Annotated in this window: 212 protein-coding genes and 1 pseudogene (2 of these 213 only partly in view); 105 read left to right on the forward strand and 108 right to left on the reverse strand. The window is 57.4% G+C overall.

The window, feature by feature from the left end:
- The 12 genes from JIF53_RS08865 to JIF53_RS08920 form a co-directional block, all read right to left on the reverse strand.
- Window positions 1-317, reverse strand: the start of a protein-coding gene (locus tag JIF53_RS08865; RefSeq protein ID WP_199452299.1) for a hypothetical protein. 3,646 nt of this gene lie to the left of the window's left edge; only the first 317 of its 3,963 coding nucleotides appear in the window; the start codon lies at window positions 315-317; the stop codon falls past the left edge of the window.
- A 34-nt stretch (window positions 318-351) separates the two neighbouring features.
- Window positions 352-1,626, reverse strand: a complete 1,275-nt coding sequence (locus JIF53_RS08870) for a glycosyltransferase family 4 protein (RefSeq protein ID WP_199452300.1) — start codon at window positions 1,624-1,626, stop codon at window positions 352-354.
- Window positions 1,551-2,633, reverse strand: a complete 1,083-nt coding sequence (locus JIF53_RS08875) for a hypothetical protein (RefSeq protein WP_228285524.1) — start codon at window positions 2,631-2,633, stop codon at window positions 1,551-1,553. Before JIF53_RS08875 ends, JIF53_RS08870 begins: the two co-directional genes overlap by 76 nt.
- Window positions 2,633-3,718 (reverse strand): chain-length determining protein, encoded by a 1,086-nt coding sequence (locus tag JIF53_RS08880; protein ID WP_199452302.1) that lies wholly within the window; start codon window positions 3,716-3,718, stop codon window positions 2,633-2,635. The genes JIF53_RS08875 and JIF53_RS08880 overlap by 1 nt, the downstream gene beginning before the upstream one ends.
- The gene (locus JIF53_RS08885; RefSeq protein ID WP_226374330.1) at window positions 3,715-4,320 is read right to left on the reverse strand and encodes an ABC transporter ATP-binding protein; all 606 of its coding nucleotides are present in this window, start codon (window positions 4,318-4,320) and stop codon (window positions 3,715-3,717) included. Before JIF53_RS08885 ends, JIF53_RS08880 begins: the two co-directional genes overlap by 4 nt.
- A gap of 53 nt (window positions 4,321-4,373) precedes the next feature.
- Entirely contained in the window at window positions 4,374-5,168 is a 795-nt protein-coding gene (locus tag JIF53_RS08890) for an ABC transporter permease (protein WP_199452303.1), read from the reverse strand.
- Entirely contained in the window at window positions 5,168-6,913 is a 1,746-nt protein-coding gene (locus tag JIF53_RS08895; protein ID WP_199452304.1) for a polysaccharide biosynthesis/export family protein, read from the reverse strand. The genes JIF53_RS08890 and JIF53_RS08895 overlap by 1 nt, the downstream gene beginning before the upstream one ends.
- On the reverse strand, window positions 6,910-7,341 hold the full coding sequence (locus JIF53_RS08900; RefSeq protein WP_199452305.1) for a DVU3141 family protein: 432 nt from the start codon (window positions 7,339-7,341) through the stop codon (window positions 6,910-6,912). The genes JIF53_RS08895 and JIF53_RS08900 overlap by 4 nt, the downstream gene beginning before the upstream one ends.
- A gap of 18 nt (window positions 7,342-7,359) precedes the next feature.
- Window positions 7,360-8,577, reverse strand: a complete 1,218-nt coding sequence (locus tag JIF53_RS08905) for a capsule assembly Wzi family protein (protein ID WP_199452306.1) — start codon at window positions 8,575-8,577, stop codon at window positions 7,360-7,362.
- A gap of 424 nt (window positions 8,578-9,001) precedes the next feature.
- Entirely contained in the window at window positions 9,002-9,481 is a 480-nt protein-coding gene (gene rfaH, locus JIF53_RS08910) for a transcription/translation regulatory transformer protein RfaH (protein ID WP_199452307.1), read from the reverse strand.
- Window positions 9,482-9,484: 3 nt separating this feature from the next.
- Window positions 9,485-10,252 carry a 3'(2'),5'-bisphosphate nucleotidase CysQ gene (gene cysQ, locus JIF53_RS08915; RefSeq protein WP_121207098.1) on the reverse strand — a complete coding sequence of 256 codons (768 nt, stop codon included), beginning with the start codon at window positions 10,250-10,252 and terminating at the stop codon, window positions 9,485-9,487.
- Window positions 10,252-11,613, reverse strand: coding sequence for an MBL fold metallo-hydrolase (locus JIF53_RS08920; RefSeq protein WP_199452308.1), 1,362 nt, complete (start codon window positions 11,611-11,613; stop codon window positions 10,252-10,254). The genes cysQ and JIF53_RS08920 overlap by 1 nt, the downstream gene beginning before the upstream one ends.
- A 225-nt stretch (window positions 11,614-11,838) precedes the next feature.
- On the opposite strand from JIF53_RS08920, the gene JIF53_RS08925 reads away from it, so the two are divergent.
- Window positions 11,839-12,450 carry a c-type cytochrome gene (locus JIF53_RS08925; protein ID WP_228285517.1) on the forward strand — a complete coding sequence of 204 codons (612 nt, stop codon included), beginning with the start codon at window positions 11,839-11,841 and terminating at the stop codon, window positions 12,448-12,450.
- Window positions 12,451-12,570: 120 nt separating this feature from the next.
- Here JIF53_RS08925 and JIF53_RS08930 read toward each other — a convergent pair whose 3' ends face one another.
- From JIF53_RS08930 to JIF53_RS08940, 3 genes are all read right to left on the reverse strand, one after another.
- Complete coding sequence (locus JIF53_RS08930; RefSeq protein WP_199452310.1) at window positions 12,571-13,272, reverse strand: Fic family protein; 702 nt, start codon at window positions 13,270-13,272, stop codon at window positions 12,571-12,573.
- Window positions 13,273-13,542: 270 nt separating this feature from the next.
- Complete coding sequence (locus tag JIF53_RS08935) at window positions 13,543-15,288, reverse strand: PglL family O-oligosaccharyltransferase (RefSeq protein ID WP_199452311.1); 1,746 nt, start codon at window positions 15,286-15,288, stop codon at window positions 13,543-13,545.
- 64 nt (window positions 15,289-15,352) lie between these two features.
- On the reverse strand, window positions 15,353-15,802 hold the full coding sequence (locus tag JIF53_RS08940) for a pilin (RefSeq protein ID WP_323127172.1): 450 nt from the start codon (window positions 15,800-15,802) through the stop codon (window positions 15,353-15,355).
- Window positions 15,803-16,192: 390 nt separating this feature from the next.
- Here JIF53_RS08940 and pilB point away from each other — a divergent pair, with 390 nt between their 5' ends.
- The 12 genes from pilB to JIF53_RS09000 all read left to right on the forward strand — a co-directional run bounded on the left by pilB (window position 16,193) and on the right by JIF53_RS09000 (window position 30,133).
- Window positions 16,193-17,905 carry a type IV-A pilus assembly ATPase PilB gene (gene pilB, locus JIF53_RS08945; RefSeq protein WP_199452312.1) on the forward strand — a complete coding sequence of 571 codons (1,713 nt, stop codon included), beginning with the start codon at window positions 16,193-16,195 and terminating at the stop codon, window positions 17,903-17,905.
- Window positions 17,906-17,907: 2 nt separating this feature from the next.
- Entirely contained in the window at window positions 17,908-19,128 is a 1,221-nt protein-coding gene (locus JIF53_RS08950) for a type II secretion system F family protein (protein ID WP_199452313.1), read from the forward strand.
- A gap of 68 nt (window positions 19,129-19,196) precedes the next feature.
- On the forward strand, window positions 19,197-20,072 hold the full coding sequence (locus JIF53_RS08955; RefSeq protein ID WP_199452314.1) for a prepilin peptidase: 876 nt from the start codon (window positions 19,197-19,199) through the stop codon (window positions 20,070-20,072).
- The gene (gene coaE / locus JIF53_RS08960; protein ID WP_199452315.1) at window positions 20,073-20,690 is read left to right on the forward strand and encodes a dephospho-CoA kinase; all 618 of its coding nucleotides are present in this window, start codon (window positions 20,073-20,075) and stop codon (window positions 20,688-20,690) included.
- 88 nt (window positions 20,691-20,778) lie between these two features.
- A complete protein-coding gene (locus JIF53_RS08965) occupies window positions 20,779-21,768 on the forward strand; it encodes a hypothetical protein (protein ID WP_199452316.1) in 990 nt (329 codons plus the stop codon).
- A gap of 8 nt (window positions 21,769-21,776) precedes the next feature.
- Window positions 21,777-22,526 (forward strand): tRNA (N6-threonylcarbamoyladenosine(37)-N6)-methyltransferase TrmO, encoded by a 750-nt coding sequence (gene tsaA / locus JIF53_RS08970; protein WP_011786131.1) that lies wholly within the window; start codon window positions 21,777-21,779, stop codon window positions 22,524-22,526.
- 44 nt (window positions 22,527-22,570) lie between these two features.
- A complete protein-coding gene (locus JIF53_RS08975) occupies window positions 22,571-24,925 on the forward strand; it encodes a hybrid sensor histidine kinase/response regulator (RefSeq protein ID WP_121207110.1) in 2,355 nt (784 codons plus the stop codon).
- A gap of 33 nt (window positions 24,926-24,958) precedes the next feature.
- A complete protein-coding gene (yacG, locus tag JIF53_RS08980; protein WP_011786133.1) occupies window positions 24,959-25,147 on the forward strand; it encodes a DNA gyrase inhibitor YacG in 189 nt (62 codons plus the stop codon).
- A 142-nt stretch (window positions 25,148-25,289) separates the two neighbouring features.
- The gene (locus JIF53_RS08985) at window positions 25,290-25,850 is read left to right on the forward strand and encodes a YfaZ family outer membrane protein (protein WP_023009053.1); all 561 of its coding nucleotides are present in this window, start codon (window positions 25,290-25,292) and stop codon (window positions 25,848-25,850) included.
- 118 nt (window positions 25,851-25,968) lie between these two features.
- Complete coding sequence (locus JIF53_RS08990; RefSeq protein WP_199452317.1) at window positions 25,969-28,200, forward strand: hypothetical protein; 2,232 nt, start codon at window positions 25,969-25,971, stop codon at window positions 28,198-28,200.
- A 69-nt stretch (window positions 28,201-28,269) separates the two neighbouring features.
- A complete protein-coding gene (locus JIF53_RS08995) occupies window positions 28,270-29,202 on the forward strand; it encodes a glucosaminidase domain-containing protein (RefSeq protein ID WP_199452318.1) in 933 nt (310 codons plus the stop codon).
- A gap of 31 nt (window positions 29,203-29,233) precedes the next feature.
- Window positions 29,234-30,133, forward strand: coding sequence for an acyltransferase (locus JIF53_RS09000; RefSeq protein WP_199452319.1), 900 nt, complete (start codon window positions 29,234-29,236; stop codon window positions 30,131-30,133).
- A gap of 26 nt (window positions 30,134-30,159) precedes the next feature.
- Here the strand turns inward: JIF53_RS09000 and JIF53_RS09005 are convergent, their stop codons facing one another.
- The 5 genes from JIF53_RS09005 to zapE all read right to left on the reverse strand — a co-directional run bounded on the left by JIF53_RS09005 (window position 30,160) and on the right by zapE (window position 38,884).
- Window positions 30,160-32,835 (reverse strand): LuxR C-terminal-related transcriptional regulator, encoded by a 2,676-nt coding sequence (locus tag JIF53_RS09005; RefSeq protein WP_199452320.1) that lies wholly within the window; start codon window positions 32,833-32,835, stop codon window positions 30,160-30,162.
- Window positions 32,836-33,105: 270 nt separating this feature from the next.
- The gene (locus JIF53_RS09010; protein WP_199452321.1) at window positions 33,106-34,467 is read right to left on the reverse strand and encodes a DUF1329 domain-containing protein; all 1,362 of its coding nucleotides are present in this window, start codon (window positions 34,465-34,467) and stop codon (window positions 33,106-33,108) included.
- Between the two features lie 33 nt (window positions 34,468-34,500).
- On the reverse strand, window positions 34,501-36,348 hold the full coding sequence (locus JIF53_RS09015; RefSeq protein WP_199452322.1) for a DUF1302 domain-containing protein: 1,848 nt from the start codon (window positions 36,346-36,348) through the stop codon (window positions 34,501-34,503).
- A 218-nt stretch (window positions 36,349-36,566) separates the two neighbouring features.
- Entirely contained in the window at window positions 36,567-37,751 is a 1,185-nt protein-coding gene (locus JIF53_RS09020; protein ID WP_014422096.1) for a thiolase family protein, read from the reverse strand.
- Between the two features lie 35 nt (window positions 37,752-37,786).
- Window positions 37,787-38,884 (reverse strand): cell division protein ZapE, encoded by a 1,098-nt coding sequence (zapE, locus tag JIF53_RS09025; RefSeq protein WP_206769562.1) that lies wholly within the window; start codon window positions 38,882-38,884, stop codon window positions 37,787-37,789.
- Window positions 38,885-39,120: 236 nt separating this feature from the next.
- Between zapE and JIF53_RS09030 the strand changes: the two genes are divergently transcribed.
- Window positions 39,121-39,558 (forward strand): YhcB family protein, encoded by a 438-nt coding sequence (locus JIF53_RS09030; protein ID WP_011786143.1) that lies wholly within the window; start codon window positions 39,121-39,123, stop codon window positions 39,556-39,558.
- Between the two features lie 43 nt (window positions 39,559-39,601).
- Here the strand turns inward: JIF53_RS09030 and JIF53_RS09035 are convergent, their stop codons facing one another.
- The 11 genes from JIF53_RS09035 to JIF53_RS09085 form a co-directional block, all read right to left on the reverse strand.
- The gene (locus tag JIF53_RS09035; protein ID WP_199452324.1) at window positions 39,602-40,345 is read right to left on the reverse strand and encodes a Nif3-like dinuclear metal center hexameric protein; all 744 of its coding nucleotides are present in this window, start codon (window positions 40,343-40,345) and stop codon (window positions 39,602-39,604) included.
- Window positions 40,346-40,583: 238 nt separating this feature from the next.
- Window positions 40,584-41,645: a histidinol-phosphate transaminase gene (gene hisC, locus JIF53_RS09040; protein WP_199452325.1), complete on the reverse strand. Its 1,062-nt coding sequence runs from the start codon at window positions 41,643-41,645 to the stop codon at window positions 40,584-40,586.
- Complete coding sequence (hisD, locus tag JIF53_RS09045; RefSeq protein ID WP_199452326.1) at window positions 41,638-42,942, reverse strand: histidinol dehydrogenase; 1,305 nt, start codon at window positions 42,940-42,942, stop codon at window positions 41,638-41,640. Before hisD ends, hisC begins: the two co-directional genes overlap by 8 nt.
- A 26-nt stretch (window positions 42,943-42,968) precedes the next feature.
- Window positions 42,969-43,613 (reverse strand): ATP phosphoribosyltransferase, encoded by a 645-nt coding sequence (hisG, locus tag JIF53_RS09050; protein ID WP_011786147.1) that lies wholly within the window; start codon window positions 43,611-43,613, stop codon window positions 42,969-42,971.
- 29 nt (window positions 43,614-43,642) lie between these two features.
- Window positions 43,643-44,905, reverse strand: coding sequence for a UDP-N-acetylglucosamine 1-carboxyvinyltransferase (murA, locus tag JIF53_RS09055; protein WP_199452327.1), 1,263 nt, complete (start codon window positions 44,903-44,905; stop codon window positions 43,643-43,645).
- A gap of 19 nt (window positions 44,906-44,924) precedes the next feature.
- The gene (locus tag JIF53_RS09060; protein WP_014422100.1) at window positions 44,925-45,173 is read right to left on the reverse strand and encodes a BolA family protein; all 249 of its coding nucleotides are present in this window, start codon (window positions 45,171-45,173) and stop codon (window positions 44,925-44,927) included.
- A 60-nt stretch (window positions 45,174-45,233) separates the two neighbouring features.
- On the reverse strand, window positions 45,234-45,551 hold the full coding sequence (locus tag JIF53_RS09065) for an STAS domain-containing protein (protein WP_199452328.1): 318 nt from the start codon (window positions 45,549-45,551) through the stop codon (window positions 45,234-45,236).
- Window positions 45,548-46,201, reverse strand: a complete 654-nt coding sequence (locus JIF53_RS09070) for an MlaC/ttg2D family ABC transporter substrate-binding protein (RefSeq protein WP_199452329.1) — start codon at window positions 46,199-46,201, stop codon at window positions 45,548-45,550. Before JIF53_RS09070 ends, JIF53_RS09065 begins: the two co-directional genes overlap by 4 nt.
- A gap of 26 nt (window positions 46,202-46,227) precedes the next feature.
- Window positions 46,228-46,677 carry an outer membrane lipid asymmetry maintenance protein MlaD gene (mlaD, locus tag JIF53_RS09075; protein WP_199452330.1) on the reverse strand — a complete coding sequence of 150 codons (450 nt, stop codon included), beginning with the start codon at window positions 46,675-46,677 and terminating at the stop codon, window positions 46,228-46,230.
- Between the two features lie 20 nt (window positions 46,678-46,697).
- Window positions 46,698-47,480: a lipid asymmetry maintenance ABC transporter permease subunit MlaE gene (gene mlaE / locus JIF53_RS09080; protein ID WP_199452331.1), complete on the reverse strand. Its 783-nt coding sequence runs from the start codon at window positions 47,478-47,480 to the stop codon at window positions 46,698-46,700.
- Entirely contained in the window at window positions 47,477-48,289 is an 813-nt protein-coding gene (locus JIF53_RS09085) for an ATP-binding cassette domain-containing protein (RefSeq protein WP_199452332.1), read from the reverse strand. The genes mlaE and JIF53_RS09085 overlap by 4 nt, the downstream gene beginning before the upstream one ends.
- A 174-nt stretch (window positions 48,290-48,463) precedes the next feature.
- Between JIF53_RS09085 and JIF53_RS09090 the strand changes: the two genes are divergently transcribed.
- The 12 genes from JIF53_RS09090 to yjgA all read left to right on the forward strand — a co-directional run bounded on the left by JIF53_RS09090 (window position 48,464) and on the right by yjgA (window position 57,740).
- On the forward strand, window positions 48,464-49,453 hold the full coding sequence (locus JIF53_RS09090) for a KpsF/GutQ family sugar-phosphate isomerase (RefSeq protein ID WP_011786155.1): 990 nt from the start codon (window positions 48,464-48,466) through the stop codon (window positions 49,451-49,453).
- Window positions 49,453-50,022 (forward strand): KdsC family phosphatase, encoded by a 570-nt coding sequence (locus tag JIF53_RS09095; protein ID WP_199452333.1) that lies wholly within the window; start codon window positions 49,453-49,455, stop codon window positions 50,020-50,022. The genes JIF53_RS09090 and JIF53_RS09095 overlap by 1 nt, the downstream gene beginning before the upstream one ends.
- Window positions 50,019-50,618 carry an LPS export ABC transporter periplasmic protein LptC gene (gene lptC, locus JIF53_RS09100; RefSeq protein WP_199452334.1) on the forward strand — a complete coding sequence of 200 codons (600 nt, stop codon included), beginning with the start codon at window positions 50,019-50,021 and terminating at the stop codon, window positions 50,616-50,618. The genes JIF53_RS09095 and lptC overlap by 4 nt, the downstream gene beginning before the upstream one ends.
- A complete protein-coding gene (lptA, locus tag JIF53_RS09105; protein ID WP_199452335.1) occupies window positions 50,602-51,168 on the forward strand; it encodes a lipopolysaccharide transport periplasmic protein LptA in 567 nt (188 codons plus the stop codon). Before lptC ends, lptA begins: the two co-directional genes overlap by 17 nt.
- Window positions 51,146-51,871 carry an LPS export ABC transporter ATP-binding protein gene (lptB, locus tag JIF53_RS09110; RefSeq protein WP_199452336.1) on the forward strand — a complete coding sequence of 242 codons (726 nt, stop codon included), beginning with the start codon at window positions 51,146-51,148 and terminating at the stop codon, window positions 51,869-51,871. The genes lptA and lptB overlap by 23 nt, the downstream gene beginning before the upstream one ends.
- A 188-nt stretch (window positions 51,872-52,059) precedes the next feature.
- Window positions 52,060-53,589 carry an RNA polymerase factor sigma-54 gene (locus JIF53_RS09115; protein ID WP_199452521.1) on the forward strand — a complete coding sequence of 510 codons (1,530 nt, stop codon included), beginning with the start codon at window positions 52,060-52,062 and terminating at the stop codon, window positions 53,587-53,589.
- Window positions 53,590-53,662: 73 nt separating this feature from the next.
- Window positions 53,663-53,971, forward strand: coding sequence for a ribosome hibernation promoting factor (gene hpf / locus JIF53_RS09120; protein WP_011786161.1), 309 nt, complete (start codon window positions 53,663-53,665; stop codon window positions 53,969-53,971).
- Window positions 53,972-54,059: 88 nt separating this feature from the next.
- Window positions 54,060-54,530, forward strand: a complete 471-nt coding sequence (gene ptsN, locus JIF53_RS09125) for a PTS IIA-like nitrogen regulatory protein PtsN (RefSeq protein ID WP_199452337.1) — start codon at window positions 54,060-54,062, stop codon at window positions 54,528-54,530.
- Window positions 54,531-54,584: 54 nt separating this feature from the next.
- Window positions 54,585-55,469, forward strand: coding sequence for an RNase adapter RapZ (gene rapZ, locus JIF53_RS09130; protein ID WP_199452338.1), 885 nt, complete (start codon window positions 54,585-54,587; stop codon window positions 55,467-55,469).
- Window positions 55,470-55,475: 6 nt separating this feature from the next.
- Complete coding sequence (locus tag JIF53_RS09135; RefSeq protein WP_011786164.1) at window positions 55,476-55,745, forward strand: HPr family phosphocarrier protein; 270 nt, start codon at window positions 55,476-55,478, stop codon at window positions 55,743-55,745.
- Window positions 55,746-55,836: 91 nt separating this feature from the next.
- The gene (mgtE, locus tag JIF53_RS09140) at window positions 55,837-57,198 is read left to right on the forward strand and encodes a magnesium transporter (RefSeq protein WP_011786165.1); all 1,362 of its coding nucleotides are present in this window, start codon (window positions 55,837-55,839) and stop codon (window positions 57,196-57,198) included.
- 17 nt (window positions 57,199-57,215) lie between these two features.
- The gene (gene yjgA / locus JIF53_RS09145) at window positions 57,216-57,740 is read left to right on the forward strand and encodes a ribosome biogenesis factor YjgA (protein WP_011786166.1); all 525 of its coding nucleotides are present in this window, start codon (window positions 57,216-57,218) and stop codon (window positions 57,738-57,740) included.
- Here yjgA and JIF53_RS09150 read toward each other — a convergent pair whose 3' ends face one another.
- From JIF53_RS09150 to JIF53_RS09180, 7 genes are read right to left on the reverse strand one after another with little or no spacing between them, the layout of a single operon-like run.
- The gene (locus JIF53_RS09150) at window positions 57,741-58,565 is read right to left on the reverse strand and encodes a carbon-nitrogen hydrolase family protein (RefSeq protein WP_199452522.1); all 825 of its coding nucleotides are present in this window, start codon (window positions 58,563-58,565) and stop codon (window positions 57,741-57,743) included.
- Between the two features lie 10 nt (window positions 58,566-58,575).
- Window positions 58,576-62,286 carry a YhdP family protein gene (locus JIF53_RS09155; protein ID WP_199452339.1) on the reverse strand — a complete coding sequence of 1,237 codons (3,711 nt, stop codon included), beginning with the start codon at window positions 62,284-62,286 and terminating at the stop codon, window positions 58,576-58,578.
- A gap of 37 nt (window positions 62,287-62,323) precedes the next feature.
- Window positions 62,324-63,805: a ribonuclease G gene (gene rng / locus JIF53_RS09160; protein ID WP_011786169.1), complete on the reverse strand. Its 1,482-nt coding sequence runs from the start codon at window positions 63,803-63,805 to the stop codon at window positions 62,324-62,326.
- Entirely contained in the window at window positions 63,802-64,404 is a 603-nt protein-coding gene (locus tag JIF53_RS09165) for a Maf family protein (RefSeq protein WP_023011340.1), read from the reverse strand. Before JIF53_RS09165 ends, rng begins: the two co-directional genes overlap by 4 nt.
- Window positions 64,405-64,408: 4 nt before the next feature.
- A complete protein-coding gene (gene mreD, locus JIF53_RS09170) occupies window positions 64,409-64,885 on the reverse strand; it encodes a rod shape-determining protein MreD (RefSeq protein WP_011786171.1) in 477 nt (158 codons plus the stop codon).
- Window positions 64,885-65,751 carry a rod shape-determining protein MreC gene (gene mreC / locus JIF53_RS09175; RefSeq protein WP_153741149.1) on the reverse strand — a complete coding sequence of 289 codons (867 nt, stop codon included), beginning with the start codon at window positions 65,749-65,751 and terminating at the stop codon, window positions 64,885-64,887. Before mreC ends, mreD begins: the two co-directional genes overlap by 1 nt.
- A 29-nt stretch (window positions 65,752-65,780) precedes the next feature.
- Window positions 65,781-66,824 (reverse strand): rod shape-determining protein, encoded by a 1,044-nt coding sequence (locus JIF53_RS09180; RefSeq protein WP_011786173.1) that lies wholly within the window; start codon window positions 66,822-66,824, stop codon window positions 65,781-65,783.
- Between the two features lie 392 nt (window positions 66,825-67,216).
- Here JIF53_RS09180 and gatC point away from each other — a divergent pair, with 392 nt between their 5' ends.
- The 3 genes from gatC to gatB are packed head-to-tail and all read left to right on the forward strand — an operon-like array spanning window position 67,217 to window position 70,469.
- Window positions 67,217-67,504, forward strand: coding sequence for an Asp-tRNA(Asn)/Glu-tRNA(Gln) amidotransferase subunit GatC (gene gatC / locus JIF53_RS09185; protein WP_011786174.1), 288 nt, complete (start codon window positions 67,217-67,219; stop codon window positions 67,502-67,504).
- 33 nt (window positions 67,505-67,537) lie between these two features.
- Window positions 67,538-68,995, forward strand: a complete 1,458-nt coding sequence (gene gatA / locus JIF53_RS09190; protein ID WP_199452340.1) for an Asp-tRNA(Asn)/Glu-tRNA(Gln) amidotransferase subunit GatA — start codon at window positions 67,538-67,540, stop codon at window positions 68,993-68,995.
- A 22-nt stretch (window positions 68,996-69,017) separates the two neighbouring features.
- Window positions 69,018-70,469 carry an Asp-tRNA(Asn)/Glu-tRNA(Gln) amidotransferase subunit GatB gene (gene gatB / locus JIF53_RS09195; protein ID WP_199452341.1) on the forward strand — a complete coding sequence of 484 codons (1,452 nt, stop codon included), beginning with the start codon at window positions 69,018-69,020 and terminating at the stop codon, window positions 70,467-70,469.
- Between the two features lie 203 nt (window positions 70,470-70,672).
- Here the strand turns inward: gatB and rimO are convergent, their stop codons facing one another.
- Window positions 70,673-72,040, reverse strand: coding sequence for a 30S ribosomal protein S12 methylthiotransferase RimO (rimO, locus tag JIF53_RS09200; protein WP_228285518.1), 1,368 nt, complete (start codon window positions 72,038-72,040; stop codon window positions 70,673-70,675).
- 282 nt (window positions 72,041-72,322) lie between these two features.
- On the opposite strand from rimO, the gene JIF53_RS09205 reads away from it, so the two are divergent.
- The 4 genes from JIF53_RS09205 to JIF53_RS09220 all read left to right on the forward strand — a co-directional run bounded on the left by JIF53_RS09205 (window position 72,323) and on the right by JIF53_RS09220 (window position 76,629).
- On the forward strand, window positions 72,323-72,745 hold the full coding sequence (locus JIF53_RS09205) for a PilZ domain-containing protein (protein WP_014422121.1): 423 nt from the start codon (window positions 72,323-72,325) through the stop codon (window positions 72,743-72,745).
- A gap of 168 nt (window positions 72,746-72,913) precedes the next feature.
- Window positions 72,914-73,828, forward strand: a complete 915-nt coding sequence (gene cysD, locus JIF53_RS09210) for a sulfate adenylyltransferase subunit CysD (protein WP_323127165.1) — start codon at window positions 72,914-72,916, stop codon at window positions 73,826-73,828.
- Between the two features lies 1 nt (window position 73,829).
- A complete protein-coding gene (gene cysN / locus JIF53_RS09215; RefSeq protein ID WP_199452342.1) occupies window positions 73,830-75,488 on the forward strand; it encodes a sulfate adenylyltransferase subunit CysN in 1,659 nt (552 codons plus the stop codon).
- A 124-nt stretch (window positions 75,489-75,612) separates the two neighbouring features.
- Complete coding sequence (locus tag JIF53_RS09220) at window positions 75,613-76,629, forward strand: nucleoid-associated protein (protein ID WP_011786181.1); 1,017 nt, start codon at window positions 75,613-75,615, stop codon at window positions 76,627-76,629.
- 7 nt (window positions 76,630-76,636) lie between these two features.
- Here the strand turns inward: JIF53_RS09220 and trmH are convergent, their stop codons facing one another.
- Window positions 76,637-77,371: a tRNA (guanosine(18)-2'-O)-methyltransferase TrmH gene (gene trmH / locus JIF53_RS09225; protein WP_011786182.1), complete on the reverse strand. Its 735-nt coding sequence runs from the start codon at window positions 77,369-77,371 to the stop codon at window positions 76,637-76,639.
- Window positions 77,372-77,713: 342 nt separating this feature from the next.
- Between trmH and miaB the strand changes: the two genes are divergently transcribed.
- From miaB to lnt, 5 genes are all read left to right on the forward strand, one after another.
- Window positions 77,714-79,060, forward strand: coding sequence for a tRNA (N6-isopentenyl adenosine(37)-C2)-methylthiotransferase MiaB (gene miaB, locus JIF53_RS09230; protein WP_199452343.1), 1,347 nt, complete (start codon window positions 77,714-77,716; stop codon window positions 79,058-79,060).
- 461 nt (window positions 79,061-79,521) lie between these two features.
- Window positions 79,522-80,508: a PhoH family protein gene (locus JIF53_RS09235; protein ID WP_199452344.1), complete on the forward strand. Its 987-nt coding sequence runs from the start codon at window positions 79,522-79,524 to the stop codon at window positions 80,506-80,508.
- A complete protein-coding gene (gene ybeY, locus JIF53_RS09240; RefSeq protein ID WP_023009083.1) occupies window positions 80,505-80,978 on the forward strand; it encodes an rRNA maturation RNase YbeY in 474 nt (157 codons plus the stop codon). The genes JIF53_RS09235 and ybeY overlap by 4 nt, the downstream gene beginning before the upstream one ends.
- Window positions 80,975-81,820, forward strand: coding sequence for an HlyC/CorC family transporter (locus tag JIF53_RS09245; RefSeq protein WP_011786186.1), 846 nt, complete (start codon window positions 80,975-80,977; stop codon window positions 81,818-81,820). The genes ybeY and JIF53_RS09245 overlap by 4 nt, the downstream gene beginning before the upstream one ends.
- Entirely contained in the window at window positions 81,810-83,354 is a 1,545-nt protein-coding gene (gene lnt, locus JIF53_RS09250; protein WP_199452345.1) for an apolipoprotein N-acyltransferase, read from the forward strand. The genes JIF53_RS09245 and lnt overlap by 11 nt, the downstream gene beginning before the upstream one ends.
- Before the next feature lie 49 nt (window positions 83,355-83,403).
- Here the strand turns inward: lnt and JIF53_RS09255 are convergent, their stop codons facing one another.
- The gene (locus JIF53_RS09255; RefSeq protein ID WP_199452346.1) at window positions 83,404-83,952 is read right to left on the reverse strand and encodes a zinc ribbon-containing protein; all 549 of its coding nucleotides are present in this window, start codon (window positions 83,950-83,952) and stop codon (window positions 83,404-83,406) included.
- 151 nt (window positions 83,953-84,103) lie between these two features.
- Between JIF53_RS09255 and leuS the strand changes: the two genes are divergently transcribed.
- From leuS to JIF53_RS09280, 5 genes are all read left to right on the forward strand, one after another.
- On the forward strand, window positions 84,104-86,689 hold the full coding sequence (leuS, locus tag JIF53_RS09260; RefSeq protein WP_114434281.1) for a leucine--tRNA ligase: 2,586 nt from the start codon (window positions 84,104-84,106) through the stop codon (window positions 86,687-86,689).
- A 1-nt stretch (window position 86,690) separates the two neighbouring features.
- Window positions 86,691-87,266 carry an LPS assembly lipoprotein LptE gene (gene lptE / locus JIF53_RS09265; RefSeq protein WP_114434188.1) on the forward strand — a complete coding sequence of 192 codons (576 nt, stop codon included), beginning with the start codon at window positions 86,691-86,693 and terminating at the stop codon, window positions 87,264-87,266.
- Window positions 87,263-88,276, forward strand: coding sequence for a DNA polymerase III subunit delta (gene holA, locus JIF53_RS09270; protein WP_114434187.1), 1,014 nt, complete (start codon window positions 87,263-87,265; stop codon window positions 88,274-88,276). The genes lptE and holA overlap by 4 nt, the downstream gene beginning before the upstream one ends.
- 103 nt (window positions 88,277-88,379) lie before the next feature.
- Window positions 88,380-88,643, forward strand: coding sequence for a hypothetical protein (locus JIF53_RS09275; RefSeq protein ID WP_014422133.1), 264 nt, complete (start codon window positions 88,380-88,382; stop codon window positions 88,641-88,643).
- Window positions 88,644-88,832: 189 nt separating this feature from the next.
- Window positions 88,833-89,468: an endonuclease gene (locus tag JIF53_RS09280; RefSeq protein WP_022991403.1), complete on the forward strand. Its 636-nt coding sequence runs from the start codon at window positions 88,833-88,835 to the stop codon at window positions 89,466-89,468.
- 201 nt (window positions 89,469-89,669) lie between these two features.
- Here the strand turns inward: JIF53_RS09280 and JIF53_RS09285 are convergent, their stop codons facing one another.
- The 8 genes from JIF53_RS09285 to bioB all read right to left on the reverse strand — a co-directional run bounded on the left by JIF53_RS09285 (window position 89,670) and on the right by bioB (window position 98,709).
- Entirely contained in the window at window positions 89,670-91,460 is a 1,791-nt protein-coding gene (locus JIF53_RS09285) for an acyl-CoA dehydrogenase C-terminal domain-containing protein (protein ID WP_199452347.1), read from the reverse strand.
- A 220-nt stretch (window positions 91,461-91,680) separates the two neighbouring features.
- Window positions 91,681-93,480 carry an acyl-CoA dehydrogenase C-terminal domain-containing protein gene (locus JIF53_RS09290; RefSeq protein WP_114434185.1) on the reverse strand — a complete coding sequence of 600 codons (1,800 nt, stop codon included), beginning with the start codon at window positions 93,478-93,480 and terminating at the stop codon, window positions 91,681-91,683.
- 249 nt (window positions 93,481-93,729) lie between these two features.
- The gene (locus JIF53_RS09295; protein WP_022991406.1) at window positions 93,730-94,446 is read right to left on the reverse strand and encodes a putative metalloprotease CJM1_0395 family protein; all 717 of its coding nucleotides are present in this window, start codon (window positions 94,444-94,446) and stop codon (window positions 93,730-93,732) included.
- A gap of 11 nt (window positions 94,447-94,457) precedes the next feature.
- Window positions 94,458-94,703 (reverse strand): flagellar basal body rod C-terminal domain-containing protein, encoded by a 246-nt coding sequence (locus JIF53_RS09300; RefSeq protein ID WP_011786197.1) that lies wholly within the window; start codon window positions 94,701-94,703, stop codon window positions 94,458-94,460.
- 51 nt (window positions 94,704-94,754) lie between these two features.
- Complete coding sequence (gene bioD / locus JIF53_RS09305; RefSeq protein ID WP_114434184.1) at window positions 94,755-95,459, reverse strand: dethiobiotin synthase; 705 nt, start codon at window positions 95,457-95,459, stop codon at window positions 94,755-94,757.
- A 182-nt stretch (window positions 95,460-95,641) separates the two neighbouring features.
- Window positions 95,642-96,463, reverse strand: coding sequence for a malonyl-ACP O-methyltransferase BioC (gene bioC / locus JIF53_RS09310; protein WP_114434183.1), 822 nt, complete (start codon window positions 96,461-96,463; stop codon window positions 95,642-95,644).
- On the reverse strand, window positions 96,460-97,644 hold the full coding sequence (gene bioF / locus JIF53_RS09315; protein ID WP_114434182.1) for an 8-amino-7-oxononanoate synthase: 1,185 nt from the start codon (window positions 97,642-97,644) through the stop codon (window positions 96,460-96,462). Before bioF ends, bioC begins: the two co-directional genes overlap by 4 nt.
- A gap of 6 nt (window positions 97,645-97,650) precedes the next feature.
- Entirely contained in the window at window positions 97,651-98,709 is a 1,059-nt protein-coding gene (gene bioB / locus JIF53_RS09320) for a biotin synthase BioB (protein WP_114434181.1), read from the reverse strand.
- 81 nt (window positions 98,710-98,790) lie between these two features.
- Here bioB and JIF53_RS09325 point away from each other — a divergent pair, with 81 nt between their 5' ends.
- A complete protein-coding gene (locus tag JIF53_RS09325) occupies window positions 98,791-99,489 on the forward strand; it encodes a ComF family protein (protein WP_228285519.1) in 699 nt (232 codons plus the stop codon).
- On the opposite strand, the gene JIF53_RS09330 is transcribed toward JIF53_RS09325, so the two are convergent.
- Window positions 99,490-100,602 carry an NAD(P)/FAD-dependent oxidoreductase gene (locus tag JIF53_RS09330; protein ID WP_114434179.1) on the reverse strand — a complete coding sequence of 371 codons (1,113 nt, stop codon included), beginning with the start codon at window positions 100,600-100,602 and terminating at the stop codon, window positions 99,490-99,492.
- Between the two features lie 123 nt (window positions 100,603-100,725).
- Here JIF53_RS09330 and JIF53_RS09335 point away from each other — a divergent pair, with 123 nt between their 5' ends.
- The 5 genes from JIF53_RS09335 to cmoB are packed head-to-tail and all read left to right on the forward strand — an operon-like array spanning window position 100,726 to window position 104,334.
- Window positions 100,726-101,148, forward strand: a complete 423-nt coding sequence (locus JIF53_RS09335) for a hypothetical protein (RefSeq protein ID WP_114434178.1) — start codon at window positions 100,726-100,728, stop codon at window positions 101,146-101,148.
- A 5-nt stretch (window positions 101,149-101,153) separates the two neighbouring features.
- The gene (locus JIF53_RS09340; protein ID WP_114434177.1) at window positions 101,154-102,173 is read left to right on the forward strand and encodes a serine/threonine protein kinase; all 1,020 of its coding nucleotides are present in this window, start codon (window positions 101,154-101,156) and stop codon (window positions 102,171-102,173) included.
- Between the two features lie 20 nt (window positions 102,174-102,193).
- Window positions 102,194-102,574, forward strand: a complete 381-nt coding sequence (locus JIF53_RS09345) for a kinase (protein WP_114434176.1) — start codon at window positions 102,194-102,196, stop codon at window positions 102,572-102,574.
- A complete protein-coding gene (cmoA, locus tag JIF53_RS09350; protein WP_114434175.1) occupies window positions 102,567-103,319 on the forward strand; it encodes a carboxy-S-adenosyl-L-methionine synthase CmoA in 753 nt (250 codons plus the stop codon). The genes JIF53_RS09345 and cmoA overlap by 8 nt, the downstream gene beginning before the upstream one ends.
- Before the next feature lie 22 nt (window positions 103,320-103,341).
- Entirely contained in the window at window positions 103,342-104,334 is a 993-nt protein-coding gene (gene cmoB / locus JIF53_RS09355) for a tRNA 5-methoxyuridine(34)/uridine 5-oxyacetic acid(34) synthase CmoB (protein WP_114434174.1), read from the forward strand.
- Window positions 104,335-104,410: 76 nt separating this feature from the next.
- On the opposite strand, the gene JIF53_RS09360 is transcribed toward cmoB, so the two are convergent.
- The 11 genes from JIF53_RS09360 to JIF53_RS09410 form a co-directional block, all read right to left on the reverse strand.
- Window positions 104,411-105,706, reverse strand: a complete 1,296-nt coding sequence (locus tag JIF53_RS09360; RefSeq protein ID WP_011786209.1) for an adenylosuccinate synthase — start codon at window positions 105,704-105,706, stop codon at window positions 104,411-104,413.
- A gap of 73 nt (window positions 105,707-105,779) precedes the next feature.
- Window positions 105,780-106,961, reverse strand: a complete 1,182-nt coding sequence (locus JIF53_RS09365) for an ATP phosphoribosyltransferase regulatory subunit (RefSeq protein ID WP_023011130.1) — start codon at window positions 106,959-106,961, stop codon at window positions 105,780-105,782.
- Window positions 106,962-107,152: 191 nt separating this feature from the next.
- Window positions 107,153-108,028 (reverse strand): protease modulator HflC, encoded by an 876-nt coding sequence (gene hflC, locus JIF53_RS09370; RefSeq protein ID WP_023011131.1) that lies wholly within the window; start codon window positions 108,026-108,028, stop codon window positions 107,153-107,155.
- 3 nt (window positions 108,029-108,031) lie between these two features.
- Complete coding sequence (hflK, locus tag JIF53_RS09375; protein ID WP_114434173.1) at window positions 108,032-109,216, reverse strand: FtsH protease activity modulator HflK; 1,185 nt, start codon at window positions 109,214-109,216, stop codon at window positions 108,032-108,034.
- A gap of 78 nt (window positions 109,217-109,294) precedes the next feature.
- Entirely contained in the window at window positions 109,295-110,593 is a 1,299-nt protein-coding gene (hflX, locus tag JIF53_RS09380; RefSeq protein ID WP_114434172.1) for a ribosome rescue GTPase HflX, read from the reverse strand.
- Window positions 110,594-110,687: 94 nt separating this feature from the next.
- Window positions 110,688-110,939 (reverse strand): RNA chaperone Hfq, encoded by a 252-nt coding sequence (gene hfq / locus JIF53_RS09385; protein ID WP_011786214.1) that lies wholly within the window; start codon window positions 110,937-110,939, stop codon window positions 110,688-110,690.
- Between the two features lie 37 nt (window positions 110,940-110,976).
- Complete coding sequence (gene miaA, locus JIF53_RS09390; RefSeq protein WP_213020293.1) at window positions 110,977-111,966, reverse strand: tRNA (adenosine(37)-N6)-dimethylallyltransferase MiaA; 990 nt, start codon at window positions 111,964-111,966, stop codon at window positions 110,977-110,979.
- Between the two features lie 57 nt (window positions 111,967-112,023).
- Complete coding sequence (mutL, locus tag JIF53_RS09395; RefSeq protein WP_114434170.1) at window positions 112,024-113,913, reverse strand: DNA mismatch repair endonuclease MutL; 1,890 nt, start codon at window positions 113,911-113,913, stop codon at window positions 112,024-112,026.
- A gap of 20 nt (window positions 113,914-113,933) precedes the next feature.
- Window positions 113,934-115,265: an N-acetylmuramoyl-L-alanine amidase gene (locus JIF53_RS09400; protein ID WP_014422153.1), complete on the reverse strand. Its 1,332-nt coding sequence runs from the start codon at window positions 115,263-115,265 to the stop codon at window positions 113,934-113,936.
- Window positions 115,262-115,759, reverse strand: coding sequence for a tRNA (adenosine(37)-N6)-threonylcarbamoyltransferase complex ATPase subunit type 1 TsaE (gene tsaE / locus JIF53_RS09405; RefSeq protein ID WP_199452348.1), 498 nt, complete (start codon window positions 115,757-115,759; stop codon window positions 115,262-115,264). The genes JIF53_RS09400 and tsaE overlap by 4 nt, the downstream gene beginning before the upstream one ends.
- Window positions 115,756-117,318, reverse strand: a complete 1,563-nt coding sequence (locus tag JIF53_RS09410; RefSeq protein WP_199452349.1) for an NAD(P)H-hydrate dehydratase — start codon at window positions 117,316-117,318, stop codon at window positions 115,756-115,758. The genes tsaE and JIF53_RS09410 overlap by 4 nt, the downstream gene beginning before the upstream one ends.
- Before the next feature lie 136 nt (window positions 117,319-117,454).
- On the opposite strand from JIF53_RS09410, the gene queG reads away from it, so the two are divergent.
- Window positions 117,455-118,543 carry a tRNA epoxyqueuosine(34) reductase QueG gene (gene queG, locus JIF53_RS09415; RefSeq protein ID WP_199452350.1) on the forward strand — a complete coding sequence of 363 codons (1,089 nt, stop codon included), beginning with the start codon at window positions 117,455-117,457 and terminating at the stop codon, window positions 118,541-118,543.
- Here the strand turns inward: queG and orn are convergent.
- Window positions 118,538-119,080, reverse strand: a complete 543-nt coding sequence (gene orn / locus JIF53_RS09420) for an oligoribonuclease (protein WP_011786221.1) — start codon at window positions 119,078-119,080, stop codon at window positions 118,538-118,540. The genes queG and orn overlap by 6 nt on opposite strands.
- 105 nt (window positions 119,081-119,185) lie before the next feature.
- Here orn and rsgA point away from each other — a divergent pair, with 105 nt between their 5' ends.
- The gene (gene rsgA / locus JIF53_RS09425; protein ID WP_199452351.1) at window positions 119,186-120,241 is read left to right on the forward strand and encodes a small ribosomal subunit biogenesis GTPase RsgA; all 1,056 of its coding nucleotides are present in this window, start codon (window positions 119,186-119,188) and stop codon (window positions 120,239-120,241) included.
- Window positions 120,242-120,257: 16 nt separating this feature from the next.
- Here the strand turns inward: rsgA and motB are convergent, their stop codons facing one another.
- Both motB and motA read right to left on the reverse strand, forming a co-directional pair.
- Window positions 120,258-121,217, reverse strand: a complete 960-nt coding sequence (gene motB, locus JIF53_RS09430) for a flagellar motor protein MotB (protein ID WP_014422157.1) — start codon at window positions 121,215-121,217, stop codon at window positions 120,258-120,260.
- Between the two features lie 30 nt (window positions 121,218-121,247).
- Window positions 121,248-122,099: a flagellar motor stator protein MotA gene (motA, locus tag JIF53_RS09435; RefSeq protein WP_141067191.1), complete on the reverse strand. Its 852-nt coding sequence runs from the start codon at window positions 122,097-122,099 to the stop codon at window positions 121,248-121,250.
- 195 nt (window positions 122,100-122,294) lie between these two features.
- On the opposite strand from motA, the gene asd reads away from it, so the two are divergent.
- Window positions 122,295-123,155: an archaetidylserine decarboxylase gene (asd, locus tag JIF53_RS09440; RefSeq protein ID WP_199452352.1), complete on the forward strand. Its 861-nt coding sequence runs from the start codon at window positions 122,295-122,297 to the stop codon at window positions 123,153-123,155.
- Window positions 123,156-123,161: 6 nt separating this feature from the next.
- On the opposite strand, the gene epmA is transcribed toward asd, so the two are convergent.
- Both epmA and efp read right to left on the reverse strand, forming a co-directional pair.
- Window positions 123,162-124,130, reverse strand: coding sequence for an EF-P lysine aminoacylase EpmA (gene epmA / locus JIF53_RS09445; RefSeq protein ID WP_199452353.1), 969 nt, complete (start codon window positions 124,128-124,130; stop codon window positions 123,162-123,164).
- A 9-nt stretch (window positions 124,131-124,139) separates the two neighbouring features.
- The gene (gene efp / locus JIF53_RS09450; protein ID WP_011786227.1) at window positions 124,140-124,715 is read right to left on the reverse strand and encodes an elongation factor P; all 576 of its coding nucleotides are present in this window, start codon (window positions 124,713-124,715) and stop codon (window positions 124,140-124,142) included.
- 45 nt (window positions 124,716-124,760) lie between these two features.
- Here efp and epmB point away from each other — a divergent pair, with 45 nt between their 5' ends.
- From epmB to JIF53_RS09465, 3 genes are all read left to right on the forward strand, one after another.
- The gene (epmB, locus tag JIF53_RS09455; protein ID WP_183576509.1) at window positions 124,761-125,828 is read left to right on the forward strand and encodes an EF-P beta-lysylation protein EpmB; all 1,068 of its coding nucleotides are present in this window, start codon (window positions 124,761-124,763) and stop codon (window positions 125,826-125,828) included.
- A 177-nt stretch (window positions 125,829-126,005) separates the two neighbouring features.
- A complete protein-coding gene (locus JIF53_RS09460; protein WP_199452354.1) occupies window positions 126,006-127,820 on the forward strand; it encodes a GTPase in 1,815 nt (604 codons plus the stop codon).
- A 102-nt stretch (window positions 127,821-127,922) separates the two neighbouring features.
- The gene (locus JIF53_RS09465) at window positions 127,923-130,007 is read left to right on the forward strand and encodes an EAL domain-containing protein (RefSeq protein WP_199452355.1); all 2,085 of its coding nucleotides are present in this window, start codon (window positions 127,923-127,925) and stop codon (window positions 130,005-130,007) included.
- A gap of 52 nt (window positions 130,008-130,059) precedes the next feature.
- Here JIF53_RS09465 and serB read toward each other — a convergent pair whose 3' ends face one another.
- Together serB and parC are read right to left on the reverse strand one after the other, a co-directional pair.
- Window positions 130,060-131,292 carry a phosphoserine phosphatase SerB gene (gene serB, locus JIF53_RS09470; protein ID WP_014422162.1) on the reverse strand — a complete coding sequence of 411 codons (1,233 nt, stop codon included), beginning with the start codon at window positions 131,290-131,292 and terminating at the stop codon, window positions 130,060-130,062.
- Window positions 131,285-133,591, reverse strand: coding sequence for a DNA topoisomerase IV subunit A (gene parC / locus JIF53_RS09475; RefSeq protein WP_023011138.1), 2,307 nt, complete (start codon window positions 133,589-133,591; stop codon window positions 131,285-131,287). Before parC ends, serB begins: the two co-directional genes overlap by 8 nt.
- A 173-nt stretch (window positions 133,592-133,764) precedes the next feature.
- Here parC and JIF53_RS09480 point away from each other — a divergent pair, with 173 nt between their 5' ends.
- Both JIF53_RS09480 and JIF53_RS09485 read left to right on the forward strand, forming a co-directional pair.
- Window positions 133,765-134,019, forward strand: a complete 255-nt coding sequence (locus JIF53_RS09480) for a hypothetical protein (protein ID WP_011786233.1) — start codon at window positions 133,765-133,767, stop codon at window positions 134,017-134,019.
- Window positions 134,020-134,112: 93 nt separating this feature from the next.
- The gene (locus tag JIF53_RS09485; RefSeq protein ID WP_199452356.1) at window positions 134,113-135,750 is read left to right on the forward strand and encodes a methyl-accepting chemotaxis protein; all 1,638 of its coding nucleotides are present in this window, start codon (window positions 134,113-134,115) and stop codon (window positions 135,748-135,750) included.
- Between the two features lie 33 nt (window positions 135,751-135,783).
- Here the strand turns inward: JIF53_RS09485 and JIF53_RS09490 are convergent, their stop codons facing one another.
- A complete protein-coding gene (locus JIF53_RS09490; protein WP_011786235.1) occupies window positions 135,784-136,365 on the reverse strand; it encodes a YceI family protein in 582 nt (193 codons plus the stop codon).
- Between the two features lie 60 nt (window positions 136,366-136,425).
- On the reverse strand, window positions 136,426-136,974 hold the full coding sequence (locus JIF53_RS09495; protein WP_113879990.1) for a cytochrome b: 549 nt from the start codon (window positions 136,972-136,974) through the stop codon (window positions 136,426-136,428).
- Window positions 136,975-137,554: 580 nt separating this feature from the next.
- Between JIF53_RS09495 and JIF53_RS09500 the strand changes: the two genes are divergently transcribed.
- A complete protein-coding gene (locus JIF53_RS09500; RefSeq protein WP_011786237.1) occupies window positions 137,555-138,838 on the forward strand; it encodes an EAL domain-containing protein in 1,284 nt (427 codons plus the stop codon).
- Here JIF53_RS09500 and JIF53_RS09505 read toward each other — a convergent pair.
- From JIF53_RS09505 to JIF53_RS09540, 8 genes are all read right to left on the reverse strand, one after another.
- On the reverse strand, window positions 138,826-140,592 hold the full coding sequence (locus JIF53_RS09505) for an SLC13 family permease (protein ID WP_153741045.1): 1,767 nt from the start codon (window positions 140,590-140,592) through the stop codon (window positions 138,826-138,828). The genes JIF53_RS09500 and JIF53_RS09505 overlap by 13 nt on opposite strands.
- Window positions 140,593-140,688: 96 nt before the next feature.
- Window positions 140,689-142,584 carry a DNA topoisomerase IV subunit B gene (parE, locus tag JIF53_RS09510; RefSeq protein ID WP_114434159.1) on the reverse strand — a complete coding sequence of 632 codons (1,896 nt, stop codon included), beginning with the start codon at window positions 142,582-142,584 and terminating at the stop codon, window positions 140,689-140,691.
- A gap of 94 nt (window positions 142,585-142,678) precedes the next feature.
- Window positions 142,679-143,176 (reverse strand): protease complex subunit PrcB family protein, encoded by a 498-nt coding sequence (locus tag JIF53_RS09515; RefSeq protein WP_199452357.1) that lies wholly within the window; start codon window positions 143,174-143,176, stop codon window positions 142,679-142,681.
- Complete coding sequence (locus tag JIF53_RS09520) at window positions 143,173-145,782, reverse strand: S8 family serine peptidase (protein ID WP_323127168.1); 2,610 nt, start codon at window positions 145,780-145,782, stop codon at window positions 143,173-143,175. The genes JIF53_RS09515 and JIF53_RS09520 overlap by 4 nt, the downstream gene beginning before the upstream one ends.
- Window positions 145,783-145,932: 150 nt before the next feature.
- The gene (locus JIF53_RS09525) at window positions 145,933-147,984 is read right to left on the reverse strand and encodes a TRAP transporter large permease subunit (protein ID WP_114434156.1); all 2,052 of its coding nucleotides are present in this window, start codon (window positions 147,982-147,984) and stop codon (window positions 145,933-145,935) included.
- Window positions 147,985-147,999: 15 nt separating this feature from the next.
- Window positions 148,000-149,010, reverse strand: coding sequence for a putative solute-binding protein (locus JIF53_RS09530; protein ID WP_022991428.1), 1,011 nt, complete (start codon window positions 149,008-149,010; stop codon window positions 148,000-148,002).
- 63 nt (window positions 149,011-149,073) lie between these two features.
- Complete coding sequence (locus JIF53_RS09535) at window positions 149,074-150,138, reverse strand: hypothetical protein (protein ID WP_199452358.1); 1,065 nt, start codon at window positions 150,136-150,138, stop codon at window positions 149,074-149,076.
- A gap of 294 nt (window positions 150,139-150,432) precedes the next feature.
- Window positions 150,433-151,062 carry a TetR/AcrR family transcriptional regulator gene (locus JIF53_RS09540; RefSeq protein ID WP_183576517.1) on the reverse strand — a complete coding sequence of 210 codons (630 nt, stop codon included), beginning with the start codon at window positions 151,060-151,062 and terminating at the stop codon, window positions 150,433-150,435.
- Between the two features lie 132 nt (window positions 151,063-151,194).
- On the opposite strand from JIF53_RS09540, the gene JIF53_RS09545 reads away from it, so the two are divergent.
- The 8 genes from JIF53_RS09545 (at window position 151,195) to JIF53_RS09580 (ending at window position 162,780) form a co-directional block, all read left to right on the forward strand.
- Window positions 151,195-152,991, forward strand: a complete 1,797-nt coding sequence (locus tag JIF53_RS09545; RefSeq protein WP_183576520.1) for an acyclic terpene utilization AtuA family protein — start codon at window positions 151,195-151,197, stop codon at window positions 152,989-152,991.
- 224 nt (window positions 152,992-153,215) lie between these two features.
- Complete coding sequence (locus JIF53_RS09550; RefSeq protein ID WP_199452359.1) at window positions 153,216-154,082, forward strand: SDR family oxidoreductase; 867 nt, start codon at window positions 153,216-153,218, stop codon at window positions 154,080-154,082.
- A 9-nt stretch (window positions 154,083-154,091) separates the two neighbouring features.
- On the forward strand, window positions 154,092-155,708 hold the full coding sequence (locus tag JIF53_RS09555) for an acyl-CoA carboxylase subunit beta (RefSeq protein WP_014422172.1): 1,617 nt from the start codon (window positions 154,092-154,094) through the stop codon (window positions 155,706-155,708).
- Between the two features lie 30 nt (window positions 155,709-155,738).
- Complete coding sequence (gene atuD, locus JIF53_RS09560; RefSeq protein ID WP_014422173.1) at window positions 155,739-156,899, forward strand: citronellyl-CoA dehydrogenase; 1,161 nt, start codon at window positions 155,739-155,741, stop codon at window positions 156,897-156,899.
- A 158-nt stretch (window positions 156,900-157,057) separates the two neighbouring features.
- Window positions 157,058-157,885 (forward strand): enoyl-CoA hydratase/isomerase family protein, encoded by an 828-nt coding sequence (locus tag JIF53_RS09565; RefSeq protein WP_199452360.1) that lies wholly within the window; start codon window positions 157,058-157,060, stop codon window positions 157,883-157,885.
- A gap of 217 nt (window positions 157,886-158,102) precedes the next feature.
- Window positions 158,103-160,061: an acetyl/propionyl/methylcrotonyl-CoA carboxylase subunit alpha gene (locus tag JIF53_RS09570; protein ID WP_199452361.1), complete on the forward strand. Its 1,959-nt coding sequence runs from the start codon at window positions 158,103-158,105 to the stop codon at window positions 160,059-160,061.
- Window positions 160,058-160,882: an SDR family oxidoreductase gene (locus tag JIF53_RS09575; protein WP_199452362.1), complete on the forward strand. Its 825-nt coding sequence runs from the start codon at window positions 160,058-160,060 to the stop codon at window positions 160,880-160,882. Before JIF53_RS09570 ends, JIF53_RS09575 begins: the two co-directional genes overlap by 4 nt.
- Before the next feature lie 68 nt (window positions 160,883-160,950).
- Complete coding sequence (locus tag JIF53_RS09580) at window positions 160,951-162,780, forward strand: long-chain-acyl-CoA synthetase (protein ID WP_199452363.1); 1,830 nt, start codon at window positions 160,951-160,953, stop codon at window positions 162,778-162,780.
- A 396-nt stretch (window positions 162,781-163,176) separates the two neighbouring features.
- Here the strand turns inward: JIF53_RS09580 and JIF53_RS09585 are convergent, their stop codons facing one another.
- Window positions 163,177-164,157: an NADPH:quinone oxidoreductase family protein gene (locus JIF53_RS09585; RefSeq protein ID WP_199452364.1), complete on the reverse strand. Its 981-nt coding sequence runs from the start codon at window positions 164,155-164,157 to the stop codon at window positions 163,177-163,179.
- Between the two features lie 410 nt (window positions 164,158-164,567).
- Here JIF53_RS09585 and JIF53_RS09590 point away from each other — a divergent pair, with 410 nt between their 5' ends.
- The 5 genes from JIF53_RS09590 to JIF53_RS09610 all read left to right on the forward strand — a co-directional run bounded on the left by JIF53_RS09590 (window position 164,568) and on the right by JIF53_RS09610 (window position 169,232).
- Entirely contained in the window at window positions 164,568-165,185 is a 618-nt protein-coding gene (locus tag JIF53_RS09590) for a trimeric intracellular cation channel family protein (RefSeq protein WP_011786256.1), read from the forward strand.
- Between the two features lie 132 nt (window positions 165,186-165,317).
- On the forward strand, window positions 165,318-166,616 hold the full coding sequence (locus JIF53_RS09595; RefSeq protein ID WP_011786257.1) for an NCS2 family permease: 1,299 nt from the start codon (window positions 165,318-165,320) through the stop codon (window positions 166,614-166,616).
- Between the two features lie 31 nt (window positions 166,617-166,647).
- Window positions 166,648-167,190, forward strand: coding sequence for an adenine phosphoribosyltransferase (locus JIF53_RS09600; RefSeq protein WP_011786258.1), 543 nt, complete (start codon window positions 166,648-166,650; stop codon window positions 167,188-167,190).
- Window positions 167,191-167,204: 14 nt separating this feature from the next.
- Window positions 167,205-167,867 carry a fumarylacetoacetate hydrolase family protein gene (locus JIF53_RS09605; RefSeq protein ID WP_199452365.1) on the forward strand — a complete coding sequence of 221 codons (663 nt, stop codon included), beginning with the start codon at window positions 167,205-167,207 and terminating at the stop codon, window positions 167,865-167,867.
- Window positions 167,868-167,927: 60 nt separating this feature from the next.
- On the forward strand, window positions 167,928-169,232 hold the full coding sequence (locus JIF53_RS09610) for an ABC1 kinase family protein (protein ID WP_199452366.1): 1,305 nt from the start codon (window positions 167,928-167,930) through the stop codon (window positions 169,230-169,232).
- Window positions 169,233-169,240: 8 nt separating this feature from the next.
- Here JIF53_RS09610 and JIF53_RS09615 read toward each other — a convergent pair whose 3' ends face one another.
- Both JIF53_RS09615 and JIF53_RS09620 read right to left on the reverse strand, forming a co-directional pair.
- Entirely contained in the window at window positions 169,241-169,918 is a 678-nt protein-coding gene (locus JIF53_RS09615) for an SIR2 family NAD-dependent protein deacylase (RefSeq protein WP_011786261.1), read from the reverse strand.
- Window positions 169,918-171,321 carry an FAD-binding oxidoreductase gene (locus tag JIF53_RS09620; RefSeq protein WP_014422184.1) on the reverse strand — a complete coding sequence of 468 codons (1,404 nt, stop codon included), beginning with the start codon at window positions 171,319-171,321 and terminating at the stop codon, window positions 169,918-169,920. The genes JIF53_RS09615 and JIF53_RS09620 overlap by 1 nt, the downstream gene beginning before the upstream one ends.
- A 189-nt stretch (window positions 171,322-171,510) precedes the next feature.
- On the opposite strand from JIF53_RS09620, the gene serA reads away from it, so the two are divergent.
- Both serA and JIF53_RS09630 read left to right on the forward strand, forming a co-directional pair.
- Complete coding sequence (serA, locus tag JIF53_RS09625; RefSeq protein ID WP_011786263.1) at window positions 171,511-172,740, forward strand: phosphoglycerate dehydrogenase; 1,230 nt, start codon at window positions 171,511-171,513, stop codon at window positions 172,738-172,740.
- Between the two features lie 188 nt (window positions 172,741-172,928).
- On the forward strand, window positions 172,929-173,213 hold the full coding sequence (locus JIF53_RS09630) for a hypothetical protein (RefSeq protein ID WP_153741028.1): 285 nt from the start codon (window positions 172,929-172,931) through the stop codon (window positions 173,211-173,213).
- A 69-nt stretch (window positions 173,214-173,282) separates the two neighbouring features.
- On the opposite strand, the gene JIF53_RS09635 is transcribed toward JIF53_RS09630, so the two are convergent.
- Window positions 173,283-173,939 (reverse strand): OmpA family protein, encoded by a 657-nt coding sequence (locus JIF53_RS09635; RefSeq protein WP_014422186.1) that lies wholly within the window; start codon window positions 173,937-173,939, stop codon window positions 173,283-173,285.
- Window positions 173,940-173,996: 57 nt separating this feature from the next.
- A complete protein-coding gene (locus tag JIF53_RS09640) occupies window positions 173,997-174,986 on the reverse strand; it encodes an alpha/beta hydrolase (RefSeq protein ID WP_011786266.1) in 990 nt (329 codons plus the stop codon).
- 70 nt (window positions 174,987-175,056) lie between these two features.
- Here JIF53_RS09640 and JIF53_RS09645 point away from each other — a divergent pair, with 70 nt between their 5' ends.
- Window positions 175,057-175,950: an alpha/beta hydrolase gene (locus JIF53_RS09645; RefSeq protein WP_199452367.1), complete on the forward strand. Its 894-nt coding sequence runs from the start codon at window positions 175,057-175,059 to the stop codon at window positions 175,948-175,950.
- On the opposite strand, the gene JIF53_RS09650 is transcribed toward JIF53_RS09645, so the two are convergent.
- From JIF53_RS09650 to JIF53_RS09665, 4 genes are read right to left on the reverse strand one after another with little or no spacing between them, the layout of a single operon-like run.
- Window positions 175,928-176,206 carry a GIY-YIG nuclease family protein gene (locus JIF53_RS09650; protein WP_014422188.1) on the reverse strand — a complete coding sequence of 93 codons (279 nt, stop codon included), beginning with the start codon at window positions 176,204-176,206 and terminating at the stop codon, window positions 175,928-175,930. The genes JIF53_RS09645 and JIF53_RS09650 overlap by 23 nt on opposite strands.
- Window positions 176,199-177,104 (reverse strand): DMT family transporter, encoded by a 906-nt coding sequence (locus JIF53_RS09655; protein WP_199452368.1) that lies wholly within the window; start codon window positions 177,102-177,104, stop codon window positions 176,199-176,201. Before JIF53_RS09655 ends, JIF53_RS09650 begins: the two co-directional genes overlap by 8 nt.
- Complete coding sequence (locus JIF53_RS09660) at window positions 177,097-178,482, reverse strand: sigma-54-dependent transcriptional regulator (protein ID WP_014422190.1); 1,386 nt, start codon at window positions 178,480-178,482, stop codon at window positions 177,097-177,099. The genes JIF53_RS09655 and JIF53_RS09660 overlap by 8 nt, the downstream gene beginning before the upstream one ends.
- Window positions 178,479-179,951 (reverse strand): ATP-binding protein, encoded by a 1,473-nt coding sequence (locus JIF53_RS09665; RefSeq protein ID WP_199452369.1) that lies wholly within the window; start codon window positions 179,949-179,951, stop codon window positions 178,479-178,481. The genes JIF53_RS09660 and JIF53_RS09665 overlap by 4 nt, the downstream gene beginning before the upstream one ends.
- Window positions 179,952-180,172: 221 nt before the next feature.
- Here JIF53_RS09665 and JIF53_RS09670 point away from each other — a divergent pair, with 221 nt between their 5' ends.
- Window positions 180,173-180,562 carry a DUF4168 domain-containing protein gene (locus JIF53_RS09670; protein ID WP_014422193.1) on the forward strand — a complete coding sequence of 130 codons (390 nt, stop codon included), beginning with the start codon at window positions 180,173-180,175 and terminating at the stop codon, window positions 180,560-180,562.
- Between the two features lie 155 nt (window positions 180,563-180,717).
- On the forward strand, window positions 180,718-181,779 hold the full coding sequence (dctP, locus tag JIF53_RS09675; RefSeq protein ID WP_183576543.1) for a TRAP transporter substrate-binding protein DctP: 1,062 nt from the start codon (window positions 180,718-180,720) through the stop codon (window positions 181,777-181,779).
- Between the two features lie 15 nt (window positions 181,780-181,794).
- Here dctP and JIF53_RS09680 read toward each other — a convergent pair whose 3' ends face one another.
- From JIF53_RS09680 to JIF53_RS09690, 3 genes are read right to left on the reverse strand one after another with little or no spacing between them, the layout of a single operon-like run.
- Window positions 181,795-182,604, reverse strand: coding sequence for a mechanosensitive ion channel family protein (locus JIF53_RS09680; RefSeq protein WP_011786274.1), 810 nt, complete (start codon window positions 182,602-182,604; stop codon window positions 181,795-181,797).
- A gap of 11 nt (window positions 182,605-182,615) precedes the next feature.
- Window positions 182,616-183,827 (reverse strand): hypothetical protein, encoded by a 1,212-nt coding sequence (locus JIF53_RS09685; protein ID WP_183576545.1) that lies wholly within the window; start codon window positions 183,825-183,827, stop codon window positions 182,616-182,618.
- 16 nt (window positions 183,828-183,843) lie between these two features.
- Entirely contained in the window at window positions 183,844-184,686 is an 843-nt protein-coding gene (locus JIF53_RS09690) for a 23S rRNA (adenine(2030)-N(6))-methyltransferase RlmJ (RefSeq protein ID WP_199452370.1), read from the reverse strand.
- A gap of 169 nt (window positions 184,687-184,855) precedes the next feature.
- Between JIF53_RS09690 and JIF53_RS09695 the strand changes: the two genes are divergently transcribed.
- The 5 genes from JIF53_RS09695 to JIF53_RS09715 all read left to right on the forward strand — a co-directional run bounded on the left by JIF53_RS09695 (window position 184,856) and on the right by JIF53_RS09715 (window position 191,245).
- Window positions 184,856-186,151: an imelysin family protein gene (locus JIF53_RS09695; protein ID WP_199452371.1), complete on the forward strand. Its 1,296-nt coding sequence runs from the start codon at window positions 184,856-184,858 to the stop codon at window positions 186,149-186,151.
- Window positions 186,152-186,290: 139 nt separating this feature from the next.
- The gene (locus tag JIF53_RS09700) at window positions 186,291-187,700 is read left to right on the forward strand and encodes a di-heme oxidoredictase family protein (protein ID WP_153741020.1); all 1,410 of its coding nucleotides are present in this window, start codon (window positions 186,291-186,293) and stop codon (window positions 187,698-187,700) included.
- Between the two features lie 9 nt (window positions 187,701-187,709).
- Window positions 187,710-188,744, forward strand: coding sequence for an imelysin family protein (locus tag JIF53_RS09705; RefSeq protein ID WP_153741019.1), 1,035 nt, complete (start codon window positions 187,710-187,712; stop codon window positions 188,742-188,744).
- Between the two features lie 12 nt (window positions 188,745-188,756).
- Window positions 188,757-189,851, forward strand: a complete 1,095-nt coding sequence (locus JIF53_RS09710) for a DUF1513 domain-containing protein (protein ID WP_199452372.1) — start codon at window positions 188,757-188,759, stop codon at window positions 189,849-189,851.
- Window positions 189,852-189,931: 80 nt separating this feature from the next.
- A complete protein-coding gene (locus JIF53_RS09715) occupies window positions 189,932-191,245 on the forward strand; it encodes an MFS transporter (protein WP_153741017.1) in 1,314 nt (437 codons plus the stop codon).
- 15 nt (window positions 191,246-191,260) lie between these two features.
- Here the strand turns inward: JIF53_RS09715 and JIF53_RS09720 are convergent, their stop codons facing one another.
- The 5 genes and pseudogenes from JIF53_RS09720 to JIF53_RS09740 all read right to left on the reverse strand — a co-directional run bounded on the left by JIF53_RS09720 (window position 191,261) and on the right by JIF53_RS09740 (window position 196,323).
- Window positions 191,261-191,629 (reverse strand): DUF4870 family protein, encoded by a 369-nt coding sequence (locus JIF53_RS09720; protein ID WP_014422205.1) that lies wholly within the window; start codon window positions 191,627-191,629, stop codon window positions 191,261-191,263.
- Window positions 191,630-191,690: 61 nt separating this feature from the next.
- Window positions 191,691-193,331: a methyl-accepting chemotaxis protein gene (locus tag JIF53_RS09725; RefSeq protein WP_199452373.1), complete on the reverse strand. Its 1,641-nt coding sequence runs from the start codon at window positions 193,329-193,331 to the stop codon at window positions 191,691-191,693.
- A 237-nt stretch (window positions 193,332-193,568) separates the two neighbouring features.
- A pseudogene (locus JIF53_RS09730) lies at window positions 193,569-195,498 on the reverse strand (PhoX family protein).
- A 179-nt stretch (window positions 195,499-195,677) separates the two neighbouring features.
- Window positions 195,678-195,992, reverse strand: a complete 315-nt coding sequence (locus tag JIF53_RS09735) for a hypothetical protein (RefSeq protein ID WP_153741014.1) — start codon at window positions 195,990-195,992, stop codon at window positions 195,678-195,680.
- Window positions 195,993-196,071: 79 nt separating this feature from the next.
- On the reverse strand, window positions 196,072-196,323 hold the full coding sequence (locus JIF53_RS09740; protein WP_022987979.1) for a hypothetical protein: 252 nt from the start codon (window positions 196,321-196,323) through the stop codon (window positions 196,072-196,074).
- A 181-nt stretch (window positions 196,324-196,504) separates the two neighbouring features.
- On the opposite strand from JIF53_RS09740, the gene JIF53_RS09745 reads away from it, so the two are divergent.
- A complete protein-coding gene (locus JIF53_RS09745; RefSeq protein ID WP_011786287.1) occupies window positions 196,505-197,806 on the forward strand; it encodes an alkane 1-monooxygenase in 1,302 nt (433 codons plus the stop codon).
- A 227-nt stretch (window positions 197,807-198,033) separates the two neighbouring features.
- Here the strand turns inward: JIF53_RS09745 and JIF53_RS09750 are convergent, their stop codons facing one another.
- Both JIF53_RS09750 and JIF53_RS09755 read right to left on the reverse strand, forming a co-directional pair.
- Complete coding sequence (locus JIF53_RS09750; protein ID WP_199452374.1) at window positions 198,034-198,813, reverse strand: crotonase/enoyl-CoA hydratase family protein; 780 nt, start codon at window positions 198,811-198,813, stop codon at window positions 198,034-198,036.
- A 206-nt stretch (window positions 198,814-199,019) separates the two neighbouring features.
- Window positions 199,020-200,822 carry an acyl-CoA dehydrogenase gene (locus JIF53_RS09755; RefSeq protein ID WP_199452375.1) on the reverse strand — a complete coding sequence of 601 codons (1,803 nt, stop codon included), beginning with the start codon at window positions 200,820-200,822 and terminating at the stop codon, window positions 199,020-199,022.
- Between the two features lie 290 nt (window positions 200,823-201,112).
- Between JIF53_RS09755 and JIF53_RS09760 the strand changes: the two genes are divergently transcribed.
- Together JIF53_RS09760 and JIF53_RS09765 are read left to right on the forward strand one after the other, a co-directional pair.
- Window positions 201,113-202,105 carry a GlxA family transcriptional regulator gene (locus JIF53_RS09760; RefSeq protein ID WP_199452376.1) on the forward strand — a complete coding sequence of 331 codons (993 nt, stop codon included), beginning with the start codon at window positions 201,113-201,115 and terminating at the stop codon, window positions 202,103-202,105.
- A 140-nt stretch (window positions 202,106-202,245) separates the two neighbouring features.
- Window positions 202,246-202,410: a hypothetical protein gene (locus tag JIF53_RS09765; protein WP_011786291.1), complete on the forward strand. Its 165-nt coding sequence runs from the start codon at window positions 202,246-202,248 to the stop codon at window positions 202,408-202,410.
- Window positions 202,411-202,476: 66 nt separating this feature from the next.
- On the opposite strand, the gene JIF53_RS09770 is transcribed toward JIF53_RS09765, so the two are convergent.
- Window positions 202,477-204,531 (reverse strand): NADPH-dependent 2,4-dienoyl-CoA reductase, encoded by a 2,055-nt coding sequence (locus JIF53_RS09770; protein WP_199452377.1) that lies wholly within the window; start codon window positions 204,529-204,531, stop codon window positions 202,477-202,479.
- 351 nt (window positions 204,532-204,882) lie between these two features.
- On the opposite strand from JIF53_RS09770, the gene JIF53_RS09775 reads away from it, so the two are divergent.
- The 15 genes from JIF53_RS09775 (at window position 204,883) to JIF53_RS09845 (ending at window position 218,631) form a co-directional block, all read left to right on the forward strand.
- Window positions 204,883-207,684 carry a monovalent cation/H+ antiporter subunit A gene (locus JIF53_RS09775; protein ID WP_153741011.1) on the forward strand — a complete coding sequence of 934 codons (2,802 nt, stop codon included), beginning with the start codon at window positions 204,883-204,885 and terminating at the stop codon, window positions 207,682-207,684.
- The gene (locus JIF53_RS09780) at window positions 207,684-208,055 is read left to right on the forward strand and encodes a Na+/H+ antiporter subunit C (protein ID WP_011786294.1); all 372 of its coding nucleotides are present in this window, start codon (window positions 207,684-207,686) and stop codon (window positions 208,053-208,055) included. Before JIF53_RS09775 ends, JIF53_RS09780 begins: the two co-directional genes overlap by 1 nt.
- A complete protein-coding gene (locus tag JIF53_RS09785) occupies window positions 208,052-209,569 on the forward strand; it encodes a monovalent cation/H+ antiporter subunit D (RefSeq protein ID WP_153741010.1) in 1,518 nt (505 codons plus the stop codon). The genes JIF53_RS09780 and JIF53_RS09785 overlap by 4 nt, the downstream gene beginning before the upstream one ends.
- Window positions 209,569-210,057: a Na+/H+ antiporter subunit E gene (locus JIF53_RS09790; RefSeq protein ID WP_023009135.1), complete on the forward strand. Its 489-nt coding sequence runs from the start codon at window positions 209,569-209,571 to the stop codon at window positions 210,055-210,057. Before JIF53_RS09785 ends, JIF53_RS09790 begins: the two co-directional genes overlap by 1 nt.
- Window positions 210,054-210,323, forward strand: coding sequence for a K+/H+ antiporter subunit F (locus JIF53_RS09795; protein ID WP_011786297.1), 270 nt, complete (start codon window positions 210,054-210,056; stop codon window positions 210,321-210,323). Before JIF53_RS09790 ends, JIF53_RS09795 begins: the two co-directional genes overlap by 4 nt.
- Before the next feature lie 15 nt (window positions 210,324-210,338).
- Window positions 210,339-210,671 carry a Na+/H+ antiporter subunit G gene (locus JIF53_RS09800; RefSeq protein ID WP_153741009.1) on the forward strand — a complete coding sequence of 111 codons (333 nt, stop codon included), beginning with the start codon at window positions 210,339-210,341 and terminating at the stop codon, window positions 210,669-210,671.
- Window positions 210,672-210,792: 121 nt separating this feature from the next.
- A complete protein-coding gene (locus JIF53_RS09805; RefSeq protein ID WP_153741008.1) occupies window positions 210,793-213,102 on the forward strand; it encodes a putative monovalent cation/H+ antiporter subunit A in 2,310 nt (769 codons plus the stop codon).
- A complete protein-coding gene (locus JIF53_RS09810) occupies window positions 213,099-213,524 on the forward strand; it encodes a Na+/H+ antiporter subunit B (RefSeq protein WP_153741007.1) in 426 nt (141 codons plus the stop codon). Before JIF53_RS09805 ends, JIF53_RS09810 begins: the two co-directional genes overlap by 4 nt.
- Before the next feature lie 34 nt (window positions 213,525-213,558).
- Window positions 213,559-213,906 carry a Na+/H+ antiporter subunit C gene (locus tag JIF53_RS09815; RefSeq protein WP_153741006.1) on the forward strand — a complete coding sequence of 116 codons (348 nt, stop codon included), beginning with the start codon at window positions 213,559-213,561 and terminating at the stop codon, window positions 213,904-213,906.
- Window positions 213,903-215,417: a Na+/H+ antiporter subunit D gene (locus tag JIF53_RS09820; protein WP_199452378.1), complete on the forward strand. Its 1,515-nt coding sequence runs from the start codon at window positions 213,903-213,905 to the stop codon at window positions 215,415-215,417. The genes JIF53_RS09815 and JIF53_RS09820 overlap by 4 nt, the downstream gene beginning before the upstream one ends.
- Window positions 215,414-215,887 carry a Na+/H+ antiporter subunit E gene (locus JIF53_RS09825; protein WP_183576589.1) on the forward strand — a complete coding sequence of 158 codons (474 nt, stop codon included), beginning with the start codon at window positions 215,414-215,416 and terminating at the stop codon, window positions 215,885-215,887. The genes JIF53_RS09820 and JIF53_RS09825 overlap by 4 nt, the downstream gene beginning before the upstream one ends.
- Window positions 215,888-215,897: 10 nt before the next feature.
- The gene (locus JIF53_RS09830) at window positions 215,898-216,170 is read left to right on the forward strand and encodes a monovalent cation/H+ antiporter complex subunit F (RefSeq protein ID WP_011786304.1); all 273 of its coding nucleotides are present in this window, start codon (window positions 215,898-215,900) and stop codon (window positions 216,168-216,170) included.
- On the forward strand, window positions 216,163-216,573 hold the full coding sequence (gene mnhG / locus JIF53_RS09835; protein WP_153741003.1) for a monovalent cation/H(+) antiporter subunit G: 411 nt from the start codon (window positions 216,163-216,165) through the stop codon (window positions 216,571-216,573). The genes JIF53_RS09830 and mnhG overlap by 8 nt, the downstream gene beginning before the upstream one ends.
- Before the next feature lie 66 nt (window positions 216,574-216,639).
- On the forward strand, window positions 216,640-216,921 hold the full coding sequence (locus JIF53_RS09840) for a pyrimidine/purine nucleoside phosphorylase (RefSeq protein ID WP_011786306.1): 282 nt from the start codon (window positions 216,640-216,642) through the stop codon (window positions 216,919-216,921).
- A gap of 63 nt (window positions 216,922-216,984) precedes the next feature.
- Window positions 216,985-218,631, forward strand: coding sequence for a fatty acid--CoA ligase (locus tag JIF53_RS09845; protein WP_153741002.1), 1,647 nt, complete (start codon window positions 216,985-216,987; stop codon window positions 218,629-218,631).
- Window positions 218,632-218,713: 82 nt separating this feature from the next.
- Here the strand turns inward: JIF53_RS09845 and JIF53_RS09850 are convergent, their stop codons facing one another.
- The 4 genes from JIF53_RS09850 to JIF53_RS09865 form a co-directional block, all read right to left on the reverse strand.
- On the reverse strand, window positions 218,714-219,967 hold the full coding sequence (locus JIF53_RS09850; RefSeq protein WP_023009140.1) for a D-amino acid dehydrogenase: 1,254 nt from the start codon (window positions 219,965-219,967) through the stop codon (window positions 218,714-218,716).
- Between the two features lie 42 nt (window positions 219,968-220,009).
- On the reverse strand, window positions 220,010-220,369 hold the full coding sequence (locus JIF53_RS09855; protein WP_011786309.1) for a translation initiation factor Sui1: 360 nt from the start codon (window positions 220,367-220,369) through the stop codon (window positions 220,010-220,012).
- Between the two features lie 20 nt (window positions 220,370-220,389).
- Window positions 220,390-220,917 carry a DUF4136 domain-containing protein gene (locus JIF53_RS09860; RefSeq protein ID WP_153741000.1) on the reverse strand — a complete coding sequence of 176 codons (528 nt, stop codon included), beginning with the start codon at window positions 220,915-220,917 and terminating at the stop codon, window positions 220,390-220,392.
- Window positions 220,918-220,988: 71 nt separating this feature from the next.
- Window positions 220,989-221,594: a YigZ family protein gene (locus JIF53_RS09865; RefSeq protein WP_022991475.1), complete on the reverse strand. Its 606-nt coding sequence runs from the start codon at window positions 221,592-221,594 to the stop codon at window positions 220,989-220,991.
- A 10-nt stretch (window positions 221,595-221,604) separates the two neighbouring features.
- On the opposite strand from JIF53_RS09865, the gene JIF53_RS09870 reads away from it, so the two are divergent.
- Window positions 221,605-221,811, forward strand: a complete 207-nt coding sequence (locus tag JIF53_RS09870) for a hypothetical protein (protein WP_223268788.1) — start codon at window positions 221,605-221,607, stop codon at window positions 221,809-221,811.
- Here JIF53_RS09870 and JIF53_RS09875 read toward each other — a convergent pair.
- Window positions 221,788-223,107 (reverse strand): sensor histidine kinase, encoded by a 1,320-nt coding sequence (locus tag JIF53_RS09875; RefSeq protein WP_199452379.1) that lies wholly within the window; start codon window positions 223,105-223,107, stop codon window positions 221,788-221,790. The two genes, JIF53_RS09870 and JIF53_RS09875, sit on opposite strands and share 24 nt — an antisense overlap.
- A complete protein-coding gene (locus JIF53_RS09880; RefSeq protein ID WP_199452380.1) occupies window positions 223,104-223,790 on the reverse strand; it encodes a response regulator transcription factor in 687 nt (228 codons plus the stop codon). Before JIF53_RS09880 ends, JIF53_RS09875 begins: the two co-directional genes overlap by 4 nt.
- A 166-nt stretch (window positions 223,791-223,956) precedes the next feature.
- Between JIF53_RS09880 and JIF53_RS09885 the strand changes: the two genes are divergently transcribed.
- Genes JIF53_RS09885 through JIF53_RS09895 form a run of 3 tightly spaced genes read left to right on the forward strand, consistent with a single transcriptional unit; the run spans window position 223,957 to window position 226,250 of the window.
- Entirely contained in the window at window positions 223,957-224,316 is a 360-nt protein-coding gene (locus JIF53_RS09885) for a hypothetical protein (protein ID WP_014422230.1), read from the forward strand.
- A gap of 58 nt (window positions 224,317-224,374) precedes the next feature.
- Window positions 224,375-225,541 (forward strand): GNAT family N-acetyltransferase, encoded by a 1,167-nt coding sequence (locus JIF53_RS09890; protein WP_199452381.1) that lies wholly within the window; start codon window positions 224,375-224,377, stop codon window positions 225,539-225,541.
- A 46-nt stretch (window positions 225,542-225,587) separates the two neighbouring features.
- Window positions 225,588-226,250 carry a hypothetical protein gene (locus tag JIF53_RS09895; RefSeq protein WP_199452382.1) on the forward strand — a complete coding sequence of 221 codons (663 nt, stop codon included), beginning with the start codon at window positions 225,588-225,590 and terminating at the stop codon, window positions 226,248-226,250.
- A gap of 6 nt (window positions 226,251-226,256) precedes the next feature.
- Here JIF53_RS09895 and JIF53_RS09900 read toward each other — a convergent pair whose 3' ends face one another.
- Window positions 226,257-226,472, reverse strand: a complete 216-nt coding sequence (locus JIF53_RS09900) for a dodecin (RefSeq protein WP_014422233.1) — start codon at window positions 226,470-226,472, stop codon at window positions 226,257-226,259.
- A 156-nt stretch (window positions 226,473-226,628) separates the two neighbouring features.
- Here JIF53_RS09900 and JIF53_RS09905 point away from each other — a divergent pair, with 156 nt between their 5' ends.
- Entirely contained in the window at window positions 226,629-227,402 is a 774-nt protein-coding gene (locus JIF53_RS09905; protein ID WP_113879963.1) for a DUF3750 domain-containing protein, read from the forward strand.
- Window positions 227,403-227,618: 216 nt separating this feature from the next.
- On the opposite strand, the gene JIF53_RS09910 is transcribed toward JIF53_RS09905, so the two are convergent.
- The 3 genes from JIF53_RS09910 to JIF53_RS09920 all read right to left on the reverse strand — a co-directional run bounded on the left by JIF53_RS09910 (window position 227,619) and on the right by JIF53_RS09920 (window position 230,059).
- On the reverse strand, window positions 227,619-228,926 hold the full coding sequence (locus JIF53_RS09910; RefSeq protein ID WP_199452383.1) for a hypothetical protein: 1,308 nt from the start codon (window positions 228,924-228,926) through the stop codon (window positions 227,619-227,621).
- Window positions 228,927-229,011: 85 nt separating this feature from the next.
- Window positions 229,012-229,323 carry an AzlD family protein gene (locus JIF53_RS09915; RefSeq protein ID WP_014422237.1) on the reverse strand — a complete coding sequence of 104 codons (312 nt, stop codon included), beginning with the start codon at window positions 229,321-229,323 and terminating at the stop codon, window positions 229,012-229,014.
- Window positions 229,313-230,059 (reverse strand): AzlC family ABC transporter permease, encoded by a 747-nt coding sequence (locus JIF53_RS09920; RefSeq protein WP_153740994.1) that lies wholly within the window; start codon window positions 230,057-230,059, stop codon window positions 229,313-229,315. Before JIF53_RS09920 ends, JIF53_RS09915 begins: the two co-directional genes overlap by 11 nt.
- A gap of 302 nt (window positions 230,060-230,361) precedes the next feature.
- Between JIF53_RS09920 and JIF53_RS09925 the strand changes: the two genes are divergently transcribed.
- On the forward strand, window positions 230,362-230,686 hold the beginning of the coding sequence (locus JIF53_RS09925; protein ID WP_153740993.1) for a Leu/Phe/Val dehydrogenase. Its footprint extends 773 nt past the window's final position; 325 of the gene's 1,098 nt are visible here — the first part of the coding sequence; the start codon lies at window positions 230,362-230,364; its stop codon lies beyond the right edge, outside the window.

Genomic DNA, 230,686 nt, shown 5'->3' on the forward strand with positions numbered 1-230,686 from the left:
GGATACTTATTTCCCCAACAAAAAATCTTCAAATGGTAGTGTTCGGGGAGTTTGGATATGAACTCCCTTTCCACTCGCCTCATGGAAGCTTTCCCAAGCACAAAGGCACTTTTATACTCCGGGAAAAGCTCGCTTATAACCTGCCTCTTCCAAGGACTAAAACCAAAGAATAAAGCTACCACTTTTACATCGTTATCTTTCCATTGTTGGCCGTATAGCTCTACCGGAAGCTCAAGCTGGCTTTGCTTTCCAAAGATCAGCTTCAATCTATTCTTATAATTAGAAAACTTTAAATACTTTCTGTCAAAAAACTTCACAGGCTTACCTTGTAGGATAATTGATGGATATTTTCTATCGCAATACTTTTTTAAAATTTTCGTTAGTAGAGATCAACGAAATATTATTTAGATCGTATATTATTCTTTGATTGATTGAAGCGATATTGAACTTACTTCTCGCAATCTTCACGCTTTCATAACTCATTAGTGTAATTGAGCTCGGATCGAGAACGAATTTCAAGATCGCTTGATTAAGCTCTCGTTGGTTATGTGCTGACACTAAGTAGCCATTCCTTCCGTCTTCTACAGTAGCTTTGCACCCTGGCATATTTGTCGTGATCACTGGGCGTCCCATTGCGAGTGCTTCTTGGGCACTTCGTGGTACGCCCTCCCTGTAGTAACTGGGCAACACAAATACGCTACTTCTCGCAAGCCAAGGCCTTACATCTTTGACTGGCCCGGGATAGGTAATAATCCCGTCCTCCACAAGCTGCTCAAGCTGGGGCCGAGTGATTGCCCCACGATTATTATCTACAGCCCCTACAATGATGAATTCGGTATTGGGGTATAGCGGCTTTATAGCTTTTGCAGCCTCAATAAAGTATTCGATGCCTTTTTCTTTCAGTAAACGGCCGACAAAGATAAATCGTATTGGATCTGTGCTTGGTGGGGTGTAACAGTAGCGGTCAAGGTCTACTCCGATACCATTAATCACAACTGGCTCTGGCTTGCGCACACCAAAGCTGAGCAATGAATGCTTATCGTCTTCGTTAAGGACTATAATATGATTCGCCAAAGGCAAGGACAGCCGAAACAGACACTTCATAACCCATGCCACGACCTTTTTCTTCCAACTTTGGCCATTGGGTCCTACGGTAAAAACGCGGCCTAGCCCCTCAATTTTGGCCACCCTTGTTGGAACCTTAGCGAGGTAGGCGGCAACGGTTCCATAGATGGCGGGCTTGGAAAAATAGCAATAGCTAAGATCAATTCGGTGGGCTCGAAACAATCGATATAACTGGTAACCGGAAGCTAATTCTGCGAACGGATTAAGGCTGAATTGCCCCATACGGTAAGCCACTGGCGTCGCACCGATCTCCCTGATCTGGTGCGAACTCTGTTCCGTATAATCCGTTGCAAAGGCGAATACCTCGTGCCCCTGTTTGACAAGGTCTTTGATGAGTTCTCCCCGGAACCCGAGCATTGTCTCAGCCAGAGTACCAACAATCGCTATGCGTTTTGGTTCCGGCGTAGCCCTGAAGTGTGCAATGCCTATGGCGCTCTCCTTATTATCCCAACCGCCCGCCTTGCGCTCCGTTTCAACAACCGTCTCCAGCCTTGCACCCATGATCGTTCCCTCACCTTCTGTCGCTGAATTTCATTCAACACTTGCTCAGGTGTTATGGGCATACCTGATTCCAGGCTTACGTAGAATGGATACTGAATCAGGACTGCGTGCGCCAATTCTGATAAATGTAGTTCGCGATTACGCCGGCTGCTTACCTTATCCTCAGTAAGCCCCCAGCCTGCATAAAAGGGTAAACCGTAACAGGTTACCGGTTTGTGTCTGATTAACGCTTCGAAGCCGGCCAGCGAGGTGAGGGTGTGTACTTCATCAACCTGTTCCAACATTGGTCCAATGGCGGCGTTTATGACAATCTCATTGGCGTAATCAGACGCTGCCGCTTCGCCTTCTCCAACACGTCTGGCACCGGCCACGACATCCGGGTGGGGCTTATAAACGATCCAAGCGGTTGGATTTTGTTGCCGTACTTGCTGCAGAAGGCCGAGGTTAGTTCGAATTTCCCCGCAACCATATTCAATTGAGGCGTCCGTCTCTACCTGCCCCGGCACGAGGATAACCTTCTCTTTTCCCACTGGCGCACGCCAATGCTCCCCGTTGAGATTATATTTGCTAATGTTCCTGTTTCGGATGTCCTGGAGCAGCCGTTCGGCACGAGCTCTTTCACTATCCGTAAAATGATGGGAGGCAAGGAGTGTTTCCAGCCTTGATTCACCTCGTGCACTGAAGTAAAGGTGCTCAAAGTCGGCGACCCAGGACAACGGCTGCTGAAACTCCGCGCCCAGCCCTACGGATCTAAGAAACCCGTCTTCCAACCGCACCAAAGTGATGTCCTGGCCCTCGCCAGGCATCAGGCGCTGCCCCCAAACAACGGCGACCTGGCGGTCTGGGACTTTCTCTACCCTATTAACGTGGGTGATACTGGCCCCTTGCAGGAACCGGTGAAGCGCCGGCCGCCAGTGCCAATTAAAACCCACCGCGTAGACGTGGTTCGGGATATTGTATGCTTGGCAGAAATCGCTCCAGGTAAATGGAGCTTGCTCAGATAGCATCAATCTCGGTGGTCCCTGATCACCGCAATCACAAGCTGTCCTATCGTGGCGAAAAGAAGGGCAAAAACCGTCACCACCGCTATATTGTATAAGCGTTCCGGTTTCTCTGGATACTGAGCCAGGGTGGGGTACTCTAAAATTGAGACCTGTTTGAGTTTACGGGCCGCTTCTACTCGAGTGCTTTCTAGGGAGGTCAGTGCGCTTGAGTAAAGATCCAAGGCAAATTTCGCTTTCAGCTGAAGAGTTTCATATTCCGCAGAAACCCGATTAAGAGCGTTTCCTCCAGTCGTAGCCAGCTTTGCTTTTTCAATTTCAATCTGTTGTGCCAGGGCGTCCGCCTCGGACTGCATTCGCCTAACGGTAGGCGATTGAATACTTTGATAGGTTTTCTGTGACTTGATTTGTGCCCTCAACACCGCCAACTCGGCTTCCAAGCGAGAAACCGTTGAGAAAATTGCTTCAACCGTCTGGGTGGGGGCTACCAGTCCTTTTTCATTCTGATAGTGCAGCAAAGCTTCCCTTGCAGAAAGCAAACGTTCTTCAAGAGTCTGCACTTGTTTATCGATGAAGGCGACCTGCTCCTGTGCCAATCGCTGGCCCATCAAGTTCATGTGTCGCTCCCCCTCGTCAAGAAGGGCCTGTGTTATTTCTTGGGCAGTTTCTGGATCGTAAGCCTGAACCTCAATCCGTAACACTTTCGAATAATCATCGAACGTGATGGCCACGCGCTTATTCATATAGTCGTGAAAAGCTTCAATTGGCACATCCGCAGACTCCAACCGGGACCACCGATCAATCTCAGGATTCGAGTAATGTTCTCTTAGATTCAGACTTCCTTGCAGTTTTTGTAGCATCGAGACCGACTGCAAATGCTCCCTCAGAAGCAATAAATCCCCCGATCCCGATGTTCCTGACAGAATGGAAGATACGTTAAGGCCGCTGGGAATAATCTCAGGGCTCTGCAACACGATGTGGGCTCTTGATACATAGCGGTCTGAGGCCAGGAACCCCCAATAGACAACGACAGTAAGAATAACCAAACCAGCAACAATCCAGGTCGGATTACGCTTCAGAAATCGACTCATTTACCAATGCTCTTGTGATAGCTTTTGATGGCTTCGTGCACGTCGTCGAACCAGACGGCTTCACCATCATTGATCCATATTCCGGCCTGACACAGGTCTTTCAGAATACCGGTTTGATGAGACACCATGATCAAGCTGGACTTACCAACCCGATCATGGAATGCTTTTTTCGCTTTCTCTTTGAACGAAGCGTCACCTACGGCTGTCGCCTCATCTGAGATATAGACGTCAAAGTTGAACGCAAACGACAAACCAAATGCCAGACGGCTTTTCATACCAGAGGAATAGGTCTTCACTGGTTGGTCAAATGCCTTTCCAATCTCCGCAAACTCCTGAACCTGTTCAATGATCTCAGGGATGCGGTGCCCTCCGCCTTGCACTCGTGCTACAAACTTGACGTTCTGGCGGCCCGTCATGGAACCCTGCAAGCCTCCGCCAAGGCCTATCGGCCATGATATTCTGCAATTCTTTTCAACTGTCCCCCGGTCAGGAGTATCCATCCCTCCGATGATTCTCAGCAGCGTAGATTTGCCTGCTCCGTTTTTACCTACGAGGCCAACGCTTACGTTGCGAGGAATGGTGAAGCTGACGTCTCGAAGCACCCAATCTCCGCCGAACGGACCGTGATATCGTTTGTATACATTCCGAACATCAATCACTTGGCAATCAACCTGGCTTTAAACCGTATGTGCAATAGAAACCCAAGGGTAATACTTGTGGTTGTCCAGCCGAGAAGATAGACGTAGCTAACACCCTCAACAGCTCGGTAGCCCTCAAAATAGGCGAGCCTGATGAGTTCCACTGCGTGAAGCATGGGGTTATACAGCAGGTATTTCTGGAGGTCGTGGGGAAAGTATTGAACGGGAATCATCACCCCGGAAAGGAAATAGAGGGGAAACATGGCCATTTTGATAAACTTAGATGCCTCCTGCGCGGCGGTTACCACAGTAGAAAAGACCAAGGCAACGCCCATTCCGAATGCAAAGACCGTAAACCACACAACCAGTGCTCCCAGCGGCCGACCTGGGGTCATGTCGTAACCCAGCAACTTCAAGCCCAAAAGCAACATCAACACGACCAGGGAGCTAAGGACTCCCTCCAAAGAACAGCGCACCAGAACCGTGTCTATGGGTAATACCTGCCGATAGGCGAACAGTGCCTTGTTGGCATTCACCGCTTCCATACCCCGATTGACCTGATTCCGGAACAGAATGAAGAGTGTGATACCGATAATAAGCCAAGGAATAAACTCGGCACCGGGTATCACCCTTATCCGTCCCAGAAGCGTCCGTACCCAAACCAGCAAGGCAACATGAGCAATTGGCTCAGCCAGTAGCCACAGCCAGGCAATACGATCTGCACTCAGGCGGGCTACCGCCTCACGAAGGAATAGCCCCTCCCAGACATTCAGAGTAATACGCAACGGTGTTCGGGTACCGAGTGTCGTCACTACAGATCCAGCGCCACTTTTGTTGCTACAGCAATCTGATAGAGAATCTGGGTAACCGTAGAAGCAATCTGCAGATTCTTGGTCTCTACCTTCGGTAGGACCAGTATCTGATCCCCCGGCAGGAGCTGCACCTCACCCGCGTCCCTTACCTCACCATTCTGGCGGGCAATCAGAATATGGTCCGGGTTGGCATGCTGGCTGAAGCCGCCGGCTGCATCAATGTAATCGCGAGCGCTGCGGCCCGGGATATACACCAGGGATTGCGGAATATAAACCTCACCGGACACGAGGATGGCATCCGTGCGCTGTGGTAGCGTGATGGTGTCGCCATCTTGCAGCCGCACATCTACCAGCTTCCCTTGGTGGGCCACCACCAGGCGTCCATTGGGCTCCACCTTGCGGGCTTTTTCCACGAAGCGAGAGATCAATTCCGCCTCCTGTACCCGGATGGCAGATTCTTCTGCAGTGGATGATGAGGCACCAAGGTAGGTGGTCTCCAGCCGGCGCAGGCTGTCGTTCAGAGCTTCCTTCTGACGTTCAGCCACGGTTTCCCGGCGCAGCGAGATGCTTTCCCAGGCGGTTTCTTCCGGGTTGATGGCAATTTCGTTCAGCAATTCGTGAAGCGATGTGCCTTTGGGTACCACATAGTAAGATTTGCCCAGGTAGGCGCCCTCTAACTGAACCACAAGATTCTGGGAGCGCTGATCAGCCAGAAACAGGACTTCATCGCCGTTGGCGAGTTCAGCAGATTCAAAACGCTCAAGAGGTAAATATTCGGAATAAGGCGCAGTACCGCGCTTTCCACGAATCAGGGCGTGGGAAACACCGGGACGCAACGGCGCCAGCTCACTAAGCATGGAGCCTGTAAGAGGGCCTGGGGATAGTTCGAAAAGATAGGGTTTGCTGACATCTCCCAATGCGGTGATGGCGGGGCCACGCTTTTCAACCAGCAGGGTGTCGCCTTCCTGCAACTGTGGGTGGTTCAGCGTGCCTTGAAGTAGAAAATCGTATAGATCGATCCGGGCGATAACTTCGCCATTTCTGCTCAGTTTGATGTCCCGATAGCTACCCAGCTCCTCATCTATACCAGAGGCCTGATCCAGCAGGTAAAGGATAGAATCACTAGGCACACCCACATACCGGCCCGGTTTGTTGACGTAGCCAGTCACGAATACCGAGACGGGCTGAACGCCCTGCAGGTTGGTGTAAACATTCACATTGTCCGGATAGACACGGCGCACAGCACTTTTCACAACGGAATCTAGCTGGCTATGGCTGACTCCCTCGACCTGAACGGGGCCGACCGCAGGAATGAATATGTTGCCTTGTGCGTCTACCGGGAGCACTCGATCCATCTCGACAGCGCCCCAAAGGCGAAGCGTTACCTGGTCGCCCGGCAGAACGCGGTAGTCTGGATTGAGCCCGTCTGAACGTAAGCCTCGAAAGCCACCGGCGAACAGCTCCGCACCGAAAGGCTGCAGCTCCTCTTGCTGTTGTTCCGTCAGTATCGGGCCGTAAGTACCCGTAGACCTCAGGGTTCTAGCCTGGCGTTCCTGGTCTGCGGTATCTGCTTCGGAAGGGCCACTGCCCGCGTTTTCCGTTGCCGCCTGGATTTGAGGCATCAGGCGCTCACGCTGGCTTGCGGGTATATCACCGATGCTTTGAGCGCTCACACCCACACTCACTATGGAAGTGACTACAAATAACAACGCCGTCACCACGGAGGCAAAATGACGAGTGATCATTGCACACCTCCGATTTCCTGGTCTTGAACCGCCTCTTGTTCTGCAGTGTAAGACCGGGTTACTCCCCAGTTGCCTTCAGGGTACTCGCATACCGTTGCGGGCAGATTCCCTTCCGAGCCTACGATGCTGGTAATAAAGCAGGATTTACCGGTAGCAGAGAAGTACCGCTCGCCGACCCGTAGCTGTGCATTCTCGCCCCACGGCGAAGCTCCCAGCTTTACGGTCTCTCCGGTTCTGGCGTTATCGATTTGCTGTGAATGCTGGTCTGAAAGGAGGGTTACCGTGCTTTTGGTGTTTAACCACTGCGGAACTGGAATCGTTTTAGCCGTGTTGATCTGCCCACTGCTCGCACAACCGGCTAATACAGCAACGAAGGCCATCAGCGGAGCGGTCTTCACTGCGGCTTTCGCTTGGTGATGTCTATTCATTCAATCTTGCCTGAATTATCAGAATCCATAAGACCACCGCGCAGAGAGAGACCACTGGTCCAACTCTCGCGAGCGTACTGCAATTTTATCTTCTGCGATCTGGCCAGAGAGCCTGACCTTACCGTATTCCGTCCCAAACTCCCAAAAGCCGCCGAACAACATGACAGCCTGATCTCTTGAGGAATAGAAGTATGTTACGTCCGAATCTGGCACAGTAACTCTGGAAGGGGGATTGCCAGTAAAATCAACATAACTGACAGAAGCGCCGATGGTATTGCCATCCGACAGAAAATCGAAATAGCCCAGAGTGAGAATCTGGCTGTCTGAGTCTATGCTTGCGGCGAGGTTACGGCCCTTGTAGCGGTAGCCCGTGCGATAAACCCGGTGTTCGTACGCTATGTCTTCCATCGGCGAACCAAACAGGTTATCAGCTAGCGTGTCTGCTCCCTCCAGATACCAACGCTGCTCCCTGCCCCACAAGCTGGTGGTTGCATCTGCGCCTAATAGCCAGGATTTCCGGGACGGAAAGCCGCCCGCCTCGTCTTCGCCCATCATCTGGCCGTAAATCGAGGCGGTTTGCTCGCCTATTTCAAAGCCGTATCTAACGTCCACTGCCCCGAGCTGATTGCTCGGGTCCTCGGCGGCATCCCTTGGGTTGTCATTACCAGCAAAGGCATCCCAGAACGTAGAGAAAGAGGCAGACCGGCCATCCCCGCCAAAAATAAATGTGCGTGTAAGGCCGATATCCAGCCCTTCGATCGGTCTGAATGTTCCGCGAAATCCAACCAGGAGTGGATCGGCCACTTCACGCTCACCTTCAAGCTGGCTCACGGTGGCGGTGATTTGCCAGGGACCGAGCCAGGATAGCCAGGGCGTTTCAAATGGCGTTTCACGATGGCGGCTTAACCAAACGCCAGGTGCAGGCCGAGCATTATTCGAAAGAATCAGACTGCTCTGCCAACCTGGTCCCCACCATCTTTCCACGGCGCCTGCCCCCAGGACCCAGTTGCCCGGAAACAGAGCCAGGTAACTACCATCGAGGCGGGCTGCATCGTCGTCGCTTGGATTGGCAACCAGTTGCGCATTGATTCCTGCAGCCCACCAGTTAGCATCATACTCCGCCCTGGCTGCAAGCATGCCTTCCTGAGACTCCGCGCTGGCGTAGTCGGTAATAAACTCGTTCTCTGTGCTGCCCGAGATCGCCAAACCAGCAGACAGGCCGTTATGGCGAGCCATGCCAACAGAGCCTTTCATAACTGGCCAGGTCGTAACGGTATGGTTCAAAGAACCTGAATCCGCTCGTTTCTGGAGTTGATGGCGCTCATAAGCATCGCCAACGGTTGTCCACGGTGCAGCATCGACTGTGCTAACGCTAAGGCACGCTACCGCCCCACCGACCAGGGCCCAGTGTTTTGAGGTCATAGGATTTGATTTTCTTAGGACAAGGATAGAACGGCTACAACGGGAGAGAAGTTCCCAACAGCTTCCTTGTCTGGGAATGAATGAAGTATTTCAAAAGCGTGACGATTCTACGGCATGGGGTATGACACGCAAGTGACAAAAAGTCTGACACTTCAACAATCAGGGCGTTATGGCAGTAAACATTTGTTAAATATTAGAAAGTGCAGCTAATCAGGTCACATTTTCGCCATCAGGCTTTTCAGGATCTGATGACGGAAACAGGCACCTTTACTTGCTGCTGCTTCTGCATAAACGAAATCATCACAATCGCGCGCTCTTCACCATCATAGGCCTGAAAAATTGCGCTAATGCCTTTAAACGGGCCATCATCCAGCTCTATGGGCTGACCGGGCTTGATGCCGCCCTGCTCTGCCACCTTATCCATGCTACTTTTAATGTGGTCGATCACTTCATCGTCAATCGGTGCTGGCCGGTTGGCAAAGCTGACAATGCGCAGCACGCCCCGAGTGGACCGGAGCTTTGCCCACATCGGGTCGGTTTGCTCCAGGTTCACAAATACGTACCCTGGAAATAGTGGCTCCAGCTTTTTGGTGCGTTTACCTGCCTTGATCTTCTCCACCTCGATTTTCGGGTAGAAGCAGGCGATGTCCTGATTCTGCAGGTGCTGGACCGCCCGGTCGCCCTGAGCCGGCTTGTGTTGCAGTGCGTACCAGGTCATGGGTTAGAAATACCAGTTTCCCGCGGCAATGAAATTAGGGTTCAGGATGTTTTCTTTTCCGTAAACCAAGGGCTGGCCCTCCGGCGTTTGCACCTTCCCCCCTGCGGCGACGAGCACCGCGTGGGCGGCTGCAGTATCCCACTCGCTGGTCGGGCCCATTCGCGGATAAATATCAGCATGACCCTCGGCAATTCGGCAGAATTTCAGGGAACTGCCAGCCTGGACGGTTTCGTGCGATCCCAGGGCCTCAATAAAGGCACGGGTTTCTTCATTCAGGTGGTTTTTGCTGGCGACCACCCGCAACGTGTCTTTGGGTTCTGCCACCCGTATGCGATGCACCCGGCCAGTGCGGTCCCGCATGTGAGCGCCTTCACCCTTGATGCCCCAGAAAGCCTCTTTCAGGGCCGGAGCGGTGACCACACCCATTACGGGCTCGCCATCTTCAATCATGGCGATGTTGACGGTGAATTCCCCCGTGCGCTGGGTAAAATCCTTGGTGCCGTCGATGGGGTCGATCAGCCAGAACCGACGCCATTTCTTACGCTCTTCCCATGGAATTTCCGCGCCCTCTTCCGAGAGGATCGGAATATCCCGGCTGATTTGGCGCAGCCCCTTAACAATGATGTCGTGGCTGGCAATGTCCGCAGCGGTGATGGGTGAGTGATCTTCCTTATAATTTACTTTGAAATCAGACTGGTAGATATGCAGCACTTTTTCGCTGGCTTCATCGGCAATTTTGATCACATCTGGCAGTATGGAACTGTAGTGCATCAGATCTCTACCTCTTCGAACAAATCCGGTACCTCGGCATCCCATCCGAATTTTTCCGAGATGCGCTTGCGCATGGTATCACTGGCTACCGCTTCGCCGTGAGTCACGTATACCTTTTCGGGCTCCAGAGTACCTTGTTCCAGCCAGTGCAGGATTTCCCGATAGTCGCCATGAGCACTCATGGAATCCATGTTATGGATCTCTGCTTTCACCGGCCAGTACTCACCGTGAATCTTGACCGATTCGGCGCCATGCACCAAAACATCACCGCGTGTGCCAGGTGCCTGGAAGCCCGCAAAGACAACGCTGTTTCTGGGATTTGGCAGCAGGGTTTTAAGGTGGTGCAACACCCGGCCGCCCGAGGCCATTCCACTGGCTGAGATGATCACGCAGGGATATCTCACGGCATCCAGCTCAATGGATTCCTCAACGGTGCGAACGAACTGGGTTTTGTCGTCGATCAGCTCGCACTGGGCGCCGTTAAGCTTGTGCTCTTTGTGATGTTTGCAGAAAATTTCCGTGGCTTTGATGGCCATGGGGCTGTTGAGATACACCGGCAGTTTGGGAATGCGCCCCTGCCCCATCAGTTTGTGCACAACGTACAACAACATCTGGGCCCGACCAACGGCGAAAGCGGGCATCAATACGATCCCGCCACGGCCCGCGGTTTTAGTAATGATCTCTTCCAGATCCTTTTCTGGATCGGTTTCACCATGGATGCGGTCGCCATAGGTGGATTCACACACCAAAACATCGGCATGACTGATGGGCTCTGGCGGGCGCATGATGATGTCGTCCTGGCGCCCGACATCGCCACTGAACACCACGGTGCGGGAGGAACTCTTGTGCGTAACGTGCACGCAGGAGGAACCCAGGATATGCCCGGCCGGAGTGAACTGAACCTCAAAGCCCTTCACCGGCTCGAATTTCTCGTGGTAGTGCAGGGATTCAAAGTGCTTCAGGGCTTCCCAGGCGTCTTTTTCGGTAAACAGAGGTTCCGGTTTTTCGTGCTTTGAGAACTTTTTCCGGAAGGCGTACTTGGCATCCTCTTCCTGCAGGAATCCGGCATCGGGCAGCAGTACTTTGCAGAGCTCATGAGTGGCTTTGGTGCAGTAGATCTTGCCTTTAAACCCGTTCTTGACCAACGCAGGAAGGTAGCCGGAATGGTCAATGTGCGCGTGGGTAAGCACCACCGCATCGATGGTGGAAGGATCCACCGGAAACTTGGCCCAGTTTCGGCGGCGCAGGGTTTTCACGCCCTGGTACATGCCACAATCCACCAGCATGCGGTGATTGTCGTCGGAAAGCAGATAACGGGAGCCGGTGACGGTGCCTGTACCACCGAGGAAGCGGAGTTTCATAGGCGCGTAAGTCCTTGTCTGGTTGGCGATAGACAAAGCTTAACGCAAAAACCGTGGGTGAGTGAGGGGCTATGGACCGGAATTTACACACCCTCAAGACGGAACACCGCCCGATTCGCGTTTTTTTGATCTTTGGCAAGATCAGTTGCTGGCCCCCCGATTATTCTCTGGCCTTTCCGAAGAAGTAGGTGGCTTATGCTGGGTAGTTCGCACTTGAGGAAACTAATGATCGTCGTCGGCCTTGCGGCCTCTCAAATGGTTTCAGCCAGCTCTGCCGACGATGCAATGTCACAACTGAACGCCATCATGGCCGATGACGCCAAGCGCCAGGCCAGCTACGAGGCCGGTCACGAGCGCATCCGCTTTTGTGGCTATTGTCACGGCGAGGACGGCAACAGCAAGCGCGAATACATACCCAACCTGGCCGCCCAACATCCGCTCTACCTGTTCAACCAGTTCGAGAAATTCCGCGACGGTACCCGTGAGGACTATGTGATGTCCAAGCTGGCGCAAACGTTGTCGCTTGAAGAACGCATAAATATTGCGGTGTATTACAGCCAGCAGACCGCTAAGCCCCGAGCCGAAAACGATCCAGCTTCAGCTAAAGCTGGCGAGAAATTGTTTGCTGAGCGCTGCGCGGTTTGTCACGGTGAAATCGCGCAAGGCTTCCGGGATATGCCTCGCCTGGCTGGGCAGCCGGCTGAGTATCTTGGGATTGCGTTGAGGCGGTTTAAGGAGATGGACCCCACCAAGCACAGTACGCCTATGATTGGGGTGGCTGGGGTTTTGTCGGAGGAGGAGATTGAGGCTTTGGCGGGGTATTTGGCTGGGCGGTGAATCCATGCATATTTCGACCACAAATTCATACGGAAAGAATAATAAAGCCTGAGACCCCGCCGCCGCCAGGCAGATACCTGTCCATGATCACCCCCGAAATGTACTACTGGTCTGACCCGTTTACTCTTCTTTCATAATACGAACGACCCGTTCGTCCATGCAGCTACGCACAAATGCATTCATTTCACGCTGGTCGCCGGACTCGTAGAAGCGGAGCATAAGTTCATTGAACTCGAGTTGGCTTGAAGCCGGGATATTGATGGCCGGATAGCCGTTGCTCAGCAGGTGGCCGTTCATCATAAAACGCCCCATGCGCTTGTTTACATCGTAGAAAAACTGGCAACGGGCCATAGTCAGGAACAGGTGGACAGCCTGATCGTAAACATCATCCATGTGTTGTAGTTCATCGATCATGCGGTCAAAACGTTCCGGTAGCTCACTAGCCGCCGGTGGCTCGTAATCAGTGCCGGCAATGAGTACGGAGCCACTGCGAAAGCAGCCCCACTCCAACGCTTCTTCCCTTGCAGCAACCGCATGCAGAGCCATGGCGCAATCGGCCGATAAACTGAAGCTCCCTTCCCGGATCATCTGAAACAGCAGCTTCCAGGCCTCGCCCTGATTAACCGCGATTTGCTGATCGCTCAGCCGATGCCCACCCACTGTGACACCCTGCAGCAGGGTTTGCACCTCCGGCAACGTGAAGTTGATGCCCTCCAGGCGCACTGCATCGTAAACAAATACCGCCACCGCACGTTGTGCAAGCATAAGTGCTTTTTCGGGGTTGGGTGGCATTGACCAGTGGTTGTCTGTGGCGGTGGGCATTTCGGCTCCGGTTGGCGGTGCAACTTTCAGTTGTTTTCAAGACTGCCAATTTACCATACCGGGCGTTAAAAGCTGAGTTTGCGCTTAGCTAAGCCAGTAGCGCGTGATCTCACGCTGCGTGCGCCGTACCTTCCTGTGCGGGCAAGTCCGCTCCACCGGCGCTGTTATGAGCACCGGCGAGGCTGGATTGAAGAGCGAATCCGGCTTCTGGCATCTGTGTTTGCAGGAGATGTGGCCGCTTATGCGGTGATGTCGAACCATTACCACCAGTTACTTCCGATCTAACCAAAACTCCATGCCTTCAAGTATACAAGCCTCAAAATATGACATATCCAATGGAACATGTTCATTAATAGACTTTAAATCTCGCGACAGAATGTTAACACCATCTGGATAAAGTCTAACTGCTGTACGAATTCGATCGCAAGCTACATCCCCCCCATGCACCACCGCAGTCAATGCAGCCCGCCTGTGCAGGAACAGCTGTGAGGGCCAGGTCTCGACGAAGTGATCGGCCTCCATTAGTTGGCGTTCATAACCACCCGAAGGCGGATCCAATCGCAAAATTCGCACACTCATCGCACCTTTGCCCAGAATACTGCTTCGGGAGATATCCTGTAGTCGATATTGATCGGGGTCATCAATATCAATAGCCTGAAATATACGGACAACATGCACATAGTCGCGCACCGCATAAACGGAAACCAGAAGCGCTACAATCAGTACTATTGAAGTTGTACCAATCAACACGGGCCTTTGGGACCAAGAAATTTTGTACTTAGAATCAAACAAACTGAGAAAAGCCACAAAAACTAGCAGGAAAGGGGAGAACCAGAACGAAAACTCAACCTGATTCTGTAACAAAATAATCGCGACTATTGAGGCCGCAAACACGAATACTGGGGTTCTCGGCCTAGTCCAATAAATGAATAGAAGATAGAAACAAAACGACAGAAAAACCAATAGTCCCAGAAGGCCGTATTCTACCAGCAACATCAACAAGAGATTATGCGGGTGTGTCCACAGCAACTGGTTATTCACCGAATAGCCAGACACCTCCATTGTCATACTAAACAGAGGATAGCTACCCGGACCATTACCCAGCCAGATACTGTCAAGCTCTGACACTCCTCCAATGACTTTTTTCCACTCACCAACCCGCTGAACGTCGCCAAATCTGAGGCGCGCATCAGAAATTTCTGAAAAGCTTTCTCTATCAATCAATCCCGCCTGAACCGACGTGTTCGTCAAGAATTCATCCGCAACAGGAACAACTGCGTATGCAAGCACAAGCGATAATAACGTTAATAAAACACCTTTAGACCAAAGGGTCTGCCACCGGCATGAGGCTGAAAAATAGTTACGAATAAACTCAATCACCGATATCAGGCAGAGGGTCGCGATCCCCAAATAAAAGAATCGACTGCCTGTTAAAACTGCGCCAATGCAGAGCCAGAAGGGGTAAAGTAACCACAGTCTGGAACGGATTTGTCCTGTTGCAAAAAGATAGATAAATGAAATCAACCCCATCAGCACGACAAGGGCAGTCAGGTTTGGCTGCCCCAACGCACCGATCATCCGAGGGCCGCCGTCTGCAACCCACGGAAGAGCAATTGTCAGCAAGCCATAATAGCGAAGTATACCCAATAAAACAGAAAGGCCAGCTACTACAGTGGTGAACCACGCCAAAGCTCCAGCTACACTCGGGTTCGAATAGCGCTCTGTTAGAGTGGAAATCGCTACGGAAACTAAAAGTGCCGTCAAGAGAGATACCAGATACACAAACGCATGGTAATGATCTAGACCATCTAATAAAACAAAACCGGAGAATATCACGAACAAAAAGCATGCCGAGCGAGAAATAGCTAAATCCGCCCCCCTTTGGTACATCACGGTAAAGAAAAGGAAGAGCCCCCCTAGTACACCTAGAAAGTTTTTTACAAAGTCCACATCTGGGTAAAAATTCAGGGGCACAAGAAATGACAGGGCGCTAAGGAGAACAGTAAGGCGGATCATCAATGGTAATTCCTCAAAAAAAAAGGGCGCTCCTAAGAGCGCCCTTTGACACCTAACTCAAGAATCAATTACAACCCGCAGGAATGTATGAGCTCTTCCATGCAGTCGCACTACCCTGAGCAACAACGCAAGTCCAACCACCATTGGCTGCACGAGTCAGGGTAATAGTGGCACCGGTAATGCCGGCCCCTGCGTTCTGTCCGAGCGTTGCAACCAAGCTGCCGGTACCGCCGGCAAAGTTGGCATTAGACGCCGAAGTCTCAGTAGTCAAGTTTGACCCAGTGAAGCCCAAGTCGGCATACGTATTGGTTGTGATGCCACGAGTGAGACGCTCTTCCACAGCTGTCCGGAGGGAAGACAGTTCACTATATGCACGATTCACTTGGGTACGCGCGGTGTAATCCTGATACTGAGGAATAGCAATTGCAGCCAAAATACCGATGATCGCCACAACGATCATCAATTCGATCAGGGTAAAACCCTTCTGACCATGATTCATTTTGATTTCTTGCATGTTATCGACCTCTAGAGTTGTCGTTTCTTTTTCAAAGCTCTGACCGTCAGGCATATTTCCCGTCAGCCGCGCTGAGCCTGCAACAGGCTAAGCAACCAGCGTGCCAATTGCAAGATAATGTTAAAAATGGGCGTGCATTCAGGGCGTTGCAACCCTTTGTGATACGCATCACATAAGGCAAGCCTATAAAAACCCCGCCCGATCACGTCCAGGAGTGACGTTTTTTGTCACCCACCCCTAACACAAACCGACCAGCACATTTAAACGACATGTCTTTGAGAAAGATCAAACCTGAGACCTACCCCGCTTTCCAAACCCCGGCCATGCATCTAAACTCTGTGTTCATAAACGCAAGTTTCAGCCACTTACAAGACTTCCCTCAGAGCATTTATGGCGAGCAACAACCGAAACGTGACACTGACAGGCTTGGCCCGTCGATTTGTGGATGACGGGCTTCTGGATGAAGATACCGCCAAGGATGCATTCCTACAGGCCTCACAGAACCGCATCCCACTGATCACCTACCTCACCCAGAACCACCTTGCGGACAGCTCCAAACTGGCATTTTCTGCCGCCATGGAGTTCGGTGTGTCGGTGCTCGACCTAGATTCTTTCCTGCCGGACATGATGCCGGAGAAGGTAGTTGACGAGAAATTGGTACGGAAGCATAACGCCCTACCCCTGTATAAACGAGGCAACCGGCTGTTCATCGCTGTATCAGACCCGACAAATATTCAGGCACTGGACGAAATCAAGTTCAACACCGGCCTGAGCACTGACGCTATTCTTGTGGACGACGCGAAGCTGCGGGCTGCCATCGACAAGTATCTCGAGTCCCAGGACACCACCATGGGAGACTTGGACGACGCCGACCTGGAGGGTGTGGAAACCGAGGGTGGTGATCAGGATGATGACGGTGCCGTCAGCGCTACCGAAGTAGATGATGCACCTATTGTTAAGTATGTAAACAAGATGCTGCTTGATGCTATTCGTGGCGGCGCATCCGATATTCACTTTGAGCCCTACGAAAAGATCTATCGGGTACGCTACCGGACCGATGGCATCCTGAAGGAAATTTCCCGCCCTTCTATCAAGCTCGCACCGAAGATCTCTGCCCGGGTAAAGATAATGGCGCAACTGGACATCTCGGAGCGGCGTATTCCTCAGGACGGTCGGATCAAAATGAAGCTGTCCAAGACCAAGGCCATCGACTTCCGGGTAAATACGCTGCCTACCCTTTGGGGCGAAAAAATAGTGCTCCGGATTCTTGACCCGAGCCAGGCCAAGCTGGGCATCGACGTGCTCGGTTACGAGGAAGACCAGAAGCAACTGTATATGGATGCCCTGGCTCAGCCCCAGGGTATGATTCTGGTCACCGGGCCGACCGGTTCTGGCAAGACGGTATCGCTCTATACCGGCCTGAACATTCTGAACACTCCGGGCATCAACATTTCCACGGCGGAAGACCCAGCGGAAATTAACCTGGAAGGCATTAACCAGGTTAACGTAAACACCAAAGTGGGCCTCGGCTTCGCTGAAGCATTGCGGGCCTTCCTCCGCCAAGATCCGGATGTGATCATGGTGGGTGAGATCCGGGACTTGGAAACCGCCAATATAGCTATTAAAGCAGCCCAAACCGGGCACCTGGTTCTGTCTACCCTTCACACCAACAGCGCTGCGGAAACTCTGACTCGAATGATGAACATGGGTGTGCCTGCGTTCAACATTGCCACATCCGTAAGCCTGATCATTGCCCAGCGCCTTGGCCGGCGGTTATGCAGCTGCAAGCAGCCGGCAGACATCCCAAAAGACGTGCTTTTGAAGGAAGGGTTCACACAAGAACAAATTGATACAGGCTTCACGTTGTTCCGTCCCAAGGGCTGTGATAAATGCAATGGTGGATATAAAGGCCGCGTTGGTATTTACGAGGTGGTCAAGATTACCGACGAGCTGGCAAGTATGATTATGGAAGAGTCCAGCTCCATCAAAATTGCAAAGCAGGCTCAGGCGGAAGGCTTCCGAAACCTTAGACAATCGGCACTTCTCAAGGTTATTGAGGGAGTGACCAGTCTTGAAGAAGCCAACCGTGTGACGAAGGATTAAGCATGGCAGAAAAAGCGCAGAAGCTGGAATCGTATGTTTGGGAAGGCAAAGACCGCAAAGGCAACAAAGCCAAGGGCGAATTGACCGGATCAAACCTGGCCCTGGTTAAGGCCCAGTTGAGAAAGCAGGGCATTATTCCGGACAAGGTCAAGAAAAAGCCCAAACCACTCTTTGGTGGCAAAAAGAAAATCACACCGTTCGACATTGCGATGCTGACCCGCCAGCTCGCAACGATGATGAAAGCTGGCGTCCCTCTGGTTCAGAGCTTCGACATCGTTGCAGACGGCCTTGAGAACAAAGGTCTGCAGGAACTGGTGATGAGCATTCGAAACGACATTTCGTCTGGTACCGGTTTCGCTTCTGCCCTGCGCAAACACCCGCGACACTTCGACGATCTCTACTGCAACTTGGTCGAGTCCGGCGAGAAAGCAGGTGCGCTGGAGCAGATGCTTGACCGAATAGCTACGTACCTTGAAAAAACCGAGCTGCTCAAAAAGAAAGTTAAAAAAGCAATGACCTACCCCATTGCTGTTGTTGTAGTTGCGATCATCGTAACTGCCATTCTACTGGTAAAAGTCGTACCCCAATTCGAAAGCCTGTTCCAGGGTTTTGGCGCCGAGCTACCGGTGTTTACACAAATGGTGGTTCGGCTTTCGGAGTGGATGCAATCCTGGTGGTTTGTGGTCTTGCTTGGGATAGTAGGCGTTATCTTTACGTTTAAAGAGGCAAAACGCCGCTCGCCAAAGTTCTCGGATTTTGTCGACAAGTACACACTCAAGTTGCCCGTTGTGGGTGAAATTCTCGATAAATCCGCCGTCGCGAAGTTCGGTCGGGTGCTTTCCACTACCTTTGCTGCAGGTGTCCCCCTTGTTGATGCGCTGGATTCGGTAGCCGGTGCGACGGGCAATGCGGTATATCGCGATGCGGTCATGCGCATCAAAAATGATGTTTCAAGCGGTACCCAACTCCAGGCATCAATGCGTCAGCAAGACGTCTTCCCGGTTATGGCGGTTCAGCTGACAGCCATCGGCGAAGAGTCCGGCAACCTGGACGAAATGCTCGGTAAGGTTGCGGAGCACTACGAAGCCGTTGTTGACGATATGGTGGACAACCTTACCGCCTTGATGGAACCCATGATCATGTCGGTTCTCGGCGTATTGGTTGGCGGTCTCATCATCGCGATGTACCTCCCCATCTTCCAGATGGGCCAGGTCGTCGGCTGATTTCCACCGGCATACCCCCTCTCCTGCAGGGAGAGGGGGGCAAAACAACGATAAACCAGAGTCTCTGAATGCTCCCCCTAGAAACCATCCTGTCCACCCCCTGGCTTCTCTATCTGGTCGTCATTTTCGTCTCTCTCTGCGTCGGTAGTTTTCTGAACGTTGTCATCCTTCGCCTGCCAAAAATGATGAAGCAGGAATGGCGATGCCAGTGCGAGGAGTTTCTGGAAGTGCCGGAGGGCGACCGCAAATCAGATGATCGGATAACTCTTTCAAAGCCGGCCTCCACCTGCCCTTCCTGCGGCCACAAAATTCGTGCCTGGGAGAACATTCCGGTCATCAGCTGGCTAATGCTTGGTGGCAAATGCTCTTCGTGCAAAACACGTATTTCGCCGCGTTACCCCATCATTGAAGCACTGACTGCGGTTTTTTCCGTCGTAACGGTTTATCTGTTGGGGCCATCCGAGTCCGCACTCTGGGCGTTGCTGATGGTCTGGGCGCTGGTGGCGCTGACCATGATCGATTTCGACACACAACTCCTGCCAGACGGCATCACCCTGCCCCTGATGTGGCTTGGCCTGGTGCTCAACTACTTTGGTGTGCTGACGGATTTTGGCAGTGCTTTCTGGGGCGCTGTGGCAGGTTACCTCTCGCTCTGGAGCGTGTACTGGTTGTTCAAGCTGGCCACCGGCAAGGAAGGCATGGGGCACGGGGACTTCAAGCTGTTAGCGGCGCTGGGGGCCTGGCTGGGCTGGCAACTGCTGCCTGCGGTGATTCTGCTCTCCTCTCTGGTGGGCGCTATTGCGGGCATCAGTCTGATGGTATTCCGCAAACACGGGCGTGAAGTGCCGATTCCTTTCGGCCCTTACCTGGCCGCTGCAGGCTTACTCTCGTTGTGGTTCGGCCCTGAAATCCAGGCCATGTGGTTCGGGTACCTAGGAGTCTGAATGTCCCGCTATTCGGTTATCGGCCTCACCGGAGGTATTGGCTCCGGAAAATCCACCGTTGCCCGCATGTTTGGCGCTCTTGGCGTGCATTGGGTGGACGCTGACGATGTCGCCCGACAGGTCGTGGAACCAGGCACACAAGCCCTCAGAGCCATCGCTGATCACTTCGGCAAAAGTATTCTTCAGGGTAACGGCGAACTGGATCGTGCTTCCCTGCGCCAAAAAGTGTTTGAGGACCCTGAACAACGACGCTGGCTGGAGGGATTGTTGCACCCCATTATCCGCCAGGAACTGATCCGCCAACTGTCACCCGAGGATTACAATCTGCCCTACGTGATGCTGGTCTCTCCCCTGCTTCTGGAGACCAACCAGCACGAACTGGTGGAGCGGATTGTTGTGGTGGATGTACCGGAAGAAACTCAGATTGACCGCACCATGGCGAGAGACGGCAATAGCCGGGAACAGGTCGAGCGGATACTCGCCGCACAGATGCCCAGAACCGCCCGTCGCGAAAAAGCCGATGAGATTATCAACAACGCGCAACCGCTGGAGCTCGTGGAAGTTACAGTACGCGCCCTGCACCAACGTTTTATGGCGGATTTCAGCCAAGGAGCATAGTCTGATCCGCCCCGCACTTATTCGTACTGCACTTGCCACCGGCCTCCTCGCTTGTTCCTTCACGAAAGCGGCAGAACCGGTTATCACCATGCGTGATATCTCGGTGCCCGCCCTTCTGGCGCCGGAGCGCCTGCCGATTTCGTTCTATACCTTCAAACCCGATGAGTTCTGGGCAGAGCCCAGGGATTCCTGGTGGCTGGGAGTCAGCGACTGGGTTATTCGGCAGGAACGTCAGCATGGCCCAACAGTGCAGTCCCTGGGTGCATGGGCAGACCGGACACTCTCCGGATCTTCCCAGGCGCTGCCAAATAACGAAAGCTACCTGCGACTGGGGTTTGCAGCAGAATCTGAATACAGCGATCCGGCCCAGTTTGAGCCGGAGCTTCGCTTTCGTCTCGATGTCCCCACCGCTGGGGAGAAACTGCGACTGGTAGTAGAGAGTGAAAGCGAAGAACTGATCCCACTGGCGGAGCGTGAGCGGGACAGGCAACTGACAGAGCCAGAGCGAACCGACACTGAAACAACCGGCGCCCTGAGATTTCTGACCGATGTCGGTGATGCCATCAACCTCTCAACCGATATTGGTGGCCGACTGAGGCTGCCACCCGAACTCTTCTGGCGTATGAAAGCGCGCAAGGGCTGGAAAATCGACAACGATTGGGCACTCAATGCCCAGCAACGTTTTTACTATTATCATACCGAAGGCTGGGGGGCTCGCAGTTGGGTTGGTTTAAACCGCTCACTGGGTAACGGCTGGCATTACTACAACTCATCCGAGCTGGAATGGATTCATTCTGACCGCGAATTTGTCGGGGCCCATGTTCACAGCGTGCAGAAACGTCTGAATACCCGGTCGGTGATCACCCCTCGTATTGGCGTGCTTGGCGAGAGCCAGCCAACCTGGCGCACCACAAACTACTTTACAGATATCACATGGCGCTACCGGGTGTATGACGATTGGCTGTTCGCGGAGCTGATTCCGGCCCTGGAGTATCGGCGCGATGACGGGTTTGACGACCAGGCGTCAATCGTATTCCGAATCGAAATGTACTTTGCAGGCACCATTGACCGGGAATGACATCAGAAATGAGCAGACCACTGCATAAAAGCCGGCCCGCCGAGGAAGCTCTGACACTCACACCGATTGCCATCACTCGCTCCTGCTTTCAGGACAAGTTCGGCGTTCCCCGGCAACCCGGCCTTACCCGCCATGCCCACGCGGAACTGGTTATACAAAGTCCCTTTGATCGTGAAGACGCTTTCCGGGGCCTTGAGTCAGCGAGCCATATCTGGCTTACCTTCCAGTTTCATGAAGCCGTTCGCGCCGAATGGCGCCCGGTGGTTCGGCCCCCGAGGCTTGGGGGTAACAAGAAAATCGGTGTGTTTGCCAGCCGTTCGCCTTTTCGCCCGAACAGTCTTGGCCTGTCAGTCGTCAGGAACGAAGGGCTCGCTCGCAAGAATGGCGAACTGGTCCTGAAGATCAGTAATCATGATCTTATTGAGGGCACACCAATTCTCGACATCAAGCCCTACCTGCCATTCTCGGATTCTGTCCCGGAGGCATCACTGGGCTGGGCAGACAGCGCGCCGACCGACAGATTGGAGGTGACCTTTGCACCGGAAGCCTCTGACCAGCTAAGCCAGCTTCCGGAGGCCGACTATCCGGATTTCCGCGCCCTGATTGAGGACGTCGTCAGTTACGACCCGCGCCCGTCGTTCCGCCGAGGTCGGGATGAACAACGAATCTACGGAGCCAACCTGTTCGACAAGAATGTTCGGTTTCGATTTGTGAATGAAGATTCAATCATGCGTGTGGAAGTGATATCCGTCTGTTAAGATGCACCTTGGTGATTTTGTAGTCGACACAGGGAACTTGTGCCTTGCCTTCAAACCAGTTCTTCAAGCGTTTGGGTTTGCGCCCACTGGCACTGCGGTTGCTTGGGTGGGTGCTGCTGTACAGCCTGATATTGTCACTGGTGGCAACGGGTGTTCAGATGATTGGCGAATTCGAACGCCAGAAATCGGAATTGCAGAGCAGTCAGGAGCGCGCCGCTGAACTTATCGCCGGCGGCATGAGCACCAACCTGTGGGTGATGAATTTCAGCGAAGTAGCCAATAGCCTGGACGACATGCGTTCCATGCCTTTTATTGGCTATGCACGGGTGATCACAACCACCGGCGAAGAATTCAGTACCGGCTCCTACCCTGAAGGCCGGGTAATTACCCAGACATTCCCCCTCGAATTCAACCGTTCCAGTTTTGACCGTCCGCAACGAGTGGGGGAACTGACCATTGTTTCGTCCATTGAACAGGTATACCAGGATATCCTCGATCGCGCCCTGCTGAATCTCCTGTTCCAGTCCATTGTGGTGATGCTGGGCACATTGGGATTGCTGTTGATTGTACGGGTAGCACTGTCCCGCCACCTGGAGACCATGGCGGACTATGCGGCCAAGCTGAACCTGGATGCACTTGTTGAGCCTCTCAAACTGCGCCGGCGCAACCCTTCCCGGCCCGATGAGCTTTCCGAACTGGAGCAGGCATTGAACAAGATGCGGTTGCAGATTCTCGAGGACACCCGCTCATTAAGGCAGACGACCATCCAGACTCAGGGCGAACGGGACGAAGCCATCCGAGCCAATCACGCCAAGAATCAGTTCCTGGCCAATGTCAGCCACGAGCTGCGTATTCCGCTTCAGTCTGTCCTCGGTTACGCCAATTTGCTGACCGACACGCCTCTGGACCAGGAGCAACGGGAGTATGTGAATACCCTGCTCAATGCTTCGGAAAGCCTGTCCTCCATCATCAATGACCTGCTGGATATCTCCAGCATGGAAGCCGGCAAGCTGGAGCTTGAGGCTATTCCTTTTGACCTGCGTGAAACCCTGAACGACCTGATTCATATGCTTGGCTCCAGGGCCCGGGAAAAAGGTCTGGCCCTGGAAGTACGGGTGGATGAAAACCTGCCCTGGGCACTGACGGGAGACCCGGTACGCATTCGACAGGTGTTGCTGAACCTGTTATCCAATGCCATCAAATTCACGGATTCCGGCCATGTGCTTATCAGCATTGAGGTTCTTGGCAGAAAAGAAGGCAAAGTGCGCCTACGGTTGGCGGTTGAGGACACCGGGGTTGGTATAAATCCGGAGGACATACCTCTGGTCTACGAGCCCTATGTTCAACTTGGTCAGCGCTTCCAGCGTCAGTTACCGGGTGCGGGGCTTGGGCTCACCATCTGCCGTCAACTGGTCGATTTGATGGGCGGCTCGATGGATCTGGAGAGCCGGCCCGGCGAGGGCTCTACCTTCTGGGTGGAACTGTCACTTCAGGAAGCAACCGACGGCTCTGCCAAGGTTCGGCCGGATTCAAGGCAGGTGCAGGGCCGACGGGTACTGGTCGTTGATTCCTACGAGCTGTCACGCAAGATTACCCTGGAGATGCTATCCCGCTACGATGTTCATATTGATGCCGTCCGGTCAGCCGGGGAAGCACTGACCGCCCTGCGACAAGCCTTTGATGCAGGCATACCCTACGACGCTACAATTCTGGACGGCTTCGTGCCCGACATGGATGCGGATTTACTGTGCCGCCAGGTACGGAGCAACCCGCAATGGGCCGAAATGAGGCTTCTGATCCTGTCCTCCAACCCCCAGCGAGGGGACGCCGAGCATTTTCGCCAGGCCGGTGCTGATGCCTTCTTGAGCAAGTCTCTCCGGGAATCCTACCTGATTCCGATCCTGAACCAGCTGTTTACCCATGACACACAACAGGAACGCCGGTTTCTTACCCGCTTTTCTCTGAAGACCATGGCGGATGCCGGAAGTCGCCAGCGGGAAATCCCTTGCGGTCGGATGCGGGTGCTGCTGGTGGAAGACAATCCCGTAAACCGCACCCTTACCCGGCGATTGCTGGAAAAACTGGGCTGCGAAGTCATGACGGCAAACGACGGGCAGGCCGCATCCTCGCTGTGGCAATGGCATCAGTTTGATGTGGTTTTCATGGACTGCGTTATGCCCCGGATGGACGGCTACGAAGCAACACGCCAGCTCCGGGCCTGGGAAACCAACCATGGTCGCAGCCGGGTACCGGTTGTGGCACTGACGGCCAGCGCCATGGAAGAAGACGAGGAACGTTGCCGCGAAGCGGGCATGGATTCCTTTGTGGCTAAACCTGTCAACCTTGAAATGCTACGGGCAGTGCTGGAACAATATTGTCAGGCTTCTGCAACATCCTGATGAAGCCGCAAGTCACCTGCCCGGAATCATGCCATGAATGTAGAGTGTCCCACCTGTAAGAAATCCGTGGAATGGAGCGAGACCAACCCCTGGCGCCCCTTCTGCTCTGAGCGCTGCAAACTGATCGATTTGGGTGCCTGGGCCAATGAGGAGTATCGGGTGCCGGCCGAAAACGCCTCTCCCGATGATCTCGACCAGGGCGGCGAGGTTACCCGTCACTAACGTGTTGGTTGCGAGCCACTTACGGGCTTTTAAGTTGTTAACCACCCGGCAGATGTTTAACATCCGTTGACGTTGAAACTATCGCATATACCGGCAGTTGCGCCGGCCACGCTCTCATAACGACAGCAATAAAGGTGTACACATGAAGATTACCCGCATCTCAGCACTGGCGCTTTCTCTTGCCGCCGCTCCGGTTCTGGCCAGTGACCTGGATCTGAGTCTGACCAACGATTCGGTCAAGGGTCAGGTTAACTTCTTCGGCAGCCAGGAAGAGCTGCAAATGGGTGCTGGATACACCTACCATGAAGGTAGTCGCCACATTATCAACGCCGATTTTCATGCCCAGGGCCGCACTGCCCTTGGGAATCTGCCAACAACTGCCGGCATCGGCATGCGTGGCGTCGGCTGGGATGACGACGATGTTGATGGCGGTGCCATCGGCCTTGGCGGTTTCGCCACGGTGAACATTCCGACCGTGCCCGGTCTGTCGTTTGGCGGCAGCCTGCACTACGCTCCAAGCATTCTGTCGTTCGGAGATTCCGACGACATGACCAGCGTGGAACTTCGGGGCAGCTACCGTGTTATCCGTAATGCGGAAGTGTTTGCCGGTTACCGTTACCTGAATACAGAACTGGATTTTGCCGGTTCTCCAGATGTGAATCTGGATGAGGGCGTGTTGGCCGGTATCAAGATTTTCTTCTGACCCCTTCGCCTCGGTTACCCGGCGCCTTGCCGGGTGACCGATTCGTGCAGCCATTCACGCCCTGCCCTCCTGATTACTGCTAGTCTGTCCGGACATTTGCAAACCGGACTGCGCTTTCATGAGACTGACAATCCCTTCCATACTGGCTACTTCCCTGTTGCTTTCCGCCTGTGGGGGCGGAGATAGTGCGATTGACGGCGCCAAAGACATTCCCAACCGGTTTGGCAACACTCAGAACGCGCTGGATGATTTCAGTTCCGGCAGTACCGGGGATTCCAGCAACGCCCGGGGCCTGAAGCCAAATCAGGTACGGGTTACCATGGAATTACCCGTTAATCTGGCACCTGAGGGCGAGCAAACACGGCGTAACCTTCGTATTGTGATTCCCGATCAGGTTCGGGTTTACCGCACCAACACCAGCGCACAAACCTTTGATGATGTTCGTTACTCCACTGAAAAAGGGACGGACGGCCACTTTATTCTGACCTTTGATAATGGCGTTCCCGTTGGTCCGGATGTGATCATTGAGGCCCGTTATGGCACCGCCACGATGACCGCTCTGGCAGCAGACGCCGACCGGGATGTAAAGGTGAACCCTTTTTCCCATTACCTGGTTACCGAGGTGCTCTGGCGCCGGTACTCCACCTATGATTTTCAGACCGTGTTGGACTGTGTGGATAACGCGTCTTGCTTGAACAAGTATGTATGGGGAACTCTGGCCGACCAGGTACACGATTTTGAGATTGATATTCCGGAGAACGCTAACGTTACCCAAGCGACCTCTACCCTGGCTGACCGGGCTGATTTTGCCAGCTATGTAGCAGATATGGCCGACTACGCACTGCTCGGCCAGGCATCCTCAGACCGGATTTCCGCCAGTGCGGCGGATTACAACTCCGTGTTTCTCGGCCTGGAATTGGGCCAGACGTTTCGCGAATCCAATGTAGCAGGAGCCGGCCAGTGGGGCGTACGCATGGCTCAGGTAGAGCGGCTGACCGAGGACAACCGCGCCTTTTTGTATCCCGCACTGACGCTCACGTCGTTCGATGCCTTCAACCTGAATATCACGTCTCTGGCCACGGACATACCTTACGATCGCCAAACGCAGATTCACGGTTTTTTCGAGCGGAATAATTCCGGTATTCCAGAGCAGCTCTTTTTTGAGCGCGGGACCGAAACCTGGGAACGAAACAGCCATTCCAGCGCCCCGGGCGCTGCCACACTGACCACCGAAACACCGGCTCGCTTGCTGGCGGGAAGAGCCCTTTACCAAACCATCACCAAACGAAACAGCAGCCTGATCAATGGCTGGACCAGAAACCCGTACTATCTGGATGCCTTTACTTCCGAACCGGTGAATGACCAGAGCGGGCCAGACCGGGTACTGACCAACTATTTCACCGGCGGCAAAGCGATCGCGCTGGAAGATGATAACGGCAAGCTCAAACGCCGGAACACTCTCGAAAACCACTACCTGAGCGTATTCGAGCTACACCTCCAACGTGCGGAGGCATTCCAGATCTACGATATGGCCGGACAGGCCTATAATGTGGCTTACCTCGCCACCCGCTTCGCCGATGGGGCGCCTGCAACATTCGAAACCGGACATGGTCAATGGGCATTCGGCTCAGCGAACGGTCAGACTCTGAACGGCACCGCCAATGTGGATCAGTTCACCCTGGCCCGCGACGCCTCCGGTGGCGTAGCCACACCCAATACCAGCAACGACACCTGGAATCTGATTAACCGGCGTTCCCGCCTGAGCTCGGGTGATATTTATATGGGGCGGCTGGGGTTGTTCCGCAACGAGATCGACGAACGAACCAACTTCAACGACCCCAACTTTGGCATCCCCGACATGGGCCTGGGAGCGGCAACCCCAAATCAGGATCTGATGGGCTTTAACCTCAATGATGGCACGTTGGGCAGTGGCCTCCTGGTGGCAGGAAAAACGCTCACAGACGGAGCACTGACAGAAGGCACCTATCGGTTACAGGGCGCCATCGTTGGCGTGACGCAGGAGGAAAACCGGCTCTACCACGTGAACAATGCACAGCTGACCCTGGCGAACAGTTCTGCCAGCTTCGAGGGCACAACCATGATGGTGAACCACCTTATCGAAGACAACGAGGTGGTGGCCCCTGAAGAACTGCCGATGCAGTTTAATGGCAGCTTCACAACAACATTGGAAGGGGGCATTTCGATTACCAGCGCCGGAGAATACGAGATGCGCGGCTTCTATACCGCGGCCGGCAACCAGGTCTTCCTGGTTATCAGCGACGATACCGGCCCGGAAATGAAAACCGGGCTATTGCTCGCAACCCTTGTTGAGGAATCCTCTGCGCCTTAAAACCTGAACCGCGGACAGCCCCGTATAACCTGTTATAATTCAAGCCATATCGATAGTAACGAGGGGTTTATGACTGCAGTTAACCGGGCGCTGATGCTGTTGATGCCGTTGTTTGCGTTTGCTGTTGCGGGTGCTATTTACACACCAACCGCAAGTCAGAACACCCTGCCGGGAGAAGGCGAAGGCGAAGTTACGCTGTCTTCTCTGCCACCGCTTCCAAATTGGGCGAATGAGGGTCTTCCGGACTTCTCAACCTATCAGGACACCACTGAAAAGAAAGTCGCGTTCTTCTCTTACCTCTATCCCAGGATAGTGCTTGCCAATTCCCGTATTCTGCTGGAGCGCGAATATCTCACCACGCTTGAGGGAAAGGAAGCTCTGACTAAAGATGAACTCGCATGGCTAACAAGCCAGGGGGATCGACTGCGCATTGAGGCCGAGGCCGGAACTGACCAGCAGTTCGACCTGCTTCGGAAACGCCTCGATGTCATTCCTCCGTCTCTGATCCTGGCTCAGGCAGCGAATGAATCCGCCTGGGGGACCTCCCGGTTTGCGACCGAAGGCAACAATCTCTTTGGTCAATGGTGCTTCTCCCGGGGCTGCGGGCTGGTGCCGCAGAGCCGAATCGAAGGTGCCAATCACGAAGTGGCAAAATTCCCGTCACCTTATTACTCCGTGCGCTCCTACATTCAGAATCTGAACCGTCATCCCACCTATCAAACAGTTCGTGATATTCGGCTCGCTGATCGCAATGCCCAGAAACCCCTGTCTGGGTGGGAGCTTGCAGAAGGCCTGCTTGGCTATTCCGAGCGTGGTGAGGAGTACATAAAAGAGATTCGCGCCATGATCCGTTACAACAATCTGGAGTTCTACGACGAGGAATTCAGAACCCTGCTGGGTGACCGGACCCCTGCGCAGTTTGAACGGCTGGCATCCGCCATTCCGGACACGACGCTCCTGCCCGGTGGATCCGGTGGCCAACTGAGCCCGTTTGAAGGCTAATCCCTGAACCTGACAGATTCGAGATTCTCCGATGCTTGATTTCCTGCCCGCGCCGCTAAAAGGCATCCTTGCGGTGCTGTTGATACTGATCAACACCCTGTTGTTTCTTCCGCTACTGTTGCTGGTAGCACTGGCCAAACTCGTTGCTCCAGTCCAGCCGTTTCGTAAGGCGTGCACTATCGTGCTGAATGCCATTGCCTGGTACTGGATCGGCTTCAACAACACCCTGATGAATCTGCTCCACCGGGTGGAATGGGAGGTCCGTGGTGCGGAAGAACTCAGCAAGGAGCACTGGTATTTTGTCACCTGCAACCATCAGAGCTGGGCTGACATTCCCGCTATTCAATATGTACTGAACAGCAAAATCCCACTGCTGAAGTTCTTCCTGAAAAAGCAGCTGATCTGGGTGCCTTTGTTAGGAGTTGCCTGGTGGGCTCTGGATTTCCCGTTTATGCACAGACATACCAAGGAACAGATCGCCAAACGCCCGGAACTGAAAGGCAAGGACATTGAAGCGACAAAGGCCGCCTGTGAAAAATTCCGGTACACACCAGTGACCATTTTCAATTTTATGGAAGGCACCCGTTTCACCCCGGAAAAACACCAGCGCCAGAACTCACCTTACAAGCATCTGCTGAAACCCAGAGCGGGCGGCACGGCCTTTGTATTTGGCGCCATGGGCGAGATGATTCATACCATGCTGGATGTCACTATCGTGTATCCCGGTGGCCGACCCGGCATCTGGGACTACCTGTGCGGACGGGTGCGCAAGATCGTGATCGATATTCGCACCCGCGAAGTGCCGGAGCGTTTTCTTGGAATGGATTACGAAAACAACCGGGAGGTCAGGGTCGACTTCCAGCGATGGGTAAGTGAGATCTGGGCGGAGAAAGACCAGCGAATTGAAACACTGTTGGCCGAAAACAGCTAACGAATAATCCCTGCGGGGCTGCGGTATTACAGCAGCCCCAGCTCCCGGGCCCGGACAATTGCCTGTGTCCGTGATTTAACATCCAGCTTGGCGTTTATCCTTCTGGCGTGGGTTTTCACGGTATGCAGCGAAATGTGCAATTTGTCGGCGATTTCCTGGTTTGATAGCCCCTGGGCGATCAATTCCAGAACGCCCTGCTCTCGATCACTGATAGGCTCGGCCAGGGGGTCTGCCGCCGGTGCCACGGGCTCACAACCAAACAGCCGCCCAAGCGCTGCGGTGAAGTCCCCGTTATCAAGATGGCGATAACATTTGTCCATCAACGGGCCAAGCTCTTTCATAAGCTCTGCAAAGGGGCTTATAAAATGCTCCCGGCTCGCCTGGGCAACGACGCTCTCCAGCCTCTTCCGGGCGGCAGGAAGGCCTTTCTCGGCTTCCAGCAGAACAGCATCCAGCAAACCCGCATGCAGCTGCAGCCCCCAGGGCATGCCGCCCTCGTATTTCTCTGAGACAGCATCCAGATGTTCCCGGGCTCTCACCAGGTCGCCATTGGCCATATCAGCCCGCACCTGCAAGCAATCCAGCAGGCCTGGCATCATCGGGAAAAGCTCTGGAACACATCCACCTTTACGGTAAGGTTCCAGTTTGGCGATCGCCTGCGTCGCACTGTCGTGTTGGCCTTGAGCCAGCCAACAGCTGGCCTTCAACGCTTCCAGAACCGGTACGTACAGGCTCTCATCCACCTGCCAGGTATGCATGGTGCGCTCTGCCCGGCCCACCCAGACGAAGGCATCATCCATCCGGCCCTGAGCGCGACACATCAGTACCCTCAACGCCATGGCGAGCAGCAACCCGAGATCACGGGTCTGTTCGGCATGACGGGCACAGTTGACCAATAGTCGATCGGCTTCCGTCAGACGCCCCTGATGCCAGAGCACCAGAACCAGATTCAGCTGCAGGCGGGTTTCCCCGATTCGTGCCGGCCGGCTAAGCTCCTGCATGGCCGTATCCAGCCCGGTTCGCAACAGTTGCTCCGCGTGGCGCAGTGCCCCTTTGCCCAGTTCAATGCGGGCATGGGCGTATACCGCCAGGGCCTCGGACCCCGAATCGCCAGCTTCGCGGGCCAGCTTGGAAGCAACACGATTGGCATCCCGAGCCTCCTGAAAAGACCCGGCCGCACAAAGCGCGCTCGAACGAACAATTTGAGTCACCAACTGCGCCTGGGTCGACATACTACCCATCGCCAGCGCCTTGTCAGCCATGGCCAACGCGGGCTGCACAAAGCCCTCACCGCGCAATATAAACGCCTTCAAAGCGTAGATGCGGCCCTCATGCTCGTTCCGGTCCCGGTCATTGAAGCCTTCAAGAAGCTGCTTTGCCTGCTGGAACTGACCACCAATGGCATGTACCCAGCCGTAAACAATACGCAGCCGGGCGCTTCGCTCCAGCAATTCTGCAGGCAGGTTTTTTCTCAAGCTCAACAAAGAGGCAGTATCCTGGCCCAGTAACAGCGCCTCGGTACTCTCGGAGGCAATGCGCACGACCTCATCGCTATCACCGGCCAGGACCGCATACTTTAATGCTTCCGGGAATTGCTGGCGCTGCTCGAACCATCGGCTGGCCATAAGCATTCGGGTGATGTAGCCCCCCATCACCGGGGTTTGCAGCCAGGCCTGTAGCAATGGGTTCAGGCGATACCACCGGCCCCGGCCAGGGACCGGCTTCAAGGGCAGACCACGATCAGCAGCCTCAGACGGTGGCATCCCCGACTCTGACACGGAAGGCTCGATAGCGAAAAACAACTCATCCGAACAGCTGTCCAGCTCGGCAATCGCCCTCATTGATTTCAACTGAGCGGACCCCAGCTGGGCCGCAATACAGTCTTTCAGGAAACGCTCTACCGAAGGGGTTTCGTGCAGGGCCCGACGCTCCCCGCCCTGTTTCAGCTCCCGCCGATACAGTGCCAGTGGCGTTGGCCAACCTTCAGTCAGCCCGAATAAATGATCAATCGCGACGCTCGTAATCAGGCTGTCGGAGCGCGCTTTCGCAAAAAACTCAAAGGTTTCAGACCGTGAGAACTCCAGGATATCCGGCCCCAGCCTCGTGTACTTGCCATTCAATTCCAGTGTGTGACTCTCAAATGGCACCGGACGCCGAGAAGCCATAGCAACGGAAAGACCCGATGGCAGATGGGTAACCAGCTGGTGCAATAAGCCACTGACCGCCGGGTTGGTAAGGTAATGGACGTTATCCAGCACCAGCACTTCCCTGGCCTCGCCGGCTTGCCGATCTCGATTGACCAGAAGCATGGTCAAGTGGTCTTCAAAGGTTCCGCCATTGGGCGGAAGCACCTCTGCCACCCCCAACGCCATCGCAAGTATTGACAGAAAACGGGAGGGTGCGTTGTCTCCGGCATTAAGGGCGATCCAGCGAACATTCACATCCGGTGCACTGGCAAGCGCGCTGACTAGCGCATGGGTTTTACCATAGCCTCCCGGTGCTTCTAACTGAAGCAACCGCCCCGGCTGCAAGGCCTGGCATATCATTCGATCCAGATTCGGCCTCGCCAGGGTATCGTCTGGTACAGATGGCACCCTCAGCCGGTGCTCCATAAGATCCCGCACCAGCTCACCGCTCTGTAGACTGGAGTTCGCGGTCTGGAACTCGTCGTTGGCTGCACAGCCTTCTTTAAAGGATTTCACGCACTGCCCCGTTTGAAACCGGCCGGACGAACGCCCAAACCGGAAAATAAGAGTCTTGCTTAGGCCGAAAACGGCATGGCGTCCTGCATGGGGTACGCCTTTAGTATGAGTCTTGAGGGAGAGGTTAAACCAAAGCAGGTGCTTGCTGCAAAAAATTGACGGGGAAAAAAGAGGTTAGAGGCGATTTTTTAACGCGGAGACACTTACCAACGGCCAAAAAAAAGCGAGCCGTAAAGGCTCGCTTTTCCTGACAGCGGTGAAACGCTGTTATTAACGGGTTCCAGCGCGACGCAGAGCCGCCGGCGTGTAATCCCGCGACTGACGCTCGACACCGAAGGTGTACGGCTGGTTCTCTTCGTTCGTCAGGCCAAGGGCCAGGTAGCGACCGGAGAGCAAATCGTACAGTACTTCAATGGCGTACCAGGGTACGTTCTGGTCATAGAACTGCATTCCATGTGCTTCTGCTACACGCCAGAGCTCACCACGGCCATCGTAGTGATCGATAACCGCCGCCTGCCAGGAGTCCTCATCAATGTAGAAGTCACGCTGTGCGTAAACGTGGCGCTCACCGTCTTTCAGAGTTGCACGCACGTGCCATACACGGTGCAGCTCGTAACGGGTCAGGTCCTGATTGATGTGGCCGGCCTTGATGATCTCGTCATAGCTCAGGCTGCGATCCACTAGCTTGTAGGAGTTGTACGGAATGTACATTTCCTTCTTGCCCAGCAGCTCCCAGTTGTAGCGGTCTGGCGCCCCGTTGTACATATCGAAGTTATCAGAGGTACGCATGCCGTCGGCTGCAGTACCCGGGCCATCGTAGGCAACCTGCGGAGCACGGCGAACCCGACGCTGACCGGCGTTGTAGATCCACGCCCGGCGCGGCTCTTTCACCTGATCAATCGTTTCATGAACCAGCAGTACGTTACCCGCCAGACGTGCCGGGGCAGTAATGGCCTGCTTGAAGTAGAACAGAACGTTGTCGTCCTCACCCGGCTTGTAATCGCTCAGGTAAGTACGCCATGTCAGCTCGTCCTGGAACTTGACCACTGAGTAGTCGCCACCAGCCGTCGGGGTAACCTGGCCAACGTTCCGCTGCACCGAACCACCACGATAACGGGTGATATGGTTCCAGATAGCTTCCAGGCCGTTCTGGGGAATCGGAAACGGCGTTGCGCTCTCGTAATTACCCAGGCCGTTACCGTTCTGAATCAACTCCACCTTGGTGGCGTTTTCAACGGTCTCGTCCATCACCTCTTTCGGGTACGCCGCCGTACGATGGGTCGGATACACCGGAATCTTGTAATCAGAGTATTGACGAATCATCGCCACCTGGCCCGGTGACAGCTTGTCGGCATACTGATCAACATTGCTCTGATCGATGACAAACTCAGGCTGCTCATCAGGGAACGGATTCACATAAATACCGTCGCCCTTGTAACCGGCTGGCGGAGTCGTTAACCCGCCCGTCCATGCCGGGATGGCGCCACCGTTACCGGACTTCTCTGCACCCATCGGGGTCAGAGTGTCTCCCAGTTTGGCCGCTTCTTCTGCAGAAACCGCGCCCCAGGCCTGACCGGTAAAGAGACTTGCAGCCAGTACACCTGTGGCCAGTAGTTTCTTGTTCAGTTTCATCTAAATTACCTCGTTGAACGAATTCGGTCCGGTTCAGAATGAGTAGGAAACGCTCGCACTCACGAAATCACGGTCGGTCAACTCGTTATACGGTTTGCCACCGAAAAAGTTTGTGTAGCCGATGTTGCCTGTGATCTTGTTCTGGTAAACCGCCTGAACAGACAGACCAAGTGCTTTGCTTCCTTCGTTGAAGGCACCACCCGGCTGCGGAGAGTAACCTTCTACGTCATGGCTCCAGGCCAACTGTGGCGACAGGTTCACACCTGCAAACACGTTCGGGTAGTCCCAAACCAGGCGGGTGCGATAGCCCCAGGAGAAGTCTGTGGTATAGCCGTCGTTCTCACAGTAGTCCGGGTTCAGATTCAGCTGGGGACAGATATCACCCGCAGGCGTGGGCACCGGACCTAGGCCAAAAGTACCGGAGCGCCCATAACGTGCCTCGTCGTAGCCCGGCAGATCGTGTACCCAGGTCATACCCACTTCATTGATCAGGGACAGACGGCTGGCACCCATAACCTGATCGAAGAACTTGATCAGCGTGAACTGGAATTGGGAGACATTGTAACGGTCATAGCCAGAAGCCCTCAGACCGTTGATATCGAAGTCCGCTCCAAGTTCTTTTTGCCGCTGTTGTTGCAAGAGACTTACAGGCGTCGAATTTGGATCATTGGGATTGGTCGGCAGTTGCAGACCAGCGTAGATCAGCTCAAATGCGTTCCACTGAAGGGGCACATCCTCACGGAAGCTATACTCGGCGCCCAGCGACCAGCCGCCGGGCGTGGTGGTATTGATACTGATACCGTAGAGATCGATATTCTCCGGGTACTCCATAAAGTACTCAGGGAACCCACCCGCCTGGGGCCCAGGACCGTCGTTCAGCACACCGCTTACATACGGCAAGCGACTGTTGTACTTTATGTAATAGAAGCCCAGCTCTGAATCATTCAGCTCAGGCACATACCAGCGAACGGCTACACCGAACTGATCCTTCGAATCCGCCTCTACATCAGCCAGTCGGTTAATTGCATAGCCACCAAGGCCCAATGAGTCGGCAGCATCAAGTATCTGACTCTGAGCCTCACTCACATCACCCGCTAGCCAGATAGGGCCACAGCCATCAGCGACAAAATCGATGGTGGAGAAGAAGGTCCCACAATCGTCGGGGCGCACCGGCTCCCATTTGGCCTGAACGAAGGCTTCAATGGAGACGTTTTCAGTCACACCGGCAGACATATAGAACATCTCAACCGGCAGCAGCGCATCCTTAAGCTCAGAGCCCGGAGCACGGAAGGCCTGTACGTCTACCGGGTTAATGGTATTGATGCCACCCTGGATAAAGGTACTTTCACCCCAGCTCACCACCTGCTTACCATAGCGCAGGCTCACGGGGATGTTGCCGAAATACCAGTCAGAAAACACGTAGGCATCAAGGATTTCGCCGCCTGAGGCGTTATCCTTTGCTTTCTCGTTGAGCTCTACGTAACGGCGATTCTCGTCTTTGAGTTCGAAGTCGTACCAATAGCGGCCACGAACAAAACCGCCTACTCGGGTCAGATATTGGCTGTCCACGGCGTAATCCAGGAACAACTCACTGTTGCCCTTGACGATCTTCGAGATGGTATCGCCTTTATCGAAGTTGCGGTTGCCGTCGTCATAGTTGTTGGTGGAAGCAGTACCCCGACCATCGTGCGGAGCCAGAAGACGCTTGTCGGCATCCTCTACTCGCCAGGAAGCACCTGCAGATAGCGTGGTATTGAACTGAGCCTCAACATCACCCATGTAGAACGAGTATGCTGCTGCCTGGCCGGACACACCGGCGGCTATGGCTACGGCAAGTGGTAACTTGGTCCAACGCTGCCACGGTTGAGTTTTTCTTGTCATTGGAAGGCTACTCCGTTGTTGTTCTGAGTCGCTGCTCGATTGTTCTGGTGTTAGGTGTCCTGACGGCTGTACACACAGTGCCGTGATGATTGCACTATAGCTAAGCCTTTCGGGGGCTTTGATCAGTCAAAAGTATGATTTTGCTGTCACTCTCTGTTCAGCCGGGGCTCGCACTCCCTCACTATAGACAAGATTCAGGAGTGCAACCACCTGTCGTCTTACAGCATTTCGATCGCCATTGCGGTGGCTTCACCACCACCGATGCAGAGCGCGGCAACACCCTTCTTTTTGCCATAGCGCTTGAGGGCATGCATCAGGGTAACCAGAAGACGGGAACCGGTAGACCCAACCGGATGCCCCTGGGCACAGGCGCCACCGTGAATATTCACCTTGTCTGGATCCAGGCCCAGTTCTTTGATAGGCATCATGGCCACCATGGCGAAGGCTTCGTTGATCTCGTAAAGGTCAACATCGTCCTTGGTCCAGCCGGTTTTCTGGAAAAGCGTCTGGATCGCGCCCACTGGCGCACAGGTGAACTCGCTGGGATGCTGGGACTGAGTGCTATGGGCAACGATCCGCGCCAGGGGCTTGAGGCCACGTTTTTCGGCTTCGGATTCACGCATCAGCACCAGTGCTGAGGAGCCGTCAGAAATGGAAGACGCGTTTGCCGCAGTCACGGTACCGTCTTTGGCAAACGCCGGGCGCAGTGTCGGAATCTTCTCAATGTTGGCGTTGTGGGGCTGCTCATCATCCTCTACCACCACCTCGCCCTTACGGGTCTTGACGGTAACGGGGATGATCTCCTCTTTGAGCAGGCCTTCTTCAATCGCTTTCTTGGCACGATTCAGGGAGGAAATCGCGTAGTCGTCCATTTCTTCCCGGGTATAGCCTTTCTTGTCCGCCATTTCCTGGGCGAAAGATCCCATCAAACGGCCAGTCTCGGCGTCTTCGAGGCCATCCAGGAACATATGGTCCTGGGGCGCCTGCCCAGGCCCCATGCGGTAGCCCTGGCGGGCGCCCAGCAAAATGTGAGGCGCGTTGGACATACTCTCCATGCCACCGGCTACCATGATGTCGTTTGAGCCGGCTTTGATCAGGTCATGGGCGAACATGGTCGCTTTCATGCCGGAGCCACAAAGTTTGTTAATGGTGGTGGCGCCAGTACTGTCTGGCAGTCCCGCCTTGCGCATGGCCTGGCGAGCGGGCCCCTGTTTCAGGCCAGCCGGCAGCACATTACCCATAATGACTTCCTGAATATCGGCAGGCTGCAGGCCGGCGCGCTTCACCGCCTCAGCGATGGCAATTGCGCCCAGTTCCGGCGCGGAAACCGGGGCAAGACTACCCATAAAACCACCCATGGGGGTGCGAACACCGCTCACGATGACAACGTTGTCCTGACTCATGCTGTGACCTCTCTGTTGGTTCTTTATGATTCTGGTTATGGTTTGTGGGGCGCTTCAAGATACTCCTGGGATTGCATTTCCAGCAATCGGGATTCCGTGCGCTCGAATTCAAAGCTCAGACGCCCGCCCGAATAGAGCTCGGTGATGGGCGCCGCAGCGGAGATAATGACCTTGACGTTGCGGTCGTAGAACTCATCGATCATGTTGATAAAACGGCGCGCCTGGTCGTCCTTGTCGCCACCAAGCACCGGTACATTGCTGACGATAATGGCGTGGAACTGGCGCGCCATTTCGATGTAATCGTTCTGGCTCCGGGGGCCGTCACACACGTCTTTGAAGTCAAACCAGACCACATCGTCTGCGTGGGCCTGGGCCGGAATCTTGCGACCGTTGATTTCCATGGTTTTACTGTGCTTCGCCGCTTCGACGGCCAGGGCGTCGAAACTGTTCCGCAAGCTGATATCCGCCTCATCATCCAGCGGACAGTGATAAAGCTCTGCCTGCTCCAGGGTACGCAGGCGATAGTCCACGCCGCCATCCACATTCACCACATCGGTGTACTTCTTTACCAGCTCAATGGCAGGCAGGAACCGCGCGCGCTGGAGGCCATCTTTATAAAGGCCATCGGGGACGATATTGGACGTACACACCAAGGTAACACCACGACCAAAAAGCCCATCCATCAGCGTGGCAAGGATCATGGCATCGCCAATATCGGAAACAAAGAACTCGTCGAAACAGATGACACGGGTCTCGTCCGCAAACTTTTTAGCCACCATCTCAAGGGGGTTTTTCTCCCCTTTCAAAGCCTTCAATTCGTTGTGAACGCGCTGCATAAAACGGTGGAAGTGCACCCGCATCTTGCGCTCGAATGGCAGCGACTCAAAAAAGGTGTCCATCAGATAGGTTTTACCCCGGCCAACGCCGCCCCAGAAATACAGGCCTTTAACCGGCTCTTCCCGGCCCTTCTTGAGTTTGCGGCGCAGTTTGGCCAACCCTTTGTTGCGCTCGTTTTCAGCAGCCACCAATTTATCGTACAGTGACTGCAGGCGTTGGACTGCATCTACCTGGGCGGGGTCCTTGTGAAAATCCGGGCGTTCAAGATCCTTTTGGTAACGCTCCCAAGGGGTCAGGTTCGCAACGGTATCGGAGGACGTGGCTGCAGTCATCAGGCTTCCTGAATAGTTGAGTCGAGTGAAAAATCGGCGCGGTATTGTCGCCTATTTCGCGTTTTTTCGCCACGCCGGGCGGCTCTCGGGGCAATACGACGATTGGCTCAGTGTTTCAGCATGGGCTCAATCGGTTTGGGGCGTTATACTCCGTTTACGGGGATTGGCTCACTTCCAGGCAATATAAGGACGATTTTCATATGACAAACCTGATTCTGGCGGCAGTTGCCGCGTTGGTAGTTGGCATTGTCATCGGGATTCTGGTTGGCCGTTCCGGCCAGGGAGCAACGTTGCGGCAGCGCCGGGCGGAGCAGCAGATTGAAGAGCTGCGCAGCGAGTTTACGCGCTATCAGGCCCAGGTGAACGAGCACTTTATGGAATCCGCGCACCTGTTGCGCCGGTTCAACGACGCCTACCGGGATGTGAACCAGCATATGGCTCGTGGCGCCAACCGTCTGTGCAATGACGAAGACTGGATGGAAGAGCTGGATCAGAAATCCAAGGGCAGACTGGAGCATGGCAGTGATGGCGAGCCTTCAGAACCTCCCAGGGATTATGCACCCAAGGCCGACCCTGAGGCCAAAGGCACGCTTGCCGAGGACTACGGCCTGGACAAGGGCGAGAAGCGCCCGGCCTGATTCGGAATCAGAGGCTGCGCCACGCGCAGCCTGGCAACGATCTTCATACCGGATTATCACAATCGATGAAACGGTGTGTAACACCAAACGCCTCAGCAATCGCCGCCCCTAACGCCTGCACTCCATAACGCTCTGTCGCGTGATGGCCCGCCGCAAAGTAATGAATGCCGCATTCCCGGGCGGTATGCGTTGTCGGCTCCGAGATTTCACCACTGATGTAGGCGTCTACGCCCGCCTCCAAAGCAACGTTGATAAAGCCCTGAGCGGCGCCCGTACACCAGGCGACGGCTTTGATTTTGTCTGCCCCTGCACCAACGTGCAACGGCTGCCTGTGCAGAGCCCGAGCCATCTCTAACTCAAACTTTTCAACTGACAAGGGCTCCGGCAACTCACCCTGCCAGACCAGCCCCCCCAGCGGCCTAGGATTCTGGATTCCGAGCACTTCCGCCAGTTGCCGGTTGTTGCCATACTCTGGATGATCGTCCAGTGGCAGATGGTAGGCGACGAGGTTGATGTCGTTGTCCAGCAACTGCTTGATCCGGTTTTTCTTCATGCCACGAATAGTCTGGTCTTCACCTTTCCAGAAGTAGCCGTGGTGGACAAGGATCATGTCTGCGTTTTGTGCGACTGCTGCGTCAATCAGTGCCTGGCTGGCCGTTACACCGGTCACAAGGGTCATAACCTGCTCGCTGCCTTCAACCTGAAGGCCGTTCGGGCAGTAATCCTGGAAGGTATCCGGCTGAAGCCATTGATTTATCTTGGCTATAATCTCGTTTCTGCTCGCCATTAAACACCTCGAACACATTTCGGTTTCTGGACGCATGGCAGCTGGCGTGCACAACGTTTGAAAGCAAGGGTCAGCAGGGGTTTCCGGAAATGTCGGAGGCCATGGATGGCCGGAGAGAAGCGCACATGGATGTGCTTGTAGCGGTTTCCGGAAACCCCTGCTGACCCTTGCGGCACCTCGAAGCTGAAACGCCAGCGTAACTCGGCGCGCCGATTCCTCGTTCTACTTCGACATTAGACTACAGCGCATCCAGGCCTTTTATCAGGGCATTGTTCTGGTCACTGGTACCAATCGTGATGCGCAGAAAATCGCTGATTCTTGGCTTATTGAAATGCCGAACAATAATGCCCTGCTCCCGAAGCTTCGCCGCAATCTCAGCCCCTTCATGGCCGGGATGGCGGGCAAAAACAAAGTTTGCCTTGGATGGCAACACCTCAAAGCCAAGCTCTTCCAACGCCCTGGTCACCCGCTCGCGCTCGCGGATCACGCCACTACAAGAGTCCTCGAACCACTGCTTGTCCTCAAACGCTGCCACGGCACCGGCCAAAGCCAGCCGATCCAGCGGGTAGGAGTTGAAGCTGTCTTTGACACGGTTGAGGGCCTCGATCAGCTCTTCGTTACCGACCGCAAAGCCAACCCTCAGGCCAGCCAGTGAACGAGCCTTGGACAGAGTCTGGCACACCAACAGGTTCGGGTATTGATTTACCAAGCGAATCGCCGTCTCGCCGCCGAAATCCACATAGGCTTCATCAACCACCACCACGCTATCCGGGTTGGCCTGCAGGATATCCTCTACATGCCCAAGTCCGAGGTAGCGTCCCGTCGGCGCATTCGGGTTCGGGAAGATAATGCCGCCGTTGTCACGTTTGTAGTCGTTCGGATCGATCTCGAAGCTGTCGGTCAAGGGAATGACCGCGCTTTCGATCTGGAACAAGCCACAATACACCGGGTAGAAGCTGTAGCTGATGTCCGGAAACAGGATCGGCTTGTCGTGTTTCAGCAGCCCTTGAAAGATATGCGCCAGCACTTCATCGGAACCGTTGCCAACAAACACCTGCTTGGGGTTGATTCCAAAATCCACGTGGTAGTCGGCAATGGCATCTTTCAGGGCCTGGCCTTCCGGGTCCGGATACAGGCGCAGGCTGTCATTCAGCTCTCTCTGAATGGCTTCAATCACTTTTGGCGATGGGCCGAACGGGTTTTCATTGGTGTTCAGCTTAACCAGATTGGCCATTTTTGGCTGTTCACCCGGCACGTACGGCTTGAGTTCACTGACCAGGTCACTCCAGTACTTACTCATTGATCCGGTACTCCGCTGAACGTGCGTGTGCTGTCAGCCCTTCACCTCGGGCCAGAACCGACGCTACCCGCCCCATACGGTCGGCACCCTGAGCCGTAAAGCCAATAAGGGAGGAGCGCTTCTGGAAATCGTACACGCCCAGAGGTGAGCTGAATCGCGCGGTACCGCTGGTGGGCAATACGTGATTCGGGCCCGCGCAATAGTCACCCAGGGCTTCGGCCGTATGCCTGCCCATGAAGATCGCACCGGCGTGGCGGATGTCGTCCAGCATGGCCTGCGGATCTTCTACTGAGAGTTCCAGGTGCTCCGGTGCAATGCGATTACTCACTTCCGCGGCTTCTTTCAGATCTGCCACCTGAATCAGAGCACCCCTTCCCAGCATGGAGGTGCGGATAATCTCTTCTCGCTCCATGGTTGGCAGCAGCTTGTTGATACTGGCTTCCACGGCATCCAGGAAGTCTGCGTCCGGGCTGACCAGAATACTCTGGGCCTGCTCGTCGTGTTCGGCCTGGGAAAACAGGTCCATGGCAATCCAGTCCGGGTCGGTCTTGCCGTCACAGATCACCAGTATCTCCGAAGGGCCGGCGATCATGTCGATACCGACAACTCCGAATACTTCGCGCTTGGCGGTGGCCACGAAGATGTTACCGGGGCCGACGATCTTGTCGACAGAGGGCACCGTGTCCGTGCCATACGCCAGCGCAGCCACAGCCTGGGCGCCACCGATAGTAAACACGCGGTCTACCCCGGCAATGGCGGCCGCAGCCAGGACCATGTCGTTCACCACACCGTCTGGCGTTGGCACCACCATAATGACCTCAGCCACACCAGCGACTTTGGCCGGGATCGCGTTCATCAGCACCGACGACGGATAGGCTGCCTTTCCGCCTGGCACGTACAGACCGGCACGATCCAGCGGTGTTACCTTCTGGCCCAGCACGGTTCCGTCTTCGTCCTGGTATTGCCAGGACTTCTGATTCTGACGCTCGTGGTAGTCACGGATGCGTTCCGCCGCTTTTTCCAGACCCTCACGCTGATCTTGGGGAATTCGGTCCAAAGCTGCCTGCAAACGGCTTTTATCCATTTCCAGCTCAGCCATGGAGCCAACGTCCAGGCGATCAAACTTGGCCGTAAACTCCAGCACTGCCGCATCGCCCCGGGTCTTCACCTCGTGCAGGATATGCCGAACCGACTCGTTCACCTGATGATCCACACTGTCGTCCCAGGCCAGCAGCTGGGCCAGCGCACTGTCAAAGTCGCTCTGGGTGGTGTTCAGTCTGGTGATTCTGTCGGTCATTTTTCAGATCCTGTCTTGGAGTAACACTACGAATCGCGGCGTCGTTCAACGGCCGCGGACATCTTCTCGATTATGGGGTTTATCTGGCCGTGTTTCATCTTCATGGAGGCCCGGTTAACCACCAGTCGGCTACTGATGTGGTCAATCAGTTCTCTTGGCTCCAGCCCGTTGGCCTTGAGGGTATTGCCGGTATCCACGATATCAACAATCTCATCGGCCAGATTCAGGATCGGTGCCAGCTCCATTGCCCCGTAGAGCTTGATGATATCGGCCTGCCGGCCCTGAGCCGCATAGTAGCGCCGGGCCAGGTTGACGAATTTGGTGGCAACACGAATCCTGCCTGCCGGTGGCTGCTCGCCTTTTTTGCCTGCGGTCATCAACCGGCAACGGGAGATGTTCAGATCAAGCGGTTCGTAGAGGCCGTCGCCACCGTGCTCCATCAGAACATCCTTACCTGTAACGCCCAGATCGGCGCCACCGTATTGAACATATGTGGGCACATCGGTCGCCCGGATGATCAGAATCCGCACGTTCGGGTCGGTGGTGGGAAACACCAGCTTGCGGGACTTTTTCACGTCGTCGACAAGCTCAATGCCCGCTTCCGCCAGCAGCGGCAGGGTTTCTTCCAGAATGCGACCCTTCGACAAGGCGATGGTGATGGAATCTGTCATGTATCCTTCCGGGTTCCCGTTGGTCAAATTCAGGCTGGCAGACGGCGGATGCTGGCGCCCAACAGCTGCAACTTCTCTTCAATGCACTCATAACCACGGTCAATGTGGTAAATGCGGTCAACAATGGTATCGCCGTCTGCCACCAGGCCGGCGATCACAAGGCTAGCCGAGGCCCGCAGGTCGGTCGCCATGACCGGAGCCCCGGTCAGATGTTCGACACCCTTGATGATGGCAGCGTTACCCTCAAGGGTAATGTCTGCGCCCATCCGGATCAGTTCCTGCAAGTGCATGAATCGGTTTTCAAATACGGTTTCGACGATGGTACCTGAACCCTCGGCCACCGCATTCATGGCCGCAAACTGAGCCTGCATATCCGTGGGGAACGCCGGATAAGGCGCGGTCCGCAGGCTGACTGCCTTGGGCCGCTTGCCTTTCATATCCAGTTCAATCCAGTCCGGGCCGGTAGTGATGTGCGCCCCCGCCTCTTCCAGCTTGAGCAGCACCGCTTCCAGAATATCTTCCCGGGTATCTTTTACTTTCACCCGGCCACCGGTCGCAGCCGCCGCCACCAGATAGGTTCCGGTTTCGATCCGGTCCGGCAACACGTTGTAGTGGCATCCGTGCAGGCGCTCCACGCCATTGATTTCAATGGTTGCGGTACCGTGGCCTTTGATATCGGCGCCCATGGCGATCAGGCACTCGGCCAGATCCACCACTTCGGGCTCGCGGGCCGCGTTTTCGAGGATGGTTTTACCCTCGGCGAGCGCAGCTGCCATCATCAGGTTTTCGGTACCCGTTACGGTGACCGTATCCAGAAAAATGTGGGCGCCCTTCAGCCGGCCATTGGTCTTGGCCTTGATGTAGCCATTCTCCACCTTGATGTCGGCACCCATCATTTCCAGACCGTGGATGTGCAGGTTAACCGGGCGGGTACCGATGGCACAGCCACCCGGCAGGGAGACTTCGGCTTCGCCAAAATGTGCCACCAGCGGGCCAAGTACCAGTATGGAGGCGCGCATGGTTTTCACTAACTCGTAGGGCGCATGGAAGTGCTTGATGCTGTTGGCATGCACTTCAACGCTCATTTTTTCATCAATGAGCAACTCCACCCCCATGCGCCCGAGCAGCTCGATCATGGTGGTGATGTCGTTCAGGTGCGGCAGGTTGCCGACGGTGACCGGCTCATCCGCCAGCAATGTCGCCGCCAGAATGGGCAGGGCCGCGTTCTTGGCACCGGAAATGCGAATTTCGCCATCCAGGGGCTTTCGACCCCTGATCAATAGTTTGTCCACGGTAATTATCCTGTTCGGTTCAGGCGCCGGCCTGCTGATCGGCCCACTCGCTCGGGGTAAAGGCTTTCGGGTGAAGGGCGTGAATGGTGCCGTCCATGACATGCTGGAATAGCACCTTGTTGATCATTTGCTGCCGTTTGATGGTGGGCAGTCCCTCAAATACGTCACCCACCACCACAACAAGATAGTGGTTGCCATCAACCTGTACCTGAACCTCGCAACCGGGCAGGGCTTCTTTGACAAGTTCGGTAACCTGGGCGGCGTCCATAAGGATTCCTCGACTTAGTTGAAATCAGGGGCGGAATTGTAACCAATTCCCGGGCGCCGGTCAGCTGTACTCGGCAAATCCGGGAATCTGATCCTGAAGATTACTGAGTGCGGCCAGAGAACGAAGTCGCTCACTGGCGCCTGTGAAGGAGAGATGGCAATGTCGGCTTAGCGCCAGACGCTGCCAACATAAAAGCATCGAAAGCACCACACTGTGGGCGGTGCCAAGCCCCGACAGATCAACCTCAAGCGTGCCGTCGGCCTGCTGGATTTCCTGCTCGCCCTGCTTGCGCAGTGCCAGGACCGTGTCGGCATCGACATCGCCGGTTACGCGAAGGGTTGCGCCATCCCGAACGATGCCCGGCGCACACTCACTCATGAACGATCCACCTGCTCGTCCAGATTCAGGGCCTCAACCGCATCACCCCAGCCGTCAATCACCGCCTGGACCTGGCCGCGATTCTCTTCCATTTCCTGGGCAAAGCGATCCCGGAAGGCAAGACCGATGTTAACGCCCTCTACGATGACGTTCTCCATCATCCAGCGGTCGTCGCCTGTCCGGTACATCGAGTAAGTGACCGGATAACGGTTGCCGGAGGCACTGATCAACTCCATTTCTACTGAAGCGCGATCCTCATTCTGAGGAAGGATGGTGGCTTCCTTGACGATGATCTCGAAATCTTCCGCGGAAACCAGGGCCTGGGCATAACTGTCAAACAGGCTGCGCTTGAACTTCTCGACAAAAGCATCCCGCTGCTCTGGCGTGGTCTGGCGGGCATATCGCCCCATCACTCGGGCAGCAATCCGGCGAAAATCGACAAACTCCTGAAGGGTTTCATCCATGCTGGCATAAAACGCCTCAGGATCCTTTTCGTACAACCCTTTCTCGGCATTGAGCTTCTGCACCAGCTTCTGGGTGTTCTCGTCCACGTAACGTTTCAGATCCTCCTCCGGCCCTGCGCAGGCCTGACCCACCACCAGGGCGAGCATGGCAATCATCAACGTCAAACGGTGTTTAAGGGCACTCATTACTTTCTCCTGTGCATGGCTCTGGCTCAGCGGCCGGAGGCAAAGTTACTGATCAGCCGTTCCAGATTCATGGCAGACTGGGTGGAATAAAAGGTATCCCCCGGGTTCAGCGATTCCAGATCTCCGCCAATCGATATATCAATGTACTGCTCCCCCAGCAGTCCGGATGTACGTATTACTGCTGCACTGTCGGCCGGGATGTTATCAACCTCGGCATGGATGGACATGGTTACCCTCGCCTGGAAGGTGTCCCTGTCCAGGGTGATGGATTCAATAGTACCGACAGTGACACCGGCCATGGAAACCTTGCCACGGGGCGTCAGGCCTCCGGTATCGTTGAAATTCGCGTACAGCGTGTAGGTCTGCTCCGCGGATTTCGGCGACAGACCGCTAACCTGCAGTGCCAGAAACATGAGCGCGGCCAGGCCGGCAATCATGAACAGCCCAACAATGATTTCTATGCTTCTCTGTACCATGAAAGGCTCCCTGAATCCTGTTAAAAATCACCGAACATGACGGCGGTGAGTACGAAATCGAGACCGAGCACCGCCAGCGATGAGTACACCACAGTTTTGGTGGTCGCCGAACTGATACCTGCGGAGGTGGGCACGCAATCATAACCCTGGTAGACCGCAATCCAGGCACACACGAACCCGAACACCACACTCTTGATAAAGCCGTTGAGCACGTCGTCCACAAAATCGACGGAGGACTGCATGTTGCCCCAGAAGGAACCTTCGAACACACCCAGCCACTCCACGCCGACCAGCATGCCACCGTAAATCCCGACCACCGAAAAAATCATGGCGAGTACCGGCATGGCGAGAAAACCGGCCCAAAGTCTTGGAGCAATGACCCTGCGCAGAGGATCCACCCCCATCATTTCCATGCTGGAAAGCTGTTCCGTCGCCTTCATCAACCCGATTTCTGCCGTCAGGGCGGATCCTGCACGACCGGCAAACAGCAGGGCGGTCACCACCGGCCCCAACTCTCGCACCAGCGTTAAGGCAATCATCTGGCCAATCGCCGACTCCGAGCCGTAGTCACTGAGAATGGTATAACCCTGAAGCCCTAGCACCATCCCGATGAACAATCCGGAGACCACCACAATCGCCAGTGACAACACGCCGACTGCGTAGAGCTGTTTGACCAGCAAGGGAAAACCTGTAGCAGGCCTGGGGACTCCTGCCAGCACACCGAACAGAAACTGCCCGGAACGACCAAAGGAGGCGATGATCGCAAGCCCGAGACGACCCAGGCCGGCAATACGATCCATCATGAAGACAGCCCTCCCACACCAAAATCAGCCGCCGCATCGCCACTCGGGTAATGGAACGGCACCGGGCCATCAGGCTGCCCTTCAAGAAACTGCTGAACCCGCTCAGACGGATGTGCCCGCAGCTCCTCGGGAGTGCCCTCACCGATCACCTTGCCGTCGGCAATAATGCAGGCGTAATGGCAAATACTCAGGGATTCCGGCACGTCGTGCGACACCAGAACGCTGGTTAGCCCCATGGAACTGTTGAGATCCCGGATCAGCTTGACCAGCACGCCCATGGCAATCGGATCCTGCCCGGCAAAGGGTTCGTCGTACATGATCAACTCCGGGTCGAGTGCGATACTGCGGGCCAGTGCGACGCGCCGGGTCATGCCACCGGACAACTCTGAGGGCATCAGCTCTCTGGCACCACGCAAGCCCACCGCCTCCAGCTTCATCAGAACAATGTCCCGGATCATATCTTCGGGTAACGACGTGTGCACACGCAGCGGGAAAGCGACATTCTCGTAGACACTGAGATCGGTAAACAGCGCGCCACTCTGGAACAGCATGCCCATTTTTTCGCGCAGCTGGTAAAGCGCCTTGCGCTTTAGCCGGGGCACGTCATGGCCTGCCACACTCACCTGGCCGGAATCCGGGCGAAGCTGACCTCCGATGAGCCTGAGGAGCGTGGTTTTACCGGTACCACTGGGCCCCATGATGGCAGTCACCTTCCCTTTGGGAATATCCAGACTGATTCCATCAAAAATCCGGCGCCCGGAACGGGAAAACACCACATCCCTAAGTGTTATGTACGCAGATGACTCCATAATCCATCCCTTTCAAGGAGCGCCTACATTATGACAAGCTCTCCCAGACCTCAATTAAAGCAACGTAAAATGTCTTGATGGCAATGATCAGAATCCCTGATGCAGGCGAGCCGGGGGCACCAGAAGTGATATACTTCGGCCTCAAATCCCAGATCGAGCAGACAGCCAGCCGACATGACCGAATCAAATACCTTCAACACCCAGGACTTTTGCAACTCGGCCCTACGGGCAATCCGCATCGAGCGCGAAGCCATTGAAGCGCTGGAAAGCCGTATAAACGGTGACTTCAGCCGCGCCTGCGAGGTCATCATGGCCTGCAAAGGCCGGGTTGTGGTGACAGGTATGGGCAAATCGGGGCACATCGGCAACAAGATTGCCGCCACGCTCGCCAGCACGGGCACGCCCGCCTTTTTTGTTCATCCCGGCGAAGCCAGCCATGGCGATCTGGGCATGATAACACCCCAGGATGTGGTCATCGCCATATCCAACAGCGGCAGCACCAGCGAAGTGGTCACCATTCTCCCTCTGATCAAGCGCATGGGCGCGCCATTGATCAGCATGACAGGCAAACCCGATTCCGTACTGGCACAGGAGGCCGTTGCCAACCTGGATGTCAGCGTGGCCATTGAAGCCTGCCCCCTGGGCCTGGCACCCACCTCCAGCACCACCGCCACCCTGGTCATGGGGGATGCCCTGGCCGTGGCGCTGCTTGAAGCCCGGGGATTCAGCGCCGAGGATTTCGCGTTCTCCCACCCCGGCGGCAGCCTTGGACGCCGCCTGCTGCTGCGGGTATCCGACATCATGCACACCGGTGACCAGATTCCTCAGGTTGCCGAGGGCACAACCCTGAGCGGGGCACTGCTGGAAATAACCCGCAAGGGCCTGGGTATGACCACGGTCGTTAATGCCGCCGGCACCCTGACGGGCATCTTCACCGACGGCGACCTGCGCCGGACCCTGGACAAATCCGTGGATGTGCACACTACCCCCATCCAGGACGTGATGACCCGCAACGGCAAAACCATCCGGGCAGACCACCTGGCGGCAGAAGCCTTGAATATCATGGAAGAAATGAAGATCAACGCCTTGCCGGTTACCGACGCAAACGGCACCCTGGTGGGCGCCATTAATATGCACGACCTGCTGCGGGCCGGAGTGATTTGATGACTCAGACAGCGCATCCGTTACAAACCCACTGGGACGCAGCCCTGAAGGCCAAGGCATCGGGCATTCGCCTGATCGCCCTGGATGTGGACGGCATCATGAGCGATGGTCGCCTCTATTTCAGTGCCAGCGGCGACGAACTCAAGGCCTTCAACATTCTTGACGGCCTGGGCCTGAAACAGCTGATGCAGGCAGGCATCACCGTGGCGGTGATTACCGGACGACGTTCTCCCCTCACGGAAAAGCGAATGTCGGATCTGGGCATCCCGCATCTGATGCAGGGTCGCGAAGACAAGAAGGTCGCATTGCTGGAACTGATCCGGGATATGAACCTTGAGCCGGAGCAGATTGCCTACATGGGCGACGACCTGCCCGACCTGCCCGCGCTGCGTTTTGCCGGCCTTGGCATCACGGTACCCAACGGCTACTGGCTGGTTCAGCAACACGCCGACTACTGTACCCGCAGCCACGGTGGACAGGGCGCTGTGCGCGAGGCCTGCGATCTCCTGCTCTGGGCTCAAGGGCACCTGGACACCACTCTTGCTCCCTATCTGGACGAGCCAGCATGATCACCGAGCGGCTTTTCGGCGATCGTGGCAAACGGCGGGTTACAACCCTGGCCCTGGCCGTCACCGTAACAGCAACCGTTTTTTTGCTGTGGCAAAGCGACGAGCCTGTCAGCTCACGGAATGCCGCCAGCGACCTGCGGGGGCCCGCAGAACCCGACGGCTTTGTGGTGGGCGGCCAGTACCGTGCATGGGATGAGCAAGGCAACCTCCAGATTGATCTCACAAGCCCCAGAATTGAACAGTTTGAAGAAACCGGCACGGCTCATCTGGACACGCCGAGAGCCCGGCTTTTCAGTGAGGGCAGCCCCGAACCTTGGCTCATCGAGTCCAATGAAGGTAGCCTTCAGCAGAACAATGAAAAGCTGGAACTTACGGGGAACGTCCGGTTGACCCGACAGTCCGAAGGCCGCGAAGCCGTTCTCGAAACCGAGGCACTGACCCTGGACAACAGCAACGGCACCGTCTACACAGACCATCCGGTGTCCATCACCGAGCCTTTCGGCGTCACCCGCTCCACCGGCATGAAAGCCTGGATCGACGAACGCATTCTCGAACTCAACTCCCGGGTAGAGGGACAATATGAAACCGTCAGGTAAACGATCTTTCTGCCGGCCAGTGATTCTGGCCATGGCATTGCTGGCCGGCCCTGTATCGGCATTCAATCTGGATTCAGACATCCCCATCAAGGTCAGTGCCGATTCTGCCCGCCTGGACGATAGCGCCGGTACGGCCGTTTACACCGGCGCTGTCGAACTGATCCAGGGCGAAACCCGGCTGGAAGCGGATCGGGTGGTACTTTACCGGAACCAACAAGGTGTCAGCCGGATTGAAGCCGCCGGCAACCCCGCCCATTACCGGCAACCTGGCCAGGAAGGCGAAGGCATGACCGATGCCAAGGCCCTGAACATCACCTGGTCTGGCGATGAAAACCTGGTCATTTTTGAAAGACAGGCCGTCATCGAACAGGGTGGCAACGTATTCCGGGGCGATGTCATCCACTACGACACCGTTCGCCGCGTTGTTACTGCGGAAGGCGGCACGCCATCCGACGGCGGCTCCGGCCGGGTGGAAATGGTGATTCAGCCTCGTAATTCAGCTCAATCCAGTGACGGGAAAGGTTCGGATGGCAGTTCTCAGGGCCAGTAATCTGGCAAAAAGCTACAAGCAGAAAAAAGTGGTGCTGGACGTTTCTCTGGAAATTCGCTCCGGCGAGATTGTCGGCCTGCTCGGCCCCAACGGCGCCGGCAAGACCACCTGCTTCTACATGATCGTGGGCCTGGTGCCTGCGGATCACGGCCGGATCACCATCGACACCCAGGACATCACCCCGCTGCCGATGCATGGCCGCGCCCGCAAGGGCATCGGCTACCTGCCCCAGGAAGCCTCCGTGTTCCGCAAACTGACCGTACGGGACAACATCATGGCCATCCTCGAAACCCGCAAAGGCATGAGCCGGGCGGAACGGGACGCCAAGCTGGAAGAGTTGCTGGAAGAGTTCCACATTACTCACATCCGGGACAGCGTGGGTATGGCACTATCCGGCGGCGAACGCCGCAGGGTTGAAATCGCCCGGGCGCTGGCCATGGAGCCTGCCTTTATTCTGCTGGACGAGCCCTTCGCGGGCGTAGACCCCATCTCAGTGAGTGACATCAAGCACATCATCCGGCACCTTCGGGACAAGGGCATCGGGGTCTTGATCACCGACCACAACGTTCGGGAAACCCTCGACATCTGCGAGAATGCCTACATCGTTTCCGGAGGCCACATCATTGCCTCCGGCAATGCCGAAGCCATTCTGGCAAACCAGCAGGTGAAAGAAGTATATCTGGGCGACGAGTTCCGGCTCTGACCTGATAAAACAGGGTTTATCCGAGGCCTGATTGTTTTGATGATCTGTAGCAAGTAAACTCGGCAAAAAACTTGCTTATACTGTCTACAGACAATGGCAAGTAACCAGCGTACAACATTTTTTTCGGCCTGTGCGCCGGCAAAGCAACAACCGGGATGCCCACGAGTTATGGATCTTGAGCCATGGTTATGAAAGCCTCATTACAGCTTAAGCTGGGCCAGAGTCTGACCATGACGCCCCAGCTGCAGCAGGCTATACGCCTGCTGCAGCTTTCTACCCTCGATCTCCAGCAGGAAATCCAGCAGGCGCTGGAATCAAACCCCATGCTGGAAACCTCCGAGGACGATGAGCACGCTGAAGGCGACGAACGCGAAGAGCACGAGCACAGCGAAGCTTCCGGCTCTGAGACCACCCAGGACGACAGCCACCAGGACGCGAGCCCGGACTGGGACGAAACCGAGAACGGCCCAGACTGGTCGTCCGAGAACGATATTCCGGACAACATTCCTGATGATCTGCCGGTTGATACCGCCTGGGATGACATCTACCAGTCTGCCCCGGCTCCGGCCAGCAAGGGCGAAGACGAGCACGAATCGGATTTCGAGACTCGTAATTCGCCCACCGAAACCCTGCAGGATCACCTCGAGTGGCAGCTGAACCTGACGCCCCTGAGCGAGCGGGATCAGGCCATTGCCCACGCGCTGCTGGATGCCGTGGATGAGCGCGGCTACCTGACGTCTGACATCGAGGACATTCACGCAGGGCTGCTGGACGAATCCGAAGAAGATCCGCTGGAACTGGACGAAGTGGAAGCGGTACTCCACCGCCTGCAACACTTCGACCCGCCCGGCGTGTTCGCTCGGGATCTCCAGGAATGCCTGCTGATTCAGCTCAACCAGCTGCCACCGGATACCCCCTGGCTGCGCCAGGCGAGACTGGTGGTTACCCAGTTCCTGCATCTGCTTGGCAACCGGGACTACGCACAGCTGTTGCGCCGCAGCCGGCTCAAGGAAGACCAGCTGAAACAGGTACTGGCCCTGATCACCAGCCTGAACCCTCGCCCTGGCGATGTCGTGGACCGGGCCGAACCGGATTACGTTATCCCGGACGTCATCGTACGCAAACACGAAGGCCGCTGGCGGGTTGAACTCAACCCGGAAATCGCTCCGCGTATCCGGGTGAATGCCAGCTACGCGTCACTGATCCGCCGGGCTGACAGCAGTGCCGATAACACCTACCTGCGCGACCAGCTGCAAGAAGCGAAATGGTTTATCAAGAGCCTGCAAAGCCGGAATGAAACCCTGCTGAAAGTGGCCACCCGCATCGTTGAACACCAGCAAGGGTTCCTCGATCAGGGCGAAGAAGCCATGAAGCCTCTGATCCTGTCTGACATTGCCCAGGCGGTGGAAATGCACGAGTCCACGATTTCCCGGGTTACCACCCAGAAGTACATGCACACGCCCCGCGGTATTTTTGAGCTGAAGTACTTTTTCTCCAGCCACGTCAGCACCGCCGAGGGCGGCGAATGCTCGTCTACAGCCATCCGGGCGATGATCAAGAAGCTGATTGCCGAGGAAACCCCGAAAAAGCCATTGAGCGATAGCAAAATTGCAGCCATGCTAGGGGAACAGGGAATCAACGTGGCGCGGCGTACCGTGGCCAAATACCGGGAGGCCATGCATATTCCTCCCTCGAACGAACGAAAACGCCTGGTTTAAACTTTCGCCGGTGCAAGATGCACTGGCACGCAAGCCGGCAAGCACGCCGGCAGTATGACAACAGGAGACGCCTATGCAACTCAACATTTCAGGCCATCACGTAGAACTGACTCCCGCTCTGAAGGATTACGTCAACACCAAGTTCGAGAAGCTGGAGCGTCACTTCGACCACATCAGTAACTGCCAGGTCACACTGGAGGTCGAGAAGGTGCGCCAGATGGCGGAAGCCACGCTGCACGTGATTGGTGGTGAGATTCACGCAAAGGCAGAAAATGAGGACATGTACGCCGCAATCGACGCTCTGGTCGACAAGCTGGACCGTCAGATCCTCAAGCACAAGGAAAAGAACGTAGACCGGATGCACGGTAACGGCGGTCGCTGAAGCGCGAACCTTACCGGGTGTTTCATGAAACGAGCTGCGGCGGGGCTAACCGGCCGCAGCCTTTTTTTTACGGACATGCAGTCGATCCATGAGCGAGCCATCCCTGACCATCGACAATATTCTTGCCCCTGAACTGACCCTGTGTAAGGTGCCGGCCTCAAGCAAGAAACGTGTGCTGGAGTTCATCGCTGAACGGATTCACTTTCAGGATGAAATCCTCAGCGACACCCAGATCTTCAACAATCTGGTCTCCCGCGAACGGCTGGGTAGCACCGGTATCGGCGAGGGTATTGCCATCCCCCACTGCCGACTGGAAGGCCTGGACCGGGTCATCGGCGTGCTGATGACTCTGGAGGAGCCGGTAGACTTTGATGCTATCGATAACCAGCCGGTAGATCTGGTGTTTGCACTGATCGTCCCCAAAGAAGCCACCAGTGAACACCTGGAGTTACTGAGCCAGCTGGCGGAGCGCTTCAATGACAGCACCTTCTGCGCCCGGCTGCGCCAGTGTGAAGATGCCGCGAGCCTTTACCAGCGTATGGCGGAGAGTAATCACTGAGATCAGCCTGATATCTGGACAGGCTGCCAGGCAGATTGAAGGAGAAACAGTCCCATGAAGCTGATTATCGTCAGTGGCCGATCCGGTTCCGGCAAGAGTACGGCTCTGCATGTGCTGGAAGACCTGGGATTCTACTGCATCGACAACCTGCCCATTGGTTTGCTGTTCCCGCTGACCCGGGAGGCGGCCACCCAGGAAGCACCGGGCCGGCTGAAGAAAATGGCCGTCAGTATTGATGCCCGTAATCTTTCTGCCGAGCTGGCCAATTTTGAAACCATCTACCAGCAACTGAAGCAGACCGGTGTCGAGCTTGAAATCATTTTCCTGGATGCCGACGAGCAGTCACTGCTGCAGCGCTTTCACGCAACCCGCCGCAAGCATCCGCTGAGCGATGACAAGACGTCTCTGCGGGAGGCAATCACCAACGAAAAGCAATTACTGGAACCCCTGTCAAAGCTGGCCGATCTTTACGTCAACACGACCGGGCTCTCCATGTATGAGCTACGCGACATGATCAAGCAGCGCGTGGCCGGCCGCAAGGATCAGGAACTGGCACTGCTGTTCCAGTCCTTTGGCTTCAAACATGGCGTGCCGGTGGATTCAGACTACGTCTTCGACGTCCGCTGCCTGCCCAATCCATACTGGGACACCAGCCTGCGCAAGCACACCGGCGTTGATCAGCCGGTCATCGAATTTCTTGAACGGGAACCGCTGACACGTCAGATGGTGGATGACGTCACGGGCTTCCTGAATACCTGGCTGCCCTCGTTTGCCGACAGCAATCGTAGCTACATGACCATTTCCATCGGTTGCACCGGTGGCCAGCACCGCTCCGTTTATGTGTGTGAGCAGCTCGGACGCTATTTCCGCGACAATTACCGCAATGTGCAGGTGCGCCACACCGAACTGCCACACCTTCAAGCCCGGGGAGAAATCTGAGCGCCTATGATTTGCCGCCCCATCACCATCATCAACAAACTCGGCCTGCATGCGCGGGCCACGGCGAAGCTTGTGGCCACCGCATCAGACTTTGACAGCAAGGTGCGAATCCGCGGCAAAGGCCGGGACGTAGACGCCAAGAACATCATGCAGGTGATGATGCTGGCCGCCAGCCAGGGCACCGAAGTGGAACTGGTTGCCGATGGCCCGGACGAACAGGATGCCATCGACGCGCTGGCTGCCCTGATCAACGATTATTTTGGTGAAGGGGAATAACCTCCGGTTTCGTCATTCACCTACAATCCTTTCTCACGTGTGCCACCTAACTCCGCTATAATGCAAAGGTTTTCTGATCGCAGGTGGTTCAATGACCGACATTCTGGAAAAAAGCCAGGCCCGCCAACGCCTTCGCTCACTCAGTGAAGCGCTGGACAGTGGTGCCCTCAAGCAGGTGGCCCGCATTCTGAATGGCGGTCTGAGCCCCAGCGATATTGCTCACCTTCTGGAATCCTCGCCACCACGCCAACGGGCCCTGCTCTGGAACCTGGTCGACAAGCAGCTGGAAGGGGAAGTCCTCCAGTACCTTGGCGACGATATTCGTAGCTACTTCCTGAGCCAGCTGAACGCGCAGGAGCTGGCGGACATTCTGGAAGATTTCGAGTCGGATGACCTGGCCGACTTGCTTCAGCAATTGCCGGACACGGTGATCCAGGAAGTCCTGGACACCATGGACGAGCAAGACCGTCAGCGGGTCGAGGAAGTCCTCGCTTACCCGGAGGACACTGCCGGCGGCCTGATGAACACCGATACCATCACGGTACGGCCGGACATCAGCATCGACGTTGTGTTGCGCTACCTGCGCCGTCACCGCAGCCTGCCCCCGATGACCGACAGCCTGATTGTGGTCAGCCGTCGGGACGAGTTTATCGGCATGCTGCCCATTACCCGGATGCTGGTATCCAATCCCGCGGCTACCGTTCGGGAAGTGATGGACACGGACATTGAACCCATTCCCGTGTCCCTGTCCGACACCAAGGTCGCCACTCTGTTCGAACGCTACGACCTGATTTCTGCCCCTGTGGTGGATGAGACCAACAAGCTGCTGGGCCGGATCACCATCGATGACGTGGTCGACGTTATCCGTGAGGACGCAGACCATTCCCTGATGAGTATGGCTGGTCTGGATGAAGACGAGGACACCTTTGCCCCGGTGATGAAGACCACCCGCCGGCGCGCGGTCTGGCTGGGCATCAATCTGATCACGGCCTTTACCGCATCGGCCGTGATTGGACTGTTTGAAGACACTATTGCCAAAGTCGTTGCACTGGCCGTACTGATGCCAATTGTGGCCAGCATGGGCGGCATTGCCGGTAGCCAGACTCTGACCCTGGTGATCCGGGGCATGGCCGTTGGCCAGATCAGCGGTGCCAACGTGGGCTGGCTGCTGAACCGTGAGTTTCTGTCCGGGGTACTGAACGGCCTGCTGTGGGCGGTGGTGGTTGCCACCGCCGCGGTGGTCTGGTTCCAGGACTGGCTGATTGGTGCCATCATCGCGGCGGCACTGGTTATTAACCTGGTGGCGGCGGCGCTGGTGGGCACCGTCTTGCCGCTGTTCCTGAAATCCCGGAACATTGACCCGGCCCTGGCCGGCAGTGTGATACTCACCACCGTAACCGACGTTGTCGGCTTCATGGCCTTCCTGGGACTGGCCACCATTTTCTATGCCTGAGCAACCTGTGACCTACCATGACTGACCAATTTGACGACGAATTCCAGGACGACCTTGGCCCCAGCAAATCGCAGCTGAAGCGCGAAATGCACGCGCTTCAGGATCTGGGCAAACGCATGCTCGACCTTAACGACGAACAGCTGGCCACGCTGAGCATCAGCGAGACCCTGAAAGCGGCGATCATTGAATCACGCCGGATTCCCCAGCGTGAGGCCCGCCGGCGACACTTGCAGTACATTGGGAAGGTGTTGCGCCAGGAGGACGACCCCGAAGCTATTGGCCGTGCCATCGACGCCTTCCACGCTGGCAGCGAAGAGCATACCCGCCGACACCATCTGGCCGAGCGCTGGCGCGACCGGATGATTTCCGAAGGTGACAAGGTGGTAGGAGAGTTTATTGATTACTGCCCTTCGGCCGATGTGCAGCACCTGCGCAATCTGGTGCGCAATGCCCGCAAGGAAGTCGAAAAAGGCAAGAATACCGGCCAGGCCCGGAAGCTGTTCCGGGCTCTGCGGGAATGGATCGACGACGCCGAGCAGTAATCAGAGCCGCCGGTGCTCCCACACGGGCATACGGCTTCGCAACTGATGCAGTTGCTCCAGGTCCAGATTGGCGCAAGCCATGCCCGGACCTTCGTCGAACTCACTGACGATCTTACCCCAGGGATCGCAGATCAGGCTGTGGCCATAGGTTCTTCGCCGGCTACTGTTCTGGCCCCCTTGCCCCGGCGCCACCACCCAGACCTGGTTTTCAATGGCGCGGGCGCGTATCAGGGCGTGCCAATGGGCATTGCCCGTCTGCCAGGTAAAGGCACTGGGCAGGCAGATCCATTCGGCGCCCTGCTCTCTCAAGGCCCGGAACAGTTCCGGAAAGCGAAGGTCGTAACAGATCGCCAACCCCAGTCGTCCGGCCGGCGTATCCACCGTAATCACCTGATCACCGGGCTCAAAGGTATCCGATTCCCGATACTGGCCGTGGGCGTCTTCAACCATGGCGTCAAACAGGTGAATCTTGTCGTAGCGGGCCACTTCTTCACCATGATCGTTGTACACCAGACAGGTGGCGCGTACCCGGCCTGTTATCTCTGAACCATCTCGCCGACTGGCCAACGGCAGGGAACCGCCGACAATCCAGATCCCCAATGACCGGGCCTGCTCGGCCAGAAAGCAACGGATAACAGGCTCGTTACCCACCTCCCGGCGGCCACACTCCAGCATCTGCGCGGTGGCCAGAACGGCGAAGTTCTCGGGCAACACCGCCACCTTCGCCCCTGCGCCTGCCGCTTCCGCCAGCAGTATGCGGGCCTCTTCAAGGTTGGCATCGATGTCATGGGTACTGACCATTTGTATTGCCGCTACCTGAACCATCATGGCCTCCTTACTCACCGGTATCGAACACGCCCCGCAGATCCACTTCCGGATTGCTCCAGGTTCCTGTAACACTGTACGTGGCACTGGTCAGTTTGCTCAACGGGTCGCCCAGAATTTTATCGAGCACGAACAAGGCGCCGCCGATGGGGGCGCTCGCCCCCATCAGTATGGCAGCCAGGGGCAGATTCTGTGTCACGGGTAGTACCAGGACCAGGCGCATATCCAACGTCTCTTCGGCCATGTTGGTATTGCCGCTGAGTTTGAACGCGCCGGACGGACCCACCAGTTGCAGTTCCGGATCCATGGTCACCAGGCCATTTATGATGTTGGCCTTACCGGAAATGGCGTCGAAGGCGACGCCCCGTTCGTACAGATCCGAGAAATCCAGCCGCAACCTGCGCCAGAGCGTATCGGTGTTCAGCAGGTTGAAGACCCGGAACAATTGCGCCGAATTGCTCTGCTCCATGATCATGCCGTCGTCCAGGCGGGCACTGACCGTGCCGCTTATCTTGCTGAGAGCAATGTTATTCGGGCTTCCCGGCCAATCCAGATCCAGTTCAACCGCCGTTTCTTCGTTGGTCATCGGAATGGTGCTGCCAGTCAGCGCTTCCAGATCCTTAAGGGCCCCGCCCTCCAGCTTACCAGTAAACCGGGTCGTTTCCCGGTCATCCACAATGCTCCAGGTCATATCGCCGGACAACACCAGGGATCCAAGCCGGCCTTCCACCTCCTGCACACGCAACCGATAGGGTTCAGGGCGCAGCTTGAAACGCCAGCTTCCCGCTGACTCGCCATCCAGCCGGAGATCCGAGATTCTGGCATCAATGTCGGGCCAATTTCCCATATCCAGCTCCCTGAACGCCTGCAACTGCTCCTCAAGAGTCAGAAATTCGTTGTCCTGCTCTGCGGCACTGGTCTCCCGTACCAGGCGCAGGGTTGCAAAGTCGGCCTCTACCGTGCCTCCTTCTCTGGGTAACACCACCCTGCCCCGGGCCCGATCCGAGTCTGTATGAACGACCCACCGGTCCTCCAGCTCAAGCGCATCAATGGCGATATTGGTCAGATGGTGAGCGCCCAGATTCAAATGTTCGAAGACCAGCTCGAAGCCCGTCTCTTTAAAACGGAGTTCAGCGTCCAGACGATCCTGCCATTGCGCAGCGATCGCCACGCCTTCGCTCTGGAACGGATCAACCCGGACCGACAGGGGGGTTCGCTCGCGCGCGGTCTTTGCCAGTGGTTTGGGCCAATCCACCTGCAGACCTTCAAGGTCTGAAAACAGGGAAATCACCGGCTCGCCGGCACCGCCTAATTCAAGCTCAGCGGTGTAGACAAGCTCTCCGGAAAGCCCGCGCGCCGCATCGTTAGCCAGGCCAAAGGCCGCCAGGGAGCCTGGCAGCTTCAGACCACCTTGCTGGCGTATCAGCATGGCGTCGCCGGCCTCCGCGGCGGAAAAAACAACACTGACCGGTTGATCGAAAAAACGAGCAGTGACCGGTGGCCCGGAAAATCCATCAACACTGTCGTAAGTCAGGTCAGCCCGAATATTCTGCCAGCGAAGTCCCGCATCCGGTAATTGGAATCCGGCATTGTCGGTTTTTACCTGCGCCGTAACCCGGGTGTCCTGCCCTTGCGATAGCGGTAGCTCCAGCCCAAGACTCAGCTCAAACTCCCCGTCATAACGGGCACGGGTGTTACCGTATCCCAACAATTCCCCCAACGGAGTATTGGCCAGCCACCAGGGTATTCTCTCTGCCGGAACCGTCGACACTGCATCTACGCGCACCAGCGTGCCAGCTTCCCCATCTCCGGGAAGGACGTGAACACTGGCGTTTTCCAGCTCCAACCCACCGATCTCGCCCCGAGCGAGCATTACCCGCGTGTCGGCATTCTGGATCTCGACCCGCCCGCTGGCCTGCTCCACAGCGGGCCAGCGCTGGTCGTATCGAATCGTGGCGTTATCGAATTCATACCACATGGAGGAAACAAACGATCCAGACGGCGCGGAGGAATCAATACGACCGTGGCCATAGTACTGCCCCCGGATACCGGCCTCCGGAATACTGTTGGTGAGCCATTCATAAAGCCCGTCGCCCACAGCATTCGCCGGCACGAAATCCGCCAGCATATCGGCATTGCCGCCTTCTACGCCGACGCTCAAACCAAGATTGTCCTCCCCGAATCGATCCAGCCGCAGGTCAAACGCGCCGCTTAACCGGGTATCTGAGCGATAGATAAACTCCAGATCATCGGAGAATACCCTGGTGATCCCTCCTTCCAGGATCCAGGCGACAGTTCCGGATAGAGAGTCCAGCCTCCAGTCAGTGTTGAACAACTGCGGAAAGCCCAGCATGGCGGATTCTGGTGTATCCAGGGTCACCCTGCCGCTGTCTGGATTCATCTTGATAAAGCCATATAGCCCCTCGGCGCGGGGGGCGCCAGACCAGGCCCGCACCCCGAACTCCCGCAATCTGGCACTTAACGAGAACCGGGAGCCCTGCTCTGGCAGAGTAAACAACATATCGTCCAGAAAACCCGCAGGCTGATAATGCTCCAGCGCCTCGCTGGCGGCATCCGGCAGCAGCTCCAGGGCCTGAACCAATCGCCGCAAAGGCTTGAGCGGCAGTGAGTCTGCCACCAGCTTGAGCTCATCCTGACCGTCTTCGATGCGAACACTGAACGGCAGAACCTGATCGCCAATCCAGTCCCAGCGAAGCTTCTGCAAACGTAGGGCCTCCCCCCGCCGCCAACCGAAGTGAGCCTGGATATCTTCAAGAGGCGCCAGCGATTCACGGTTAACACCTAACTGAAGATAGGGAGTGCGAACCTGACCCTGAACCTGCTGCAGCTCGCCATCCTCAAAGCTTAACCAGGCACTGCCCCCCAGATCGAAGCCTTCAACGCGTATGCCCCGCCAGTTCAGATCATCAATCAGGCCGTCGAACAGTCGACCGGAATCCACATCCAGGTAGAGTTGACCGGTAAACTCACCCCTGAAAAACCGCTGCCCTACCAGAGCAAAACTGGCCAGCTGTGTGGTTGTACCACTCTGCATGGCCCGGCCTGCGGCCTGGAACAAGCCGCCCTGGTAGTACAGATCAAGCTGAGGAATATCCAGAAAACGAAGGTTCTGTCGGCTTGGGCCCAGCGCCAGGCTGACCCGTGTCACCCGGACTTCCGGATCCGACAACCAGCGGCCTGCCAGGCGAATCCATTCCTGAAGTTCCGGCGCACCCGGCTCGGCCAGCTCCACAATCTCTTCCACCGGATTGATAAATGGATCCTCGGTAGGGCGAACCACCGTTAACGCCAGACCGTCAGCGTCAAAATTGCGGAACACCAGGCGGAAGCGGAACAGGGAGGCAAAAAAATCGAGCCGCAATTCCAGGTGCTCAAGTTCTGCGGCTATGCGGTCTGAATCCGGGGAATTGATGGTGATATCTTTGGCGGTAATGGAGGGATCCAGCCAATACCATTGGGAGGATAAACTGCCAACAGACACATCCAGGCCTGTGGCTTCGGAGAGCGAAGCCGCCAGTTCATCAGAAAAGCTGTTGATATCGGAGGTGAGCTGGCGACCGACACCAACATAGAGTGCGAATAACACCAGCAGCGTCAGGATGGACCACCAGACCACACTGGCAAAAACCGCCAACCCGCGGGCAACCAGACCGCGCTCATCCTCGGCTGGTTGCGAACTGTCCGGCTCGCGGATCGACATAAGACTCAGCTCCCTGCAACGCCCTGCTGCTCAGGTGTCAGAGCAAAACAACGTCGTACTGTTCCTGGCTGTAGAAAGGCTCAACCTGGAAGCGAATGGTTTTACTGATAAAGGTTTCAAGGTCCGCAACGTTGTCTGACTCTTCATCCAGCAGGCGGTCCACCACCTTCTGGGACGCCATCACCAGGTAATTCTCCGCCTCATAGGCACGGTTAACGCGCAGGATTTCCCGGAAGATTTCGTAGCACACGGTTTCGGCGGTTTTCAGGAATCCCCGGCCGTCACAGATCGGACACGGCTCGCACAGAACCTGACCCAGGCTTTCGGTGGTGCGTTTTCGGGTCATCTCCACAAGTCCCAGCTCGGAAACGCCGGTGATCTTGGTTTTGGCGTGATCCCGTTCCAGCATTTTCTCCAGCATCCGGTGCACCTGGCGCTGGTGTTCGGGATCTTCCATGTCGATAAAGTCGATGATGATGATCCCGCCCAGATTCCGCAGCCGAAGCTGACGACTGATCGCCCGGGCGGCTTCCAGATTGGTTTTGAAGATGGTCTCTTCCAGATTGCGGTGGCCCACAAAGGCACCGGTGTTGATGTCGATGGTCGTCATCGCTTCGGTCTGATCGATGATCACATAGCCACCGGATTTGAGCTGAACCTTGCGGCTCAGGGCTTTCTGGATTTCATCTTCAACCGAATACAGGTCAAAGATAGGCCGCTCACCGGGGTAGTACTCCACCTTGTCGGCAAACTCAGTGACGAACTCTTTGACAAACTCCATTACCCGCTGATAGCTCTCGCGACTATCAATACGCACTTTTTCAGTTTGCGGTCGGATCAGATCCCGGATGGTGCGAATAAACAACGGCAAATCCTGATAGACCACTGAGGGTGCCGGCGCTTTGGCAATGCGCTCCTGGATCGACTGGCTTAGCCGGTGCAGGTAGGTCATATCAGCAATCAGATCTTCGGCCGAGGCAGCCTCCGCCGCGGTGCGGATGATATAGCCACCCTGCACATCATCGTGTTCCGCTGCGCCTTCCTCAATCAGGGATTTCAGCCGCGCGCGCTCATTATCATCTTCAATGCGCTGGGAAATCCCGACATGGCAAACGCCTGGCATGAACACCAGATAACGGGAGGGAATGGAAAGCTGGGTGGTGAGTCGCGCACCCTTGGTACCAATCGGGTCCTTGGTTACCTGCACCACCAGGGACTGCCCCTCCCGCAACAGGGTACGGATATCCGGCACGGTCCGGGGGGCGTCTGACGGTTCGTCGCCAGATGTCTGGCCACTGACGACGTCGGACGCATGAATGAAAGCCGCCCGTTCCAGGCCGATGTCCACGAACGCGGCTTCCATGCCGGGCAGCACCCGAACGACCTTGCCCTTGTAGATGTTGCCGACAATCCCCTTGCGACTGGTGCGCTCGATATAGGCTTCCTGCAACATGCCGTTTTCAACGAGGGCGACCCGGGTTTCCACCGGAGTCACGTTGATCAGGATCTCTTCACTCATGCTTGGCTCTCCTTACTGCATGGCCAGTGGCGCCAGACAGGGTCGCCGGCATCTGCCAATAACTCTGCGGTTTCCTGCAGAGGCAAACCCACCACAGCGCTGTAGCTGCCCTTGAGTTCCCGAACAAAGATACCACCAAGTCCCTGAATTCCGTAGCTTCCCGCTTTGTCCATGGGTTCACCGGTGGCGACGTAGGCGACGATTTCGGCTTCTGAGAGCTCCCGAAAGCTGACATCGGTGACCACCACCAATGACCGACACTTCTGATCCTGGGCCAGAGCGATCGCGGTCATCACCTGATGGGTTCTTCCAGATAACCGGCGCAACATCTCACAAGCCTGCGTATCGGACTCCGGTTTCCCAAGAATCTCTCCGTCTATAACCACAGAGGTGTCAGACCCCAGTACCCAGGCACCCGGGGCCTCACCGGCAACACAAGAGGCTTTCTCCCGGGCCAGGCGCTCAACATAGTGCTGAGCCCCTTCACCCGGTTGCGGTGTCTCGTCTATCTCGGCAGGCGCCACCTGAAAGTCAGCACCGATCTGTCTCAGCAACTCAGCCCGGCGCGGTGATGCCGAGGCCAGAATGAGGCAGCTCATACAGTTATCCCAGTTTACGGTTGATTGTGTCCAGTACGCCACTGACCACAGGCCAGGCCAGAGCGCTCGTCAAGGCTGGCCACAAGTAGCTGAAACCGGCGCTTTCAGCACCCAGTAACTGTTTCACGAAATGCACCAGCATCTGGTTGATGCCCAATAACAGAAACACCATCAGGCACTGCTGAGGCAGCGGATACATCCGCAACCGCTGGTGAATAGTCAGCACCAGAAAGGCGATCAGGGCCATGCCCATGGCATTCACGCCCAGCGGGGTAGACTCGAGAATATCCAGTAACAACCCCAGGCACCAGGCCATCAAAATGCCAAACTGGGCCGGGGCGCGGAAGGTCCAGTAGAAGACAATCAGTCCGAGCCACTCCGGGCGAAACTGAAACCAGTCCACCGGAAACAGGGAGATACTCAGCACCAACGATAACACCACGGTGATGGCGAACAGCGGATAACTGATGACAGACAACATCAGTTTGCCTCCTCGTTATCCGGGGCCGTCTGCCCATTTTCGGGCACCGAGCGCTCTTCCGGCTGAAACACGATCAGCACCAGCCGACTCTGGTTGAGGCGGGCTTTCGGCGCGGCCTGAATGGTCACAAAAGGCTCCCCCGGCTCTTTGACGATGGAACTGACCTCTGCCACCGGGTAGCCTCGGGGGAATCGCCCGCCAAGACCGGAACTAACCAGCATGTCGCCCTCGCGGATGTCAGCAGTATCCGGTACGTGAACCAGATCCAGCTCATCGGTTTCGCCGTTACCCAGCAAAATCGAACGCAGACCATTACGCACCACCTCAACGGGAACGGCGTGACTGCTGTCGGACACCAGGAGGACACGGGAGGTGAACTGGCTGGTCTGGATCACCTGGCCCATCAGGCCCTCTGCGTCCAGTACCGCCTGACCGGTCGTGACACCATCACTCTCGCCCTTGTTAATGATGATCTCGTGGGAGAACGGATCCGGGGAGACCCCCACCACTTCGCCCACAATGACCCGGTCATCCAGTACTTCGGAAGAATTCAGCAGCCGGCGCAGCTCGTTATTCTCCGACGCCAGAGCCGCGTACTTGAGAGCACGGCGTTCCAGAATCAGCAGGCGGGTTTTGAGCTCTTCGTTCTCCTGCTGCAGATCATCGCGGCTGACAAACAGGCCGGAAAACCAGTCGGCAAAGGAATATGGGGCATTGCCAAGCCAGTACACCGGAGCCAGCCCGGTGGCGAGAGTGCTGCGGACGGTGGTGAGCTTGTCAAAACGGGCATCGGCAGCGATTAACGCTGCCGATAACAGAACGACGAGAAACAGCCGGAAACCGGGTACCGGCCCCTGGACGAATATGGTCTTAATGGCTTAGCCCTCCCACGGGGTTACCCCTCCTGGGAGAACATTCCGATGCCACCGCGATCAATCACTTCCAGGGCTTTACCGCCGCCACGGGCTACGCAGGTCAGCGGATCTTCCGCAATAATGACCGGCAGGCCGGTCTCTTCGCTGATGAGCTTGTCCAGGCCGCGCAGCAGCGCACCGCCACCGGTCAGCACAATGCCGCGCTCAGCGATGTCGGAGGCCAGCTCAGGCGGAGACTGCTCCAGGGCGCTCTTCACGGTCTGGACGATCTGGGCCAGGGATTCCTGAAGCGCGTCGAGAATTTCTTCGCTGTTCAGGGTGAAGGCCCGGGGCACACCTTCAGCCAGGTTGCGACCACGAACGTCGATTTCTCGCACTTCCAGGCCTTCATAGGCACAGCCGATTTCATGCTTGATACGCTCGGCTGTGGAATCGCCGATCAGGCTGCCGTAGTTGCGACGGACGTAAGTAACGATGGCTTCGTCGAACTTGTCGCCACCAACCCGGACGGATTCGGCATAGACGATGCCATTCAGGGAGATAATCGCGATCTCGGTGGTACCGCCACCGATGTCGACAATCATGGAGCCGCTGGCTTCTTCCACCGGCAGGCCGGCACCAATGGCAGCCGCCATGGGTTCTTCGATCAGGAACACCTCGCGGGCGCCTGCACCCAGGGCCGATTCGCGGATGGCCTTGCGCTCTACCTGGGTAGATTTGCTGGGCACACACACGAGTACGCGGGGACTCGGGGTAATGAAACTGTTTTCGTGCACTTTGTGAATAAAGTGCTGGAGCATTTTTTCGGTCACGACGAAGTCGGCGATCACACCATCTTTCATGGGACGGATGGCGGTAATATTGCCCGGGGTGCGGCCCAACATGCGTTTGGCTTCGGACCCGACGGCAGCGACCATTTTCTGGGAGTTATTGGTGCGGATGGCCACGACAGAGGGTTCGTTAAGTACAATGCCGCGTTCGCGCACGTAGATAAGGGTGTTGGCGGTGCCCAGGTCGATGGACAGGTCGCTTGAGAATAAGCCTCGGAGTCTTTTGATTAACATTCGTGTTGTTTCAACCTGAGAGTTGCGGTTGCAGAAAAGAATGCGGCAACTTTAGCAGTGAGCACCTACTCAGGCAAGGCGCCATCGGGGCTTCGGGGCTTACCATTCTCACATTTTATGGCTTTAGACGGGGCCAATGTTGCGCGCGGTTCTGCTAATATGTCGGGCTTTGTTGTCGCCAGGATTCCGCGCGCAGTTAACCGTGGAGCATGGCTGCTTGTGAGGATGGCTTTCCAAAACACGCTCCTTCGGCACATCCCTGTGTCGCTTGAGCTCCGCCATCCATGGCTTCGCACAGTTTTGGAAAGCCATCCTCACAAGCATCCCCATACGTTATTCCTGGCTTCTAACCTGACATTAAATTGTTTTCACACACGCTTTTTGGAGGCAACGTGAGCATTTCCCGCGAGGACATCGAGAAAGTTGCCGTGCTCGCCCGCATCAAGGTGGACGGCGAGCAGGTTTCGGCTCTGGAAAAGGATCTGGGCAATATTCTGGATCTGGTGGATCAGTTGAGTGCCGCGGATACCGATGCGGTGGAGCCTATGGCGCATCCGCTGGATGCGGTGCAGAAGCTGCGGCCAGATGTGGTTACCGAAACCAATCAGCGGGAGGCGTTCCAGGCGATTGCGCCGGCTACCGAGGATGGGTTGTATCTGGTGCCCAGGGTTATTGAGTGATTTGGTCGTCCATCAGAGATTTCGGGATTTATCATGCATAACAAGTCTGTAGCAGAACTTTCCAGAGAGCTGGAGAGTGGCAGGATTTCGAGTGTGGAGCTGACGCAGCAGTTCCTGGACCGTCTGAAGACAGAAGACGGCAAGTACAACAGCTTTATTACCATCTCCGAAGAGCAGGCATTGGCCGAGGCCAGGGCTGCAGACGAGATGCGGACAGCGGGTAAGGCCACGGTGTGGACCGGGGTGCCCTTTGCTCACAAGGATATCTTCTGCACCAGCGGCATTCGCACCAGTTGCGGGTCGAAAATGCTGGATAATTTTGTACCTCCCTACGACGCGACGGTAACGGCTAACTTCAAGGCGGCTGGCGCGGTGTGCCTTGGCAAGACCAACATGGACGAGTTCGCCATGGGCTCGTCTAACGAGTCCAGTTTTTATGGCGCCGTGACCAACCCCTGGGGCCTGTCCGGTGGTGACAAGCGGGTACCGGGTGGTTCATCTGGTGGTTCTGCGGCTGCGGTAGCGGCACGACTGGTGCCAGCAGCAACGGGCACGGATACCGGTGGTTCAATCCGTCAGCCGGCGGCATTGTGCGGCATCACCGGCTTGAAGCCGACCTATGGCCGGGTGTCACGGTACGGGATGATTGCCTTTGCCTCTTCCCTGGATCAGGGCGGGCCGATGGCGCGCACGGCAGAAGATGCCGCGCTGATGTTGAATGTGATGGCGGGGCACGATCCGAAGGACTCCACCTGCATTGACCGGGAAGTACCGGATTACACGGCCACCCTGAACGAGCCGCTGAAGGGCCTGAAGATTGGCCTGCCGAAGGAATACTTCAGTGACCAGCTGGCTCCGGCTATGGAAGAGCAGGTTCGTAACGCGATTCGCGAGTATGAAAAGCTGGGCGCGACGGTAAAAGAGGTGTCGCTGCCCAACGCCAAGCTGGCCATCGCAGCGTATTACGTGATCGCCCCCGCTGAGGCGTCCGCCAACCTGTCCAGGTTTGACGGTGTTCGTTACGGCTACCGCTGCGAAGACCCGAAAGATCTGATGGATATGTACACCCGCAGCCGGGCGGAAGGTTTCGGTAACGAGGTGAAGCGCCGGATTCTGGTGGGCTCCTACGCCCTCTCCGCCGGTTATTTCGATGCCTATTACCTGAAGGCCCAGAAGGTTCGCCGGCTGATCCAACAGGATTTCATCAACGCGTTCAAGGAAGTAGACGTGCTGATGAGTCCGGTGTCGCCGACGCCTGCGTTCAGGCAGGGCGAGAAGAACACCGATCCCGTATCCATGTACCTGGAAGACGTGTTCACCATCGCCATTAACCTGGCGGGCATTCCGGCCATGTCAGTTCCGGCCGGGTTTGTCGACGGTTTGCCGGTGGGGCTGCAAATCATCGGGGATTACTTCTCCGAGGCCCGCCTGCTGAACGCCGCCCATCAGTTCCAGCAGGTGACCGACTGGCACCAGCGTGAACCTCAATAAGCCCGGATTAGGAGACGAACACATGCAGTGGGATATCGTGATCGGGCTGGAAATTCACGTTCAGCTCGCCACCCAGACCAAGATTTTCTCCGGCTCCAGCACCGCTTACGGTGCCGAGCCCAACACCCAGGCCAACGCGGTTGACCTGGCGATGCCCGGCACCCTGCCGGTACCCAACGAGCAGGCGTTCCGCTACGCGGTGATGTTCGGCCTGGCAACCAATGCCGAAATCGGCCGGCGCTCGGTCTTCGAACGCAAGAACTACTTCTACCCGGACCTGCCCAAGGGCTACCAGACCACCCAGTTGGCCCAGCCCATCGTTGGCCCCGGCTATGTCGACATCGACCTGGCCGATGGCAGCACCAAGCGCGTGCGCATTCACCACGCCCACCTGGAAGAAGACGCCGGCAAATCCCTGCACGAGGATTATCATGGCATGACCGGCATCGACCTGAACCGCGCCGGCACGCCGCTGATTGAGGTGGTGACCGAGCCGGATATGACCAGCGCCGAGGAAGCCGTGGCTTTTGCCAAAAAGCTGCACAGCATTGTTACCTCGCTGGGTATCTGCGACGGCGATATGTCCCAGGGTTCCATGCGCTTTGACGTCAACATCTCTCTGAAGCCAAAAGGCTCCGACGCCCTGGGCACCCGCACCGAGACCAAGAACCTGAACTCGTTCCGGTTCATGGAACAGGCCATCGCCCACGAGGTGGAGCGGCAGATGGATATCCTGGAAGACGGTGGCGTGATTGTGCAGGAAACCCGCCTGTACAACGGTGACCGGGACGAGTCCCGCTCGATGCGCACCAAGGAAGAAGCCAACGACTATCGCTACTTCCCCTGCCCGGACCTGTTGCCGGTGGAAATCGACGATGCCTTCATCGAAGACGCCCGCAGCCGCCTGCCGGAACTGCCGGACGCTCGCAGGGCGCGTTTCAAGGAGCAATACGGCCTGAACGACTATGACGCTGGCATCCTGTCTGCCGACGCCAAACTGGCTGCATTCTTCGAAGAAACCGTGGAACACGGCAAAGATGCCAAGCTGGCCGCCAACTGGATTCAAGGCGAGTTCTCCGCGCGCCTGAATGCGGAGGAGAAGTCCGTCGCCGAGGCGCCGATTACCGGCGCACAACTGGGCGCCATGGTGACCCGCATCGCCGATAACACACTGTCCTCCGCCGGTGCCAAGAAGGTGTTCGAGGCGCTATGGACGGGCGAAAACAACGATGTCGATGCCATTATTGAAGCCAAGGGCCTGAAGCAGGTGTCGGATACCGGCGCCCTGGAATCCATGGTTGATGAGGTGCTGGCCGGCATGCCGGATCAGGTGGCTCAATACCAGAACGAGGAAGATCCGAAGAAGCGCAAGAAGATGCTTGGTGGCTTCATGGGGCCGCTGATGAAGGCTTCCAAGGGCCAGGGTAACCCCAAGCTGTTCAATGAGATTCTTGTTCGCAAGCTTGGCGGCTAGCATTGGCGTGGGCCATCTTGTTTTGGCCCTAGCCTTCGGATTGTGGGGAGGGGTGGGTTTGGAGCCCCTTCCCAAAAACCGCTACAAGCACATCCCTGTGCGCTTCTCTCCGGCCATCCATGGCCTCCGACATTTTTGGGAAGGGGCTCCAAACCCACCCTGCCAGACCTTTTTGCGATAGTTCGCTGACACGATGCCGACAGTCAGATCAAACGTGCCCAAAGGTCATGCTCATCGGCATGCTCTACGACAGCCTGCACAATCTGACCGGGAACGAGTTCGGTTTCATCGTTCAGGTAGACCATGCCATCAATCTCTGGCGCATCGGCCTTCGAGCGACCGATCGCACCCTCTTCACCAACTTCATCAATCAACACATCAATGGTACGACCGATTTTCGCCTGAAGACGCGCCGCTGAGATTTCTGCTTGCTTGGCCATAAAGCGAGCGAGGCGTTTCTCCTTCACCTCCTCGGGGACCGCACCTTCGAGCTCGTTCGCCGGCGCCCCTTCCACCGCGCTGTAAGTGAAGGCACCCACTCGATCCAGCTGAGCCTCGTCCAGCCAGTCCAGCAGGTACTGGAAGTCTTCCTCGGTTTCCCCCGGGAAACCCACGATGAAGGTGGAGCGAATGGTCAGTTCCGGGCAGATTTCCCGCCACTTCCTGATGCGCTCCAGAGTCTTGCTGTCATGGGCCGGGCGTTTCATGGCCTTGAGCACTTTCGGGCTGGCATGCTGGAACGGGATGTCCAGGTACGGCAGGATCTTGCCTTCGGCCATCAGCGGAATGATGTCGTCCACATGGGGATAGGGATAGACATAGTGCAACCGAACCCACACGCCCATCTCACCCAGCGCTTCACACAACGCCTGCATTTTGGTCTTTACCGGGCGCCCCTGCCAGAAACCGGTGCGGTATTTGATGTCGACGCCGTAGGCGGAGGTGTCCTGGGAAATCACCAGAATCTCTTTCACCCCCGCATCCACCAACCGTTTGGCCTCGTCCATCACGTCGCCAATCGGGCGACTGACAAGGTCGCCCCGCATTGAGGGAATGATGCAGAAGGTGCAACGGTGGTTACAGCCTTCCGAGATTTTCAGGTAGGCATAATGGCGAGGCGTCAGCTTGACGCCCTGCGGCGGCACCAGGTCCACAAACGGGTCATGCTCTTTCCTGGGCGGCACATATTGGTGGACGGCGCCGACCACTTCTTCGTAGGCATGAGGACCGGACACTGCGAGCACGCCCGGATGGGTTTCACGGATCCGGTCGGCCTCAACCCCCATGCAACCGGTGACGATGACCTTGCCATTCTCACTGATTGCCTCACCAATGGCGTCCAGGGATTCCTGCTTGGCGGCATCTATAAAACCACAGGTGTTCACCACCACAATATCGGCGTCGTCGTAGGTGGGCACCACATCGTAGCCGTCCAGGCGCAACTGGGTCAGGATACGTTCAGAATCTACCAGCGCCTTCGGGCAACCAAGGCTGATAAAGCCTACTTTTCCGCTCTGGGGCGCGTTTTGCGTTTTCTCGGTCATAAAAGCCTGCAGGATGTCCGGAGCCATGCTCCCGATGAGTGTAGCGGGCAATTTTACCTCACGACCGGAAGAACTGCAGCAGTAGCACCACCTACTCCGCCACCACAAATCCGCTGACGCAGATCAACTTACCGACTAAAACTGTGACACCGTGTTCAGAATTTTGTAGTAAAAGTGCCACAATTACCGACAGGATTCTTGCTGTTCACTTTTTAAACAGCTAAACTTTCAATCGTTTATGCGTTTTTCTGGAAGGCGTTTATGGGAAAGGCAACTTCTTTTCAAACCACACATGCCAGAAGAGTGAACATGAAACCTCTTGCCGCCAAACCCAATCTGCGAAACCAGCAGCGGGTGGACGTTTCAACCGACATTACCATCGAAAAGCCGGATGGCTGCTGCCTTACCTGCCAGGTATCCAACCTGTCCCGCTCAGGCGTGATGCTCTCCTGTGATCAGGACACCGTCAAACAGCTGGTTCCGGGCCTGAAAACACCGGCCCCCGGCCACTGGATCGAAGTCAAAACCCGTTTTTCGGTGCCCGTCATTGCAAACCAGCCGGTCACGGTGCTTGCCGATGGGAACATCGTACACATGCGTCGCATTGCCCGAGACGAGTTCCAGATTGGTATCCAGTTCTGTGAATTCGAAGGTAACGGCTTTGACTATGTCGATCGTTACGTTGCCAAATTGCTTTCGGACGCACGTAATCCCTCCAGCGAAGCTCACTGACGGAAGCCAGTGGCGACGTCGCTGGCGTTTACACCCGCCTCGAGACACCGGCGAAGGCTATATTATTAGAACCTGAAATTCTTACAGCATTCCTTCTTATACCCTAAGCTGCTCTGATATAGTTGTTCATCTAAATTACAGCCATTACTTCGCCCTCCATGGCAACGGATGAACATGACCACATATAACCTCACCCATCTCAAACAGCTGGAAGCCGAAAGCATCCACATCATTCGGGAAGTGGCCGCCGAGTTCGACAACCCGGTCATGCTTTACTCCATCGGTAAAGATTCTGCCGTGATGCTGCATCTTGCCCTGAAAGCCTTCTACCCGGGCAAGCCACCGTTCCCGTTGCTTCACGTGGATACCACCTGGAAGTTCCGGGACATGATCTCGTTCCGGGACAATGTAGCGGAGAAGTTCGGGCTAGACCTGATCGTGCACATCAATGAAGAAGGCGTAAAGCAAGGCGTCGGCCCCTTTACTCATGGCAGCGCCAAGCACACGGACATCATGAAAACCCAATCCCTGAAGCAGGCCCTGAACAAGTACAAGTTCGACGCCGCCTTCGGGGGCGCCCGCCGGGACGAAGAAAAATCACGCGCCAAGGAGCGGGTATATTCCTTCCGTGACGAACACCACCGCTGGGACCCGAAGAACCAGCGCCCGGAGCTCTGGAATATTTACAACGGCAAAGTCAACAAGGGCGAAAGCATCCGGGTCTTCCCGCTGTCCAACTGGACTGAGCTGGACATCTGGCAATACATCTACCTTGAAAACATTGACATCGTTCCCCTCTATTACTCAGCCGTGCGGCCCGTGGTAGAGCGCGATGGCACCCTGATCATGGTGGACGACGACCGCATGCCCCTGAAAGAAGGTGAAAAGCCGATGATGAAATCGGTACGCTTCCGTACCCTGGGCTGCTATCCGCTGACCGGCGCCATTGAATCCGAGGCCAACACCCTGCCCGACATCATTCAGGAAATGCTGCTGGCCACCAGCTCAGAGCGGCAAGGCCGGGTGATCGACCACGACTCAGCGGGCTCCATGGAACAGAAAAAGCGGGAAGGGTATTTCTAACATGTCACACCAGTCTGATCTGATTGCAGAAGATATTCAGGCTTACCTGAAGCAACACGAGAACAAGGAACTCCTGCGCCTGCTCACCTGCGGCAGTGTGGATGACGGCAAGAGCACGCTGATTGGCCGGCTGTTGCATGACACCAAGATGATCTATGAAGATCACATGGCCAGCCTGAAAACTGACAGCGCAAAAATGGGCACCACCGGCGAAAAACTGGACCTGGCACTGCTGGTGGACGGCCTTCAGGCCGAGCGGGAACAGGGCATTACTATTGATGTCGCTTACCGTTATTTCAGCACCGACAAACGCAAGTTCATCATCGCGGACACCCCGGGCCATGAGCAGTACACCCGCAACATGGCCACCGGCGCATCCACTGCGCAACTGGCCATCCTGATGATTGATGCCCGCCACGGCGTACTCACCCAGACCCGCCGGCATTCCTATATTGCCTCGCTACTGGGCATCCGGCACATCGTGGTCGCCGTGAACAAAATGGATCTGGTGGACTTCAGCGAAGAGCGCTTCAATGAAATCCGCGACGACTACCTGGCCTTTGCCTCACGACTGGGCCTCAAGGACATCCGTTTTGTTCCCATCTCGGCGCTGGATGGAGACAACGTCGTCAACAAGAGCGAGAACACCCCCTGGTTTACCGGCCAGCCGCTGATGGAAATTCTGGAAACGGTGGAAGTGTCCCGTGACAAGAACCTGGAGCATTTCCGCTTCCCGGTGCAGTACGTGACCCGTCCGAACCTGAACTTCCGCGGCTTCTGCGGCACCATCGCCTCTGGGGTGGTTCGCCCTGGCGATGCAGTGATGGCCCTGCCCTCACGCCGTACCAGCAAAGTAAAGGAAGTCGTGACCTTCGACGGCAACCTGGACGAAGCCTACATCGACCAGGCGGTCACCCTGACCCTGGAAGACGAGATCGACATTAGCCGTGGCGACATGCTGGTGAAGGTGGAGGACGAACCGGAAGTCCACAACCGCTTCAATGCCAACATTGTCTGGATGACCGACGCACCGCTGGAAACCGGCCGGCTGTATGACATCAAGCTGGGCCCCACCTTTACTTCCGGTACCGTGAAGAAAATCCACCATCAGACCGATGTAAACACGCTGGATCAGCAAGCCAATCCCAGCCAACTGGCCCTGAACGAGATCGGCCTGTGCGAACTGACCCTGAACCAACCGGTCGCGTTCGACGCCTATCAGCGTAACCACGCCACCGGCAGCTTCATCGTCATTGACCGCCTGACCAACGTAACCATCGGGGCAGGCATGATCGCTGGCCTGGCCGATGGTCTGGAATCCCTGGACCCGGTCACCGCCGAGGAACGCGAACGACGCCTGGCCCAGAAACCGGCCATCATCGCCTGTAACGGCAAACATGGCCCGGAACTGGCACAGGCCGTTGAGCGAGCTCTGTTCGATCAGGGCAAGACCGCCGTCGTGGTATCCGAAGAAAATGCGGGCGACGCAGACGAACGCCGTCGGGTAGCGCAGTTGCTGACCGCTCACGGGCTGGTAGCCATTGCCGTGAACCTGGGTTCGGACATTGCCAACGCCAGTGCCAACGCAGAGAACGAAGCTGACATTCCCGGCGCCGTCTCGACACTGGTCCAGGAACTGATTCGCAGCAAGCGAATCTGATTTCCATACACGCCCATTGAGAACCCCGGCCCGAACGAAGACGTCGGGACCGGGGTTTCTTTCTCTGCCAACCGTGGCACAATCACGCTCCGCCAAGCCGACTGAATCTGACAGGAGCTGACCCATGGCCATCAAACACCTGCGCACCGCCTTCGCAAGCCAATACCAGCCGGGCCAACCTGCCCGCCTCGTAGCGGGCGAGGCCCTGCAGGAACCGGGCGGCGACTACGAAGCCCTGCACAAGCAGATGAAGCGCCTGTTCAACAGCAAACCCGGCAAGAAATATGGCCGCTTCTCAGACGACATCGGCGAATGCCCCTTCAGCGCCTGGCTCAAAGACTACCTGGAAGACAAACAGACCTTCGCGGCCATGACCGACCGTCTTTTCGGCCAGTGGCAGGAACTGCTGACCGGTAGCCAGGAAGAATTTGACGGCCACCTGATGATCGTACACGACGCCCTGGCCGATGCCGAAGTGGTGTACCTGTTTATCCTGGAAACCGACAGCGCCATGCGCTTCGACGGCAGCCAGAAACTGGACGCCACCGACGTACTCAGCCTGTCGCGCCTGAACCTGGCCGTGCGAATTGAACTGGACGACTGGCGCAACGCCAACGGCAGCGAAAACTACATGACCCTGATCCACGGCCGCGGCACCGGCGACCCCGGCGAACTGTTCATCCGCCTGTGCGCCTTCACCAACAGCGTGGACGTGGAAAAGGAAACCATGACCTTTCTGGACGCAGTGGAAGCATTCGCCAAAACCAGCGAACCGGAAAAAGCCGGCGAAGTGCGCGCCAAGGCCTACGAATTCTGCAAAGACCAGCACGCCCTGGGCGAGCCCGTGGAAATCGAAGCTCTGTCGAATTACCTGGACGAAAGCCAGCCCCAGCGCTTCAAGGAATTCGCCAGCCAGAACGCGGAACTACCGGAAACCGGCGTACTGCACCCGGACCACCGCAAGGTCAAAAAACTCGTGCGCATCGCTGGCTCCGGCGGAGGTATGAGCGTGTCTTTTTCGTCGGACCTGGTGAACCAGGCGGTGTACTACGACCGTGACAAAGACGCCCTCACCATCACCCGCCTGCCCAAAGCGCTGCGAGAACAACTGCAACGGTACCTGGAAGCCCGCGAGGACTGATCCAAGCTCAGTCCTCTGCTACATTTTCCGGCTGATCGTCCCACCGGGGGCGATTGGCCCTGAGCTTCCTGACCTCCTGCATCCAGCCCACGCCATCGATCAACTCCCCGGTTTCATGATCAATAGGCGGATACGGCAGGTTGCGATCATCACAGTACCGCTTCACTGTTGGCTGGCACCAACAGAACAGCAGACGGTTGTACTCGTCATCGGGCATCCGTCGCTGATCAAACATACCTGCCAGCTTCCGCTGACGCTGGGCTTCGGAAAGGATAATCGAGCAAGCTGAAGACACATTCAGCGATTCCACCATTCCCATCATCGGAATCACAATATGCTCATCCGCCTGTTCTGCAGTGACCGGATTCACCCCATCCACCTCGTTACCCATGATAATCGTGCACGGCACGGTGTAATCCACCTCCCGAAAATCCACCGCCCGGTCTGACAATTGCGCCGCATAGAGCTTGTGCCCCTGAGCTTTCAGCTCCGTTACCGCGTTATCCATGGTCGGATGGGTGTGAGTTGTTACCCAATGAAAGCTGCCGCCGGCTGTCTTACGAAATGCCCGAAAACCCTCCTTGGGCCAGACCACGTGCATATTGGCCAGGCCGAAGGCATCGCAGGACCGAATAATGGCCGACAGGTTTCTGGGTTTGTGCACCTGATCCGTCAGCACCCGCAGGTCGGGTTGACGGGTGTTGAGGACTTGCTTGATTCGGGCGAGGCGTTCGGGAGTCATAAGTAAATTGGCTAGCGATGATTTTCCGGCTCCCACAAAACAACAATCAAGCTTGTAGAATCCAGTACAGGTGTCTGGGAAGGGTTTTGGGGTGGGCTTTCCAAAAATTTCGAAGGCCATGGATGGCCTGAGAGAAGCACACATGGATGTGCTCGTAGCGGTTTTTGGAAAGCCCACCCCAAAAGCCTTCATGCACATAAGCGGCGAATAATAGCACATAGCCAAATGAGGAATACCGAGACAACGGTGGTTGAAGATTAAGCACCCCGTTATAATACGCAGTCCATTTTTGCCAGCGCCCCACTCCACCCCGGCGCCAACACACCAAACTACGTGAGACCCATGGCCAAGAAGCTGTACATCAAAACCCACGGCTGCCAAATGAACGAGTACGACTCTGCCCGCATGGCAGACCTGCTCAAAACCGGCGAAGCGGTCGAAGTCACCGACAACGCCGATGACGCCGACATCCTGCTGCTGAACACCTGCTCCATCCGCGAAAAAGCCCAGGAGAAAGTGTTTCACCAGCTTGGCCGCTGGAAAAGTCTCAAAACCAAAAAACCCGACCTGATCATCGGCGTCGGCGGCTGCGTCGCCAGCCAGGAAGGCCAGGCCATCATCGACCGCGCGCCCTACGTGGATATGGTATTTGGCCCGCAAACCCTACATCGCCTGCCCGACATGATCACCGAAGTACGCACCAAGGGTAACGGCGTTGGCGTGGTCGACGTCAGCTTTCCGGAAATCGAGAAATTCGACAACCTGCCTGAGCCCGGCGCCGACGGCCCCTCTGCGTTTGTCTCCATTATGGAAGGCTGCAGCAAATACTGTACCTTCTGCGTGGTGCCCTACACCCGTGGCGAAGAAGTCAGCCGCCCGGTGGACGACGTCATCGCCGAAGTGGCCCATCTGGCCGCCCAAGGCGTGCGCGAAGTAAACCTGCTGGGCCAGAACGTCAATGCCTACCGTGGCGAAACCCACGACGGCGACCAGATGGACCTGGCAGAACTGATCGAAGTCATCGCCACCATCGACGGCATTGACCGCATCCGCTACACCACCTCTCACCCGGTGGAATTCAGCGATGCGCTGATTGAAGTCTACGAGCGGGTTCCCGAACTGGTCAGCCACCTGCACCTGCCGGTACAGAGCGGCTCTGATCGCATCCTCGCAGCGATGAAGCGGGGCCACACGGCGCTGGAGTACAAATCCAAGCTGCGCCGCCTGCGCAAGATCCGCCCGGACATCAGCTTTTCTTCGGATTTCATCATCGGCTTCCCGGGTGAAACCGACAAGGATTTCGAGGACACCATGAAGCTGATCAACGACATCGGCTTCGACATGTCCTTCAGCTTCGTCTACAGCGCCCGTCCGGGCACGCCGGCGTCTGACTTGCCGGACGATACGCCGATGGAGGTTAAGAAGCAGCGGTTGAGCATTCTTCAGGATCGCCTGAATCAGAATGTGATGGATATCAGCCGGAAGATGGTGGGTTCTACTCAGCGGATTCTGGTGACTGGTTTGTCCAAGAAGGATCCGGGCGAGTATGCGGGGCGTACGGAGAACAACCGTATTGTGAACTTCCGCCACGAGAATCCTGAGGTGGTTGGTCATTTCATCGACGTAGAAATCGTCGAGGCCTACCCGAACTCTCTTCGTGGTGTGCCGGTTAGTTCCGAGTTGTTTTAGGCTTCGGCACCCATGTGCTCTTTGTGTGGAGTTGGGAGGCGGGCTGGATAAGCCTCCCAAAAACCGCTACGAGCACATCCATGTGCGCTTCTCTCCGGCCATCCATGGCCTCCGACATTTTTGGGAGGCTTATCCAGCCCGCCTCCGCCTGACCACACGGTGGCATGCTAAAGAAGCCCCATCATTGCCTGGTTCACGAAGACGCTCGTTAATAAGAAAGCAGGCCCTGTAAAAACTCGTACTTGTTTTTCGTCTCGCGAACCTGCACATAGCAGGAAAGGCCGGTGCGTGGGTTCGCTTCCACAGGGTATCGTAGGCCATGGATGGCCGAAGCTAAGCGAACAGGACGTCTTGAGCGTCCCTGTGGAAGCGAACCCACGCATCGGCCATACTCCCAAAATTGGAAATGCCTACTCCAGCCATTAGCACCCAGTCTGGAGTTAAAACAGAACGGAGCAAGATTGAACACTCACGATACCAGACAATTTGACCTGCATCCGGTGGACCAGCGCCGCCTGGCAACCTTGTGCGGACAGTTTGATGAACACCTGAAGATGATCGACCAGCGCCTGCAAGTGAAAGTCGGCCGGCGCGGGCATCACTTTCGGGTGGAAGGCAGCACTGAAAACGTAGCGGCGGCAACCGAGGTTATCCGGCATCTGTACCGGGAAACCGAGGCCAGTGATGACATACCGCCCGATACCGTGCACCTGTTCATCCGCGAAACCGGCCTGGAACGGCTGCCGGATGATGTGCCTTACGATGAAGGCCAGGTCACTGTTATCAAGACACCCAAGCTGACCGCCAAACCCCGTGGCAGGAATCAGCAGAAGTATGTGCATAACATTCGCACCCACGACATCAACTTCGGCATCGGGCCCGCGGGTACCGGTAAGACGTGGTTGGCAGTGGCTTGTGCTGTCGAGGCTCTGAAAGACGAGCAGGTGAAGCGTATTCTGCTGGTTCGGCCGGCCGTGGAAGCCGGCGAGAAGCTGGGCTTTCTGCCGGGCGATCTGGCCCAGAAGGTGGACCCGTACCTGCGCCCGCTCTACGACGCTCTCTACGAAATGCTGGGATTTGATCAGGTCACCCGCCTGATCGAGAAAAGTGTGATCGAGATTGCCCCCCTGGCATTCATGCGCGGCCGTACCCTGAACAACTCGTTTATTATTCTGGACGAAAGCCAGAATACCACCCGGGAGCAGATGAAGATGTTCCTGACCCGGATAGGCTTTGGCTCTACCGCGGTCATTACCGGCGATACCACCCAGGTGGACCTGCCCCGCGGACAGAATTCCGGGCTGATTCATGCCGCCAGCGTGTTGAGCAAGGTCCCGGGTATTGGCTTTACCCGTTTCGACGCCAAGGATGTGGTGCGTCACCCCCTGGTTCAACGCATTGTTGAAGCCTACGATTCTTTCAACGACGGGAGTGCCACAGGCCAATGAGCAAGGTAACTGTGGACCTTCAGATGGCCTTTGACGGCACGGGCGTACCTACCGAGGCGTTGTTTGAAGCCTGGGCAGAGGCGGCGTGGCAGGATGAGAATCCAACCGAAGTTACCATCCGTATTGTCGATAACGACGAAAGCCGTGAGCTGAATCACCAGTACCGGGACAAGGACAAGCCTACCAATGTTTTGTCCTTCCCATTTGAAGCACCAGCGGGTATAACGGTGCCATTGGCCGGAGATCTCGTGATTTGCGCGCCAGTTGTTGAACAGGAAGCGCGGGAGCAGAGCAAAGACGCTGTCGCCCACTGGGCCCATATGGTGGTGCACGGTATGTTGCATCTCCAGGGCTACGATCATATTGAAGATAATGAAGCCGAGGTCATGGAAGCCCTCGAAATCCGGCTGCTGGCGCAGCTCGGATTTGCTAACCCTTACGAAGCAGAGGAAACGGAACCAGACTCATGAGCGACGATCAGTCGAGTCGCAGTCAGGGCAACAAGTCCTGGCTGGAGCGTATATCACAGGCCTTTTCCAGCGGGCCTGAGTCCGTCGAGGACGTGCTGGAAATCCTGCGGGATGCTGAATCCCAGAGCATTATTGATGCTGACTCCATGAGCATCATTGAAGGCGCCATGCAAGTGATCGACATGCGGGTGGACGAGATCATGATCCCCCGCTCCCAGATGATCACCGTAAAGGCATCTCAGGAACCCAAAGAGTTCCTGCCCGAGATTATGTCTTCCGCCCATAGCCGCTTTCCGGTCATCGGCGAGAGCCAGGATGACGTGATCGGGGTATTGCTGGCGAAAGACCTGCTTCCTCTTGCCCTCAACAACGATCTGAACTGGAACCGCATCCGCGAAATCCTGCGGCCGCCCACCTTTGTTCCCGAAAGCAAGCGTTTGAACCAGCTGCTCAAGGAGTTCAAGGAAAATCGTAATCACATGGCGATTGTGGTGGATGAGTACGGCGGAACCGCTGGCCTTATCACCATCGAAGACGTGCTGGAACAGATCGTCGGTGAAATCGAAGACGAACATGACTTCGATGAGGAGACCCATATCAAGGCCCGGGGCGACGGGACCTTTGCGGTGAAGGCCGTGACGCCCATCGATGATTTCAACGAATTCTTCGAGACAGACATGGATGAAGAAGAGTTCGATACCATTGGCGGCCTGGTACTGAAAGAATTTGGACACCTGCCCAGACGGGGCGAAACGGTTGAATTCGGCGGCTTGCAGTTTACTATTGCCAACGCCGATAACCGAGTCATCCGTCTGTTGCAGGTAACCCGCAGTGAGTCATGATCCACAGCACCCGCCACTGAAACTCCCGTTCACCACCCGAAAATGGCTGGGCGCCGCAATCCTTGTGATTGCCGGCGCTCTGCAAACACTGACCTTCTCGCCATTCTATCTGTGGTGGCTTGGGCCCTTGTCGGTGTTTCTGATCCTGCTGGTCACCGTCCATCAGGCGCCGGACAAGCTGTTCCGCTCCGGCTGGCTGGCCGGGCTTGGTCTGTTCGCCTCCGGTGCCAGCTGGATTTACGTCAGCATCAGCGAGCACGGCAATACTTCGGTACCTCTGGCCATTGTACTCATGGTCCTGTTTATTGCCGGGCTGGCCCTGTTCCATGGGCTGGCCTTCTGGTTCTGGGGCAAACTCGCCAAAGACAGCGCACCACGCCGACTCTTGCTGTTCCCTGCCATCTGGGTACTGGGCGACTGGTTGCGTGGCTGGCTGCTGACTGGATTTCCATGGCTGTATCTGGGCACCGCCCATACCGACGGCCCCCTGGCCGGGCTGGCGCCACTGACTGGCGTGCATGGCATTACCTTCTGGATCACCGTTACCGCAGTGGCTGCTTACGGCGCCTGGTGGCTGTTCAAACTTGACAGGAAGGTCACTGCTGGCGCCGTTCTGGTAGCAGCTCTGCTGCCCTGGCTGATCGCCCCGGCCATGAACAAAGCTGACTGGACCGAGCTCAGCGAAGAGCCCGTCAGCTTTGCGGCGATGCAGGGCAACATACCGCAACAGATCAAGTGGGATCCTGATTTCCTGCGCGATCAGATTGTGGCTTATCTGGGCATGACCGAAGCGCACTGGCAAACCGACCTGATCCTCTGGCCAGAAACAGCCATCCCCATTCCGCAGGACCAGGCTGGCAAGGTCATTGATCATATCCGGGAACAGTTAGGAGAAAACAGCACGCTGATCACCGGCATCCCCTGGTATGGCTACAGCGGCCAGATTGAAGACTACACCTTCCACAACAGCATTATGGCCATCGGCAATGGCGACGGCATGTACCACAAACAGAAGCTGGTGCCCTTTGGCGAATATGTGCCACTTCAGGGTCTGCTGCGGGGGCTGATCGGTTTCTTTGACCTGCCCATGAGTAGCTTCACGCCTGGGCCAGAGCAGCAAGCGCCGCTGGTCGCCAATGGCATGAAAATCACCCCTTACATCTGCTATGAAGTGGCCTACCCCGATTTCGTGGCGTTTAATGCCCGCAACACCGATCTGCTGCTGACGATCAGTAACGACGGCTGGTTCGGTGATTCCATCGGGCCGCTGCAACATCTGCAGCTTGCCCGCATGAGAGCCCTGGAGACCGGCCGCTACATGCTGCGGGGCACCAACAACGGCGTCACTGCGATCATCAATCACAAGGGCGAGATTACCGAGCGCATCCCACAGTTCGAGCGCGCGGTACTGACCGGTGAGGTATTTACGGCAACCGGGAGCACACCCTACATGCAAACAGGATCCTGGCCGGTGCTGACGTTGGCGATCATCCTGATTGTGTTCATCCGAGAACGGGTGATTCCGAAAAACTGAGCGCCTTGAGCCTGCTGCTCAAATGGCTTGCAGGCTCAAGGCGATGGCTTCAGCTTTCTTTCGGTGGCCAGCGGCTGGTTACCCGCTCAAAGTAATGGGAGCCGCAGGCCTCGCAGGGATGCAGGTGGCTGGTCTTGGTCAGACAAAGCATGTGGCTGCAGTTCATGCACCGGAACATACCCGCCGTGGCCACTTCACCGGAGATATAGTGACTGACGTCCTGATTCTCCAGCTTCTGCTTCAGTTCCAGAGTATCAACCAGGGTCTGATCGGCCACCGAGAGAAGCCGGTCTGCCAGGGTGTGTTCCAGTAATGCGATATCCAGTTGCAGCCATTCTCCCAGGCCTTCCCCGGTCTCCTCCACGAAATGCAACAGGTGCTCCAGATCCCGCTGAAGATACGCCCCGAGCAGATCCGCTTCTTCCCGGGTCATTTCCTCGATCTCGTATTCCACTTCTATCGCTTTCTGAACTTCTTCCTCCAGCGTCTGCAACGACGTTTCCTGTAGCTCATGCAGGCGTATCTGTACCCGCTCAAGCATTCGGTCGTAAACCTCAAGGGCTTTTCCGGAGAGGTGACTGCGTTCTGGCTCGCTCATTTGGGCTCCTTATCTGCACCTTTCACCATACTCTCAGTCTGGCACAAACCCACGGAATTGGCAGACTACCTGTTAAGCCGCGTGTGCGTTAGAATGTTCGGCCTTTTCTCGAACATCCTTTTCACACAGGGTACTTTTGGCAATGGCAGGAATGGACGAACAATACAACCCACGTGAAGTAGAACAGACCGCCCGCACTTTCTGGGAAACCAACGAGACCTTCAAGGTCAAGGAAGAGCCGGGCAAGCCCAAGTACTACTGCCTGTCCATGTTCCCCTACCCCAGCGGCAAGCTGCATATGGGCCACGTCCGCAACTACACCATCGGCGACGTGATTTCCCGCTACCAGCGTATGCAGGGCAAGAATGTAATGCAGCCTATGGGCTGGGACGCTTTCGGCCTGCCTGCCGAAAATGCCGCGATTGCCAACAAGTCTGCACCGGCCAAGTGGACTCGCTCCAACATTGATTACATGAAGAACCAGCTCAAGCAGCTGGGGTTTGGCTACGACTGGAGCCGCGAACTGGCCACCTGCGACCCGGAATACTACCGCTGGGAACAGTGGTTCTTCGCCCGCCTCTACGAGAAAGGCCTGGTGTACAAGAAGATGTCCACCGTGAACTGGGACCCGGTTGACCAGACCGTACTGGCCAACGAGCAGGTGGTTGACGGTCGGGGCTGGCGCTCCGGTGCCCTGGTCGAGCAGAAAAAGATTCCGCAGTGGTTCATCCGCATTACCGACTACGCGGAAGAACTGCTGAACGATCTGGAAGACATGGAGGGCTGGCCCGAGCAGGTCAAGACCATGCAGCGCAACTGGATCGGCAAATCGGTAGGGACCGAGCTGACCTTCCCGCTGAAAGAGCAGGAAGGTGGTCTGACGGTTTACACCACCCGCCCGGACACGCTGATGGGCGTCAGCTACATGGCAGTCGCCGCTGAGCACCCTCTGGCCAAGGCGGCGGCCGAGCGCCACCGCGATGTGGCCGAGTTTGTCGACCAGTGCCGTAACAGCAAGGTGGCCGAAGCCGAGCTGGCGACCATGGAAAAGAAAGGTATAGATACCGGCTTCAAGGCCATTCACCCGCTGACCCAGGAAGAAATCCCGGTCTGGGTCGCCAACTTTGTACTCACGGACTACGGCACCGGAGCCCTGATGGCGGTTCCTGGCCATGATGAGCGGGATCACGAGTTTGCCGTCAAGTACAAGCTGCCCATCAAACAGGTGATTGCACCGAACGACAGCCGCGATATCGATATCCAGGAGCAGGCCTTCACCGAGAAAGGCGTTCTGGTGTCCTCCGGCAAATACAGCGGCCTGACCAGCGAAGAGGCGTTTGAGGAAATCGCGGATTACCTTGAAGCCCAGGGCATTGGCAAACGTACCGTGAACTACCGTCTGCGTGACTGGGGTGTGTCCCGGCAGCGCTACTGGGGTGCGCCCATCCCGATGATGACGCTGGAGGACGGCACCGAGATGCCGGTGCCGGATGACCAGCTACCGGTTCGTCTGCCCGAAGACGTTGAAATGGACGGCGTCCAGTCGCCGATCAAGGCCGACCCGGAGTGGTGCAAGACCGAATACAACGGCCAGCCAGCCACCCTGGAAACCGATACCTTCGATACCTTCATGGAGTCCTCCTGGTATTACGCCCGTTTCTGCAGCCCGAACTACGACAAGGGCATGCTGGACCCGGCTGCCGCCAATTACTGGCTGCCAGTCGACCAGTACATCGGCGGCATCGAGCACGCGATTCTGCACCTGCTGTATGCCCGGTTCTTCCACAAGCTGCTGCGCGACGTTGGTCTGGTGAACAGTTCCGAGCCATTCAAGCGCCTGCTGACCCAGGGCATGGTTCTGGCCGAGACCTACTACCGCAATGAAGCAAATGGCGGGAAAACCTGGTTCAACCCGGCCGATGTGACGGTTGAGCGCGATGGCAAGGGCCAGGTAGTGCGAGCGGTGCTGAAATCGGACGGCGAGCCTGTGGAAATCGGTGGCGTTACCAAAATGTCCAAATCCAAGAACAACGGCATCGATCCCCAGGCCATCATCGATCAGCACGGTGCCGACACTGTGCGGTTGTTCATGATGTTTGCGGCACCACCTGAGCAGTCGCTGGAGTGGTCCGACAGCGGCGTTGAAGGCGCCCATCGCTTCCTCAAACGACTGTGGCGGATGGTCAATGAGCATACCGCCAGTGGCGAAGCTCCGGCGGTTGATCCTGCCAACCTCAATGGTGCTCAGAAAGACCTGCGCCGCAAGACCCACGAAACCATCGCCAAAGTCAGCGATGACATCAGCCGCCGCCTGACCTTCAACACCGCCATCGCGGCTGTCATGGAACTGCTCAACGAAGTGGGCAGGCTCAGCGATGACGAGCCGCAAACCCGCGCGGTGCGTCAGGAAGCCCTGGATACCGCCGTGCTGGTGCTTTCCCCCATTGTGCCGCACATCTGTCACAACCTGTGGCAGGCCCTCGGTCACTCTGACACGGTGGTTGACGCCTCCTGGCCGGTTGCCGACGAAAGCGCCATGGTTCGTAGCGAAATTGAGGTGGTTCTGCAGGTGAACGGCAAGGTCCGGGCCAAGGAGAACGTACCGGCGGATATTGGCAAGACAGATCTGGAGAAGCTTGCCCTGGAGAACGAAAACGTCATGCGTTTCACCGACGGCAAGACCGTACGCAAAGTGATCGTTGTGCCTGGCAAACTCGTGAACGTGGTGGCTAACTAAGATGCCCTGCCCTGCCCCTGAACTGAAAAAGCTGGGCCTTCTGGCACTGCTTGCCTCGCTGCTCACCCTGACCGGCTGTGGCTTTCAGTTACGGGGCAGCTCCCCGGTTCCGGCTGCCCTGCAACCCCTGGCTATTGACTGCCCGTCCTCCCTGCCCGGACAGTTCTGCCAGTCTCTGCGTGAGCAGCTGGAGCTCGGTGGCATCGAGCTACGGAATCCGGGCCAGGCAGACTACCTGCTGCGCCTGTCGGACTACCGCCAGGACCGCCGGGCTTCAGCCATTACCGCACAGGCAGCGGCGGCTGAGTACATTCTGCGCCACACGGTCGCCATGGAGCTGGTGACCAAGGACCAGATCCCGCTGATTGCCACCACCGACCTGAACGCCAGTGAAACCTACCGCTACGACGAGACCAATGTACTCGCCAAACAGCGCGAGGAAGACGAATTGCGGCAACAATTGGGCGATCGCCTTGCCCAACAAGTTATCTTCCGGCTGGCGCCTATGTCCCGACAACGAATTGATGCCCTGGTTCAGGAACACACTGCCGATGGTGAGGAGCCTGAATCACCATGAAAACCCAGCCCGGCCAACTCCCGCAACTTCTGAAGAAAGGCCTGGCTTCGGTTTACCTGATCTCCGGCGATGAACCCCTGCTGGTTCAGGAATGCTGTGACCAGATCCGCGCCGCCGCCCGTGAAGCTGGCTATCTGGACCGGCTCACGTTTCACGCAGACAATCAGTTCGACTGGAACACGGTTGCTGACGAATGCAACGCCCTGTCCCTGTTCGCTGAAAAACGTCGCATTGAGATTCATCTGCCCACCGGCAAACTCGGGGATGGCCGCCGGGTTCTGGAGCAGGTACTGCAATCCCCGCCAGAGGACGTCATTCTCCTGCTGATCAGCGCCAGACTGGATGCCGCCGAAACCAAACGCAAATGGTACAAGGAACTTCAGGGCCATGGCGTGCACGTTCCGCTCTGGCCGGTCGAGGGAGACAAGTTTCCCGGATGGTTGCAGCAACGGGCCACCTCAAAAGGCCTCAGCCTGACCCGTGGAGCACTCGGTATTCTTGCAGAGCGCCTGGAGGGCAACCTGCTGGCCGCCAGCCAGGAGCTGGACCGTCTGACGCTGCTCACCAACGGCAAAACCATCGATGAAGAGACGGTGGAGCAGGCCGTACAGGATAGTGCCAGGTTCAACGGCTTTGAACTGGTCACGGAACTGCTATCCGGCAAGGCTGTTCATGCCTGCCGCATGATCGGGGTGCTGGAGCAGGAGGGCGAAAACCCTCTTGGACTACTCACTGTGCTCGTTCGTGACCTTCATCTGATTGTTGAGCTTAAGACCGCCTTGCCCGGTGGAGAAAACCCCGCGGGCTTTCTGAAAAAGCGCGGCGTTTTCCAGCCAAAGCGCTCGTCCGCCGTCCAGCAAGCGGCTCGAAGACTTTCACTGGCCCAGTTACACCAGGCAATCAACCTTTGTAGTCTGATTGATCGGGCCGCCAAGGGTTTCGATGATCTTTCCCCCTGGCATCACCTGCGGGATCTCTCCCTTATTCTGGCCGGCAAGCGGGCCAGCTGATCTGAATCAAAGCGGGATAGCACCGGCCCGCTCAGGGACTTGACACTTTTTCACGTTCGGGCGCATTGTAGAACTCCCAACTCATCAGGGAAGGAGAAATACCATGAGTCTGCAAGACGATTTCAACAAGCTGTCCGACAAGATCAAGCAATATCGTGACGAGGCGCGCGTTCAGTTGCACCTTGCAAGGGAAGATGTAAAAGACGAATGGGACGATCTGGAGCAGGACTGGGATCGGTTCCGGTCAAAGCTGGATCAGATTTTCCATGATGCCGAGAATGCCAGCAATGAGGCGAGGGAAACTGCTCGCAAGCTGGGTGAGGATCTGAAAACCGGATACCAGAACATCCGTAACAAACTGAAATAAAGCGTTAACTGGTTAACAAATAAACACATCTCTCCGTAAACAGGGGCTTTTGTCTCACTGCCTCTGTGCCATACTTCACAGTAAAGACTGAACAGTTCGTCATAATTTCGTCGAACTGTTCATTTTGCCACCAACCAGTCGTCTGGCTGGCCACGGCGTATGACACGTGCTGTGAGGTATAACGGTCATATGAAAAAAATAATCGCACTCTCCGTCACCCTGACTTTCTCACTTACCGCCGGCATGGTCGTGGGCCAGAATACCCGTTTCAGCGACCCTCAAACGGTCATTGATAATGAATTCTGGAGCAACCTGTATGCCGACGGCGGCTCGTCGTTCTTCTGTGATACTCCCTTCACTGGCAAGGGCTTTGTCATGACCGATGGCTACGTTTATCCACTTGCCGACATTCGCACTGCCCTGGACTGCGGAACAACCTCCCAGTGCCGCCAGGACAATCGCTATCGGCAAATTACGTCTGATCTTCACAACATGGTACCGGTACGAACCCGGGTTGAAATGCGGCGGCGTAACGCCCGGTATGAGAATCTTGGCGAGACCACGGGCGCCGATGATTGCGGGATTCGTGAAAGCGCCCAGTTCTTTGAACCCCCAGAGCGGGTTAAAGGCGACGTTGCCCGCACCATGGCCTATATGGTGGATACTTATGGCCTGCCCTGGCTGGGGGCCACACCGGTGTTCAAGGGCTGGAGCAAACTGGATCCCCCGGATGACCGGGAGCTGAGCCGGCATAAGCGGATTGCCGAAATTCAGGGCAATGAGAATCCGTTTGTGGTGAATCCGGGACTGATAGAACGTCTATAGACTGACGCAAGCCAGGAGGCGGGGTAGAGCTTTCCGAAACACGCTGTAAATACTTCCATGTACGCTCTGTTCCGCCATCCCTGGCTCCACAAGGTTTCGGAAAGCTCTACCCCGCCTCCTGGCCCAAACCTGAGTTAATAGCATCCATAAAAAAGCAGGCCATCGAGGCCTGCTTTTTTCATTTCTGCTTCAGAAATCTGATCAGATTTCGTTAGCAGCCGGCGCCATCATGGCATCGCTGCCACTGCGAATGCCTTCGGCCAGAGACACGGTCTTTGGCAACAGGCGGTCGAAGTAGAAGCGAGCGGTCTTGACCTTGCCTGTATAGAAACCAGAGGTGTCGCCCTCAGCTTTCGGAGCGGCAGCTTTGACCACTTTGGCCCACATGTACGCCAGAGCGGTGTAGCCGAACATATCGAGGTAATCGACGGCTGCGGCACCAATGGCTTCCGGGTTGTTAGCCGCCTGGTTCAGCACGTGCTCGGTAACGTCTGACAGGCGCTCCAGGGAGGCCGCCAGCGGCTCAAGGTAGGGGCGCAGGGCTTCGTCGCTGCTGTTGGCTTCGATGAAGGCGGCAACGTCCTGAGCGAACAGTTCGTACAGCTTGCCTTGGCTGCCCACCACTTTACGCCCCATCAGGTCCATGGCCTGGATGCCGTTGGTACCCTCGTAGATCTGGGTAATGCGGCAGTCGCGTACCAGCTGCTCCTGGCCCCACTCGCGGATGAAGCCGTGGCCACCGAAGACCTGCTGGCCGATGATGGTGGTTTCCAGGCCGCGGTCGGTCAGGAAGGCTTTGGCGACGGGGGTCAGCAGGGCAACCATGCCTTCGGCGTGTTTGCGCTGTTCGTCGTTGTCGGAATACTTGGAGATGTCCAGCCACTGGGCTACGTAGGTGGAGAAGGCACGGCCACCCTCTACGTAGCTCTTCATGGTCAGCAGCATGCGGCGCACGTCTGGGTGTACCAGAATCGGGTCAGCGGCTTTTTCGGGCTGCTGGGCACCGGTGGGCGCGCGGCTCTGGATACGCTCGTTGGCGTATTCGCGGGCGCTCTGCAGGGAAGCTTCGGCGGCGCCGATGCCCTGGATGCCCACACCCAGGCGCTCGTAGTTCATCATGGTGAACATGGCGGCCAGGCCTTTGTTTTCTTCACCAACCAGCCAGCCCTTGGCGCCGTCGAAGTTCATCACGCAGGTGGCTGAGCCTTTGATACCCATCTTCTTCTCGATGGAACCACAGCTGAACTGGTTACGCTCGCCCAGGGAACCGTCGTCGTTCACCATGAACTTGGGCACCAGGAACAGGGAAATACCCTTCGGGCCCTTCGGCGCGTCCGGCAGTTTAGCCAGCACCAGGTGGATAATGTTCTCCGCCATGTCGTGCTCGCCCCAAGTGATGAAGATCTTGGTGCCGGTGATGTTGAAGGAGCCGTCGTCGTTCGGCTCAGCTTTGGTCCGGATAATACCCAGATCGGTACCGGCGTGAGGCTCGGTCAGATCCATCGCGCCAGACCAGACGCCGGAGTACATATTCGGCAGGTACTTTTCTTTCAGCTCCTGGCTGCCGTGGGCATCCAGGGCGAGGCAGGCGCCGGCGGTCAGCATTGGAGCCAGGCCGAAGGCCATGTTGGCGCCCTGCATCATTTCCTCAAACTGGGCCACCAACGTCTTGGGCATACCCATGCCACCGAAGTCCGGGTTACCACCCAGGCCATTCCAGCCACCTTCCACGATGGTCTGGTAGGCTTCTTTGAACCCTTCCGGAGTGGAAACTTCGCCTTCGTTCCACTTACAGCCCTGTTCGTCGGCTTCGCGGTTCAGGGGAGCCAGCACGCCGCTGGTGATCTTGCCCGCTTCTTCAAGAATGGCATCAGCGGTGTCGGGATCTACGTTTTCTGCAATCTTTGGCAGTGACGCCCACAGGGAGGGTGCGTCAAACACTTCGTTCAGAACGAAACGCATGTCACGAAGGGGTGCCTGATAATCAGCCATGTAAAACTCTCCAGAAATTCAGTCAGTCACTTGGGGGGCGGTGTTGATGCCTCTTCTGTTGGAGGTCGGAGCCCACCCGCTCGGCTATGTGTCCGAAACAAGGTTGTTGTTCTATGGCGCGCTATTCTACCTCAAAACACGCCGGCAACTCATGAAAAAAGCCCGCCTCCTGCGGGAGAACGGGCTTTCTCTGTGCCATCAATCAGATAGCAACCCCGCCTTAGATAGCGAAGGCTTCTTCCGGCATGTCCAGCAGGCTGTCTGCACCGGCCAGCATGGTTTCTGCGTGGGTCCGGGTGCGCGGCAGCAGACGCTTGAAGTAGAAGCGTGCAGACTGAACCTTGGCGTTGTAGAACATCTCCTCAGAGGTGCCTTCGGCCATCGTGTCCAGTGCTACCTTGGCCATACGGGCCCACAGGTAAGCGAAGACCGCGTAACCGGAGTACATCAGGTAATCCACAGCAGCGGCACCGACTTCCTCGCGGTTCTTCATGGCGGTCATACCAACCTTCATGGTCAGATCGCCCCACTCCTTGTTGATCGCAGCCAGCGGCTCGATAAATTCTTTCAGCTGCTCGTTGTCTGCGTTCTCTTTGCAGAAAACGTGAACCTGCTTGGTGAACACTTTCAGAGCTTCGCCCTGGGTCATCAGAACCTTACGGCCCAGCAGATCCAGCGCCTGGATACCCGTGGTACCCTCGTAGATCATGCCGATGCGGGAATCACGAACGTTCTGCTCCATGCCCCACTCGGTGATGAAACCGTGGCCACCGAAGACCTGCATACCCAGGTTGGCAGACTCGTAACCGATCTCGGTCAGGAATGCCTTGGCGATCGGGGTCAGGAAGCCCAGCAGCGCGTCTGCGTGCTTGCGCTCTTCCTCAGTCTTGCCAGAGTGAACCACGTCCACTTGCTGGCCAGCCAGGTAGATCAGGGCACGGGCGCCTTCGGCCACAACTTTCTGGGTCAGCAGCATGCGGCGGACGTCCGGATGCACGATGATCGGGTCAGCGATGCCGTCCGGATTTTTCGGACCGCTCAGGGAACGCATAGCCAGGCGCTCTTTGGCATAGGCCAGGGAACCCTGGAAGCCCAGCTCGGCAGAACCCAGGCCCTGGATGGCGGTACCGATACGAGCGGTGTTCATGAAGGTGAACATGCAGTTCAGGCCTTTGTTCTCCGGCCCGATCAGCCAGCCCTTGGCACCGTCGAAGTTCATCACACAGGTCGCGTTACCGTGGATACCCATCTTGTGCTCCAGGGAGCCACAGGAAACCGCGTTGCGCTCACCGGCAGAACCGTCTTCGTTCGGCAGCTGCTTGGGCACGATAAACAGGGAGATACCCTTGGTGCCTTCCGGAGCGCCCGGCAGACGAGCCAGTACGATGTGAACGATGTTCTCAGCCATGTCGTGCTCGCCGGCAGAGATGAAGATCTTGGTACCGGTGATGCTGTAGCTGCCGTCAGCGTTCGGCTCGGCCTTGGTGCGCAGGGTGCCCAGGTCAGAACCACAATGCGGCTCGGTCAGACACATGGTACCGGTCCACTCACCGCTGATCAGCTTGGTCAGGTAGGTCTGCTTCTGCTCTTCAGTGCCGTGGGCTTCGATGGTGTTGGTGGCACCGTGGCTCAGGCCCGGGTACATACCCCAGGACCAGTTGGAGGTGCCAACCATTTCGCTGATAACCAGGCCAATGGAATGCGGCAGGCCCTGGCCACCGTAGTTGGGATCGGCAGTCATGGACGGCCAGCCACCTTCTACGTACTGCTGGTACGCTTCTTTGAAGCCGGTCGGGGTTTTCACGCCGTCTTCGCTCCAGGTACAGCCCTCCTGGTCACCCACCTGGTTCAGCGGAGACAGTACCTGCTCACAGAATTTCGCACCTTCCTGGATAATGGCATCGACCATATCCGGAGTTGCATCTTCGGCACCTTCCAGATTGGCGTAGTGCTGCTCGCTGTTCAGCAGCTCGTTCATTACGAATTTAATGTCACGCAGGGGCGCTTTGTATTCAGGCATGGAATCCACCTCGGTTCTGGGTCTCAGCTGAAACGGGTTTACAGCTTCTGGCCTCGGGTTTGCTCAGACACCATGATGCACCGCATCACGGCCTTAATTAAACACTTGTTTGAAACATACGTTTTGAGGCACAGAATTGTCAATAGCCTTGACTGAAATTTGTGTTGGTTTTGTGTTCGATCAGTAAATTTTCAGGGCAGAAATGCCCGGAGAAAACGGGAAGACAAGGAGAAAGGCCAGACGAAGCGATCAGGCGAACAGGGAAGTCACAGACTCGGAATAGCGGGAGTCGCCAGCCATGGCAGAGACATTGCGGTAGCTCTCTTCCGCCTCGCGGGAACGGGCACTGCGAGCATCACCCTGGCTTCCCTCAACACTGGCAGAGGCTTCCGCCGTCCGGGATTCGCCCTCACCTGCCGCCAGCTCCGACTGTGCCTGCAACATGGTCTGCATGGCCTGGGCGGCAACAGCGCGATCCTGACCGGAGGGCTGGGCAGGCGCCATGGCAGCAGACCGCACCACGCGCATTTTTTCAATGGTGGCCTGAGGATCCCCCGCCACCGGCGAAACATCAATGGGAACTTCACCGCCTACCGCATACTGGGCGCCATCCGGCCCTCGCTGGTAGGTAAACGACATAGCACCCGCGTACTGCCCACCAGCAGCCTGATGCGCCGCCTCGTGAGCACGCACTTCCCTGTCCCGGGCTTTGAGATCAGTCAGCTGCTTCAGCTCTTCATCTGTCAGGCCTTGCGGATTCTCGCGCGCGTCGGAGCGTGATTCGGAAGACTGGTCGGATTTTCGTCCTTCGGAAGACTGCTCAACCGGTTTTGAGGTTGATGAAGTATCGCCAGTGGCAGGCTTTTCACCGGAAGCCTCCGGTGTTCGGCCACTGCCTGCGACCGGCGTGGACGCACCGGTGGGAGAGCCGGAGAAGATGGGAGCGATTGAGGAGAATACGTTCACAGAAACCTGGCTCAGGCGCGAATATCCAGCAGGGTACCCAGCGTTTCATCGGCGGTTTTAACGACCTGAGCAGAGGCCTCGACGCTGCGCTCGTATAGTTTCAGGTCGATCATGGGTTCCACCAGATTTCCAGCGCCCTCCGCTGAGCCCTGAGGACCGTCAACGCCACCTCGGGCAATTTTCCGGGCCGCGTTCTCCATGCCCACCATGCCGTCCTGGATACCCTGAATCCCGATAGCAAGTGTGTTGTTAATCATGAGCAGCCATTCCTGTGACGAACCTTTGACCTGATTAACTCACATTTCTGGTCAATTTTCAATCAGCGGTGTGATGTTCAGATACCGAGACAGGATCGCCGGCATCTCGGCGGTATCGGTATTTTCCAACCAGGGAAGCACACCGAGGCAAGGCGCGCCGAGGTGGGTGGACAGGTAGTTCAGGGTATCCTGTTCGCAACTCATCACCTGTTCTTCGGGATGGTTACCTACCCAGCCTGCAACAACCAGTCCGTCGGCGCGAATCGCTTCGGCGCTGAGCATGGCATGATTGATACACCCCAGTTGCAGCGGCACAACCAGTATCACCGGCAGTTTCAACTCTCCCGGCACCGCTGCGTAGGTTTCCCGATCATTGAGTGGTACTCGCCAGCCACCGGCGCCTTCGATCAGCAGAAGATCGGCGGGGCGGATCTGCATGCCACGACAAAACCCGACGATTCGCTGGGCGGTGACCTGTTTTCCGGCCTGCTGGGCAGCTACGTGGGGGGCGATGGCGGGCTTGAGGGCGATGGGGTTGATGGTGTCGTAGGGTAGTTTTTCGGTGATGGCCGCCTGCAGCATCAGGGCGTCTTCGTTTCTCAGGCCCTCAGGGGTCTGGTCGCAGCCGGAAGCGATGGGTTTCATGGCCAGGGTTCGCTTGCCGGCGGATTTGGCCGCCTCGAGAATGGCTGCGGAGACGATGGTTTTGCCGACGCCGGTGTCGGTGCCTGTAATGAAATAAGTGTGTTTGGCCATGCCTGAAATGTTCCTACGATTAGCGTAAGACGAGGGCAGGGGTACTCTTTCCAGGACACGCTACAAGCACATCCATGTGCGCTTGATTCGGGCCATCCATGGCCCTCAACAGTCCTGGAAAGAGTACCCCTGCCCTCGCCCGATATTTTTCACGGGTAGTCCGGACTCAATTAAATCCAATACTATCGTTTAACCCAGTATATCCAGGCCGCGCAGTACCCAGCCTCAACGACGTTGTCAGCTCGCGTTGGATAGGCACGACACATCGCCCGAAAGCGCCCCGGCGCCGTCACCGTCCGCCGGCGCTCTTCGCCTCTAAACACCGCACCGAGTTCTTTCAACTCACGATTGAGGTGCATGGGCGACTGGTACGGCAGTGATATGGTTTCAGCAACCTGTTTTGCGTTTGGCAGAACCGTCTCCACGAGGGCCTGCCACTGCGTTTCCGGAACAAAGCGGTTTACGTGCGCCTGTCCCGGATCGGCCTCGGCCCAGGCCTGTTTCAGTTCAGACAAGGTGCCGTCCAACAGCGTCGATATGGCCAGTCGTCCGCCAGGCCTGAGAATTCTTCGGCACTCCCGAAGGATCAGCTCCGGCCGGGCGCTCCACTGAATCATCAGGTTACTGAAGATCAGGTCAACGCTGTTATCCGCCAACGGAATCTGTTCGGCATCAGCGTGTAGCCAGTAGATTGCTCCCGGGCTTTGATTGGCAGCCTCAGCCAGCATGCCCGCTGAAAGGTCTGCACCGGTAACCTCGGAATGGGGGTATTGCGCCACTAACTTCCGGCTAAACCAGCCGGTTCCGCAGCCCAAATCAAGCACCGATTCCGGCACTGGCGTGTCTGCAAGCTCGGCGAGCATGGCATCGCCCATGATTTTCTGTAGGCGGGAGGCACCGTCGTAGGTGGCACTGGCGCCACCGAAGCCGCGAGCAATGGACTGCTTGGTTCCGGTTCCGCCCTCAACAGGAGCCGTTGGCTCTATTCGGGTATAGATGGTCATAGCACTGGCTCCCGGGCCACGGCCTCACTCAGGATGGAACGGCTCTTCGCCAGGGCCTGCAGCAAACGGTCAACATCGGCTTCGGTATGGGCGGCGCTGAGCGTAACCCGCAAGCGGGCCTCGCCCTCCGGCACCGTGGGCGGCCGTATCGCCGTTACCAGCAGCCCCTCATCCTCCAGTGCGCGGCTGAGCGCCAACGCGGTCCAATTATTTCCGATCATGATGGGCTGAATGGGCGTTCGGGATGACATCAGCTCATAACCCAGATCCTGAGCACCTGCCCTGAATCGCTGGATTAATGCGTCAAGATGAGCGCGTCGCTCATCGCCGCTCTCAACAGCATCCAGGCTGGCGCAGGTTGCCGCGGCCAGTGCCGGCGGCATGGCGGTGGTGTAGATATAGGTCCGGGCCTTCTGTACCAGGTAGTCAATCAACACGTCAGAGCCAGCGACAAAGGCCCCGGAGGTTCCCACGCCCTTGCCCAGAGTACCGATCAACACCGGTACATCCTCCTGGCACAACCCGGCTTCCAGCACGCTCCCCCGGCCCTGTGGCCCGAGAACACCAATGCCATGGGCATCGTCCACCACCAGAAGCGCATCGTGAGCCTTACAGACGCGAGCCAGTTCCGTGAGTGGCGCAATGTCTCCGTCCATGCTGAACACGCCATCGGTAACCACCAGTTTGTGGCCGGAGGTTGCTGAGAGCATGGCTTCCAACGCGGCCACATCACCGTGAGCATAGCGGCGCACGCGGGCACGGCTGAGAATGCAGCCGTCAATGATCGAAGCGTGATTCAGTCGATCCGAGAAGATGGTATCGCCACGGCCCGCCAGTGCGGAAATGACCCCCATGTTTGCCATGTACCCGGTGGAAAAGAACAATGCCGCACTCCGCCGAGTGAACGCTGCCAGCCTCTGCTCAAGGCGATGATGGGCCTCGTGGTGGCCGCAAACCAGATGCGAAGCAGCTCCGCCCAGGCCAACCTCCGGCAGCGCCTGCTCCAGCGCCCGCATGTTTTCGCCGTGACTGGCCAGGCCCAGATAGTCGTTACTGCAGAACGACAACAACGACCGGCCATCCGCCGTCAGCGTCGGCTGCTGGGGGCCGGCGATCAGGCGGCGGGTTCTGTACAACCCGGCCTGCTTTCGTTCTTCTATCTCTTTGGCGAAGTCACGCATGCGGAATCACGCAGACTCCCGGGTCGCGTCGTAAAACATGTGCCGTGTGGCCTCATATTCCACCGCCTCGGCAATGGCCTCTTGCTCCTGCTCCTCGGTCGCACACTGCTCCCGCTGCTCAGGCCGGATGCCCAGCTTGCGGAACAACTGCATGTCCGCATCCGCCTCCGGGTTCGAGGTGGTCAGCAGTTTCTCACCGTAGAAAATGGAGTTGGCTCCCGCCATGAAACAGAGTGCCTGCATCTGCTCATTCATCTGCTCACGGCCCGCGGACAAACGTACATGGGAAGCCGGCATCATGATTCGGGCGACGGCGATAATGCGAATGAAATCAAATGGGTCCAGGTCTTCCACATCTTCCAGCGGCGTGCCCTTCACCTTCACCAGCATATTTACCGGTACACTCTCGGGGTGCTGGGGTAGGTTGGCCAGCTGAACCAGAAGACCAACGCGGTCATCCTCATCTTCACCCATACCCATGATGCCGCCGCAACAGACCTTCATGCCGGCCTTGCGCACGTTATCGAGCGTATCAAGACGGTCCTGGTAGGTACGGGTCGTGATGATGTGGTTATAGTATTTCTCGGAGGTATCCAGGTTGTGGTTGTAGTAATCCAGGCCGGCATCTGCCAGCTCCCGGGCTTCCTCTTCTTTGAGCATGCCCAGTGTCATACAGGTTTCCAGGCCCAGGGATTTCACCTGGCGGACCATATCCAGAACGTAGGGCATGTCTTTCTTTGACGGGCTACGCCAGGCGGCACCCATGCAGAACCGGGATGCCCCTTTTTCTCTGGCAACGCGGGCCTCAGCCACCACCTTCTCGATTTCCAGCAGCTTCTCCTTTTCAAGCCCAGTGTTGTAATGACCACTCTGCGGGCAATACTTGCAGTCTTCAGGGCAGGCACCGGTCTTGATCGAGAGCAGCGTGCTCACCTGAACCTCATTCGGGTCAAAGTGCTCCCGGTGGATGCTCTGGGCGCGAAACAGAAGATCATTGAACGGAAGATTGAAAAGCTCGCGAGCTTCCTGAAGCGTCCAGTCGTGGCGGGTAGCGGTGGCAGTCATGTGAGAGTCCTGTTAACCTTTCCGGGATTTTTGGTTTACGGATAAACCGCGATGATAAACGGACTGATCTCGCTGTCAACCTTGACAAAGGTTAAGGTTAACAACTCAAGACGCGCCGGACGCTGCGTCACCTGCCTCGCAGGCGCTGCCCAGGATGGCCTTTGCCAGGACTGCCGGAACGACCTGCCCGCCAACCGCTGGTGCTGCCAGACCTGCGCGCTGCCCTTGCCCTTTCCAACCCCGGATGGACGTTGTGGCGAATGCCAGGCCTCACCACCGTGCTATAGCCGTTCGCTGATCCCCTGGCGTTACCAGTTCCCGGTTGATGGCATGATCGGCCGCTACAAATACCACGGCCAGCACAAATTCGCGCGACCATTACTGGCGGGTTTTACCGACTACATTGAGCATCATCTGGCAACCGAGGGCCGGCCGCAGGTTCTGATCCCCGCCCCCATGCACTGGACCCGGCGCTGGCAACGGGGCTTCAATCAGGCCCAGGATATTGCCGAGGCGGTGGGAAGGCGGCTGGACCTGCCTGTCAACGCCCGTCTGGTGCGACGAACGCGACGAGTTCACGCACAACGGAAACTGAACCGGACAAGCCGACTGGCCAATCTTCAGGGGCTGTTTGAGGTTACCGGACCGGTGCCGGCAAATGTCGCCATTGTCGATGATGTGGTCACCACCGGCGCTACCGTTCGCGAGCTGGCATCGGTGCTGACCAGAGCGGGAGCCAGGGACATCCAGGTCTGGGCACTGGCGCGCACACCCGGCTGATCAATTGTCCAGTTTTGTCAGCACGTGTCCGGCGATGGCCAGACAGGAGGTGAGTCCGGGCGACTCAATCCCGAACAGATTGACCAGGCCACCAACACCATGGTCCTCAGGGCCATCGATGCGGAAATCCGCAAAGCCGCCATCCGGGCCCGCCAGTTTAGGGCGAATGCCCGCATAAGCCGGCTGCAGACGGGCCTCGTCCAGGGACGGCCACCAGCGCCGGATACTGTCGGCAAATCCACGAACACGCTGCGGATCGACCCGATAGCTTTCCTCGTCTATCCATTCCACATCCGGCCCAAACCTGGCCTGGCCAGCCAGATCGAGAGTCAGATGAATGCCGAGTCCACCGGGTTCGGGTATGGGATAGATCAGCGTATTGAATGGATGGCGGCCACTGAAGCTGAAATAAACACCACGGGCCAACCATTTTTTCGGCCGCGCACGCTCTGGCAACCCCGACCACAGCCCCGCAAGTGCCGGGGCACCAAGTCCAGCGGCGTTAATCACCTCCCGAGCCTTCAGTAACAGATCTCCGGCTTCACCCACCTTAAGAACATGCCCCTCAGGACCGGATTCGGCAGACACCACCGGGCTGTTGAACGCAATCTGGCCACCGGCGTCTTCCAGTTCACCCTGCAGCGCCAGCATCAGGCCATGGCTGTCCACAATCCCGGTTTCCGAAGACCAGAGCCCGGCAGTGGCCCGGATTGAGGGCAATTGGCACGCCATCGCGGCGCCCTCATATAACGCCAGGGACACACCGTTTCGGCCCGCCTGCGCCTGAATGCCAACAAGACGTTCGGCCTGCGCGGCATCACTGGCGATGATCCACTTGCCGCATTTTCGGTGCGCCACTTTGTGGCTGGCGCAGTATTCATAGAGCTGTTGTCGGCCTTCCACGCACAGCCGGGCTTTGAGGGAGCGCTCCGGGTAATAGATTCCGGCATGAATGACTTCGCTGTTGCGAGAGGATATGCCTTCACCAATGGCGGCACCGGCTTCCAGCACCAGCACCTCCCGCCCGGAACGGGCCAGCGCCCGCGCAATGGCAAGCCCGACCACGCCGGCACCGATCACCACGGTCTGTATACTGAACTGCTCCTGGGCCACTCTGCTTTCCTCTACCCGGTTCTCTGGTCGGGAAATTACCGCAGATCAACGCCGGTTGCATTACCTGCCCGCCAAGAACCGTTATACTTGCCCCAAGACAGAACGAACGCAGGGAGCCTGGCGATGTCTGATCGAAAACAGTTTATTACCGTCATGGTGGTTGCCGCGCTTTTTGTCGGCTGGATTGGCTGGCGCGGCTTTGAAGTGACCCACCTGAACGCGCAACTGAAAGAAGACAGAACCGTCGCCAGTTACCCGTACCAGCACCGGGTATTGCGGGTAGAGGGAGATACTGCCGTAATCAGTTCTCTTCGATCCCACTCGGTATCGACCCAGAAGGCCCTGACCGCCGTGTTCCCGGGCATGCGCCATCTGGCGGATACCCATCGTGAATGGCAGAAAGCTGAACGGGAGCTTGCTCAGGTTCAGGCCAGAGCCGGGGATCTTGTCCTGGCCACCGGGCGGGTCAACCGCATTCGCTGGGAGCTGGACGAAAACTGGTACCATCTGCAATCCATGAAAACCCGATACGACACCACATTCTGAGCCCTATGCAGACTGAACCTCCGGCGATCACCCCGTCCTCGCATCCCTACGATGCCCTCACCCCGGAAGTCATTCTGGATGCCATTGAGGCGGAGGGATTCGAGGTCAACGGCCGGCTCTTTGCCCTGAACAGCTATGAGAACCGCGTCTATCAGGTCGGCATTGAAGACCAGCCACCGGTAATTGCCAAATTCTACCGTCCAGACCGCTGGCCGGATTCGGCGATTCTGGAAGAACACGAATTCACCCTGTCACTGCAGGAGGCCGGAGTTCCAGTGGTTGCCCCTTTGGTGCTGCCGGGCGGGCATTCCCTCGGCCAGTATGGGGATTTCAGATTCGCGGTATTTCCGCAGCGCGGCGGCCAGGCCCCGGATACCAGTGTGACCGACACCCTGTATCGACTTGGCCAGTGGCTGGGGCAGATTCACAACATTGGTGCCCTTAAACCCTTTGAGCACAGGCCCGGGTTTGATCTGTTGGCGGGGCTGGAACAGAACAACCAGGTGCTGGTGGAAGGTAACTGGATTCCCGATGATCTCAAACCGGCCTGGAACTCCCTGATTCCGGACCTGATCGCCAACTGCCGCGAACGGATAGCCGAAGCCGGCCCGGTAGACACCTTACGTATTCACGGTGATTGTCACGCCGGCAACATACTGTGCCGGGATGAAACCATGCTGTTTGTGGATCTGGACGACTGCCGCACGGGTCCGGCGGTTCAGGACATGTGGCTGCTTCTGAACGGAGACGCCAGTGAACGGGGCGCCCAGCTTGGCGAATTGCTTGAAGGCTATGAAATGTTCCGGGATTTCAATCGTCGCGAACGCCACCTGATTGAACCCTTGCGATGCTACCGGCAGATCACCCACTGCGCCTGGCTGGCAAGGCGCTGGGAAGATCCGGCGTTTCCGAGATTCTTCCCCTGGTTTTCACAGCCGCGTTTCTGGTCAGACCAGATCCTGTCTTTACGGGAACAGCTGGCCGCGTTACAGGAACCGGCCATCAGCCTGCCGGGCCAATTCTGATTTTCCGACACGAGGTACCCATGAGCGATAACGAACAGCGTTTCACAGCCAAGAGCCTGATTGTGACCGGAGTTGCTGCCATCGTCGGCACGGTACTGGTGCTGGAAGCGTCTGGCCGGATTGATCACTCCGACAACAAGGACCACGCTCCGGTGGGTGAATTTACCGCCATCCACGTCAAACCCGGCGAAACCTTCCGTATGTCCCGAAAATCCTCGGAGCTGCATGCCGTTTGTGAAAACGGTTACCTGGCCATTGCCGCTGACGTCGACCCATCCTTCCGGGGCATCCTGGTCGATTACAAGAACCGGGGGGTTCGCTGCGCACGGCCGTCCCCTACCGACAAGGATCTGGCGACACCTCGCCCCGATGAGCGCGAGGCCGGAGCGGGCGATGAGTAATCGTACGCCCCCGGAGCAACTGACCGACCGGTTATTTGCCACTGAGCGCAATCCCGAGGATTTTCGCTTTGACGCGTCCGTCGCCCGGGTGTTTCCGGACATGATCCGCCGCTCTGTCCCCGGCTACACCACCATCATCCCGATGATTGAGGTGATCACGGAACAGTACGTTCAGCCGGGCTCACATTGTTACGACCTGGGCTGCTCGCTCGGCGCGTCCACGCTTGCCATGCGCCATGGCATCCCCTACCCGGACTGCACCCTGGTGGGCGTGGATAACTCCGAGGCCATGATTGAGCGCTGCGAGCATTATGTCGCCCTGGATGACCACGACCTGCCGGTAACACTACTCTGCGAGGACATCCTGAGCACCGAACTGAGCAATGCCTCAGTCACCACCCTGAACTTCACGCTGCAGTTCGTGCCGCCCGAGCAGCGGTTGGCCCTGCTGACCCGTATCGGCGACGCCACCCTGCCCGGCGGCGTGCTGGTTCTGTCCGAGAAGATCCGATTTGAATCCGACGCGGAACAGGCCATCCAGACCCGCCTTCATCACGAGTTCAAGCGGGCCAACGGCTATTCGGACCTGGAAATCAGCCAGAAGCGTGCCGCCATCGAGAAAGTACTGATCCCGGAAACCCTGGCAGACCACCGGGATCGATTGCAGCGCGCCGGCTTTGACCAGGTACTGGTGTGGTACCAGTGCTTCAACTTTGTCTCGATGCTGGCCATCAAGAACTCCTGACTTATCCACCGAAAGACATACCATGGCACTGTTTGACTGGCACAAGCACTTTGATCCCGTTCTTTCCTACCTGAACGAAACCGGTAACACCCGGTGGACCACAGCCCTGAAAGAACAACTCACTCGACGGTTTGAGGACAACCCCCACGGCGATATGGCACGCTGGCACAACGCACTGCAGTCCTTGCCAGACGTTGCCGATGCCAGGGTCGACCTGAATCAGTCTGCAATCACGTTGACCAGCCCCGGCGGCCTGGATCCAGACGCCATGACCCGCCTTGAGAACGGATTACGGGGACTGATGCCCTGGCGTAAGGGCCCGTTCGATTTCTTCGGCACCTACATTGACACCGAATGGCGCTCAGACTGGAAATGGGACCGGGTAGCACCGCATCTGGCGGATCTGGCGGGGCGTACCATTCTGGATGTGGGCTGCGGCTCCGGCTACCATTGCTGGCGCATGGCTGGAGCGGGGGCCAGGCAGGTGATCGGCATCGACCCGGGGCTGTTGTTCATGTTCCAGTTCCTGGCGGTCAAAGGGTATCTGGGCCAGGCTCCGGTCGATCTGCTCCCGGTGCGCATGGAAGACCTCCCGGCCGACATGGAATGCTTTGACACCACCTTCTCCATGGGCGTGCTGTATCATCGTCGTTCACCGCTGGATCATCTGCTGGAACTCAAGGGCACGCTGCGTCGCGGCGGCGAACTGGTGCTGGAAACCCTGGTTGTAGACGGCCCGGAGGGCTACAGCCTGATGCCCGAAGACCGTTACGGCCAGATGCGCAACGTCTGGTTCTTGCCGAGCTGCCCGACCCTGCTCCGGTGGCTGGACAGAACCGGGTTCCGCAACGCCCGGGTGGTAGACGTCAGTGAGACCACCACCGATGAGCAGCGCCAGACCGACTGGATGCGTTTCAATTCGCTGGCGGACTTTCTGGACCCAGACAATCCCTCGAAAACCATTGAGGGCTACCCGGGCCCCAAGCGGGCGACACTGATCGCGGAAAAGCCCTGACCCCCTGCACCGGAAAACCGGCACAAAAAAACCGCCTGGGGCATCCACCACAGGCGGTTTTTATTAGCTTCTGAAATTACTCTCCGAACGGATGCCGCAGAGTAATGGTTTCCACACGATCCGGACCGGTGGAAATAATATCAATCGGCGCCTCGATCTGCTCTTCCAGGAAGCGGATATAGGCCTTGGCATTCTCCGGCAGCTGATCCACGCTGGTCAGGCCAACCGTGCTCTCGCTCCAGCCCGGCAGCTCCTCATACACCGGCTCGATATCACTGTAGCTGTCGCAGCCGATGGGGGGACGGGTGATTTCGCCGTTCGGAGTCTTGTAGCCAATACACACCTTCACCGTTTCCAGACCGTCCAGAACGTCCAGCTTAGTCAGGCAGATACCGGACACACTGTTGATCTGGATAGCATGGCGCAGAGCGACCGCATCAAACCAGCCACAACGGCGGGAACGACCTGTGGTGGTGCCCACTTCGTTGCCCTTGACGGCGAGGTGCTTGCCCATGTCGTCAAACAGTTCGGTCGGGAACGGGCCGGAACCTACCCGGGTAGTGTAGGCCTTGGTGATACCCAGCACATAGTCCAGATACAGCGGACCAAAACCGGAGCCTGTAGCGGTGCCGCCAGCGGTGGTATTGGAGGACGTCACGTACGGATAGGTACCCAGGTCGATATCCAGCAACGAGCCCTGAGCGCCTTCGAACAGGATGTGCTCTCCGCGCTTGCGGTAGTCGTGCAAAATATCGGTTACGTCTGCGGCCATGGGCAGGATTTCCTCGCCCATCTGTCTGAGTTCTTCCAGGGCCGCATCGATATCCTCGGCCTCTTCCTTGAAGTACTCGGTGAGAACGAAGTTGTGGTACGACATGATTTCCCGCAGCTTGATCTCGAAATCGGCGGGGTTGCACAGGTCACCCAGCCGAACACCCCGGCGGGAAACCTTATCCTCATACGCAGGGCCAATTCCCCGGCCGGTGGTACCAATCTTGTCATTGCCACGGGCACGTTCGCGGGCCTGATCAATACGCACGTGGGTGCGCAGGATGATCGGGCAAGCCAGGCTGATTTTCAGGCGGTCACGAACGGCAACACCGTTAGCCTCCAGCTCCCGCACTTCTTTCAGCAGGGCTTCCGGCGACAGCACCACACCGTTACCGATGAGGCACTGGACATCCTGCCGCAGTATGCCGGACGGAATCAGGTGCAGAGCCGTCTTCTTACCTTCGATCACCAGTGTGTGACCGGCATTATGCCCGCCCTGAAAGCGGACAACGGCAGCCACCTTGTCTGTCAGAAGGTCAACAATCTTGCCCTTGCCTTCATCACCCCACTGGGTGCCCAGCACAACTACGTTTTTACCCATGATTCTCTCTCAATTCAGACGGGCCAGAAGCACACGCCCTGAAGATTTACCCCGGAAATTAAACAAAAACGGCTCAGGCGATGGTTTCTACCACCCATTGGCCATCACGATTCACCAGTTGACGGTCACACCCCCGCTCCGAAGGATCCGTCTCACGATCATCCGGCAATGCCCGGATCACCGTTTCAGTCATTCTCAGGCCGGAAATCACGCCTTCCAGCGCGGCGTCGTTGTCCGCTGGCGCCCATATGGCCCCGGCTTTACGGAACGGGCGTTCGCCCAGCGACACCAGTGCACGGATATCCAGGCTGAACCCGGTGGCAGGCCGCGCGCGACCAAAGTCACTGCCAATAGCATCATATCGGCCACCTTTCGCCACGGCATCGCCATGGCCCGGCACGTAGGCCGCAAACACCAGACCGGTGTGATAGTTGTATCCGCGCAATTCACAAAAATCGAAGCCCAGACTGACTTCCGGAAAATCCCGGTTGAGCATGTCCGCGACGCGGGCAAGCTGATCAAGCGCCGCATCGATGGCGCCAGAAGCGCCACTGAGGATTTCCCGGGCATCGGCCAGAGATTCCACCCCACCGCTGACCCTGGCCAGCTGGCGCAACCGGCAACCAGCAGAGCCCGGCACACAATCCCCCAGCAGGCGATCCAGCTCGGGTACGGACTTGCGTGCCATGGCATCAAATACCGCCGCTTCGGTATCACGATCAAATCCGGCGTCGGAGACCAGGCTTTCATAGATTGAAACGTGAGCCAGGTCCAGATGCAGCCTGGGCAAACCGGCCACCCGCAAGGTTTCCAGCATCAGGCTGATCACTTCCATATCGGCCGCTTCGGAGCCACTACCAAACAGCTCGCAACCGGCCTGAATCGGTGTGCGCCCGGTCAGCATATGGCGCGGCCGGGTATGCAGCACATGGCCGGCATAACACAACCGGGTAATGCCATCCTGGCCCAGGGTATGCGCGTCTATGCGGGCAGCCTGGGGCGTCATGTCGGCGCGAACGCCCATCATCCGACCAGTCAGCTGATCGGTCAGTTTGAACGTCTGCAGTTCCAGGTCGTGGCCTGTACCGGTAAAGAGGGATTCGAGATATTCAATCAGCGGAGGAATAACCAGCTGGTAGCCCCAGCGCTGGCAGGTATCCATAACATCCCGGCGCAGGGACTCGATCCGCCCGGCCAGCGGCGGCAGAATGTCCTCTACCCCGTCAGGCAGTAACCAGCGATCAGATACAGTCATGAGATTCTGTTGTCCGTTTTTCCCTCGCTGGCCATGGAGCCAGGGGGTAACTCAGGATTTAGGCGCTCGGGCTCGGAAAACCCGACACAAAACCGCCAGAATTTTACACGGTTGGCAGACACAAAAAAACCGGAATCCCGGGGTTCAGCAAAATTTCCCCGCAGATTCCGGTTTAGCTGGTGTCAGCCGGCTCAGTTAGCGCCGGCCGGATTCTTCAGGAACTTCATGAAGTCACTGTCGGAATCAATCACCATGATGTCATCCTTGCTGGAGAAGGTGTTCTGGTACGCCTGCAGGCTGCGGTAGAAGCTGTAGAACTCTTCGTTGGCACCATAAGCCTCGGCGTAAATGGTGGCGGCTTCACCATCACCTTCACCACGGGTGGTCTCGGCTTCGGCAAAGGCGTTCGCCAGAATCACCGTTTGCTGACGATCGGCATCAGCACGGATACCCTCGGCCAACTCCTGACCGCGGGAACGGAATTCCTGGGCCAGCTTCTGGCGTTCAGTCGCCATCCGACGGTAGACGTTCTCGCTCACCTGACCCGGCAACTCGATCGCCTTGACACGAATATCAAGCACCTCGATACCGAACTCCTTGACGGACGTCTCGTTCACACGATCACGCAGAGTGTGCATCAGCTCATCACGCTGACCGGACACCACTTCGTGCATGGTGCGTACACCGAACTCATCACGAAGACCGTTGTCCACGCGGGACAGGATCAGCGTCTGGGCACGGAATTCGTCACCGCCGGTGGAACGATAGAACTGGTCCACATCACGGATTTTCCAGGCCACATAGGAATCCACATCCAGCGGCTTCTTCTCAACCGTCAGGTACTGACGGGATGGCAGATCCATGGTCAGCACCCGGATATCGAATTCCCGGATCTGATCGATGACCGGCACCTTGAAATGCAGGCCAGCCTGGATATTGGTCTCTACCAGCTCCCCGAAGCGAAGTTTCACGCCCCGATGGGTCTCCGGGATGATGTACACACTGGACAGCACGAGCAGGACAACAATGAGGGCGCCTGCAAGGCCCACTACACCTTTAGGTCCCATAACTTATCTGCTCCTCCGGGTATTGGTATCCTGGCGGGTGCGCAGCTCCTGCAGCACCTGGTCGGTCAGGGTCTGGATATCCACCTGCTGGCCACTGCTACCGGACATCCGGCTGCCAGATGACGACAGGGAACCCTGTGTCAGACGATCCAGGGGCAGATACATCATGTTGCCGCTGCTCTCGGTATCGACAAAGATTTTGCTGCTGTTACCCAGCACCTGCTCCAGAGCCTGGATGTACATGCGCTCACGGGTAACCACCGGGGCCTGCTCGTACACGGCCAGCAACTGATTGAAGCGTGCAGTTTCACCGCGCGCCCGCTCGATCACTTCCTGCTTGTACGCGTTGGCTTCCTCGATCATGCGCTGTGCCTGACCTCGGGCCTCGGGAACAATCTTGTTACGGTAGGTTTCGGCCTCTTCCTTCAGGCGCTGCTCATCCTCGCGAGCACGCTGAACCTCGCGGAACGCATCCTGCACCGGAGCCGGCGGCTGAGTGCTTTCAACGTTGACCCGGACAATTTCAAGGCCGGTGCCATACTCTCTCAGGAAGCTCTGCAGGCGCTGCTCAACCCGCACCGCAAGTTCCGCACGACCTTCGGTCAGCACGTCATCCAGGGACGAGCTACCGACTTCATGGCGCAGGGCGCTGTCGGTGGCAAATGCAAGGGCCTGGTTGGAGTCACGGACATTGAGCACATACGCCTGGGCATCACCCACGCGATACTGGACCTGAAGATCGACGGTCACCAGGTTTTCATCCTGGGTCAGCATCTGGCCGGAAGACTCGGCAGTACGGATGCTGGTAACGCGAACCTTGTTGACGGTATCAATCAAGGGCACCTTGAACCGCAGGCCCGGGTTTTCGGTACGGTTATACTCACCGAAGCGCAGCACCACCGCCCGCTCCTGTTCGTCCACGGTATAGAACGACTGATAGATGACATAACCCACCACCAGAATGGCCGCAATGGCCAGAATGGCACCAAATCCACCTGCGCTGCCGCCGGAGCTGCTGCCACCGCCAGAGTTGCCGCCTTTGCCGCCAAGCATGCGATTCAGCTTGTCGAGCCCTTTCTTCAGCGCTTCATCGAGGTCTGGTGGCCCCTGATCATTGCCGCGACGACCACCACCGGTTCCCCAGGGATCGTTGTCGTTACGGTTTCCACCCGGTTCATTCCAGGCCATAGTTCTCTCCGTTCGTGTTTAATCGAATGGCTGCAAATACTAGGGATTTATCAAGGCCCCGGCAATAGCAGGGGCCATTCAGACCGGCCGGCTTTCCAACCGGATCACGTCCTCACGTACACCGGCACGGCTCAAAAGCTGCAGCCAGTCCCGGTTCTGCAGCCGGACTTCCAGCACCTGATCGCCGTTGTCGCAATGCTCTTCACTCAGTACCGAACCCGCTTCGTGCAGAAGCGCTCTAAGCTTGCCATCGGCAGGGCCAAGACGCACAAAGTGGTGCACCACATCCTCTGCAAGACGCTCAACAATCGCGTCGAACAGCAGCGGCAGCCCCTCTCCCGTTACGGCTGAAACCCAGGCTCGCACCGGCAAACCTTCTTCGTTGCGATCAATCCGGGGCTCGAAACCATCAAGCAGATCGATCTTGTTGAACACCTGCAGCATCGGAATCTCATCGGCTCCGATTTCTGCCAGAACGTTTTCCACCTGTTCGATGTTTTCATCCCGACGGCTGTCGTGACAGTCGATCACGTGCAACAGCAACGTGGCCTGGGTGGTTTCTTCCAGCGTCGCCCGGAATGCCTCCACCAGCTTGTGCGGCAAATGGCGGATGAAGCCCACTGTGTCGGCCATTACGACCGGCCCGATGTCGGGAAGTTCCAGCCGGCGCAGGGTCGGATCCAGGGTCGCAAACAACTGGTCTGCTGCATATACGCTGGACGTGGTAATTCGGTTGAACAGCGTGGACTTGCCGGCGTTGGTATAACCCACCAGTGACAACGTAGGTATGTCGGCACGCTTGCGGGCGCGACGGCCCTGATCCCGTTGCTTGCGGACCTTTTCCAGACGCCGGTGAATGGATTTGATGCGTTCGCGCAACAGCCGGCGGTCGGTTTCGAGCTGGGTTTCACCCGGCCCCCGCAAACCGATACCACCCTTCTGGCGTTCGAGGTGAGTCCAGCCCCGTACCAGCCGGGTAGACATATGCTCCAGCTGCGCCAGTTCCACCTGCAGCTTGCCCTCGTGGGTGCGGGCCCGCTGCGCAAAGATATCCAGGATCACGCCGGTGCGATCAAGCACCCGGCACTTGAGCTCGCGCTCAATATTACGTTCCTGGCTCGGGCTCAGGGCATGATTGAACAGCACCACATCCGCTTCGGAGGCGGCCACCGCATCCCGGATTTCCTCAAGCTTGCCCTCTCCCACAAAAAAACGCGGGCTGGGCTGCTTCCGGGTGCCAGTTACAGTAGCAACCGGCTCTACGCCGGCGGATGTCACCAGTTCCCGGAACTCTTCCGGATCTTCGGTATCGTCGTGGGCGGTAAAATCAATGTGAACGAGAACCGCCCGTTCTCCGACATCTGGACGCTCAAACAAGTTTCATCAACTCCATAAACACAAACACCCGCGACCATTCAAGCACATAGGCTGTCCTGGAGCGCGGGTGTGAAAGCGGGAAAAGCAGGCGTTATCAGTCTTCAGACTCACCTTCACCTGCCGGGTTCTGCTGCGGTAGCCGGACGTTACGAGCAGGAACCACAGTGGAAATAGCGTGCTTGTAAACCATCTGGCTCACCGTGTTCTTGAGAAGAATCACGAACTGGTCAAAAGACTCAATCTGGCCCTGAAGCTTGATACCATTGACCAGAAAGATGGAAACCGGAATGCGTTCCTTGCGCAAGGCATTGAGGTAAGGGTCTTGTAAAGAGTGCCCTTTTGACATGTGTTTTCTCCTGTTTATAAGTAAATGCAGATCGTCATTATTCAACGTTAAATGTGGTGTGAAGCCCGGATTTTTTCAAGGTATCCAGCACCACTTGCGGGTCGGCGGAGTCCAGCCAGTGCACATCTCGCCATTTTCGCAACCAGGTAAGCTGCCGTTTCGCCAACTGACGGGTGGCGGCAACGCCCTTGGCAACAAAGCTGTCGTAATCCTCGTTGCCTGACAGGTAATCCCAGGCCTGTCGATAACCCACGCAACGCATCGAGGGAAGATCGGGGCTGAGATCACCTCGCGCCATCAAGGCACGGACTTCATCAAGGAAGCCTGCTTCCAGCATTGCCAGAAACCGTTTCTGTATCCGCGAATGCAGCACAGAGCGCTCGGCAGGCGCCAGGGCAAACTGAAAAACAGTATACGGCAGGCCAGCGCTTTCGTCTGCCTGCCAGCTGGTAAAATACGTGTAATCCTCAATACCAGACTGCCGCTGTTGCCCGGAAGTTCCCGATTCTGACTTCCAGAACGAGGAGATCGGCTTATTTGTGAGCCGAATCACTTCAATGGCCCGCATCAGGCGCTGACGATTATTGGGATGAATCAGGCGAGCGGCCTCCGGATCTTTGTCTGCCAATTCCTGATGCAGCGTGTCCCAGCCATCGCATTCGGCTTCCCGCTCGATCTCTGCCCGCAGCTCCGGACTTGCCGACGGCAGATTAGACATGCCATGCAGTAATGCCTTGAAGTACATCATGGTGCCGCCCACCAGCAACGGGATCCGGCCACGGCCAGATATCTCGCTCATGGCCGCCAACCCATCGCGGCGAAAATCCGCCGCGGAATAGGTCTCCGCCGGATCACAGATATCGATCAATCGATGTGGTGCCAGGGCGAGCTCTTCAGGTGAAGGTTTAGCGGTGCCAATATCCATGCCACGATAAACCATCGCGGAATCCACACTGATGATCTCACAGGGCAACTCACGGCAGAGCTCAATGGCAAGATCGGTCTTGCCAGACGCAGTCGGCCCCATCAGAAAGATCGTTGGCGGCAATGAACCCTGCTGGGAGCGGTTATCGGGAATCACCGCTTAGCGCCCCCGTAAAAACAGCTTGTCCAGTTCAGACAGGGTGACCAGGGTCCAGGTGGGCCGGCCATGGTTGCACTGTCCGCTGCGCTCCGTTGCTTCCATATCGCGAAGCAACGAATTCATTTCTGGAATCGTGAGCTGCCGGTTTGCCCGCACCGCCCCATGGCAGGCCATGGTGCCGAGCAATTCATGGGTGACCGCTTCAACGCGATCACTCTGGCCGTGCTCAATCAGATCTGCCAGCACATCGCGCACCAGCTGCTCAGTGTCTGCCCCTCGGAGCAATGCCGGGATCTGCCGCACTGCCAACGTCTCTGGCCCGATACGCTCAATCTGCAGACCAAGGTGCTGCAGCTCTTCACCATGGCTCTCCGCAAGCGCCGCCTCTTTCTGGCTCACTGCCAGTGACAGGGGCACCAGCAAAGGCTGGCTCTTAAGATCCTGTTCGACCAGGGCCCGCTTCATGCGCTCATAAGTAATACGCTCATGGGCGGCATGCATATCCACCACGATCAGGCCGGCACGGCTCTGGGCCAGAATGTAGATTCCGTGCAGCTGGGCAATCGCATAACCCAGTGGCGGCTCTTCCGCATCATCCCTGGGCGGCGTAACCGAAGCTGACGCCGCTGGCATTTCTGCCCGGGCAACGGGTGTTGAAACACCGCCACCCTCATTCAACGACTGGTAAAACGCCATCTGATCACTGGCCCGCCACTCCTGCTGGGGTGACTGCCCGGGCGACGACGGATAAGCCTCAGTGCGTGACTGTGTGGGCCAGGGTCCCGATGTACCCGGGGCACTGAAACCGCCAGCCGAATGCTCGGGTTCAACAACCGCAGACTCACGACCAAAGGATTGGGCCGCCGCCCCACGGAGATGATCGTCCGGGCGTACATCCGCCAGGGCTCGATGCAGAGTCCGGAAAATAAAATCGTGAACCAGCCGGCCGTCGCGGAACCGAACCTCATGCTTGGTTGGGTGAACGTTGACATCCACCGTAGCCGGATCTACCTCCAGGTACAGCACAAATGCAGGGTGACGGTTGTTGTACAGAACGTCCCGGTAGGCCTGGCGAACTGCATGGGCGACCAGTTTGTCCCGGATCACCCGGCCATTCACAAAAAAGTACTGCAGATCTGCCTGACTGCGGGAAAAGGTCGGCAGCGCCACCCAACCCCAAAGGCGCAACCCGGTGGCCTCGGCATCAATAACCACCGCATTGTCGATAAACTGCTGGCCACACAGCGAACCAATCCGACGTTCCTTGTCCAGATCCGTCTCAGCAGGGCGCAGGCTTTGCACCACTCTCTGGTTATGACGCAGGGTAAAACCGGTATCGAACCGACTCAGAGCCTGACGGCGAACACACTCTTCAACGTGGTTGAATTCGGTTTTTTCCGTGCGCAGGAATTTGCGGCGGGCAGGAGTATTGAAGAACAGATCCCTCACTTCAACCGTGGTACCCACGGGATGGGCCGCCGGTGAGATGCGAGCATCCATGTCGCGGCCTTCCACCTCAACACGGGCCGCCGCTTCCTGCAACTCGGTACGGGAGGTGAGGGTCAGGCGTGACACGGAGCTGATACTGGCCAATGCCTCACCCCGGAATCCCAGAGAGGCCACAGCCTCAAGATCATCCAGGGTCAGGATTTTGCTGGTGGCATGCCGGCTCAGGGCCAGAGGCAGGTCCGCCTCTTCAATACCGGAGCCGTCGTCACGCACCCGGATCAGTTTTGCCCCACCCTGCTCGATCTCCACATCGACGCGCGAGGCCCCGGCATCCAGGGCATTTTCAACCAGCTCTTTAACAACAGAAGCAGGACGTTCTACCACCTCCCCGGCAGCAATCTGGTTGGCAAGCCGGGGGGACAGTAACTGGATGTGGGGCATATCCGGGGACTACCTCTTGATCAGGATGAGGGGATGCGAATGGTTTGCCCTACCATAACACGATCATCGTTCATCCCGTTAAAGCGCATCAGCTCGCTGACGGTGGTCTGATTCTCCCGGGCAACGCCCGAGAGAGTATCACCTCGCTGTATCCGGTACTGGCTGACGTCGGTGCCACCCCGGTTTTGCTGTTTTTCCCAGGCCAGCAAAGTGCCGGGAGGTGGTGTGCGACGAAAATACTGCTCGATGCCATCGAAAATGGCGTTGGCCAGCTTGTTGCGGTACCACTCGGACGCAAGATTCTTCTCTTCGGTCGGATTCGAGATGAAACCGGCCTCCACCAGAATCGAGGGGATGTCCGGCGACTTCAAAACCACAAATGCCGCCTGCTCCACCCCCTGTTTGTGAAGCTTGGCCACACGGCCCAACCGGCCCAGCACGGAATCTCCAACCCCCAGACTGGCGTTGATACTTGCGGTCATGGAGAGATCCAGCAATACCCCGGCCAGCATGTCATCACGGCCATCCAGAGAGACACCGCCGGCACCACCGATCAAATCTGAACGGTTCTCGCTCTGGGCGAGCCATCGAGCCGTTTCACTGGTGGCACCGCGCTGAGACAGCGCGAAGACGGATGCTCCCCGTGGCTGCGGCGTTCTGAAGGCATCGGCGTGCACGGACACGAACAGATCCGCGTTGTACTTGCGGGCCAGCAAGGTGCGGTTCCGCAAGCCCACGTAATAATCGCCTGTCCGAGTAAGCTTGGCCGTGAACCCTTTCTGCTGGTTGATCAGATCGGCCAGACGCTTTGCCATTCTCAGCACGACATCCTTTTCCCGGGTCCCCCGGGGCCCGATTGCGCCCGGATCTTCGCCGCCATGACCGGCGTCGATAACCACGATAATGTCACGCTTACCGGCAGAATCCTGGGTCACCGTCGGGCTCGTCGCCCGATCGAGACGGCTGCCCTGTTCGTCAATCAAATCGACCACCAGACGATGGCCATACTGCTGATTCGGCTCCAGCACAAAGCTGCGAGGCTTGATATCACTTTTCAGATCCAGCACCACCCGCAAATCGTTACCATTCCTTGGCGCGCTGCGAATACGCTGAATGGGGCTACCGGAAAGGTCGACCTTGCTGAAATCCGTGCCGAGAGCAGCATCCTTCAGATCAATAACCAGCCGGGACGGTCCACTCAGAGAGAATACGTTGTGCTCAACCAGACCGGCAGTGTCCAGCACCAGGCGGGTATGATCCGGAGCCGGCCACAAACGCACCCCCTCGACACGGGTACCGGCCAAAACTGTACTGGCTGAAAGCAACAGCGCCATAATCACCAAGATTTTCATGAATCCGGCCCTATCAGTTCTATTTCATTAAGCAAGGAAGCCCCAAGCTCCGAACGGGCGCGCAATACCACAGAGCGCCCCTGACCTTCCCGTTCAAGATGGATTTCCAGATCCGGATCAGGCAAGACTCCCTGACCACGCTCCGGCCACTCAATAATCCGGATGCTCTGGCTGGCAAAATAATCCCGGATTCCCATGTATTCCAGTTCCTCGGGGTCACCCAGCCGGTACAGATCAAAATGGTACACCGGTGGTTCCAGGTGTTCGTAGGGTTCAACCAGTGTATAGGTCGGGCTCTTGACGGCACCCTCGTGGCCAAGCCCTCTCATAACACCACGGCTCAGGGTCGTCTTGCCCATCCCCAATTCGCCGTCGAGAAAGACAGTGAGGCCTTCCCGGGCATGGCCGGCCAACCGAGCCAGCTCAGCCCCGAGCCTTTCAGTCTCGGCCTCGTCTTCCAGAAACAACCGGCGCTCATTTCCAAAAATACTCATCGATTCCCCCGGCCATTGAAACATTCAGGGCGCTCCGACCTTGCCAGCACCTGCGGTATGGCTTCGATCACATCAGCCGGGAGCAGCCCCATATAGCCTTTATTCTGCCCCGCCTCATCCGCGGCCGCCAGATGTAAAGCCGCTGAAGCCATTACCGCCTGACGGGCGGACGGAATTTGCCCAAGAAACGCCCCCAGGATGCCCGACAGCACATCGCCCATGCCCCCTGTCGCCATCCCCGGATTACCGCCCGGTATTATGCCGGGCACTCCGCTGCCGGTGGCAACAACCGTACCCGCACCTTTGAGCAGGACAATGCCATGCCACAGCTTCTGTATGCGTGCTGCCGCTCCCATCCTGTCCGCCTCGACTTCCTGAACACTACAGCCCAGCAGCCTGGCCGCTTCTCCCGGGTGAGGCGTCAGCACATGGTTGTCCGCCGGCGCCGGGGCGCGGTCGGCCATGATGTTGAGTGCATCTGCATCCAACACTCTGGGCTTGCCACTGGCAATAACCTGCTGCAGCATTTGCTGTCCCCAGGAGGACTGGCCGATCCCGGGTCCGCAGACCACGACATCGGGTTTATCCAGTAAAGCCGGCAACTCAGACCCGTGGGTTACACCCCTGACCATCAACGACGGACAACGAGCCAGCGCAGCGGTAACGTATTCCGGCCGGGTGGCCAATGACACCAACCCGGCGCCGGCCCTGGAGGCCGCCTCTGCAGCCATGATGCCCGCCCCGCCGAAACCGTGATCTCCCGCCACCACCAGGACATGACCGAACATGCCCTTGTGGGCGTTAGCAGGGCGTTCCGGCAACCAGGACTGGCATCGCGCCCAGGGATAAAGCTCGGCCAAGGGCATTTCCCCGCTCTGCTGACCGGCGTTAATCGCCCCCAGCGCTTCAAACATTACCTGACCACAGACACCCGCGCCTGCGCCGGTGAAAAGGCCAGTCTTGGCGCCGATGAAAGTGACCGTCACATCGGCATGCACCATATCCCCTGTCGCGGCACCGGTTGTGGCATCCAGGCCGGACGGCAAATCCACTGCCAACACAGGCTTTCCGGATTGGTTCAACTGACCAATAACATTGGCAAAGGGCTCCCTGGGCGCGCCGGTTACTCCGGTACCGAGCATGGCATCTACCACCACCGCAGCGCTATCCATCCGCGCTTGCAAATCGGCATCGGACAGGGCACTGCCTTCAAGAATCTCGACACCATCGGCCCGGGCTTTCTGGCACGCAGACCGGGCGTCGCCCGTGAGCTTTTCCGTCGGCGCCACGGCAACACACGCCACATCAATGCCATGACGCTTAGCGTTGGCGGCCACCAGGTAACCATCACCGCCATTATTGCCAGCTCCGCACAACACAAGCACAGGCTGCGCACCAGGCCAGAATGCCACCAGATGGCGGAACGCCGATCTAGCTGCCGTTTGCATCAATTCGAAGCCATCCACCCCCTGCTGTTCAATCAGATAGCGATCCATCGCCCGCACCGAGTCGGCGGAATAGAGCGCTTCTGGTAGACTGTGCTCGGAAACAGAGGGCATTTGCCGGGAACTCCCAGATACAGAAACCGGTTTAAGAAAATTGGCCAGATACCTGTAAAGCATAGCAAAACAGGAAAAAAGGTCATAACTTAATCAAATTAAATCTTCGCAGGGCCGCACCTGCAAGCAGTCCACTATGGCCGTTACTCCAGAACACCCAGCTTCAGAAACGCTCCATACAGAGCTCGCGGACCTGCCCGCACAGATCCGCCGGTGGGCACGGGAGCTGGGCTTTTCCGATGCCGGGATTACCCAGGCGGAGACGGGGCCTCACGCTGAACGTCTGCAGCGCTGGCTGGCAGCAGGTTACCACGGCCAGATGGCCTACATGGCCGACCATGGCGACAAACGTTACACACCCGACTCCCTGGTACCCGGGACCACCCGGGTCATTTCCGTCCGACTGGATTACCTGCCAGCACCTGACAACCCGAAACAAGTGCTTACTGACCGGGAACGGGCCTACGTTACCCGCTACGCCCTGGGGCGCGACTACCACAAACTGATGCGCAAACGCCTGGCCACGCTGGCAAAATGGATTGACGAGGCTGTCAGCGGCTATGACTACCGGGCATTTGTCGACAGCGCGCCGGTACTTGAGCGCGGACTGGCGCAACGGGCCGGACTGGGTTGGATTGGCAAAAACAACATGCTGATTCACCCCAAAGCCGGTTCGTTCTTTTTTCTGGGTGAAATCTTCACCAATGCCCCTCTGCCCCTGGATGCACCGTTCGACAGCCAACACTGCGGCTCTTGCGCTGCCTGCCTGGACGTATGCCCGACCGACGCCTTTGTAGGCCCTCACCTACTGGATGCCCGGCGCTGCATCAGCTATCTCACTATTGAACTGAAAGGACCGATCCCGGAGGAGCTGCGTTCACAAATGGGCAACCGGGTATTCGGCTGCGACGATTGTCAGCTGGTCTGCCCCTGGAACAAGTTCAACAAGCCCACCGACGAGGAAGACTTCAAACCGAGGCATGGTCTGGACAATTCATCCCTGGCGGAGCTGTTCCTGTGGAGCGAGCAGGAGTTTCTGAAGCGCACGGAAGGGTCAGCAATCCGACGCACCGGCTATGAAAACTGGCTCAGGAATCTGGCGGTGGGACTGGGCAACGCCCCCAGCACCATTCCGGTGGTGGAGGCACTCAAAGCCCGGGCCGACCACCCGTCGGAACTGGTCCGCGAGCACGTGGCCTGGGCCCTGAAACAGCACGGACTATAGCTTGAAGAAATGGTCCCGGTAGTGGCGCAGTTCATTGATGGAGTCACGGATATCGTCCAGAGCCAGATGACTGCCCTGTTTCTTGACTCCTTCCAGCACGTCCGGGCGCCAGCGGCGGGCCAGCTCCTTTACCGTTGAGACATCGAGATTGCGGTAGTGGAAGAAGGCTTCCAGTTTGGGCATGTATTTCACCAGAAACCGCCGATCCTGACCAATACTGTTGCCACAGAGCGGGGATTGTCCTGGCTCCAGATGTTTGCCCAGAAACTCGAGGGTTTGCTGCTCGGCCTCTGCCTCGCTGATGGTACTCTCTTTGACCCGTTGGGTCAGACCACTGGCACCATGGGTGCGGGTACACCATTCATCCATCTGCTCCAGCAGGCTGTCGGGTTGATGAATGGCAATCACCGGCCCCTCTGCCACGATATTCAGCTGGGAGTCGGTGATGATGCTGGCCATCTCGATAATGCGTTCTTGCTCGGGATCCAGACCGGTCATTTCCAGGTCAATCCAGATCAGGCGGTCGCCGTTACTCATCTCGCTGTTACCTATGCCGTTTTGTCGGGTGGATGAAGTTCTGTGTATTGTCCACGATTCACGTATGATGTGATACCCAAACGCCGGTTAACCGATTGAACGCAGATGGCAAAACGACGATTGAACAAACGCCAGCAATGGCGCATCGAAAAGATCCAGAAAGAACGGACGGTGAGAGCTGCACGCAAGGAAAAAGCGGTGGAAGAACAAGCCGCCGCCGGTGAGCTTGGCCCTGAGCAGAATGGACTGGTGATTGCCCACTACGGCCAGCAACTGGATATCGAGGCGCTTGAAGGCCCGGAATCCGGGCAGGTGTTCCGCTGTTTCGTCAGAGCCAACATTGACAGCCTGGTGACCGGAGACCGGGTGGTCTGGCGCCCGGGCAAAAGCAAAACCGGCGTGATTGTTGCCCGCTGTGAACGGGAAAACCTGCTGCAGCGCCCGGACAACTTTGGCGCGCTAAAACCGGTGGCCGCCAATATCGACCATATCATTCTGGTAATTGCCCCCGAGCCCGAGCCCCACGACAACCTGATCGATCGTTATCTGGTGGCGTCTGAAAGCTCTGACATTCCGGCGGTAATCCTCCTGAACAAGACAGATCTGATTAACGACGACAACCGGGATCAGATCGAAGCCCTGCTGGCCAGATATCAGGCGCTGGGCTATGAGGTGGCGCGCACTTCAGCCGCAGAAACCGCAGGCACGCCAGCCCCGGAAGTAGAAGCTCTGGTGCGGAATCAGACCAGTGTCTTTGTGGGTCAGTCCGGCGTGGGCAAGTCTTCCATCATTCAGACACTGTTACCGGATGAACTGCTACGGGTGGGCGCGGTCTCCGAGAGTACCGGCAAAGGCGTGCATACCACCACCACGGCAAAACTGTTCCACCTGCCCGGGGGGGGCGATCTGATCGATTCTCCGGGTATCCGGGAGTTCGGTCTCTGGCACATGACGCCGCAGGAAGTGGAATACGGCTTTCGGGAAATCCGGCCGCTGATCGGGCTCTGCAAGTTCCGCAATTGCCGGCACATGGGAGATCCGGGCTGCGCTCTGGACGCAGCAGCCGAGGCTGGCGAGATTTCAGCGGAACGCCTGAAGAGCTTTCATCGCATCCTTCAGGATATGACCGATCAGCTGGCTCGTGGTCTCAAGCTCACCTGAACCCACAGAACCAACGCTACCAATTCAGCTCACCCGGAGCGGGCTCTTCTTTCGGTTGGAACCAGTCGCCACCTTCCAGCTGTTCCAGAGCCTGCTGCTCCTGCTCCTCCGTCGGGCGAGTAAGATCAATCAGCGGCTGATCGGAGCGCCCTGCCCCGGTCTCGATACTGTCGGCGGTCTTTTTGTTCAGAACAATAATGGAAATGCGGCGGTTCACCGGCGCCGTGGGGTTGCTCCTGTCGAACAGCACCGAATCACTCAATCCCACCACCCGGGCGATCTGCTCCAGCCGGACGCCGCCAGCCACCAGCGCTCGACGCGCTGTGTTGGCGCGATCTGCCGACAACTCCCAGTTGGTGTAACCCGGTCGGCCGCTAAACGGCGTGGCGTCGGTATGACCTGTAATGCTGAGCTTGTTGTTGACTGACCCCAGGGTCTTGGCCAACTCAAACAGAATGTCCTGAGAGTAGTACTTCAACTCTGCCCGACCACTGTCGAACATGGGCCGACCGGACCGGTCTACAATCTGAATTCTCAGGCCTTCGTCGGTAATATCGATCAGCAACTGATCCTTGAACTCCTGCAGGGTCTGATTCTGCTCGATCCGTTCCTGCAACTCCTGGAAAAGCTCCTGCATTCGGCGCTGCTCCAGAGTGTCCGCCAGTTCATCCACCACCTCGTCTTCAATCTGAATGGTGCTGGCCTCCTGATCCTGCGTAGATTCCTCGATGACCGAGGCACTGCCCTCAAGGTCTACCGGGTTGGGCGAGCCGCCTTCGGTAAAGCCAACAGGATCCTTGAAGTAGCCTTCGACCGCCCTTTTCTGTTCGGGGCTAGCCGTGGCGGTGAGCCAGAGCACCAGAAAAAACGCCATCATCGCGGTCGCAAAATCAGCAAACGCAACTTTCCAGGAGCCGCCGTGATGCCCGCCGACAACCTTTTTCTTGCGTTTGATGATGATCGGCTGTTCTTCCAAGATACTCTCCGAGGCTAACCAGGCTTTTTGTTACTTTGAGCGAACGTGGTCATTGAGCTCCTGAAATCCCGGTCGCTTTTCGGTAGGGAGTGCCTTGCGCCCAAATTCGATTGCCATTTGGGGAGCCTGTCCTGACACCGTCGCGACAATGGCCGATTTAACACATTCGTAGGCTTTCAGCTCATACTTGGCGGCATGCTCAAGCGCAATCGAGGTTGGCCCGACAAAACCATACCCCATCCAGATGCCCAGAAAGGTACCAACAAGTGCCGCCGCAACGCTCAAGCCGATTTTCTCCGGCCCTTCCGTGAGGAACCCCATGGTGATCACGATCCCGAGCACGGCGGCAACAATACCCAGCCCTGGCAGAGCATCAGCAATCTTGTTGACCGCATGAGCAGGCTCTTCAAGCTCGTGCTGTCGATTTTCGATTTCGTTTTCCATCATGCCTTCCAGCTCATGCGGGGCCATATTGCCGGAGCTGATGATGCGCAGGTAATCAGTGATGAAATCCAGCAGGTGCCGGGATTTCATAATCGCCGGATAACGACTGAAGATCTGGCTCGACTCCGGATTATCGATGTCCTCCTCAATGGCCATGACGCCCTGCTTGCGGGACTTGTCGAACACCTCATAGAGCAGACTCAACAAATCCATGTAATAGGATTTATTGAAAGGAGACCCGGTCAACAACCGGATACACGCCTGAAACACCTCTTTTACGGTATGTAACGGGTTGGCGATGATAAATGAACCAACGGCCGCTCCGCCGATAATCAGGATTTCTGTCGGCTGCCATAAAACCGCCAGATTGCCGCCGTGCAGAACGTACCCACCAAGAACGCACGCAACAACGACCACAGCTCCAATGATCAATAACATGGTGACTATGCACGCCTTTTGTCTGGTTAACGGCCGGGGCCGGTTACTACCCGAAGCTGGCTCAGCCGGGAACACCCAAAATGTGATCTGATAATAGCAAGCATCAACCGTAACAGCGAAGCTGTGAAACAATTTCTATACACTGCGCAGGGTTTGGTAGACTACCGCGCTTTATGATCGCAAGAGTCTCCCGGAATGCTTGATAAACTGTTTGTTCTTAGCCAATACGTCACACCCCAGCTGGCGGTTTCCCGCCTGGCAGGCCGTCTGGCCGACAGCGAGAGCACTCCAGCCCTGAAAAACCGTGTGATCAAATGGTTTATCGGCCGCTATGGCGTGAACATGAGCGAGGCCGCTGAGCCAGACTTTACCGCCTACCCCACGTTCAACGCGTTTTTTACCCGTGCACTCAAGCCGGGCGCTCGCACCATAGACCCCGCACCGGAAACCCTCACCAGCCCGGTGGACGGCGCCATCAGCCAGATTGGCCAGATCAGCACAGACCGTGTATTCCAGGCCAAGGGACAGTCATTCAGTCTCACTGAACTGCTCGGCGGCGATGACGAACGGGCCGAGCCCTTCCGGGAAGGCGAGTTCGCCACTATTTACCTGTCGCCCAAGGATTACCACCGTATTCACATGCCCATGGCTGGCACCCTGAAAGAAATGGTCTACGTACCCGGGAAGCTGTTCTCAGTCAATCCGGTAACCGCCGAAAATGTGCCGAACCTGTTCGCCCGAAACGAACGGGTGGCTTGCCTGTTCGACACCGAGGCGGGCCCCATGGCTATGGTATTGGTCGGCGCGATGATTGTGGGCAGCGTGGAAACCACCTGGGCCGGCGTGGTAGCGCCCAATTCCGGCAAAGTTATGCAATGGCAGTACCACGGAGACGATGCCGTTAAGTTTGAAAAAGGTCAGGAAATGGGCCGCTTCCGCCTGGGCTCCACCGTGGTACTGGTGATGCCCAAGGGTGCGGTTAAATGGCAGCCGAATCAGGTGGCCGAAAAGACCGTTCAGCTGGGCGAAGCCTTCGGCAAACTGAACGTCAAATAGCAGGGCTCAGGCCCGCTCAATCGGAAACGCAATAACGTCCTGAATGTTGCGACTGCCCAGCTTGAGCATCAACAGCCGGTCAAGGCCCATGGCCACACCGGCGCATTCCGGCAGGCCTGTCTCCAGCGCTGCCAGAAAAGACTCGTCCAGCGCCATCTCCGGCTTGCCACTGGCACGCCGGAGATAGTTATCGGCGGCAAAACGGGCCCGCTGCTCGGCCGGATCGGTCAATTCCCAGTAACCATTACATAGCTCCAGGCCATGAATGTAGAGCTCAAACCGGTGCGCCACTCTAAAGCCCTGATGCTCAGAGATGCGTGCCAGAGCGGCCTGAGAGGCGGGATAGCGGTTAATGAAAACCGGTTGCTCTCGGCCCAATTCCGGTTCCACCACGAAACTCATCACCAGATCCAGGCAGCCATCCCGGCCGAGGCCGGCCAGCTGTTCCGGCTCCAGCCACTGTTCACAGTAGCGTTCAAGGTCCCGGTCGGTGATGGTCATCGGGTCGATACCCGCAATGGACTGCATCGCCTCACGGTAGCTCAGGGTTACCGGAGGCGAGCACTCCAGCCAGCCACAGACCAGATCCGAGACTTCCCGCATCAGTTGTTGATCGTCAAAGCCAACGCGGTACCACTCCAGCATGGAGAATTCCGGATTGTGACGTTTGCCGCGCTCACCGTTACGAAACACTCGGGCAATCTGGAATATTGATCCTGAACCTGCGGCCAGAAGCCGCTTCATGTGATACTCAGGGGAGGTCTGCAACCACCCCCCCTGAACGCCGCCGGCGTCAACCGCAGCGGGAATGCCGTCGAGATTGACGTCAGTCACACCGTGGCGTCCCAGCACCGGTGTTTCTACTTCCAGCACCTGCCGCTCAGAAAAAAAGCCGCGCACGTGGGCCAGAAGCTGTGCGCGGCTTTCCAGAGCGGCCCGGGTAGCAGCAGGCTGCCAGACAGGGCCATCAGTCATGATCGGTGATCAGCTGCTTTTGACACGGTTGACGTATTCACCGGAGCGGGTATCAACCTTCAGCACTTCACCAATAGTGATGAACAGGGGCACGTTCACAACGGCACCGGTAGACAGGGTCGCGGGCTTGGAGCCGCCCTGAGCCGTATCGCCTTTCATGCCCGGATCGGTATCAACCACTTCCAGCTCGACAAAGTTCGGCGGGGTCACGGTCAGCGGCGCGCCGTTGTACAGAGTCACGGTGTAAACGTCCTGCTCTTTCAGCCACTTGACGGTATCGCCAACCGCCTTGGCATCAGCCGCGTACTGCTCGAATGAGCCATCAGTCAGCATGAAGTGCCAGAACTCGCCATCGGTATACAGGTATTCCATATCCTGCTCGACAACGTCGGCCGCTTCCAGAGACTCTCCGGATTTGAAGGTACGTTCCCACACCCGGTTGGTCATGAGGTTGCGCAGCTTGACCCGGTTGAATGCCTGGCCCTTGCCCGGCTTGACGAATTCATTCTCGAGCATGATACAAGGGTCGCCATCCAGCAAAACCTTGAGACCGCTGCGAAATTCGTTGGTAGAATATGAAGCCATGAAATGTCCACCTGACAGACTGTCGTTAAAATTTCAAAGGTCGCTATGATACAGCGAACCCCCGCCCGTATAGAAGCCCGCGATGCCAGCCATCCACCCGATGTCCGGGTTGAACCAGGCAACACACCGGACTGGCAACAGATACTGAGCCAATCGGTCACGACGCCGGAACAACTGCTGGAACGTCTGGGGCTCGCTCCGGAGGACTGGTACAGAGGCGCCGCCTGCGGCCACAGACTGTTTCCGATCCGGGTGCCCGAGCCCTACCTGGCACGGATTGAGCCAGGCAACCCGGATGACCCCTTGCTGCGGCAAGTACTTCCTGTCGCCCAGGAGGCGGAGGTCCATCCCGATTTCGTATCGGACCCGCTGGAAGAGGCGTCGGCCATCCAGACCACCGGCCTTATTCGCAAATACACCAGCCGTGCCTTGCTCATGATCACGGGACAATGCGCTATCAATTGCCGCTACTGTTTTCGTCGGCATTTTCCCTACGGCGATCACCGTCTTGGGCCGGAAGACCGACGCCAGGTCATCGACAGCCTGTCCGCCAGCCCGGAAATCAACGAAGTGATTTTCAGTGGTGGTGACCCACTGGCAGTGAACGACCGCCTGCTCTCGCAATGGGCCGAACTGCTTGGTGACATCCCCCATCTTCGCCGGTTACGCATTCATTCCCGCCTGCCCGTGGTGATACCACAGCGGGTATGCGACAGCCTGATTGACTGGCTGTCCCGAACCCGACTGCAAAAGGTCCTGGTGGTGCACGTGAATCACCCGGCAGAAATAGACCAGGCCACCCGCCAGGCATTCCGACGTCTGAGCGAGGCCGGGGTTACCCTGCTGAACCAGAGCGTAATCCTCAGAGGTGTCAACAATAGCAGCGCCACACTCTCAGCCTTGAGCGAGACGCTGTTCGAAGCGGGGGTTATGCCCTATTACCTGCACGCCTTTGATCCCGTCTCCGGTGCCCGGCACTTCTCCGTGAGTGACACCGACGCCATCCGGATAGTTAACGAAATGCTGGAAAATCTGCCCGGCTTCCTGGTTCCAAAGCTGGTTCGGGAGCTTCCCGGCCGCGCCAGCAAGACCCCGCTGGACCTGGGCTCATGAGACCTGTCGTAAAAGCTGGCCCACTTTCACTTGTCAAACATTGTCAACTCATGATTTTCTCGCTTTTTGTCGTTGCTTTGCTATCTTAAAGTTCAATATCCATAAACAATAACGACCTGTATTTTCGGCGTTTTCGCTGAGTTACAACTAACGCAGTCCCGACATTGGCGTGAGAACATGGATGGTAAGATCCTGAAACCCGAGCTTAAGGTTCCTGAACAGAAAACAGCGAGCCTGTCGTTTTGCGACACCACCCCCAAGGCCTTTCGCGTGTGGGCGGATCAGTTGCCGATGGCCAATACCGGTGAGGCTTCGCGTCAGCTGTATCACGCGATCATTGAGCTGAACCATCTGTTCCTGTCTCCGCTCCAACGCATGCAGTTTCTGGAGATCGTGCGGGACAAGATTCATTTTGTCTGCAATGAACTGTCAAGGCATTTTCTCGGGCTGGCCATCGCGCTGCCTGAAAAACAACGAAAGATTGCCAATCTGACCCAGGCACTTCAGCTGCACCTGGCCGCCGGATACAAGCTTTGTCTGCTGGAATACGTCGACAATGGCGGAGTAGACAAACACCGGCGCCAAATTGCCACGGCAATCCATAGGGCAATGTCGGAGCTGGCCGCCACCATACTTCGGTCCCATCAACTGTATTGTCCGAGCCCGGCCAACAGCTGGCTGGAATGCCATCGGATGTTCCGCTTTGCGCACCGGAACAAGTTGGCCAACATGGAGGTGGATGACGACACCCTCACCCACCGGCGGGCCAGTACCGTTGGCGACAGTTACAAACGCATTCTTTTGCTCGGCTGTGCGCGGCCGAACCAACTGCGTCAGGCGGAACTGACACAGGTATATGAACTGTTTGAGTCCTGGACCGAGCATTGTCAGTGCGCTCCGGATCTTGGTCCCGACAGCCTGTTTGTCATCAACATGGAAAAAGACAATCCGCCGGTCTACCGCAGCCTGCTCGAAAACACGCCAGGCAATGAAAGCTTCAGTTTCGACACCCGTGACCTCTCCACCCTGCTGGCCGAGACCCTGCACGCCCGGCGCCATGACAGCCACGGAGGCGAGGCACTGAAAATTTCCTCCAAGGTGAGCGACACCTTGCTCACGCACCTGAGCCAGGCACTCGGTATTCTGGCCAAGCGCAATTTCAACCGCATTGCCAGCCAGGGCACGCTGGAAGTGTGCGTGGGCTTAACCGCTGCGCATTACTTCGTGGCCGGCCAGAAGGTCTTCTCGGAATTTCTTGATGGCAACGAAAACAGTCATCACGAATCCGACAACCTGTTTATCCGCAATGCCAATCGCAAAGCAGACACCTGGGCCGGCGCGCACGATGCCGGCCCCAACGAAGACCGGCTGCATTCTGCCGATGCCCCGATCAACTTCCGCACCAGTGGCGGCAGTCAACAACCATCAGCGGCCCAGGATAAAAACAGACCAAGATCGCACCACGCCCTGCTGGTCAACACCAGCCCCGGCGGCTACTGTGTGGCCTGGGAGAGCAATGTACCGGCGTCGTTGCAGGCCGGTGAAATTCTGGGCGTGCGAGAACAAAGCTCCCACCCCTGGAGCATTGCCGTTGTGCGCTGGCTGCGCCAGATCCGCAACCAGGGCACTCAGGTGGGCATTGAGCTACTGGCGCCGAGCGCCGCGCCCTGTGCCGTGCGACTTATCCAGAAAGTCGGCAACAGCAGCGAGTACCTCAGGGGCCTGCTGCTGCCCGAAATCAGCGTGGTCAATCAGGCCGCGACACTGATTACCCCGCGACTGCCGTTCCAGACCGGCAGCCGGATCTCGCTGCTGCAAGATGGCCGGGAAGACCAGGGACAGCTACTGAAAAAGGTCTCGGCCACTGGCAGCATCAGCCAGTTCGAGCTGAAACTCCAGAATCCCATCACCCCAACTGCCGGCCGTGGTGCTCCCCCATCAACGCCAGGCACTACGGAAGACGAATTTGACTCACTGTGGCCGTCGCTTTAAATAGTGCGGCCCGTCAACTGCCGGCATGGCCAGGGTTGTTATTGCTGGCCAACCCCTGCATCATTCATCCGTGAATATCCGGCACCACGAGACGTCTGACGAATGCAGAAGAAAAACACGACCGTACACCTGCTGATTCTTGACCCATCACAAAACGATGCGGAATCCATGGTCAGCTTGCTCCGCAACTCCGGCAAGGCTACCCGCGCTCACCGGATTACCTCGGAAGAAGATCTGGAAGAAGCGCTCAAGACCTCCAACTGGGACTTGCTGCTGGCACGCGACCTGGAACAGGAATTCGGGGCAGACGATGCTCTGGCCATGGTCAAGCGCATGGACAAGGACATCCCCTTCGTTCTGCTGACCGAGGAATACAGCCGCGAGCGTACCGTCAACATCATCCGTGCCGGTGCCCAGGATGCCGTACCCTTTCAGTATACCGACCAGCTCGTTCTGGTGGTCAAGCGGGAGCTGGCAGCTCTTGATGAGCGCCGCAAACGCCGGGTACTGGAATCTCATCTGCGTGAGGCCGAGCAGCGTTGCCAGTTGCTGCTGGAAAGTTCCAAGGATGCCATTGCCTACATCAACGATGGCATGCACATCTATGCCAACCAGTCCTACATGGAATTCCTGGGCTACGACGACATCGACGAGCTGATTTGTATTCCGGTGCTCGATACCCTTACGCCGGAAAGCCAGGAGAAATACAAGGAGTTCATGAAAGCGTTCGCCGAAGAGCGCAAAGATGGCATGACTCTGAACTGCACCGCGCGCCGCAGTGACGACCACGAATTGAATGTCACCATGTCGGTGTCCGCAGCCACTTACGACGGAGAGGCCTGCACCCAGATCGTTCTGCAACCGGAACACAGCGATGCCGAGCTGGAGGAAAAGCTGAAACAGATCAGCAGCCAGGATTTGCTGACCGGCCTGTACAACCGTCAGTACCTGATGGATGCCCTGGCCCAGGCTATCGCCACGGCTGGCAAAGACAACAAGACCGGCGCCCTTGCCTACATTGCCCTGGATAATTTCCTGAGCATGAAGAGCCAGGTCGGCATCTCCGGCGCGGATCTGTTGTTGGGCGATCTCGCCACCCTGCTTCGGGAACAGACCGGCGACGAGGTTACCCTGGCCCGCCTGAGCGACGATGCCTTCTGCGTCATGTGCCTGCCCTGTGATGAAGCCAGCATGGAAAGTCTGTGCGAGCGCATCCGTAAAGCGGTCGAGGACCACTTGTTCGACATCAATGGCCGGACGGTTCCGCTGACCGTGTCCATCGGTATCGCCGCGATCACGGAAAACTCACCAAAGGCCGAAGAACTCATGGGCCGGGCCCATACTGCCTCGGCCGATGTGAAAAAACAGGAAGGCCACGAGCGTGGCAACGGCATCCTGGTCTATAACCCGGCTGAATACGAGAGCCTTGATGAAACCAACTCGGTGGAGGCCATTCTCAAGGCTCTGGACGATAACCGTTTCCGGCTGCTGTTCCAGCCCATCATCAACCTGCGCGGTGAGGGTGAGGAGCATTACGAGGCCTTTGTCCGGATGCTCAACAAAGACAACGAAGAAGTCTCGCCGTATGACTTCCTGCCGCCGATGGGACCCAGCGATACCGCCATCAAGATCGACCGCTGGGTTATCCTGCAAACCATCAAGCAGCTATCGAGCCACCGCTCAAGGGGCCACGACACTCGCCTGTTCCTGAACATCACAGCCGAGACGCTGCAGGACAAGACCTTCACGCCCTGGCTCAGCGTTGCCCTCAAAGCTGCCCGCTTGCCGGGAGATTCGCTGATCTTCCAGATCCGCGAAGGCGATGCCAACAACTACATGAAGCAGGCCAAGGACTTCACCAAGGCGGTGCACGAACTGCACAGCAAGGTATCCATTTCCCAGTTCGGCTGCGCACTCAATCCGTTCAACACCCTCAAGCACATTGAGGCGGATTACGTGAAGATTGATGGTTCGTTCACGGAAGAGATTCAGAAGAGTGACGAGGCCAAAGAGCAGGTCAAGGAAATGGTCAAGAGCCTGCAGAATGCCGGCAAGCTGACCATCATCCCGCTGGTGGAAAACGCCGGCGTTCTTGCGACGCTCTGGCAGGCAGGCGTGAACTACATTCAGGGCTACTACCTGCAGGCGCCGGTACCGGAGATGAACTACGACTTCGGCGACAACTGATCAACGGCCGCTTAACCAAAAAGGGCGAGATCATTCTCGCCCTTTTTTGGTTTCAGAGGTGGGTATTCTGAAGCGTTTGATTGGTCTCGCTTTCCCGGAACCCGATCAGGTACAGGATGGCATCCAGCCCTAAGGTGGAGATGGAGTGGCGTGCCGACTCCTTGACCAGTGGCTTGGCCCGGAAAGCAACTCCCAGACCCGCCTGACTAAGCATTGGCAGATCATTGGCGCCGTCCCCAACGGCAATCACCTGTTCCCGGGAAATGTGCTCTTTCTCAGCTATTTCCAGCAACAACTCCGCCTTTCGCTTACCATCTACAATCTGACCTTTCACCTCACCGGTTACTTTGCCGTCGATAATCTCCAGCTCGTTGGCGTAGATATAGTCAATGCCCAGCTTACTCTGAAGATGACGAGCAAAATAGGTGAAGCCGCCAGACAGGATAGCGGTCCGATAGCCCAGCGCCTTCAGACTGCGAATCAGGTGCTCGGCCCCTTCGGTCATTCGCAGTCGGTTGGCGATCCCTTCAAGCACCGACTCGTCCAGCCCCTTCAACAGGGCCAGGCGCTCGGCAAAGCTCTGACTGAAATCCAGCTCACCCTGCATGGCACGCTCGGTGATCTCAGCGACCTGCTCACCGACTCCCGCTTCATGGGCCAGCTCGTCGATCACCTCAGCTTCAATCAGCGTGGAGTCCATATCGAACACCACCAGCCTGCGGTTGCGTCGGAAGATCGAATCTTCCTGGAAGGCGATATCCACATTCATCTCGCCGGCAATGTGCAGGAAATCGGCCCGAAGCTGTTCAAGATCCGAGGGCGTTCCCCTTACCGAGAACTCGACACAGGCAATACGGTTTTCCGAGGTGTTCAGCGACGGCCTTGCCGACAGCCGGGTAATATTGTCAATGTTCAGGCCATGGCGGGCCGTAATCGCCGACACCCTGGCGATCTGCTCAGCCTTGATGTCGCGGGAAAGCAGGGTCACGATGTAACAGGCCCGGTTGCGGCCCTCAGCCCAGGCCTGATATTCCTGCTCGGTAATCGGCGCAAAATGCACCTGCAGATCCAGCGCGTGCAGCCGGAACAGCAAATCCCGGATTACCGGAGAGGATTTTGACTCATCCGGGATCTCGATCAGAATGCCCCAGGTCAGATGGTCATGAATGACCGCCTGGCCTATATCCAGAATGCGGACATCGTAACGCCCCATGATTCCGGTGATTTCCGAGGTCAGGCCGGGTTTGTCCCGGCCCGATACGTTTACCAGCACCAGCTCACTCACTGTCTGTATTCTCCCCGCTCTGGGCTTCTTCCTCGGCCCGCGCAGCCGAAGGAATCACATCAATACCATCCACACGCTGCAGGCCCCGTGGCAGCTTGTGACCACGACGGCCCCGCTCACCCAGATAGTGCTCAAGATCGCCAAACCGCAAGCCAAGCTTCCGCTTGCCCGCTTTCACTTCCAACTGATCCTCTTCACCGAACACGGCGACAGCAACCACGTATTCCTCGCGATTCTGCACCCGGGCGGAGGGAATACTGATGATCTTGTTACCTTTACCCTTGGCCAGCTCCGGCAGCTCGCTGAGCGGGAACACCAGCATGCGGCCCTCATTGGATATGGCCGCCAGATACAGGGTCGATGCCGTTTCCGGAATCATCACCGGTGGCATGATTCTGGCGCCTTTGGGCACGCTGACCACGGCCTTGCCCGCGCGATTCTTGCTGATCATGTCGTTCAGCGAAGTGACGAAACCATAGCCACCGTCGGTGACCAGCAGTGTCTTACGTTCGGGATTACCCATCAACAAACCGGAGAAAGTAGCTCCGGAGGGGGGATTGATCCGCCCGGTCAGGGGCTCGCCCTGCCCCCTGGCAGACGGCAGACTGTGGGCCATTAATGAATAGGCCCGGCCGGTGGAATCCAGGAAAATCGCCTGCTGGTTGTTGCGCCCCTTCGCCGCCAGGGCAAAACGGTCGCCAGACTTGTAGCTGAGACCAGCTGGGTCAATGTCGTGACCCTTGGCCGCGCGAACCCAACCCTTATCGGACAGCACCACCGTCACCGGATCGTTAGATACCAGATCGGTTTCGCTGAAGGCGCGGGCTTCCTCCCGCTCGACAATCGGCGAACGGCGGTCATCACCAAAGGTCTCAGCATCCTGCTCGAGTTCGGTCTTGATCAGTTCGCGAAGCCGATCTTCTGAGCCCAGAATGGCCTGCAGCTCATCGCGCTCGGCGGAGAGCTCATCCTGTTCGCCGCGAATTTTCATTTCTTCGAGCTTGGCCAAATGCCGGAGTTTCAGCTCCAGAATGGCCTCGGCCTGCTCCGCCGACAAACCAAAGCGCGCCATCAGTTCGGCCTTGGGCTTGTCTTCGGTGCGGATAATCTCGATTACCTCATCAATATTGAGGTAGGCAATCAACAAGCCTTCCAGAAGATGCAGCCGGGCCAGCACCTTGTCCAGGCGATGCTGCAAACGGCGTGTTACCGTTGTTTTCCGGAATGCCAGCCACTCGGTCAGAATGGTGTACAAGCCTTTTACGCCTGGCCGGCCATCGTTGCCAATCACGTTGATGTTGACCCGATAGGTCTTCTCCAGATCGGTACTGGCAAACAAGTGAGCCATCAGCCCGTCCAGATCAACCCGATTGGAGCGGGGCACAATCACCAGACGGGTCGGATTTTCATGATCCGATTCATCGCGCAGGTCTGCCACCATGGGCAGCTTCTTGGTCTGCATCTGCTGGGCAATCTGCTCCAGCACCCGGTTTCCGGAGACCTGGTGGGGCAAATCAGTGATCACCACTTCGCCATTCTCGCGCATCCAGCGTGCGCGCATCCGCAGCGAACCTCGCCCGGTCTCGTACATCTGGCGCAAGTCTTTGCGGGGAGTGATGATTTCAGCCCTGGTTGGGAAATCCGGCCCCTTGATGTGCTCACACAGCTCATCTACGGACGCATCGGGCTGATCCAGCAAACGAATACAGGCGGCTGTGACTTCCCGAACATTATGGGGCGGAATATCCGTCGCCATACCAACGGCAATACCCGTGGTACCGTTGAGCAGCACGTGCGGAAGCCGGGCCGGAAGCACCGAGGGTTCTTCCATGGTGCCATCAAAGTTTGGCACCCAATCCACGGTTCCCTGCCCGAGCTCACTGAGCAGCACTTCCGCAAAGGGTGCCAGCCGCGATTCGGTATATCGCATGGCGGCAAAGGATTTGGGATCATCCGGAGACCCCCAGTTACCCTGCCCGTCTACCAGCGGGTAGCGGTAGGAAAACGGCTGGGCCATGAGCACCATGGCCTCGTAACAGGCGCTATCGCCGTGCGGGTGGAACTTACCAAGCACATCACCCACGGTACGAGCCGATTTCTTGTACTTGGAGGTGGACTTCAGCCCCAGCTCCGACATGGCGTATACAATCCGCCGCTGTACGGGCTTGAGCCCGTCCCCTACGTTGGGCAGAGCCCGGTCCAGAATGACATACATGGAATAGTCCAGGTACGCCTTCTCGGTGTAGTCCCGGAGTGATACCCGCTCGAAACCTTCATCCGTTGTCTGAAACTCTGGCATGGACGCCTCTTTGCCTTGGATGCCTATCAATGTTGTGGCGCACATTATATGGACGCCAGCCCCGATACACCAATTTCCAATAGCGGAATTCCCGCATGGAGACTCTGTAAGGTGAGCCGTATTCTCGCCACAGTGATTAGAACGCCGTTTACTCTCTGAACAAGCGGAAACCTATGAAACCCAATCTCAAAGCCTGCGGGCAAGCCATGGTTACGGCCATGGTCAATGCGGTTCTGGCCGTTGCCCTGATGCTCCTGGTGGAGTTTGCCATCAGTGGTACCTTCCAGGTTCCCGAGCCCTATATCTGGGCGGGGGTACTGATATGGGCCGTTATTTTCGCCGCCCAGTTCCTCCGTCAACGGCATCTTTGCCGTGCCTGTGAACAGACCGACGAACCTTCATCCGCCGAAACCGTCGGAAAATCCTGACCCATATCAAGGGCCTGGCACCTCAAATGTGACAAATCTGCCCCCCCTGCTACGCTTTGGATAAGACATTAACGTCGAAGCCTGGGGGGCTAGATGACCGCTCTGAAGAAACTCGGATTACGCACCAAAATCGAACTTCCTTTTGCCATCACGGCGCTTGCCCTGGTCATCGTCGGTGTCTTCAGCGTTCTGACGGCACGCAATCTGGTTTCCGATACCGACGACATAGCCGCTACCTACCTGCCTTCGATCAGCCAGATTCTCAATGGCGACCGCGATCTCTATCAGGCACTGGTGGCACAGATGTCTGTGGTGGATCAGTCCTTCAATAATGAAAACACCTCCGGAGCTCTGGAGGATTTCAATGAAAACACCGAGCAAGCCAGGCAGCGCTTCCTGGAAAGCTCTCAACGCCTTGCAGGAACGGGCATTTCGGATGTCAGCGACGGATTCGAAGGGGCATTTGATCGTTGGGAACAGTCCGCTCGGAGGGTGATGGAGCTGGCCTCAAACGGCAATCCGGAACAAGCCCGGAGTCTCGCTGCCACAGAAACAGCCCCATTGTTTGACCAACTCCGGGATTATTACGACAACGCCGGTGCTCACGCTGACGAGCAGGCTCAACAACGTTCCGCCGAAGCCTCTGCCGAAGGCACCTCCAGTTCGGCCACTGTTCTTGCGATCACCGTGATTGCCATCATTATCGCCATTGCGTTGTTCTTTGTATTCATGAAACTGATCATCTCTTCGATCAGCGCCCTCCGGGATCAGCTCGACAACATTGCCCAGGGCGAAGGCGACCTGACTCAGCGGGTTCCGGTAACGGTCGAGGACGATCTCGGCAAACTGGCCAGAAGTTTCAACCAGGTACTGGAAAACCTGCAGGGCATGATCGGGTCCATTCAGAATCTGAGTCGCGATCTCGGTGCGGGTGCCACCGAGCTGGCCACTGCCGCCCGGGACAACAACGATGGTGTGACCCGCCAGACCGACTCCATTTCCATGGTGGCCACCGCTATCAACGAGATGCAGAGTGCGATTGAAGAAGTGGCCGGGAACGCCTCCCGCGCCGCAGAGATCACTCGCGAAGCGGAAACCAAGGGGAACAACAGCGCCCAGATCATCCGCAATTCGTCGAAACAGGTGCACCGCCTGGCCGCCCAGATTTCCAAAGCGGTTGAGGTTATCCGCAAACTTTCTGCGGATTCCGACAACATTACTTCGGTGCTGGATGTCATTCGCGGCATTGCCGAACAGACCAACCTGCTGGCTCTGAACGCCGCCATTGAGGCTGCCCGGGCCGGTGAGCAAGGCCGCGGCTTCGCCGTGGTGGCGGATGAAGTCCGCACTCTGGCGCAACGCACCGGCCAGTCGACAGAAGATATTCAGACCATGATAACCGCGCTGCAGACCGGTGTTTCGGACGTCGTGAGCGTGATGGAGACTGGCAGCAAGGAAGCCACCGAAACCGAACGGCTGGCAACGGAAGCGGAACCGGAGCTCCAGGCCATTCTGGAAGCGATCTCCAGCATCACCGACGTCAATACCAGCGTGGCGTCCGCCACCGAAGAACAGACTCAGGTGGTAGATGAAATTAACCGGAGCATTACTGATATCAATGATCTGGCTGCGGCCAGTGCCGATCGGTCCAAAGCCATCGATGGCATTGCCAAATCGCTGGAGAGCTATGTCAGGGAGCTGGAACAACAGACAGGGCGGTTCCGGGTTTAACCGGACCGCCGCGTCATCGCCGGAAGGATCCGATTACTGGCGAATGCCTTCTACCGAGATTTCGATTTCCACGGTTTCGGAGGCTTTGCCAAGATCCATGGGAATGCCAAAATCCTTCAGGCGCAACTCGGTTTCAGCCTCAAAACCCATGCGATAGCCTCCCCAGGGGTCTTCACCGTGGCCAACCAGCTCGGCGTCCAGGGTGATTTCCCGGGTAACGCCACGCAGAGTCAGATCACCAATGATGTCCGCCTCACCGGCCTCGTCAACCACCACACGCTTGCTCTTGAACGTGGCTTCCGGGAACTCACTCACATACAGGAAGTCTTCGCTGCGCAAATGCTTGTCGCGCTCGGCATGGTTGCTGTCAACGCTGGAGGTATCGATCGTTACTGATACAGAGCTGTTTTCGGGGTTGTCCGCATCGTAGGTGAACTCACCATCAAAATCGTTGAATCGACCGTACAGCCAGCTGTAGCCCAGATGGGAAATCTTGAAGGTTACGAACTGGTGCGTGCCCTGGGTATCGAAGGCGTAAGTACCGCTGTGCTCGTTTGCCTGCACAGAGGCAACCATCGCGGCTGAAATGGCTGAAGCCAGAAGAATCTTCTTCATTATTCACTCCTTTTGAGTCTGTTTTGCGTTGCGTTAAGAGAGTTAGCTGTCCCGGAACTGTCAGGCCAACCCAAGCATTCTGCGAAGCGTACTGTCCCGGTCGATCAAGTGATGCTTCAACGCCCCCAGCGCATGAACGCCGGCCAGGACGACAATCGCCCAGGTGCTCCAGTAATGGATGGCTCCCGCCGTATCTTCGAGGCCTTTCACCTGGCCTGTCACCGATGGCACCTGAAACCAGCCGAACACATGGATCGCAGAGCCGTCAGCCGTTGAAATCAGATAGCCACTGATCATGGCGACAAAGATCAACAGATACAGCGCCACATGCGCCAGGTGAGCAGAAACCACCTCCCAGCGCTGGTGATTGGGCAAAGGCCTGGGCAGCGGGCTTAACAGCCGCCAGACCAGTCTGAGCACCATCGCCATGAACAGGAGAATACCCACGCTGCGGTGGATGTCCGGCCCCTGTCGGTACCAGGGATCATAATAAGAGAGATCGACCATCCAGAAGCCCAGGGCAAACAGGCCGATAATGGTGACGGCCACCAGCCAATGCAGCAGGATTGCCACCCACCCGTATGCGTCTTCTGAATTCTTTGCCTGCATAAAAACAATCGCCTCCGTTGCTGATGTGGACCCAAACGGCTTTTCCACGTCCTCCAGATAAGATCAGCATAGTCTAGAAGGACAGAGAGCTGACCAAAATCAAAATGTTTTGCTGGCCTGCATCAGATTTTCTGACCATAGCATCCACGATCCGCAAACACTTGACAGCAACCACTTTGGTCGTATGCGGTTTTACGGATTGTTGAAAATTATGACAGCGATAAACTTTAACCATACTTTTAATCCGCCCCGTCCGGGGCCTCAGTGACCGAGAGGAAACGACATGGAACTTGAATTTGACGAGTCTGTGGTAGTACCCAGCAACAACTGATTTGATACAGACCCGGCTACTGCCGGGTTTTCTTTACCACCGTTTTAATGCCTGAAAGATACAAACTGTTTCGTCTTTTATGCATTAAGTAGTGGTAATGGTTCTTGTTTTTTGGCAACCTTCGACGAATTGATGAGGTAACGCCTGAATTTCAGGCGTCCGTGCCAGGGACACAGGCACAGTGGCTAACAGATTGGCGTGTACTTCAGTACTGCGCCAATGTATTCGTTGAAGGGTACAGACCTGCCTATGTCCCACAATCTTCCCGATTCGCTACCCGCGCCGGAAGTAGACCTGCTTTCCCCCATGCTTAATCAGCAGGGTCAGGTGTGGACAGCGGATTTTCGCGGGCTCAAACTGCGCACCGCCCTTCAGCCGATTTACAGCATTTCCCACAAACGTACCGTCGGTTATGAAGCCCTGATCCGGGCCTTCGATAACGACAATTCAGCTGTTCTGCCTTTGCACCTGTTCGAGCTGCCCGCATCCGAAGCCGAAAATCTGTTGCTGGACAGACTCTGCCGGTACTTGCACATTCGCAACTACAGCGAGATCAAGGATCAGGTCAACTGGCTGTTCCTGAACGTCTCCCCGAGGGTGGTCACCTCCGGCTCTCAATCCGATTCCTTTTTTGGACAATTGCTTGAGAAAACCGGGCTGCCGCCACATCGAATCGTAATGGAAATCGTTGAACAGCCAACCGACGATGCTGAACGGCTACGGGATACCGTTGCCTACTACCGCAAACTGGGGTGTCTGACCGCCATTGACGATTTTGGTGCCGGGCACTCCAATTTCGAGCGCATCTGGAATCTGTCACCGGACATCGTCAAGCTGGACCGTACCCTGCTGACCCGGGCAACCGAAGATCGCCGCGCCAGGCAGATACTGAACGGCATGGTATCCCTGCTGCATCAATCTGGCTGCCTGGTGTTGCTGGAAGGAGTGGAAACCCGGGATCAGGCCATGATTGCCATTGATGCCGGTGTCGATTTTGTACAGGGCTTCTACTTTCGTCGGCCCTGCCTGGAGCTGGACGAACTGCCCCAGAGCACAATGAATTTCGAGGATTTGCTCGAAGAGTACAAAAGCAGCAAGCAGATTAGCCACGATCCAACCCAACTGGTCGTCAACCATTTCAGTGGGCCTTTCCGGCGGGTGATCGAGCGCCTGCAGAAGGGCCTGTCCATGGACCAGGCCTGTTTTGAACTGCTCAGCCACCACACGGTTTCCCGCTGCTACCTGGTGGACGACCAGGGCGTTCAGCTGGAAGACACTCTGGTTTCGGAGTCCGCCGTTAAAAAGCAGGACCCAAGATTCCGACCACTGGAAAACACCAGCAGTGCAGACTGGTTTCGCCAGCAGTATCTCCGCCAGGCGCTGGCCCAGCCAGAGAACATTCATGTGACCACTCCCTACCTGTGCGTCACTGGCGCCTACATGTGCGTGACCCTGTCACTGGCCTTCCGTCAGGACGGCAAACTGCGGGTACTCTGCTGCGATATTCTTGCCAACGCGGATCACAACCCGTAAACCACGGCAATCACCGCAACCGTTACCAACCCCACCAGCACATTCATGGGCAACCCCACTTTCACGAAATCTGAAAACCGGTAGCCACCGGGACCAAACACCATCATGTTGGTCTGATACCCCAATGGCGTAGCGAAGCTGGCGGAGGCTGCCATCATCACTGCAATAACAAAGGGTTCTGCAGGCACCCCCATGCTGCCGGTCATCGACAGCACAACGGGAATCACCAGTACAGCTGCGGCATTGTTCGTGATGACCTCGGTCAGAAACGACACAGCGCAGTATACGAGAAACAGCGTTAGCAGCACCTGGCCTGCACTGAAGGCCAGAATACCCTCGGCCATGAACGCCGCTGCTCCGGTTTCTTCCAATGCCGCTCCCAGCGCAAAGGACGCTGCGATGGTGAGGATGACCGGCACATCCACCGATTTCTGAGCCTGCCCCACCGAGCAGCAGCCAGACAGGATCATCAGAGCGGCTCCCAGTAAGGCGGCGTTGAGCATACTCATCACCCCGCAGGCCGCCAGGCTCACCAACACAAGCAGGATCCCCCAGGAAAGCCAGGCCCGGTCATGTCGGGGCGTTTCCGTTTCCAGGTCGTTGATGAGCAGAAAATCCTTATTGTAGCGCTGACGGCTGACGAAGGCCGGACGCGCCTCAAGCAGCAGGACGTCGCCAGGTTTCAGGCGAATGTTGCCGAGGTTGCCTGACACACGCTCGCCGCCCCGGGCCACCGCCAGCACCACGGCGCCGTAACGGTCCCGGAACCTTGCGTCCCGGATGGTCAGGCCCAGCACATCCGATTGCGGAGACAAAGCGGCTTCCACTAACCGCCGCTCGGCACGATCCTGACTGAGACTGGGCTCATCGTCGTGCACCGACGGCACGATGCCATTGATGCGCAACAGGTCAGAGATCGCCTGGGTATCGCCCGCAAACACCAGCCGATCGCCGCCGCACAGCCGTTCTTCCGAGGGAACGGCAGTGACCACACTGCCATCCCGCTCGATTTCCACCAGATACAATCGCTCCAGTTCCCGCAAGCCAGCTTCACCTACGGTCCGGCCCACCAGCGGACCTTCAAAGGACACCGCCACTTCCAGCGTGAACTCCCTCATGGAGCCAAACTTCTGCTGATCCTTACGGTCTGGCAGCACCCGCGGCATGACCAGAAGCATGACCGCCAGACCGATAATGGCCACCGGTAAACCAACCGCCGTAATGGAAAAGATCGAGAACCCGGCCTCACCGGTCAGCTGCTGATACTGACCATTCACAACCAGATTGGTGCTGGTGCCAATCAGTGTCAGTGTGCCGCCCAGAATCGCTGAGTAACTCAGCGGAATCATCAACTTGGAGGGTGAAATACCGATCTTCCGGGACCAGGCATGGACGGCGGGAATCATGGTGGCAACCACCGGTGTATTGTTGAGGAAGCCACTCAGCAGGGAAACCGGCAGAGCTATGCGAGCCTGCGCGGAACGGACCGATTTGGGATTGCGAAGCAGATGGTTAACCAGCAGATCGACACCGCCGGAATGATGAATGCCTGCGGCCACCACAAACATGGCCACCACGGTGATCAAGCCGCTGTTACTGAATCCGGCCAGCGCCTGATCGGCGGAGATGATGCCACTGGCACTGAGCACCACAAGCACCGCCATCATCACCAGATGCGGTGCAAAGCGGCCTGAACTCATCAATAGCAGGGCGGTAAGCGCCAACCCCAGGGAAAACCATCCTTGCCAGTCCATAACTCGGTCTTTTCCGGTTTGAAAACTGGCAGGATAGCGAGGCAAAGCAATTCTGAGAAAGAATAACTATCGATTTTTATAGCTGATTATGGAATATCAAACCGCCACGTCGGCCATGTTTCCGTAAGCTTCCAGCCAGGCCCGGCGATCCGAAGCGCGCTTCTTGCCCAGCAGCATGTCCATCCGCTCGTCGGTGTCATCCCCTTCTTCCAGAGTGAGCATAACCAGACGGCGGGTGTCCGGTGCCATGGTGGTTTCTCTCAACTGCAACGGGTTCATCTCGCCCAGTCCCTTGAAGCGCGTTACCTGAATCTTGCCTTTGCGATTTTCCGCGGCCAGGCGGTCGATGATGCCCTGTTTCTCGTGTTCGTCGAGGGCATAGAAGGTTTCTTTGCCAAGATCCACGCGGTACAGAGGGGGCATCGCCACGAACACGTGCCCGGCCGCCACCAGCGGCCGGAAGTGTTTCACAAACAAAGCGCACAGCAGCGTGGCGATGTGCAGGCCGTCCGAATCCGCATCAGCCAGGATACAGATCTTGTTATAGCGCAGGCCGGCAAGGTCGTCAGAGCTCGGATCCACACCAATAGCAACGGCAATATCGTGTACTTCCTGGGACGCCAGGATTTCACCCGAGTCCACTTCCCAGGTGTTCAGAATTTTACCCCGCAACGGCATGACTGCCTGGAATTCCCGATCCCTGGCCTGCTTGGCGGAACCTCCGGCGGAATCACCTTCCACCAGGAACAACTCCGATCTCGCGGTATCACCGCCGGAACAGTCCGCCAGCTTGCCAGGCAACGCCGGGCCAGAGGTCACCTTCTTTCTGGCCACTTTTTTGCTCGCCCTCAACCGGCGCTGGGCATTACTGATAAACAGTTCCGCCAAGGCTTCGGCAATGTCGGTGTGCTGGTTCAGCCACAGGCTGAAGGCATCTTTCACCACCCCGGAGACGAAGGCAGCGGCTTCCCTTGAAGACAGCCTCTCCTTGGTCTGGCCGGAAAACTGGGGCTCCTGCATCTTGAACGACAGTACATAGGCTACCCGTTCCCAGATGTCCTCGGGCGACAACTTTACCCCCCGGGGCAGCAGGTTTCTGAATTCACAAAACTCCCGCATGGCTTCCAGCAGGCCGGTGCGCAAACCATTGACGTGGGTACCACCCTGGGCAGTGGGAATAAGGTTGACATAACTCTCCAGTACCGCATCACCACCCTCTGGCAGCCACTGGATAGCCCAGTCCACGGCTTCCTTGTTGCCGGAGAAACTGCCGGTGAAGGGTTCAAGCGGCACCGCTTCAATATCAGCCAGAGCCGTTCGCAGGTAATCCCGAAGACCGTCCTCATAGAACCACTCGTCTTTCTCGCCGGTTTTCTCCTGCAGGAAGGTCACCGTCAGCCCCGGGCAAAGAACCGCCTTCGCGCGCAGGTTGTGGCGCAAGCGGCTGACCGAGAAATTGGGGCTGTCAAAATACTTGGGGTCGGGCGTGAACTTCAGGCGGGTACCGGTGTTGCGCTTGCCTACGGTATCAACCACTTCCAGCTCGGAGGCTTTGTCACCGTTGGCGAACGTCATCCGATGCACCTGACCATCCCGCTTGATGGTCACTTCCAGATGCGTGGACAGGGCATTGACCACGGAAACACCCACACCGTGCAGACCACCGGAGAAGTTGTAGTTGCCCTGGGAGAATTTACCACCGGCGTGCAACCGGGAAAGAATAAGCTCCACCCCGGGCAGTCCTTCTTCCTTGTGCAGATCGACCGGCATGCCCCGGCCGTCGTCCTCCACACTCAGGGAATTGTCGCTGTGCAGCACCACATCAATCCGCCGGGCGTGGCCGGCGAGGGCCTCGTCAACGCTGTTATCAATGACTTCCTGGGCCAGGTGGTTGGGCCTCGACGTATCGGTATACATGCCCGGGCGCTTGCGCACCGGATCAAGACCGCTCAGGACTTCAATGGCATCGGCGTTGTACTGTTGCTCGCTCATAGGAATGGCATGGCTCCGCAAATGATCGTTGCGCCATAGCTTAGGGATTCAGGCTGAAAGATCAACGGTTGTTTTGTGGCGGCGCCAAGTGGTTTCAGTTTTCCAGCGTCCGAACCAGCGGCTGCTCTGTCAGGCCCCGCACACGAATCTGCTGCCAGCCCCGGGGTTCAACGGCCAGCACCACGCAGGGCGAGGTAATCACCTGGGCCACCATCATGTCCGGCGCCGGTTCATTCACCCGCATGTCGAGCACCAGACTCTCGCCTTGCGCCAGCGCAGACTGGAGCCCGACGCTGTAACCGGCGGTTGGTTTCTGGCCGAGCGTGACCATCACCAGTGCCTCCCGGGCCAGATCAACCTTGCGCACCACATCCGTGGCCATATTCTGGCCACTGACATCCAGGAGTGCTTCGCGACCGGCCTCCGAACGCACAAACGCCACCCCCGGCCCCGTCAGGCCGCAATAAGCGGACTGGGTAATCTGCCGCACCATGACACCCTCACCCTCGCCGGGACCGCCCGTGGCGCTGCACGCCGCCAGAAACAGCATCGCAGCGGAGGTGATAAATGATCGAACCAGAGTCCTGTTCATTGAACTGCTTTTGCTCCGTCGTTGGTCGAGGGCGCCCGGTCAGGCTCCAGTAATCTGTAACCTTTAAACCCGGGCCTGGGAAGGATATCAGGGTTGGAGGTAGAAATGGTTGGACGCGAGAAACTGGTGGTCATGCGGATATCAGACAGGCTTTGGCCGTCTTCTATGGTGATCACTTCTCGCAAGCCTGAAACAGGATACTCCGCACAGGCTTCACCCGCCTGACAAATCAATCCATCTCCATCTAGATCTGTTCCAGCAACCAGAAAGTACTCACCAGGGGTAACTTCAGAAAGCCGTCTCGGTTCTTCTCCATCGTCCGGCTCAAACCTGAAGCGATACTGACCGTTCTCGACATCTGCAACGACCTGAGACTGCGCAAGATAAAAGCCGCCATCAGTCGGCTCTTTGCTTACAAGCAAGACGAAATGTCGCCCGGCATCTCGAGCACGCTCATCGCTGAGCAGCTGCCCGATGACGGGGATGCTCAATGTGTTCGGGGATAGATCGACCTCGTATGCAATATCAACGACCCCTCTGGCTGGCTCATCGGGGTCCAGGAGATCTGGTTTGAGTGTCAGCATTAATTCCAGATCACCACTTTCTGCACTCCCGGATAGTTCAGCGCCCAGCCATTCCGGCTGACTCGCGACCATTTCGGCGGAAACCGAGGCGTCTCCGAATTTCTGAATCTCAACCAACTGTGTTGATATACCTTCATTGCTAAGGCTAACCACGGCGGGTGAAGCAGAAAGGACAGTGACAGGTTCACCGTCGATAGCCTTGGCCACAGCTTTGCCTGCATCGATAATCCCCCACCCCAGGCGATCAGTTCTGCCATCCTGAGGCTGTGTTAGCAGTCCCGATTCTAACCACCCCCTAACGGTTACTGTGTTCAGGTTCGGCATTTCCGACTTCATCAAGGCCAAAACACCAGCTACATGCGGCGATGCCATGGAGGTGCCCTGCAGCCCACGATAACCCGGCACAGAAACACTTCCACGACGCTCTCCGCTGGTCGACCAGACCACGTCGGCCAGGCCATCAAGATTGCCATCCCGGCTCGCATCGCCCCCAGGAGCCGCAAGGTCAATCCAGCTACCGAAATTGGAATAAGAGGCGGGGCGGCCTCCAGCGTCAACGGCACTGACTGAAAGCACATGACTGGATGCCGCCGGATACGACGGTACTGACGTAGCCGAATTTCCGGCGGCTGCCACAAATAGCAGACCTTCACTCACTCCATATCGCAGCGCGCTTTCCAGCGCTTCGATCTGGGGCAGCCCACCCAGACTCATATTAACGACCTGAGCTTTTGGCGATCCACCGCTGGTTTCACCTGTTACCCAGCGAATCCCGGCTATGAGCTGATCCGACGTACCAACGCCACCCTCACCAAGCACACGCACCGGAACAATCTTGCTTTCAAAAGCAATTCCGCCAATCCCCTCATTGTTGAGGGCGGCCCCGATAGTGCCTGCTACGTGGGTGCCATGATAAACATCTCCGCCAACGCTACTTCCGGGATCAACCGGCTCACCACCATCGATAAAATCTCGACCTTCCGGGGCGACATTCTGCTGAAGATCCGGATGCCAATGACCTTCACTGTCTTGCAGAAGGCCGCTATCCAACACAGCAACGTGAACGGGCGTCAAGCCAGCGTTACCGATCTGCCAGGCGATCGGCGCATTAACGAGGTCGTAGTGCCAGTTCAGGGAATAATCTGGTTCATCAATCGGCGTAGCCTGGGTGCGAAAGAAATAATTAGGAACCACCGACTTGTATTCCGGCCGCTTTCTCAGCTCTCTGATCCATTCAAGCGTGATCTGTTGGCCAGCAATCCCACTATTTGCCGCTGATGAAGTCGCCACTACAGGCATTGATACCAGCCAGTCCGCACCGCCCAAATGCCGCCCTGAGACTCCAGCATTTACGGCGAAACTACTGGTCTTTCCCTCCGCCATGGAGACCAACGCCTCGCCCTGAACAAAGTCATAGTCAGGCCAATCAAAATTCAGTTGTGTTGCGGTTCCGACGGAGTTCTTGGATATAACGTAACGGGCAGGCCCACTACCGAGAGTACGCACTGTCAGGCTGTATTCCCCTTCCGCTTCATCCCCCAACTCGACAACAACACGAGACCCGGCACTTCCAGTCTCCGCGCTATCGACTATTCTTCCGTTATCCGTCAGTTCAATCCTTAGTGCCGGATTACCTGCCCGACTACCAAAAGCCTCGAGTACAATCGCCTGGCCTTTTGCCATAGGCACGTTGTAGAGGTCCTCAGCATCGCTCTCGTAGCTAAAAATAACGCCTTGATCCGTGAGCGTCGGATAGCTCCCACCACTGCCTGCCAGGTAACCGGCCAGCACAAAGTTGTCCGGCAGTCCCAGTGAAACGGTCGCAGGTCTCGCCCCATCCAGCCCCAACTGGTCCATCGTGTCCTGATCAACCCGGCTGTTGGCTTCAATACTGATAACCCCGGAAAGCGGACTGGGCGGCGCTATCGGTGCAACGGCATCGGAACCGCCCGAACCACCGCCACAACCGGTGAGCAATGCCATCCCTGGCACCACAACAAAAGCAAGAATCGACAATCTCACGGCGTCTCTCTTATTCTTTGTTGAAACTGTTCACAGAGTATACGGCCAGACATCCCTGATCGACCTGTGTCAGACCTTCACGGGCCCCATGAAAAAACCCGCGGGCCTTGGCATCGCGGGTTCTTTCATAGTACTTCGCTTCTCCTGGCCTTACAAAGCGTAGAAAAGCATGGGCACAAAGGCCACCAGCAGAAGCGTGGGAATCATCACAACCAGCGGCAGCAACAATCTCTCATAGCGGTGCCAGAAGGTGCCGGTACGTTCCGCTGCCAGCACTTCGGTTTCACCCACCACCTGCCGGGTCAGCAGGTGATTCAGGGCAACCGGCGGGCTGAGATAGCCAAGTTCAAATGCCACCAGGCAGACGATCCAGAAATGCAGTGGATCAATGCCAATCTGTAGGGCCGGTTGGGCAATAGTGGCGGAAACCAGTATGACGGCACCGAACGGATCCATCACCATCCCGATCACCGTCAGCATGACCACGATTACCAGCATGGCAATCCAGGGGCTGGTCAGATCCTCCGGGAACAGGGCATGAACAATATCAGAACGCTCAAGAATACCGCCCAGGCAAATCGAGAAACCAATCAGCGCCAGTAGTGCGCCAATGTGCACAGCCGAATCGCTGGCAGCCGCTGTGCTTCGGGAGAAAAACGCACTGGTACGGCTCTGGCCTTCGTCACGGCTATTCCGGCCGGCGTCCAGGGCAACCAGCGCCAGCATTACCAGCGGCAAAATCAAAGGCGCACTGTACTCGTTGAATTGAAGCCCCAGGATCGCCCAGATGGCCAGGATCACTGCCGTTGCCGTCAGTGCATAAGGCAACAACGGTCGCAGCTCCATGACGGCCGCGCGGAATGCACCCGGGGCCGGCCTTGGTCTCCAGTTGCCTTCGGTCTTACACACCACAAAGGAGAACAGGGTGGCCGACATGATGAACACCCAGAACCCCCATCCATACATTTCGGTGGTGGTCACTTCCTTGTTCAGTGCGGCAACCACCACAATCAGCAGGCAGGGATTGAGCACCACCCCAAGGCTGCCCGACATGGCGGTCGTGGCCAGTGACAATTGACGCCCTGCCCCGGCCCGCCGAAGCTCGTCGTAGACAACCCCGCCCACGGCCAGAATGAAAATGCCGGAGGCTCCGGTAAATGCTGTCGGGAAGGCAGTGGCAAAGATGATTACCGAAGCCAGCAAGGGTGCAGGCAGATTGAAGGGCTTCACCAAGTTCAGCAACAGCTCTGGAACCCGGGTCTGTTTGAGCATCATGCCCACCAGCACGTACAGTCCGATGTTGATGAACATGGAGGACAGGTTCGACATCATGCCGAAGTAGATTGCCAGCCCGGAGGAGTAGCCATCCACAAAGAAAAAATAGCTCATGGCAATGAAGCCCATGGTGCAATACAGCGGCACCACAAGGCCGGAAGCCAGCGCCAGACTGCCCGCCCTCATTCGCTCCGGCACATAGACGAAGCGAAAAGCATTGATGATCATGAACAGCCCGAACACGCCTGCCCAGGCGTACTGCAGGACAATGTTCGCCTCAGACCCCGGAGACTGAGCCAGCCGGCCCATGTAAGCGTTCAATGACAGCACCATCAGGCCGTTGATGACGAACTGCACGCCCTGGCTTAAACGCCACTCCGCCCGATTGCGGGGCAGACGCAAAGCAATGTGGTCGGCATCCATTGCGGCAATGGCGGCAGCCAGAGCAAACATGCCGATAAACAGGAACTTAGTCAGGTCTATGTTATCGAGCAGGAAGTCGGCCAAACCCTGCTCTACAGCCTTGTAGACACCGAGCGCCCAGGTGGCGTGTTTCTGGTTTTCGGCAAACTGCAGGTGGCGCTGCTCACACAGCGCCAGGTTACTCTGCAGGGACTGCCGGATAGCCTGGGGATCCGGCGGCGAACTGAACAGGTCGTCCGGGTCTGGCTTATAGGCCTGGACCCGTCGCTCTACCTCTTTATCAATGTCCATGAAAAGGTTGCAGGTAGGCTCTGTTGCATCCGGATTGAGCAGGTAATAGTTAGGCCATACCTGCTCGCCGACCCATAGCAACCGGGAGTGGAGCGAGTTGCCCATCCCCAGCAGCAGGGTGGCCAGAAGCAACAGCAGCAGAATCATCCCATGCAGTCTGTGCATGGGATACAACGTTCTTACGCCGGTTGCAGTCATTGCGCGCCAGTTCATGGTCAGGCTCTCCGCTTATTCCCGGTTTTCCGCTGTACACTCGGAGGCGCCGGGATTGCTGGCACATCGGATCTTGCTGAGCAGGCTCAGCATTTTCGGGTGATAAACGTTGGGAGCTCCGTCAACCCCATCGCGCATTTCCAGACGGTTCTGGCGGAACATCTCCTGGTAACCAACGATGTCCTTTTCCGGGATCCGTATCCACTGCTCGTCAGGAATCCCGTTTTCCTGGCTTTTAATCAGATTCATTGCCTGTGGGTACATGCCCCAGGCAACTTCCCGGGCCTTCTGGGCCGTGTCGTCTTCGATCACGCCATCACGGGCAATGATCTGAATGGTCAGCTGGGCAAGCGGGTAGTCGACAATGCCACCCTTGTCGCCGATCCCTTTGTACAGCTCCAGAGCCTGGTAGGCGAACGCAGGCGCATAGGCAGTATCGACCGACCCATTGTTGAACTTGCCAGCAAAGTTGGTGATATCAGAGGGAACCACCGTCGCTTTTACATAGTTCACCATGTGAATGGCGTCTTTCTGGTAGTCCAGGGTGGCAATACGCTTTCCGGCCAGTTCGCCCGCTGTATCAATGCTGCGATCATTCACAAACAGATAACCGGCACCCGCCGGTACAATGCCCAGTACCTCATAGCCACCGTCCTTCATGAGGGACGCTGCCTTGGGCTGTGCCAGGGTGGCCAGCAGGGTTTTCAGGTCGTCGTAACTTGGCAGGGCACCGACGGCACTGATGCTTCCGGTAAAACGATTGAATGGGCGAATACGGATGTCGGTCGCGGCGACGGCATCGCACTGGCCCGCGTTGAAGTCGCCAATGGCCACGCCTTCATCAGTGTAGGGCTTGAGTTGGAAATCGACCCCATGGGCTTTCATTTCCAGAGCGTAGTCCTTGACCATGTTGTAGACGTCGCCGTTAGCGCCGATGACATCAAACACACACATGGAAACCGACTGGGCAGATGCCAGTGGTGCGACAATGGCAAGAGACAAGGCTGCAAGGGATTTGCGAATCATGACGACCTCCGGGTCATTCTTGTGTTTTTGATCTTTAAGTCATAGATAACTGAAAGGCCAGCCTCAGAGCAGGCCTTCCAGATCCATGGTTTCAACGTTCTCGGTATTGCGCTCCGGACTCATCTTGCCGAAGAAGGTCCGTGGTGTGCGGTGGCCGTAGTTGGCGCTCCAGTGTTTGTCCGATGCGAACTGGACAATCCTGCGGGCCACTTCGTCCACAAGCCGATATTCTTCCCAAACCTCGATGCGCTCTTCAGCCTCTGCGAATTCCGAAATGGCCTGTGCCAGCACCTGCGGTCGCCCAAAGGTTTCCGCAGCGACTACCTGAACGGCGTAAGAGGCACGGATACCGGACTCAACACTCAGCTCTGCGCTGTTTTCCATCACCTGCCAGGGGTCTGGAGACAGGTCCGGTCGGGTGTCAGGCAACAGTAACCAGACGAGGGCGCGAACGGCGTTGGGCAAACCGCCCCATTTTTCATTATCCACGCACTGGGCGGCACGCTCGGCCTGGGGCGCAATGTTGCGAGGCACACCCGCCAGGGCGCCGGAGTTGGAGTCGTTCACAATGCCCTGCATCCCCGTTAGCAGCCCGAGCAGGAACGTGAGTTCGTCCTGATCACTGAAAAGGAACGGGCATTCCAGAGGTTCGGCTGCCGGGTCAAAATCGTAGGCGGCCATGGCACGCTTGAAGGCTTCGTAGCGGCGCTCAGCGGTGCGCGCGTAGAGTCTTTTGGAGACTTCCCGGGCATCTTTGGCGGCGGGAACATCGCCACGGTATTCCGCCCGCAGATAAGCCAGTTCAGCCTCCCAGGCCCGGTATTCCATGCAATTCGCCGCCAGCAGCATGAGCAGGGAACCGGTTGAGTCCGGTGCATCAGTGACTCTCGAAAACGAGTAAACCAGTGGATCCGTGCCCTCACCCAGCGCACAGGCCATGCCCGGATCGGACATCTGCATAACGTAGGGGGTTGCCTCGGACTCCGAGTAGTTCGACAACACGATGCCGGTGGTGGTGTAGATAGGGTTGGCAGAACATCCGGCCAGCAGCAGTACCGAACTTCCCAGCATTGCCTGGCGAACACGAGCCGAGAACCGACGCGCTTGAGAGACCATTGAGGAGATCATAATTCGACCTGTCTGACATTGTTTTTGTATGTAAGGGAGTGCGAGAAATTCTTATCACATTTAATTCTCGTCAATCCGTGAACCAGCTCCGGATACCTCTGGCCAGAGCTCGAACGAGAGCAAGAATGCGAGGAATATTGTCAGACAGAAATGGCTTTATTGCCGAAACCGACATGCCGATCAGGCCAATGGCCCGGGATGAATCGAATTATTTTATTATTTATTGATTTATAACAATGAGTTAAATATGTAGCGCATTTCGGAACAAGCGTGCCACTTTGTGACTTGTGCACATTAACATTGATCAAGACCCAGCATCGCCATCACCTGATCGGTCAGTCCATCGAGGGTCAGACCACCCCGTTCCGGGCGATACCAGGTGACCGTCCAGCTCAGGGCGCCGGTCAACATTCTTCGGGTAATGAAAGGGTCCGCTCCAAGCTGGTGTTCCTTCGACAGCTGTTGGAGCGTAGACAACCACAGGTCTTCATAGATATCCCGCAACTCCAGCACTTCAGCCTGGGAGCTTTCCGAAAGACTGCGCCACTCATACACCAACACCGCCATGGCCTCTCCGGTCTGGCCGTTAATCGACTCCAGTTCCGCCCTTATCAGCGCCCGCAGTTTTTCTCTCGCTGAATCCGCCTGGTCGGCAGCGGCCTGCATCAAGGCGGTATTCAGCCGAATGGTCTCGACCATCACCGCCTTGAGAATTTCCTCTTTGGTGCGGAAATGGTGGAACAAGCTCCCTGACTGAATACCCACAGCCGCCGCCAGATCCCGCACCGTCGTGCGCTCGTAGCCTTTATCCCTGAACAGTCTTGCTGCTTCGTTTAACAGGCGCCCGCGGGCGCTGGAGGGATCAGACACAAGTTGCTCGGCAATGAGGGATTGCAGGATTGGGTTCTGGTTCACAAAGGCCATCCGGTTGTCTTGCTGGGACTTTTTATTCTACCCGAGATTTGCCTGTTTACAAACCAAGCGCTTGCTTGGTATTGTCGTTTCGATCGTTGGATAACCTCTCGCCAGTGCGGGTATCAGAACAAGGCCAAGAACATGTCAGACGCCAACAAAACCATCCGTATCGGTTGCTCCGCCGCTTTCTGGGGCGATACCGAAACAGCCGCTGCCCAACTGGTACGCCAGGGCAATATTGATTACCTGGTCGCCGATTACCTGGCCGAGATCACCATGTCGATCATGGCCGGCCAGAAGATGAAAGACCCGACTCAGGGCTACGCCCGGGATTTTGTGCAGACGGTGATGGCGCCTCTGCTCGGCGAGATAAAGGATAAAGGCATCCGGGTTCTGGCCAATGCCGGTGGAGTAAACCCGGTGGCTTGCCGCGATGCTCTGCAGGCCCTGTGTGAAAAGGCCGGCGTCGATCTGAAGATTGCGCTGGTGCTCGGCGATGATCTGTTGATGAAAAAGAAAAAGCTGGCCGATGCCGGCATTACTGAAATGACCACCGGTCAGCCCTTCCCCGCCATGATGGTGAGCCTGAACGCCTATCTGGGTGCGCCCGGCCTGGTGGCGGCCCTGGAACAGGGTGCCGACATCATTATCACCGGCCGTGTCGCAGACAGTGCGCTGGTGCTGGCGCCGCTGGTGCATGAATTCGGCTGGCGCTGGAACGACTACGACAAACTGGCTCAGGGCAGCCTGGCCGGGCACTTGCTGGAATGCGGCGCCCAGTCTACCGGCGGTAATTTCACCGACTGGGAACAGGTGGCTGATGGCTACGCCAATATGGGTTTTCCCATCGCCGAGGTCAGCGCCTCTGGCGATTTTGTGATGACCAAACCCGAGGGCACCGGCGGCATGGTCAGCCGGGGCACTGTGGGCGAGCAACTGGTGTATGAGATTAGCGACCCACGGGCTTACCTGCTGCCAGATGTAACCTGCGATTTCACTCAGGTGACACTGGAGGAAATCGGCAAGGACCAGGTCCGGGTTTCCGGTGCCAGGGGAGTGCCGCCGACGGACAGCTACAAGGTGTCAGGCACCTGGCCAGATGGATTCAAGTGCACGGTGACGTTCCTGCTGGCCGGCCTTGATGCCCGCGCCAAAGCACAACGAGTGGCGCAAGCTATTCTGGCCAGGACGTCAGCGATGTTTGCCGAGCGCGGCCTGCCGGATTATTCCGAAACCAGTATCGAATTGCTGGGCACCGAGACTACCTATGGCCCCCATGGCAAGGGCGACCAATGCCGGGAAGTGGTGGTGAAGATTGCCACCGCCCATCCGAAGAAAGAAGCCCTGGTACTGTTTTCCAGGGAAATTGCCCAGGCCGCTACCGGTATGGCGCCTGGCATCACCGGTATTGTCGGCGGTCGGCCAACCGTGTGGCCGAAGATTCGTTTGTATTCCTGTCTGGTACCGAAATCGGAGGTGGCGGTTTCGGTGGATCTGGCAAGTGAGAAGTCTGAGGTGGAGGTAGCGACCGAAGGTGGTTTCAATCCGGGCGATCTCGCGGCTGAGCCGGAGTCCCGGATGGAGGTGGCAACGGATACCACAGTGCCGCTGCTCAAGCTGGCTTGGGCGCGGTCCGGGGATAAGGGCGATCACAGCAATATCGGGGTGATCGCGCGGGATCGAGAGTATGTTCCTTATATTGAGGCTGCGTTAACGGAACAGGCGGTGGCCGAGTGGATGGCTCATACGCTGAATCCTGAGTCCGGCAAGGTGACTCGCTGGTCTATGCCTGGGTTGCATGCGTTCAATTTCTTGCTGGAGCACAGTCTAGGTGGCGGCGGTGTGGCGTCGCTTCGGATTGATCCGCAGGGTAAGGCGTTTGCTCAGCAGTTGCTGGAGTTTCCGGTGCCTGTGCCTTCGAATCTGGTTCCTCAATGAATGTATTAACCCCGGTTCTGGGGCAAGAGCCCCGACAGGGCATTACTTCCCTGAGCTTGGGTGCAAGCGCCCCACCGGGGTACAGCCTTCCGGGACACGCCGTAAATGCGTCCGTGTAGGCTTGAGCGCAGCTTCCCTGCTGCGCACAGTCCCGGAAGGCTGTACCCCGGCGGAGCGCCCGAACGTTTTTCGTGGATTCTTTGGATTGGAATAGGGAATTTTGTATGAGTTATCAGTCTGTTCTTCGCCCGGGCTTGTTTGAAGGCCAGGTTTTTATTGTCACCGGTGGCGGTTCGGGGATTGGCCGCTGCACGGCTCACGAACTGGCGGCGCTCGGTGCCCGGGTTGCGCTGGTGGGTCGTAAGCAGGAGAAGGTAGACGCGGTTAAGGCCGAAATTGAGGAAGACGGCGGTATTGCCAGCGCCCATGCCTGCGATATTCGCGAGGAGGAGTCGGTCAAGACCACGGTGAAGGCCATTATTGAGACCCACGGCGGTCTGAACGGGGTGGTGAACAATGCCGGCGGGCAGTTTGCGTCTCCGTTAACGGGCATTAACCAGAAGGGTTGGGAAACCGTGGTGCGCACGAATCTGACCGGCGGTTTCCTGATGGCCAGGGAGGCCTATACCCAGGCCTTGAGCAAGTCCGGCGGTGCGATTGTAAATATCGTGGCAGATATGTGGGGTGGCATGCCCGGCATGGGGCACTCTGGCGCAGCCCGGGCCGGTATGGTGAATTTCACCCAGACAGCCGCGGTCGAATGGGCACCGTCCGGGGTTCGGGTGAATGCGGTGGCGCCGGGGTGGATTGCGTCCAGCGGGATGGACAACTACCCGGCCCACATGAAGTCGTGGATTCGCAGCCTGGCGGATGCGGTGCCGATCAAGCGGATGGGTACAGAATCAGAGGTGAGTTCGGCGATCTGCTTCCTGCTTAGCCCGGGGGCGGCGTTTATCAGTGGCGATTGTCTGCGGATTGACGGTGCGGCATCCCAGGGTGGGCGTGTGTGGCCGATGCCGAAGGCGGAGAATAACGAGCCCTACAACGGTTTCCATCGGGCGGTAACGCCGAAAGTGTTGAGTGACGACTAAGGATTTCCCATGCAGGTACTGGAAACAACAATAAGCCCCCAGTCCGACGAATTCCGGGCCAATGTCGAGGCCATGGAAGCGCATATCTCGACTTTCCGGGATGTGGAGCAGAAGGTTCTGGACCTGGCGGAATCGGCCCGGGAGAAGTTTACCAAGCGGGGCAAGCTGCTACCGCGGGATCGTATCAATCGGCTGCTGGATCGTGGCAGTGAGTTTCTGGAGCTGTGTTCACTGGCCGGTTACAAGATGCACGATGACAAAGACGGTTCCATGGCTGGCGGCGGTATTATTGCCGGCATAGGCAGAGTAGCCGGAGTACGCTGCCTGGTGGTCGCAAGCAACAGCGCCATCAAGGGCGGAACCATTACCCCCGCCGGTCTGGACAAGACCCTGCGCCTGCAGCAGATCGCCATGGAGAACAAGCTGCCTGTGGTGTCCTTGTCTGAATCCGGCGGCGCCAACCTTAACTATGCCACCGATATCTTCGTGCTTGGCGCCCGGGGCTTTGCGAACCAGGCCCGGATGTCTGCAGCCGGTATTCCACAGGTAACCGTCGTCCATGGCAACGCCACTGCCGGCGGGGCCTATCAGCCGGGCCTGTCGGATTACGTAATTACCGTACGCGAGCAGGCGAAGATGTTCCTGGCCGGCCCGCCGCTTTTAAAAGCCGCGACCGGTGAGGTCGCCACCGATGAGGAACTGGGTGGAGCAGAAATGCACGCCACCGTTGCCGGCACCGCCGAATACCTGGCGGAAGACGATGCTGATGGCATCCGGCAGGCCCGGGAGATTCTGGGCGCCCTGCCCTGGAACGAAAACCTGCCGCTACGCCAGGAACCACAGTGGGATGAGCCGCTGTATCCGGCGGACGAGCTGCTGGGCGTGATTCCTTCCGACGCCAAGAAGCCCTATGACGTGCGAGAGATCCTGGCCCGCATCGCCGATGGCTCCCGGTTCCTGGATTTCAAGAACGACTACGACAGTCAGACGGTGTGCGGCACCATCCGTATTCAAGGTCACAGCGTAGGCATCATCGGCAACAACGGCCCGATCACCCCTGCCGGCTCCGCCAAGGCGGCGCAGTTTATCCAGCTTTGCGATCAGGCAGGCACGCCTATCCTGTTTCTGCATAACACCACCGGATTTATGGTCGGTACCCACTCCGAACAGAACGGCATCATCAAACACGGGTCGAAGATGATTCAGGCCGTGGCCAACTGCCGGGTACCAAAACTCGCCGTGGTGGTGGGCGGTTCCTACGGCGCCGGCAACTACGCCATGTGCGGCCGGGGCCTGGACCCGAGATTTATCTTCGCCTGGCCCAACAGCCGCACCGCCGTCATGGGCCCCGCCCAGGCCGGGAAGGTGATGCGCATCGTGGCTGAAGAAAAACAACGCAAAAGTGGTATCGAGCCGGACGAAAAGACTCTGTCGTTCCTGGAACAGGCCACCGCCAAAAAGCTGGAAGACGGCTCCACCGCCCTTTACGGAACTGCCAGGCTCTGGGACGACGGCCTGATCGATCCTCGGGATACCCGCCGTGTTCTGGCCATGGTGCTTTCCGTTTGCCGTGAAGCCGAACAACGACCACTGCGACCCAACGTTTACGGCGTCGCCCGTTTCTGATTTCCACACTGATTTACCGGGAGAACAACAATGAAATTCACAGCCGAACACGAAGCCCTCAGAAAGACCGTCCGCGATTTTGTCGAAAAGGAAATCAATCCGCACTGCGATGAATGGGAGGAAGCCGGCGAGTTTCCCATTCACGATCTGTTCAAGAAACTCGGCAACCTGGGCCTGCTGGGCATTCAGAAGCCGGAGGAATACGGCGGCATGGGTCTGGATTACAGCTACAACCTCGTGGCTGCTGAAGAACTGGGCATGGCCAAGTGCGGCGGTGTTCCGCTAGCCGTGGGCGTACAGACCGACATGTGTACCCCCGCGATTGCGCGCTTCGGTTCCGATGAACTGAAACGGGATTTCCTGGCCCCGGCTATTGCCGGCGATATGGTGGGCTGTATCGGTGTGAGTGAAGTGGGCGCAGGCTCCGATGTGGCCGGCCTGAAAACCACGGCTAAGAAAGACGGCGATGACTACGTCATCAACGGCTCCAAGATGTGGATCACCAACTCCCCGAAAGCGGATTTCATGTGTCTGCTGGCCAACACCAGCGACGACAAACCCCACAAGAATAAAACCCTTATGATCGTGCCCATGAACACACCGGGCATCACCTTCAGCCCGCACCTGAACAAGCTGGGCATGCGCTCATCAGAAACCGCCCAGGTGTTTCTGGACGACGTGCGAATTCCCCAACGCAACCGCATCGGCGCAGAAGGCACCGGCTTTATGATGCAGATGCTGCAGTTCCAGGAGGAGCGCATGTGGGGGGCCGCCAACGTAATCAAGGCCCTGGAAAACTGTGTCACGCAGACCATTGAATACTGCCGCGAGCGCAAGACCTTTGGCCAGCCGCTCATCGACAACCAGTACATCCATTTCCGCCTGGCGGAGTTACAGACCGAAATCGAAGCGCTGCGCGCGCTGACTTATCAGGCCTGTGAGCTGCACGTTGAGGGCAAAGATGTCACCAAGCTGGCGTCGATGGCGAAACTGAAGGCCGGGCGTCTGGGTCGAGAAGTGACCGATGCTTGCCTGCAGTTCTGGGGTGGCAACGGTTACATGTGGGACAACCCCCTGTCACGGGCTTACCGCGATGTGCGGTTGGTCTCCATCGGCGGCGGTGCCGACGAAATCATGCTGGGCATCATCTGCAAGCTGATGGGCACCTTGCCTGGCAAGAAACGCGACTGAGCATTTAGTTTGGCGGAAGGCCATGAGGCGGGGTTCCCCTTCCGGGACACGCCTACAAGCACTTCCCTGTGGGCTCGTTTCGGGCCGTCCATGGCCCTCAACGGTCCCGGAAGGGGAACCCCGCCTCATGGCCCCAAACGTTTTACGTGGAGTCCTGTATGGAATACCAACTACCACAATGCGAAACCCTGATTCTCGAAAAACAGGGCCCTACCCTGTTCATCACCATCAACCGCCCGGACGTCCGCAACGCTATGAGTCTGCAGATGGTCGCTGAGTTGTCCACCATCTTCAGCGAGATCGAAAACGACATCAGCATCCGCGCCGCCGTCATCCGCGGCGCAGGTGGACATTTCTGCGCCGGCGGCGATATCAAAGACATGGCCGGCGCCCGGAGCCAGAAAGCCGGCGAAGGCCGCGATGACCCGTTCTACAAACTCAACCGCGCCTTCGGCCAGATGATCCAGCAAGTCAACGAATCCTCCAAAGTCGTCATCGCCATCACCGAAGGCGCCGTCATGGGCGGCGGCTTCGGCCTGGCCTGCGTCTCCGACCTGGCCATCGCCGGCCCGACTGCCAAATTCGGTATGCCGGAAACCACCCTCGGCGTCATCCCGGCCCAGATCGCCCCGTTCGTTGTCGAACGTATCGGCCTGACCCAGGCCCGTCGATTGGCGCTGCTAGGTTTGAGAATCGACGCAACGGAAGCCTGCACACTCGGCATCGTTCACCAGGTTGCGGAATCCGAAGAACAGCTAAGCGACATGCTGAACCAGGCTCTGGAACGGGTACGCCTGTGCGCCCCCGACGCCACGGCAGAAACCAAGGCCTTACTGCATCGGGTGGGACATGAAGCCATGGCCGGTTTACTCGATGACGCCGCTGAAAAATTCGCGGCCGCCATCCGGGGGCCGGAGGGGGCGGAAGGCACGATGGCATTTATGCAGAAGCGTGAGCCCAAGTGGGCAGAGCTCCCCAATCAATAACAACTAAATAATGTCTATTGACCGTAGTTGGGCAGACTCCGACAAGGTTCGGGGAGCGCCACTGGCAGGGTGGGCTTCCGGAAAATGTCGGAGGCCATGGATGGCCGGAGAGAAGCGCACATGGACGTGCTTGTAGCGGTTTTCCGGAAGCCCACCCTGGTGGTGGTGCGGACGAGCACCCAACCCAGGCGGCAAAGTAACCAGATAGGTAACGCGTATGCTAAAAAAACTTTTAATCGCTAACCGAGGCGAAATCGCCGTCAGGGTCATCCGTACAGCCAAGGCGCTGGGCTACCGAACCGTTGCCGTCTACTCCGAAGCCGACGCCAACGCCCTGCACGTTGAACAAGCCGACGAAGCCGTCTGCATCGGCCCGGCACAGGTTGCTGCGTCTTACCTCAACGCCGACGCCATCCTCGATGCCGCAAGGAAAACAGGCGCCGACTGCATCCACCCGGGCTACGGCTTCCTCTCCGAAAACTCCGGCTTCGCCAAAGCCGTCAAACAGGCCGGCCTCACCTTTGTAGGCCCTCCCGAAAACGCCATTGAACTCATGGGCAGCAAACGCCGCTCGAAAATCGCCATGCAGGAAGCCGGCGTGCCCGTAGTCCCTGGCTACGAGGGCAACAACGCCAGTGATGATGAACTCATCGCCGCAGCCCAGGGCATCGGCTACCCCCTCATGCTCAAAGCCTCCGCAGGTGGCGGCGGCCGGGGCATGCGCCTGGTCGAGAGCGAGAGCGAGTTGGCCGACAACATTAAGAGGGCCCGCTCAGAAGCCAAACAGGCCTTCGGTGACGACGAACTGATCATCGAAAAAGCGGTCATCGAACCCCGGCACGTAGAAATCCAGGTTTTTGCAGACCGCCATGGCAACGCCGTTTACCTGGGCGAGCGGGACTGCTCCGTCCAGCGCCGGCACCAGAAAGTGGTCGAGGAAGCGCCCTCACCTTTTGTTACCCCGGAACTGCGTAAGGCCATGGGCGAAGCTGCTGTCAAAGCAGCCCTGGCCTGCGGTTACGAGGGCGCCGGTACCGTGGAATTTCTGGTCGACAAAGACCGCAGTTTCTACTTCCTGGAAATGAATACTCGCCTGCAGGTAGAGCATCCGGTCACCGAACTGATTACCGGCCAGGATCTGGTGGCCTGGCAGTTGATGGTCTCTGAAGGCCGCCCACTACCTCTGGCCCAGGATGACATCCAACTCAATGGCCACGCCATCGAAGTACGACTTTACGCCGAAGACCCGGCCAGCGGTTTCACCCCGCAAACCGGCACCCTGCACCTGTTCACTCCGGCCGAAGGCGAAGGACTGCGGTTTGATACCGGCGTGCGCTCCGGTGACGTGGTCAGCCCCCACTACGATCCCATGCTGGCGAAAGTCATCGCCTGGGGCCAGAACCGGGACGAAGCCCGTCGCCGCCTGATCCGGGCGCTGGAAGACACCACAGTCTTTGGTGTGACCACCAACCGCCATTTCCTCAGCCGCATCATCGCCGATGACACCTTTGGTGCCGGTGAAGCCACCACGGCCTTCCTGCAGCAGGCCTTCAAGGATGATCCGTCACTGGCGCCCCAGCCGCTCACCATCCGCGAGCTGGCCCTGAGCGCCTGCGCATTGAGCCTCGGCCAATCCGCCCAGAAAGGCTGGAGTAACGCCCCCGCCACCGTCATGCCGATGAAACTTGAGGCCCGGGACGAAACCGTGGAACTGCTGGTTCGGCACAGTGGCCACAAACTGCTGGTGGCTCACGGCGAAGAACACTATGAACTGCACCTGCAAAGCCAGGAACCAGGCCTGCTGTGCATTATCGACAACGGGGTTCGTCAGCGGTGCCAATACCACCGGAGCGGAGATTCCCTATATTTGCAGGCGTTCGGCCGTTCCTGGTGCGTTCGGGATATTACGCACCAACCCGCCCAAGGTGCCCTGGGCGCCGGCAGCGGCAAGATCCAGGCCACTATGGACGGTGCCATTATTGATGTACTGGTGGCAGAGGGAGATCAGGTGGAACAGGGCCAGACCCTAGTGATTCTGGAAGCCATGAAAATGGAGCATCCGGTTAAGGCGGACCGCACGGGCACCGTTGGCCAGTTGCTCGCCCGCAAAGGAGACCAGGTCAAGCGTGGCCAACTTCTGGCAGACGTGCAAACCACTGAGGAGGCAGAATCATGAGCCGGCTACAACAGCGCACAGTGTTTATAACGGGCGGCAGCCGGGGAATCGGCCGGGCCATTGCCCTGGCCTGTGCCCGGGAAGGCGCCAACGTTGTCATTGCAGCGAAAACCGATACCCCGCATCCGAAACTACCCGGCACCATCCACACGGTCGCTGAGGAAATTCGCAATGCCGGAGGCCAGGCGCTACCGCTGGTACTGGACGTGCGGGATGAACGACAGGTCCGCCAGCGAATCGACGAAGCCGCCGGTTATTTTGGCGGTATCGATGCCCTGGTGAACAACGCCGGGGCGATACGGCTGACCGGTGTCGAAAACCTGAAAGTGAGCCGATACGACCTGATGCATCAGGTCAACGCCCGGGCCGTATTCACCTGCAGTCAGGCGGCCCTGCCCTGGCTGAAGGAATCCGGTGGCCACATTCTCAGCCTGTCGCCGCCGCTGAACCTGAATACCCGGTGGTTTTCCCAGTACGGGCCCTATACCACCACAAAATACGGAATGACCATGCTCAGCATGGGCATGGCCGAGGAGTTCCGACGCTATGGCATTGCCGTGAACTGCCTGTGGCCAAAGACTCTGATTGCCACTGCCGCCATAGAACACGAAGTGGGCGGACCTCAATTGATGGCGCAGGGACGAAAGCCGGAAATCATGGCCGATGCCGCGGTCAGCATACTGTCCCGCAGTGCGGACGAACTGACCGGGCAAGCGCTGATTGACGAGGATGTACTTCGCCAGGATGGCGTGAAGGACTTCGAACACTACCGGTATGCCGCAGGCAACAAGCCACTGCTGCCGGATCTGTTCCTGGATTAGCCGCGGAGCAATGGGTTGGTCCGCGGTTCAAAACCTACAAAGACAATGACGACTGAAACGGACGCACCATGAGCCAAGACATCGTAACCGCACGCGACATCATGCGCAGCCTGCCCACGGTTCTGAAAAAATTTCCCTTCGTGGCAAAAGGGCTTTACTACTACCGGGTAAAGGACGACAAAAAAGAGCTGACCCTTGGCAAGCTGGTGGAGCGCAACGCTGACAAACACCCCACGCGCCCTGCCATTCTCTTCGATGATCGCAGCATTACCTGGGCAGAACTGGATGCCTGGAGCAATCGAATTGCCCATTACCTGAAAGATCAGGGGCTGGTAAAGGGCGATGCCATTGCGGTAATGCTGGAAAACCGACCGGAACTACTGGCGACCGTGGTTGGCGCAGCCAAGGTCGGCGTGGCCTGCGCCATGCTGAACACCTCCCAGAAAGGCAAAGTGCTGGCCCACAGTATCAACCTGATCGAGCCGCGACTGCTGGTGGTTGGTAGCGAACTGATCGACAATGCCGAGTCGGTTCGTGGAGAGGTTCAGCTCCGGCACACGCATCCCCTGCTCTACCTGCACGACGGCAACACTCTGAACACCTTTGGTGACGCGCCGGAGGGCTACGTCAATCTGGCCTTGGAAGTCAGCCGCCGGCCCTCAACCCGCCCGGTCCTGAGCGACCCGGTAACCATGGGCGATACCGCCGTGTATCTTTACACCTCAGGCACCACCGGCCTGCCCAAGGCGGCGCCCGGTTCACATCGCAAATTTATCAAAGCCTACGGCGGCTTTGGCATGCTCTCCCTGGCCATGGAACCGGAAGACGTCCTGTATTGTACGCTGCCGCTGTATCATGGCACCGCCCTGCTGGTGTGCTGGGGCTCGGTCCTCGCCGGTGGCTCTGCCATCGCCCTGCGCCGAAAATTCTCCGCCAGCGCCTTCTGGGACGACGTCCGACGCTACAACGCCACCACCTTCGGCTACGTGGGCGAACTGTGCCGCTACCTGCTGAATCAACCTCCCGGCAGCCAGGACCGCAACCACAGCCTGACCAAAATGATCGGCAACGGCCTGCGCCCCTCCATCTGGAAAGAATTCAAGGAACGTTTTGGCATCGACAAGGTGGCTGAACTGTATGCCTCATCAGAAGGCAATATCGGCTTCAGCAACTTTTTCAACATGGACAACACCGTGGGCTTCTCCACCGCGCCCTACAAACTAGTTAAGTACCACGAAGGCACCCGGGACCCGATCCGCAACGACAAGGGCCGTCTGGAGGAAGTAGAAAAAGGCCAGCCTGGCCTGTTGATCGGGGAGATCAACAAGAAGTGGGCATTCGAGGGCTACACCCAGAAGGAAGCCACCGAGAAATCCATCCTGCGCGATGGTTTCAAGAAAGGCGATGCCTGGTTCAATACCGGTGATGTATTAAAAGAAATCGGCTGCCGTCACCTGCAGTTTGTCGATCGCATGGGCGACACCTTCCGCTGGAAGGGAGAGAACGTATCGACGACGGAGGTGGAAAATATCATTGATGGCTCCGGCATGGTGGAGGAAGCCATTGTGTACGGGGTCGAGATTCCCAAAACCAACGGCAAGGCGGGCATGGTAACGCTGGTGCCTCAGTCCAATGGTTCGGCCTTCGATATCAACAAGCTGTTTGACTATCTGCAGGAGAATCTGCCGGCCTATGCGGTGCCGGTGTTTGTGCGGGTGACCAATGCCATCGAGAAGACGGGGACGTTCAAGTACCGGAAGGTGGACATCCAGAAGCTCGGCTATTCGCTGGAGCGGTCAGAAGACGATGTTTACGCCTGGCTGCCCGGTTCGTCCGGTTATACGTTGCTGACTCCGGAGCTAGTCTCGGATATTGATTCGGGGGATGTTCGGTTTTGATCCTGACTTTTGGAGAGGGGCCTCACAACCTAGCCTGCAACGCTTGGTGACAGTGAGTACGGGGTGCCCCTCCCAAAAACCGCTACAAGCACATCCATGTGCGCTTCTCTCCGGCCATCCATGGCCTCCGACATTTTTGGGAGGGGCACCCCGCACTCACTTCCGAGCCAAGGAGTGATAGTCAGTTTACTGAAAAACCTAGCTTTTCTCCCTGACTATTACTGTGAAGCTGACCGGCCGTGATGGGGAACGCTTCCAAAAAATTTTGAGGGCCATGGATGGCCCGAAATAAGCGCACATGGATGTGCTTGTAGCGGTTTTTTGGAAGCGTTCCCCAGCGCGGCCCACACCGAAACCTAAAGGCTAGGAGGGAGGCTATCCCTCAGGCTCCAAGAACTATTCTTCAACCCGCAAAACGATCTTGCCAGTGGCCCGACGCCCCGTGAGTGCCCCAAGCGCAGCCGCATATTCCTCGAACGGGAACACTTCGCTGACCTTGGGATCGATCTTGCCGTCGGCATACATCTGCAACAGCTCCATCATGTTCTGGGCGCTGGTCTGCGGCTCGCGCTGGGTGAAGCTACCCCAGAACACGCCTACCACGGAACAACCCTTGAGCAGCGTCAGGTTCGCAGGAATCTTGGGGATATCCCCTGCAGCAAAGCCGATCACCAGGTGGCGGCCGTTCCAGCCCATGGTGCGCAGGGCCTGTTCGGTGAAATCTCCGCCGACCGGGTCGTAGATCACATCCACACCTTTACCCTTGGTCAGTTTCTTCACCGCATCTTTCAGCGATTCCTCGGTGTAGTTCACCAGTTCATCAGCACCGGCCTCCCTGACCACCGCGAGTTTTTCAGCAGAGCTGGCCGCCGCGATCACTTTCGCGCCCATAGCCTTGCCCAGCTCCACCGCCGCCAGGCCGACGCCGCCGCTGGCCCCGAGTACCAGCAGGGTTTCGCCGGGCTGCAGGTTGCCTCGCTGTTTCAGCGCATAATAGGAGGTGCCATACACCATCATGAAAGCCGCTGCTTTCTCATCGGACATAGAGTCCGGAATTGGCAACAGGTTGGATTCCGGAGCAACCACTTCTTCGGCAAACGCACCCCAGCCGGTCAGGGCGGCTACCCGGTCTCCGGGTTTGAAACGGCTGACTTTTTCGCCCACTTCAAGCACTTCACCGGACAATTCGCCACCGGGGGAAAACGGCATGGGCGGCTGGAACTGGTATTTGCCCTGAATGATCAGGGTGTCCGGGAAGTTCAGGCCTGCAGCCTTGACCCGGATTTTTACGCCGCTGCCTTTTACGTCCGGGCTGGCAATGTCTTCGATGACCAGATTCTCTGCCGGGCCATAGTCTTTGCACAGAATGGCTTTCATGGTTGCTCCTGGGCTGTCTGTCTTACCCTGATGGCGTCAGGGCGGGTCTGATTTGACGTTGTAATTGACCAGGATCAAGCTAAACGCACAGAGCCCGTGAAGCAAATCAAGGCTGCTTATTCATGGCAATAAGCCCGGCTGATAAGCCGACGGATTCAGAACAGTACAGCGCCCGCTACCACGGCGACGATGATCATCACACCGGCGGCCAGACGCATCAGGGCCATATTGCAGTACTCCGGATCAATCAAACGGGAAACAAGGCAGTGATACGCGTAACTGTCGCGTAACAGATCACATTGGCTGAATCGGCCATCAACGCCTGAAGATGAATCCCGGGACGAATTCCGCTATTCTTCCAGCCTTTCACCCACGCCCCGGACCGAATTTCGTCAGATCAGAGCTGCCCCATGTTTGACATCATCTATACTCTTGAAATGATTGGCGTTGTGGCGTTTGCCATTTCCGGCATGATCGTCGCCCGGTCCAAAAACATGGATCCGGTGGGTGTTTTTGCCATCGGTTTTATTACCGCTCTGGGTGGCGGCACATTGCGGGATCTGATCATGGACAATCACCCGCTGTACTGGATCAAGCACCAGGAGCAGCCGATCATGATCCTGGCCATGGCAATCGTGTTCAGCTACTGGAGCCGGGCCCATTCCCTGAAAGAATCGAGAATCGTGTTCCCGGACGCCATCGGCCTTGGCATTTTTTCCATTCTCGGTGCGCAACTGGCTCTCGATCTGGGCCACTCCTGGTTTATCGCTTCCATGCTGGGTGTAATGACAGGCTGCTTCGGCGGCGCCCTGCGTGACACCCTGTGCAACGAAGTTCCCTTTATTTTCCGCAAGGACCAGATCTACGCCTCTATCGCCTTCGCCGGTTGCTGGCTGTACTTTGTGTGCCAGTGGTTGCTGGAGAGCGAATCCATGGCGCTGACTATTGGCCTGCTGTTTATCGTGATTGTTCGCATGCTCGCGGTGCGCTTTGATATCCGCCTGCAACGAGACCAGATGCTGAACTGAACTCTGAATCATCCCTTGGCGTGAGGCGCCTGAGCCGGTAACATTGCCGTTTTTTCACCCAATTCACGTTTTCCGCACGCAAACTGACTTTCAAACTCCCTAATCCAGGCATTCTAGAGGCAGACCCAAGTCATGCTTGAACGACTGTTCCAACTCCAGGCCCACGGCACCACTGTCCGTAAAGAAGTGGTAGCTGGCATTACCACCTTCCTGACCATGGCCTACATCATCGTGGTCAACCCCAGCATCCTGTCGTCCACCGGCATGGATTTCGGAGCCGTTTTCGTGGCCACCTGTCTGGCCGCAACCATCGGTACGCTGATTATGGGCCTCTGGGCAAACTATCCAATTGCCCTGGCCCCCGGCATGGGCCTGAACGCCTTTTTCTCGTTCACGGTCGTCGGCAGTATGGGATACAGCTGGGAAGTGGCGCTGGGCGCTGTCTTTCTCTCCGGGTTTATTTTCTTCATTCTGAGTGTGGTCAAGATCCGGGAATGGATCATCAACAGCATTCCGATGTCCTTACGCTTTGGCATTTCCGCCGGCATCGGATTCTTTCTTGCTCTGATCGCACTGAAAAACGCCGGCATCGTGGTAGATAACCCTGCGACCCTTGTGGGTCTGGGCGACATTAAAGTGGCTGAGAGCCTGCTGTTCTTCGCAGGATTCGTACTGATCTGTGCACTTTCATTCCGCAGAATCACCGGCGCCGTAATGATCGGCATCCTTGCTGTTACCGTGGCCGCCATGATGCTTGGCATGGTGGAATACAAAGGTTTTGTGTCTGCCCCACCCAGCCTTGCCCCCACCTTTATGCAACTTGATCTGGCCGGCGCACTGAATGTTGGCATGATCAGCATTATCTTTGCCTTTCTGTTCGTGGATCTTTTCGATACCTCCGGCACCCTGATCGGAGCAGCCCAGCGTGGTGGATTGCTGGATAAAGATGGCAAGCTGCCCCGTCTCGGACGAGCTCTGATGTCGGATTCCGTCGCAACCATGTCAGGCGCAGCCCTGGGTACCTCAACCACCACCAGCTATATCGAATCAACCGCTGGCATTTCCGCCGGTGGTCGCACAGGACTGACGGCGGTTGTCGTCGCCCTGCTTTTCCTCGCCTGTTTGCTGCTGTCACCGATCGCGAGCATCATCCCTGCCTATGCGACCGCACCGGCCCTGTTCTACGTCGCCGTGCTGATGGCAAGCGGCCTCAAACTGATCGATTGGGATGACATCACCGACGCCGCACCAGCGATCGTCACAGCACTGACCATGCCGCTGACCTTCTCTATTGCAAACGGCATTGCCCTGGGTTTCATCACCTACGCCGTGATCAAGGCGTTGTCTGGCCGCTGGTCCGATCTTAACGCCAGTGTCGTTACCATTGCCGTTGTATTTGTTCTGAAATTCATGTTCCTGGACGCCGCCTGAGCGGCGCCCAGAGTAATCACCGGATCCGCCCATGGACTATTTTTCCGAGAGCATCAAGAAAGCCATCCGCACTGTGCCGGACTGGCCCAAACCCGGCGTCTCCTTCCGGGACATCACCACGGTCCTTCAGGACAAAACGGCATTTCGTAAACTGATCGATGCCTTTGTCCATCGCTACCATGGCCAGCACATTGATGCGGTTGCCGCCGTCGATGCCCGGGGCTTCATTATTGGCTCGGCGCTGGCCTACGAGCTGAATGCCTCTCTGGTACTCGTGCGCAAGAAGGGCAAACTGCCCTTCGACACCCTGGTGGAAGACTACGAACTGGAATACGGCACGGCTTCCGTCGAGCTACACGAAGACGCTTTCAAACCCGGCGACAAGGTCATCCTGGTGGACGATCTGATTGCCACTGGCGGCACCATGCTGGCCGCAACCCGTCTGATCCGCCGTATCGGTGCTGAAATCGTAGAGGTCGCAGCCATGATTGATCTGCCGGATCTGGGTGGCTCACGCAAGCTGCAGGAAGAAGGTCTGCAGGTTTATACTGTCTGCTCATTCGAAGGAGACTGAGCGGAGGCGCCACCATGGGCGATTATCAGCATCACTGGAAAGATGGAACACCGGTTCATCTTCCCCTTGGCAAAATCGTTTGTGTGGGGCGCAACTACGCCGAACACGCCCGGGAGCTGAACAACCCGGTACCGGAAGAACCGCTGCTGTTTATCAAACCCTCCACCGCAGCGGTTCATATCACCCGCCCGCTGGTCTACCCCAGAGGCCAGGGTGCGGTGCACTTTGAAACCGAACTGGCCGTACTTATCGGCCGCCCCCTGACCAATGCCTCCGCCAGCGAAGTGGAAAGTGCCATTCTCGGTTATGGCCTGGCCCTGGACCTCACCTTGCGGGACGTGCAAAGCAGCCTGAAAGAAAAGGGACACCCCTGGGAGCGCGCAAAGGCCTTCGACGGCGCCTGCCCGCTTTCACCATTCGTTGCCGCCGACCAACTTGCCAAGGGCAACCTGAGCTTCACACTGGATATCGACGGCCAGCGCCAGCAGACCGGGGATACCGGCGACATGCTGAACCCGATCGTGCCCCTGATTGCTCATATGAGCACCCAGTTCACCCTGTTACCCGGCGATGTGGTGCTGACTGGCACGCCCAAAGGCGTTGGCCCGCTTGTCAGCGGCCAGACTCTGTCCCTGGAGCTGGAAGATGTGTTATTTGTGGAGACCACAGTGGTCTGAACGCAACACGGATACGGATATTCAGACGAGCTGCAAACTTCCCGTAGAACAGGCACTACCATGGTCAGGAAACCCGTTACTTCACGCACAGGACGCTTCTTCAAACTCGCAGGCATGACCGCCACGGTGGCGGGCCAGTACGCCGGCCAGAGAGCGCGGCGCATGTTCCGCACCGAAAATGACGAAGGCGCCCAGAGCGAAAGCTACACCCGGATGGCCGGGCACATTGCCGATACCCTGGGGGAGCTCAAGGGGGCGGTGATGAAGGTGGGGCAGATAGCCTCCCAGACCCAGGACTTCCTGCCCAAAGAATTCTCGGACGCGCTGGAAAAACTCCAGAAAGAAGCACCACCGATGCCATTCGAGGTGATTCTGGAACAAGTCGAAAGTGAGCTGGGCAAGCCGGTTGGCGAGCTGTTTGAATACCTGCAGGAAACACCCTACGCCTCTGCCTCCATCGGCCAGGTACACCGCGCCCGCCTGCACGATGGCACGGATGTGATCGTGAAAGTGCAATACCCCGGCGTGGATGAATCCTGCGACTCCGACCTCAAACAGCTACGACTGGCCCTGAAGCTCGGCGGCCTGCTGAAAATGCCCAAGGAGACGGTTGACCAGCTGTTCGGCGAAATCCGGGTGCGACTGAAGGAAGAGCTGGATTACGAGAACGAGGCGCGAAACCTCAAGCTGTTCCACGAATTCCACAATGATCAGCCGTGGGTGATCATCCCGGAGGTGGTCGACAGCCATTCAACCCGTCGGGTCCTGACCCTGGGGCTGGTGGAGGGCGACCACGTCAGCAAGGTCACACCGGAACACTACTCCCAGGAAACCCTCAACCTGATTGGCCACCGGATTTTCACGATCATGGCCGATCAGCTGTTCCGGTTCCAGTGCATTCACGGCGACCCTCACGCGGGCAATTTCGCCTACCGGCCGGATGGCACCATTATCATGTATGACTTCGGCTGCGTGAAGAAACTCAAACCGGAGATTGTCGAAGCCTACCGCAAAGCCTTGATCGCAGCGCTGGATGAGGACTACCAGGCCCTGGACCAGTACCTGATCGACCTGGGCGCTCGCGTGGACAGCCAACCGGCGGTCGATGAAGCCTATTACGCCATGTGGAGGGATATCCTGATCATCCCGTTCCTGAACGATGAGCCCTACGACTTCGCCGAGGCCGATATCCATAAACACGTGGCCGCAAAAACCAGCACGGTGTTCAAATACCTGGATTACTTCAAACCACCGGTCGAGAGTATTTTCATAGACCGGATGATTGCGGGGCATTACTGGATGCTAAAACGCTTAGGTGTTCAGGCCGCATTCAGAAGTGAACTGGAGAAATACCTCCGAGGCTAACGCCAAGTTCACAAATAACGCGAAACCCACTCCCGCACCCCTTCCGAGGCCCCTTTGCGAATCACCCGTGCCCGGGAGACGGACGCAGGTTCGCCAGGATCAATCACCGTGATGGGCACATCAATGTCCACCTCGTAGACCAGCCCTGCCGCCGGATATACCTGCAGCGACGTACCCACAATCAGCAACTGATCTGCGGTGCGCACCACCTCTGCCGCCGCATCCAGCATCGGGACTTCTTCGCCGAACCAGACGATATGGGGCCGAAGCTGGGCACCGCGATCACAGGTATCCCCGGGATTGATGTCGTTGTAGCCGATGTCGTAAATGAGGTCCGGATAGGCGGAACTGCGGGCCTTGGTGAGTTCACCGTGCAGGTGCAGCACATTGCTCGAACCGCCGCGCTCATGCAGGTCGTCCACATTCTGGGTGACCACGGTCACCTGAAAACGGCTTTCCAGCTCCGCCAGCAAGCGGTGCGCAGGATTGGGCTGGACGGTTTGAAGTTGCCGCCTGCGCTCGTTATAGAACCTCAGCACCAGATCCCGGTTGCGCTCGAACGCCTCCGGCGTGGCCACATCGTACACACTGTGCTGCTCCCACAGCCCACCGTTGTCCCGGAAGGTGGAGAGGCCGCTTTCGGCGCTGATTCCAGCGCCGGTGAGTACAACAATGTGCTCTTGCATCAGTCGAAGATCTTGCCCGGGTTCATGATGTTATTGGGATCGAACACCTGCTTGATACCGCGCAGGTAGGCAATTTCCGCCTCGCTGCGGGTGTACTGCAGGTAGGGTTTCTTGGTCATGCCCACACCGTGCTCAGCAGAGACACTGCCCTGATAACGCTCGACAATTTCAAATACCCACTTGTTCACCTGCTGGCATTTTTCGAAGAAATCTTCCTTCGCCATGTCCTCCGGTTTGAGGATGTTCAGGTGAAGGTTGCCGTCACCAATGTGGCCGAACCAGATGATCTCGAAGTCCGGGTAGTGTTCGGTAACCACGTTGTCGATTTCCTGGAGGAAGCCCGGCACCTTGGAAACCACCACCGAAATATCGTTCTTGTAGGGAATTCGCGGCGCGATGGATTCGGAAATCCGCTCACGCAGTTGCCAAAGGTTCTGTGCCTGGGTTTCACTCTGGCTGATGACGCCATCCAGCACCCAGCCTTCTTCCACACACTGCTCAAACAGTGCCATGGCATCGTCCATCACCTGATCAGAAACAGCCTCGAACTCCAGCAACGCATAATATGGCGCCTCGGTCTCGAACGGTGCCTGAACCTGGCCGTGGGCCAGTACATGCCCCATGGCCTGGTGAGAGAAAAACTCGTAGGCGGTCAGATCCAGTTTTTTCTGGAAAGCCTGCAAGACATCCATGGTGTTGGTGAGGTCATTCAGGCCCAGCACCAGCACGGTCAGGTCGTCCGGCTTGCGGGTAAGCTTCATGGTGGCTTCGGTAATGAAACCCAGGGTGCCCTCGGCACCGATGAACAGATGTCGCAGATCGTAGCCGGTGTTGTTCTTGGCCAGATCCTTGTTCAGATCCAGCACATCACCTTTACCGGTCACCACTTTCAGTCCGGCAACCCAGTCCCGGCTCATGCCCCAGCGAATGACCTTGATGCCGCCGGCATTGGTGGACAGGTTGCCACCGAGCTGGCTCGACCCGGCGGAGGCAAAATCCACCGGATAGTACAGGCCGTTTTCCTCGGCGAAGGTCTGCAGTTGCTCGGTCACCACCCCGGCCTGGCAACGTACGGTGCGATCACTGGCGTTGAAATCCAGAATCTGGTTCATGTTGTCGAACGCTACCACCACCTCGCCATTGGCGGCCACGGCGCCTGCACTCAGGCCGGTACGTCCGCCCGAAGGTACCAGAGCCACCTGATTGTCATTGGCAAACTTCACCAGCGCCTGCACCTGCTCCGTGGTTTTCGGCAGGACAATGGCCAGCGGCTTGGGCGGGTAGATTTTGGTCCAGTCCTTGCCGTAATTGTCCAGATCCGCAGGATCGGTGAGAACCTTGCCCGGGTTTTCGGAGGTGGCAACCAGCTCTTTAAGGGAAGCGATGATCTGTTCGGAACTCATGGATGTGTCAGTCTCTTCGAAGTTGGGCCAGGGCCTGTTCAGAGATCACTCACAAAGAATTGATTCAGGCAAACCGGCGCGCTGTGAAAATCTGCGTTTATGGTATCATACCGCCCCTGTTCTGTGAGCCAGGCCGACGATCCCTGGCTGCAGGTCATTTCACGTGACGAAAGGTTCGGAAGCAAGCCCATGTCAAATACGTCTCTCGAAAAGAGCAAAATCCGGATCCTGCTGCTGGAAGGCGTGCATCAATCTGCCATTGATACCCTGAATGCCGCGGGTTACACCAATATCGAGTATCTGACCCATTCATTGGGTGAGGAAGAGCTGATCGAGAAGATTGCCGATGCGCACTTCGTTGGTATCCGCTCTCGCACCCAGTTGACCGAGAAAGTATTTGAAGCCGCCAGGAAGCTGGTGGCTGTGGGCTGCTTCTGTATCGGCACCAACCAGGTTGACCTGCAGGCCGCGACCCGCCGTGGCGTGGCCGTGTTCAACGCGCCTTTCTCCAACACCCGTTCCGTGGCAGAACTGGTTCTGGCCCAGGCCATCCTGCTGCTGCGCGGCGTGCCGGAAAAGAACGCCAAAGCCCACCGTGGCGAGTGGCTGAAATCGGCCAAGAACAGCTACGAGATTCGTGGCAAGAAGCTTGGCATCATCGGTTACGGCAACATCGGCACCCAGTTCAGCGTGCTGGCCGAAAGCCTGGGAATGGACGTCTATTTCTACGACGTGGTTTCCAAACTGCCGATTGGTAACGCCACGCAAGTGGGCACGCTACAGGAACTGCTGAACATTTCCGATGTGGTTTCCCTGCACGTACCGGAGACTCCGGCAACCAAATACATGTTCAAGGCCGAGCAGTTTGCCCAGATGAAGCCGGGCAGCATTCTGATGAACGCTTCCCGCGGTACCGTGGTGGATATCGACGCCCTGGCCGATGCGCTGAGCTCCGGTAAACTGCTGGGCGCGGCCATCGACGTATTCCCGGTGGAGCCCAAGTCCAACGACGAAGAATTTGTCTCGCCACTGCGAGAGTTCGACAACTGCATCCTGACTCCGCACGTGGGTGGCTCAACCATTGAAGCCCAGGAAAACATCGGGCGCGAAGTGGCCGAGAAGCTGGCCATGTACAGCGACAACGGCACCTCCGTTTCTTCGGTGAACTTCCCGGAAGTGGCGCTGCCGTCGCACCCGAACCAGCACCGCCTGCTGCACATTCACGAGAACGTGCCGGGCGTAATGTCGGAAATCAACCAGGTGTTCTCCGAAAACGGCATCAACGTCTGTGGCCAGTACCTGCAAACCAAGGAAGATATTGGTTATGTGGTGGTCGATGTGGACAAGGCCTACGGTGAGCTGGCGCTGGAAAAGCTCCGCCAGGTAAAAGGCACTATTCGCTGCCGCGTACTGTTCTGACAGACAGCTGCCTTCAAGAACCGGAGCATCCCCCTGGGAGCTCCGGTTTTTTTATGCCATTTCGGGCCACAACGCCGCATTTCAACAAAACTTCATGCTGCCGCCCTTGAGATTCGGCCATACGTAGCCATGCTGAAAAGTACCAGTCATTCAAACCGGGCCGGAACAGGCCCAGCATGGAGGTAATTATGTCCTTGAAGGAATCTCTGCAGAAGAAACTGGAAACTCAGACCGAGTACTGGAGCAAACAGATCGACAGCCTGCGTGCCGAAGCCGACGAAAAGATGGCCAAGGCAAAGGATGACCAAGCGGAAGCCGAAATTCAGAGAGAGTTTTCAGAGCGCATTCAGGCCGTTGAAGACCACATCGAGACTGCCCGAAGCAAACTGGGCGAACTCAAGGACTCCGGCGAAGACCAGCTGGACGATCTGAAGAAGCGAATCGACGAATGGCTGCCGAGCAACACCAACTGATTGCTCCTGCCATAACGCAAAAAGCCCCGGCATAAACCGGGGCTTTTTTGTTGAATGCTGAGCAGGTTATTACTGCATCGGCACCAGTGTCAGCTCAACGCGACGGTTCTGCTCACGACCCGCAGCCGTATCGTTGGAAGCAATCGGGTAGCGCTCGCCATAACCGGTGGCCCGGGTACGACGGGGCTCAATGCCCTGATTCAACAGGAAGTCACGGACAGAAGACGCGCGACGCTCGCTCAACAGCTGGTTGTAGCTGTCTGAACCGGTGCTGTCAGTATGGCCTTCAATCTGGATGATGGTTTTGTCGAACTCTTTCAGAACCAGAGCCACAGACTCAAGAGTGCCGGTAAAACCGGAACGGATGGTGGACTGGTCGGTATCAAAAGTGATGTTACCCGGCATGATCAGGTCGATCTGGTCACCATTACGGACGACGCGAACACCGGTACCTTCCAGCTTCTGGCGCAGCTGAGCTTCCTGGCGGTCCATGTAGTAGCCGATACCGCCACCCACGGCCGCACCGCCAGCGGCACCAATCAGTGCGCCTTTGCCACGATCACTGCTGCTGGAGGTTGCTGCACCAATCGCAGCACCACCGATCGCGCCAATAATACTGCCCTTGGTGGCGTTCGAAGTTTTCTCTTCCCCGGTATACGGGTCATAGGTCATACAGCCACTCAGGCCAACAGTTGCTACCGCAAAGGCAAGAATTGTCTTTTTCACTGTCTTCTCCCGTTTCTGTAATGGTTGGTCCGGAGCTTTTGGCACTACGGCCACTGCTTACTCCGAGAATGTATCGATAATGGTATTGAATACCGTCGCCTGCAAATCCTGCGCTTCGTTCACAAGATGATGACGACCGTCCGGTATTCTTCGTTCCTTCACTGAGGAAAATTTATTCCGGATAATCCTCAGATTGTGCTGCCAGTCTACCGTCAGATCCTTCTCACCCTGCACCACGGTGACCGGAAAATCCACCGGCCTCGCCGACTCAATGTGCGGCACCCATTGTCTCAATGCAGTCACCCAATCGACATGAACCGCTCTTGCCTGCAACGGGTCGTGTTCCCGCAGGAACCGAAGGAAGCGGGTATCGCCGCTGTTCGGTCCGAATACCCGTTTCCAGCGAGTCAGGAACGGTTTGACCAGACTGTGGAGAATCTTTGCCCCCAGCCAGCCCATAGGCCTTACCAGTGGCGCCAGCAACACCACTTTGCGGAACGCCGAGGACTCCCGGTTGTGGTGGTTCGACAGCAGGTAGTCAATCAATATTGCGCCACCCGTACTCTGCCCCACTGCGTACCAGGGCCCCCGAATCTTGTCCCTGACCTTCGCCATTACTTCCGACAGTACGGCCTGGTACTCCAGGAAACTGCCAATGGCGGCCGGCGTGCCACTCGACAATCCGTGCCCGGGCTGATCGTAGGCCAGAACATCGAAGCCTGCACCAAGACAGCGGTCAATCAATTGGGTATACAGACCCACATGATCAAAATAACCATGCAGAATGAACACCGTGCCTTTCGGGCTGGCGCTCTCCGGCAGCCGGAAGTAATGCACCATCACTTCATGCCGCTCGGCACAGATGTACCCCTGATGGTAGACCACATCCGGATGCTCAACCCAAAGATCAAGGCCATAGAACCGGCAATACGCCTCCATCTCGGAACTCAGTTCCCGGCTGGCGGACGGATCAAACGGTTCCAGACGGTCCAGCAGGGAATGTCTGTCCCAATTCGGTATTTCTATGGTATCTGTTTTCCAGTACACGTAGAGTTAAACGCCTGTCATGAATCCATAAATGCCAGTCATCCTAACGCATTCACAAGGGAGAACACAGATGTTCCAGCCGCTTCTTGAGGCCGGGTTGAGAGGGACCATGCACCGTTTTGTGAAGCCCGTCCTGTCCCGGGCGTTTCCGTTATCGGTGCAGCGCCGATACACCCGGGAAGCTTATCGAACATCCTACCCGCCTAAAGACGTCAGTTTCGCGTGGGAAGACCTGGGCGATGTACCGGTGCTGCGCGCCTCCCCGGAAGACCGTTCTGGCGGCACCGTACTGTATTTTCACGGCGGAGGCTATGTTATGGGCTCTGCCGATACCCACCGGGGCATTGCCGGCCATCTGGCCAAATTCTCTGGCTGCGACGTACTGGTACCGGATTACCGGCTGGCGCCGGAGCATCCGTTTCCAGCCGCGCCGGACGATGCCGAAGCCGTATATCTGGCCTTGATCAACCAGGGGGTATGCCCCGGCTCCATTGCCCTGGCCGGAGATTCCGCCGGCGGCGGTCTGTCGGTGGTACTGGCCATGCGATTGCGCGACCACGGTCATCCACTACCCTCATCCGTCACCTGCTTCTCGCCCTGGACAGATCTGTCAGAAAAGGATCTTTACACTCCGGAATGTGAACCGGTCCTGCACGCTGCCTGGACCTTCAAAGCCGCGAAAATGTATGCCAACGGCGTGCCTTTGACGCACCCGCTGGTGTCGCCTGTCTACGGTGACCTGAGTGGCCTGCCTCCCCTGCTGATTCAGGTCGGAAGCCAGGAAGTTCTGCTCAACGACGCCCGTCGATTGGCGGAGGCGGCCAAACAGGAACACGTGGAAACCACGCTGGAGATCTACAACAATCTCTGGCATGTATTCCAGGTGCACGCCGCGCAGCTTGACCGGGCCAGAGACGCTCTGGCCGTTGCCGGGCGTCACATCAGGCATCATCTTCAAGCCTGACGACACCCCGGATCAAAGCTTCCTTTCGAACCTTGGGCCAGCGCTTGACCTGCCATTCCAGGCGGGAGGCGCGGCTCCTGTCGCCGGCAGGCACATGGAACTCCAGGGTTAACGGCCCTTTACCTCTCAGGCTCCGGGCACCTTTGGGTGCCCCCGCCTGATGCTCGGCAAACCGCCGCTCCACATCTGTGGCAATTCCGGTGTAGAGGCTACCCGATGCGGTGCGAACAAGGTACAGATACCAGTTTTCAGCCATGGCTCAACGCCTGCTCCCGGTCACGGACCTTCTTCTGCTGCAGCCATAATCCCGCAATGATCAGCACCAGCCCGACGTAGGTCGAGGTGAGAATAACTTCGCCCAGAATGAAGTAGATAAACACCAGGGACAGAAACGGCGAGATAAAAATCAGATTGCTCACTTTCGAGGTGTTTTCTGCTTTTTTCATGGCCTGGGACCACAGCACAAAGGCTATGCCCATTTCAAAAACGCCGACGTAAACCGCAGCGGCCATCGAACTCCCGATCGGCATCGCCAACCCCGCCGTCTGCCAGCACACCAGCACAATGACCGGCAGTCCAAATAGAAAATTAAGAAACAGGCCAACCACCGGGTCCCGGGTATCCCGGGTGGCAATAATCCAGTAAGACGCCCAAACCAGCGTGCTGCCCAACGCCAGCGAGACACCGAGCGGGTCCGAGAATGAGAGCGAGGTTACCGCACCGCGGGTGGCGATCACTACCACTCCGGCGTAACACACCAACCCCGCCAGAATATCGATCCTGCGCAGTTTCTGCCCCAGAAACGGCACCGACAGATAGGCCAGCACCAGTGCCCAGGTGTAATTAAGAGGCTGAGCCTCCTGGGCGGGCAGACGGTCGAACGCACCAAACAGCAGAAAGTAGTACAGACAGGGATTGATCAGCCCCATCAGCATGGACTGCAGGTATTGGCCACGCCGCAAACGGAACACCAGTCCCCAGCGCCCCTGTAGCATGAGGATAGCCGCCATCACGACGATGGATGCGGTACAGGCCACCAGCAGCATCTGAACCGGCGCAAGATCCGCCAGTGACAATTTGAAGGCGGTAGCAACGGTCGACCACAGCAGCACCGTGGCAAGGCCGTACATCATGGCCTGTTTCTGATCAGTCATGCCCATGCTCCAAATCCGACTCCAGCCAGCGATACAGTGTTCTGCGATTAATGCCGAGTATCTGGGCCGCCCGGCGTTTATTACCATCAACGGCAGCCATGACCCGGCGCACGTAATCCTGCTGGAGCATCTCCAAGGTGGGCCATTCGGAAAGTTTCCCGGGCGAAGCGGCAACGGCAGCCTGAACAATCCCGCCCTGGCGCTTCCGGATGCGTTCGGGCAAATGCTCGGGCTGTATGGTATCGCTTTCACAAAAAGTGACCGCCCGCTCAATCGCACTGGACAGCTCACGCACATTGCCCGGGAACGGATAATCGCGGAGTATCCTTAACGTGACGTCACTGAACTTCAGGAACCCCCGGCTGTGACGACGTGCTGCCTCACCCAGAAAATGCATGGCCAGCAATTCAACATCCTCATCCCGCTCCCTCAGGGGAGGCACCGTTAACGACAGGGTTTCGAGACGATAATACAGGTCTTCGCGGAAATGACCCTGCTCAACAGCCCGAAGCAAATCCACATGCGTTGCCGCCAGAATGCGAACATCCACCATTTCCTCATGGTCAGCCCCCACTGGTTTGATGCAGCCCTCCTGCAACACCCGAAGCAGTTTGGCTTGCAGCGCCAATGGCATTTCACCAATCTCGTCCAGCAGCAAGGTGCCACCGTTCGCCTCTGCAAACAGCCCCCTACGGGCCTGCCGTGCACCGGTAAAAGCACCAGCCTCGTGACCGAAGAATTCACTTTCCATCAAGTCTGGCGGTATACCGGCACAATTCACCGCAAGGAACGGCCGTGCTGAGCGCTCACTTTGCTGGTGGATTGCCCTCGCAACCAGCTCTTTCCCGGTTCCACTTTCGCCATTAATCAGAACCGCGGCCTGACTGCGGGCAACCTGGCGAATGTCTGACCTGAGGCGATCCATCATCGCACTGCCGCCGATCAAGCCCATGTTTTCATCGCCGCCGCGCCCGGACTGATACTCCGCCAACTGCCGGTTCAGATCCGCCTGGGCCAGCAACCGTTTGATCTTTAACCGGAGATGATCCGTTGAGAGCGGCTTGGTCAGAAAATCATCAGCGCCGGCCTTCAAAGCATCGACCGCCTGGTCCACCGTCCCAAACGCGGTAATCACGATAAAGGGAATACCGGGATGCTCGGCCTGCTGAAGCGACAGAATCTCCAGACCGTCACCATCGGGCAAGCGCAGATCCGATACGATCAGGCCCGGGCGTTCGTCTGCCAGAGCAGTCCGCGCCTCGGCCACCATACTGACCCTGCGTACGCGGTATCCATCCACTTCCAACTCCTCCATCAGCAGTTGGCCAAGGCTGGCGTCATCTTCGACCAGCAGGATCGTGACAGGCCGGCTGCTCATTGCCCCACCTCTTTCGGAAAATACAGCGCCATACCACAACCACCCAACTCGCTATCAATCACCTCAACGGCCCCCCCGTGTTCTTTCATGACACTCTGAACCACTGCCAGCCCTAACCCCGTGCCTTCGCCGGCCGGGCGGGTGCTGAAGAACGGCTCGAAAACCCTGGCGTGATGCTCCGCCGGTATACCAGGGCCATCGTCCTCGACCCGGAACACCCAAAACTCCCCGGTCTCGCCGACAGAGAGCGCGACTTGTTCCCGGCCAGCCTGACACGCATTTCTCACCACATTCAGACACGCCAGGCCAACCCGGAGCGGCTCCGCCCGTGTCGGCATCGGCCTGTCAAAAGCGTCGGCTTGCAGCGAAACCGCCTGGCAGCGCCTGTCTTCACGGGCGCGGGTAACGACGTCCTCGAGAATGTCTGCCAGGTTTACGGGTCGCCGGGACTCGGGCACATGCCGGAAACAGTCCAGCAGTTGCTGGATAATCATGGTCATCCGGTCCACCTGATGTTCGATATCATCCAGATGCCGTTGCTGCTCCTGCTCCAGCCCGGCCCTGGCCAGAATGCGGGCCCGGCCCTGAATAACGTTCAGAGGCGCCCCCAGTTCGTGAGCTACCCCGCCTGCGACCCGGCCAATCATCGCCACTTTCTCCTGGTATTCCAGCTGTTCTGCCAGCGCCCGTTCCCGGGCAATCCTGTCTTCGATTTCGGCCTCGGCCTCGGCCATTCGTTCGCCCAGAGCACGAATGCCCTGCTGAATCTGACGCAGCTCCTGTGGCCCTGCCCCCGGTGTCTCCAACCGCCAGGCGCCCGGTTGCAGAGAGGCCATGCTCTCCAGCAAACGGTTCACATGTCGCCCCACGGTCCGGTAATGCCCCAGAACGACAACGAGGATGATGGTGGCCGCAATCATCGACCAGATCACCACTGCCCACCAACGGCTGGTGGCTACCAGATCATGGAAATCACTGCGTTGCCGCGTTACCTGCAACAAACCCTGAATCCGCCCGTCTTCCGCAACCAGCGGCGTGAACTGGGAAAACACCGACTCGCCATCCACCCAACGAAACGCGCCCCCGAGCTCACCACTGGCGATTGCCTTTTCGGCGCTGGCGCTATTGGTGACATCGGAGTCAGCAACACCGAGACTGGCCACCCGGTCACCCTCTGCGTCAAACACCGAGGCCCCGGAAATGCGCCCGATCTGGAAGATGGATTTCAGGGATTCGCCCAGGACCAGTTCATCGCTTTCGGCCAGCGCCTTACTCACCGGCCCGCTGACCGCTCGCGCCACCAGTTCCAGGTCTTCACGAAGGCGATCGTTCAGAGCGCGCTCTACCGCCCCCATGCCAATGTAGATAGCAATGCCACTGAACAGCAGCAGCGGCACTACAATACTGAGCACCAACGTTAATTGCAGCGACCGGAACAGTGCTCCCACCCGTTTTCCCATCAACGCCATAAACACCACTCTGCAGAAATGTCACAGCCTTTCTGCCACATGTGGCATTTTGCCACAAGACAGATTACTGAGCTTTAACCATAGAGCATCCATAAACTACTGTTTTTATTGCCTTTATAGAGAAATTAAAACCTGGCACGGGAATCGCTATTGTCACATCGACATTCACAAGTTTGTGGCTGGACGACCGAGCCGGCCTCATTAAAACCAGGAGTAAAGCTATGAACAAACTGCTTGTATCCATCACCGCATCTCTGGCACTGCTGGCAACCGCACCGGTGATAGCACAACAGAACCCGGCCCCGGCCGAACAGGGCTCCGGTTACAGCAACCCCGCCGCCGCAGGCAGCCAAAGCACCAATTACAGCGATGCTGAGCTGAAACAATTCATTGAGGCACAATCCGGTGTTATGGAAGTGCGAGAGGAATACATCGAGAAGATCGAATCAGCCGAGTCTCAGCAGAAGGCCCAGGAACTGCAGATGGAAGCCAATGATGAAATGGTCTCGGTGATCGAAGACGTGGGTATCGATATCCCCACCTATAACGCCATTGCCACCGCTTACAGCAGTGAGCCGAAGGTACGCAACCGCGTTGACGCTCTGATGTAAATTTCCTGCATCCGGTTCGTCGTCTGGCCCCGCTTCGGCGGGGCTTTTTTGTGGCTGTTCGTCTGGCGTTTACACATCGGCCTTTTCTCCTCGGTCTGTTGTGTTACCTTTTCCCTCTAGACTCAAATGCGCCGGATTCTGGAGCCCTGAATACAATGACCAAACGCCACCCGCTTCTCAGCTTCAGCCTCGTTGCCACTGCGGCAGTGATGCTGCTGACCGGCTGCTCCGACAATGGCTCCTCGTCAGCCGCGCAGAGTTCGGCGGACGGCAAACCAGAGTATCCGGTCACCTGGCGCTTTGCCCTGGAAGAGATTGAAGGCAGTGTTCAGCATCTTTACGCACAGCAGTTCAGGGAACAGGTCGAAGCGCTGTCTGGTGGAAGGATTGAGGTCGATGTCTTTCCTTATGGCTCTTTGGGCACCTCGGCCCAACTGACAGAACTGACTCGCAACGGCTCAGTCAACCTGGCCTTTGCCTCGCCCGGCCACCTGGCCGATACCGTTCCGGAAACCGGCCTTTTTAATCTTCACTTCCTGCTTCCGGAAGAACAGGAACCGGCCCGTCGCCTTCTGGAGGCGCCCGCGTTTATTTCCGCATTTGAACCGGCCTACCACAACGCTGGCCTGCAACTGCTGGGGTTCGTGCCGGAAGGCTGGATGACCTGGACGGCCAACAACCCCCTGAGAACCCCCGCCGATTTCCAGGGGTTAAGATTTCGCACCATGACCTCGGAAACCGCAGCAGAGGCTTTCCGAAGCTATGGTGCTGACCCCGTACAGACGCCTTTCGCCCAGGTATACAGCGATCTCCAGCTCGGCAACATCGACGGCCAGAGCAACCCGGTGTTTGCTATTGAGGAAATGGGGTTCCATGAAGTCCAGAACGTCATGACCATGGCCAGGGCCTCACGGTTTATCGCATCTGTTGTGGCCAATGAGGACTGGTTCGCAGGACTCCCCTCGCAGGAACGGAAATGGCTGGAGGAAACCATTGCACAGCTATCCGAGGAAGCCTGGACTCTCCAGGAGGACCTGAACAAGGAGCGGCTGGAGACCATACTGGAACAGGGCGGTATCCGGGTCGTACGGCTGACGGAAGCTGAAAGGGCGGCCTTCCGCGATGCGAGCCTGCCCGCCCGGCAACGCTTTATCGAACTGACCGGAGAGAAAGGCCAGGCGCTGATTCAGCGGGCAACGTCGATTGCGGGTGACTGATCAGCCCTGCCCGGATCAGGCTTTCTGAGCCTGCAGATAAGGGTAGGAGACCATCGGGACACCCTCGTCACCACAGATCTCCGCGGCCCTTGCGGTCAGGTCTGAAATGAAACGCGCCTGCTCTCTGGGCTCCAGCGGGTAGGCTTTCAACCGATAGCACATACCGGCTTCCCGTGCGGCAACCGTGACCAGCACCGGCTGGTAGGTTTTGGTGAGCGGGCAGGCAAAGATCGCATCCCGGAACAGGCCCAGCATCCGGCCGACATCGTGGTTCGGGTCCAGAAAAACCTCGGCCACGCACATCAGGTTATCCGTGCCGTCATTGCCATTGGCCAGCAGTGTATTCCACAGCAGGCTGTGGGGAATCACAATCACGGTATCATCCAGCGTCACGATTTCTGCGGCCCGGGTACCGATACTCCGCACCTCACCATAGCGACCGTTCACTTCGATCCAGTCACCCGGTCGGTAAGGCATTTCATAGAGCGTAACGATACCTGCAATGAGGCTGTTGGCGTAGTCCTTGAACGCAAAACCCAAGGCAAGACCCAGGGCACCGAAGATGGCAATCATGTTCTCGAATGAGGGTTCCACCAGAATGGGCACCACCACAATGATCGTCAGAACAATGACCAGAAGCCGGAAAAGAGGAACGGATGCGAGAAGGTACAGCCTCGGTTTTCCCGATAGTTTCGCAGCCAGTACCGGAACTGCTTTCTGAACCATCAGGATCAGCAACGAAGCCGCAACGATGACCGCCAGGGCTTCCAGCAAAGCCTCGGAGGTAATTGAAGACAGTGCGTCCTTGATACCGAAATCGCCCATAACCGTTTCTCCTAGAAGCTGTCCACCGGATACCCTTTGGATTGCAGATACCGCCGCACAGCCGGATACGCCAATGCCTGCACCCGAAAGATGCCTTCCTGCTCATCCCCGGTCACTACATCGGCTCGTTCCAGCCGGGACAGCGCTATCCGCAATTCCTCGCCAGGCAACCCCGACGTCAGCTCCAGCTGCCCCAGGCTCAGGCCGCCATGCATCAACAACGCATGCAGCAGGTAGCCGGACCGCCGGGCTGAACTCTGGGGCACGGCAGGCAAACTCAGCTGATCCAGTGGCGCCACCCAGCACTGGCGGCCCTCTTGATGTGCATCCCCTTCCCCTTGCTGCTGCGCCTCATCCTCGGGCCGTGCCCGAAGAGTTCGGCGCCAGATAGCCAGGGCAACCCCCGGATTTCCCCGAGCCAAAGTGGCCAAATCCCGGGTAAACAGGCTGTATTTTCGCTCGTCGTCCCCGGTTGGCGCCGGCAGTACATACAGGCCATCCTGGGTCATTCTCGCCGTCAGTGGTCCTTGCGAGCGCTCCCCCGCCAGATGTCCAAGCCAGTTGGTAAGACGATCCCCCGACAAAGGGCTGGGGGTCAATGGGGCCAGGTGGAGCTCTGGCAGGTACTGAGCCCAGAACTGCCAACACCAGCTGGAACAGCCAATGATGCCCTCACCCACTTTATCCCGCGCCAGGCGCGCGAATAATTCACGCAACAAGCCAAGACCGGACCGGTGTCGCAGCCAGAAATCTGCCAGTTCCGGTATTACCCAGTCATCGTCCTGAAGCTGGTGATCCCACCAGCCGGTAATGTCTCTTTCAGGCATTAACAGATTGTCCGGCGGGGCGATCACCCGCCGCCCCGAGGCCCCCAAAGCTTCGGCAATACCTGAGAATGGTGGTGCCACCAGAAAACTGGCCTTGCGTGACTGCCCGCCTGACCGGCGCAACTGTTCCAGCTCGTTCAATAAAGCCCGGGCAAGTTCTTCACGATCCGGTACCGGGGCATAGTCCTGAATCTGGCGTTCCGACAGGGTAGGCAAATCATCCAGACTTCTGAACGCCTGTTCGTCAGGATGAATGCCCGCTTTTAACTGATCCAGAATATCCCGGAGACCACTGCGAATGGTTCTGCGGACGGAGGTCTCCGGAACCCGCCATTGCTCCAGAGGAATCAGCCCGCCAGGCAGGCATGGGTGATCAGCTTGGTTGTTGTCAGTCAAAGGCGATACTCCGGGCCTATTCAGGCACCAGCCAATCCATGGAAGGCGACAGACCGAGCCGATCGGGGCCGGTCAGATCCGACATCATGGCCGCAAAGCGTTCATCAAACCCCCAGGGTGGATTCACAATCAGCATGCCGGAACCCACCATGCCCCGTTCGGGCGGCTGATCCAACATAACCTCGCACTGAAGAATCTTGCGCACTGAACCGGACGCCCTCAGCGAATCCATCAGCTGTTGCTCCAGGCCACTGGTTAACAGGGGATACCAGATAAGATAGACGCCATGGCGGCATTTTTTCCACGCGGCCATCAATGTCCGGGCTACGGCCTCATAATCGGTTTTGATTTCGTAAGAAGGATCAATCAGCGCCAACAGTCGCGGCTGTGCCGGCGGCAGACAATTCAGGAGCCCTTTCAGGCCATCCTCATGGCGCACCTTCACCCCCGATTCATCAGCCCACTGAGTCAGCTGACGCTCTTCCGAAGGGTGCAGCTCGAAAGCGGTGACGGAATCACCCGGTCGGCAAAATTCCGCAAACCATGCCGGTGAGCCCGGATACGTCTGCAGCAGCCCATTACCCGGGTTGTACCGCGCCAATACCTCCAGAACCGGCTGCCAGTCGCCGGAGGCCAGTTGCTCCCGGATCCGCCACAAGGCCTGAACACCCCCGTCAGCTTCCGCAGTTTTTCGGGCCCGCTCGCTGCCAAGATCGTAACGGGCACTGCCCGCGTGGGTGTCAAAACAGGCTATGGGGCTTTTCTTGGCTTGCATCATGGCCAGCACCAGCGACAGTGCGGCATGCTTCTGAACATCGGCAAAGTTGCCGGCGTGGAAGGCGTGAAGATAACTCAGCATAAAAGGCTCCCGGAATCAGGAGCCCATTAAGCCGCAGTCACCTTGGCCACGCAAGCGGCCCGACAATCACCTATATCAAAAACCCCTTGCTATGTAGGGTTTCCAAACCCATAATCTGAACGCTAATATTTCTTATTTACAAAAAGACCTCATCAACATGGAGTTTGAAATGAAAAACCTGTTTCGCCCAGCCCCATTGGCACTGACCATTGCCACAGCCCTTACCGCGGGCTGCGCAAACGCGCCCTGGTCCGCCGAGCAAAGTGCGCCGGCCACCAAAGCATCGGTGGTAACCCATTACGCCGATCTCGCCCATGCCACCTACGAGGATGCCCTGATTACTGCGCGTGCGCTGGACGAGGCTACTGACCGCCTGATTGCCAACCCCACCGAAGCCAACCTCAAAGCGGCAAAAGAAGCCTGGCTGGCCTCACGGGTTCCTTACCAGCAGTCAGAGGTTTTCCGCTTCGGCAATGCCATCGTGGATGACTGGGAAGGCCAATTGAACGCCTGGCCACTGGACGAGGGCCTGATCGACTACGTCAAAGCCGACGACTACCAGCACGAACTCGGCAATGCCGGTGCAACCGCCAACATCGTCGCCAGCAACAGCATTAACGTCGGCGGGGAAACTCTGGATGTGGCAACACTCACCCCTGAACTACTGGCCGACCTGAACGAAGTCGGCGGTTCCGAAGCCAACGTAGCCACCGGTTACCATGCGGTCGAATTCCTGCTGTGGGGCCAGGATCTGCACGGTTTTGAAGGTGGCGCAGGCGAGCGCCCGGTTACTGACTACGCCAAAGGCAACGACTGCACCAACGGCAACTGTGAGCGCCGTGCCCAGTATCTGGATGCCGTGACTGATCTGCTGGTCGATGATCTGGAGTGGATGGTTGCCCAGTGGGCCCCGGGCACCTCAGACAACTACCGTTCCCAGCTGACGTCCGCAAACGCCGACGAGGGCATCCAGAAAATGCTGTTCGGTATGGGTTCCCTGTCCCTCGGCGAGCTGGCCGGTGAGCGCATGAAAGTTGCCTTGGAAGCCAACTCCTATGAAGACGAACACGACTGCTTCAGCGATAACACCCACAACTCGCACTACTACAACGGCCAGGGCATCCAGAACGTGTATACCGGCACCTATCGTCGCGTAGATGGCTCTGTGGTTTCAGGCCCGTCCCTGTCTGATCTGGTTGAGCAGACCAACCCGGAGCTGGATGCTCGCCTGAACCGTCAGTTGGACGCATCAATGGAAGCCTTGGCGCTCATGAAAGCCCGCGCCGAAAGCAGCCAGAACCCGATGGCCTTTGACACCATGATCGCCCCGGGCAACGCGGAAGGCACCCGCATTATCAACGGTGCTATCATGGCGCTGGTTGAGCAGACCGGCTCTATCGAGCAGGCTGCACGGCAACTGGGCATTCAAGGCCTGTCCCCGGACGACGCCGGCCATTCATTCTGATTGATCCGGTTGCAGTAAACGGATACCGGGAGATAGAAACTCCCGGTATCCTGCTAACAAGAACAAGCCATGGAAAACCCTCCTTTATGCCCGAAGGTCGATTTTCCATGGCTTCTTCCATTCTGAAACGCGAGTAGTTATGAAACGAGCACTCATCTTCTGTCTGTTGCCGCTGGCCTTCAGCACTCAACCCCTGATTGCAGAGACTCACGCTGGTTACCCGATACAAACTACACCGGCCACAGGCGGTGAAGGCACGGTCAATCAGGCCGACACCAACGCCTACTCGCTGCCCCAGGGCAACCTGTCCATGACCAAACGCCTGGATTTCAGCGTTGGCAACAGTTTCTTCCGCAATCCCTGGGTGGAAGCACCGGCCAGCACCGATGCCCGGGACGGCCTGGGCCCCCTGTTCAATACCAACTCCTGCCAGGGTTGTCACATCAAGGATGGCCGCGGACACCCGTCCGGCGTTGATGAACCGCCTGTCTCCCTGTTCCTGCGGCTGGCAGTGCCCGCCGATCCGGTCAAGGATGCAGAACTCCTGCGCAAGCACGGTTTCAAACCTGCACCGGTCTACGGTAGTCAGTTGCAGACTGCGGCCCTGCCGGCCGCAAAACCGGAAGCGGATCTGGTGATTGACTGGGAGCCCGTTCAGGAAACACTTGGGGATAGAACGGTGGTTGAACTGCGCAAACCGGAATATCGCATCGAAAACCCCAACTATGGCCCTATGCCATCGAATTTGCTGGTCTCTCCCCGGGTGGCACCACAAATGATCGGCATGGGACTGCTGGAAGCCATCCCTATTGCCGATCTTGAGGCATTGGCCGATCCGGAAGATACCGACAACAACGGGATTTCCGGCAAGCTTAATCAGGTGTGGGATGTCGCCAGCCAGCAAACGCTGCCGGGCCGGTTTGGCTGGAAAGCCGCGGAACCGGATGTGCACCAGCAAAGCATGGGCGCCTTCGCCGGCGATATGGGCCTGACATCGTCCATCAAACCCACCACCGACTGCACCCCGGAACAACAGTGCGAACGGTTTACTCACGGTGGTGAGCCCGAAGTGAGCGACAAGGTCGCCAACTTTGTCACCTTCTACGCCAAGAGTCTGGCGGTCCCTGCCCGTCGGGATCTGGGCGCTGAATCCGTGCAGAAAGGCGCCAGGCTATTCAATGAAACCGGCTGTGCCGGTTGCCACACCCCGAAACACCAGACCGGAGAAGTGGCCGACCGCCCGGATCTGAGCAACCAGACCATCTGGCCCTACACCGACCTGTTACTGCACGACATGGGCCCGGCCCTGGCAGACGGCCGGGACGAGTTCCTCGCTGACGGCAACGAGTGGCGCACGCCACCGCTTTGGGGCATCGGCCTGGCCCAGGTGGTTAACCCCCAGTCCGGTTTTCTGCATGACGGCCGCGCCCGCACGCTGGAAGAAGCCATTCTCTGGCACGGTGGCGAAGCCCGGCCGGCAGCTGACCGCTATCGTCAGATGGCCGAGCCGGAGCGCAGCGCCCTGATCGATTTTCTGAATTCACTCTGAGGATCCACTATGCAACCGATCACCAGACTGTTCTTCGCCTCCGCCCTGCTGGTCTGCACCACAGCGGCGCTCGGGGCCAACGCCGATACCCGGGCCCGCGAACAGTGGCATGGCGCAATTCAAAACGGCTACGAATCGCTGGCAACCGAAACCGAACAACTGGCATCGGCGGCAGTCGGCTACTGCAATGCGCCGACGTCCGGCAGCCGACCGGCCCTGAACGATGCCTGGCTCGATGCCTTCCTGGCCTGGCAGCGGGTCCGATTTGTTGACTTCGGCCCGGTGGAGAACAACAACCTGTCCTGGCAATTCCAGTTCTGGCCGGACCCGAAGAACCTGGTCGCTCGCAAGGCCCGGTACCTGCTTGGCACCGAAGCACCCGTTAACGCCGACGTGATCAATCAATCCGGGGTGGCGGTTCAGGGCTTTCCCATGGCCGAATACCTGCTGTTCGATGAGCAACTCAACAGTGGAGAAAACGCCCTGCCCGCCGCCAAAAACTGTGAGGTGCTCTCGGCGGTAACCCGGCATATGGCACGTAATGCCCGGGATCTCGCAGACAGCTGGGTGAGTTTCAAACAACACTATCTGGACACCGGGCCGTACCGCGACACCACCATCAAAGCCGGCATGACGGCACTGGAAATACTGGAAGAGCGACGGCTGGCTCAGCCCATGGGCCTGAGAGGCAATGGCAAACGCAATCCTTACATCACCGATGCCTGGCGCAGTGGCCAGAGTCTGATGGCGGTGGAAGCAACAGTGGCAGGGCTCGAGAAATTCTACCTTCCCGGACTGATCACTTTGCTGAAAACCGACGGCGAGGCCAGATTGGCAGAGCGCATTCAGAGGCAGTTTGAGGAAGTGGCTGACAACTTTCCGGAAGCCCATGCTGCCATGACAACGCTCATGGAGAGTGATGAGCGGTTCCGCATTCTGCAAGGGCTCTTTGTGGATGTCTCCCAGCTTTCAACGCTGATCAATGACGAAGCCGCCGTGGCGCTTGGCGTAGTGCGTGGCTTCAACTCAAGTGACGGCGACTGAACAGGTATACCCATGCACATCCATCGCAGAACCCTGATCAAAGCCACCATCGCCGGAGGTATGGCCGCCACCCTCACCGGCTGCTCGTTGCTCCCCCGCAAAACCGGCCCACAGCCCGAACGCTATGCCGGTGCGGTTGGCCTGCCGGATGGACGCTTTGGCGTGAGTGCCTTTGATCGATCCGGCAACGTTCAGTGGCAGGCGCCGGTAGACACCCGATGCCACAGCGGCTGTAACCGGCCCGGCCGAAAAGATACTCTGTTTTTTGAGCGCCGACCGGGCTGGTCGTTCTATGTGTTTGATGCAGAAACCGGCCAACGCAGACACCGTATCATGGCCCCCGAAGGCGAACACTTTGTCGGCCACGGCGTGTTCTCACCTGATGGCCGGTGGCTTTACGCCACGGCCAGCCGCTACCAGCCCGGCGAAGGCATTGTCGCCGTCTACGATGCCGAGCAGGACTATAAACGGGTGGACACCTTTGAACTGGAAGGCATCGGGCCCCATGAGCTTACCCTGCATCCGGACGGCAACACTCTGGTCATCGGCCTGGGCGGCATTCTGACCCACCCTGATTACGACCGCATCAAACTCAATCTGGATACCATGCAGCCGGCCCTGATTCTGATGGACCGCCGGTCTGGCCAGATCGTTGGCCGCTTTACCCCTGCCCACCACCAGCAGAGCTCCCGCCACGTCAGCGTCAGCACCGAAGGCAAAATCTATGTTGCCTACCAGTACCAGGGACCGCTCTACGAGCGACCTCCGCTGCTGGCGCGCATAGAAGATGGGCAACTCCGGGAATATCGCTTTGACCCGGAAACCCAGGCCGCCCTCGGCAACTACATCGCCAGCGTGGTGGCCCATCCTGAAAACGACCTGATCGCCGCCGCTTCCCCCGTGGGCGGCACCGCTATTGTCTTCCGCGGCAAGACCGGGGAGCTGGTTGCCAAAGCCCGCATCACTGACTGCGCCGGCATTCAGACTCTGGCAGGAGGCGATTTCCTGGTGTCCTCGGGACAGGGCCGACTGGTGCAACTGAGCGCCGGACAAGCTGCGAAAGACATCGCGCGGCTACCGGTACAGTGGGACCACCACCTGGTCTGACCGGCACCGCTGGTCCTCCCGCTTAAGCACACCCGAGCTAACTGGTATGCTTGGCAAACATTTTTCCGGAGGACGGCCCTTTGCCAGCAACCAAACCCGACACCATCGACCAGCTCTACGGACTGATTGCCAACGAAGAGGACGCACGGGTCTGTAAAGACATCCCGGAGGAAGCCTGTCGGGAAGTACCCCGAAACTTCTTCCTGATTCTGTTCAGCAATGTGCTCACCAAACTCGGAGACTTGCTGATCAGCCCCAAGACCGTGCTGGCCTGGCTGATGAGTGCCGTTGGCGCACCGGCTCTGGTAGCCTGGTTGGTGCCTATCCGGGAATCCGGCTCCATGGTGCCGCAGATGGTGATCGCCGCCTGGGTGCGTCGCAAGGCGGTGCGCAAATGGTTCTGGACCCTGGGCAGTTTCGGGCAGTCCGTCAGCGTGGCTGCGATGGCGGCAAGCGTGTGGTTTCTTGAAGGCTATGCGGCCGGTGGCGGTATTGTCGCGGCGCTTGTTGTGTTTTCACTGGCGCGGGGATTCTGTTCGGTCTCTATGAAAGACGTTCAGGGCAAATGTATCCCCAAAACCCGCCGGGGTCGGCTGTCTGGGCTGGCAACCACCATTGGTGGCACCGCCACGGTAGTGCTCACAGGACTGTTGTTCTGGGATCGGGGCGACCCCAGCATTGCGTTCTACACCACATTGCTGCTCCTGGCAGCTACGCTGTGGGTGATTGCCGGGGTTCTGTTTGCCAATGTGGAAGAGTACGCCGGGGAAACAGGGGGCGGTGGCAACGCTATCAACGAGGCTTTTAAAAGCCTGTCGCTGCTACGGGACGATGCGCCCTTCAGGCATTTTGTCATCACTCGTGCACTGCTTTTGTGTTCGGCTCTCGCGTCTCCCTATTTCGTGGTGCTCGCCCAACAGGAATCCGATATCGGCTGGATGCTGGGTGTCTTTCTGCTCGCCAGCAGTCTGGCCAGCTCCCTGAGCGCCAGCTTCTGGGGTTGGGCCGCCGACACCTCCAGCCGCCGAGTAATGATTCGGGGTGCCGCCATGGCCAGCTCGGTCTGCCTGGTGGTTGGTGTTCTGGCGCTGGTGCTGGGCCCCGGGTTTGGCGGTGCCTGGTTCTATCCGGTCGCGTTTTTTGTGCTGAGTATTGCCCATGCCGGCGTGCGCCTGGGGCGTAAAACCTATCTGGTGGATATGGCCGGTGGCAACAAACGGACAGACTATACAGCAGTCAGCAATACCGTTATCGGTGTGTTGCTGCTGGTAACCGGGGGGTTCACAGCCGCCATTTCCATGATTTCGGACGTGGCGGTGATTCTGGTATTGGGCCTGATGGGGCTGGCGGGTATGCTGAGCGCATTACGCCTGGAAGAAGTGACGGAAGGCTGAGCCATCAAGACCCCGTTACATCGGGGTCTTGCCATCGTTCAGGGCCAGGGCGCCTTTGACAATTCGGTAGATCACCCAGATCGCAATACCCAGCAGAATAAACCAGCCCACGATCAGCATGGTGGTAATCACCCCAATGACTGTCCACAGCAAACCAATCCAGAAGGTGCGGATCTGCCAGCGGAAATGGGGCTCTATCCAGGTACCACGGACATCATCCAGTTTGACGTAGTTGATGATCACGCCCACCAGTGCCGTCAGCCCCCCCAGGAAAAAAGACAACGCCTGCAGGATGTAAACCACCACCGCCAGATTCCTCGCAGAGCTGGGCTCCTGTGATTGCTGACCGTCAGGTTTTGCGGGGATATACTCGGTTTCGGACACAGGTGTTCTCCTTGTTACGTCCCTGGCAGTCTATCACAGCCTTGGCTGGAGCCCAGTGCGATCAATTCCCCGCCGGCCGATACCCAACCCGGAAACCGCCCCAGTGCTTACCGTTCACATAGATGGGCACCGACAGGTCGTGCATGATCTCACCGGTGTCCCGGCGATAGGTCTGGAGCAGCATACTTTCGGTATGACTCCCACAGCGTATGCCAGTGCGGTCATTGAACAGTCGCTTGCTGCGGCTTTTCACCAGGTCCACTTCCGGATTACCACTCGGCGGGTGGGCAAAATCCTTGTTATGGGTAGGCACATAACCGTCCGGCGCGCAGGCGATGGAGAACACCATGGCCTCATGGGATTTCTTGATGGGCTCCTGTATTGCCGGAAACATCTGGTCAGTAAACCGATCGAAGCTGCTGGAATACTGTTGGGGCTGGGTGTTGGCAATCGGTGTTCGCTTCTTGTCAAACAGCGCCGCTTCACTCAAACGGCCCTCTCGAATTGCCGCCTCAAACAACTGGCCAATCTGCTGCGCCCCTTCCAGTGCTTTCTCATAAAACGGCCGGTGGTAGCTTTCGCTGCTGTTCAGCGCAAAGGCAGCATTCGCCTTCTCCGCCAGCTCCATCAACGTGGAAGCCTGGTCCGCCAGCGATGCCACACTGGTATCACTTTCGGATATATGGTCACGGACAGACTCAATAGCCGAAAACACCTGGGCCAGACTCTGCTCGTTGTTCTGGTCGATCTCGGCAATACGGGCAACCTGCTGCTGAACCCGGTCGGATTGATCCCGAATCTGATCCAGCTGGCCGCCAACGCTCTCTACAGATGCCAGCCCGTCTTCCACGGTTTTCGCCAGAGATTCAATGCGGGACACAATCTTGGTTGTGTCATTCTGGATTTCGTCGAGGGTGTCTGCCACTTCACTGGTGGCCTGGGCAGTGCGCCCGGCCAACTGCCGGACTTCATCGGCCACCACCGCAAACCCGCGGCCCTGTTCACCGGCGCGGGCCGCCTCAATAGCGGCATTCAGTGCCAAAAGATTAGTCTGCTCGGCGATACCCTGAATGGTGGACGTCACGCCCTGGATCTTGCCGGATTTTTCGTGCAAGGCCTGAATCAACCTGAGGTTCTCTTCCGACTGTTGATGCACCAGGCGCACACTTTCAATGGCCGACACCAATGACTGACGCCCCTCCACGCTGACTTCACGATTCTGCAATGCCATGGTGGCGGCGTTGGTGGCCTGTTCCGATGATTCCCGAACCGATTCCGTGATCTGGCCGGCGTAGTCGGCCATCTGAGCGGTTTCTTCAACCTGTCGGTCCAGGCGCTGCTTCACCTGATCCGCCGCAAACGAGACTTCGGCGGCCGAGATGGCATTCTTGTCGGCACTGGCCGAGAGGGTTTCAACCAGGGCCTTGCCCGCACGGGCATCCGCCAGAAGCTGCGCACACTGAGCCCGCAAGGGATGATTGTCAGCCAGGGAGCCATCATTCAGGTCGTTGATTCCACGCTCTATTGGTTCAAGCACCCGTAAAACCAGATAGCAAGCCGCAGCAGCAAGGCCCACAAGGAGCCCGATTAACAGAGAGGCGGCATCGAGCCCCATCAACGGAGCCACCAGAATGCAGGCAATACCGAGCGCAACAGCAATGCCCACCCCCCATAAAATTGCAGTGCGATCGAGTAAACCCATGGTGCCCTCATCTTTGTCATTGCTAACGCAAGCATGTTGTTATTGCAGGCCATCCCTGAGGTTAAAGAAATGATATAGGTTAATAACTCCTACTTTAGTGGACTAAAGATACCACTATTGCAGGGCCCAAGGAGTTTATCGGCATCTGGAAGGAAATCTGAAATACAGAAGAGAAAAGCCCGGGCGGAACGAGTCCGCCCGGGCTTTTTGGCAGAGCCTGACAACCGTTATGGCTGATCAGGCACCGATAACGCCGCTGTCATCGCGGGTAACGATAACCGTTGCATCACGCGGACGCGGATCGTTGGCATCCGGCCAGTTTGCTTCCGGGTGCTGGATATTGACGAACATGGTCTTCACATCCGGTGTGGAGACAACGCCTGTAACCTCACAGCCAACCGGCCCAACGAAGAAACGCTTGATCTCGCGGGTTTCCGGGTTGGCCGCCAGCATCATGTTGTTCTGATAAGGTGCTGCATCGGAGCCATCGGTCTGAATCCAGAGGCGGCCGTTATAATCGAACCAGAGGCCATCCGGACTGTTGAAGATGTTGTCATCAGTCAGAGATACGATAACCTGGTCGTCAACCACGGTTTCCGTGCCCTGCTCACCGGCGAACACGAAGATATCCCAGTCAAAGCTGGTCGCAGTGTGATCGTTGCCGTCTTCGCTCCAGCGAATAATATGACCGGTGCGGTTGTTGGCATTCGGATTTGCCGCGTTAACCTGCTCCTCCGTCCGGCGGGAGTTATTGGTCAGCGTAAAGTAAACCTGACCGGAATTCGGATCTACAGCCCCCCACTCCGGGCGATCCATCGGGGTCGCACCTGCGATGTCGGCAGCCAGCCGAGTGTTCAACAAAACATCAGCCTGATTCTCAAAACCGTCAAACTGAACGTTGCCAACCATTTCGCCCTGGGCCGCAGCCACTTTGGCAGCAAAATCCGTATCGTTCAGATCCAGCGCCAGCCAGTCGCCTGAGCCATCGTCGTTAAAGCGAGCCACGTAGAGCGTACCCTCGTCCAGGAGGTAGCCACCAGCCGTTGCAGCGTAATAGGGCTTCGAGGAGACAAATTTGTAGATGTACTCGAAACGGGAATCATCACCGGAATAACATACGACCGGCTCACCTTCCTTAACCGGCGCAAAAATCACACCCTCGTGACCAAAGCGGCCCAGCGCGGTTCGCTTCTGTGGTTTGCTCTCTGGAGTAAACGGGTCAATTTCCACCATGAAACCGTAGGTATTGGCCTCATTCCGGTAATCATCCGCCGCCGACGCCATGGCGGGTCTGCTCCCGGGGCTGCGTTGCATCGCTATTAGCGAAGTACCCGTGCCAGTTTTCCTCAGCCGCAAGGTAAGTTCCCCACGGCGTCGGGCCCATCGCGCAGTTGTTCAGAGTACCGCGGGTTTCCGTTGCATCCGGACTGTATTTGGTGACCAGTTTGTCGTAACCACGCACCGGACCACGGATATCCATTTCGGTATTACCCGTAACCCGGCGATTAAACGGACTCCCGAAAACAATATCCCACTTGCCGCTGTTGTCGCGCTTGATATGAACCACAGACACACCGTGTGCGGCGATTTCCTTGCGCACTTCATCGGCCGGACGCATACCGTTGACGTAGGTAGCCCCGTTGGCATGCAAAGCGCCTTGATTGATGTACTCATGGTTCATCACCAACAGACCTTCGCTGGAGCTGTTACCACCGGCTTTCAGGTCAATCGGGAAAAAGTGCACGCCGTCATGATGCATGCCCATTTGCTGCTCTTGCTCTTCTCCGGTATTGGTGCCATCCGGCTTGTAGGCTGGATAAGACCCGGTAATTGGCGTGCCCCAGGGAAGAAACGCTTCGGAGGAGTATCCCTCGGGAACAACGACCTGATTCTCGGTCGAAGTGGGGACAGCCTTGAAACCCAGTTCAGTGCTGGAGGCGTTTCCACCGGTAGTACCGCCATCGTTGTCACTATCACTGTCACTGCCACAACCGGCAAGCCCCAACCCCATAACGCTGGCCAGAGCGGCGCCTACGCTACCTTTCATGACGGTACGACGCTGCATTCTGGCAGACAGTACCTGATGGAACGGGGTGTTTTCGGAATGATTGACGACTGGCTCGTAGTTCGGGTCCAGGTAATTCGGGTCAAGATCGTGCTTGGCCATCGTTTGCCTCTCTCGGATTGGTGGACAAGTCCTTTATTTCGAGAGGCAAGTGTCGGCAAGTAACGTGACAGGACGTAAACAGATTTAAGTCAGAATGTTGAACGTTCGATGACAACCGGTGAGGCAGAAACAGAAACGGGGCCAAAAGGCCCCGTAACCGCGCGACGCAACTCAGGGGATCACTGAGTCATTTCGTCGTAGCCTTCTTCCATGGAGTCCGCTGCTTCTTCCATGGAGTCACCCGCTTCATCCGCGGCTTCTTCAATCTCGTCGCCGACGTTTTCGGCACCTTCCTGCATTTCACCAATCACGCCTTCATCCTGACCCGTGGCTTCTTCCCAGGTTTCTTCGGTGGCGTTAGCGGCGTCGTCCATCATTTCCTCGGCATTTTCACCCGCTTCTTCAAAATCCGCGCCTTCATCGCTCTCGGAGCTGCAGGCAGAAAGTCCAAGCGTGGCAACCAGTGCGAGTGCGCTCAAGGTAAACTTGTTCATAACATGTCCCTCTGTCGGTATATGTGTACAACGCCAACAGAGTAGAGGCAGCCCGTGGTCAATAGCAATTACCGGGCGATTACCCTTTCGTTAACCGCTCACCGTCGATCATGATGATGTGGTCCGCTGAGACCACCTGTCCTTTTCCCAGCACCACAAAATCCCGCCCGGCCCGGCTAAGTACCTCCCGGATAACGCCGTGAACCACGCAGACCTGTCCATTCGGGTCCTGATAGATGATTTCCGCCAGTTTCATGGCGCGCGCGTATTCCTGGAGCCGTTGCTGCAACGTCCAGGACATAGTGGCCGGAGATGGATTGGTGGCACTCATTCGACGCTTCCCTGTTTTTTTTGTTTCCAGAAGTCTGGACCACAAGCTCTGGATTCGCCAGCTGAAGCCTGATTGTCATTAGAGGCCAGTTCGCTTAACCAGAACCCGTTACTTGTTGTATTGCCAGATTGTCCGACATAAATTGAAAAAACAAACACAACGAGTTCCACGGAGAGCCCATATGAACGCCAAAGTGAAATCCTCGCTCGACACGCACCAGGTCGCCGCGCCCCGGAAAACCGGGACATCGGATTCAAAAGACACCGCCACCAAGGCCGAGACCTGGAAAGATCCCAAGCGCTACATGTGGCTGTTGGGGCCTGCGCTTCCAGGCATTGGCCTTGCCGCTCTGACTGGCTATGCCCTGGCCCCGAAACGACTGAAGGCTCTGGCCTGGACCGGGCCGGCACTGGTGCACGGCATTATTCCGGCACTGGACCGGGCGATTGGTGAAGACAAGAGCAATCCTCCTGAATCGGCGGTAAAGACCCTGGAGCAGGACAAGTATTACGACCGTATTGTGAAGGCGTTTATCCCCACCCAGTACGCCATGACCTTCATGGGCGCCTGGCTGGCCAGCCGGAAAAACACACCACTCGAGGACAAGATCGGCCTGACCCTGACCGTAGGCGCCATCAACGGGGTAGGCATCAACACCGCCCATGAGCTGGGCCACAAGTCCAATAAACTGAACAAACTGATGGCCATGGCCGCCTTGGCCCCCACCGCCTACACCCACTTTGTGGTGGAACATAATTTTGGTCATCACAAGCGGGTAGCCACACCGGAGGACCCCGCCAGCAGCCGAATGGGCGAGAGTTTCTGGAAGTTCCTGCCCCGAACCGTGTTCGGCGGCATCAAGTCGTCGATCAAGATCGAAAAGGCACGCCTGGAACGCAAGGGTAAGAGCTTCTGGAGTCTTGATAACGAACTGCTACAGGGTTGGGCCATGACGGCCGGGTTCTTTGGCGCCACGACGCTGGTCTGCGGCCCGAGGGCGGTGCCGTTCCTGGCGGCACAGGCGGTTTATGGCGCCAGTCTGTTGGAGAGTGTGAATTACATCGAGCACTATGGTCTGTTGCGGCAGAAGGACAAGAATGGCAAGTATGAGCGCACGAAGCCGGAACACAGCTGGAACAGTAATCACATTGTGACCAACCTGTTCCTGTATCAGTTGCAACGGCATTCTGACCACCACGCCCATCCGACCCGGAGTTTCCAGGCCTTGCGTCATTTTGAAAAGGCGCCCCAGTTGCCGGGAGGGTACGCATCGATGCTGTTGCCGGCCTACCTGCCGCAGTGGTGGTACGAGACGATGGATAAGCGGGTAATTGACCACTACGAAGGGGATCTGTCGAAGATCAACTGGGACCCTGATCGCAAGGAGGAGTTGATGGCCAAGTATGCGGACTATGCTGCGAAAGTGGCAGCGGAGGCTGCGGCTCGGCGGGCTGGCTCTTCTTCTGAGTCTGAGGCTGCCTGATTTCGTGGTTTGATTGCCGGCCCCAGCCTGTTGGTTGGGCGCCGGCTGCGGGTTGGGGCCACCCTTCCGGGAGACGCCATGAACCCATCCATGGGGGCTTGAGCGCAGCATCCCTGCTGCGCACACTCCCGGAAGGGTGGCCCCAACCCGTCGCTTTCGCTTCCGTGGGATAGTCGCTGATTCGACGATTCGCTAAGGACTAAATCTCGATTAACAAGGCAATCCTGCTACTTGCCTTTGAACACCGCCTCTCTTCTCTCCAGGAATGACTGGATTCCTTCTTTGACATCTTCGCTGGCCATGACCGGGCGTAGTTCCGGGAACAGACGTTCCTTGGCCGCTTCCTGGCCTTCGGACACGGCAATCTTGGACGATTTCAGGCTGCCCTGAACGCCTAACGGAGCCGCTCTGGCAATCTTCTCGGCGATTTCCATGGCTTTGTTGAGCTGTTCGCCGGGTTCCACCAGTTCCTGAATCAGGCCCCACTGGTAAGCCTGTTCCGCGGTCCATTCATCACCAGTGAGCAGGTAGCGCTGGGCGTTGCCCCAACCGATTTCCCGCTGCAGGCGAATGGTGGCGCCACCGCAGGCGAAGATGCCGCGTTTCACTTCCAACTGAGCGAAGCGGGTGCCTTTCGCGGCCACGCGGATGTCGGTGTTGAGCATCATCTCGACGCCACAGGTGAAGCAGATGCCCTGGGCGGCGAATACCACCGGCTTGGTGAGGCTATCGCCGGTAATGTCAAAGGGGTCGAGTTCGCCTTCGCCGGGTTCAATGCCTTTACCGTTGGCGAACACGCCGGCCCAGTCATCCAGTTGCAGGCCGCTGGTGAAGTGGTCACCTTCAGCGTACATCACTGCCACGCGCAGCTCCGGATCGTGCTGGAGCTGGTAATAGGCGGCAGCGATTTCGTGGTACATGGCCCGGTTCATGGCGTTCATTTTTTCCGGGCGGTTCAGTCCGATCAGCAAAACATGATTTTTCTTATCAACATTTACCAGAGCCATTGCGCTTTCCTTTCATGTTTTCTTGTCAACAGGCTATGCCCATGTGCGGGCGCGAACGGCTGGGAGTCCTTTCAGGGAACGTCTTTGGCCATGGATGGCCAAAGTCGAGCGCACATGGACGTGCTCGTAGCGTGTCCCTGAAAGGGCGCCCAGCCGATCGCACTATCCCCAATACTCGCAGGCTAGTGATACAAAGAGCACCAAAACTAGAACCAATCGGCCTTCATATTCAGGCACGTATCATCCTGATTCCGCAGCAGCACCAGATCCTGAGCCACGGTGGGCAATTCCCAGTGGAAGAAGTACTGGGCGGCCTGCAGTTTGCCCTGGTAGAAGTTGCGTTCGCTGTCGCTGTTGGCAGAGGCCAGAGCGTTGGCTGCCGCATTAGCCTGCCGCAGCCACATCCAGGCCACGATAATGTGGCCGAACAGGTGAAGGTAGCAGCTGGCATTGGCCAGGGTTTTGTCGACTTCGCCGCCCATCAGGGATTTACCCAGGCTCTGGGTGACTTTTACTGCCTGCTGCAGGGTTTCGCTGAGGGACAACGCCCACTGCTGGCAGCGCTCGGTGGTAGCCGCCTGCAGATCTACCTGCATTTCCTGCATCAGCAGCTGCAGGCCGTGGCTCTGGTCCTGCCAGATTTTCCGGCCCAGCAGGTCCAGAGCCTGGATGCCGTTGGTGCCTTCGTGGATGGGGTTCAGGCGGTTGTCGCGCCAGCACTGCTCGACCGGGTATTCGCGAGTGTAACCGGCGCCGCCGTAGACCTGGATTGCCAGATCGTTGGCTTTCGGACCGTATTCCGAGGGCCAGGCTTTGATCACCGGGGTAAGCAAATCCAACAGCTTGCCGGCTTCCATTCGTTTCTGCTCATCCGGGTGGGTGTGCTGATCATCCATCAGGCGGGCGCCGTAGAGGCAGAGCGCCAGGCCGCCTTCGCTGTAGGCTTTCTGGGCCAGCAGCATGCGGCGTACGTCCGCGTGGTCGATGATGGGTACTTGCGGACTTTCCGGATTCTTTTCGCTGGCCTTGCGGCCCTGCAGGCGGTCCTTGGCGTATTCCAGGCTGTGCATGTAGCCCCGATAGCCGATCACAGCGGCGCCAAAACCAACGCCGATGCGGGCTTCGTTCATCATCTGGAACATGTACTTCAGGCCCTGATGGGGTTCACCTACCAGGTAGCCGTGGCAGGGGGCATCATCGCCGAAGCTCAGGGCGGTACTGGTAGTGCCGCGATAGCCGAGTTTGTGGATCAGGCCGGCGAGGCTGACGCCGTTGCGGTCGCCTGGGTTGCCGTTCTCGTCCACATGGAATTTCGGGACGATGAACAGGGAGATGCCTTTTACGCCCGCCGGTGCGCCTTTGATTTTCGCCAGCACCATGTGAACGATATTTTCGGTGATGCTCTGCTCGCCACCAGAGATGTAGATTTTGGCGCCTTTGATCAGGTAGTGGCCGTCGTCGGTGGGCGTGGCGGAGGTGCGGATGTCTGCCAGGCTGGAGCCGGCGTGGGGCTCAGTCAGGGCCATGGTTCCACTGTAGCGGCCGCTGAGCATATTGGGCAGAAATTTGGCCTTCTGTTCGTCGTTGCCGAATACACGAATCAGGTTGGCGGCGGCGGTGGTCAGAAACGGGTAGCCGGCGGTGCCGGGATTGGCGGCGGTGAAGAAGCCGTTGCAGGCCGCCATGACGGATTCCGGCAGTTGCATGCCGCCGAGGTCGTAGTCGTATCGGCCAGCGAGGAAGCCGGCTTCGGCGTAGGCATCGAAGGCCTGTCTGACGTCCGGGAGCATTTCCACCTGGCCGTTGACGAATTTGGGTTCGTCTTTGTCGGCGGCGCTATTGTGGTTGGCGAATTTTTCTTTCGCCATTTTGTCGGCCGTTTCGATGACGGCGTCAAAGGTTTCTTTGCTGTGTTCGCTGAAGCGCTCGCGCTGGATGAGGGATTCGGTGTCCATCACCTCATAAAGCTGGAAGGCAAGGTCGCGGCGGTCGATCAGGGTGTCGGTCATTCTTGGTCTCCTGTTGATTGGCCATAGCGTCTCATAACGGCTATGGTTGTTGGAATTGTCATTTCTGACTTATTCTTGGCTGAATCCGCCAACCTTTGCGTTAGCAAGACGGCCACTGCCATGGGGATTCTCTTCCGGGAGACGCCGTGAACCCATCCCTGGGGGCTTGAGCGCAGCTTCCTTGCTGCGCACACTCCCGGAAGAGAATCCCCATGCCAGCGGCCTGATTTAGAGAATGCCGTCATGCCAGTTCATGCAACGCCACAAGCCAGAAAACAGGAATTTTCCCAGTGAAAACCGTCACCATCATCGGCTTTAACGGAGCTCTGGCCAGCGCCATCACCGGTATGATTGACCTGTTTCGCCTGGCCGGAGTGACCTGGGCCCGAATTCATGGCGAGCAGCCGACGGCATGGTTCAGAACCCGGCTGCTGACCGAGGATGGCGAGCCCTGCCGATGCATCAATGGCGTGACCCTGTTGGCGGATGGTTCCTGGCAGGATATTGACGAACTGGGTGCCGATGACTTGCTGATTATTCCGACCATTGGTGCACCCATTGATGAAGTTCTGCAAACCAACCCCCTCCTGATTCAGTGGCTTTCAAAGTTTCAGACTGCGACGCCCGGCGATGTTCGGGTGGCCAGTAACTGTACCGGCGCGTTTTTATTGGCGGCGGCGGGGTTACTGGACGGTCGGGAGGCCACCACACACTGGGGGTTTGGTGAACAGTTCAGACGGCAGTTTCCGGCTGTAAATCTCCATGCCGACAAGCTGGTCACGGTTGATGGCCCTGTGGCCTGCGCCGGGGGTGGTATGGCCTGGTGGGATCTGGGGGTGTATCTGGTTGAGCGGCTGGCAGGTGCGCAAGTGGCCCGTGAGTTGGCGAAGGCGTTTGTGATTGACGCCGGGCGCACGAGCCAGGCGCCATATAGCGTGCTGCAGGCCAAGCGATACCATTCAGACAAGGTGATTCACCAGGTTCAGGATTGGCTGGAGGCGCATTTCAGAGAGCCGGTTTCATTGCCAGAGCTTTCCAGCTTCGCCGGGTTGTCCGAAAGGTCGCTGTTACGTCGGTTCCGGCAGGCGACGGGGGATTCACCGTCCACCTATCTGCAGCTGCTTCGGGTGGAGGAAGCTCGCCGGCTACTCGAATCCACAACGGAAGGGCTTGAGTCGGTCACCCGGGCGGTCGGATACGAGGATGTGAGCTCGTTCAGCCGGCTGTTTCGTCGGCATACGAAGCTTTCACCGGGCGCCTATCGGGCAAAATTCGGCCGATAGTATGGTGTTACAGGTCACAATTCAGTCTTTGGTAGCGTTTCTGTGGCGCGGGTTATGCATCAAACTGTCTTGTAGGCGATTTTTTGCCGCTGTACGTAAATAATCTTGACAGTATTAACCCTTCGGGGGAGGTCGTTTCCATGAACGCACCGTTGAAGCAGAGCCGGGCCGATGTACTTAACCGGCTATACGATATGAAGCGCAAGCAGCTCGCGCAGGCCAGTCAGCAGGGTAACAGCCTGCGTTGCCAGGTATTGGAAGCCGAAGCAGAGGCGATATCCAATGCCCTGAAAACCGTTCGATAGCCATTTATCCAGACAACAGCTATCGAACGCCACTTCCGGTCAACTGATGACGTAGCAGGTCACTTTTTAAATGGCTGCCGCGATTTCGGTTCCCTGACGGATGGCCCTTTTGGCATCCAGCTCTTCCGCCACATCAGCACCGCCAATGAGGTGCGCTTTCACGCCTTTATCCGCAAGCTGGTCGAACAGTTCCCGATAGCTTTCCTGTCCCGCGCAGATGATCACGTTGTCCACGGCCAGAACTCTGGTCTCGCCGGTCTTTCCGTCCTTGTCGGTCAGGGTAATATGCAGGCCTTGATCGTCGATTCGATCGTAACGGCAACCCCGGAGCATTTCGACGTCCCGATGCTTGAGGCTGCTTCGGTGCACCCAGCCTGAGGTTTTGCCCAGGCCGCCGCCGACTTTGCCGGTTTTACGCTGCATCAGATAGATCTTGCGGGGCGATGGGGTCTGCGCCCGTTCAGCCAGGCCGCCGGGGCCCTCAAACGTGGGATTCACCCCCCATTCCGCCTGCCATTCAGCCACACTCACCTGTTCGCCTTCCGGGTGCTTGCCAAAGTCGTGAGTCAGGAATTCACTGACATCAAAACCGATACCACCCGCCCCGATCACAGCCACCGACTTGCCCACCGGTTTGTTGTGGCGTAGTACATCCAGGTACCCAAGCACTTTCGGGTGGTCGATGCCTTCAATCTTCGGTGTTCGTGGTTTGACGCCGGTGGCGATAATCACGTCGTCGAAGCCCTGTTTGATCAGCTCGTCGGCCCCCACACGGGTTCCGAGCCGCAAGTCGATTTCCAGCAGATCAATCTGACGCTGAAAATAGCGCAGGGTTTCGTAGAACTCTTCCTTGCCCGGAATACGTTTGGCGTAATTGAACTGGCCGCCAATTTTGTCGTCAGCTTCAAACAGGGTCACCTTGTGCCCCCGTTTTGCCGCCGTGGTGGCTGCTGCCAGGCCAGCGGGACCGGCGCCGACCACCGCTACGCGTCGAACCACAGGCGCTACCATGAGCACCAGTTCGGTCTCGTGGCAGGCCCGGGGGTTTACCAGACAGGAGGCGCGCTTGGCCTGGAACACATGGTCCAGACACGCCTGGTTGCAGGCGATACAGGTATTGATCTCGTCGCCGCGCCCCTGTTCCGCCTTGCGGACAAACTCGCTGTCGGCCAGCAGCGGACGAGCCATGGACACCATGTCAGCCTTACCGGCAGCAAGGATTTCCTCGCCTTTTTCAGGCGTATTGATACGGTTGGTGGTACATACCGGGATGTCCACCTCGCCATAGAACTTGGCTGTCACATCCGCAAAGCCGCCGCGGGGTACCGAGGTCACGATGGTTGGGACGCGGGCCTCATGCCAGCCAATACCCGTGTTGATAATGGTCGCACCGGCTTTCTCGATAGCCTTGCCCAGAGTGACGATCTGCTCCCAGGTCTGGCCGCCTTCCACCAGATCCAGCATGGACAGGCGGTAAATAATGATGAATTCCGGCCCGACCGCCTCACGCATGCGGCGAACGATCTCCACCGGCAAGCGCATTCGGTTTTCGTAGGGCCCACCCCACTTGTCGGTTCGTTTGTTGGTGCGCTCACACAGAAACTGGTTGATAAAATAACCCTCGGAGCCCATCACCTCAACGCCGTCGTAGCCGGCGAATTTAGCCAGCTTGGCGGCATTCACGAAGTCATTGATCTGCCGTTCCACACCTTTTGTCGAGAGGGCTCTGGCCTTGAACGGACTGATCGGTGCCTTGGTGGCCGAGGCCGACACAATCAGCGGCTGATAACCATAACGACCGGCGTGCAGCAATTGCAGGCAGATTTTTCCGCCCGCTTCATGCACGGCACCGGTCACATGGCGATGCAGCAAAGCAGTCGCACGGTTATTCATCGTAGACGCGAGCGGCGCCAGCTGCCCCACCAGGTTGGGGGAAAAGCCACCGGTTACCATGAGTCCGACGCCACCTTCCGCCCGTTCGGCAAAATACCGGGCGAACTTGTGGATATTCCAGAAACGGTCTTCGAGGCCGGTATGCATCGACCCCATCAGCACCCGATTCTTGAGCTCAGTGAACCCCAGTTCAAGCGGTTTCAGCAGGTTGGGATAGGCGTTGGTCATGGCGCACTCTCATCGAATATTTATCGGGAGTATACACTTGATCAATGGCAAGTTGACTTGACCTGACCGACGGGCCACGTATCATCGCATTTCAAGTTTGACTGACGGAGCAACCATGACCGCAAGGTCCTTCGGCTGCATTAGAATCACCCGCCCACCCGTTACCGCTGACATCGCGCGGCATCGGGGACGCCTTCCGTATTTCCCGGACCCGCCTGTTTCCTGCTGAATCCACCCGATCCATGCCGACCCGATCCCGATGCTCATCGTGCACGGTGGCTGGTAGGAGACTAGACTCAGGCAAACACGCCTTTGGTACTCATGTAAAAGAACACCGATAACGAGGTTGCGATGTCGCTACCGCTGGTTGTATTTCTGCCATTTCTGGGGGCTATAGCTGCCCCGCTGTTTGCCCTTGGAGGGCGAACAGCAATTGCGATTGCCTCTTCTGTTCCGGCGCTTATTGCCCTGGCTGCCCTGTTTCCGCACTGGGAAACACTGGCCAACGGTGGCACCGTCCTGCAATCCTGGGAGTGGTTACCGGCGATCGGCATTTCCTTCAGCTTCCGCCTCGATGGACTGTCTCTGCTGTTCGCACTGCTGATTCTGATTATTGGCGTGTTGATCATTCTCTATGCCCGCTATTACCTGAAGCCGGCCGAGAATATCGGGAAGTTTTACGCGCTGCTGCTCTGTTTCAAAGGCTCCATGCTGGGCATCGTACTCTCCAGCAATCTCTTGCTGATGATGATTTTCTGGGAACTGACCAGTCTCACCTCGTTCCTGCTCATCAGTTTCTGGAACCACAAACAGGACGCCCGTCGTGGCGCCCGCATGGCGCTGGCGGTGACCGGTGGCGGTGGGCTGGCGTTGCTCGCGGGCATTCTGATCATCGGCAACATTGTCGGCAGTTTTGAACTGGACGATGTGCTGGCCGCCGGCGATGTTATCAAAGCCCACGCCATGTACCCCGTCGCCCTGACGCTGGTACTGCTGGGCGCGTTTACAAAGTCTGCACAGTTCCCGTTCCATTTCTGGCTGCCCCATGCCATGCAGGCGCCCACGCCGGTTTCGGCCTACCTGCACTCTGCCACCATGGTCAAGGCCGGCATTTTCCTGATGGCGCGTTTGTACCCGGCATTGGCTGGTACGGAACAATGGTTCTACATGGTCAGTTTTACCGGCATGGCAACTTTGCTGATTGGCGCCTACGTGGCCATGTTCAAGCACGACCTGAAAGGGCTTCTGGCGCATTCCACCGTCAGCCACCTGGGCCTGATCACGCTGCTGTTCGGTATGGGTACCGAACTGGCAGCGGTGGCAGCGGTATTCCACGTCATCAACCATGCCACCTTCAAGGCCTCACTGTTCATGGCCGCCGGTATTATCGACCACGAAACCGGTACCCGGGACATGCGCCGGATTAACGGCCTGTGGCGATACATGCCCCATACGGCCACTCTGGCCATGGTGGCCGCGTCATCCATGGCGGGGGTTCCGCTGCTGAACGGCTTCCTGAGCAAGGAAATGTTCTTTGCCGAGTCCCTGCAACTGAATCTGCCCGGCATCTGGGCCTGGCTGCCGCCGATCGTCGCCACGCTGGCCGGTATTTTTGCGGTCGCCTATTCCGCACGTTTTATTCACGACGTGTTCTTTAACGGCAAGCCCGTCAATCTGCCCATCTACCCGCCCCACGAACCGCCCCGGTACATGAAAATCCCGGTGGAGATCCTGGTCTTCGCCTGCATCATGGTAGGCATGTTTCCGGCGGTATCGGTCGGGCCTCTGCTATACGCTGCCGCCCACGCCACCCTTGGCGGCGAGGTGCCGGATTATCAACTGGCGGTTATCCATGGCTTTAACCTGCCACTGATCATGAGTTTTGCGGCTTTCTTTGGCGGTTTGATCATGTATAGCCAGCGCCAGAAGTTCTTTGATTTCCACGCACGCTTCAAGGAAATCGACGAGAAGGCCGTATTCGAAGCGATCGTACTGCGGATTGTCGACCTGGCGAACGGCTTTACGGCAAGAATCGAGAACGGCTCTCTGCAAAGATACGCCATGCTGCTTGTGGTCAGCGTGCTGGCGGTTGCTGCCATGCCGCTGCTGGATCTGGGCATCTTCGTTGGCGAGACCGGGCTGAGCCCTGTGGACTGGCCCACGGCCATTGCCGCAGGCGTGCTGATCATTTGCGCCCTGTTGACGGCAGCCGTGCACCGGCAGCGATTTTACGCGCTGGTTGTACTGAGCGTGGTGGGACTGATCGTGGCATTGGCTTTTGCCCGCTTCTCGGCGCCCGACCTGGCCATGACCCAGTTGTCGGTGGAAGTGGTGACCATTGTTCTGCTCATGCTGGCACTCTACTACATGCCTGGCTGGACACCCGTGGAAACCCCGCTGAAACGTCGCTTCCGGGATATCGCCATCGCGGGTATTGCCGGTATTGGTATGACTCTGGTTACCCTGGCCATGCTGACGCAACCGTTCAGTTCGATTTCCGATTTCTTCCTTGAGAACAGCAAACCGGGCGGTGGCGGCACCAACGTGGTCAACGTCATTCTGGTGGACTTCCGGGGCTTTGATACCCTGGGCGAAATCACCGTTCTGGCGATTGCTGCCCTGGGCATTTACGCGCTGCTGAAAAATACGCCACTGACGCCACCACCCAGTGATGGCGAAGGCCATGCCTGGTCCCGGGATGCCTACCCGATAATGCTGCGTTTGATCGCCCGGCCACTGTTGCCGCTGTCCCTGATGGTGTCGGCATTCATCTTCCTGCGTGGCCACAACCTGCCCGGCGGCGGATTTATCGCGGGTCTGATCACCTCGATAGCCCTGATCCTCCAGTACATTGCCAGTGGCATGAACTGGACCCAGGACCGGATTCCGTTCAAATATCACAACGTCATTGGCCTCGGCCTGTTGTTCGCAACCATTGCCGGCGCAGCCAGCCTGGCCTTCGGCTATCCGTTCCTGACCTCAACATTCGGCTATATCACCTGGCCGGTAGTCGGCAAGTTCGAGGTAGCCTCAGCACTGGTGTTCGACCTGGGTGTTTATCTCACGGTAATCGGGGCCACCCTGTTGGCGCTGGTGACCATTGGCCGCATATCGCCGCATTCGGCCATCAAGAGCAAGAGGGAGGGCGCGTAATGGAACTTGTCTATGCATTGGTGATTGGTGCACTGACTGCTTCCGGCGTTTATCTTCTGCTGCGGGCGCGCACGTTCCCCGTGGTGGTTGGCCTGACACTGCTGTCTTATGGGGTAAACCTTTTCCTGTTCTCCACCGGACGCCTGGCTACCGGCAAGCAACCGATTATCGGCACAGCGGAAAGCTATGCCGACCCGCTGCCGCAAGCGCTGGTTTTAACGGCCATCGTGATTGGCTTCGCCATGACGGCCTTTGTGGTGGTGATGTCGCTACGAAACCTTGCGGATAACGAAGATGACCATGTTGATGGCAAACAACCCTATAAATCGCCAGCACCGGAGCAGGAAGACGAGGAGGTAACCGGTAAATGAACCATTGGCTTACCGCTCCGATTCTGATTCCTCTGCTTGGCGGCATTCTGCAGGCACTGATGGGCTATGCCCCCATCACGCTGCGCCGGACTCTGGCACTGGCAACCACCGTGCTGATCCTGGTCTCGGCCATAGTCCTTCTGGTGCTGGCAAACGACGGCAGTTACCGCATTTATGCTTTTGGCAACTGGCAGCCACCGTTCGGGATTGTCCTGGTTCTGGACCGGCTGGCCGCGCTGATGCTGATCATGACCTCCGTTCTGGCCCTGTTCTGCCACCTGTATGCCATCGGCGGCGCCGACGAGGGTAACCGACAGTTCCACGCCCTGTTCCTGTTCCAGTTGATGGGCCTCAACATCGCCTTCCTGACCGGTGACCTGTTCAACCTTTTCGTTGCCTTCGAGGTGCTGCTGATCGCATCCTACGGCCTGCTGATGCATGGTGGAGGCACCATAAGGACTGTGCCTGGCCTCCACTACGTGGTTCTCAACCTGATCGGCTCGGCGATCTTCCTGATCAGTGTAGGCATGATCTACAGCGTCACCGGCACCCTGAATATGGCAGACCTTGCGGTCAAGGTTCCCCAGGTAACCGGTGAAAGCCTGAATATCGTCAAGGCCGGCGGCATGATGCTGCTGGTAGTCTTTGGCCTGAAGGCCGCCATTCTGCCGCTGTGTTTCTGGCTGCCCCGTGCCTACTCCAAAGCCACGGCGCCCGTTGCGGCTCTGTTTGCGGTCATGACCAAGGTGGGCATCTACGCCATCCTGCGGGTATACCCGCTGGTGTTTGGCGACGAAGCCGGTGAGCTTGCCAATCTCGGCATGGATTGGCTGTTCCCGATCGCTCTGGCCACCCTGGCCATGGGCGTCATAGGCGCTCTGGGCTCTGGTAGCCTGAAGACGCTTGTGGCCTGGCAGGTGATCATATCCGTGGGCACCCTGCTGGCTCCCATCTCTCTGGGCTCCGAAGCCGGCCTGTCTGCCGCCTTATTCTATATGCTCAGCACGACCTGGACCGTCGGCGGCCTGTTCCTTGTATCGGAACTGATAGCCAACCAGCGCGGCAGCGCGAACGATCGCATCATCACCGCGCCCAGGATGCATAACCGCACCTTCCTGAGCGTGCTGTTTCTGATCGGTGCCGTTGCCGCCGCCGGGTTGCCTCCGCTCAGCGGCTTCATTGGCAAGCTGCTGATTCTACAGTCCGTTGAGCCCGGTTTCGAAATGGCCTGGCTCTGGTCAGTGCTGCTGGTTGGCAGCTTCCTCACAATCATTGCCTACAGTCGGGCCGGCAGTATTGTTTTCTGGCGAACCGTCGACGGTCACCTGGAAAAGCCGGACCCATTGAATGGTCGGATTTCTGTAGCAGCAGGCGCACTCACCGCACTGGCGATCGTCCTGGTCGTGTTTGCCGGTCCAATAACACGCTATACCGATGCAACGGCCGAACAGCTACACAATAACAATGCCTATATCGAAATCCTGCAGATGCCTATGGTCGGGGAGGATGACTGATGCTTGATCGACTGAGGTTTCCCCACCCCTGGCTGAGCCTGACCCTGTTCGTCATGTGGCAGTTTCTGAGTGACGGCATCAGTGGCGGTAGTATTGTTCTTGGGCTGATCCTGGCCTGGATAATCCCCCTGATGACCCAGGGTTTCTGGCCAGATCCACCCACCTTGCTCAAGGCCTGGAAGACACCCGCCTACCTGTTGCGGGTTCTGTGGGACATTGTGGTCGCCAGCGTTGATGTGGCAAGGCTGATACTGAGCCCTCGCGAACCACGCCCGATGTTCATCTGCTACACCCTGGAACTCAAGGATCCGCTGGCTATCAGTATTCTAGCCAGCACCATTTCCCTGACGCCGGGCACCGTTAGCGCGGATGTGAGCGATGACAACACACTGCTGCTGATTCATGCCCTGGACGCCGAGGACGAGCAGGAAGTCATCGACACTATCCGGAACCGGTACGAAAAGCCTTTGCTGGAGATGTTCCAATGATGCTAACCGCGCTCTACATCACCATTGCCATGGTCACGCTGGCCGCCTTGCTGAACGTGTACCGCCTGATCAAGGGCCCGGATGCGCCGGACCGGATACTGGCGCTGGACACCCTCTACATTAACGCCATCGCATTGATCATTCTGTTGGGCATCACGCTGAAAACACGCATGTACCTTGAGTCTGCGCTGCTGATTGCGGTTATGGGATTTGTTGGAACCGTCGCCATGGCCAAATACCTCAAGCGCGGCAGCGTCATTGAATAACCCGGAGGACACCCTATGAGCACCTTCGCAGAATACGCCATTTCCGCCATGCTGATTATCGGTGGCGTTTTTACCCTGATCGGTGCCATTGGTCTGGCTCGACTGCCGGATTTCTACACCCGACTACACGGCCCAACCAAAGCCACCACGGTTGGCGTTGGCGCCATCGTGATCAGCTCCGTGATTTACTTCAGCACGCTTGGACGAGGCATCGGGATAGAGGAAATCCTGATCACGGCGTTCCTGTTCATGACGGCGCCCATCAGCGCCAACTTCCTGGCAAAAGCCGCGATGCACCTGGAAGTCAGAACCTCTGAGAACACTCGCGGTCAAAGCTGGGATCAGTGAGTCCCCTGCAACCATGGGCTCGGTGAGCCTTTTGTAAAAAAGGATCGTATTTATCAAAGGGCTACCGGCAACCAGAATCTGTAAAAACACTTAAAGTCAGGCCTTAAAGGAGCCATCTCCCATGATGTTACTGGCTGTGCTATCCGGTTTTTTGCTGGCGGTCGCGGTACCGGCGCTTTATCGTTTGGCAGGCAGTTACATTGGCTGGGTATTGGCTCTGCTCCCCGCTTCCCTCACAGCTTACTTCGCCAGCCTGATTCCCACGATCCGTGGTGGTGAAAGGCTCCTGATTGAAACGCCCTGGATGCCGGGGCTCGGGATAACCCTGGACTTCATGGTCGATGGCCTGTCCCTGGTGTTTGCCCTTTTGATCAGCGGCATCGGCACCTTCATTCTGATCTACGCCGGTTCTTACCTGAAAGGCCACAAAGACCTCGCCCGGTTCTATGTCATCATGCTGTCTTTCATGGCATCCATGCTTGGACTGGTGCTTTCGGACAATCTCATTACCTTTTTTGTGTTCTGGGAACTGACCAGCATCACTTCCTACATGCTGATCGGCTTCAACCATGAAGATGCCGAGGCACGAAAGTGTGCGCTCCAGGGCCTGTTCGTAACCGCCGGTGGCGGGCTCGTGTTGATGGCGGGCCTGATCCTGCTGATTTTTATCACCGGGGATTCCTCCTTCTCGGGCCTTCTGGCGACAGAACTGTCCATTCATGAGCACCCGTATTACACCGCGGCAGCAGTCTGCATACTGATTGGCGCCTTTACCAAATCCGCGCAGGTGCCTTTCCACTTCTGGTTACCGAACGCCATGGCTGCCCCCACCCCGGTTTCGGCCTACCTGCATTCCGCCACCATGGTGAAGGCAGGTGTGTATCTGCTGGCCCGCCTGAACCCGTCAATGAACGGAGACATGCTGTGGAGCGGCTCGCTGTTGGTGTTTGGTGCCGTCACTATGCTCACCGGCGCCTATCTTGCCTACAGCAGCACCGGCATCAAAAAGGTTCTGGCCTATTCCACGGTGATGGCGCTGGGCACCCTGACCATGCTGGTGGGCGTGGGGACGGAACTGGCCATCACAGCTTTCATCTGTTTCCTGGTGGCCCACTCGCTGTATAAGGGCGCCTTGTTTATGCTCGCCGGCGCACTGGACCACGAAACCGGCACCAAAGACATTACCAGGATGGGCGGCCTCAGGCATCGCATGCCCAAAACAGCCGTGATCACCGGCCTCACGGCCTTATCGCTGGCGGGCCTGCCGCCGTTGTTCGGTTTCGTGGCGAAGGAGCTGTTGCTGGAGTCGTTGTTGAATGCGCCGGTATGGCAAACCGGGCTGCTGGTGGCAGCCGTTCTCTCGGCCATTCTTGTGGTAGCCGTCGCCGGCCTGGTGATTATCAAGCCTTTTTTCGGCCCGGTTGTCAAAACACCCAAACTGCCCCACGAGGCTCCGTTTGCGATGCTCGTCGGCCCCGGTGTGCTGACACTGCTGGCCCTGATCTTCGGCGTCATGCCATCTTTACCCGCCAGTCTGGTTCTGGATGCGGCTATTTCGGCCATTTCCGGCTACCCGGTGGAAACTGCCCTCGCCCTCTGGCATGGCATTAACATTCCATTGATGCTTTCCGGTCTCAGTCTCCTGGCAGGTTCGTTCCTCGTGGCGGCCTGGCACAGACTTCAGCCAACCCTGTATGCGATGAATACCGCAGCCAGCCGATTCGGCCCGGAAGCCGGTTATTTCCGCTTAATGGAAGGGATCAGTCAGGTTGCTGGCTGGCAGACACGAATCCTGCAGAACGGCGTGCTCGGCACCTATTTACTGGTTCTGGTTCTTGTCACGTTTTCTCTGACGGGCTTCACGCTGCTGACGCGGCACGGTCTGCAGCTGGATTTCGACTTCAGCGACAGTTTTTTCTACGAATGGGGCATCGCGCTGCTGATTGTCGCGGCGACGGTTTTTGCCTGTGTCACCCGATCCCGCCTTAGTTCTGTGGCGTCGCTGGGGGTTGCAGGGTTTGGTGTGGCCCTGACCTTCATTCACTTCAGTGCCCCGGATCTGGGTATCACCCAACTGCTGGTGGAAACGCTCACCGTCATCCTGCTGGTGCTGGTACTGTTTCGGTTGCCACCGTTCGCCAAGCTCTCCTCTTCCTGGGAACGTTACCGGGACCTGTCTGTCGCAGTGTTTGCAGGCGTGGTGATGACACTCATTATGATGGCGGTACTGGATATTCAGTACTTTGACAGTATTTCCAGTTACTACGTTGAAAACAGCTACACCCTGGCGTTTGGCAAGAATATCGTCAATGTCATTCTGGTGGACTTCCGGCAACTGGACACCCTCGGAGAAATCTTTGTACTGGGCCTTTCAGCAATTGGCGTCTACTCCATGATCAAGCTCAGGGCGGAGGATCAGTACAAGTCATGAAACCCAATACCCTGATCCTTCACACCGCGGCACTGGCGATCATGCCGCTGCAACTGATGTTCTCGGTTTTCCTGCTGTTGCGCGGGCACGATGAACCTGGCGGCGGCTTCATCGGCGGCCTGGTCGCCGCAAGCGCGTTTGTCCTCTATGCCTTCTCCTTCGGCGCGCAAGCTACCCGGAAACTCCTCAGGGTGCACCCCAAAGATCTCCTGGCAGCCGGCCTGCTGTTCGGACTGGCCTCAACCATTCCGGCCCTGCTTTCCGGCCAGGCCATGCTGACTGCCCACTGGTGGGAGCTTCCGCTGCCCGGTGACAGCTACCTGAAGCTATCGACCGTACTCGTCTTCGACATTGGCGTGTATCTGGCGGTCCTTGGCACACTGATGACATTCGTGATCGGTCTGATGGAGGTTGAGGGATGAGTCGAACACACTTTTTGGAACGGGGAGCCTTGCAATGGGGAGCCTGATGGCACTGGTGGTTGGCACCCTTTTCGCGGCCAGCATCTACATGATGCTCAGGCGCTCGATCGTGAAAATCGTAATTGGCCTGATCATTCTGAGTAACGCGGCAAACCTGCTGATTTTTGTAGTGTCGGGGCTTACCCGGGGCGCACCGCCTCTCATAGCCGACGGCGCGAAACAGGTGGCTGGAACGGTGGCAGATCCGTTACCCCAGGCGCTCATCCTTACGGCCATTGTGATCGCATTCAGTGTTCTGGCTTTTGCCGTGGTTCTGATCCGCCGGGCCTACGAGGTAGTAGGCACCGATGATCTGGACAAGATGAAGGATACCGACACTTGAGCCTGGAAGTTGTTCTCCCGATCCTGATCCCCCTGACCGCCGGTGCCCTGTCCCTGGCGCTGTGGCGCTCGGTTCAGCTGCAACGCCTGGTTGCCGTGGTGGCCACCGCTCTTTTGCTTGTTGCCAGCATCTGGCTGCTGCGTTCAACCATCGACAAAGGTTTCCTGGTGGTGGAAATGGGCAGCTGGCCGGCACCGTTCAGTATTGTGCTGGTAGCGGACATCCTCAGCGCCATCATGATTGTGCTGACTGGCATGATCGGGCTCGCCATCGCCGTCTATTCTCTGGCTTCAACGCCTCCGGGGCATGAAAGATTCGGCTACTACCCGCTGATGCACCTGTTGCTTGCCGGAGTCGCTGGCGCCTTTCTGACCGGCGATATTTTCAACCTCTTCGTCTGGTTTGAGGTCATGCTACTGGCCTCATTCGCCCTGCTCACCCTTGGCGGCGAGCGAGCCCAGATGGAGGGCGCTATCAAGTACGTTACCCTGAACCTGTTTTCATCGGCCCTCTTCCTGTCGGCCGTTGGCCTGCTGTACGGCATGGTGGGCACCCTCAACATGGCGGATATCGCCCAGAAGGTAAGCCGGGTTGATGATCCAGGCATGATCACGGTGGTGTCGCTCATGTTCATGGTGTCGTTCGGTATCAAGGCGGCGGCATTCCCATTGTTTTTCTGGCTCCCGGCCTCGTACCACACTCCTCAGGTCGCGGTCTCAGCTCTGTTCGCGGGATTGCTGACCAAAGTCGGGGTGTATGCGCTCTATCGGGTATTCACCCTGATTTTCACCCAGGATGTGGAGTACACCCACACCATCCTGCTCTGGGCGGCCGCTCTGACCATGCTGACCGGTGTGCTCGGCGCTGCCGCGCAGTTCGAGTTCCGGAGGATTCTATCCTTCCACATCGTCAGCCAGATCGGCTATATGCTGCTGGGGCTGGCGCTGTTTACACCCCTGGCACTGATTGGCGGCGTGTTTTACATCATGCACCACATCATCGTTAAAACGAATCTGTTCCTGGTGAGCGGCATCACCTATCGCCTGCTGGGCAGTTATGACCTGAAAGACCTGGGCGGCGTGTATCGGCAACGGCCTTATCTGGCGCTGTTGTTCCTGATCCCGGCCTTGTCGCTGGCCGGTATTCCGCCTTTATCCGGTTTTTTCGCCAAGTTCGTTATTGTCCGTGCCACACTGGAATCCAGCGAATACCTTGTCGCAGCGGTGGCCCTGCTGGTGGGCTTGCTGACGCTCTACTCCATGATCAAAATCTGGGCGGAAGTGTTCTGGAAGAAAGCCCCGGAGCACGTTACTGATGTGCGCCGGCTCAATGGTGAGATCAGGGAAAAACGCAGTTGGGCCTACTACACCCCGGTGGTGGCGCTTGCGGTGTGCACTCTGATTATCGGCCTCTATGGTCAGCCCATATACATGCTTGCGGAATCCGCCGCCGAACAGCTGATGAACCCGCAGCTTTACATCGCAGCCGTTCTGGGAGGGCAGCCTGAATGATCGGTCTGTTCTGGAACCTGTTGCTGGCGCTCGCGTGGGTAACCCTCACGGGCAGTATCACAGCCATGAACCTGCTCGCTGGTTTTATCTTTGGCTATGTCGCCCTCATGGTGCTGCAAAAACAGGTCCCGGTTTTGAAAGGGTATTCCCGCCGGATACCACGCCTTGCCGCTTTCCTGCTGTATTTTCTGAAAGAACTGGTGAAGTCGAATCTGCGGGTCGCCTATGACATCGCAACGCCCGTCTGGCATATGAAGCCGGGGGTGATCGCGTTTCCGCTCCGGGCTGAGACCGACATGGAAATTCTGTTTGTCAGCAGTGTCATTTCTCTCACACCCGGGACACTGAGCCTGGATGTCTCTGACGATCGGAAGGTGCTGTTTATCCACGCCATGTTTCTTCACGACGAAGAGCAGCTCAGAAACGACCTGAGAGAACTCGAACGCCGAATCCTGAAGGTGACGCGCTAGGAGGCCAGTCATGCTGAATGTGGTGATCAATATTGTCTATCTGATGCTGTCTCTGGCGCTACTCTTTGCCTTCATCCGCCTCACCCGTGGTCCATCGCTGCCTGACCGGGTGGTCGCGCTGGAGCTGATCGCATCCATCGTAGTTGGCTACGTGGGTGTGCACGCGATCGATACCGGCGTGGCCAGTTTCCTGGATGTTGCCATCGTTATCGCCCTGACAGCCTTTCTTGCTGCCATCGGCTTCGCCAGATTCGTCGAGCGGGGAGGCGTAAAGAATGATTGAAATACTGGTATCGGTCCTGCTCCTGGTGGGCGCTGCTTTCATGGTACTGGCCGCCATCGGCGTTCTGAGGTTGCCCGACCTCCCCACCCGCATGCACGCCACCACCAAAGCCGGTGCCCTGGGCGCCATGATGACCATGGGTGGCGTGGCGTTCTATTTCGGGGACAGTACCGTGGCCGCGCGGGCGGTTGCCATTGTTATCTTCATTTTTCTGACAGCTCCGATCGCCGCTCATGTCATAGGCCGGGCCGGTTATTTCACCGGCACCAAACTCTGGGCCGGCACCATCAAGGATGAGCTGCAGGAACGATATGACCCGGTTACCCACAAACTCAATAGCGGGCTCGAGGAGCTAAAGCACGGGCAGCCAACCCGAACTGGAAAAGGTACCTCAAACCAATAGTTTGTGATTGGCAGCACAGGAATTTCCAGTATAGTAGGCTGCAAACCATTTCAAGGAATACCAGACATGCTGACAGTCAATGAATACTTCGATGGCAAGGTAAAATCAGTGGCTTTCCAGTCCAGCACACTGCCTGCCACAATCGGTGTTATCAGTGCCGGAGAATACGAATTCGGCACCTCAGAAAAAGAAACCATGACGGTCGTCAGCGGTGAACTGACCGTGCTGCTGCCAGGCCAGCAAGACTGGCAAACTTTCGGCGCCGGCGAGAGCTTTGAGGTAGCGGGGCAAGCAAGCTTCAAAGCAAAAACGGATGCCGATACTGCTTATCTCTGTACCTACGGATAAGCCCCACTCAGCCCGTCTTTCTTACCGTGACAACAAACATAAGCAGAGAAAGAGGACAACAACATGGCTCAACCCCGAATTCTCAAACCGGCTGACAATGCCCACCAGTACCAGCTCCTGATCAAGCGGTTACTGATGTCCGGCCCCCGCTACAACCCGGACCAGGAAATCGTTTACGCCGATCGCAGCAAGTACACCTACAAGGACCTTGTCGAACGCATCCATCGACTTGCCAATGCCCTGACAGATGCCGGTATAAAACCCGGCGATACCGTGGCTGTGATGGATTGGGATACCCCACGGTACCTGGAGTGTTTCTTTGCGATTCCGATGATTGGCGCCATACTGCACACGGTCAACGTGCGCCTGTCGCCGGAGCAGATCGTTTACACCATGAACCACGCCGAAGACGACGCGGTACTGGTGCACGATGACTTCCTGCCCATCATCGAGGGCGTGAAAGACGAGATCAAAACCGTCAAAACCTGGATTCAGGTAACCGACAGCGACAAGCCGGGCAACGCCTCTTTCGACACCCACGGCGAGTACGAAGCCCTGCTCGCGGGGGCCAGCGACCACTTCGACTTCCCGGATTTCGACGAGAACAGCGTCGCCACCACTTTCTACACCACCGGCACCACCGGTAACCCGAAAGGCGTGTATTTCAGCCACCGCCAGCTGGTACTGCATACGCTTTCCATGGCCGGCAGCATCTCCCATTTCGACGAAATGCCGCTGTTGCGTTCATCGTCGGTGTATATGCCGGTCACGCCCATGTTCCACGTTCACGCCTGGGGCGTGCCTTACGCGGCCACCATGATGGGAATAAAGCAGGTCTATCCCGGTCGCTATGAACCCGAGTTGCTGGTGGATCTGCTCAAGGAGCACAAAGTCAGTTTCTCCCACTGCGTGCCCACCATCATGCAGATGATGATGGCCACCGAGTCCATCAAGACCGCCGACCTGAGCAACTGGCATGTGCTCATCGGTGGCAGCGCATTGACCAAGGGCCTGTGCGATGCGGGGGCAAAACTCGGCATCAAGATATTCACCGGCTACGGCATGTCCGAAACCTGCCCGCTGCTGAGCACCACGCACCTCACCCCGGCGGATTTTGAACTGCCTCTGGAGCAGCAAACCGCAATCCGGGTGAAGACCGGTAAAGCCGTGCCCATGGTGGAACTGGAAATTGTCGATCCTGATGGCAAACCGGTACCCCATGATGGCGAAGCCAAGGGTGAAGTGGTCGCCCGGGCCCCCTGGCTGACCCAGAGCTACTTCAAACAGCCGGACAAAGGCGAGGAGCTGTGGGAAGGAGGCTGGTTGCACACCGGTGATGTCGCCTCCATGGAGCCGGACAACACGCTGACCATCAAAGACCGCATCAAGGATGTGATCAAGACCGGAGGCGAATGGCTGTCGTCGCTCGACCTGGAGAACATGATCAGCCAGCACCCTGCCGTTGCCGGGGCTGCGGTGGTAGGTGTGCCCGATGAGAAATGGGGGGAACGTCCCTACGCCCTGATCACCCTGAAGCCCGGAGAATCCATCTCTGAGCAGGATATCAAGCAGCACCTGCAACAGTTTGTCGACAGTGGCGACATTAATAAATGGGCGATTCCCGAGCAGATGCGTTTTGTGGAAGACATTCCCAAGACCAGCGTCGGCAAGATCAACAAGAAATTGATTCGAGATCAGTTGAAAGACTAATCTTCCGGGGAAGCAAAAACGCCGGCGTCCTGGCAACAGACGCCGGCGTTTTTATTTGTGCACTGCCGGAATCGTCGGCTGCTCAGAGACCGGAGAAGGTGAAGTCCACCTCGGGACTCTTGCCAGCCACAATATCCGCCAGAGCGGCCGCCGAGCCACAGGAGTGGGTCCAGCCCAGGGTACCGTGCCCGGTATTGAGGTACAGATTGCTGAAGTGGCTTTTACCGATGTAGGGCACATTGGATGGCGTTGCGGGCCGCAAACCGGTCCAGAATTCGGCCTGATCCCAATAGCCAGCCTCGGGCATGACTTCCGCAGCCCGACGGACAATCGCCCGACAACGGGTAAAGTTCAGGTCGCGACGGTAACCGTTCAGTTCTGCCGTGCCAGCGACACGCATTCGGTCACCCAGACGCGAGTACACGAGCTTGTATTCATCGTCGGTCAGGCTGACGTTAAAAGCTGCTTCTTCGTTTTTCACCGGCACGGTAATAGAGTAACCCTTGGCCGGATAGATATTCAGGAACATCCCGAGCTGGCGGGCAAGTACCGCACTGAAACTGCCCAGGCTCAACACATAGCTGTCCGCCCGAAGCGTGTGGTGTTTGCCGTCCTTGAGCGCCAGCACTCCCAGGATCCGGTCACCCGCCCGATCAAAACCCAGCACTTCGGTGCCATATTCAAAAGCCACCCCGGCTTCTTTACATTTCTCAGCCAGAGCCTGGGTAAATTTTCGGGCATCGCCGCTTTCGTCATCAGCGGTGTAAGTCGCGCCGGCAATACGATGACGGATCGGTTCAAGGGCCGGCTCCAGCTCAACCGCACGACCAGCATCGATAACCTGACGGTCACAGCCCAGATCACGCATGATGCGGGAAGGTTCCAGGGCCGCATCGAATTCGGCAGGGTTGGTGTAGAAATGCAGAATGCCCTTGGCTAACTGGTCATAATCGAGCTTCAGTTCGTCTCGCAGTGACTGCAGGCATGAACGGCTGTAAGTACCGAGATTGACCATCTGGCGGATATTATGGGCGGCTTTGGCAGAGGTACACTGAGCCAGGAACGACAGCGCCCAGCGCCACTGGTAAAGATCCAGCCGGGGCCGGAACAACAGTGGGGCATCCGGCTGGAAAAGCCATTTTGCGACTTTCAGGGGCGCCGAAGGATTGGCCCACGGCTCGGCATGGGACACCGATACCTGCCCGCCATTGGCGTAGCTGGTTTCCAGTCCTGACTGGTTCTGTCGGTCGACCACGGTTACCTGGTGCCCCTGTTTCTGCAGGTACCACGCGGTGGTGATACCAACGACGCCTGCCCCAAGTACCGCTATGTGCATGCCTGCCTCCCCTGATTGATCAACTGTGGTAGCTTCAGAACGTTAGCCGCCCGCGCGCTTGACGGTCCAGCCTTTCTGCTCCAGTAACGGCACCAGAATATCTCGCTGGTCGCCCTGTATCTCCACCACTCCGTCTTTTACTGTACCACCTGTACCGCATTTGGCCTTTAGCTGTTTGGCGTAGGCTTTCAGTTCTTTGTCGTCGAGCGGAATACCGGTCACCAGGGTCACGCCCTTGCCTTTGCGCCCCTTTGTCTCCCGGCTGACGCGCACAATACCGTCTCCGGCCGGCCTCTGCGCTCCCCGGCAGGTGCAGTCATCCACCGGGTTACGGCACTCCGGGCACATCCGCCCCTGGTCCGTGGAGAACACAAGGCCGCCTTTGCGCTTGTTCATACCCATGGTTACGCCTTTATCTGCAATCAGTTCAGGCCCGGAGGGTATTTGGAAAACATTTCCGAGACAACCTCGTCAATCAGTTTCCGACGGGTTTCCGGCGACTGGTTTTCATTGAGATAGCGCCGGCTCGCGGCTTGCCAGACCACTTCCTCGGTGGTCCGATCAACCATTCTCACCACCAGTTTGCCCTCGGTTACCTCTCGCACCGGTGGCGGCGATGAGAGGCCCCAGCCGAAGTTGCCATGGCCGAACCCGAACCCCAGGCCAACGCCTACCTGCTCAAGCCGTTCCTCGGCCACAATCTGCCAGCTGATCAGAAGATCAGCTTCAGTTTCCGTCACTTTTTTCATGGCCTTCCGGTTCAGCTCGCGCTCTACCGCGTCCCGAACCCGGGCGTCATCCAGCGAGGTGAAACCAGAGTCCTGGGCGTTGCTGGCAAAGGCCCAGCTGCTGTAATTGCCAAAAACGGTGGCTGGATTGTAGTCGGTCACCACATTGCTGGCACAGCCGGTGATGGCCAACGCCAAAGCAGCGATCATGATAATACGCATAGGCTTAACTCCGTTGCTCTCATATGTCTCCAGTATACGCGTGCCCAGGGCTACCGGCCTGCCTCAGTGAGTCAGGTTTCAAAACGGTAATCCATCTTCTGGGACTCGCAAAACGCGCTGAAGTCCTGTTGCTGAGCCACAGGCAAGGAAACGCTGGCTGTCACCCGCGTAGTATAGGAAATCGCGTCGATGCGCCCTTCATGCCCGTCGCACCAGTGCCGCAGCGGTTGCTCATCGGCAAACCCGAACTGCACCGTTGCCTGCACACGTGCCTGCTGCACCACGCGGTCAACGGCGGACAAGACACTTTCAGCGGCGCCGGCATAGGCCCGAACCAGGCCACCGGCTCCAAGCTTGATACCACCAAAATAGCGGATAACGATCACCAGCACGTCTCCCATATCCTTGTGCTGGATCACGCCCAGAATGGGTTTGCCGGCGGTTCCGGAAGGCTCACCATCATCATTCATGGCAGCCTCGGCCGCAGAGCCGGGCCGGCCGATCTGATACCCCCAGCAGACATGACGGGCATCGGGGTAGTCACGGTGGGCCTGGTCAACGTATGTTCGTACGTCGTCCCGGTCACTGACGGGATACACTCGGGCAATAAAACGGCTTTTCTTCACTTCCGTTTCCCGCTCAAGGTATCCTGCAGGAATCGGGTAATCCTTACTCATGGGCGATCCTATGACGACCGAAGACAACGAACAGACCCAACCCGGGACCGCGGCCCCTGCGCGGATACGTAAGGCCGCCTGCGGCATCCGGTTTGATGAGGACGAGCTGCAGGAAGGCATTGATTTTTCTGCCGCCAGCAAGCTGAAACCGGGCAGTGACAACGCACCGGATCAAAGCCCGAACGCCGATTCCTCAGCCTCCGACAAAGACCGGTAGCTCAAGGATCACTTCCAGGCCACCCTCGTCCCGGTTGCGGGCACTGATGTGCCCGTCGTGGGCCTGAATGATATCACGGGCAATAGCGAGCCCCAGCCCCCAACCTTTGCCACCACGGGATTTGTCAGCCCGGAAAAAAGGCTCAAACAAGTGTTGTAGCAGGTCTTCAGGAGCACCCGGTCCCTCATCAGCGACGATCAAACGGATTCTCTCATTGCCCGTGGACAGAGAGAGCTTCACCGATTTGCCCGGCGGCGTGTGATCCAGGGCGTTTTGCAGCACGTTATCAAACGCACGCTGCAATAAACCACCGTCGCCAAGCACAGACACCGCTTTGCTCTCCTCCGAGGCCACCAGTTTGCAGTCCACGCGCTGGTGCTCAGCATAATCGGCGGCATCCTGAAGCACGTGATTGACCAGGACCATCGGCTTGACCGGCTCACGCGCCATATCATCGCCGTTCTCGGACACCCGGTACAGGGTCAGAATCTGGCCGGTCATGGTTTCCAGCCGCTCGTTCTGGCGCAGAATACTGGTCATCAATGCCTCATCGGCGCCGCTGTCCGAAGCCAGTTCAATCGCCACCCGCTGGCGTGCCAGCGGGGTACGAAGATCATGGGAGATATCCCGCAACAGCTGGTTCTGACGGTCCAGCAGCTGGCACAGCCGGTCTGTCATACCGTTGAATGCCGTCGCCAACTGGCCCACTTCATCACGGCGCCGGGCAATGCGACCAGCAACCCGCAGACCAGTATCCCCCCCGGCAATCGCCCGGGCGGTTCCCTCCATGTGTCTCAACGGCCGCGAGACCATTCGCGCAATCCACCAACAGGCCAGGGAGATCAACAGGAACGCCAGCCCCATCTCCACAAACCGGAACATTCTCGGGTCCAGCCAACCATCGCCGCCCATCCGGGGCCAGGCAACTAGCTGATAGCCCTCCTGCAGATCCAGAACGGCTGGTTTGTGGGGGTACCAACCGGACTGTATACGTTCCCGAATCGCCCGGGGCAGTCGATGCTGGCCCTGCTCCTTTTCGATCAGCATCAGGTGCAAATCCAGGCGTTCACCTTCCGAACGCAAAAAGCGCCAGGCATCCCCCCGACCCCGCTGTTCACGAATGACTAGAGCTTCGCGAGCCAGTTCCTGTAAACCCACCTGGCGTTCAATCGCCTGCCGTTCCCGGTCCAACAGATAACGCGAGGCAAGGTGGCTGGCCACCACGGTTACCGCCATGGCCAGCCAGATGGATAGAAAAATCCGCCAGAACAGAGGAAACATGAAACGCTTCATCATGTGGGTATCCGGTAGCTGTATCCCAGTCCTCGCACCGTCTCGATGCGGGGTGGGTCATCATTGCCCAGTTTCTTGCGAAGATTGCTGATGTGCATATCCAGAGTGCGGTCGTAGGCCTCAAGGCGGCGCCCCAGCGCCCACTGCATGAGATCGGTCTTGCGGACCACACTGCCGGCATGGGCCAGCAACACCTGAAGCACTTCATACTCGGTGCCCGTCAGTTCCACGGGCGCGTCATTCTGGTAGATGCGGCGCTGGCCGGGCTCCACCCGCAAGTCGCCATAAGTCCGGCTGGCGTCTACCTCGGTTTTCTGATCCCAGGCGATACGACGAAGCAGGGCCTGAAGCCGCGCCACCAGCTCTCTGGGATTGCAGGGCTTGGGAATGTAATCATCGGCGCCCACTTCAAAGCCGACGACTCGGTCGGTTTCATCGCCACGGGCCGTCAACAGGATCACGGGTAGGTGCGTCTTGCCCCGAAGTTGCCTCAGAACATCCAGACCATTGATATCGGGCAGCATGATATCGAGCACCACAATGTCACAATCCTGGCCCAGAGCGAGAGCCAGTCCATCACGACCATTGGCGGCCTCACGCACACTGAAGCCCTGGCTGGCAAGGTAACGGGCCAGCAGCTCCCGTAACTCGTCGTCATCTTCAATCAACAGTACCCGGTTCTGCATAGTCTTCTCTCTGGGATGTGACGGCCACAGTCTAGCATGGCCCTTCTGTACCGCTGCGGGCGGGCTCCCGGCCTTTACCGAACCTTTACGTAGCCCTGACACCATCTGACGTTGCACCGACGTAGCATGGTCATCATCCATTGTGAACAACGACGAGGAAAGACCCATGAAAGCAAAAACCACCCTGTTAACCGCCGGTGTACTGATGGCAAGTCTGATGGCCGCCAGCACGGCTGTTCTCGCGGAACGGCACGGCAAACACCACCAGAACGGCAAGTGGGACAAACAGGAACTGTGCGAGAACTTCCGTGAAGGCAAAGGCCCCTTTAACCGTGAAGAGCGCCAGGCCGAGAGGGAAACGTACCGGGCAGAAATGGCCGATCGCCTGAAACTGAATGAGGAGCAGCGCCAGATCTGGGCGGAGATCCACCAGGAAAGACAGATCAAACAGGAAAAACGCATGAATCAGTGGCAGGAAAAAATGCAGCAACGCTGTAGCAACAGTGGGAAGCAAGACAAGGAGTGATCAAATGGCGGGTTCTGGCGTATGGTAGAAGGTATTCGTCAACGACCTGAAACCAACCATGTCAGAAAACGCGCCACGCGAGCTCACTCTGGAGACCCGAGCCAGTATTGCCGACATCCCGAAATCGGACTGGCAACGACTGGCGGGGGTCTCCAACCCGTTTCTTCGATACGAATTCTTTCAGGCACTGGAAGAGAGCGGCTGCACCCGCACCGAAACGGGCTGGACCCCCAGCCACCTGGTATTCAAACACGAAGGCCGGATTGTGGGCCTGGCACCCGCCTACCTGAAAACCCACTCCATGGGTGAATATGTGTTCGACTGGTCCTGGGCCGAGGCCTACCAGCGATACGGCCTGCCCTATTATCCAAAGCTGTTGCTCGCCATTCCGTTCACACCGTCTGCCGGACCCCGGCTGCTGCTGGACGCTGAGGTGCGGCGACAGCTGACACCCGAACGCCTGCACGACTTGCTGGATACCCTGACACACCACCTTGGGGCACACTCCTGGCACCTGCTGTTTCCCAACGCCGAGGACCAGAAACTGCTGACGCATGACGATGAACTGCATCGCATCGGCTGCCAATTCCACTGGCACAACCACAACTACCACAGCTTCGACGATTATCTGGCAGCGTTGAATTCCCGCAAGCGTAAATCCATTCGCAAGGAACGCCGGCAAGTGGCGGAACAGGGCATCACTTTTGCCTGCTTCCATGGCAAGGATATTCCAGACCAGGTTCTTGCCGCCTTCTATGTGTTCTACCAGGCCACCTATCTGAAGCGGGGCCAGAGACCATACCTGAACAAACAGTTTTTCGAGTTACTGAGAGAGCAGCTACCCGAGCATATGCACGTGATCATGGCGATCAAACAGGGCGAAATGATCGCCGGGGCCCTGTTTCTGTCGGGGCAAAACACGCTTTACGGCCGGTACTGGGGCTGTCTGGACGAATACAATCACCTGCATTTCGAGACCTGTTACTATCAGGGCATCGAGCTGGCGCTGGCGCTTGGGCTGACACATTTTGATGCCGGCGCCCAAGGCGAACATAAACTGGTTCGGGGGTTTGAACCGGTGATCACCCATTCCTGGCACGGTATACAGCACCCCGGCTTCCGGGACGCCATTGCCGACTTCACCCGGGAAGAAGCAGAGCAGGTACAAGGGTATTTTGCCGAGGCGGAAACCTTACTGCCGTTTAAACAACAAACACCGCAATAGTCTGTATACTGATTGACCAGGACGGACTTCAATCAGGTGAACGGCAATGGATACCGGTCTGCCAGGAAGCATACTCACCTCATTTGATCCACCCCTGATGGTGGCATTGGGTGCCTTTGTGCTGGCACTTCTCAGCCTGATACTGGCATCCCGGTTACGGAACAAAAACCAGAGCCAGCTCAGCGCATTGAGGGAAAGGTCGGACACCCTCTGGCGTGAAATGGATGACATCCGGGTCAGCCAGTTCAACCGCTCAGATCATAGCCCGTCGACCAGCCATTCCTCACAGGACCAAGCCCGTTACCAAACGGAAATGGAAGCCTACCAGAAGACCTGGCCGGCCATCTGGCTTCTGCACGAACGCCTGGGGCAGTTTCTGCGAACTGTCGAAACCGGTGAATCCGCCAACGACTTACGTCTGGAGGCCAGAAACGCTGCGCTGGAGGCCAGAAATCACCTGAACCAGCACCGCCCCTTCTGTCACGAAACGGTGGATGAACTGCTCACCCGGCTCATTGACGTGGAAATCAAGGCCCACCTCGCCGCCTGCCAGTACCTGGACCTGGTGAAGGAAGTCCGGCACGGCGCTTCCGATCACGACCGGAGAGTCCTGCACGACAAGTTTCACAGCCTGCATGAGGGCGAGGCTCGGGAGCTTTTGAATCACCTGGTGACCACCATCCGGCACCGCGCCATAAGAAGCGGCTAAGTTTGCTTAGCTATCGGCAATCCGGAAACCGATTTTCAGGCCCACCTGATAATGACCGACCTTTCCGTCGACAATGTGGCCACGGGTTTCCGTTACCTCGAACCACTCCATATTGCGAATACTTTTCCCGCACTCATCCAGCGCGTTCTGAATGGCATCTTCAATGCTCGTCTTTGATGAGCCTACGATTTCCACTTTTTTGTAGACATGGTGATCAGACATGACAGCCTCCTGACTCAAGAATATTTACACCTTGAGCCTAGAAGCCAGCGTGAGCTTGGGCAAACTACCATTCTTTAACCTGCTTCATCCATTGACCGTTAAAAGGCGTATCATCTCGCCTGTAGCATGCTGGAAGTACTCGAACCGGACCTGTAAATGAAACGACTTCTCAAATACGCCGCGGGCCTGCTCGGCGCCCTGCTGTTGCTTCTGGGCGGCCCCCTTCTGTTGGCCGCCAGCAGCAGCCTTGAGGTTGCGGAGAGCTGGCGTACCGCCAGCCGGGAAAGCGCCGGTATAGCGCCTCGACCCGAACAGGTGGAGGAAGCCATTATTCAGGTCTATGGCGCACGCGCCTGGAGCTGGCGAGGCTACTTTGCGGTACATACCTGGATTGCGACCAAAGAACAGGGCGCTGATTATTATCAGGTGCACGAGGTCACCGGCTGGCGCACCTACGTGGTCAATTCCCGCCCCGGCGACCCGGACAGACACTGGTACGGCGCCAGGCCGGAACTGTATGCAGATATTCGGGGAGAGAAAGCCGCGGCCTTGATTCCGCAGATCTACCAGGCAGTGGAAAATTATCCCTACCCCACCCAATACGAAGCCTGGCCGGGGCCAAACAGCAACACCTTCGTAGCGTGGGTGATACGGGAAACGCCGGATTTCGACGTAGCCCTGCCCAGCCACGCCATTGGCAAGGACTACCTGGGTGACCGGCTGATCGCCCCAAGCCCGGGTGGCGCGGGCTATCAGCTATCCCTGGGTGGATATTTCGGTGTCTTGGCCGGGGTTCGAGAGGGTCTGGAAGTGAATATTCTGGGGTTGTCGCTGGGTATCAATCCCATGGCGCTGGGTATCAAATTACCGGGACTCGGCGAGCTGGCCTTGCTTGACACCAACCCGATGCCCGAAGAAACCGCGCGCTAGGGGCTCTGGGTTGGGGGTGGCCTCCCAAAAATGTGGGAGGCCATGGATGGCCGGAGAGAAGCGCACATGGGTAAGGCAAGTGTTTATGAATCGAAGCTTCATACGCAGCCGAACGACAGCAATCTGTGATTGCTGGCTGGACCCGATTGCGGGTGCTTGTAGCGGTTTTTGGGAGGCCACCCCCAACCCAGAGCTGGCTCAGCTTCGGCATCAAGTTCAAAGCTTGGCGAATTCCAGATACCGACTGGCTGCCTGCTTCTTCTCATCCTGGCTGTTCAGCAACTCCAGCCGCAATTTATCAATGATCTTCAGATAACCATCCAGCGGGGACTTTTCTTCGCCCTGCTCTTTTGAAGCCTCAATAAACACCTGCTGCTTCTCACGAATTTCGTTCAGTTTTTCTATGGCATTGCGGATCGCTTCCTCTCGTGCAGAAGCTGCGCCGCTCATCTCGGGTTCAGCGTTACGAACCCCAAGAACGGTTTCCACCGCCGGGGCCGACTCGGTGTTCTGTTCCGCCAGGTCCAGCTCTTCCAGAGTCCGAACTTCACCGTCAGTGGTCAGGTAAATACCAGAGGCCTTGATCTGCCCCAGGGGCACGCCCTGAGGATTGGTCAGAGTGAAGCGGTCGTCCACGCTGTCGACATACAGTGCCTGGACACCAACCTCCGCCAGCGAGCGCAGATCCTGGCCGCCATCAGCCGTCTGTACCCACACCGACAGGGACTGAAAAATCTCATCGTTAGCATCTATCCAGCGATTACCATCGTCATCAAACGCAGCCAGCTCGCTGAAGCCAGATCCACTTTCCGGGCCGAACAATTCGCTGCCATCGTCCACTTTACCGTTACCATTGCGGTCAAAAACCAGATATCCGCTGCCCGCGCCCAGAGAGGCGAACTGCGCAGTCTCGCCGTTGCCCGTCATGTCGAATTCAAACAGGGTGTCGGTCAGTCTTGCGGTAGAAGCACCAAAGTTGATCACCAGCGGATCAGTCAGGGGACGCTCCTGAATCTGGATCAGCTCGGAATATTCATAGCTACGCGACTGGGACTGCCTGAGCGACAGGGTAAAGTCGATGGTTTCACCATTGTCGAGGGTAATACTGCCAGTCGACGCGAAGCTGCGGGTTTCGCTTTCGGAGTAGAACATATAGCGACCGGCAGAAACCGACAGACTCTTCGGCGATTCCGCGGCTGCTTCACCCCCCAGGGCGGCTCGGCTGACCATCAGCGCCTGCTGCCCCATCAGGAACAGCTCTGAAGACTTTTCGACCAGTTCTGAACTGGTGAAGGTGGCCGCTCGGTTGGCCCCGGTCACCTCACTGGTGCTGGAAAAGGCCATCTGCTCCTGGCTGCTGTAGCGATACGCCGCCTGTCGGATCAGCGACACTTCGGTGCCCCGATTGGTCTGCCCCTGCGGCTCCGGGGCGGCAGACTGGCGGATTCTCAGTTGGGAACTGTCAAACGCCGAGACCTGGCGGCTGCTGTCCTGAAACAGCGAAATCTGGCTGGATGCAATCATGGAGTGGTACCTCAGTGACACTTGGTCACTTAACGGCACCATCACCGAAAACTTGAGCAGATTTCAACCACACCCACCGACGACATCAGAGCAAATAACGAACCGTCGCAGCGGCCAGCAAGCCAATAGCGATAGCGGGAAGCGGCTTGTGGAGCACAAGCATGGAAACCGTCGTGGCTACCAGTGCTGCCAGCGCACCCAGATCGCCACCCACCGCCATGGGTACAATGATGGCGATCAGCACCGAGCTGGCCATGGTATTGATAAAACTCTCTACCCTCGGATTGATGCGCACAAACGACATCACGAACACGCCGCCAAAACGGGTAATCAGTGTCACCACTGTCATGATAGTGATCAGCGCCAGCACACCGAGGGTGGTAGTTTCAATGGTCACCAGACACCTCCCGCTGGCTATCCGCCACCTCGGTTTTGTGTTCCAGCCAGAACAAACCGACCAGACCACCAGCGATCGCGCCAACCACCACGTGCATATTGGGCGGTAGCCATTTCCAGGCGGCAAGGGAGGCTGCGCCGGAAACGCACCAGGCGACCAGCACCCGCGGGGATTTATTGCCACCCAGTGCCATGGCCAGCAGGAAGCAACCCAGCACCATATCCAGCCCGAAGGCTTTGGGGTTCTGTAACAAACCGCCGAAGTAGACACCCAGGGCTGTACCAACAATCCAGGCCAGCCACAGCACCAGACCACCCCCGATAATCACTTCGAGGTTGCGCCTGCCATTCTGATAATCCTGGGCCGAGACCGCCCAGTTGGCATCTGTGAGCAACAACAAAAGCGCGTAGCGGTGTCCGGGCGAGACTTCTCTCAGCATCGGGTAAAGCGAGGCGCCCATCAGCAAGTGCCTGGAATTGATGGCAAAAACCACGGCGATCAAAGGCAGAACCGAAACATCGGCCCCCCAGATATCCACCGCCGCAAACTGCGAAGCGCCGGCAAACACGGTCGTGCTCATCAGGATAGACTGCAGCGGCGTCAACCCTTCCTGAATGGCGGCCAGACCAAAGGCAGCACCAAACGCCACCACAAAGAATGAGATGGGGAGCAGGCGGAAGAACTCGGAACGGACTTTCCGCGAATCAAACTGATAAGGATAGGAGGCGACAGACATCTGAAGAAGCTAAGCCGGATAGTGCAAAACGCGTATAGGTAGAAACCACCATTAAGCGTTTTTTTCTTACCAGTGCTCAGGCAGTTAGATGATTAAATCAAACAAGTTCACAATTCCGCCGGCCGCCAAGGTTGACGTTCACGTAAACTTGCATTAGCTTGAATTTCGTCCAGCCCCAAAAGGGCAACCCGACCAATCCTTCGGGAGGACACCTGAAATCGACACCCTGGCCACAAGCCAGACCGACAAAAACAAGACAGAACCTGCCGCCGGGATCCGGCTGTGCGGGAGAGGATTTCAATATGCTGTTCAGCCATCCGGAGTTCGATCACCACGAACACCTGTCGTTTTTCTGCGATGCCGAAACCGGCCTCAAAGCCATCGTCGCTATTCACAACACCTCTCGCGGCCCCGCTTTAGGCGGTTGCCGAATGTTTCCTTACGCCAGTGATGAAGAAGCGCTGCGAGATGTGCTTCGCCTGTCCAGGGGCATGACCTACAAATCGGCCCTGGCCAATCTGGACCTGGGTGGTGGCAAATCCGTGATTATTGGCGATCCGCGCAAGCACAAAACACAAGCCCTGCTGGAGGCTATGGGCAAGCACCTGGAAAGCCTGGGAGGCCATT

Origin of the sequence: Marinobacter sp. bablab_jr008 (assembly GCF_016464145.1) — a bacterium.
Classification (GTDB): domain Bacteria; phylum Pseudomonadota; class Gammaproteobacteria; order Pseudomonadales; family Oleiphilaceae; genus Marinobacter; species Marinobacter nauticus.

What these genes read in the sequence shown, in the direction of transcription:
- JIF53_RS09345 (WP_114434176.1), top strand. Translation starts at nt 102,194, where the DNA reads ATGAGCGATAACGAACAGCGTTTCACAGCCAAGAGCCTGATTGTGACC.
- JIF53_RS09745 (WP_011786287.1), top strand. Translation starts at nt 196,505, where the DNA reads ATGAACGCCAAAGTGAAATCCTCGCTCGACACGCACCAGGTCGCCGCG.
- JIF53_RS09020 (WP_014422096.1), bottom strand. Translation starts at nt 37,751, where the DNA reads ATGAGTCAGGACAACGTTGTCATCGTGAGCGGTGTTCGCACCCCCATG.
- pilB (WP_199452312.1), top strand. Translation starts at nt 16,193, where the DNA reads ATGGCGAGCAACAACCGAAACGTGACACTGACAGGCTTGGCCCGTCGA.
- JIF53_RS08935 (WP_199452311.1), bottom strand. Translation starts at nt 15,288, where the DNA reads ATGATCCGCCTTACTGTTCTCCTTAGCGCCCTGTCATTTCTTGTGCCC.
- JIF53_RS08940 (WP_323127172.1), bottom strand. Translation starts at nt 15,802, where the DNA reads ATGCAAGAAATCAAAATGAATCATGGTCAGAAGGGTTTTACCCTGATC.
- JIF53_RS09165 (WP_023011340.1), bottom strand. Translation starts at nt 64,404, where the DNA reads ATGAGCTGCCTCATTCTGGCCTCGGCATCACCGCGCCGGGCTGAGTTG.
- JIF53_RS09015 (WP_199452322.1), bottom strand. Translation starts at nt 36,348, where the DNA reads ATGACAAGAAAAACTCAACCGTGGCAGCGTTGGACCAAGTTACCACTT.
- mnhG (WP_153741003.1), top strand. Translation starts at nt 216,163, where the DNA reads ATGATTGAAATACTGGTATCGGTCCTGCTCCTGGTGGGCGCTGCTTTC.
- yacG (WP_011786133.1), top strand. Translation starts at nt 24,959, where the DNA reads ATGAATGTAGAGTGTCCCACCTGTAAGAAATCCGTGGAATGGAGCGAG.
- JIF53_RS09785 (WP_153741010.1), top strand. Translation starts at nt 208,052, where the DNA reads ATGAACCATTGGCTTACCGCTCCGATTCTGATTCCTCTGCTTGGCGGC.
- cmoA (WP_114434175.1), top strand. Translation starts at nt 102,567, where the DNA reads ATGAGTAATCGTACGCCCCCGGAGCAACTGACCGACCGGTTATTTGCC.
- JIF53_RS09090 (WP_011786155.1), top strand. Translation starts at nt 48,464, where the DNA reads ATGACCGAATCAAATACCTTCAACACCCAGGACTTTTGCAACTCGGCC.
- JIF53_RS09410 (WP_199452349.1), bottom strand. Translation starts at nt 117,318, where the DNA reads ATGCCCTCTGTTTCCGAGCACAGTCTACCAGAAGCGCTCTATTCCGCC.
- epmA (WP_199452353.1), bottom strand. Translation starts at nt 124,130, where the DNA reads ATGACTGATGGCCCTGTCTGGCAGCCTGCTGCTACCCGGGCCGCTCTG.
- mlaE (WP_199452331.1), bottom strand. Translation starts at nt 47,480, where the DNA reads ATGATGGATCGTATTGCCGGCCTGGGTCGTCTCGGGCTTGCGATCATC.
- JIF53_RS09895 (WP_199452382.1), top strand. Translation starts at nt 225,588, where the DNA reads ATGGATACCGGTCTGCCAGGAAGCATACTCACCTCATTTGATCCACCC.
- JIF53_RS09645 (WP_199452367.1), top strand. Translation starts at nt 175,057, where the DNA reads ATGTTCCAGCCGCTTCTTGAGGCCGGGTTGAGAGGGACCATGCACCGT.
- JIF53_RS09115 (WP_199452521.1), top strand. Translation starts at nt 52,060, where the DNA reads ATGAAAGCCTCATTACAGCTTAAGCTGGGCCAGAGTCTGACCATGACG.
- mgtE (WP_011786165.1), top strand. Translation starts at nt 55,837, where the DNA reads ATGACCGACATTCTGGAAAAAAGCCAGGCCCGCCAACGCCTTCGCTCA.
- JIF53_RS09670 (WP_014422193.1), top strand. Translation starts at nt 180,173, where the DNA reads ATGAACAAACTGCTTGTATCCATCACCGCATCTCTGGCACTGCTGGCA.
- JIF53_RS09610 (WP_199452366.1), top strand. Translation starts at nt 167,928, where the DNA reads ATGGTCAGGAAACCCGTTACTTCACGCACAGGACGCTTCTTCAAACTC.
- queG (WP_199452350.1), top strand. Translation starts at nt 117,455, where the DNA reads ATGGCCGTTACTCCAGAACACCCAGCTTCAGAAACGCTCCATACAGAG.
- JIF53_RS09360 (WP_011786209.1), bottom strand. Translation starts at nt 105,706, where the DNA reads ATGGGTAAAAACGTAGTTGTGCTGGGCACCCAGTGGGGTGATGAAGGC.
- JIF53_RS09155 (WP_199452339.1), bottom strand. Translation starts at nt 62,286, where the DNA reads ATGTCGATCCGCGAGCCGGACAGTTCGCAACCAGCCGAGGATGAGCGC.
- JIF53_RS09010 (WP_199452321.1), bottom strand. Translation starts at nt 34,467, where the DNA reads ATGAAACTGAACAAGAAACTACTGGCCACAGGTGTACTGGCTGCAAGT.
- JIF53_RS09710 (WP_199452372.1), top strand. Translation starts at nt 188,757, where the DNA reads ATGCACATCCATCGCAGAACCCTGATCAAAGCCACCATCGCCGGAGGT.
- JIF53_RS09000 (WP_199452319.1), top strand. Translation starts at nt 29,234, where the DNA reads ATGCTTGATTTCCTGCCCGCGCCGCTAAAAGGCATCCTTGCGGTGCTG.
- JIF53_RS09880 (WP_199452380.1), bottom strand. Translation starts at nt 223,790, where the DNA reads ATGCAGAACCGGGTACTGTTGATTGAAGATGACGACGAGTTACGGGAG.
- holA (WP_114434187.1), top strand. Translation starts at nt 87,263, where the DNA reads ATGAAAACCCAGCCCGGCCAACTCCCGCAACTTCTGAAGAAAGGCCTG.
- ybeY (WP_023009083.1), top strand. Translation starts at nt 80,505, where the DNA reads ATGAGCAAGGTAACTGTGGACCTTCAGATGGCCTTTGACGGCACGGGC.
- cysD (WP_323127165.1), top strand. Translation starts at nt 72,914, where the DNA reads ATGAACATGACCACATATAACCTCACCCATCTCAAACAGCTGGAAGCC.
- bioF (WP_114434182.1), bottom strand. Translation starts at nt 97,644, where the DNA reads ATGCGTGACTTCGCCAAAGAGATAGAAGAACGAAAGCAGGCCGGGTTG.
- dctP (WP_183576543.1), top strand. Translation starts at nt 180,718, where the DNA reads ATGACCAAACGCCACCCGCTTCTCAGCTTCAGCCTCGTTGCCACTGCG.
- JIF53_RS08870 (WP_199452300.1), bottom strand. Translation starts at nt 1,626, where the DNA reads ATGGGTGCAAGGCTGGAGACGGTTGTTGAAACGGAGCGCAAGGCGGGC.
- JIF53_RS09605 (WP_199452365.1), top strand. Translation starts at nt 167,205, where the DNA reads ATGGGCGATTATCAGCATCACTGGAAAGATGGAACACCGGTTCATCTT.
- JIF53_RS09585 (WP_199452364.1), bottom strand. Translation starts at nt 164,157, where the DNA reads ATGAAAGCCATTCTGTGCAAAGACTATGGCCCGGCAGAGAATCTGGTC.
- hisD (WP_199452326.1), bottom strand. Translation starts at nt 42,942, where the DNA reads ATGACCGACAGAATCACCAGACTGAACACCACCCAGAGCGACTTTGAC.
- JIF53_RS09465 (WP_199452355.1), top strand. Translation starts at nt 127,923, where the DNA reads ATGCAGAAGAAAAACACGACCGTACACCTGCTGATTCTTGACCCATCA.
- rapZ (WP_199452338.1), top strand. Translation starts at nt 54,585, where the DNA reads ATGAAGCTGATTATCGTCAGTGGCCGATCCGGTTCCGGCAAGAGTACG.
- JIF53_RS09620 (WP_014422184.1), bottom strand. Translation starts at nt 171,321, where the DNA reads ATGAGTTCCGAACAGATCATCGCTTCCCTTAAAGAGCTGGTTGCCACC.
- JIF53_RS08985 (WP_023009053.1), top strand. Translation starts at nt 25,290, where the DNA reads ATGAAGATTACCCGCATCTCAGCACTGGCGCTTTCTCTTGCCGCCGCT.
- rng (WP_011786169.1), bottom strand. Translation starts at nt 63,805, where the DNA reads ATGAGTGAAGAGATCCTGATCAACGTGACTCCGGTGGAAACCCGGGTC.
- JIF53_RS09035 (WP_199452324.1), bottom strand. Translation starts at nt 40,345, where the DNA reads ATGGCGAGCAGAAACGAGATTATAGCCAAGATAAATCAATGGCTTCAG.
- JIF53_RS09220 (WP_011786181.1), top strand. Translation starts at nt 75,613, where the DNA reads ATGGCCATCAAACACCTGCGCACCGCCTTCGCAAGCCAATACCAGCCG.
- JIF53_RS09735 (WP_153741014.1), bottom strand. Translation starts at nt 195,992, where the DNA reads ATGAACAAGTTTACCTTGAGCGCACTCGCACTGGTTGCCACGCTTGGA.
- JIF53_RS09840 (WP_011786306.1), top strand. Translation starts at nt 216,640, where the DNA reads ATGCTGACAGTCAATGAATACTTCGATGGCAAGGTAAAATCAGTGGCT.
- mlaD (WP_199452330.1), bottom strand. Translation starts at nt 46,677, where the DNA reads ATGGTACAGAGAAGCATAGAAATCATTGTTGGGCTGTTCATGATTGCC.
- parC (WP_023011138.1), bottom strand. Translation starts at nt 133,591, where the DNA reads ATGCCAGAGTTTCAGACAACGGATGAAGGTTTCGAGCGGGTATCACTC.
- JIF53_RS09485 (WP_199452356.1), top strand. Translation starts at nt 134,113, where the DNA reads ATGACCGCTCTGAAGAAACTCGGATTACGCACCAAAATCGAACTTCCT.
- JIF53_RS09825 (WP_183576589.1), top strand. Translation starts at nt 215,414, where the DNA reads ATGATCGGTCTGTTCTGGAACCTGTTGCTGGCGCTCGCGTGGGTAACC.
- rsgA (WP_199452351.1), top strand. Translation starts at nt 119,186, where the DNA reads ATGGCAAAACGACGATTGAACAAACGCCAGCAATGGCGCATCGAAAAG.
- JIF53_RS09770 (WP_199452377.1), bottom strand. Translation starts at nt 204,531, where the DNA reads ATGACCAACGCCTATCCCAACCTGCTGAAACCGCTTGAACTGGGGTTC.
- JIF53_RS08875 (WP_228285524.1), bottom strand. Translation starts at nt 2,633, where the DNA reads ATGCTATCTGAGCAAGCTCCATTTACCTGGAGCGATTTCTGCCAAGCA.
- JIF53_RS09885 (WP_014422230.1), top strand. Translation starts at nt 223,957, where the DNA reads ATGAAAGCAAAAACCACCCTGTTAACCGCCGGTGTACTGATGGCAAGT.
- JIF53_RS09600 (WP_011786258.1), top strand. Translation starts at nt 166,648, where the DNA reads ATGGACTATTTTTCCGAGAGCATCAAGAAAGCCATCCGCACTGTGCCG.
- JIF53_RS09340 (WP_114434177.1), top strand. Translation starts at nt 101,154, where the DNA reads ATGCAGACTGAACCTCCGGCGATCACCCCGTCCTCGCATCCCTACGAT.
- lptE (WP_114434188.1), top strand. Translation starts at nt 86,691, where the DNA reads ATGCCCTGCCCTGCCCCTGAACTGAAAAAGCTGGGCCTTCTGGCACTG.
- JIF53_RS09135 (WP_011786164.1), top strand. Translation starts at nt 55,476, where the DNA reads ATGATTTGCCGCCCCATCACCATCATCAACAAACTCGGCCTGCATGCG.
- rimO (WP_228285518.1), bottom strand. Translation starts at nt 72,040, where the DNA reads ATGGCTCCGGACATCCTGCAGGCTTTTATGACCGAGAAAACGCAAAAC.
- cysQ (WP_121207098.1), bottom strand. Translation starts at nt 10,252, where the DNA reads ATGCACTACAGTTCCATACTGCCAGATGTGATCAAAATTGCCGATGAA.
- JIF53_RS09850 (WP_023009140.1), bottom strand. Translation starts at nt 219,967, where the DNA reads ATGCACATAGCGGTACTTGGGGCAGGCGTCGTTGGTATCACCACCGCG.
- gatA (WP_199452340.1), top strand. Translation starts at nt 67,538, where the DNA reads ATGCATAACAAGTCTGTAGCAGAACTTTCCAGAGAGCTGGAGAGTGGC.
- JIF53_RS09665 (WP_199452369.1), bottom strand. Translation starts at nt 179,951, where the DNA reads ATGGCGTTGATGGGAAAACGGGTGGGAGCACTGTTCCGGTCGCTGCAA.
- epmB (WP_183576509.1), top strand. Translation starts at nt 124,761, where the DNA reads ATGATACAGCGAACCCCCGCCCGTATAGAAGCCCGCGATGCCAGCCAT.
- JIF53_RS09150 (WP_199452522.1), bottom strand. Translation starts at nt 58,565, where the DNA reads ATGGTTCAGGTAGCGGCAATACAAATGGTCAGTACCCATGACATCGAT.
- gatB (WP_199452341.1), top strand. Translation starts at nt 69,018, where the DNA reads ATGCAGTGGGATATCGTGATCGGGCTGGAAATTCACGTTCAGCTCGCC.
- JIF53_RS09655 (WP_199452368.1), bottom strand. Translation starts at nt 177,104, where the DNA reads ATGACTGATCAGAAACAGGCCATGATGTACGGCCTTGCCACGGTGCTG.
- JIF53_RS09905 (WP_113879963.1), top strand. Translation starts at nt 226,629, where the DNA reads ATGAAACGACTTCTCAAATACGCCGCGGGCCTGCTCGGCGCCCTGCTG.
- JIF53_RS09460 (WP_199452354.1), top strand. Translation starts at nt 126,006, where the DNA reads ATGGATGGTAAGATCCTGAAACCCGAGCTTAAGGTTCCTGAACAGAAA.
- JIF53_RS09815 (WP_153741006.1), top strand. Translation starts at nt 213,559, where the DNA reads ATGGGGAGCCTGATGGCACTGGTGGTTGGCACCCTTTTCGCGGCCAGC.
- JIF53_RS09095 (WP_199452333.1), top strand. Translation starts at nt 49,453, where the DNA reads ATGACTCAGACAGCGCATCCGTTACAAACCCACTGGGACGCAGCCCTG.
- JIF53_RS09335 (WP_114434178.1), top strand. Translation starts at nt 100,726, where the DNA reads ATGTCTGATCGAAAACAGTTTATTACCGTCATGGTGGTTGCCGCGCTT.
- JIF53_RS08995 (WP_199452318.1), top strand. Translation starts at nt 28,270, where the DNA reads ATGACTGCAGTTAACCGGGCGCTGATGCTGTTGATGCCGTTGTTTGCG.
- JIF53_RS09700 (WP_153741020.1), top strand. Translation starts at nt 186,291, where the DNA reads ATGAAACGAGCACTCATCTTCTGTCTGTTGCCGCTGGCCTTCAGCACT.
- JIF53_RS09910 (WP_199452383.1), bottom strand. Translation starts at nt 228,926, where the DNA reads ATGATTGCATCCAGCCAGATTTCGCTGTTTCAGGACAGCAGCCGCCAG.
- miaB (WP_199452343.1), top strand. Translation starts at nt 77,714, where the DNA reads ATGGCCAAGAAGCTGTACATCAAAACCCACGGCTGCCAAATGAACGAG.
- JIF53_RS09920 (WP_153740994.1), bottom strand. Translation starts at nt 230,059, where the DNA reads ATGTCTGTCGCCTCCTATCCTTATCAGTTTGATTCGCGGAAAGTCCGT.
- JIF53_RS08955 (WP_199452314.1), top strand. Translation starts at nt 19,197, where the DNA reads ATGCTCCCCCTAGAAACCATCCTGTCCACCCCCTGGCTTCTCTATCTG.
- hfq (WP_011786214.1), bottom strand. Translation starts at nt 110,939, where the DNA reads ATGTCAAAAGGGCACTCTTTACAAGACCCTTACCTCAATGCCTTGCGC.
- bioD (WP_114434184.1), bottom strand. Translation starts at nt 95,459, where the DNA reads ATGGCCAAACACACTTATTTCATTACAGGCACCGACACCGGCGTCGGC.
- JIF53_RS09790 (WP_023009135.1), top strand. Translation starts at nt 209,569, where the DNA reads ATGCTTGATCGACTGAGGTTTCCCCACCCCTGGCTGAGCCTGACCCTG.
- JIF53_RS09525 (WP_114434156.1), bottom strand. Translation starts at nt 147,984, where the DNA reads ATGAACTGGCGCGCAATGACTGCAACCGGCGTAAGAACGTTGTATCCC.
- JIF53_RS09750 (WP_199452374.1), bottom strand. Translation starts at nt 198,813, where the DNA reads ATGGCTCTGGTAAATGTTGATAAGAAAAATCATGTTTTGCTGATCGGA.
- JIF53_RS09740 (WP_022987979.1), bottom strand. Translation starts at nt 196,323, where the DNA reads ATGAGTGCCACCAATCCATCTCCGGCCACTATGTCCTGGACGTTGCAG.
- cmoB (WP_114434174.1), top strand. Translation starts at nt 103,342, where the DNA reads ATGGCACTGTTTGACTGGCACAAGCACTTTGATCCCGTTCTTTCCTAC.
- JIF53_RS09900 (WP_014422233.1), bottom strand. Translation starts at nt 226,472, where the DNA reads ATGTCTGATCACCATGTCTACAAAAAAGTGGAAATCGTAGGCTCATCA.
- JIF53_RS09590 (WP_011786256.1), top strand. Translation starts at nt 164,568, where the DNA reads ATGTTTGACATCATCTATACTCTTGAAATGATTGGCGTTGTGGCGTTT.
- rfaH (WP_199452307.1), bottom strand. Translation starts at nt 9,481, where the DNA reads ATGACCTGGTACGCACTGCAACACAAGCCGGCTCAGGGCGACCGGGCG.
- JIF53_RS09285 (WP_199452347.1), bottom strand. Translation starts at nt 91,460, where the DNA reads ATGGCTGATTATCAGGCACCCCTTCGTGACATGCGTTTCGTTCTGAAC.
- JIF53_RS08895 (WP_199452304.1), bottom strand. Translation starts at nt 6,913, where the DNA reads ATGATCACTCGTCATTTTGCCTCCGTGGTGACGGCGTTGTTATTTGTA.
- efp (WP_011786227.1), bottom strand. Translation starts at nt 124,715, where the DNA reads ATGGCTTCATATTCTACCAACGAATTTCGCAGCGGTCTCAAGGTTTTG.
- JIF53_RS09275 (WP_014422133.1), top strand. Translation starts at nt 88,380, where the DNA reads ATGAGTCTGCAAGACGATTTCAACAAGCTGTCCGACAAGATCAAGCAA.
- tsaE (WP_199452348.1), bottom strand. Translation starts at nt 115,759, where the DNA reads ATGAGTATTTTTGGAAATGAGCGCCGGTTGTTTCTGGAAGACGAGGCC.
- asd (WP_199452352.1), top strand. Translation starts at nt 122,295, where the DNA reads ATGCTTGATAAACTGTTTGTTCTTAGCCAATACGTCACACCCCAGCTG.
- JIF53_RS09545 (WP_183576520.1), top strand. Translation starts at nt 151,195, where the DNA reads ATGTCAGACGCCAACAAAACCATCCGTATCGGTTGCTCCGCCGCTTTC.
- JIF53_RS09705 (WP_153741019.1), top strand. Translation starts at nt 187,710, where the DNA reads ATGCAACCGATCACCAGACTGTTCTTCGCCTCCGCCCTGCTGGTCTGC.
- lptB (WP_199452336.1), top strand. Translation starts at nt 51,146, where the DNA reads ATGGCAGTTCTCAGGGCCAGTAATCTGGCAAAAAGCTACAAGCAGAAA.
- JIF53_RS09255 (WP_199452346.1), bottom strand. Translation starts at nt 83,952, where the DNA reads ATGAGCGAGCCAGAACGCAGTCACCTCTCCGGAAAAGCCCTTGAGGTT.
- JIF53_RS09680 (WP_011786274.1), bottom strand. Translation starts at nt 182,604, where the DNA reads ATGGGCGATTTCGGTATCAAGGACGCACTGTCTTCAATTACCTCCGAG.
- JIF53_RS09030 (WP_011786143.1), top strand. Translation starts at nt 39,121, where the DNA reads ATGACAAACCTGATTCTGGCGGCAGTTGCCGCGTTGGTAGTTGGCATT.
- JIF53_RS09775 (WP_153741011.1), top strand. Translation starts at nt 204,883, where the DNA reads ATGTCGCTACCGCTGGTTGTATTTCTGCCATTTCTGGGGGCTATAGCT.
- JIF53_RS09660 (WP_014422190.1), bottom strand. Translation starts at nt 178,482, where the DNA reads ATGAGCAGCCGGCCTGTCACGATCCTGCTGGTCGAAGATGACGCCAGC.
- JIF53_RS09650 (WP_014422188.1), bottom strand. Translation starts at nt 176,206, where the DNA reads ATGGCTGAAAACTGGTATCTGTACCTTGTTCGCACCGCATCGGGTAGC.
- JIF53_RS09845 (WP_153741002.1), top strand. Translation starts at nt 216,985, where the DNA reads ATGGCTCAACCCCGAATTCTCAAACCGGCTGACAATGCCCACCAGTAC.
- JIF53_RS08900 (WP_199452305.1), bottom strand. Translation starts at nt 7,341, where the DNA reads ATGAATAGACATCACCAAGCGAAAGCCGCAGTGAAGACCGCTCCGCTG.
- JIF53_RS09535 (WP_199452358.1), bottom strand. Translation starts at nt 150,138, where the DNA reads ATGATCTCCTCAATGGTCTCTCAAGCGCGTCGGTTCTCGGCTCGTGTT.
- miaA (WP_213020293.1), bottom strand. Translation starts at nt 111,966, where the DNA reads ATGGGGCCGACTGCGTCTGGCAAGACCGATCTTGCCATTGAGCTCTGC.
- JIF53_RS09565 (WP_199452360.1), top strand. Translation starts at nt 157,058, where the DNA reads ATGGAATACCAACTACCACAATGCGAAACCCTGATTCTCGAAAAACAG.
- JIF53_RS09860 (WP_153741000.1), bottom strand. Translation starts at nt 220,917, where the DNA reads ATGCGTATTATCATGATCGCTGCTTTGGCGTTGGCCATCACCGGCTGT.
- JIF53_RS09615 (WP_011786261.1), bottom strand. Translation starts at nt 169,918, where the DNA reads ATGCAAGAGCACATTGTTGTACTCACCGGCGCTGGAATCAGCGCCGAA.
- JIF53_RS09695 (WP_199452371.1), top strand. Translation starts at nt 184,856, where the DNA reads ATGAAAAACCTGTTTCGCCCAGCCCCATTGGCACTGACCATTGCCACA.
- JIF53_RS09780 (WP_011786294.1), top strand. Translation starts at nt 207,684, where the DNA reads ATGGAACTTGTCTATGCATTGGTGATTGGTGCACTGACTGCTTCCGGC.
- coaE (WP_199452315.1), top strand. Translation starts at nt 20,073, where the DNA reads ATGTCCCGCTATTCGGTTATCGGCCTCACCGGAGGTATTGGCTCCGGA.
- hflK (WP_114434173.1), bottom strand. Translation starts at nt 109,216, where the DNA reads ATGGCCTGGAATGAACCGGGTGGAAACCGTAACGACAACGATCCCTGG.
- JIF53_RS09500 (WP_011786237.1), top strand. Translation starts at nt 137,555, where the DNA reads ATGTCCCACAATCTTCCCGATTCGCTACCCGCGCCGGAAGTAGACCTG.
- JIF53_RS09290 (WP_114434185.1), bottom strand. Translation starts at nt 93,480, where the DNA reads ATGCCTGAATACAAAGCGCCCCTGCGTGACATTAAATTCGTAATGAAC.
- JIF53_RS09595 (WP_011786257.1), top strand. Translation starts at nt 165,318, where the DNA reads ATGCTTGAACGACTGTTCCAACTCCAGGCCCACGGCACCACTGTCCGT.
- JIF53_RS09245 (WP_011786186.1), top strand. Translation starts at nt 80,975, where the DNA reads ATGAGCGACGATCAGTCGAGTCGCAGTCAGGGCAACAAGTCCTGGCTG.
- JIF53_RS09065 (WP_199452328.1), bottom strand. Translation starts at nt 45,551, where the DNA reads ATGAGTGAGTGTGCGCCGGGCATCGTTCGGGATGGCGCAACCCTTCGC.
- serA (WP_011786263.1), top strand. Translation starts at nt 171,511, where the DNA reads ATGTCAAATACGTCTCTCGAAAAGAGCAAAATCCGGATCCTGCTGCTG.
- JIF53_RS09205 (WP_014422121.1), top strand. Translation starts at nt 72,323, where the DNA reads ATGAAACCTCTTGCCGCCAAACCCAATCTGCGAAACCAGCAGCGGGTG.
- JIF53_RS09690 (WP_199452370.1), bottom strand. Translation starts at nt 184,686, where the DNA reads ATGCTGAGTTATCTTCACGCCTTCCACGCCGGCAACTTTGCCGATGTT.
- JIF53_RS09575 (WP_199452362.1), top strand. Translation starts at nt 160,058, where the DNA reads ATGAGCCGGCTACAACAGCGCACAGTGTTTATAACGGGCGGCAGCCGG.
- lptC (WP_199452334.1), top strand. Translation starts at nt 50,019, where the DNA reads ATGATCACCGAGCGGCTTTTCGGCGATCGTGGCAAACGGCGGGTTACA.
- JIF53_RS09875 (WP_199452379.1), bottom strand. Translation starts at nt 223,107, where the DNA reads ATGATGAAGCGTTTCATGTTTCCTCTGTTCTGGCGGATTTTTCTATCC.
- JIF53_RS09530 (WP_022991428.1), bottom strand. Translation starts at nt 149,010, where the DNA reads ATGATTCGCAAATCCCTTGCAGCCTTGTCTCTTGCCATTGTCGCACCA.
- atuD (WP_014422173.1), top strand. Translation starts at nt 155,739, where the DNA reads ATGAAATTCACAGCCGAACACGAAGCCCTCAGAAAGACCGTCCGCGAT.
- JIF53_RS09865 (WP_022991475.1), bottom strand. Translation starts at nt 221,594, where the DNA reads ATGAGTAAGGATTACCCGATTCCTGCAGGATACCTTGAGCGGGAAACG.
- JIF53_RS09365 (WP_023011130.1), bottom strand. Translation starts at nt 106,961, where the DNA reads ATGACTGTATCTGATCGCTGGTTACTGCCTGACGGGGTAGAGGACATT.
- hflC (WP_023011131.1), bottom strand. Translation starts at nt 108,028, where the DNA reads ATGGGACCTAAAGGTGTAGTGGGCCTTGCAGGCGCCCTCATTGTTGTC.
- trmH (WP_011786182.1), bottom strand. Translation starts at nt 77,371, where the DNA reads ATGACTCCCGAACGCCTCGCCCGAATCAAGCAAGTCCTCAACACCCGT.
- JIF53_RS09830 (WP_011786304.1), top strand. Translation starts at nt 215,898, where the DNA reads ATGCTGAATGTGGTGATCAATATTGTCTATCTGATGCTGTCTCTGGCG.
- mreD (WP_011786171.1), bottom strand. Translation starts at nt 64,885, where the DNA reads ATGTTGTCTGTCATCAGTTATCCGCTGTTCGCCATCACCGTGGTGTTA.
- JIF53_RS09490 (WP_011786235.1), bottom strand. Translation starts at nt 136,365, where the DNA reads ATGAAGAAGATTCTTCTGGCTTCAGCCATTTCAGCCGCGATGGTTGCC.
- JIF53_RS09540 (WP_183576517.1), bottom strand. Translation starts at nt 151,062, where the DNA reads ATGGCCTTTGTGAACCAGAACCCAATCCTGCAATCCCTCATTGCCGAG.
- JIF53_RS09180 (WP_011786173.1), bottom strand. Translation starts at nt 66,824, where the DNA reads ATGTTAATCAAAAGACTCCGAGGCTTATTCTCAAGCGACCTGTCCATC.
- JIF53_RS09725 (WP_199452373.1), bottom strand. Translation starts at nt 193,331, where the DNA reads ATGGGTTTACTCGATCGCACTGCAATTTTATGGGGGGTGGGCATTGCT.
- JIF53_RS09855 (WP_011786309.1), bottom strand. Translation starts at nt 220,369, where the DNA reads ATGGGTATGAACAAGCGCAAAGGCGGCCTTGTGTTCTCCACGGACCAG.
- JIF53_RS09580 (WP_199452363.1), top strand. Translation starts at nt 160,951, where the DNA reads ATGAGCCAAGACATCGTAACCGCACGCGACATCATGCGCAGCCTGCCC.
- hpf (WP_011786161.1), top strand. Translation starts at nt 53,663, where the DNA reads ATGCAACTCAACATTTCAGGCCATCACGTAGAACTGACTCCCGCTCTG.
- JIF53_RS09480 (WP_011786233.1), top strand. Translation starts at nt 133,765, where the DNA reads ATGAAACCCAATCTCAAAGCCTGCGGGCAAGCCATGGTTACGGCCATG.
- orn (WP_011786221.1), bottom strand. Translation starts at nt 119,080, where the DNA reads ATGAGTAACGGCGACCGCCTGATCTGGATTGACCTGGAAATGACCGGT.
- mutL (WP_114434170.1), bottom strand. Translation starts at nt 113,913, where the DNA reads ATGCCCCACATCCAGTTACTGTCCCCCCGGCTTGCCAACCAGATTGCT.
- JIF53_RS08920 (WP_199452308.1), bottom strand. Translation starts at nt 11,613, where the DNA reads ATGAAACTCCGCTTCCTCGGTGGTACAGGCACCGTCACCGGCTCCCGT.
- JIF53_RS09550 (WP_199452359.1), top strand. Translation starts at nt 153,216, where the DNA reads ATGAGTTATCAGTCTGTTCTTCGCCCGGGCTTGTTTGAAGGCCAGGTT.
- motA (WP_141067191.1), bottom strand. Translation starts at nt 122,099, where the DNA reads ATGTTATTGATCATTGGAGCTGTGGTCGTTGTTGCGTGCGTTCTTGGT.
- JIF53_RS09800 (WP_153741009.1), top strand. Translation starts at nt 210,339, where the DNA reads ATGAGCACCTTCGCAGAATACGCCATTTCCGCCATGCTGATTATCGGT.
- parE (WP_114434159.1), bottom strand. Translation starts at nt 142,584, where the DNA reads ATGAGCGAGCAACAGTACAACGCCGATGCCATTGAAGTCCTGAGCGGT.
- JIF53_RS09570 (WP_199452361.1), top strand. Translation starts at nt 158,103, where the DNA reads ATGCTAAAAAAACTTTTAATCGCTAACCGAGGCGAAATCGCCGTCAGG.
- JIF53_RS09810 (WP_153741007.1), top strand. Translation starts at nt 213,099, where the DNA reads ATGAAACCCAATACCCTGATCCTTCACACCGCGGCACTGGCGATCATG.
- hisG (WP_011786147.1), bottom strand. Translation starts at nt 43,613, where the DNA reads ATGACAGATTCCATCACCATCGCCTTGTCGAAGGGTCGCATTCTGGAA.
- lptA (WP_199452335.1), top strand. Translation starts at nt 50,602, where the DNA reads ATGAAACCGTCAGGTAAACGATCTTTCTGCCGGCCAGTGATTCTGGCC.
- JIF53_RS08950 (WP_199452313.1), top strand. Translation starts at nt 17,908, where the DNA reads ATGGCAGAAAAAGCGCAGAAGCTGGAATCGTATGTTTGGGAAGGCAAA.
- JIF53_RS09630 (WP_153741028.1), top strand. Translation starts at nt 172,929, where the DNA reads ATGTCCTTGAAGGAATCTCTGCAGAAGAAACTGGAAACTCAGACCGAG.
- JIF53_RS09505 (WP_153741045.1), bottom strand. Translation starts at nt 140,592, where the DNA reads ATGGACTGGCAAGGATGGTTTTCCCTGGGGTTGGCGCTTACCGCCCTG.
- JIF53_RS09085 (WP_199452332.1), bottom strand. Translation starts at nt 48,289, where the DNA reads ATGGAGTCATCTGCGTACATAACACTTAGGGATGTGGTGTTTTCCCGT.
- JIF53_RS08930 (WP_199452310.1), bottom strand. Translation starts at nt 13,272, where the DNA reads ATGCCCACCGCCACAGACAACCACTGGTCAATGCCACCCAACCCCGAA.
- yjgA (WP_011786166.1), top strand. Translation starts at nt 57,216, where the DNA reads ATGACTGACCAATTTGACGACGAATTCCAGGACGACCTTGGCCCCAGC.
- JIF53_RS08905 (WP_199452306.1), bottom strand. Translation starts at nt 8,577, where the DNA reads ATGGCTCGCCATAACGGCCTGTCTGCTGGTTTGGCGATCTCGGGCAGC.
- bioB (WP_114434181.1), bottom strand. Translation starts at nt 98,709, where the DNA reads ATGACTGCCACCGCTACCCGCCACGACTGGACGCTTCAGGAAGCTCGC.
- JIF53_RS09060 (WP_014422100.1), bottom strand. Translation starts at nt 45,173, where the DNA reads ATGGACGCCGCCCAGGTTACCGAACTTGTCAAAGAAGCCCTGCCCGGT.
- JIF53_RS08990 (WP_199452317.1), top strand. Translation starts at nt 25,969, where the DNA reads ATGAGACTGACAATCCCTTCCATACTGGCTACTTCCCTGTTGCTTTCC.
- bioC (WP_114434183.1), bottom strand. Translation starts at nt 96,463, where the DNA reads ATGACCATCTATACCCGAATAGAGCCAACGGCTCCTGTTGAGGGCGGA.
- JIF53_RS09870 (WP_223268788.1), top strand. Translation starts at nt 221,605, where the DNA reads ATGACGACCGAAGACAACGAACAGACCCAACCCGGGACCGCGGCCCCT.
- JIF53_RS08925 (WP_228285517.1), top strand. Translation starts at nt 11,839, where the DNA reads ATGATCGTCGTCGGCCTTGCGGCCTCTCAAATGGTTTCAGCCAGCTCT.
- JIF53_RS09070 (WP_199452329.1), bottom strand. Translation starts at nt 46,201, where the DNA reads ATGAGTGCCCTTAAACACCGTTTGACGTTGATGATTGCCATGCTCGCC.
- JIF53_RS08965 (WP_199452316.1), top strand. Translation starts at nt 20,779, where the DNA reads ATGCGTGATATCTCGGTGCCCGCCCTTCTGGCGCCGGAGCGCCTGCCG.
- JIF53_RS09890 (WP_199452381.1), top strand. Translation starts at nt 224,375, where the DNA reads ATGTCAGAAAACGCGCCACGCGAGCTCACTCTGGAGACCCGAGCCAGT.
- JIF53_RS09495 (WP_113879990.1), bottom strand. Translation starts at nt 136,974, where the DNA reads ATGCAGGCAAAGAATTCAGAAGACGCATACGGGTGGGTGGCAATCCTG.
- hisC (WP_199452325.1), bottom strand. Translation starts at nt 41,645, where the DNA reads ATGAGTAAGTACTGGAGTGACCTGGTCAGTGAACTCAAGCCGTACGTG.
- ptsN (WP_199452337.1), top strand. Translation starts at nt 54,060, where the DNA reads ATGAGCGAGCCATCCCTGACCATCGACAATATTCTTGCCCCTGAACTG.
- JIF53_RS09765 (WP_011786291.1), top strand. Translation starts at nt 202,246, where the DNA reads ATGAACGCACCGTTGAAGCAGAGCCGGGCCGATGTACTTAACCGGCTA.
- JIF53_RS09400 (WP_014422153.1), bottom strand. Translation starts at nt 115,265, where the DNA reads ATGAAAATCTTGGTGATTATGGCGCTGTTGCTTTCAGCCAGTACAGTT.
- JIF53_RS09300 (WP_011786197.1), bottom strand. Translation starts at nt 94,703, where the DNA reads ATGATTAACAACACACTTGCTATCGGGATTCAGGGTATCCAGGACGGC.
- leuS (WP_114434281.1), top strand. Translation starts at nt 84,104, where the DNA reads ATGGACGAACAATACAACCCACGTGAAGTAGAACAGACCGCCCGCACT.
- JIF53_RS09515 (WP_199452357.1), bottom strand. Translation starts at nt 143,176, where the DNA reads ATGAACAGGACTCTGGTTCGATCATTTATCACCTCCGCTGCGATGCTG.
- cysN (WP_199452342.1), top strand. Translation starts at nt 73,830, where the DNA reads ATGTCACACCAGTCTGATCTGATTGCAGAAGATATTCAGGCTTACCTG.
- tsaA (WP_011786131.1), top strand. Translation starts at nt 21,777, where the DNA reads ATGAGCAGACCACTGCATAAAAGCCGGCCCGCCGAGGAAGCTCTGACA.
- JIF53_RS09795 (WP_011786297.1), top strand. Translation starts at nt 210,054, where the DNA reads ATGATGCTAACCGCGCTCTACATCACCATTGCCATGGTCACGCTGGCC.
- JIF53_RS09755 (WP_199452375.1), bottom strand. Translation starts at nt 200,822, where the DNA reads ATGACCGACACCCTGATCGACCGCCGCGACCTTGCCTTCCAGCTTTAT.
- JIF53_RS09280 (WP_022991403.1), top strand. Translation starts at nt 88,833, where the DNA reads ATGAAAAAAATAATCGCACTCTCCGTCACCCTGACTTTCTCACTTACC.
- JIF53_RS09555 (WP_014422172.1), top strand. Translation starts at nt 154,092, where the DNA reads ATGCAGGTACTGGAAACAACAATAAGCCCCCAGTCCGACGAATTCCGG.
- JIF53_RS09805 (WP_153741008.1), top strand. Translation starts at nt 210,793, where the DNA reads ATGATGTTACTGGCTGTGCTATCCGGTTTTTTGCTGGCGGTCGCGGTA.
- JIF53_RS08880 (WP_199452302.1), bottom strand. Translation starts at nt 3,718, where the DNA reads ATGAGTCGATTTCTGAAGCGTAATCCGACCTGGATTGTTGCTGGTTTG.